Annotated in this window: 202 protein-coding genes, 1 tRNA gene and 1 riboswitch (2 of these 204 running past the window's edge); of the genes, 137 read left to right on the top strand and 66 right to left on the bottom strand. The window is 70.2% G+C overall.

The features are described 5' to 3' along the window. The 10 genes from MRBLMI12_RS21225 to MRBLMI12_RS21180 form a co-directional block, all read left to right on the top strand. Positions 1-363, top strand: the final stretch of a protein-coding gene (locus MRBLMI12_RS21225; protein ID WP_363358250.1) for an ABC transporter permease. It extends 570 nt beyond the left edge of the window; the window shows 363 of its 933 coding nt (coding positions 571-933); its start codon lies beyond the left edge, outside the window; the stop codon is at positions 361-363. Next, positions 360-1,277 carry an ABC transporter ATP-binding protein gene (locus tag MRBLMI12_RS21220; protein WP_363358150.1) on the top strand — a complete coding sequence of 306 codons (918 nt, stop codon included), beginning with the start codon at positions 360-362 and terminating at the stop codon, positions 1,275-1,277. The genes MRBLMI12_RS21225 and MRBLMI12_RS21220 overlap by 4 nt, the downstream gene beginning before the upstream one ends. Next, positions 1,274-2,308 (top strand): ABC transporter ATP-binding protein, encoded by a 1,035-nt coding sequence (locus tag MRBLMI12_RS21215; RefSeq protein ID WP_363358149.1) that lies wholly within the window; start codon positions 1,274-1,276, stop codon positions 2,306-2,308. The genes MRBLMI12_RS21220 and MRBLMI12_RS21215 overlap by 4 nt, the downstream gene beginning before the upstream one ends. Next, positions 2,305-3,774: a glycoside hydrolase family 32 protein gene (locus tag MRBLMI12_RS21210; protein ID WP_363358148.1), complete on the top strand. Its 1,470-nt coding sequence runs from the start codon at positions 2,305-2,307 to the stop codon at positions 3,772-3,774. Before MRBLMI12_RS21215 ends, MRBLMI12_RS21210 begins: the two co-directional genes overlap by 4 nt. A gap of 70 nt (positions 3,775-3,844) precedes the next feature. Beyond that, a complete protein-coding gene (locus MRBLMI12_RS21205; RefSeq protein ID WP_363358147.1) occupies positions 3,845-5,419 on the top strand; it encodes a glycoside hydrolase family 32 protein in 1,575 nt (524 codons plus the stop codon). Between the two features lie 114 nt (positions 5,420-5,533). Next, positions 5,534-7,009 (top strand): GH32 C-terminal domain-containing protein, encoded by a 1,476-nt coding sequence (locus MRBLMI12_RS21200; RefSeq protein WP_363358249.1) that lies wholly within the window; start codon positions 5,534-5,536, stop codon positions 7,007-7,009. A gap of 49 nt (positions 7,010-7,058) precedes the next feature. Next, the gene (locus MRBLMI12_RS21195; protein ID WP_363358146.1) at positions 7,059-8,393 is read left to right on the top strand and encodes an ABC transporter substrate-binding protein; all 1,335 of its coding nucleotides are present in this window, start codon (positions 7,059-7,061) and stop codon (positions 8,391-8,393) included. Between the two features lie 70 nt (positions 8,394-8,463). After that, positions 8,464-9,345: a carbohydrate ABC transporter permease gene (locus MRBLMI12_RS21190; protein WP_363358248.1), complete on the top strand. Its 882-nt coding sequence runs from the start codon at positions 8,464-8,466 to the stop codon at positions 9,343-9,345. Beyond that, positions 9,342-10,262: a carbohydrate ABC transporter permease gene (locus tag MRBLMI12_RS21185; protein WP_363358145.1), complete on the top strand. Its 921-nt coding sequence runs from the start codon at positions 9,342-9,344 to the stop codon at positions 10,260-10,262. The genes MRBLMI12_RS21190 and MRBLMI12_RS21185 overlap by 4 nt, the downstream gene beginning before the upstream one ends. A 2-nt stretch (positions 10,263-10,264) precedes the next feature. Continuing rightward, complete coding sequence (locus tag MRBLMI12_RS21180; protein WP_363358144.1) at positions 10,265-11,278, top strand: LacI family DNA-binding transcriptional regulator; 1,014 nt, start codon at positions 10,265-10,267, stop codon at positions 11,276-11,278. A gap of 85 nt (positions 11,279-11,363) precedes the next feature. Here MRBLMI12_RS21180 and MRBLMI12_RS21175 read toward each other — a convergent pair whose 3' ends face one another. Continuing rightward, complete coding sequence (locus tag MRBLMI12_RS21175) at positions 11,364-12,173, bottom strand: class II glutamine amidotransferase (RefSeq protein ID WP_363358143.1); 810 nt, start codon at positions 12,171-12,173, stop codon at positions 11,364-11,366. A gap of 82 nt (positions 12,174-12,255) precedes the next feature. Between MRBLMI12_RS21175 and MRBLMI12_RS21170 the strand changes: the two genes are divergently transcribed. The 5 genes from MRBLMI12_RS21170 to MRBLMI12_RS21150 all read left to right on the top strand — a co-directional run bounded on the left by MRBLMI12_RS21170 (position 12,256) and on the right by MRBLMI12_RS21150 (position 18,766). Further along, a complete protein-coding gene (locus MRBLMI12_RS21170; protein WP_363358142.1) occupies positions 12,256-13,512 on the top strand; it encodes an aminotransferase class V-fold PLP-dependent enzyme in 1,257 nt (418 codons plus the stop codon). Further along, on the top strand, positions 13,509-14,603 hold the full coding sequence (gene solA / locus MRBLMI12_RS21165) for an N-methyl-L-tryptophan oxidase (protein WP_363358141.1): 1,095 nt from the start codon (positions 13,509-13,511) through the stop codon (positions 14,601-14,603). The genes MRBLMI12_RS21170 and solA overlap by 4 nt, the downstream gene beginning before the upstream one ends. Before the next feature lies 1 nt (position 14,604). After that, entirely contained in the window at positions 14,605-16,137 is a 1,533-nt protein-coding gene (locus MRBLMI12_RS21160; RefSeq protein ID WP_363358140.1) for a gamma-glutamyltransferase, read from the top strand. Positions 16,138-16,199: 62 nt separating this feature from the next. After that, on the top strand, positions 16,200-18,227 hold the full coding sequence (locus MRBLMI12_RS21155) for a primary-amine oxidase (RefSeq protein WP_363358139.1): 2,028 nt from the start codon (positions 16,200-16,202) through the stop codon (positions 18,225-18,227). Beyond that, positions 18,227-18,766: a hypothetical protein gene (locus MRBLMI12_RS21150; RefSeq protein WP_363358138.1), complete on the top strand. Its 540-nt coding sequence runs from the start codon at positions 18,227-18,229 to the stop codon at positions 18,764-18,766. The genes MRBLMI12_RS21155 and MRBLMI12_RS21150 overlap by 1 nt, the downstream gene beginning before the upstream one ends. A 32-nt stretch (positions 18,767-18,798) precedes the next feature. On the opposite strand, the gene MRBLMI12_RS21145 is transcribed toward MRBLMI12_RS21150, so the two are convergent. Continuing rightward, positions 18,799-19,518: a GntR family transcriptional regulator gene (locus MRBLMI12_RS21145; protein ID WP_363358137.1), complete on the bottom strand. Its 720-nt coding sequence runs from the start codon at positions 19,516-19,518 to the stop codon at positions 18,799-18,801. Between the two features lie 139 nt (positions 19,519-19,657). On the opposite strand from MRBLMI12_RS21145, the gene MRBLMI12_RS21140 reads away from it, so the two are divergent. The 9 genes from MRBLMI12_RS21140 to MRBLMI12_RS21100 are packed head-to-tail and all read left to right on the top strand — an operon-like array spanning position 19,658 to position 31,000. Next, on the top strand, positions 19,658-20,605 hold the full coding sequence (locus MRBLMI12_RS21140) for a PDR/VanB family oxidoreductase (protein WP_363358136.1): 948 nt from the start codon (positions 19,658-19,660) through the stop codon (positions 20,603-20,605). Positions 20,606-20,653: 48 nt separating this feature from the next. Continuing rightward, a complete protein-coding gene (locus MRBLMI12_RS21135; RefSeq protein WP_363358135.1) occupies positions 20,654-21,991 on the top strand; it encodes an aromatic ring-hydroxylating dioxygenase subunit alpha in 1,338 nt (445 codons plus the stop codon). After that, positions 21,984-23,510, top strand: coding sequence for a glutamine synthetase family protein (locus MRBLMI12_RS21130; RefSeq protein ID WP_363358134.1), 1,527 nt, complete (start codon positions 21,984-21,986; stop codon positions 23,508-23,510). Before MRBLMI12_RS21135 ends, MRBLMI12_RS21130 begins: the two co-directional genes overlap by 8 nt. A 26-nt stretch (positions 23,511-23,536) precedes the next feature. After that, positions 23,537-25,003: an aldehyde dehydrogenase family protein gene (locus MRBLMI12_RS21125; protein ID WP_363358133.1), complete on the top strand. Its 1,467-nt coding sequence runs from the start codon at positions 23,537-23,539 to the stop codon at positions 25,001-25,003. A gap of 28 nt (positions 25,004-25,031) precedes the next feature. Continuing rightward, on the top strand, positions 25,032-25,691 hold the full coding sequence (locus tag MRBLMI12_RS21120; RefSeq protein WP_363358132.1) for a cysteine hydrolase family protein: 660 nt from the start codon (positions 25,032-25,034) through the stop codon (positions 25,689-25,691). Beyond that, positions 25,688-27,217 carry a GMC family oxidoreductase gene (locus tag MRBLMI12_RS21115; RefSeq protein ID WP_363358131.1) on the top strand — a complete coding sequence of 510 codons (1,530 nt, stop codon included), beginning with the start codon at positions 25,688-25,690 and terminating at the stop codon, positions 27,215-27,217. The genes MRBLMI12_RS21120 and MRBLMI12_RS21115 overlap by 4 nt, the downstream gene beginning before the upstream one ends. Then, entirely contained in the window at positions 27,214-28,566 is a 1,353-nt protein-coding gene (locus MRBLMI12_RS21110) for an amidohydrolase (protein ID WP_363358130.1), read from the top strand. Before MRBLMI12_RS21115 ends, MRBLMI12_RS21110 begins: the two co-directional genes overlap by 4 nt. Then, on the top strand, positions 28,563-29,582 hold the full coding sequence (locus tag MRBLMI12_RS21105) for a hypothetical protein (RefSeq protein ID WP_363358129.1): 1,020 nt from the start codon (positions 28,563-28,565) through the stop codon (positions 29,580-29,582). Before MRBLMI12_RS21110 ends, MRBLMI12_RS21105 begins: the two co-directional genes overlap by 4 nt. Beyond that, positions 29,579-31,000: an amidase gene (locus MRBLMI12_RS21100; RefSeq protein WP_363358128.1), complete on the top strand. Its 1,422-nt coding sequence runs from the start codon at positions 29,579-29,581 to the stop codon at positions 30,998-31,000. Before MRBLMI12_RS21105 ends, MRBLMI12_RS21100 begins: the two co-directional genes overlap by 4 nt. A 69-nt stretch (positions 31,001-31,069) precedes the next feature. Here the strand turns inward: MRBLMI12_RS21100 and MRBLMI12_RS21095 are convergent, their stop codons facing one another. Further along, complete coding sequence (locus tag MRBLMI12_RS21095) at positions 31,070-31,567, bottom strand: RidA family protein (protein ID WP_363358127.1); 498 nt, start codon at positions 31,565-31,567, stop codon at positions 31,070-31,072. 139 nt (positions 31,568-31,706) lie between these two features. Between MRBLMI12_RS21095 and MRBLMI12_RS21090 the strand changes: the two genes are divergently transcribed. The 6 genes from MRBLMI12_RS21090 (at position 31,707) to MRBLMI12_RS21065 (ending at position 39,237) form a co-directional block, all read left to right on the top strand. Beyond that, positions 31,707-32,333, top strand: a complete 627-nt coding sequence (locus MRBLMI12_RS21090; RefSeq protein ID WP_363358126.1) for a hypothetical protein — start codon at positions 31,707-31,709, stop codon at positions 32,331-32,333. 437 nt (positions 32,334-32,770) lie between these two features. Further along, on the top strand, positions 32,771-34,339 hold the full coding sequence (locus tag MRBLMI12_RS21085; RefSeq protein WP_363358125.1) for an ABC transporter substrate-binding protein: 1,569 nt from the start codon (positions 32,771-32,773) through the stop codon (positions 34,337-34,339). A gap of 43 nt (positions 34,340-34,382) precedes the next feature. Next, a complete protein-coding gene (locus tag MRBLMI12_RS21080; protein WP_363358124.1) occupies positions 34,383-35,450 on the top strand; it encodes an ABC transporter permease in 1,068 nt (355 codons plus the stop codon). A 2-nt stretch (positions 35,451-35,452) separates the two neighbouring features. After that, positions 35,453-37,183, top strand: coding sequence for a dipeptide/oligopeptide/nickel ABC transporter permease/ATP-binding protein (locus tag MRBLMI12_RS21075; protein WP_363358123.1), 1,731 nt, complete (start codon positions 35,453-35,455; stop codon positions 37,181-37,183). Further along, positions 37,180-37,953, top strand: a complete 774-nt coding sequence (locus tag MRBLMI12_RS21070; RefSeq protein WP_363358122.1) for an ABC transporter ATP-binding protein — start codon at positions 37,180-37,182, stop codon at positions 37,951-37,953. Before MRBLMI12_RS21075 ends, MRBLMI12_RS21070 begins: the two co-directional genes overlap by 4 nt. A gap of 6 nt (positions 37,954-37,959) precedes the next feature. Then, positions 37,960-39,237 (top strand): metal-dependent hydrolase family protein, encoded by a 1,278-nt coding sequence (locus MRBLMI12_RS21065; RefSeq protein WP_363358121.1) that lies wholly within the window; start codon positions 37,960-37,962, stop codon positions 39,235-39,237. A gap of 48 nt (positions 39,238-39,285) precedes the next feature. Here MRBLMI12_RS21065 and MRBLMI12_RS21060 read toward each other — a convergent pair whose 3' ends face one another. Beyond that, complete coding sequence (locus MRBLMI12_RS21060) at positions 39,286-39,972, bottom strand: alpha/beta hydrolase (RefSeq protein ID WP_363358120.1); 687 nt, start codon at positions 39,970-39,972, stop codon at positions 39,286-39,288. Positions 39,973-40,037: 65 nt separating this feature from the next. Continuing rightward, positions 40,038-40,673, bottom strand: coding sequence for a cyclase family protein (locus MRBLMI12_RS21055; RefSeq protein ID WP_363358119.1), 636 nt, complete (start codon positions 40,671-40,673; stop codon positions 40,038-40,040). 255 nt (positions 40,674-40,928) lie between these two features. On the opposite strand from MRBLMI12_RS21055, the gene MRBLMI12_RS21050 reads away from it, so the two are divergent. Continuing rightward, entirely contained in the window at positions 40,929-41,693 is a 765-nt protein-coding gene (locus MRBLMI12_RS21050) for an amidohydrolase family protein (protein ID WP_363358118.1), read from the top strand. 1 nt (position 41,694) lies between these two features. Next, positions 41,695-42,147, top strand: a complete 453-nt coding sequence (locus tag MRBLMI12_RS21045; RefSeq protein ID WP_363358117.1) for a hypothetical protein — start codon at positions 41,695-41,697, stop codon at positions 42,145-42,147. A gap of 37 nt (positions 42,148-42,184) precedes the next feature. Here MRBLMI12_RS21045 and MRBLMI12_RS21040 read toward each other — a convergent pair whose 3' ends face one another. Beyond that, a complete protein-coding gene (locus MRBLMI12_RS21040) occupies positions 42,185-42,544 on the bottom strand; it encodes a cupin domain-containing protein (protein WP_363358116.1) in 360 nt (119 codons plus the stop codon). A 16-nt stretch (positions 42,545-42,560) separates the two neighbouring features. On the opposite strand from MRBLMI12_RS21040, the gene MRBLMI12_RS21035 reads away from it, so the two are divergent. Both MRBLMI12_RS21035 and MRBLMI12_RS21030 read left to right on the top strand, forming a co-directional pair. Further along, positions 42,561-44,351, top strand: a complete 1,791-nt coding sequence (locus MRBLMI12_RS21035; protein WP_363358115.1) for an allophanate hydrolase — start codon at positions 42,561-42,563, stop codon at positions 44,349-44,351. Continuing rightward, positions 44,348-45,175: an N-acyl homoserine lactonase family protein gene (locus MRBLMI12_RS21030; RefSeq protein ID WP_363358114.1), complete on the top strand. Its 828-nt coding sequence runs from the start codon at positions 44,348-44,350 to the stop codon at positions 45,173-45,175. The genes MRBLMI12_RS21035 and MRBLMI12_RS21030 overlap by 4 nt, the downstream gene beginning before the upstream one ends. A 12-nt stretch (positions 45,176-45,187) precedes the next feature. On the opposite strand, the gene MRBLMI12_RS21025 is transcribed toward MRBLMI12_RS21030, so the two are convergent. Continuing rightward, entirely contained in the window at positions 45,188-46,612 is a 1,425-nt protein-coding gene (locus MRBLMI12_RS21025; protein WP_363358113.1) for a GMC oxidoreductase, read from the bottom strand. 95 nt (positions 46,613-46,707) lie between these two features. On the opposite strand from MRBLMI12_RS21025, the gene MRBLMI12_RS21020 reads away from it, so the two are divergent. The 8 genes from MRBLMI12_RS21020 (at position 46,708) to MRBLMI12_RS20985 (ending at position 57,559) form a co-directional block, all read left to right on the top strand. Then, the gene (locus MRBLMI12_RS21020) at positions 46,708-47,487 is read left to right on the top strand and encodes a sulfite exporter TauE/SafE family protein (protein ID WP_363358112.1); all 780 of its coding nucleotides are present in this window, start codon (positions 46,708-46,710) and stop codon (positions 47,485-47,487) included. 155 nt (positions 47,488-47,642) lie between these two features. Then, positions 47,643-48,242 (top strand): biotin transporter BioY, encoded by a 600-nt coding sequence (locus MRBLMI12_RS21015; RefSeq protein ID WP_363358111.1) that lies wholly within the window; start codon positions 47,643-47,645, stop codon positions 48,240-48,242. Next, a complete protein-coding gene (locus MRBLMI12_RS21010; protein ID WP_363358110.1) occupies positions 48,239-49,081 on the top strand; it encodes an urea amidolyase associated protein UAAP1 in 843 nt (280 codons plus the stop codon). The genes MRBLMI12_RS21015 and MRBLMI12_RS21010 overlap by 4 nt, the downstream gene beginning before the upstream one ends. After that, positions 49,078-49,803, top strand: coding sequence for an urea amidolyase associated protein UAAP2 (locus tag MRBLMI12_RS21005; protein WP_363358109.1), 726 nt, complete (start codon positions 49,078-49,080; stop codon positions 49,801-49,803). The genes MRBLMI12_RS21010 and MRBLMI12_RS21005 overlap by 4 nt, the downstream gene beginning before the upstream one ends. Continuing rightward, entirely contained in the window at positions 49,800-53,426 is a 3,627-nt protein-coding gene (gene uca / locus MRBLMI12_RS21000; RefSeq protein ID WP_363358108.1) for an urea carboxylase, read from the top strand. Before MRBLMI12_RS21005 ends, uca begins: the two co-directional genes overlap by 4 nt. Next, entirely contained in the window at positions 53,423-55,105 is a 1,683-nt protein-coding gene (atzF, locus tag MRBLMI12_RS20995; RefSeq protein ID WP_363358107.1) for an allophanate hydrolase, read from the top strand. The genes uca and atzF overlap by 4 nt, the downstream gene beginning before the upstream one ends. 47 nt (positions 55,106-55,152) lie before the next feature. Next, positions 55,153-55,791, top strand: a complete 639-nt coding sequence (locus tag MRBLMI12_RS20990) for a TetR/AcrR family transcriptional regulator (RefSeq protein WP_363358106.1) — start codon at positions 55,153-55,155, stop codon at positions 55,789-55,791. Between the two features lie 175 nt (positions 55,792-55,966). Next, positions 55,967-57,559, top strand: a complete 1,593-nt coding sequence (locus MRBLMI12_RS20985) for an APC family permease (RefSeq protein WP_363358105.1) — start codon at positions 55,967-55,969, stop codon at positions 57,557-57,559. Between the two features lie 245 nt (positions 57,560-57,804). Here the strand turns inward: MRBLMI12_RS20985 and MRBLMI12_RS20980 are convergent, their stop codons facing one another. Then, the gene (locus MRBLMI12_RS20980; RefSeq protein WP_363358104.1) at positions 57,805-60,048 is read right to left on the bottom strand and encodes a helix-turn-helix transcriptional regulator; all 2,244 of its coding nucleotides are present in this window, start codon (positions 60,046-60,048) and stop codon (positions 57,805-57,807) included. A 179-nt stretch (positions 60,049-60,227) separates the two neighbouring features. Here MRBLMI12_RS20980 and MRBLMI12_RS20975 point away from each other — a divergent pair, with 179 nt between their 5' ends. From MRBLMI12_RS20975 to MRBLMI12_RS20955, 5 genes are all read left to right on the top strand, one after another. After that, positions 60,228-60,944: an alpha/beta fold hydrolase gene (locus MRBLMI12_RS20975; protein ID WP_363358103.1), complete on the top strand. Its 717-nt coding sequence runs from the start codon at positions 60,228-60,230 to the stop codon at positions 60,942-60,944. A 46-nt stretch (positions 60,945-60,990) separates the two neighbouring features. Next, entirely contained in the window at positions 60,991-61,812 is an 822-nt protein-coding gene (locus tag MRBLMI12_RS20970) for an alpha/beta fold hydrolase (RefSeq protein ID WP_363358102.1), read from the top strand. A 271-nt stretch (positions 61,813-62,083) separates the two neighbouring features. Further along, on the top strand, positions 62,084-62,905 hold the full coding sequence (locus tag MRBLMI12_RS20965) for an alpha/beta fold hydrolase (RefSeq protein ID WP_363358101.1): 822 nt from the start codon (positions 62,084-62,086) through the stop codon (positions 62,903-62,905). After that, on the top strand, positions 62,892-64,277 hold the full coding sequence (locus tag MRBLMI12_RS20960; RefSeq protein WP_363358100.1) for a sensor domain-containing protein: 1,386 nt from the start codon (positions 62,892-62,894) through the stop codon (positions 64,275-64,277). The genes MRBLMI12_RS20965 and MRBLMI12_RS20960 overlap by 14 nt, the downstream gene beginning before the upstream one ends. Positions 64,278-64,365: 88 nt before the next feature. Then, positions 64,366-65,214, top strand: coding sequence for an alpha/beta hydrolase (locus tag MRBLMI12_RS20955; RefSeq protein ID WP_363358099.1), 849 nt, complete (start codon positions 64,366-64,368; stop codon positions 65,212-65,214). 5 nt (positions 65,215-65,219) lie between these two features. On the opposite strand, the gene MRBLMI12_RS20950 is transcribed toward MRBLMI12_RS20955, so the two are convergent. Further along, positions 65,220-65,831 (bottom strand): TetR/AcrR family transcriptional regulator, encoded by a 612-nt coding sequence (locus tag MRBLMI12_RS20950; protein ID WP_363358098.1) that lies wholly within the window; start codon positions 65,829-65,831, stop codon positions 65,220-65,222. A 234-nt stretch (positions 65,832-66,065) separates the two neighbouring features. Here MRBLMI12_RS20950 and MRBLMI12_RS20945 point away from each other — a divergent pair, with 234 nt between their 5' ends. The 4 genes from MRBLMI12_RS20945 (at position 66,066) to MRBLMI12_RS20930 (ending at position 69,930) form a co-directional block, all read left to right on the top strand. Further along, a complete protein-coding gene (locus tag MRBLMI12_RS20945) occupies positions 66,066-67,274 on the top strand; it encodes an ABC transporter substrate-binding protein (RefSeq protein ID WP_363358097.1) in 1,209 nt (402 codons plus the stop codon). Positions 67,275-67,292: 18 nt separating this feature from the next. Then, positions 67,293-68,198 carry a carbohydrate ABC transporter permease gene (locus tag MRBLMI12_RS20940; protein WP_363358096.1) on the top strand — a complete coding sequence of 302 codons (906 nt, stop codon included), beginning with the start codon at positions 67,293-67,295 and terminating at the stop codon, positions 68,196-68,198. A 47-nt stretch (positions 68,199-68,245) separates the two neighbouring features. Next, complete coding sequence (locus MRBLMI12_RS20935) at positions 68,246-69,016, top strand: carbohydrate ABC transporter permease (protein ID WP_363358095.1); 771 nt, start codon at positions 68,246-68,248, stop codon at positions 69,014-69,016. Positions 69,017-69,534: 518 nt separating this feature from the next. After that, on the top strand, positions 69,535-69,930 hold the full coding sequence (locus tag MRBLMI12_RS20930; RefSeq protein ID WP_363358094.1) for a tautomerase family protein: 396 nt from the start codon (positions 69,535-69,537) through the stop codon (positions 69,928-69,930). Between the two features lie 118 nt (positions 69,931-70,048). On the opposite strand, the gene MRBLMI12_RS20925 is transcribed toward MRBLMI12_RS20930, so the two are convergent. Continuing rightward, positions 70,049-70,124, bottom strand: a tRNA-Met gene (locus MRBLMI12_RS20925). Between the two features lie 188 nt (positions 70,125-70,312). Here MRBLMI12_RS20925 and MRBLMI12_RS20920 point away from each other — a divergent pair. The 5 genes from MRBLMI12_RS20920 (at position 70,313) to MRBLMI12_RS20900 (ending at position 73,954) form a co-directional block, all read left to right on the top strand. After that, positions 70,313-71,137, top strand: a complete 825-nt coding sequence (locus MRBLMI12_RS20920; protein ID WP_363358093.1) for a DUF4397 domain-containing protein — start codon at positions 70,313-70,315, stop codon at positions 71,135-71,137. Positions 71,138-71,148: 11 nt separating this feature from the next. Then, positions 71,149-71,784, top strand: coding sequence for a class F sortase (locus tag MRBLMI12_RS20915; RefSeq protein WP_363358092.1), 636 nt, complete (start codon positions 71,149-71,151; stop codon positions 71,782-71,784). Between the two features lie 37 nt (positions 71,785-71,821). Continuing rightward, complete coding sequence (locus MRBLMI12_RS20910) at positions 71,822-72,373, top strand: RNA polymerase sigma factor (protein WP_349426578.1); 552 nt, start codon at positions 71,822-71,824, stop codon at positions 72,371-72,373. Beyond that, positions 72,360-73,148: an anti-sigma factor gene (locus MRBLMI12_RS20905; RefSeq protein ID WP_363358091.1), complete on the top strand. Its 789-nt coding sequence runs from the start codon at positions 72,360-72,362 to the stop codon at positions 73,146-73,148. Before MRBLMI12_RS20910 ends, MRBLMI12_RS20905 begins: the two co-directional genes overlap by 14 nt. 215 nt (positions 73,149-73,363) lie before the next feature. Next, a complete protein-coding gene (locus tag MRBLMI12_RS20900) occupies positions 73,364-73,954 on the top strand; it encodes a fasciclin domain-containing protein (RefSeq protein WP_363358090.1) in 591 nt (196 codons plus the stop codon). Here the strand turns inward: MRBLMI12_RS20900 and MRBLMI12_RS20895 are convergent. Genes MRBLMI12_RS20895 through MRBLMI12_RS20880 form a run of 4 tightly spaced genes read right to left on the bottom strand, consistent with a single transcriptional unit; the run spans position 73,951 to position 77,607 of the window. Next, complete coding sequence (locus MRBLMI12_RS20895) at positions 73,951-74,910, bottom strand: dihydrodipicolinate synthase family protein (RefSeq protein ID WP_363358089.1); 960 nt, start codon at positions 74,908-74,910, stop codon at positions 73,951-73,953. The two genes, MRBLMI12_RS20900 and MRBLMI12_RS20895, sit on opposite strands and share 4 nt — an antisense overlap. Continuing rightward, positions 74,907-75,719, bottom strand: coding sequence for an SDR family NAD(P)-dependent oxidoreductase (locus MRBLMI12_RS20890; RefSeq protein ID WP_363358088.1), 813 nt, complete (start codon positions 75,717-75,719; stop codon positions 74,907-74,909). Before MRBLMI12_RS20890 ends, MRBLMI12_RS20895 begins: the two co-directional genes overlap by 4 nt. After that, positions 75,716-76,879 carry a mandelate racemase/muconate lactonizing enzyme family protein gene (locus MRBLMI12_RS20885; RefSeq protein ID WP_363358087.1) on the bottom strand — a complete coding sequence of 388 codons (1,164 nt, stop codon included), beginning with the start codon at positions 76,877-76,879 and terminating at the stop codon, positions 75,716-75,718. The genes MRBLMI12_RS20890 and MRBLMI12_RS20885 overlap by 4 nt, the downstream gene beginning before the upstream one ends. Further along, on the bottom strand, positions 76,879-77,607 hold the full coding sequence (locus tag MRBLMI12_RS20880; RefSeq protein WP_363358086.1) for a GntR family transcriptional regulator: 729 nt from the start codon (positions 77,605-77,607) through the stop codon (positions 76,879-76,881). Before MRBLMI12_RS20880 ends, MRBLMI12_RS20885 begins: the two co-directional genes overlap by 1 nt. Before the next feature lie 415 nt (positions 77,608-78,022). Here MRBLMI12_RS20880 and MRBLMI12_RS20875 point away from each other — a divergent pair, with 415 nt between their 5' ends. The 5 genes from MRBLMI12_RS20875 to MRBLMI12_RS20855 all read left to right on the top strand — a co-directional run bounded on the left by MRBLMI12_RS20875 (position 78,023) and on the right by MRBLMI12_RS20855 (position 85,118). Then, positions 78,023-79,306: an ABC transporter substrate-binding protein gene (locus MRBLMI12_RS20875; RefSeq protein WP_363358085.1), complete on the top strand. Its 1,284-nt coding sequence runs from the start codon at positions 78,023-78,025 to the stop codon at positions 79,304-79,306. 89 nt (positions 79,307-79,395) lie between these two features. Then, positions 79,396-82,125 carry a hypothetical protein gene (locus MRBLMI12_RS20870; RefSeq protein WP_363358084.1) on the top strand — a complete coding sequence of 910 codons (2,730 nt, stop codon included), beginning with the start codon at positions 79,396-79,398 and terminating at the stop codon, positions 82,123-82,125. After that, positions 82,122-83,066 (top strand): carbohydrate ABC transporter permease, encoded by a 945-nt coding sequence (locus MRBLMI12_RS20865; RefSeq protein ID WP_363358083.1) that lies wholly within the window; start codon positions 82,122-82,124, stop codon positions 83,064-83,066. Before MRBLMI12_RS20870 ends, MRBLMI12_RS20865 begins: the two co-directional genes overlap by 4 nt. Positions 83,067-83,154: 88 nt before the next feature. Further along, positions 83,155-83,979 (top strand): carbohydrate ABC transporter permease, encoded by an 825-nt coding sequence (locus MRBLMI12_RS20860; RefSeq protein WP_363358247.1) that lies wholly within the window; start codon positions 83,155-83,157, stop codon positions 83,977-83,979. Then, a complete protein-coding gene (locus tag MRBLMI12_RS20855) occupies positions 83,976-85,118 on the top strand; it encodes an L-talarate/galactarate dehydratase (RefSeq protein ID WP_363358082.1) in 1,143 nt (380 codons plus the stop codon). The genes MRBLMI12_RS20860 and MRBLMI12_RS20855 overlap by 4 nt, the downstream gene beginning before the upstream one ends. A 64-nt stretch (positions 85,119-85,182) precedes the next feature. Here the strand turns inward: MRBLMI12_RS20855 and MRBLMI12_RS20850 are convergent, their stop codons facing one another. Beyond that, the gene (locus tag MRBLMI12_RS20850; protein WP_363358081.1) at positions 85,183-85,716 is read right to left on the bottom strand and encodes a hypothetical protein; all 534 of its coding nucleotides are present in this window, start codon (positions 85,714-85,716) and stop codon (positions 85,183-85,185) included. After that, positions 85,713-86,120 (bottom strand): DUF4383 domain-containing protein, encoded by a 408-nt coding sequence (locus tag MRBLMI12_RS20845; protein ID WP_363358080.1) that lies wholly within the window; start codon positions 86,118-86,120, stop codon positions 85,713-85,715. Before MRBLMI12_RS20845 ends, MRBLMI12_RS20850 begins: the two co-directional genes overlap by 4 nt. 177 nt (positions 86,121-86,297) lie before the next feature. On the opposite strand from MRBLMI12_RS20845, the gene MRBLMI12_RS20840 reads away from it, so the two are divergent. From MRBLMI12_RS20840 to MRBLMI12_RS20830, 3 genes are all read left to right on the top strand, one after another. Next, on the top strand, positions 86,298-87,041 hold the full coding sequence (locus MRBLMI12_RS20840) for an EAL domain-containing protein (protein WP_363358079.1): 744 nt from the start codon (positions 86,298-86,300) through the stop codon (positions 87,039-87,041). 199 nt (positions 87,042-87,240) lie between these two features. Continuing rightward, positions 87,241-88,230, top strand: a complete 990-nt coding sequence (locus MRBLMI12_RS20835) for an NADP-dependent oxidoreductase (protein WP_363358078.1) — start codon at positions 87,241-87,243, stop codon at positions 88,228-88,230. Positions 88,231-88,322: 92 nt separating this feature from the next. Next, positions 88,323-89,216, top strand: coding sequence for an aldo/keto reductase (locus tag MRBLMI12_RS20830; RefSeq protein WP_363358077.1), 894 nt, complete (start codon positions 88,323-88,325; stop codon positions 89,214-89,216). A gap of 47 nt (positions 89,217-89,263) precedes the next feature. Here MRBLMI12_RS20830 and MRBLMI12_RS20825 read toward each other — a convergent pair whose 3' ends face one another. Continuing rightward, positions 89,264-90,889: a hypothetical protein gene (locus tag MRBLMI12_RS20825; RefSeq protein ID WP_363358076.1), complete on the bottom strand. Its 1,626-nt coding sequence runs from the start codon at positions 90,887-90,889 to the stop codon at positions 89,264-89,266. 121 nt (positions 90,890-91,010) lie between these two features. After that, the gene (locus MRBLMI12_RS20820) at positions 91,011-91,502 is read right to left on the bottom strand and encodes a heme-degrading domain-containing protein (protein ID WP_363358075.1); all 492 of its coding nucleotides are present in this window, start codon (positions 91,500-91,502) and stop codon (positions 91,011-91,013) included. Positions 91,503-91,841: 339 nt separating this feature from the next. Between MRBLMI12_RS20820 and MRBLMI12_RS20815 the strand changes: the two genes are divergently transcribed. Continuing rightward, a complete protein-coding gene (locus MRBLMI12_RS20815) occupies positions 91,842-93,257 on the top strand; it encodes an HNH endonuclease signature motif containing protein (RefSeq protein ID WP_363358074.1) in 1,416 nt (471 codons plus the stop codon). A 447-nt stretch (positions 93,258-93,704) separates the two neighbouring features. Here MRBLMI12_RS20815 and MRBLMI12_RS20810 read toward each other — a convergent pair whose 3' ends face one another. Beyond that, positions 93,705-94,727 carry a helix-turn-helix transcriptional regulator gene (locus tag MRBLMI12_RS20810; protein ID WP_363358073.1) on the bottom strand — a complete coding sequence of 341 codons (1,023 nt, stop codon included), beginning with the start codon at positions 94,725-94,727 and terminating at the stop codon, positions 93,705-93,707. Between the two features lie 61 nt (positions 94,728-94,788). Between MRBLMI12_RS20810 and MRBLMI12_RS20805 the strand changes: the two genes are divergently transcribed. From MRBLMI12_RS20805 to MRBLMI12_RS20780, 6 genes are all read left to right on the top strand, one after another. Next, positions 94,789-95,907, top strand: coding sequence for an ATP-binding cassette domain-containing protein (locus tag MRBLMI12_RS20805; RefSeq protein WP_363358072.1), 1,119 nt, complete (start codon positions 94,789-94,791; stop codon positions 95,905-95,907). Further along, positions 95,904-96,698: an ABC transporter permease gene (locus MRBLMI12_RS20800; protein WP_363358071.1), complete on the top strand. Its 795-nt coding sequence runs from the start codon at positions 95,904-95,906 to the stop codon at positions 96,696-96,698. Before MRBLMI12_RS20805 ends, MRBLMI12_RS20800 begins: the two co-directional genes overlap by 4 nt. Before the next feature lie 537 nt (positions 96,699-97,235). Further along, positions 97,236-100,304, top strand: a complete 3,069-nt coding sequence (locus MRBLMI12_RS20795; RefSeq protein WP_363358070.1) for a hypothetical protein — start codon at positions 97,236-97,238, stop codon at positions 100,302-100,304. A gap of 92 nt (positions 100,305-100,396) precedes the next feature. Continuing rightward, the gene (locus MRBLMI12_RS20790) at positions 100,397-100,915 is read left to right on the top strand and encodes a hypothetical protein (protein WP_363358069.1); all 519 of its coding nucleotides are present in this window, start codon (positions 100,397-100,399) and stop codon (positions 100,913-100,915) included. 162 nt (positions 100,916-101,077) lie between these two features. Continuing rightward, positions 101,078-101,539: a MarR family winged helix-turn-helix transcriptional regulator gene (locus MRBLMI12_RS20785; protein WP_363358068.1), complete on the top strand. Its 462-nt coding sequence runs from the start codon at positions 101,078-101,080 to the stop codon at positions 101,537-101,539. Between the two features lie 19 nt (positions 101,540-101,558). After that, on the top strand, positions 101,559-102,047 hold the full coding sequence (locus tag MRBLMI12_RS20780; protein WP_349426596.1) for a glutathione peroxidase: 489 nt from the start codon (positions 101,559-101,561) through the stop codon (positions 102,045-102,047). 92 nt (positions 102,048-102,139) lie between these two features. Here the strand turns inward: MRBLMI12_RS20780 and MRBLMI12_RS20775 are convergent, their stop codons facing one another. Beyond that, positions 102,140-102,613 carry a hypothetical protein gene (locus MRBLMI12_RS20775; protein WP_363358067.1) on the bottom strand — a complete coding sequence of 158 codons (474 nt, stop codon included), beginning with the start codon at positions 102,611-102,613 and terminating at the stop codon, positions 102,140-102,142. A gap of 8 nt (positions 102,614-102,621) precedes the next feature. After that, a complete protein-coding gene (locus tag MRBLMI12_RS20770; protein ID WP_363358066.1) occupies positions 102,622-104,166 on the bottom strand; it encodes a PspC domain-containing protein in 1,545 nt (514 codons plus the stop codon). 115 nt (positions 104,167-104,281) lie between these two features. Here MRBLMI12_RS20770 and MRBLMI12_RS20765 point away from each other — a divergent pair, with 115 nt between their 5' ends. The 4 genes from MRBLMI12_RS20765 (at position 104,282) to MRBLMI12_RS20750 (ending at position 109,849) form a co-directional block, all read left to right on the top strand. Continuing rightward, positions 104,282-105,646, top strand: a complete 1,365-nt coding sequence (locus MRBLMI12_RS20765; RefSeq protein WP_363358065.1) for a PspC domain-containing protein — start codon at positions 104,282-104,284, stop codon at positions 105,644-105,646. Beyond that, positions 105,639-106,322 (top strand): response regulator transcription factor, encoded by a 684-nt coding sequence (locus tag MRBLMI12_RS20760; protein WP_363358064.1) that lies wholly within the window; start codon positions 105,639-105,641, stop codon positions 106,320-106,322. The genes MRBLMI12_RS20765 and MRBLMI12_RS20760 overlap by 8 nt, the downstream gene beginning before the upstream one ends. Positions 106,323-106,406: 84 nt before the next feature. Further along, positions 106,407-107,288 carry a CHAD domain-containing protein gene (locus MRBLMI12_RS20755; protein ID WP_363358063.1) on the top strand — a complete coding sequence of 294 codons (882 nt, stop codon included), beginning with the start codon at positions 106,407-106,409 and terminating at the stop codon, positions 107,286-107,288. A gap of 83 nt (positions 107,289-107,371) precedes the next feature. Continuing rightward, positions 107,372-109,849, top strand: a complete 2,478-nt coding sequence (locus MRBLMI12_RS20750; protein WP_363358062.1) for an ATP-dependent helicase — start codon at positions 107,372-107,374, stop codon at positions 109,847-109,849. A gap of 131 nt (positions 109,850-109,980) precedes the next feature. Here MRBLMI12_RS20750 and MRBLMI12_RS20745 read toward each other — a convergent pair whose 3' ends face one another. Beyond that, a complete protein-coding gene (locus tag MRBLMI12_RS20745) occupies positions 109,981-110,601 on the bottom strand; it encodes a MerR family transcriptional regulator (protein ID WP_363358060.1) in 621 nt (206 codons plus the stop codon). Positions 110,602-110,678: 77 nt separating this feature from the next. On the opposite strand from MRBLMI12_RS20745, the gene MRBLMI12_RS20740 reads away from it, so the two are divergent. The 7 genes from MRBLMI12_RS20740 to MRBLMI12_RS20710 all read left to right on the top strand — a co-directional run bounded on the left by MRBLMI12_RS20740 (position 110,679) and on the right by MRBLMI12_RS20710 (position 115,973). Then, positions 110,679-111,095 (top strand): hypothetical protein, encoded by a 417-nt coding sequence (locus MRBLMI12_RS20740; protein ID WP_363358059.1) that lies wholly within the window; start codon positions 110,679-110,681, stop codon positions 111,093-111,095. A gap of 53 nt (positions 111,096-111,148) precedes the next feature. Further along, a complete protein-coding gene (locus MRBLMI12_RS20735) occupies positions 111,149-112,234 on the top strand; it encodes an SseB family protein (RefSeq protein ID WP_363358058.1) in 1,086 nt (361 codons plus the stop codon). A 106-nt stretch (positions 112,235-112,340) separates the two neighbouring features. After that, complete coding sequence (locus MRBLMI12_RS20730; RefSeq protein ID WP_363358057.1) at positions 112,341-112,727, top strand: ArsR/SmtB family transcription factor; 387 nt, start codon at positions 112,341-112,343, stop codon at positions 112,725-112,727. Continuing rightward, positions 112,724-113,200, top strand: a complete 477-nt coding sequence (locus MRBLMI12_RS20725; RefSeq protein WP_349426607.1) for an SRPBCC family protein — start codon at positions 112,724-112,726, stop codon at positions 113,198-113,200. The genes MRBLMI12_RS20730 and MRBLMI12_RS20725 overlap by 4 nt, the downstream gene beginning before the upstream one ends. A gap of 3 nt (positions 113,201-113,203) precedes the next feature. Then, positions 113,204-113,815, top strand: coding sequence for a dihydrofolate reductase family protein (locus tag MRBLMI12_RS20720; protein ID WP_363358056.1), 612 nt, complete (start codon positions 113,204-113,206; stop codon positions 113,813-113,815). 33 nt (positions 113,816-113,848) lie between these two features. Then, entirely contained in the window at positions 113,849-114,889 is a 1,041-nt protein-coding gene (ligD, locus tag MRBLMI12_RS20715) for a non-homologous end-joining DNA ligase (protein ID WP_363358055.1), read from the top strand. Positions 114,890-114,908: 19 nt separating this feature from the next. Further along, the gene (locus MRBLMI12_RS20710; RefSeq protein ID WP_363358054.1) at positions 114,909-115,973 is read left to right on the top strand and encodes a GNAT family N-acetyltransferase; all 1,065 of its coding nucleotides are present in this window, start codon (positions 114,909-114,911) and stop codon (positions 115,971-115,973) included. A 27-nt stretch (positions 115,974-116,000) separates the two neighbouring features. On the opposite strand, the gene MRBLMI12_RS20705 is transcribed toward MRBLMI12_RS20710, so the two are convergent. The 5 genes from MRBLMI12_RS20705 to MRBLMI12_RS20685 all read right to left on the bottom strand — a co-directional run bounded on the left by MRBLMI12_RS20705 (position 116,001) and on the right by MRBLMI12_RS20685 (position 123,006). Next, the gene (locus tag MRBLMI12_RS20705) at positions 116,001-117,047 is read right to left on the bottom strand and encodes an ATP-dependent DNA ligase (RefSeq protein WP_363358053.1); all 1,047 of its coding nucleotides are present in this window, start codon (positions 117,045-117,047) and stop codon (positions 116,001-116,003) included. Between the two features lie 153 nt (positions 117,048-117,200). Then, on the bottom strand, positions 117,201-120,122 hold the full coding sequence (locus MRBLMI12_RS20700) for an ATP-binding protein (RefSeq protein WP_363358051.1): 2,922 nt from the start codon (positions 120,120-120,122) through the stop codon (positions 117,201-117,203). Between the two features lie 42 nt (positions 120,123-120,164). Next, positions 120,165-120,353: a hypothetical protein gene (locus MRBLMI12_RS20695; RefSeq protein WP_349426613.1), complete on the bottom strand. Its 189-nt coding sequence runs from the start codon at positions 120,351-120,353 to the stop codon at positions 120,165-120,167. Between the two features lie 203 nt (positions 120,354-120,556). Further along, positions 120,557-121,711: an AI-2E family transporter gene (locus MRBLMI12_RS20690; RefSeq protein WP_363358050.1), complete on the bottom strand. Its 1,155-nt coding sequence runs from the start codon at positions 121,709-121,711 to the stop codon at positions 120,557-120,559. A 62-nt stretch (positions 121,712-121,773) separates the two neighbouring features. Beyond that, positions 121,774-123,006 carry an acyl-CoA dehydrogenase family protein gene (locus tag MRBLMI12_RS20685; RefSeq protein WP_363358049.1) on the bottom strand — a complete coding sequence of 411 codons (1,233 nt, stop codon included), beginning with the start codon at positions 123,004-123,006 and terminating at the stop codon, positions 121,774-121,776. A gap of 204 nt (positions 123,007-123,210) precedes the next feature. On the opposite strand from MRBLMI12_RS20685, the gene MRBLMI12_RS20680 reads away from it, so the two are divergent. From MRBLMI12_RS20680 to MRBLMI12_RS20640, 9 genes are all read left to right on the top strand, one after another. Then, positions 123,211-123,966: an SDR family oxidoreductase gene (locus tag MRBLMI12_RS20680; RefSeq protein ID WP_363358048.1), complete on the top strand. Its 756-nt coding sequence runs from the start codon at positions 123,211-123,213 to the stop codon at positions 123,964-123,966. A 36-nt stretch (positions 123,967-124,002) separates the two neighbouring features. Next, on the top strand, positions 124,003-124,593 hold the full coding sequence (locus MRBLMI12_RS20675; RefSeq protein ID WP_363358047.1) for a TetR/AcrR family transcriptional regulator: 591 nt from the start codon (positions 124,003-124,005) through the stop codon (positions 124,591-124,593). Beyond that, the gene (locus tag MRBLMI12_RS20670; protein WP_363358046.1) at positions 124,580-125,620 is read left to right on the top strand and encodes an NADPH:quinone oxidoreductase family protein; all 1,041 of its coding nucleotides are present in this window, start codon (positions 124,580-124,582) and stop codon (positions 125,618-125,620) included. Before MRBLMI12_RS20675 ends, MRBLMI12_RS20670 begins: the two co-directional genes overlap by 14 nt. Next, entirely contained in the window at positions 125,617-126,363 is a 747-nt protein-coding gene (locus tag MRBLMI12_RS20665) for a glucose 1-dehydrogenase (RefSeq protein WP_363358045.1), read from the top strand. The genes MRBLMI12_RS20670 and MRBLMI12_RS20665 overlap by 4 nt, the downstream gene beginning before the upstream one ends. Before the next feature lie 473 nt (positions 126,364-126,836). After that, entirely contained in the window at positions 126,837-127,574 is a 738-nt protein-coding gene (locus MRBLMI12_RS20660) for an ABC transporter ATP-binding protein (RefSeq protein ID WP_363358044.1), read from the top strand. After that, complete coding sequence (locus tag MRBLMI12_RS20655) at positions 127,571-128,323, top strand: ABC transporter ATP-binding protein (RefSeq protein ID WP_363358043.1); 753 nt, start codon at positions 127,571-127,573, stop codon at positions 128,321-128,323. The genes MRBLMI12_RS20660 and MRBLMI12_RS20655 overlap by 4 nt, the downstream gene beginning before the upstream one ends. Beyond that, the gene (locus MRBLMI12_RS20650; protein WP_363358042.1) at positions 128,323-129,201 is read left to right on the top strand and encodes a branched-chain amino acid ABC transporter permease; all 879 of its coding nucleotides are present in this window, start codon (positions 128,323-128,325) and stop codon (positions 129,199-129,201) included. Before MRBLMI12_RS20655 ends, MRBLMI12_RS20650 begins: the two co-directional genes overlap by 1 nt. Then, entirely contained in the window at positions 129,198-130,343 is a 1,146-nt protein-coding gene (locus MRBLMI12_RS20645; protein ID WP_363358041.1) for a branched-chain amino acid ABC transporter permease, read from the top strand. Before MRBLMI12_RS20650 ends, MRBLMI12_RS20645 begins: the two co-directional genes overlap by 4 nt. Positions 130,344-130,390: 47 nt before the next feature. Next, on the top strand, positions 130,391-131,677 hold the full coding sequence (locus MRBLMI12_RS20640) for an ABC transporter substrate-binding protein (RefSeq protein ID WP_363358040.1): 1,287 nt from the start codon (positions 130,391-130,393) through the stop codon (positions 131,675-131,677). Positions 131,678-131,861: 184 nt separating this feature from the next. Here MRBLMI12_RS20640 and MRBLMI12_RS20635 read toward each other — a convergent pair whose 3' ends face one another. The 5 genes from MRBLMI12_RS20635 to MRBLMI12_RS20615 all read right to left on the bottom strand — a co-directional run bounded on the left by MRBLMI12_RS20635 (position 131,862) and on the right by MRBLMI12_RS20615 (position 136,992). Further along, positions 131,862-133,445 carry an AMP-binding protein gene (locus MRBLMI12_RS20635; protein WP_363358039.1) on the bottom strand — a complete coding sequence of 528 codons (1,584 nt, stop codon included), beginning with the start codon at positions 133,443-133,445 and terminating at the stop codon, positions 131,862-131,864. 62 nt (positions 133,446-133,507) lie between these two features. After that, on the bottom strand, positions 133,508-134,713 hold the full coding sequence (locus tag MRBLMI12_RS20630; protein ID WP_363358038.1) for an acyl-CoA dehydrogenase family protein: 1,206 nt from the start codon (positions 134,711-134,713) through the stop codon (positions 133,508-133,510). Then, positions 134,713-135,771 (bottom strand): phosphotransferase family protein, encoded by a 1,059-nt coding sequence (locus tag MRBLMI12_RS20625; protein ID WP_363358037.1) that lies wholly within the window; start codon positions 135,769-135,771, stop codon positions 134,713-134,715. Before MRBLMI12_RS20625 ends, MRBLMI12_RS20630 begins: the two co-directional genes overlap by 1 nt. Before the next feature lie 136 nt (positions 135,772-135,907). Continuing rightward, complete coding sequence (locus MRBLMI12_RS20620) at positions 135,908-136,330, bottom strand: acyl-CoA thioesterase (RefSeq protein WP_363358036.1); 423 nt, start codon at positions 136,328-136,330, stop codon at positions 135,908-135,910. Further along, complete coding sequence (locus MRBLMI12_RS20615; protein WP_363358035.1) at positions 136,327-136,992, bottom strand: QsdR family transcriptional regulator; 666 nt, start codon at positions 136,990-136,992, stop codon at positions 136,327-136,329. Before MRBLMI12_RS20615 ends, MRBLMI12_RS20620 begins: the two co-directional genes overlap by 4 nt. Before the next feature lie 109 nt (positions 136,993-137,101). Here MRBLMI12_RS20615 and MRBLMI12_RS20610 point away from each other — a divergent pair, with 109 nt between their 5' ends. Both MRBLMI12_RS20610 and MRBLMI12_RS20605 read left to right on the top strand, forming a co-directional pair. Next, positions 137,102-138,358, top strand: a complete 1,257-nt coding sequence (locus tag MRBLMI12_RS20610; protein ID WP_363358034.1) for an acyl-CoA dehydrogenase family protein — start codon at positions 137,102-137,104, stop codon at positions 138,356-138,358. A gap of 91 nt (positions 138,359-138,449) precedes the next feature. Beyond that, on the top strand, positions 138,450-139,664 hold the full coding sequence (locus MRBLMI12_RS20605) for an acetyl-CoA C-acetyltransferase (protein ID WP_363358033.1): 1,215 nt from the start codon (positions 138,450-138,452) through the stop codon (positions 139,662-139,664). Between the two features lie 83 nt (positions 139,665-139,747). Here the strand turns inward: MRBLMI12_RS20605 and MRBLMI12_RS20600 are convergent, their stop codons facing one another. Continuing rightward, complete coding sequence (locus MRBLMI12_RS20600; RefSeq protein WP_363358032.1) at positions 139,748-139,969, bottom strand: hypothetical protein; 222 nt, start codon at positions 139,967-139,969, stop codon at positions 139,748-139,750. Positions 139,970-140,396: 427 nt separating this feature from the next. Beyond that, the gene (locus MRBLMI12_RS20595; protein ID WP_363358031.1) at positions 140,397-140,609 is read right to left on the bottom strand and encodes a hypothetical protein; all 213 of its coding nucleotides are present in this window, start codon (positions 140,607-140,609) and stop codon (positions 140,397-140,399) included. Between the two features lie 125 nt (positions 140,610-140,734). On the opposite strand from MRBLMI12_RS20595, the gene MRBLMI12_RS20590 reads away from it, so the two are divergent. Further along, the gene (locus MRBLMI12_RS20590; RefSeq protein ID WP_363358030.1) at positions 140,735-141,127 is read left to right on the top strand and encodes an MmcQ/YjbR family DNA-binding protein; all 393 of its coding nucleotides are present in this window, start codon (positions 140,735-140,737) and stop codon (positions 141,125-141,127) included. A 64-nt stretch (positions 141,128-141,191) separates the two neighbouring features. Here the strand turns inward: MRBLMI12_RS20590 and MRBLMI12_RS20585 are convergent, their stop codons facing one another. Further along, a complete protein-coding gene (locus tag MRBLMI12_RS20585; protein WP_363358029.1) occupies positions 141,192-141,437 on the bottom strand; it encodes a hypothetical protein in 246 nt (81 codons plus the stop codon). A 95-nt stretch (positions 141,438-141,532) separates the two neighbouring features. Here MRBLMI12_RS20585 and MRBLMI12_RS20580 point away from each other — a divergent pair, with 95 nt between their 5' ends. The 3 genes from MRBLMI12_RS20580 to MRBLMI12_RS20570 all read left to right on the top strand — a co-directional run bounded on the left by MRBLMI12_RS20580 (position 141,533) and on the right by MRBLMI12_RS20570 (position 144,107). After that, positions 141,533-142,111 (top strand): ATP-binding protein, encoded by a 579-nt coding sequence (locus MRBLMI12_RS20580; RefSeq protein ID WP_363358028.1) that lies wholly within the window; start codon positions 141,533-141,535, stop codon positions 142,109-142,111. A 175-nt stretch (positions 142,112-142,286) separates the two neighbouring features. Beyond that, positions 142,287-143,327, top strand: a complete 1,041-nt coding sequence (locus MRBLMI12_RS20575) for a serine hydrolase domain-containing protein (protein WP_363358027.1) — start codon at positions 142,287-142,289, stop codon at positions 143,325-143,327. Positions 143,328-143,486: 159 nt separating this feature from the next. Further along, the gene (locus MRBLMI12_RS20570; protein WP_363358026.1) at positions 143,487-144,107 is read left to right on the top strand and encodes a VanZ family protein; all 621 of its coding nucleotides are present in this window, start codon (positions 143,487-143,489) and stop codon (positions 144,105-144,107) included. Between the two features lie 40 nt (positions 144,108-144,147). Here MRBLMI12_RS20570 and MRBLMI12_RS20565 read toward each other — a convergent pair whose 3' ends face one another. The 5 genes from MRBLMI12_RS20565 to MRBLMI12_RS20545 all read right to left on the bottom strand — a co-directional run bounded on the left by MRBLMI12_RS20565 (position 144,148) and on the right by MRBLMI12_RS20545 (position 150,189). Beyond that, a complete protein-coding gene (locus tag MRBLMI12_RS20565) occupies positions 144,148-144,606 on the bottom strand; it encodes a MaoC family dehydratase (RefSeq protein WP_363358025.1) in 459 nt (152 codons plus the stop codon). Further along, positions 144,603-145,352, bottom strand: a complete 750-nt coding sequence (locus MRBLMI12_RS20560) for an SDR family oxidoreductase (protein ID WP_308868127.1) — start codon at positions 145,350-145,352, stop codon at positions 144,603-144,605. Before MRBLMI12_RS20560 ends, MRBLMI12_RS20565 begins: the two co-directional genes overlap by 4 nt. Further along, positions 145,349-146,479, bottom strand: coding sequence for an alcohol dehydrogenase catalytic domain-containing protein (locus MRBLMI12_RS20555; RefSeq protein WP_363358024.1), 1,131 nt, complete (start codon positions 146,477-146,479; stop codon positions 145,349-145,351). Before MRBLMI12_RS20555 ends, MRBLMI12_RS20560 begins: the two co-directional genes overlap by 4 nt. A gap of 218 nt (positions 146,480-146,697) precedes the next feature. Next, on the bottom strand, positions 146,698-149,418 hold the full coding sequence (locus tag MRBLMI12_RS20550) for a cation-translocating P-type ATPase (protein WP_363358023.1): 2,721 nt from the start codon (positions 149,416-149,418) through the stop codon (positions 146,698-146,700). Positions 149,419-149,481: 63 nt separating this feature from the next. After that, positions 149,482-150,189 (bottom strand): TetR family transcriptional regulator, encoded by a 708-nt coding sequence (locus tag MRBLMI12_RS20545; protein WP_331912511.1) that lies wholly within the window; start codon positions 150,187-150,189, stop codon positions 149,482-149,484. 46 nt (positions 150,190-150,235) lie between these two features. Here MRBLMI12_RS20545 and MRBLMI12_RS20540 point away from each other — a divergent pair, with 46 nt between their 5' ends. From MRBLMI12_RS20540 to sucD, 3 genes are all read left to right on the top strand, one after another. Beyond that, a complete protein-coding gene (locus MRBLMI12_RS20540) occupies positions 150,236-151,900 on the top strand; it encodes an FAD-dependent oxidoreductase (RefSeq protein WP_363358022.1) in 1,665 nt (554 codons plus the stop codon). A gap of 171 nt (positions 151,901-152,071) precedes the next feature. Further along, complete coding sequence (gene sucC / locus MRBLMI12_RS20535; RefSeq protein ID WP_363358021.1) at positions 152,072-153,235, top strand: ADP-forming succinate--CoA ligase subunit beta; 1,164 nt, start codon at positions 152,072-152,074, stop codon at positions 153,233-153,235. A 23-nt stretch (positions 153,236-153,258) separates the two neighbouring features. Beyond that, on the top strand, positions 153,259-154,161 hold the full coding sequence (gene sucD / locus MRBLMI12_RS20530; protein ID WP_363358020.1) for a succinate--CoA ligase subunit alpha: 903 nt from the start codon (positions 153,259-153,261) through the stop codon (positions 154,159-154,161). A 62-nt stretch (positions 154,162-154,223) separates the two neighbouring features. On the opposite strand, the gene MRBLMI12_RS20525 is transcribed toward sucD, so the two are convergent. Beyond that, a complete protein-coding gene (locus MRBLMI12_RS20525) occupies positions 154,224-154,460 on the bottom strand; it encodes a tautomerase family protein (RefSeq protein ID WP_363358019.1) in 237 nt (78 codons plus the stop codon). Positions 154,461-154,519: 59 nt separating this feature from the next. Here MRBLMI12_RS20525 and MRBLMI12_RS20520 point away from each other — a divergent pair, with 59 nt between their 5' ends. Next, entirely contained in the window at positions 154,520-154,960 is a 441-nt protein-coding gene (locus MRBLMI12_RS20520) for a nitroreductase family deazaflavin-dependent oxidoreductase (protein ID WP_363358018.1), read from the top strand. Next, the gene (locus MRBLMI12_RS20515) at positions 154,957-155,700 is read left to right on the top strand and encodes a formylglycine-generating enzyme family protein (protein WP_363358017.1); all 744 of its coding nucleotides are present in this window, start codon (positions 154,957-154,959) and stop codon (positions 155,698-155,700) included. The genes MRBLMI12_RS20520 and MRBLMI12_RS20515 overlap by 4 nt, the downstream gene beginning before the upstream one ends. 407 nt (positions 155,701-156,107) lie before the next feature. Here the strand turns inward: MRBLMI12_RS20515 and MRBLMI12_RS20510 are convergent, their stop codons facing one another. Then, positions 156,108-157,592, bottom strand: coding sequence for an NCS2 family permease (locus MRBLMI12_RS20510; protein WP_363358016.1), 1,485 nt, complete (start codon positions 157,590-157,592; stop codon positions 156,108-156,110). Positions 157,593-157,717: 125 nt separating this feature from the next. On the opposite strand from MRBLMI12_RS20510, the gene MRBLMI12_RS20505 reads away from it, so the two are divergent. The 20 genes from MRBLMI12_RS20505 (at position 157,718) to MRBLMI12_RS20410 (ending at position 181,043) form a co-directional block, all read left to right on the top strand. Further along, positions 157,718-159,028 carry a DUF6350 family protein gene (locus tag MRBLMI12_RS20505; protein WP_363358015.1) on the top strand — a complete coding sequence of 437 codons (1,311 nt, stop codon included), beginning with the start codon at positions 157,718-157,720 and terminating at the stop codon, positions 159,026-159,028. 9 nt (positions 159,029-159,037) lie between these two features. After that, positions 159,038-159,640 (top strand): phosphoribosylglycinamide formyltransferase, encoded by a 603-nt coding sequence (gene purN / locus MRBLMI12_RS20500; protein WP_363358014.1) that lies wholly within the window; start codon positions 159,038-159,040, stop codon positions 159,638-159,640. A gap of 27 nt (positions 159,641-159,667) precedes the next feature. Next, on the top strand, positions 159,668-161,272 hold the full coding sequence (gene purH / locus MRBLMI12_RS20495) for a bifunctional phosphoribosylaminoimidazolecarboxamide formyltransferase/IMP cyclohydrolase (protein ID WP_363358013.1): 1,605 nt from the start codon (positions 159,668-159,670) through the stop codon (positions 161,270-161,272). A gap of 135 nt (positions 161,273-161,407) precedes the next feature. Beyond that, positions 161,408-162,805 carry an RDD family protein gene (locus MRBLMI12_RS20490; RefSeq protein ID WP_363358012.1) on the top strand — a complete coding sequence of 466 codons (1,398 nt, stop codon included), beginning with the start codon at positions 161,408-161,410 and terminating at the stop codon, positions 162,803-162,805. Positions 162,806-162,826: 21 nt separating this feature from the next. Continuing rightward, positions 162,827-167,356: an FtsK/SpoIIIE domain-containing protein gene (locus MRBLMI12_RS20485; protein WP_363358011.1), complete on the top strand. Its 4,530-nt coding sequence runs from the start codon at positions 162,827-162,829 to the stop codon at positions 167,354-167,356. Positions 167,357-167,465: 109 nt separating this feature from the next. Then, positions 167,466-167,753, top strand: a complete 288-nt coding sequence (locus MRBLMI12_RS20480; RefSeq protein WP_308868145.1) for a WXG100 family type VII secretion target — start codon at positions 167,466-167,468, stop codon at positions 167,751-167,753. A gap of 94 nt (positions 167,754-167,847) precedes the next feature. Continuing rightward, positions 167,848-168,141, top strand: a complete 294-nt coding sequence (locus MRBLMI12_RS20475; protein WP_349426640.1) for a hypothetical protein — start codon at positions 167,848-167,850, stop codon at positions 168,139-168,141. Positions 168,142-168,145: 4 nt separating this feature from the next. Then, positions 168,146-169,354: a hypothetical protein gene (locus tag MRBLMI12_RS20470; protein ID WP_349426641.1), complete on the top strand. Its 1,209-nt coding sequence runs from the start codon at positions 168,146-168,148 to the stop codon at positions 169,352-169,354. A 60-nt stretch (positions 169,355-169,414) separates the two neighbouring features. Then, positions 169,415-170,032 carry a hypothetical protein gene (locus MRBLMI12_RS20465; protein WP_363358010.1) on the top strand — a complete coding sequence of 206 codons (618 nt, stop codon included), beginning with the start codon at positions 169,415-169,417 and terminating at the stop codon, positions 170,030-170,032. 1 nt (position 170,033) lies between these two features. Beyond that, positions 170,034-170,651, top strand: a complete 618-nt coding sequence (locus MRBLMI12_RS20460) for a hypothetical protein (RefSeq protein ID WP_363358009.1) — start codon at positions 170,034-170,036, stop codon at positions 170,649-170,651. Next, positions 170,648-171,424, top strand: coding sequence for a hypothetical protein (locus MRBLMI12_RS20455; protein ID WP_363358008.1), 777 nt, complete (start codon positions 170,648-170,650; stop codon positions 171,422-171,424). The genes MRBLMI12_RS20460 and MRBLMI12_RS20455 overlap by 4 nt, the downstream gene beginning before the upstream one ends. Before the next feature lie 103 nt (positions 171,425-171,527). Beyond that, positions 171,528-171,815: a WXG100 family type VII secretion target gene (locus MRBLMI12_RS20450; RefSeq protein WP_308868145.1), complete on the top strand. Its 288-nt coding sequence runs from the start codon at positions 171,528-171,530 to the stop codon at positions 171,813-171,815. Between the two features lie 85 nt (positions 171,816-171,900). After that, positions 171,901-172,203: a hypothetical protein gene (locus tag MRBLMI12_RS20445; protein WP_347978301.1), complete on the top strand. Its 303-nt coding sequence runs from the start codon at positions 171,901-171,903 to the stop codon at positions 172,201-172,203. Further along, positions 172,200-173,327, top strand: coding sequence for a hypothetical protein (locus MRBLMI12_RS20440; protein ID WP_363358007.1), 1,128 nt, complete (start codon positions 172,200-172,202; stop codon positions 173,325-173,327). The genes MRBLMI12_RS20445 and MRBLMI12_RS20440 overlap by 4 nt, the downstream gene beginning before the upstream one ends. A 4-nt stretch (positions 173,328-173,331) precedes the next feature. Then, positions 173,332-173,958, top strand: a complete 627-nt coding sequence (locus tag MRBLMI12_RS20435; RefSeq protein ID WP_363358006.1) for a hypothetical protein — start codon at positions 173,332-173,334, stop codon at positions 173,956-173,958. Between the two features lie 10 nt (positions 173,959-173,968). Then, a complete protein-coding gene (locus MRBLMI12_RS20430) occupies positions 173,969-174,637 on the top strand; it encodes a hypothetical protein (RefSeq protein ID WP_363358005.1) in 669 nt (222 codons plus the stop codon). Positions 174,638-174,724: 87 nt separating this feature from the next. Next, positions 174,725-176,419 carry a DNA-3-methyladenine glycosylase 2 family protein gene (locus MRBLMI12_RS20425; protein WP_363358004.1) on the top strand — a complete coding sequence of 565 codons (1,695 nt, stop codon included), beginning with the start codon at positions 174,725-174,727 and terminating at the stop codon, positions 176,417-176,419. Beyond that, positions 176,416-176,928 (top strand): methylated-DNA--[protein]-cysteine S-methyltransferase, encoded by a 513-nt coding sequence (locus MRBLMI12_RS20420; RefSeq protein WP_363358003.1) that lies wholly within the window; start codon positions 176,416-176,418, stop codon positions 176,926-176,928. The genes MRBLMI12_RS20425 and MRBLMI12_RS20420 overlap by 4 nt, the downstream gene beginning before the upstream one ends. A 465-nt stretch (positions 176,929-177,393) precedes the next feature. After that, entirely contained in the window at positions 177,394-179,232 is a 1,839-nt protein-coding gene (locus tag MRBLMI12_RS20415; RefSeq protein ID WP_349426652.1) for an ABC transporter ATP-binding protein, read from the top strand. Continuing rightward, complete coding sequence (locus MRBLMI12_RS20410; RefSeq protein ID WP_349426653.1) at positions 179,229-181,043, top strand: ABC transporter ATP-binding protein; 1,815 nt, start codon at positions 179,229-179,231, stop codon at positions 181,041-181,043. Before MRBLMI12_RS20415 ends, MRBLMI12_RS20410 begins: the two co-directional genes overlap by 4 nt. Before the next feature lie 205 nt (positions 181,044-181,248). Here the strand turns inward: MRBLMI12_RS20410 and MRBLMI12_RS20405 are convergent, their stop codons facing one another. The 6 genes from MRBLMI12_RS20405 to MRBLMI12_RS20380 are packed head-to-tail and all read right to left on the bottom strand — an operon-like array spanning position 181,249 to position 188,884. Then, positions 181,249-182,178: an N-acetylglucosamine kinase gene (locus MRBLMI12_RS20405; RefSeq protein WP_363358001.1), complete on the bottom strand. Its 930-nt coding sequence runs from the start codon at positions 182,176-182,178 to the stop codon at positions 181,249-181,251. Then, entirely contained in the window at positions 182,175-183,158 is a 984-nt protein-coding gene (locus MRBLMI12_RS20400; RefSeq protein ID WP_404910271.1) for a glycoside hydrolase family 113, read from the bottom strand. Before MRBLMI12_RS20400 ends, MRBLMI12_RS20405 begins: the two co-directional genes overlap by 4 nt. Then, complete coding sequence (locus tag MRBLMI12_RS20395) at positions 183,155-185,695, bottom strand: glycoside hydrolase family 2 protein (protein ID WP_363358000.1); 2,541 nt, start codon at positions 185,693-185,695, stop codon at positions 183,155-183,157. Before MRBLMI12_RS20395 ends, MRBLMI12_RS20400 begins: the two co-directional genes overlap by 4 nt. Next, on the bottom strand, positions 185,656-186,558 hold the full coding sequence (locus tag MRBLMI12_RS20390) for a carbohydrate ABC transporter permease (protein WP_363357999.1): 903 nt from the start codon (positions 186,556-186,558) through the stop codon (positions 185,656-185,658). Before MRBLMI12_RS20390 ends, MRBLMI12_RS20395 begins: the two co-directional genes overlap by 40 nt. After that, the gene (locus tag MRBLMI12_RS20385) at positions 186,555-187,547 is read right to left on the bottom strand and encodes a carbohydrate ABC transporter permease (RefSeq protein ID WP_363357998.1); all 993 of its coding nucleotides are present in this window, start codon (positions 187,545-187,547) and stop codon (positions 186,555-186,557) included. Before MRBLMI12_RS20385 ends, MRBLMI12_RS20390 begins: the two co-directional genes overlap by 4 nt. A 20-nt stretch (positions 187,548-187,567) precedes the next feature. Next, entirely contained in the window at positions 187,568-188,884 is a 1,317-nt protein-coding gene (locus MRBLMI12_RS20380; RefSeq protein WP_363357997.1) for an ABC transporter substrate-binding protein, read from the bottom strand. A 291-nt stretch (positions 188,885-189,175) separates the two neighbouring features. Between MRBLMI12_RS20380 and MRBLMI12_RS20375 the strand changes: the two genes are divergently transcribed. Both MRBLMI12_RS20375 and MRBLMI12_RS20370 read left to right on the top strand, forming a co-directional pair. Beyond that, a complete protein-coding gene (locus MRBLMI12_RS20375) occupies positions 189,176-190,198 on the top strand; it encodes a LacI family DNA-binding transcriptional regulator (RefSeq protein WP_363357996.1) in 1,023 nt (340 codons plus the stop codon). Beyond that, positions 190,195-192,330 (top strand): alpha-galactosidase, encoded by a 2,136-nt coding sequence (locus tag MRBLMI12_RS20370; RefSeq protein WP_363357995.1) that lies wholly within the window; start codon positions 190,195-190,197, stop codon positions 192,328-192,330. Before MRBLMI12_RS20375 ends, MRBLMI12_RS20370 begins: the two co-directional genes overlap by 4 nt. 208 nt (positions 192,331-192,538) lie before the next feature. Here the strand turns inward: MRBLMI12_RS20370 and MRBLMI12_RS20365 are convergent, their stop codons facing one another. The 3 genes from MRBLMI12_RS20365 to MRBLMI12_RS20355 all read right to left on the bottom strand — a co-directional run bounded on the left by MRBLMI12_RS20365 (position 192,539) and on the right by MRBLMI12_RS20355 (position 195,393). Then, entirely contained in the window at positions 192,539-193,528 is a 990-nt protein-coding gene (locus MRBLMI12_RS20365) for a hypothetical protein (RefSeq protein ID WP_363357994.1), read from the bottom strand. Positions 193,529-193,809: 281 nt separating this feature from the next. Next, positions 193,810-194,778 (bottom strand): acetylxylan esterase, encoded by a 969-nt coding sequence (locus tag MRBLMI12_RS20360; protein ID WP_363357993.1) that lies wholly within the window; start codon positions 194,776-194,778, stop codon positions 193,810-193,812. A 162-nt stretch (positions 194,779-194,940) separates the two neighbouring features. Then, the gene (locus MRBLMI12_RS20355; protein ID WP_349426657.1) at positions 194,941-195,393 is read right to left on the bottom strand and encodes a GNAT family N-acetyltransferase; all 453 of its coding nucleotides are present in this window, start codon (positions 195,391-195,393) and stop codon (positions 194,941-194,943) included. Positions 195,394-195,605: 212 nt separating this feature from the next. Here MRBLMI12_RS20355 and MRBLMI12_RS20350 point away from each other — a divergent pair, with 212 nt between their 5' ends. The 3 genes from MRBLMI12_RS20350 (at position 195,606) to MRBLMI12_RS20340 (ending at position 202,829) form a co-directional block, all read left to right on the top strand. Continuing rightward, positions 195,606-197,819, top strand: a complete 2,214-nt coding sequence (locus tag MRBLMI12_RS20350; RefSeq protein WP_363357992.1) for an NADP-dependent isocitrate dehydrogenase — start codon at positions 195,606-195,608, stop codon at positions 197,817-197,819. Between the two features lie 157 nt (positions 197,820-197,976). After that, positions 197,977-200,970, top strand: coding sequence for an MMPL family transporter (locus MRBLMI12_RS20345; protein WP_363357991.1), 2,994 nt, complete (start codon positions 197,977-197,979; stop codon positions 200,968-200,970). Next, positions 200,970-202,829: a YhgE/Pip family protein gene (locus MRBLMI12_RS20340; protein ID WP_363357990.1), complete on the top strand. Its 1,860-nt coding sequence runs from the start codon at positions 200,970-200,972 to the stop codon at positions 202,827-202,829. Before MRBLMI12_RS20345 ends, MRBLMI12_RS20340 begins: the two co-directional genes overlap by 1 nt. 20 nt (positions 202,830-202,849) lie before the next feature. Here the strand turns inward: MRBLMI12_RS20340 and MRBLMI12_RS20335 are convergent, their stop codons facing one another. Beyond that, positions 202,850-205,015: a L,D-transpeptidase family protein gene (locus tag MRBLMI12_RS20335; protein ID WP_363357989.1), complete on the bottom strand. Its 2,166-nt coding sequence runs from the start codon at positions 205,013-205,015 to the stop codon at positions 202,850-202,852. A 220-nt stretch (positions 205,016-205,235) separates the two neighbouring features. Here MRBLMI12_RS20335 and MRBLMI12_RS20330 point away from each other — a divergent pair, with 220 nt between their 5' ends. From MRBLMI12_RS20330 to MRBLMI12_RS20300, 7 genes are all read left to right on the top strand, one after another. After that, complete coding sequence (locus MRBLMI12_RS20330) at positions 205,236-206,432, top strand: ROK family transcriptional regulator (protein ID WP_349426660.1); 1,197 nt, start codon at positions 205,236-205,238, stop codon at positions 206,430-206,432. A 137-nt stretch (positions 206,433-206,569) separates the two neighbouring features. Beyond that, complete coding sequence (locus tag MRBLMI12_RS20325) at positions 206,570-207,904, top strand: extracellular solute-binding protein (RefSeq protein ID WP_363357988.1); 1,335 nt, start codon at positions 206,570-206,572, stop codon at positions 207,902-207,904. A 76-nt stretch (positions 207,905-207,980) separates the two neighbouring features. Further along, complete coding sequence (locus MRBLMI12_RS20320) at positions 207,981-208,961, top strand: carbohydrate ABC transporter permease (RefSeq protein ID WP_363357987.1); 981 nt, start codon at positions 207,981-207,983, stop codon at positions 208,959-208,961. Beyond that, positions 208,961-209,878, top strand: coding sequence for a carbohydrate ABC transporter permease (locus MRBLMI12_RS20315; RefSeq protein WP_363357986.1), 918 nt, complete (start codon positions 208,961-208,963; stop codon positions 209,876-209,878). Before MRBLMI12_RS20320 ends, MRBLMI12_RS20315 begins: the two co-directional genes overlap by 1 nt. Positions 209,879-209,921: 43 nt before the next feature. Beyond that, entirely contained in the window at positions 209,922-210,896 is a 975-nt protein-coding gene (locus tag MRBLMI12_RS20310; protein ID WP_363357985.1) for an ROK family protein, read from the top strand. Next, complete coding sequence (locus MRBLMI12_RS20305; protein WP_363357984.1) at positions 210,889-211,668, top strand: glucosamine-6-phosphate deaminase; 780 nt, start codon at positions 210,889-210,891, stop codon at positions 211,666-211,668. Before MRBLMI12_RS20310 ends, MRBLMI12_RS20305 begins: the two co-directional genes overlap by 8 nt. Before the next feature lie 16 nt (positions 211,669-211,684). Next, entirely contained in the window at positions 211,685-212,437 is a 753-nt protein-coding gene (locus MRBLMI12_RS20300; RefSeq protein ID WP_363357982.1) for a hypothetical protein, read from the top strand. Between the two features lie 132 nt (positions 212,438-212,569). Here the strand turns inward: MRBLMI12_RS20300 and MRBLMI12_RS20295 are convergent, their stop codons facing one another. The 5 genes from MRBLMI12_RS20295 to MRBLMI12_RS20275 all read right to left on the bottom strand — a co-directional run bounded on the left by MRBLMI12_RS20295 (position 212,570) and on the right by MRBLMI12_RS20275 (position 219,546). Beyond that, positions 212,570-213,961 (bottom strand): FAD-binding oxidoreductase, encoded by a 1,392-nt coding sequence (locus MRBLMI12_RS20295; RefSeq protein WP_363357981.1) that lies wholly within the window; start codon positions 213,959-213,961, stop codon positions 212,570-212,572. Then, positions 213,958-214,350 carry a YrdB family protein gene (locus MRBLMI12_RS20290; protein WP_308868181.1) on the bottom strand — a complete coding sequence of 131 codons (393 nt, stop codon included), beginning with the start codon at positions 214,348-214,350 and terminating at the stop codon, positions 213,958-213,960. Before MRBLMI12_RS20290 ends, MRBLMI12_RS20295 begins: the two co-directional genes overlap by 4 nt. An 86-nt stretch (positions 214,351-214,436) precedes the next feature. Continuing rightward, entirely contained in the window at positions 214,437-216,410 is a 1,974-nt protein-coding gene (locus tag MRBLMI12_RS20285) for a sigma-70 family RNA polymerase sigma factor (RefSeq protein WP_363357980.1), read from the bottom strand. 437 nt (positions 216,411-216,847) lie between these two features. After that, positions 216,848-217,984, bottom strand: coding sequence for an N-acetylglucosamine-6-phosphate deacetylase (nagA, locus tag MRBLMI12_RS20280; protein WP_363357979.1), 1,137 nt, complete (start codon positions 217,982-217,984; stop codon positions 216,848-216,850). Between the two features lie 41 nt (positions 217,985-218,025). Continuing rightward, positions 218,026-219,546, bottom strand: a complete 1,521-nt coding sequence (locus MRBLMI12_RS20275) for a beta-N-acetylhexosaminidase (RefSeq protein WP_414686243.1) — start codon at positions 219,544-219,546, stop codon at positions 218,026-218,028. Between the two features lie 171 nt (positions 219,547-219,717). Then, positions 219,718-219,802, top strand: a riboswitch (ZMP/ZTP riboswitch). 45 nt (positions 219,803-219,847) lie between these two features. Here MRBLMI12_RS20275 and glyA point away from each other — a divergent pair. From glyA to MRBLMI12_RS20260, 3 genes are read left to right on the top strand one after another with little or no spacing between them, the layout of a single operon-like run. Beyond that, the gene (gene glyA / locus MRBLMI12_RS20270) at positions 219,848-221,122 is read left to right on the top strand and encodes a serine hydroxymethyltransferase (RefSeq protein ID WP_363357977.1); all 1,275 of its coding nucleotides are present in this window, start codon (positions 219,848-219,850) and stop codon (positions 221,120-221,122) included. Continuing rightward, complete coding sequence (locus MRBLMI12_RS20265; RefSeq protein ID WP_363357976.1) at positions 221,119-221,994, top strand: bifunctional methylenetetrahydrofolate dehydrogenase/methenyltetrahydrofolate cyclohydrolase; 876 nt, start codon at positions 221,119-221,121, stop codon at positions 221,992-221,994. Before glyA ends, MRBLMI12_RS20265 begins: the two co-directional genes overlap by 4 nt. A gap of 38 nt (positions 221,995-222,032) precedes the next feature. After that, the gene (locus tag MRBLMI12_RS20260) at positions 222,033-222,983 is read left to right on the top strand and encodes an NAD(P)-dependent alcohol dehydrogenase (protein WP_363358245.1); all 951 of its coding nucleotides are present in this window, start codon (positions 222,033-222,035) and stop codon (positions 222,981-222,983) included. 28 nt (positions 222,984-223,011) lie between these two features. Here MRBLMI12_RS20260 and MRBLMI12_RS20255 read toward each other — a convergent pair whose 3' ends face one another. The 9 genes from MRBLMI12_RS20255 to hpaE all read right to left on the bottom strand — a co-directional run. Continuing rightward, the gene (locus MRBLMI12_RS20255; protein ID WP_363357975.1) at positions 223,012-223,659 is read right to left on the bottom strand and encodes an NAD(P)H-dependent oxidoreductase; all 648 of its coding nucleotides are present in this window, start codon (positions 223,657-223,659) and stop codon (positions 223,012-223,014) included. Further along, on the bottom strand, positions 223,656-224,135 hold the full coding sequence (locus tag MRBLMI12_RS20250) for a MarR family winged helix-turn-helix transcriptional regulator (protein ID WP_363357974.1): 480 nt from the start codon (positions 224,133-224,135) through the stop codon (positions 223,656-223,658). Before MRBLMI12_RS20250 ends, MRBLMI12_RS20255 begins: the two co-directional genes overlap by 4 nt. A gap of 66 nt (positions 224,136-224,201) precedes the next feature. After that, positions 224,202-225,269 carry an RNA polymerase sigma factor gene (locus tag MRBLMI12_RS20245; RefSeq protein ID WP_363357973.1) on the bottom strand — a complete coding sequence of 356 codons (1,068 nt, stop codon included), beginning with the start codon at positions 225,267-225,269 and terminating at the stop codon, positions 224,202-224,204. Between the two features lie 62 nt (positions 225,270-225,331). Continuing rightward, positions 225,332-225,712 carry a YciI family protein gene (locus MRBLMI12_RS20240; RefSeq protein WP_363357972.1) on the bottom strand — a complete coding sequence of 127 codons (381 nt, stop codon included), beginning with the start codon at positions 225,710-225,712 and terminating at the stop codon, positions 225,332-225,334. Positions 225,713-225,786: 74 nt separating this feature from the next. Next, positions 225,787-226,386, bottom strand: a complete 600-nt coding sequence (locus MRBLMI12_RS20235; RefSeq protein WP_363357971.1) for a hypothetical protein — start codon at positions 226,384-226,386, stop codon at positions 225,787-225,789. 61 nt (positions 226,387-226,447) lie between these two features. Further along, complete coding sequence (locus MRBLMI12_RS20230) at positions 226,448-227,251, bottom strand: HpcH/HpaI aldolase family protein (RefSeq protein WP_363357970.1); 804 nt, start codon at positions 227,249-227,251, stop codon at positions 226,448-226,450. Then, complete coding sequence (locus tag MRBLMI12_RS20225; RefSeq protein WP_363357969.1) at positions 227,236-228,021, bottom strand: 2-keto-4-pentenoate hydratase; 786 nt, start codon at positions 228,019-228,021, stop codon at positions 227,236-227,238. Before MRBLMI12_RS20225 ends, MRBLMI12_RS20230 begins: the two co-directional genes overlap by 16 nt. Before the next feature lie 128 nt (positions 228,022-228,149). After that, complete coding sequence (hpaD, locus tag MRBLMI12_RS20220; protein ID WP_363357968.1) at positions 228,150-229,316, bottom strand: 3,4-dihydroxyphenylacetate 2,3-dioxygenase; 1,167 nt, start codon at positions 229,314-229,316, stop codon at positions 228,150-228,152. 44 nt (positions 229,317-229,360) lie between these two features. Next, on the bottom strand, positions 229,361-229,389 hold the end of the coding sequence (hpaE, locus tag MRBLMI12_RS20215; RefSeq protein ID WP_363357967.1) for a 5-carboxymethyl-2-hydroxymuconate semialdehyde dehydrogenase. It continues 1,519 nt past the right edge of the window; only the last 29 of its 1,548 coding nucleotides appear in the window; its start codon lies beyond the right edge, outside the window; it ends in the stop codon at positions 229,361-229,363.

The following is a 229,389-nucleotide window of genomic DNA, read 5'->3' as shown; positions in this document are numbered from 1 at the left end:
ATCATGTTCCGCGAGATGCTGCCGAACATGGCGTCGATCGTCATGAGCACGTTCCTCGCCTGCGTGATCTTCGGCATCGGCGCGCAGGCGGGTCTCGAGTTCCTGGGGCTGGGCGACATCAGCACCATCAGCTGGGGTACGAACCTGTACTGGGCGAGCAACGACGGCGCCCTGCTGACGGGAGCCTGGTGGGTGTTCGTTCCTCCGGGGGTGTGCATCGCGCTCGTCGCGTTCGCGCTCGCGCTCGTCAACTACGGCGTCGACGAGACGACCAACCCCCGCCTGCGGCGGCCTCGCCGCCGCACCACCCCTGACGCGCCCACTCGTGTCGCCCCCCGCACGCGGAAGGAGACGGTGCGATGACCGCCCCGCTGCTCGAGATCCAGGACCTTTCCGTCGAGTACGTCACCGAGGCCCGCACCGTGCGCGCCGTCGATCGGGTGTCCTTCTCGATCGCCGAGCGCGAGGTTTTCGGCCTCGCCGGGGAGTCGGGCTGCGGCAAGTCGACGATCGCCAACGCGATCCTGCGGCTGCTGCGAGACCCCGCCGTGATCTCTGGTGGGTCGGTCCGCTTCGCCGGCACAGATGTACTCGCACTGGATGCCGAGGAGCTCCGCCAGTTCCGCTGGCGCAAGGTGGCCATGGTCTTCCAGAGCGCCATGAACGCGCTGAACCCCGTGATGACGGTCGGCGATCAGATCGTCGACATCTTCACCACCCACGACGGCGTATCGAAGAAGACCGCGCTCGCGCGCGCCGGCGACCTGCTCGATCTCGTGGGCATCCCGCGGGATCGACTGCGCTCGTACCCGCACCAGCTGTCGGGCGGGATGCGGCAGCGGGTCGTCATCGCGATGGCGACGGCGCTGCGACCACCACTGCTCATCATGGATGAGCCCACCACGGCGCTCGACGTCGTCGTGCAGCAGGAGATCATGGCGCAGATAAAGGACCTGCAGCGTGAGCTCGGGTTCGCGATCCTCTTCATCACCCACGACATGTCGCTCATGGTCGAACTCTCCGACCGGATGGCGGTGATGTACGCGGGGCGCTTCGTCGAGACGGCTCGATCCGACGAGATCTTCGACACGCCCGAGCACCCGTACACCCGTGCCCTGATGAACGCCTTCCCGCCCATGTCGGGTCCACGCACGCGTCTGCAGGGTCTCGGCGAAGGAGTGAGGTTCCGTGACATCCCGGATCTCGAACCGCTCACGCCTACCCACTGGGTTGCACCCAGCGACGACGACTCCCTGATCACGGAGACCATCTCATGACCGCACAACAGACGCCCGTGCTCTCCGCGCGGGGACTGGAGAAGACGTTCACCATCGGCGGGGCGTTCTCCCGCAAGCGCGTCCGCGCGCTCGGCGGCGTCGACCTCGACATCGCCCACGGAGAGGTCGTCGCGCTCGTCGGCGAGTCCGGCAGCGGAAAGTCCACACTCGCGCGCTGCATCGCCCGCCTCGAGCAGCCGTCGGCCGGCACGTTCCTCTTCGAGGGCGAAGACATCATCGCCACATCGAAGCGGCGTGCGACGCGCGAGTACCGCTCGGCCGTGCAGATGATCTTCCAGGACCCGTTCGGGTCACTGAATCCCGTGCACCGTATCGGTCACTTCCTCGAACGTCCGCTGCGCATCCACGGTGCCGCATCCGGCCGCGCGGAAATGGAGCGCGCGAAGCAGCGGCTGATGGCGAAGGTCGGGCTTCCCGACGAGATGCTGGACCGCTACCCCCACGAACTCTCCGGCGGCCAGCGGCAGCGCATCGCGATCGCGCGTGCGCTCGCGGTCAACCCGCGGCTGATCCTGGCCGACGAGCCGACGTCGATGCTCGATGTCTCGGTGCGGATCGGGGTGCTCAACCTGATGCGCACGCTGTGCGAGGAGCAGGGCATCTCGATGCTCTACATCACGCACGACCTCGCGTCCGCGCGCTACCTCGCCGACCGCATCGTCGTGATGTTCGCCGGCGAGTTCGTCGAGGGCGGCGATGCGATGCAGCTGCTGGCCAACCCGGCGCACCCCTACACCCGCCTGCTCATCTCGGCGGTGCCCGACCCCAAACGCATCGAACCGTTCGACCCCGTCGAACGTGCGCGACTTCGTCGCGAGGTGCTGCACCCGACCGGCTGTCAATGGACCGGGAAGACGACCGAGCCCTGCTCGGCCGAGAAGGCCGTGTTCCATCGGCTGAGCGAGGAGCCCGAGCACTGGGTGCGCTGCGGACGGTACGCACCGCCGTCCGATGCCCCGGGAACCGCATTGGAACAGCCCGCACACGATCAGGAGAACGACGCCGCATGACCACGCATCCGATGACCAGCCCGAACCGGACCTCATCCGATCTCGTGGAGCTCGCTGCCGCGGACCCGCACCGGCCCGCGTTCCACTTCGTCTCGCCCGCCGGATGGCTCAACGACCCCAACGGGCTCACGGAGAAGGACGGCTGGTACCACCTCTTCTACCAGTACAACCCCTACGCGCCCGTACACGACCGCATCCACTGGGGCCATGCACGCAGCACCGACCTCGTGCACTGGGAGCATCTGCCGATCGCGCTCGAGCCGACCGCCGGTCCCGACGTCGACGGCTGCTGGTCCGGCGTCTTCGTCGACGACGGGGGAGTGCCCACGCTGGTCTACTCGGGGCGCCACGGCGAGGTCGAGCTGCCCTGTGTAGCGACGGGGTCCGACGACCTCGTCGAGTGGACGAAGGAGCCGGGGAACCCGGTCATCGCGGCACCGCCCGAGGATCTCGATATCGTCGCCTTCCGGGACCACTGCGTGTGGCGTGAGCAGGCCGCGGATGGAACCGGCCGATGGCGGCAGATCGTCGGTTCCGGCATCCGCGGCGTCGGCGGCACCGCACTGCTCTACGAATCGGACGACCTGCGTTCGTGGCGGTATGTCGGCCCGCTCCTCATCGGCGACGCGGCCGACCGGCCGCGCACGGCGTCAGACTGGACCGGGACCATGTGGGAATGCGTCGACCTGTTCGCCGTCGACGGCACGGACGTGCTGGTGTTCTCCGCATGGGACGACGGGGTGACCCACCACCCGCTCTACTGGTCGGGCCGATATCGCGGCGACCGCTTCGAACCCCGGGCGCTGCACAGGCTGGACCTGGGCGGCCGGTTCTTCTACGCGCCGCAGTCCATGCGCGACGAGACCGGCAGACGGCTCATGTTCGGGTGGATGCAGGAAGGACGGACGGATGCCGCGGCCGTTGCCGCCGGCTGGTCCGGGGTGATGTCGCTGCCGCGCATCGTCACCGGCCGCCCAGATGGGTCTCTGCATCAGGCGCCGGCGCCCGAGGTCGATGCGCTGCGGACCGAGCTCCTTTACGAAGGCCCCGCAGGCGAGGTCGGCGCGGCGGGTATCGGCGGCGACCAGTTGGATCTCGAACTCGACGCGACTCTTCCGTCGGGCACCTCGATCGAACTCGCGGTGCGCGCGACCGCGGACCGCGCGGAGCGCACCGTGTACCGCCTGCGTCGTGTCGGCGGCGAGGTCGAGTTCTCCCTCGACCGGAGCCGGTCCAGCCTCGACGACAGCGTCGACGCGAAGCCGCTCGCGGGCGTCGTCGGACTCGAGGGCGACACCGTGCGTCTGCGCGTCGTCGTGGACCACTCCGCCCTGGAGGCGTTCGCGAACGGCATCCCACTCGCCGCGCGCGCGTACCCGACGCGGGATGACGCGCTGCGCGTCTGCGTCGACGTCGGTGGCGCCGCCGCGACGCTCCGCGTGTGGCGCATGGCGTCCGTGAACTGACGCCACGCACCACCATCACCACCACCAACACAGCGGCAGCACCGACGCTGCCGCGGATGAAAGGCCATCCATGGAGCAATCGACTGCAGTCTCACGCCGCGCGCTCTTCGCCGGCGCCGGCACCACCGCTCTCGTGGGCACGCTGGCCCTGGCAGGAGGGGGAGCGCCCGCCGCCGCGGCGGACGCGGCATCCGTCCTCGGCACGACCTCGAAAGGACGCACTCGCATGCGGCCCGCGTACCACCTCAGTGTTCCCGACAACTGGAAGAACGACCCGCAGCGACCCGTCTACATCGACGGCGAGTACCACTACTACTACCTCTACAACGCGGACTACAACGAAGGCGGTGCGGGAACCGCATGGCGGCGGGCCACGACGTGCGACCACGTGTCGTTCCGCGACCGCGGCATCGCCATCCCGAAGTTCAGCAACGGGAACGGTGACTGCTGGTCGGGATGCCTCGTCGTCGACGAGCGCAACACCGCGGGCTACGGGGCAGGCGCCGTCATCGCGCTCGTGACGCAAGCGCCCCAGGGCCGGCAGGCGCAGTACCTCTGGTACTCCACGGATCGTGGCCGGACGTTCCGACCCGGCGGCGACGCGCCCGTGCTGCCGAACCCCGGCGTGCCGGACTTCCGCGATCCCAAGGTCATCTGGGACGCCGACCGCGGGCGCTGGTTCATGGCGAACGCGGAAGGACAGCGTGTCGGGTTCTACGTCTCCGCCGACCTGCGCTCGTGGCGGCGCGTCGGCGAGTTCGTGCGGACCGACCTCGGGCTGATCGAGTGCCCCGACATCTTCCGCATGACCGCGAACGACGGCACCTCGCACTGGATCCTCGGCATCAGCGCCAACGGCAAGGGACGGGGGCTGCCGGCGACGTACGCGTACTGGACCGGGGCGTTCGACGGCGCGTCGTTCGTGCCCGACCACGGCGATCCGCGCTGGCTCGACTACGGGTTCGACTTCTACGGCGCCGTGACCTACCCGAATCACGAGGCATCGGGCGCGGAAGACCCGACGCTGCGCCGCGCCATCGGGTGGGCGAACTTCTGGGACTACCCCCACAACACGCCCACGCTTGCGACCGACGGCTACAACGGCGACGACATGATCGTGCGCGACCTGCGGCTCACCGCAGGAGACGGAGGCTACTACCTCGCCTCCACACCGACGGCGGCGCTCGAACGGTATGCCAAGAAGACCCACCGTCTCGGCGACGTCGCGGTCACTGGGGTACGCGACCTGGAGCTGCGCTCGCTCGCCTACGACCTCACGTGCGAGCTGGTGTGGGATCCGGCGGCAGCGCCCTCCAACATCGGGTTCGAGGTCTGTCGCGCGCCGGGCGGGGGCCGTCACGTCGCCGCCGGTGCGTTCCTGAACGGGCCGTTCACCTACGTCAACCGCCGTCCGACGATCAATCCCACCGGCGGCGAGTCGCAGACGCCGATCGATCCGTCGACGGGGCGCCTGGCCGTACGGATCCTCGTCGACCGCACGAGCGTGGAGTTCTTCGTAGGCGACGGCCGCGTGGTGCACTCGCACCGGGTCTTCCCGCTCGAAGGCGACAACCGCATCCGGCTCTACGCCAACGACGGCTCGGCGATCTTCCGCGGTCTCACCATCCGCGACCTGGCGGTCTGACCCGGCGCTGCGCCGCGAGTCGTGCTCTCTCCGATAGTTGGTTGATTAACCGCTTGACCACTCGTTGATATCCGGTCTATCGTGTGAATAACCGATTAACCAAAGAGGGTGACGATGGGCCAGCGAGGGTTCTACCAGCCGGAAGGCGCGTGGGTGGGGGATGTCATCCCCTGGCAGGAGGATGGCGAGTTCCATCTGTTCTACCTGTACGAATCGCGCCAGGTGCCGCGCGAAGGGATGCCGTGGCACCGCGTGGTGACGGACAACCTCGTCGACTTCGACGACCGCGGCGAGGCGCTCGCATCAGGCGGCGCTGCCGCGGCCGACTTCAACGTGTACACCGGCAGTATCGTGCTCGCCGAGGACGGCACGCACCACGTGTTCTACACCGGGCAGAACCCCGATGTGGTGGGCGACGACGGACGGGCGCTGCAGGTCGTGCAGCACGCGACGAGCGTGGACGGAATGCGTTCCTGGCAGCGCCACCCCGACGACACGTTCGGGGCGACGGGCGGCTATGAGACCGGCGACTGGCGGGACCCGTTCGTGTTCTGGGACGAATCAGCGCGCATATGGCGGATGCTGATCACGGCGCGCCACGCCGACGGGCTGTCGCGGCGCCGTGGCGTGATCGCCCAGTGCACATCGCGGGACCTCTCGACATGGGAGCCGGCCGCGCCGTTCTGGGATCCGCGGCGGTATCTCGCGCATGAGTGCCCCGAGGTGTTCCAGTGGGGCGACTGGTGGTACCTCGTGTTCTCCGAGTTCAGTGACGCTTTCACGACGCGCTACCGCATGGCGCGCAGCCTCGACGGCCCCTGGCAGGTCCCCGAGCACGACACGATCGACGGGCGTGCCTACTACGCGGCGAAGTCCGCTGCCCGTGGCGATCGGCGCTTCTTCTTCGGCTGGATCGCGTCGCGCGAGGGCGCGAACGACGATGGCGCGTGGCAGTGGGCGGGCACGATGTCAGTGCTCGAGGCCGAGCAACGCGCCGATGGGACTCTCGCCTTCCACCCGCCTGCAGAGTTGCGCGACACGTTCTCGCAGCCTGAGGAGGGGATTTCCGCCGGAAGCGTCCTGCTGGCACCCGACGGGTACCGGGACCTGCTCACGACGGAGGAGGCCCCCACGGCGTTCCGTCTGCGCGCGCGCTTCGAGATCGCCGACGGCACGACGGAATGCGGTGTGCTGCTGCGGGCCGGCGCGGATGAAGACGAGGGGTACGTACTCCGCCTCGAGCCCGGGCGAGGGCGGCTCGTCTTCGACCGGTGGCCGCGACGGGCGACCGGCACGGAGCAATGGCAGATCTCTGGCGACGTGCCGTTCGCGATCGAACTGGAGCGACCGTGCCACATCGGCGCCGGCGAACACGTGCTCGATGTGATCGTCGACGGCGACATCTGCGTCGCGACTCTCGATGACGCCACCGTCCTCAGCACGCGTCTGTATGACCGACGGAACGGCCGGCTCGGTGCCTTCGTCGGTGAAGGCGCCGTCACGATCACCGAGTTTTCGGTGTTCTCGCCACTCCCTGCCGACCCCGATCAGCGACCGCATTCCGACTCGCTGCTCGCCAGCAACGTGTAGCACCCGACGCCGCACCCACCTGCAACACCCGATCAAAGGAGATTCCGACATGGCAGCTCTCACCCGCACGACGGCGATGGTCGCCGTCGCCGCCGTAACCGCACTCGTCCTCACCGGCTGCGCCGGCTCGTCAGGCGCAGCCGACCCGACCGACATCGACCCCGACGGAGAGGTCGTCCCCCGCCAGATCTCGTGGCTGCTCTCGCGTCCCGCAGACGGCGGCGTCATCACCGCGATGGAGCAGATCGCCGACGAGTACGCCGCCGACCATCCCGGCTTCGCGCTGAACCTCATCACGACTCCGGATCGACCGTCCTACATCCAGAAGTACGAGACGCTTGCCGCCGCCAACAAGCTGCCGGAACTCTTCGACACGGATGCGACGCCCTTCGCGCAGAAGCTCGCTGCACAGGGGCGGATGATCGACATCGAAGCCCTCCTCGACGACCTCGGACTGGACGACTACCGCGAAGCCGCACTGAACTACCAGCGCTTCGACGACGGCTCGCTGTACATGGTGCCGTTCGAGTTCCAGCTCGAGTACTTCTGGTACAACTCGGCTCTGCTGCGGGAGGCGGGTGTCGGCGTGCCGGCGACCCTCGACGACTTCCCCGCGATGTGCGAAGCGCTCCGCGCGAAGGGCATCACCCCGATCGCACTCGACGGACAGGACCAGTGGCCTCTGGAGCGATACATGGCGTACTACCCGTTCCGTCTTGCCGGACCCGAGTACGTGCAGCAGCTCAAGAACGGCGAGGCGTCGTTCGACGATCCGGCGGGTCGCGCCGCCGCCGAGTGGCTCTCCTCGCTCGGCCAGGCCGGCTGCTTCCAGGAGGGGTTCTCGTCGACCGGGTACGCCGACGCCCAGGCGCTCTTCACCTCGGGGAAGGCCGCGGTCTACAACATCGGCACCTGGGAGCTGAGCAACCTGGCCACCGACGCGCTCGACCCCGCCGTCCGCGATGACGTGGACTATTTCACCCTCCCGACGATCGACGGGGCCGTCACCGACGACACCGAATACGTCACCCCATCGGGAATCGGCATGGCCGTGAACACGAAGACCTACGACCCGCTCGTGCGGGACTTCCTCGGATTCGCGCTGGAGCGCTACCCCGAGGTGTATGCCGCGACCGGCGCACTGTCTCCGACCAGCACGGCAGCGACGACGATCCCTGACAACGCCACTCCGCTGTACGCCCGTGCGATCGAGCAGGCCGACAACGTCGGGCCTCGCATCGCGATGCCGTGGGACACGCAGCTCGACCCTGCGACCAACACCCGCCTTCAGCAGGAGCTGACGCTGCTGGTGCAGGGGGACATCACTCCCGACGAGTTCATCACGACGATGGACGCCGCTCTCGCGGAGAACGCCGATGGCTGAGTCCCTCACTGTCGGGGCGGGCGCGGCCGTGTCGCGCCCGCCCCGGCGGGCGCGTACCCCGCTCAGCTCGATGCTGCCGAGGCGCTCCACGCTGTCGGTGGTCGTCTTCCTCGTCCCACCGTTGCTGCTGTACGGCGTGGCGGTGCTGCTGCCGATCCTCCAGTCGCTGTTCCTGAGCGTCTTCCGCTGGGACGGCATCACCGACATGGTGTTCGTCGGCGTCGACAACTACGTCAAGATGTTCACCCGTGACGACGTCTTCTGGACGGCGTTCGGCAACGCGCTGGGCTACCTCGCCATCTGTCTGGTATTTCAGCTCGGGGGCGCGCTGATCGTCGCGAGCCTTCTCACGGCGCTGCCGAGGGCGCGAGAAGTCGTGAAGACGATGTACTTGCTGCCGGCCATCATCTCCACCGTCGCTATCGCCTTCCTGTTCCAGCGGATCTACTCGCTCGAACCGGTCGGCCTGCTCAACCAGGTGCTCGCATGGGTGGGCCTCGAGAACCTGCAGACCGCGTGGCTGTCGAACGTGCAGACCGTGCTGGCGGCGGTCTCCATCCCCGAAGGATGGCGCTTCACCGGTTTGTACATGCTCATCATCTATGCGGCGCTCATCGCCGTGCCCCGTGAGCTCGAAGAGGCGGCCAGGCTGGACGGCGCGTCGTGGTGGCAGGTGTTCTGGCGGATCCGCTTCCCCTACATCCGCCCGGTGTGGATCACCACCACGATCATGGCGACAACTTTCGCGCTGCGCGGTTTCGACATCCCTTACCTCCTGACGAACGGCGGCCCGGGCCAGGCATCGGAACTTCTCACCACCTACATGTACAAGACCGCGTTCGTGCACACCGACTACGGGTACGCCAGCGCGATCTCGGTGTTCATCGTCGTCGAGTGCCTGGTCGCCGTCGGCATCATCCTGCTCGTGCTTCGTCGAAGGGACGACTCATGACCGCTCCCACCCTCACCGCCCCAGCGCCGCTCGACAGGCGCGCGCCGGCCGCGCCACCGGCGCAGCGGCGAGTGCCGTCGCGATCACCACGGCTGCGCGTCCAGCGGACGCTGCTGAGTGCGACCATCGTGCTCATCGTGATCGTGCAGGTGTATCCGCTGCTCTGGCTGCTTGTAACCAGCTTCCGCACCGCCGCCGACTTCGCCGCCGGGAACCCCTTCGCGCTGCCGGGGTCGTTCACGCTCGACAACTACGCGCGCGCGTTCGGCACCGGCAATCTCTGGCTCAACATCCTCAACAGTCTGATCGTCACGCTCGGCGCCAGCGCGCTCATCGTCATCGCCGGCATGATGGCGGCCTTCGCGCTGGAGGTGCTCGGCTTCCGGTTCAGCAACGGGGTGAGGGCCCTGCTGCTGCTCGGCATCATCGTGCCCGTGCAGATCGCCCTGGTGCCGTTGTTCATCGACTACTCGCAGGTAGGGCTGCTCGACACCCACCTGTCGATGATCATCCCGCTCGCGGCGTTCTCACTGCCGATGGCGGTCTACCTGTTCTCGTCGTTCTACAAGTACATTCCGCGGGAGACGTACGAGGCGGCGTCCCTGGACGGTGCCGGGCCGTACCGCATCTTCGTTCGCATCACGCTGCCGCTGTCGGTCAACACCATCGTCACCGTGGTGCTGGTCAACAGCATCTTCATCTGGAACGACTTCATCTTCGCGAACACCTTCGTGCTCTCGGACGGATTGAAGACGATCCCGCTGGGTCTGCAAAACTACATCGGAGCGATGGGCAACACCGACTGGACCGCGACGTTCGCTGCCGTCTGCGTCACCGTGACGCCGTTGCTGCTCGTGTTCCTCATCCTCAACAAGGCGATGATCTACGGACTCGAGAGCGGAGCGACGAAGGGGTGAGGATGCCCGAGCACGGCAGAAGCGGTTCCGCGGTCACGATGCGCGACGTCGCCAAGGCCGCCGGCGTATCGGTGGCGACCGTGTCGCATGTGGTCAACGACAAGCAGGGCGTGCGCATCGGGGAGGACGCCCGGCGGCGTGTCCACGAAGCGGTCGCCGAGCTCGGGTACCGGCCGAACGCCCTTGCGAAGACGCTGTCGCGGGGAACGTCCCGATTCATCGGCCTCGTGTCCGACGCCATCGCGACCACCCCGTTCGCAGGCCAGATCATCCACGGCGCTCAGGACGAGGCGTGGAAGCACGGATACGTGCTTCTCGTCGCCGACACCGACGGCAACCGTGCCGCCGAAGACGAGGCCATCGCGATGATGCTCGAGCATCAGGTGCAGGGCGTGCTGTACTCGAGCTGGTATCACCATGAGGTGACAGTTCCCCCGGCCTTGGAGAACACCGACACGGTGCTCGTCGACTGTTACGCGTCCAGAAGCGAGCTGCCCACGGTGGTGCCCGACGAGGAACAAGGGGGACGCGTAGCCACCGAGGAGCTCCTCTCCGCCGGCCACCGCCGCATCGCGTTCCTCAACACGACGACGCCCTCGCCCGCGCAGACCGGACGCCTCGCCGGATACCGCGCGGCGCTCGAAGCGGCGGGCGTCGACTTCGACCCCGAGCTGGTCTTTCCCACCGCTCCCGATCAGCAAGGCGGATACGCCGCGGCGCCGCTGCTCCTCGCGGCTGACGCGACGGCGGTCTTCTGCCACAACGACCGGGTGGCCATGGGCCTCTACGACGGGCTCCGCGAGCACGGCATCCGTATTCCCGACGACATCGCCGTCATGGGGTTCGACAATCAAGACGTGATCTCCGCCCACCTTCGGCCGCCGCTTTCAACGGTCGCGTTGCCTCACTACGACCTCGGCGCTGTCGCGGTGAGAGTCCTGCTCGGCCTCGAGCCGGCGAAGGACACCCATCAGTATCTGGTCAGGTGTCCGCCGGTCGTCCGGCAATCCACCTGAGATTGTTGCTCGCAGCCGGCGGGGCTTGGCGAGCGCCGCCCTCGGCTTTGACGTTCGTGCTTCATGGGGCGGCATCTGATGTCAGCTACCGGTCGGCTTGCGCACCTATCTGCGTGCGCGCGAAGCCGCCGGGCGAGACGGTGAAGACGAATTCATCGTGGAGCTTCGTCCACGTTGCTTGGTCGATCCCGGTGGTAGCGATGATCCGAGCGCCGGTGCCGCTGACCGTGGTGCTGAGCGCGTTGTAGCTGTCGTCGTGCCCGGGCGGGAGTGCATCAGCTTCGAAGCCGCGGCGGGCGAAGGCGGCCAACGGCGCACCTGTCCCGCCGGCCGCGTGAATGATCATCAGGGTCGCGTCGGTGAGGATCATGGCATTGAGGCATGCGCCTGCGAACCTGGTGCGCACTCGCGCGACCGCGTGTGCGAGTGCCGTGGCATCGTCGAGGCCCGGTGCCCGGCCCACCGCATGGCGGATGGCGGTGAAGTAGGCCTCACTGTCGGTCGTCCCGTGCAGCTCGCCCCTGCCGTCGGCGGTGAGGAGTCCGACGAGGTCCTCGCGCGGGGCGATCAGCCCATTGTGCTGAAACGCTGTCCCGTCACGGAGGAATGGCTGGACATTCTCGGGAGCGGGCGGAGCGCCACGACTGGCGAATCGGAGATACAGCATGCGCGACGTCGACGCCGGTGCCAGCGCGTGAGCCCACTCCTCCCCGCCGACCGCAGCGGTCGCTGAGCCGGCGGTGCGGACCTCCCCGGTCGCGACGTCGCGCCATGCGGTGCCCCAGCCATCGGCGTGCAGCCGTGCGAGATCGGTGAACTCGGCCAGTACTGATTCACCCACAGCGCGTGCAAGCGGGAGCGGCTCGGCCGCGACGTAGCTGAGCATGCGGGACATGCGTTCCTCCTAGCGCTGGTCCTTCGACAACGTGGATCCACTTATGATACTTTTGGATCCTGACTGAGAGACCTGGAGTTTCATGACATCGGCGCCCGCGGCGAAGGCCGCACGAAAAGACGCGGCCCTGCCGCTGGTCGGCTCCACGATCGATGTCGCGCGCGAGCGCGAGCTCACCCTCGGCGCGAAGGTGTCCCATCACTTCAACGCGGCGGGGTCCGCTCTCCCGACCGCCGCGGTCGTGTCGGCGGTCGTATCTCATCTGCGTCTGGAGGAGCGGGTCGGCGGGTACGAGGCCGCCGCTCAGGTCAAGGATCGCGTCGAGGCCGTCTACGGCTCGGCTGCTGCGCTCCTGGGATGCGATGCCGATGAGATCGCCCTGTTCGACAGCGCGTCGACCGGGCTGCGCGTGCTGCTGGACGCATTCCGACCGGCCCCGGGGTCGCGCATCATCGCATCGCGCAGCACGTACGTCAGCCACGCTCTGCACCTCATGACCATCCAGAAGGAGCATGGGATCGACCTGGTGCTGGCGCCGACCGACGCCCAGCGGCGTGTCGACCTCGCCGCGCTGGAAGCCCTTCTCGCGGATGGGCGGCCGACGATCCTCACGATCGCCCACGTGCCCACCTCCTCCGGACTGGTCGAGCCCGTGCAGGAGATCGGTCTCCTCGCGCGGCGCTATGACGCGGGCTACCTCCTGGACGCAACGCAGTCGGTCGGTCACCTCGAGATCGACGTGTCCCGGATCGGGTGTCACGTGCTCGTGACCACCGGGCGGAAATTCCTGCGCGCTCCTCGGGGGACCGCCTTCGCCTTCATCGAACGCGACTGCGCCGCGATGCTGCCGCCCACCGCTCCTGACGTCCGGGGTTCGCAGTGGATCCGCGCCTTCTCCTGGGATGTCACCGGCACCGCTCGTCGATTCGAGACGTGGGAGGCCGGTATCGCCGGTCGACTCGGGCTGGGAGTCGCGCTGGACGAGGCCAGCCGGCGCGGGATCCCGGAGACCGCCGAATGGCTGACGTCGGCGGGTGACGTGGTGCGTGAGTCGCTGCGTGCCATTCCGGGGGTCACCATCGCCGATCCTGCGGGGGCGGCGTCGGCCATCGTGACATTCCTCGTCGACGGCGTGGAGTCTGCGCAGGTCTCGGCGGCGCTGGCCGACAGGCAGGTGCGCGTGGTGTCCGTTCCTGCTACGCACGGGCAATGGGACCTGGGCGACCGTGCGATCACGTCCGTCGTGCGCGCCTCCCCGCATGTCTACAACGACGAAGACGACATCTCCGAGCTTCTCGGCGGTGTCGCGCATATCGCGCGACAGGGAGGGCGCCCGTGACCGCACTCGACGCCGATGTGATCGTCGTCGGTCTCGGCGTGCACGGAAGCGCCACCGCCGCCGCGCTCGCTCGTCGCGGTGTCGCCGTCATCGCTGTGGATCGTTTCGCGCCGGCTCACACGCGGGGCTCCTCCCACGGCCGGACGCGCATGATCCGCCGGGCGTACCCGAATCCGGTGTGGAACGACTTCGTCTCGCGTGCGTTCGCCGGCTGGAGCGAGCTGGAGCGCGAGAGCGGGCTGACACTCCTGCACCGCACGGGCGGTCTCTATGCCCACCGCGGCGAATCGCAGCTCCAGGGACCCGGATGCATGGTCGTCGACGACCCCTCGCACATGTCCGACCTCATGCCGGGCTTCGGCGTTCCCGCGGGCTACCGCGCCGTCTACGACCCTGAAGCAGGCGTGCTCGAAGCGTCGCAGGCCGTCGCCGCTCTGCAGCGCTCTGCCGAGGCGGATGGGGCGGAACTGCGCTGGGAAACGCGCGTCGAAGGGTGGGAGCGTGTTCCCAGCGGGATCGTGCTGCGTACGGACGCCGGCGACCTCAGGGCCCGCCGGCTGGTGATCGCCGGGGGCAGCTGGATGGGCGCGCTGGTTCCGGAACTCGCTCCGCTGCTCGAGGTCTGGCGCATCCTCACCGTGACTGTCGCTCCCGGTCAGGCGATCGGGATGCCGCCGTCGCTGGGCGCCTTCTCGGTCGATCGCGCCGAGGGGCTGGTGTTCGGGATCCCGGACGCCGCCGCCAACGGCGTGAAGCTGGGCGTGGATGCCGGAGAGATCTGGGATCCCGAGACACAGGTCGCGCCCCCCACCGCCGCGGAGGCGGGTGTTCTGCGGTCGCTGCTCGACACCTACGTGCCGGGGCTCGACAGCACTCCCGTCGAGCTCGCGGCCTGCCTGTATACGATGACGGCGGACAAGCGATTCGTGATCGGTCCCCTGCGCCGCGCACCCGAGGTCGTCGTCGCATCAGCGTGCTCGGGGCATGGTTTCAAGTTCGGACCTGCGGTGGGTGAGGCGCTGGCCGACCTCGCGACCGGCGTCGATCGCGAAGACCTCGACTTCATCTCGACGTCCAGACGGGAGCTCTGACATGACCATCGCGCTCGCCGCCCCTCACCCCGAGGCGATCGCCGCCGGCGAACGCGCCGCTGCAGCGGGAGGGAACGCCCTGGACGCTGCGCTCGCCGCCGCTGTGATGCTCACCGTCGTCTACCCGCACCAGTGCGCACTCGGCGGCGATCTCATCGCCCTCGTACGCACGCCGGATGGCCGGACCACCTCGGTGATCGCCGCCGGGACCGCGCCGGCCGCGATCGCCGACGCGGCGTCGTCGTGGACCGAAGTTCCCCGTCAGGGCGCACATGCCGTCACTGTGCCGGGAATGGTCGCCGGTTGGCGTGCGATCGCCTCACTCGGTGGCCGGAGCGATCTGTCGGCGGCGTTCACGGATGCTGCGACCATCGCCGATGCCGGGATCCGGGTCAGCGCGGGTCTGTCCCGCGCGCTCCGATCACGCGCGGACGCAGTGATGTCCGACCCCGGGATGCGTGGAGTGTTCGCACCCCGCGGGGCCGTGCTCGCGGAGGGCGATCCGCTGGTGCAGCCGGCGCTGGCCGCCACACTGCGGACGCTAGCCGACGATCCCGATGACTTCTATCGCGGTGGCATCGCACGCTCTCTTGTGGACACCCTGCGCGCGGGCGGCGGCACTCACACCGTCGAGGACTTCGAGCACTACGCCCCCGAGGTCGGACCGTCGCTCACCCGCGACATCGGAGGGCAGACGTGGCACGTCGCACCGCCGCCCTCGGTCGGGGCCGTGCTGATCGGCGTCGTCGCTGCGGCTTCCGACGGCGGACCCGAGGCGCCGTCCGGTCCGCGCCTGGTGGATGCCGCGATCCACGGCGTGCATGCGCGCGCGGCGGCGCTCGGCGACCCTCTCACCAGCGAGATCGACCTCGATGTCCTGCTCGATCTCGGCGTCGACGTGCCCGCACCCGCATTCGCCGAGCCACGCCCCCTCGGCGACACCGCCGCGGTCACCGCGCTCGACGATGAGGGCTGGGGGGTCACGATCGTCCAGAGCGTTTATCAGACGTTCGGCGCCGGCCTGCTCGATCCGGGCACTGGCGTCGTGCTCCACAATCGCGGCAGCGCCTTCAGCGTCGACCCCGCTTCTCCGGCCGCCGTACGTCCTGGCGCACGGCCACCGCACACGCTGTGCCCGGCGATCGTCGACGCACCTCAGACCACCGTCGTCGCCGGGTGCCAGGGCGGGCGCGCGCAGGCGTGGATACTCTCGCAGATCCTCCCCGACGCCGTAGACCCCGCGCAGGACCTGCCCATCATCCTGGCCCGCCCGCGATGGGTCGTCGGTGACCGCGATCTCGATCAACCGGTGCTCTCGCTGGTCGCGGAACCCGGTGTCGCGGTCGACGTGCTCGCCCGTGCCGACGAACGGGGGCTTCCTGTCGTGCAGTTCGCCGGTCCGGCCGACGAGGCGGGACATGTCCAGCTGGTGCGCCGCTCCGGTGAAGAGATCACCAGTGCCAGCGATCCCCGCGCCGACGGTGTCGGCACCGTGATCGATCCCGACCCCGCATCCGAAGGGAGCATCGCATGACGATCACATCCACCGATTCGGCACGACGCCAACCGACCCGCACGGCTACGGAGGAGGCCCGCATGCACGCCGCCAGACACTGGACAGACCCGCTCACCCCGGACGAGATCGCCGAGGTGGCCGCGCTGGTCCGGACCGACGCGCGCATCGGGGAGAACCCGCGGTTCTGGGGCATCGCGGTCGAGGAGTCGCTTGCGCGCAGCCTCGCCGACGGCCAGGGCCGCCCTGTGCGCCTCGTGGTCATGAACCCCGACGCTCACGCCGCGTGGGAGGTGACCGGGTGGACGAGTGGCACTGACCGCGCGGCATCCGTCGGCTCGTGGTCTCCCGTCGACGCGAAGCGGCCCGGAGTCTCGTCCGACGAGGCGCGCATGGTCGCCCAGGCCGCGCGCAACCACCCGCTGCTGAAAGCGGCGCTGGCCAAGCGCGGCATCACCGACACGTCGCTGGTGTGGGTCGACCCCGAGTCGATGACGGGGTTCGAGCCCGAGGGCTACGAGGATCGCCGTCTGTCCTGGGGATCCGTGTGGCACCGCGAGAGCGTCGACGACAACGGCTACGCGCGACCGGTCGCCGGTCTCGTCCCGATCCTCGATCTCGAGACGCTGGACATCATCGAGCTCGAGGACCATGGCGTCATCCCGATGGCGACCGAGGGCGGCAACTTCCGCTCCGGCACATGGGGGCCCGATCGCGAGGTCGCCCCGCTGGAGATCACGCAGCCGGACGGACCGGGCTTCGACGTCGACGGCCACCTCGTCACCTGGCAGAACTGGTCCTTCCGCATCGGGTTCACCCACCGCGAGGGCCTGATCCTGCACGACGTCGCGTATCGCGACGGCGACACCGAGCGCTCGGTGCTGCGGCGCGCGTCGATCAACGAGATGTACGTGCCGTACCTCGACTCAGACCCGACCGCGTACCGCAAGAACTTCTTCGACTGGGGCGAGTACGGGGCGGGACCCCTCACCGCGTCGCTCGAGCTCGGCTGCGACTGCCTCGGCGAGATCCGCTACTTCGACGCGCACTTCCTCAACGGGCACGGCGAGGCGAAGACCATCGCCAACGGCGTGTGCCTGCACGAGGAGGACCACTCGATCCTGTGGAAGCACGTCAACACGCGCATCGGCGAGGCGGACGTTCGCCGCTCGCGCCGGCTGGTCGTGTCGTTCTTCGCAACGGTGGCCAACTACGACTACGGCTTCTACTGGTCGTTCCACCAGGACGGCAACATCGAGCTCGAGGTCAAGCTCACCGGCATCCTGTCGGTGTCGGGCATCGACGACGGGCAGACGCCGCGCTACGGGCGCATGGTGAGCCCGAACGTGCAGGCGCCGACGCACCAGCACTACTTCGCCGTGCGCCTCGACACGGCTGTCGACGGGCCGCAGAATCGTCTCGTCGAGGTACACGCCGAGATCGAGGACGACGACGAGCTGAACCCCTACGGCAACGCCGTGAAGATGGTCTCCGAGACGATCTCCTCCGAGAAGGACGCCGCGCGCATGGCGGACGCCTCCCGCGCCGTCCACTGGCGGATCGAGAACGCCGAGAAGACGAACCGCTTCGGCGAGGCCACGTCGTACCGGCTCACCCTGCCGAACACGACCCGCCTGTTCGCCAAGCCCGGAAGCGTCGTCGAGCGCAAGGCGCCTTTCGTTGCCAAGCACCTGTGGGCGTCGGCGTACGACCCGGCCGAGCGCTACATCGCGGGGGAGTACCCGAACCAGGCTCCGTTGTCGGCCGAGGGCATCACCGCGTGGCAGGAGGCGGATCGTCCCCTGGACGGTGCAGAGCTCGTGGTCTGGCCCATCGTCGGTGTCCACCATTACCCGAAGCCGGAGGAGTGGCCGATCATGCCGACTCACCGGATCGGTCTGCGACTGGAGCCGGACGGCTTCTTCACCCGCAACCCGTCGCTCGATGTTCCCCCGTCCACGTCCGGGGCGAGCTGCCACGCCGCCTCGCCCGATGGGCCGGCGCACGCCGGGCCGGGGCATGGACACGACCACCACGGTCACGACCACGACGGTCACGATCACCATGGTCACGACCACGGCTCCGGGGCGCACGGCCACTCGCACCGCTGATGGCAGAGCTCCTGCACGCGGGCGCCCTGGCGACGACGGTGCTGAGCACCTGCTGCGCCGCGGCCGCCGGGCCTCGCGCACGCGCGCGGGAGCTCGCCCTCGCCCTCATCATGCTGGTGGCGATGGCCGATGTCGTCGTCGGGTGGGGGATGCTCGCACCGGTCTGGTGGGCTGCGCTCCTGGTCATCGTCGCCATGGCGTCCGCCATCTCACGCGCGCGCCGCGCGGCGTCGTCGGTGGCGCGGTCGGCGAGGGCGATGGATGCCCTCGGCGGCATCCTCATGGCCGCTCTGCTCCTGGTGATGTCGAGCGGCACGGTGTCGACGGGCGCGCATGCCGGGCACGGCGTCTCGTCGTCCGCCCTGGTGTGGACGGTGGTCGCGGCGAGCGTGCTGTTCGCCGCGGCATCCCTCCACATGGGCGTCACGATGCGGATGCCTCATCCCGTCGCACCTGTGCGCGCGCGGGTTGTGCGCCGCATCGCGCCGCTGGCGATGGGCGCGTCGGTGCTCCTGATGGCCGCGGTCGTCGTCGTCTGAGAGCGGACGACCGTGGGGTTCGCTGCGGTGAGTCAGCCCTTGAATACCGTGGAGGATCGGCGCTCGTACCAGCGGGCGAGCTGCTCGCCCGCCTTGATCACGTGCTCGCGCATCTCGTTGCGCGCCGCCTCGGCATCGCCACGCTCGAGCGCATCGAGGATCCGGCTGTGCTCGTGGAAGTTCTCTTCGCGGTGGCGGCTGTCGCCGACGAGGAGCTGGGCGGAGACGTTGCGGGGGAAGGTCTCGTTGATCTCGTCGATCGATCGGGCCAAGCGCGAGTTTCCCGACAGCTCGGCGATCGTGCTGTGGAAGATGTCGTTCTCGCGACGGCTGTCGAGCGCGGCGTTCCGTGTCTCGTCGCGCTCCGCGATCGAGCGGTCGTACATCGCCTGATTGGCTGCCCGGAGGCGTTCGATGTCTTCATGAGACGCGCGGCTCACCGACAGGGCGGCGGCGAGCGCTTCGAGTTCGGCTCGCACCGCGTACGCCTCGCGTACCTCCCAGGGCGCAGGGACGCGCACCACCGCTCCGCGATTCGGCACGACGTCGATGAGCCCGCCCGTCTGCAGCTGGCGCAGCGCCTCGCGCACCGGAGTGCGGCTGACTCCGAAGTCGTTGGCGAGTTCGGCCTGACGCAGCTGGGCGCCGATGGGGATCTCACCCGACATGATCCGTGCTCGGATTCTCGCAGCGATGTCGTCCACGAGTGCGTGACCGGACATCTCCGTCACGAGACGATCTTCGTCTGCCATGCGATTTCCCCTCTCACCGACTGTCGGCGGCGATGCGATTGGAACCGTAGCAGAGGCGCCGCCTTGTGGGGCGGGACTCGCTAAGAATGTCCACAATACCTGAATATTGGATCCAGAACGGCTGTGTTAGGATCCAAACATGGTCACGGCAGACGAATCGGGAGAGTGCGCCGCCCGAGTGCGCGCGATGACGCTGGAAGCGGACGACGTCCTCGCTGTGGAACTCGAGCCGATGAACGGCGGATCGGTGGACTGGGCTCCCGGAGCGCACATCGATCTCGTCCTGCCGGACGCACCGGTGCGTCAGTACTCACTCACGGGCGTCCCCGGTTCATCGCGCTACCGGATCGCGGTCCTGCGCGAGGAGCGCAGCCGTGGCGGGTCGAAGGCGGTCCACGAGCGGCTGCGTCCGGGGGACATCGTGACGCTCCGTGGTCCCCGCAACCACTTCGTGCTCGAGCCGGCGCAGGAGTACCTCTTCGTCGCCGGCGGCATCGGGATCACGCCCATCGTGCCGATGCTGCATGCCGCCCACCGCGCCGGCGCTCGTTGGCACCTGCTGTACCTGGGTGAGACGAGGCGTCGCATGGCCTTCCTCGACGAGGTGATGTCGATCGACTCGGGCTCCGTCACGGTCGTCGCCCGCGACGAGGGTGCTCGCGCCGACCTCGGAGACGCGCTCGCTGCGTGGCCCGATGCCGCTGTCTACGCCTGCGGTCCCGAGCGCATGCTCAGCGCCCTGCAAGAGCTGCTCCCCGAGGAGACAGGACGCCTGCGGTTCGAGTACTTCGCTGCGCCCGTGGTCGAGTACGAGCCCGGCGGCGCGTTCTCGATCCGTCTCGCCCGGACGGGTGCGGAGCTGTCGGTGGAGCCGGGACAGTCCGTCCTCGAGGTGATGCGCTCCGCGGGGGCGGAAGTGCTCACCGACTGCGAGGAAGGCATCTGCGGCAGCTGCGAGACGCACGTGCTGGAGGGGGAGGTGGAGCACCGCGACTTCGTGCTGACGTCTCAGGAGCGCGAACGAATGGACTGCATGATGGTGTGCGTTTCGCGAGCGGCGTGCCCACTGCTGGTCCTCGATGCCTGAGCTGTGGATACAATCACAACAAGATCGGATACCGGAGGGTAAATCGCGATGCTGAAGCAGGAAGACAACGAGAAGATCACGCGCTCAGGTCCTGGGACACCGTTGGGCAATCTGCTGCGGTCGTACTGGCAGCCCGTGGCGCTGGTCTCCGAGATGCCCGGCGAACGTCCGGTCAAGGCCGTGCGGATCATGAGCGAGGACCTGGTGCTCTTCAAGAAGCGCGAGGGCTGGGGCCTCATCAGCCGCTACTGCGCGCACCGCGGGGTCGACCTCTCCTACGGGCGGCTCGAGGAGGACGGCATCCGCTGCCTGTACCACGGCTGGCTGTACGACGGTCAGGGCCGATGCGTCGAGCAGCCGGCGGAGCCGGACCACAGCCAGTTCCTGGGCAAGATCCGAATCTCGAACTACCCGTGCGTCGAGAAGAACGGACTCATCTTCGCCTACATGGGCGCCGGTGACCCGCCGCCGTTCCCGCACTACGACTGCTTCGTCGCCCCCGACGAGTACACCTTCGCCTTCAAGGGGCTGTGGGAGTGCAACTGGCTGCAGGGCCTCGAGGGCGGCATCGACCCGAGCCACGTGTCGTTCCTCCACCGCTTCATCCAGGAGGACCCGCGCGACATGTACGGTCAGCAGTTCGCCGAGGAGGTCGAGGGCACCGGCAAGAAGCTCTCCACGCTCGTCGGCGAGAGCTACCGTCCCGACATCGAGGTCGAGAGCGCCGATCATGGGCTCCGCGTCTATGCCCTCCGCCAGCTGACCGAGGACATCAAGCATGTCCGGGTGACGAATCTGCTGTTCCCGAACGCGTTCGTCGTCCCGTTCGGCAACACGAAGGTGTTCACGCAGTGGCATGTGCCGATCGACGACGACAACCACTACTGGTTCATGATCTGGTACGACTTCGCCGAACCCACCGACAAGGACACGCTGCTGCAGCAGCGCCTCGAAGGCGTCTCGCTGCCGGAGTACCGCCCGGTGCGCAACCGCAGCAACAACTGGGGTTTCGACCCCCAGGAGCAGAAGGAGCTCACCTACACCGGCATGGGCCTGGACATCAACGTCCACGACCAGTGGGCCGTCGAGAGCATGGGCCCGATCCAGGATCGCACCGTCGAGCGTCTCGGTATCTCGGACCGCGCGGTCACGGCCAATCGGCGTATGCTGCTCCGCGCGATCGACTCGTTCGCCGCGGGCGCTCAGACGCCTTCGCACCCGGTGAGCGAGGAGGAAGCCGCGCGGCTCACCGGCCCGATCGCGATGGACACGATCGCCGCGAACGATGCATGGCAGTCCCGATGGGTGGAGCGTGAGCAGGAGCGCCGCAACGCGTCGCCGTGGGCAGGTCCTCGGGAGAACGTCGAGGAGACCGTCGATGCGTGAGCGCAACGTCGACGAGCGCCCGGTCGCCGAGAGCGGCGGAGGAGTCTCCGCGCGGCCGATGCTCGCGAAGGATCGCGAGGGGTATATCGGCCGTCACGGTCTGTGGAGCGAGGCGCAGTATGCAGCCGCCGGGCAGATGCGCCGCGTCCTCGACGAGCTCGGGATCGAGATGGTGCGCTTCTCGTTCGTCGACCAGCACGGCGTGCTTCGCGGGAAGACGATCGCGCGCGGCGGCATCGCGGCAGCGATGCGGTCGGGCGTGACCGCGCCGAGCTCGCTTCTGCTCAAGGACACGTCGGGCAAGTCGGTGTTCTCGGTGTTCTCGGCCGAGACCGGCGTCGGTCTCGCCGGCTTCAGCGGGGCAGGCGACATCGTGATGGTTCCGGACCCGGCGACCTTCCGGGTGCTGCCGTGGGCTCCGAAGACCGGCTGGATCCTGTGCGACGTGCACTTCCCGGACGGCTCGCCGGTGCCGCTGTGCACCCGCTCGATCCTCCGCAACGAGCTCACCGCTCTCGCGTCCCGTGGCTACGGACTGACGGTGGGTGCGGAGCTCGAGTTCCACGTCTACCGCGCGGATGCCGCAGATCTGACCGATGCGAATATCGGCTCGCCGGGGAACCCGGGTGCGGCGCGCGCGACGGGGCCGACCACGCGAGGCTCGCAGCTGCTGTACGAAGAGGGCCTCGACCGGATGCAGCCGCTCGTGGATGCGCTGTACCGTGGCCTCACCCTGCTCGACCTCCCGCTGCGCTCGATCGAGCTCGAGTTCGGTCCCAGCCAGTTCGAGCTGACGATGGAGGCGGGGCCGGCGCGCGAGGTCGCGGATGCGATCGTGCTGTGTCGCAGCGCCGTGCGGCGGATCGCGGCGGGGCTCGGCTACCACGCGACCTTCATGTCGCGTCCGCAGGGCACCGAAGGCGCATCCACCGGCTGGCACCTGCACCAGTCCCTGACCGACGCGTCGGGCGACAACGTCTTCATGCCCGATACTCCGGGCGCCTCGATGTCGCTGCTCGGAGCCTCGTACCTCGCCGGCATTCTCGAGCACGCGCCGGCCGCCGCGGCGTTCACCACTCCGACCGTGAACGGATACAAGAGGTATCAGCCGAACTCGCTCGCACCCGACCGCATCGCATGGGGCATCGACAACAAGGGAGCGATGGTGCGCGCGGTGGGCGGCTACCGCGACCCGGCGACCCGCCTCGAGAACCGTTCGGGCGAGCCGGCGGCGAACCCCTACCTGTACATCGCCTCTCAGCTGATCAGCGGCATGGACGGAGTCGACCGCGGGCTCATCCCGCCCGCACCGACGAACGACCCCTACAACACCGCCGCGCCCGCGCTTCCGAGCTCGCTCGGGTCGGCTGTGGAGGCGCTCGCGGAAGACTCGGCCTTCCGATCGGCACTCGGTGAGGTCGTGGTGGACTGGTTCTGCACGATCAAGCGCGCCGAGTTCTCACGCTACCTGCGCCATGTCTCCGACTGGGAGCAGCGCGAGTACTTCGACATCTTCTGACCCACCCATCCCGAGGACGAGGAATCATGAGCATCAGAGCCGCCGTCGAGGCGCTGCCGACCTACGAGCCCTTCTTCTGCGCGGGGGAGTGGGTGCCCGTCGGCGACCGGGAGGTGCACACGGTCACCGACCCGGCGACAGGCGAGGTCCTGACAACGGTGGCGCAGCCCACGGCATCCGACATCGATGCCGCCGTCGATGCCGCGGTAGCTGCCCACAACGACAAGCGCTGGCGTGGACTCGCACCGTTGGAGCGGTCGCGCATCCTGAACCGCGTGGCAGACCTCATCGAGGAGGAGCTCGAAGACCTCGCGATCCTCGAGACCCGGGACAACGGCAAGCCGATCGAGCGTTCGCGCGCCGACGTCGCGAACGCGGCGCGGACGTTCCGTCACTTCGCGGGTGCTCCGTCTCGCATCGGCGGCACGGTGGTGCCGATCGATGGCGGAGAGCATCACGTCTACACGACGATGGAGCCGGTCGGGCCGGTGGCCATCATCCTGCCGTGGAACTTCCCGTTCATGACGGCGTCGTTCAAGATCGCTCCGGCACTGGCCGCCGGGTGCCCCGTCGTCGCGAAGCCGGCGTCGTACACGCCGCTGTCGATCCTGCGGATGGCGCGCATCCTGCAGCGAGCGGGCGTGCCCGACGGCGTGGTGAGCGTGCTCACCGGTGATCGCCGCGTCGGCGCTGCGCTGACCGAGCACCGCGGGATCGCGAAAGTGACCTTCACCGGGTCGACCGAGGTCGGTCGCATCGTCGCGCACGCGGCGGCCGAGGACTTCAAGCGGGTCACTCTGGAGCTCGGGGGCAAGAACCCCAACATCGTGTTCGAGGATGCCGATCTCGACGCCGCCGTCCTCACCGCGATGCGCGCGTCGTTCGGCCACTCCGGTCAGATGTGCACGGCCGGCAGCCGGCTCCTGGTGCAGCGCTCGATCCTCGCCGAGATGAACGAGCGCATGGCAGCTGCAGTCGCCAAGGTGCCGATGGGCGACGGTCTCGACGGGGGCATCACCGTCGGCCCGGTCGTCTCCGCGCAGCAGCGCGACAGCATCCTGGGCTACATCCGCGCCGGTGTCGACGAGGGCGCGACGCTTGTCGCGGGGGGCGGGACCCGCGAGCCCGGCTTCTACGTCGAGCCGACCCTCTTCACCGACGTCACGAACGACATGACGATCGCCCGGGAGGAGATCTTCGGCCCGGTCGTCGGCATCATCCCGTTCGACGATGAAGCCGACGCCGTGCGGATCGCGAACGACACCCCGTACGGTCTCGCCGCCGGGGTCTGGACGAAGGATGTGGGCCGCGCCCACCGCATGGCGCGAGCGCTGGACGTCGGCACCGTCTGGGTGAACACCTACAACATCTTCGACCCGGCGCTCTCCTTCGGCGGCGTCGGGGTATCCGGGCTCGGACGCGATCTCGGCGACGAGGGACTGCGCGGGTTCCTCGAGCCGAAGAGCGTCGTGATCGCCGTCCCCGACGCCTGACGTCGGCGAACCGCCCCCAGGAGCAGACATGACAGACACCCCCACCCATGCCCCCACCGACCCCGCGCGCATCGGGGACAGCCCCGTGCTCATCGTCGTCGACATCCAGGGCGGCGCCGGACAGACCCCGCCCGACCAGGGCGGCATCCCGATCCTCATGACGGGCAGGGAGCAGCGGCGTCCCCGCGTGCGCCGGCTCGTCGACCGGTGCCGGGATGCCGGCATCCCGGTGGTGTGGATCCAGGAGGTGCACAAGCGCTCGCTCGTCGACATCGGCCGAGAGCTCGACGGCGCCGAAGGGCCGCACTGCATCGAAGGCGACCCCGACACCGAGATCGCCGCATGGCTCGACCCGCAGCCCGAGGAGTTCGTGATCCGCAAGCGCCGGTACTCGGCGTTCTTCGGCACCGAGCTCGAGATCGTGCTGAAGGCCTACAAGGCGGACACCGTCCTGCTCGTGGGTGGTCTCACCGACGTCTGCATCCACTACACCGCGGTGGACGCCCACCAGCACGACTACCGGGTGCGGGTGATCACGGACTGCGTCGCCGGATCGACGCAGCAGGCGCACGACAACGCGCTCGACGCGGTGAGGTATCTGCAGCGCGACGCCCTCGTGACCGCCGATGACGTGCACGGGTCCATCGACGCGCGCCTCGCCACCGACGCCGTGCGGGTCGGCCCGTGACGGCCGGGCTTCCGGGCCAGGCCGCGTACGTCGTCGTCGGCGGCGGCACCGCGGGCAACGTCGTGGCCGCGCGCCTGGCGGAGGCGGGGCACGAGGTTCTCGTGCTCGAGGCCGGCCCCGACTTCGGGCCGCAGGGCAGTGCGGCATGGCCCGCCGACCTCGTCGACGCGGCGCGCCTCGGCCGCTCGCACGACTGGGGGTACGACTCAGGCGCGACCTACCCGTGGACCGTGGGCTTCGAGCGAGGCCGTGCCATCGGCGGGTCGTCCGACATGAACGGCTGCACCCAGACCTGGGGGCATCGCCGCGACTACGACGCGTGGGCCGAGGCGGGCCTCGACGGCTGGAGCACCGACGAACTCGTTCCGCTGTTCGAGCAGGGGATGCGCCGCATGCGGGTCCGGCTGTACCGGGTCGACGAGCTGACTCCATGGCAGCACGCCTGGTACGACGCCGCACCCGCCGTCGGGATGCCGCGCCTGAGCGACCTCAACAACCTCGATGAATCGGCCGGTTTCGCGCCAGAAGCGGTCAACATCGAAGACGGCGTGCGGGTCAACTCCGCGTTCGCGTACCTCGACCCGGTGCGCGGGCTCTCGAACCTCACCATCGCCGGCGACGCCCTGGTGGACCGGGTCGTCGTCGAGAACGGCCGCGCGACAGGTGTCGTGGTCCGCCGCCGTGGCGAGACGGTCACCGTGCGCGCGGGCACCGTCGTGCTCGCCGGCGGTGCCTACAACTCGCCCACGATCCTGCTCCGCTCGGGTATCGGACCTGCCGCGCAGCTCGCTCCCCTCGGCATCCCCATCGTGCAGCATCTGCCCGGTGTGGGCGAGAACCTCCACGACCAGCCCTTCCTCCTGATGAGCTGGGAGGGGTCGGACGAGATGGCCCACGAGATGCAGCGCGCGCGGGATGCCGGCTGGGCGCCCGACGAGCAGGCCATGGGCAAGGCGGCGTCGAGCTTCGAGACCGAGGCGTTCGATCTCCACTTCCTGCCCTACAGCCCGACGCACCTCACCGGTCGCAAGCGCTGGAGCGTCGGGCTCTCGGCGCTGCAGCCGCGCTCGCGCGGCTCCGTGCGCCTGCAGGACGCCGACCCCGAGAGCAAGCCGCTCATCGACCACCGCTTCCTCACCGATCCCGAAGGAGTCGACGTCGCAATCCTCGCCGAAGGCGCCGGGATGCTCCGCGAGCTCGCGGCATCGCCCGCACTCGCTCGTCGGGTCGGGCGCGAGATCCACCCCGGACCCGGCACCCTCGAGCCGGCCGCGCTGCGCGCCCACCTCTACGCGAACCCCGACAACTACTGGCACCCCGTCGGGACGTGCCGCATGGGGCGGGAGGACGACGCGCTCGCGGTCGTCGACGCCCGCGCCCGCGTGCACGGCATCGAGGGGCTGCACATCGCCGACTGCGCGATCATGCCGACGGTGCCGCGTGCGACGACGGCCATGCCGGCGATCGTGATGGGGGAGAAGGTGGCGCGGATGCTGCTGCAGGACGCCGAGGAGACGACCCGATGACCGTCACCCCGTCGTCCGCGCGGGACGCGCCGACCGTGTACGTCGCGCCGATCGTGACGATGGATGCCGCCGCACCCGACGCCGAGGCGTTCGCCGTGCGCGGCGGGCGCATCATCGCGGTGGGCACCGTGGATGCCGTGCGCGCCGCGGCTCCGGATGCCGACCTCGAGGAGCTCGAGGGCGTCGTGCTGCCCGGGCTCATCGACGCGCACATGCACATGGAGCGCGCCGGGCTCAAGGCGCTCGACTACGTGTCGGACGAGGATGACGTCGACACCTACCTGCAGCGCATGCGGGACAGTTTCGACGACGATGGCCCCGAGGACCCGCCGTTCGAGGACCGGATCCGCGCGCTCGTGCGAGTGCAGCCGCTGCTGCACTCGCTCGGCATCACCGGCGTCGTCGACCCCGCCGTGACGATCGACGAGATGCGCGGGTACCAGGAGGCGCATCGGCGCGGGCTGCTGACGATGCGCACCGTCGCGATGCCGTTCCTCGACATCGGGACGCCGCGCTTCCCCGACATCGACGCCGCGATCGAGCATCTGGACGGCACCGGCGTCTCGACCGGCTTCGGCGACGACATGCTGCGGATCGGTCCCATCAAGGTGTACGCCGACGGCGAGGCGCTCAAGGGCCAGGCGCTGCTGGAGCAGCCGTGGGACGACAGCGGGTACACGGGGCTGCAGCGCATCTCGGACGACGACTTCACGCGCCTCGTCGAGTGGTGCGGCGCGCACGGCTGGGGCGTCGGCACGCACGCCGTCGGCGGCGGCGCGGTCGCGCTGCTGGCACGCGCCTACGCCAGAGCGGGCGACGCGGTCGCCACGCGGCGGTTCCAGGCGATCCACGCCTATCTCGAGCCCGGCGATGACGCGATCCGGACGCTCGCCGAGATCGGGACCATCGCCTCGCTGCAGCCGTCGATCATCTGGCACAACGGGGCGGGCCTGCGCGCCAAGCTGGGGGAGCGCGCCGAGCGCGCGAACCCGGTGCGATCTTGGCTCGACGCCGGCGCAGTGCTCGCGCTCGGCTCCGACGGCCCGTTCTTCGCCTTCGACCCGCGCCACCTCATATGGCAGACCATCACGCGACGCATCGCCGGAGAGGACGAGCCATTGAGCATGGCCGAAGCCATCACGATCGAGGAGGCGCTGGCCGGCTACACCACCGGCGCCGCGTATGCGAGCCTCGCCGAGCGCGATCGCGGTGCGATCCGCGTCGGCATGCAGGCCGACTGGGCGCTGTGGTCGGCCGACCCTCGGACCGTCGCTACCGACGCACTGCGGACGCTCGCGGTGCGACGCACCGAGGTCGGCGGCCGCACGGTGCACGGAGGGGACTCGTGATCGAGACGGTGCTCGGCCCGGTCGCGCCCGGCGAACTGGGCGTGGTGTCCACCAACGAGCACGTGCTCACGGACTCGCGGCATCTGCTGCGCCCCACGCGCGAGGGCGGCGCGCTCGAGGGGCCGATCCGGCCCGGGATCCTCGGCGACCTGCGGTGGAGCTGGATGTCGCTGGCCGACAACCTGACCCTCGACAGCGAGCCCGACGCGGTCGCCGAACTCGCGGCGGCCGCGCAGGCGGGAATGGGCACGATCGTCGAGGCGACGTCGTGGGGCATGGGTCCGTCGCATGCGCGGCTCGCCGACATCTCGCGCGCCAGCGGCGTGCGGATCGTCGCCGCGTACGGCACCTACATCGACAAGACCCTCCCCGCCCCCTGGCGGGATCTCACGGAGGCCGACGTCGAACGAGCGTTCACGCGCGCGCTCACCGAGGAGGTTCCTGGCGCCGGCTTCCGAGCGGGCCTTCTCGGTCTCATGGGGACCAGCGCCGAGATCACCCCTGCGGAACTGCGCGCACTGCGTGCCGCAGGGCGCGCCGCCGCGGCGGCGGGCACCGCGGTGTCCATTCGACTCGACGGCGCGGCGCGGCGCGGACCGGAGGTCGCCGAGATCCTGACCGGGCAGGGACTGCCGGCGTCGCGCATCCTGTTCTGCAACATGGACAAGGTGCTCGACGACGACTACGTCCGCGACGTGAGCGACACCGGCGCCGTCGTGGAGTTCGCGTTCGGCAGCGAGAACCACTTCGCCGACCGCGCCCGCGATGCAACCGACACCGAACGGCTCGACTTCCTGACCCGCTTCCTCGACGACCGCCCGGCCGCCGCGGTGACGCTGTCGTGCTCGGTGTGGACGAAGGGGCAGCTCTCGCGGCACGGCGGCATGGGCTACGGGCACGTGGTGAAGCGCGTCGCACCGGCGCTGCATCGTCTCGGCGTCTCCGACGAGCGCCTCCACGCCATGCTCGTGCGCACCCCTGCCGAGCTCCTCGACCGAACGGAGTACACCTCGTGACCGACACACCGCTGCACTGGTGGAGCGCACGCGCGCTCGCCGACGGCATCCGCTCCCGCGAGATCTCCGCCGAGGAGGTCATGAGCGCCCATCTGGCCCGGATCGAGGAAGCCAACCCGCGGTTGCGCGCGATCGTGTCGATGATCCCGGAATCGACCGCGATGGCCGCCGCGCGCGAGGCCGATGCGGCGGTCGCCCGCGGGGACGAGGTGGGCGTGCTGCACGGGCTGCCGACCGCGGTGAAGGACCTGCTCGACGTCGAAGGGCTGCCGACCACCCACGGCTCGGCGGTGTACGCCGACGCCGCTCCCGCGACCGCCGACGCGATGATGGTCGGGCGCATGCGGCGCAACGGCGCGATCATCATCGGCAAGACCAACACCCCCGAGGGCGGTCTGGGCACGCTGACGTTCAGCGCGGTGCACGACGTGTGCCGCAACCCATGGGACCTCTCGAGGCATGCCGGCGGATCGAGCGGCGGAGCGGGGGCGGCGCTCGCCGCCGGCATGCTCCCGATCGCAGACGGTTCGGACAGCGGAGGGAGCCTGCGCTACCCGGCCTCGTTCTGCAACGTCGTCGGAATGCGGCCGACGCCCGGCCGTGTCGCGAGCGGTCGCCTCGGCAACGGGTGGACCGCGCACGGCGTACTGGGGCCGATGGCCCGCTCCAGTGACGACGTCGCGCTGCTGCTGGCGGGTATGGCCGGCGCCGACCCGATGGCACCCATGTCGATCGCCGAGGACGCGGCGCACTTCGCCGACGTGGTCGCCGACGGGCCGAACGGAGTACGGGTCGGGTGGAATCCGGACGCCGCAGGCGTGCCGATCAGCACCGAGGTCGCGGCCGTTCTGCGCGACGCCCGTGCCGCTCTCGTCGACGCCGGCTACGACGTGGTCGATCTCGACCTCGACGAGGCGCTTTCCGGTGCCGAGCGGGCGTGGGAGACCATCGAGATGTTCAACTTCTACGCTTCGTATCGCGGCGAAGCGCAAGCCCACCCCGAGCGTCTGCGCCCGGATCTGCTGCGCAACATCCGCCAGGGCGAGCGGGTGACGGCATCCGATCTCGCCGACGCGCTCGCCGTCCGCACCGATGTCTACCGCCGTACCGAGCGTCTGTTCGACGACGTCGACGTCATCGTCACGCCGGCCACGCCCGTGGTCGCCCCACCGGCCGAGGATGAGTGGGTGCGCCGGGTCGGGGACGTCGAGTACGACCGCTACTTTCGCTGGCAGATGCTCGCCAACCGCATCACGGTGACGGCGCACCCGGTCGTGGTCACTCCCGCCGGTTTCAGCGGCGGGCTTCCGGTCGGCATGCAGGTGGTCGGCCGAAATCGTGGCGAGTTCGATCTGCTCTCGCATACTGCCGGATTCGAACGGGTACTCGGGCTCACCGCGCGCCACCCGCAGTCCTAGTCCACGTGCCGCCGCCCGCCGCCGATCACGCAGATCGGCGCCGGGCGGCGTGCGTATGCGATCGCGAACTCAGCTGCCGGCGGGAACGGCCTCGAAGCTCAGCCACAGTTCGAAGCAGTTGTGCCGCGAGAGGCTGGTGACTCCGACCGATGCGCGGCCCACCGATCCGACCTCGGGTCCGAAGACGTCGAGGAACAGCTCGGTGGCCCCGGCGGCGACCTCGTGCAGCCGGTCGAACTCCGGAGTCGTCCGCATGAAGCAGAGCGCGCGCGAGAGCCCGGCGACGTTGTCGAGCGATCCGACTGCGAGGCGGATCAGCCCGAGAGCCTGGGTCGCGGTCAGGACGGCAGCCTCGCGCGCCTGCGCCACGCTGATGTCGGCGCCGACGACTCCGGGATGCCGTCGATTTCCTGCGCGGTCCTCGGGCGTGATCCCGCTCAGCTCGACGAGGTCGCCGGTGCGGTGGAAGGCCTTGAGTCCGCTTCCGTAGCGGCCGCCGTACGGCGGGTCGGTGTAGTCGGGGATCTCGAGTCCGAGTTCGCGGGCGCGCTGTTCCGGTGTCGACATGACGTCCTGTCCTCTGTCGGAGTGGTTGAGGATCAGCCTACCTTGACGGATCCGTTGTAAATAGAATTGGATGCATTCACGACGATGTGGATCCAACCAAGGATTCGGCGATCGTTTGGCAGAGGTCAAGGGGAGCGGGATGGAGAAGACGGCGATGGAGGAGATGTCGCAGCCGCGGATCGTGTCGGCGCCCGCCCTGTCCGCCTATGCGCGGATCGATCGCGTGCCGGCGCTGGGGGCGGCAGGGCTGACGGTCTCCCTCCTGCTCGCCGCGGCGCGTCCGGGGGATGCCGGGCGAGGCGCCCAGGTCGCGCTGGCGTGCGCGGAGCACGCGGCCGGCTGGTCGGTCGGACTCGACCCGTCGGGCCGGGTGTCGCTCGTCGTCGGCACGCGGCACGGCCCCGTCGCCGTCACCTCGGCGAGCGGACTCGACGCCGACCGGCGCTACCGGGTCGTCGCGCGCATTCCGGGTGGGCCGGGACGGCTCGAGGTGAGCGTGCAGCCTGAGTATGCGGCGGCCGGAAGCGAGGTGGACACGGCGGGCGTCCGGGTCGGCGTGCCCGGTGTGGCATCACGCGGTCCGCTGCTGTGGGGCTGTCGTTCGCTGTTCGATGGCGTCCGGCCCGAGCTGCCGTTCGACGGAGTGGTCGGCGACGTGCGGCTGGCCGCCGGCGGCGAGTCGCCGGACGCCATGGGACCAGCTGCCGCGGCCGGCGTGGCCGTGATGTCGTGGGTTCAGGAAGTGGTCGTCGGATTCCCGGTGTGATGAAACGCTGCGGAAACACTCTCGACATTCAAACGGATCCATAAGAGAATAGATTGGATCCATGATGGATCCTCGACGCGAAGGAGCGTTCCGAATGCGCGTATGCACCCGTGCTCGTCGGCTCTCGGCGGTCGGGACGCTCGCGAATCCTGCCTCACGCGGCCGACTCGCCCATCGTTCGCGACTCGCCGCGCCCTCTGGCGGTCCCACATGGTAGCGCTGCGCGGGCACGCGGGCGGCAGGCCCTCCTTCGGCGCGCTCGCGTGGATCTCACTGTGGAATGTAACCCGACAGAAACAAGATTGGATGCGTAAATCGCTAGATTGGATCCACACCGTACGATTCTTCCTGAGCAGCGTCACCCGCTCCCTGCTCCCGAGAGGCGCCGACCCGACGCCGACGCACCCGAAGTCATTGAAGTCCTGAGAGGAATGAGCATGCGCAACAAGAAATCGCTCGCCGGAGCCGCGCTCGTCGCGGTCGTCGGCATGGCGCTCGCGGGCTGTGCCGCGAGCAACGCCGACGGCGCCCCGGTCGCTGAGACCGACACCATCAACCTCGAGCTCTGGTACGCGCCGGCGACGTTCAATCCGGCGCTGGCCTCCGCGACCTCCGACCTGCAGAACGCGCGGCTCGGCTTCGACACCCTGCTGCGCGCGGGGGAGGACGGGCTCATCGGCGGCCTTGCGACGGAGTGGGAGTCCGCTTCCTCCTCCGACTACACGTTCACGCTGCGCGACGACGCCACGTGCGCCGACGGTACGGCGATCACGCCGAGCGTCGTCGCGGGCTCGTTCGAGTACCTCGTCGGACTCGAGGACGCCGCAGCCGTGACGTGGAAGAACCAGGCCTTCGGTTCCGGATCGCCCACCTTCACCGCCGACGACGAAGCGGGGACACTGCAGATCACCCTCAGCGAGCCGTACTCGCAGCTGCTCGGCGGAGTCTCGCAGCCGGGGCTCGGCGTGATCTGCCCTGCCGGGATCGAGGACCCGGAGGGTCTGGCGGCCGGAAGCGTCGAGGGCGCGTTCTCGGGGCCCTACCTTCTCACCGAGCAGCAGCCCGGCGTCAGTGTGAGCTTCACCCTGCGCGACGACTACGACGCGTGGCCGGCATGGACGAGCGTCGAGGGGACCCCTGCGAAGACCCTCAACTACACCGTGCAGCCCGACGGCAACACGAGCGCGAACCTGCTCGATTCCGGCGGCATCGACGGCGCGCGCTTCTACGACTCGAATGCCCTGCGATTCGCCGACGAGGAGGGCTTCAGCACGGTGACGTTCGCCAGCTCGGCGTACAACCTCGTGTTCAACCAGACGCCCGGTTCGGGCTCGATCTTCGAGGGGAACCAGGAGCTTCGCACCGCCGTCGCACAGGCGATCGACCCGCAGGGGTTCAACGACGCCGGCCTCGACGGCCTCGGTGAGACGCAGTACACGGTCAACTCGGCCGGGTACTCGTGCGCGCTCGAGGATCCCTCACTGCTGCAGAGCTACGACCCGGAGGTCGCGTCCGCAGAGCTGGCGGGCCAGACCATCCGGCTCCTCATCATGAGCAACTGGGATCCTGCGGCCGACTACCTTGCAGAATCTCTCCGCGCCGCCGGCGCCACGGTCGAGGTGTCCGCTCCGGATCCCGCCGAGTGGTCGTCGCAGATGCGCACCGAGCCGCAGAACTGGGATGTCGCGGTCGCGGCGGAGAATGCCGGCCCCGGCCTGATCCACCTGTCGATCGCCCGCTACCTCGGCCCGACCTACCCGCAGGGCGGCACCAACGTGGTCGGCGCCGAGAACGCGGAGGGCGCCGCCTTCTTCGCCGAGGCGATGGAGTCGGCCGACGCCGACGAGCAGTGCGCCGCGTTCGAGTCGGCCCAGGAGACGATCCTCGAGCGGGTGGACATGATGCCGCTCATCACGGACACTCACCGGTATGTGACCCGTCCCGGCTTCGCCGCCTACGTGTTCAACGGATACTGGGACCCGTCGGCGGTGCGCATCACGGGTTGACCGTGACGAGCTGCCCGGGCCGGAACAAACAGGAGACTCGAACATGAGCATCATCCCCATCGTGACCTCCATGCCGACCGGCCCGGGCGGCCCACCCATCCACGCCGACGGCCCCGACAGCCCAGACCCGGGCGGCGGAACCCGCGCGGCCTCGCTGGCCGGAGCCTGGCGCCGGTTCCTGCTGCGCCGGGCGGCGGGGCTCATCGTCAATGTCACCCTGCTCGTGGTGATCACCTTCCTGATCGTGCAGCTGATCCCCGGCGATCCGGCCACCGCGATCGCGGGCGAGAACGCCACCCTCGCCCAGGTCGAGATGGTGCGCACGCAGCTCAGCCTCGACCAGCCGATCCCGGTCCAGTTCGCGAACTACATGATCGGCGTCGTCCAGGGCGACTTCGGCGACTCCTACCGGTTCCGCGTCCCCGCGCTCGAGGTGGTGATGGCGGCCGTGCCCTACACCCTCGCCATCACCATCCCCGCGGTTCTGCTGCTCCTCGTTGTCGGCATCGCCGCGGGCATGGCGGTCGGTGTGGCGACGCGCGGAGACCGTCGCCGCGTCCTCGGCACATCCTTCAACGTCGTGACCGGGTTCATCTCCTCGGTGCCGGTCTACGTGCAGGCGACGGCCCTCGTCGTCGTCTTCGCGGTCTGGCTCCGCGCACTCCCGCCGGCGTACTCGCAGGCTTATGACCTCAGCCAGGCGGCGATCCTGCCGGTGCTCTCGCTCACGCTCGGCGGCGCCTGCGCGGTAGCCCGCGTGGTGCGGCGCGAGGCGGCGGTGATCCTCGAGCAGGACTACATGCGCACCGCCCGCGGCTGGCGGCTTCCCGCGCTCGCCCTCTACGCGAAGCACATGCTTCCGAATCTGCTCACGACGGCACTGACACTGTCGGGCATCATCCTCACGGCGCTGCTGGGATCGGCGCTGATCACCGAGGCGGTGTTCGCCTGGCCGGGCCTCGGAGGCGTCATCGTGCAGGCCATATCGATCGACAAGGACTATCCCGTGATCCGTGCGGCGGTCTTCGTCATCGGCGTGATCTCGCTCGTCATCACGCTCCTCATCGACGTGATCCTCGGGATCATCGACCCGCGAACCCTGGGGGACTGAACGTGTCCGCGACCACCTCAGCCGTGCAGACGGCAGAATCCGCGCGACCCCGCGCCTTCGCGTGGAACGGAGGGCTCATCGCCGGTCTGGCGATGCTGGCCATCATCGCCCTCGTGGCGATCTTCGCCCCCATCTTCCTCGCCGACCAGGCGACCGGGCTCGGCAGCGGCCCACCCAACTCCGGCTCCACGCCCGAGCACCCGCTCGGCACCGACACGCTCGGACGCGACATGCTCGCGCGCACACTGGTCGCCACCCGACCGACGGTGCTGATGGCGGTCATCGCCACCGGGCTGGCGGCGTTCGCCGGAATCGCGGTCGGCGTGGCGATCTGGCTGGCGCCCCGGCGGGTGCGCGAGTTCGGGCTGCGGTGCATCGAGTTCGCGGTGAGCTATCCGACCATGCTGGTCGCTATCATCATCGCCGCGATCCTCGGGCAGGGCATCGTGCAGGTCGTCATCGCCATCGCGGTCGCCAACACCGCTGGGTTCGCCCGGCTCACGGCGAACCTGGCTGCGCGCATCTCGACGAGCGAGTACGTCACCACGGCACGCCTGATGGGCGTCCCCACGCTGCGCGTCGCGACGAGGCACGTGCTGCCGAACATGGCCGAGCCCACGCTCATCCTCATCGCCGGCGCCTTCGCCGGCACCCTGGTCGAGATCTCAGGCCTCTCGTTCCTCGGGCTCGGCGCCCAGTCGCCGGCGTTCGACTGGGGCACGCTCCTCAACGAGGGGCTCAGCAAGATCATGGTGAACCCGATTGTGATCGTCGGCCCCGCCGTCGCCCTGACCTTCACGTCGCTGGCCGCGCTGCTCGTCGGCGACGGTCTTGCGGCGGCGGCCAACCCGCGCTCGAACAGCACCCAGGCGCGACTCGTGCGCTCCGCCGAGCCGCCGTCCTCGGCGCCCGTGCCGTCGGACGCCGTCCTGGTCGCGGAGGGCATCACCGTCACCCACGAGTCCAGCGGCCGCGAGCTCGTCTCGGACGTGTCGTTCACGATCCGCCGCGGTGAGGTGCTCGGCATCGTCGGCGAGTCGGGTTCAGGCAAGTCGCTCACCGCCTCGGTGGTCGCAAGGCTGCTGGGCGAAGGGCTCTCCGCCTCCGCGCGACGGCTCGAGCTTGCCGGCACCGATCTGCTCGGCAAGGTCTCCGACCGCAAGCTCGCCTCGAGCATCGGGCTCGTCTATCAGGACCCCGGCACGTCGCTGAACCCGGCACTGCTGCTGGGCAATCAGCTCACCGACGTCCTGCGCCTGCGCCTGGGGCACACACGTCGAGAAGCGACCGCGAAGCTGCTGTCGGGCTTCCGCTCTGTACGGCTCACCGATCCCGAGGGACGGCTCCGCCAGTACCCCCACCAGCTGTCGGGCGGCATGAAGCAGCGGGCGATGATCGCGTCCGCCATGAGCCCCGACCCAGATCTCTTGATCGCGGACGAGCCGACCACCGCGCTGGACGTGACGGTGCAGCGCGAGGTGCTGACGGTGCTCAAGCGCATGAACACCGAGTCAGGCACCGCGATCCTGTTCATCTCGCACGATCTCGGCGTGGTGCGGGCGCTGTGCGATCGTGTGCTCGTCCTCAAGGACGGCGAGATCGTCGAGCAGATCGACGACACGACGCATCTCACGGACGCGATGGTGAAGCATCCCTACACGAAGCGTCTTCTCGCGGCGACCCCAGTCGTGTCGCTGCCGGACCGGCGTGTTCAGAAGGAGGTCGGCGTATGACCGGGCCCATGGTCGATGTCCGCGGACTCGACGTCTCATTCGGATCCGTGCAGGTGCTGCACGGAGTGGATCTCGCGGTCGAGCGCGGCAGCACGGTCGGGATCGTCGGCGAGTCGGGATCGGGCAAGTCGACGCTCGCCAAGGTCCTCGTCGGCGAGGTGCGTCCCTCGGCCGGACACGTCGTCGTCGACGGCGACGACCTGACGGCGCGCCACAGGGCCACGCTCCGGCGGCATCGCCGGCGCACGCAGATGATCCCGCAGGACCCCTACTCGTCGCTGTCCCCGCGACGCACCATCGCGCAGACTCTCGCCGAGGCCATCGACCCGGCACGCGCACGGGTCGCCCGGCACGAGGAGAAGATCGCCTCGTGGCTGAAGCTGGTGGGTCTGCAGCCCGAGATGATGCATCGCTACCCCCACGAGTTCTCGGGCGGACAGCGCCAGCGCATCGCGATCGCGCGCGGCCTGGTGATCGAGCCGGACGTCGTGATCGCCGACGAGATCACGTCGGCGCTCGACGTCTCGGTGCAGGCGCAGATCCTCGACCTGCTCGCTGAGATCAAGGAGACGCTGGGCATCACCGTGCTGTTCATCTCGCACAACCTCGCAGTCGTGCAGCGGGTGAGCGACGAGGTCGTGGTGCTCTATCAGGGGCGTGTCGTCGAATCCGGTCCGGTCGAGCAGATCTACGCCGATCCGCAGCACTGGTACACGCGCCGACTGCTCGACGCCGACCCGGGCTCGCCCGGCTTCGCCCTCGTGAGCTGAGCGGTGGTGCGCGCACACGCACGGCTGCCCCTCACCCCGGTCGCGCAGGGGAGGACCACGTTCCGTGGTGCGACGCTGATCGACGGCGAGGCGGCGACCCCGGTGCCCGATTCCGAGGTCGTCGTCCACGACGGCGTCGTGGAGTACGCAGGCCCGATGCGTGCGCCCGCCGCGGACGGCGCGGGTCGCATCGTCGATCTCTCCGGCATGTGGCTCCTGCCCGGCTTCGTGGACGTGCACGTGCATCTCGCGATGGTCCCGGCGCCGGCCGAGCAGCAGCGTGCCTGGTTCCCCGAGGAGGCCGTGCTCGAGATCGCGGCCCAGCTGCGCGCCACGCTCGAGGCGGGCGTCACGACGGCGCGCGACCTCGACGGACTCACGCCCGGCTATCGGCTCGCGGTCCAGAACGGGACCGCGATGGGGCCGCGGCTGCACCTGGCGATCGCGATGCTGTCGCCGACAGGGGGCCACGCCGACCCGTTCCTCCCGAACGGGAGCCTGCCCGCGTGGGCGGTGCGCGCAGGGATGCCCGAGCCCGGCCTCGTCGACACCGACGAGGACGTCATCCGCACGGTGCGGCGGCTGATCCGCATGGGAGCCGATGCGATCAAGGTGTCGACATCGGGCGGATCGGGATCGCCGACCGACGAGCCGGAGGACGTGGGCATCACTGAGGAGCAGGTGCGCCTGATCTGCCGCCTCGCCGAAGAACGCGGGCGGCGCCCGGTGACCGCACACGCACTCACCGACGCCGCGGCGCGCGCCGCCGTGCTCGGCGGCGCGGGAAGCATCGAGCACGGCTACGACCTGTCGGCAGACACGATCGAGCTCATGGCCGATCGCGGCACCGTGCTGGTGCCGACGCTGAGCACCCTCATGCGCGAGATCGGTCCGCAGGTCGCGCCCGAGCGACGGCGCGAGCGCGAGCGGATGCGTGAACGGGGCATGGACTCGGTGCGACGCGCGATCGCCGCAGGGGTGCCCGTCGCGCTCGGCACCGACGCGGGGGTCGTTCCGCACGGCGCGAACCTCCGGGAGCTGGCGTGGCTCGTTGGGGCCGGACTGGAGCCGATCGGGGCGATCCGTGCCGGCACGGCGGTGGGTGCGGACCTGCTCGGAGTCGGTGATCGCGTCGGATCCGTGGTGGCCGGCAAGATAGCGGATCTCGTCGTGACGGATGCCGATCCGCTGGTTGCGATCGAGCGGCTCGCCGAACCCGGTGCAGTGCGCATGGTGATGCAGTCCGGGAGGGTGGTCGTCGACCACGACCGGCGGTCCGGCTGAGGCGGCGCTCCCTCGGCGCCGTGCATCAGACGACGCGAACGGCGCCGCTCACACCGGCGCGAGTGCGACCGCCGCGCGCGAGACGAACGAACTGACGGCCCCGGGCGCCGCGAGCGGCACAGAGTGGCTGGTCGCGACCTCTTCGATCGTGGCGTCCGCTCGCGCAGCCATGTCGCGCTGCGCCTCGGGGCGGAGGTGCTTGTCGAGCGTCGCGATCATGTACCAGGCGGGCTTGCTCGCCCACGCGGGCACCCCCGTGGGCTGGGTGAAGATCGCGTCCGCGCTCGCGCGGCGTCGCGTGCTGCGCGCCTGCATCACATCCTCGGGCACATCCCAGGAAAGCGCCTGGCGGGCTTCGTCGCTCTCGATGCCGATCCACTCTCCGTCCGGCCCTCGCGTCATGAACCGCGCGACCTCGGCGGGCTCGTAGCGGGTCACGATCCCGTTGACCGTCTCGCCCTCGTCCGGAGCGAACGCGGCGATGTAGACGACGCCGCGGACGCGGTCGTGGCGGCCGGCGTTGGTGATGACGGCGCCGCCGTACGAGTGCCCCACGAGGAGGACGTCGTCGTCGGCGGCGTCGATCAGAGCGCGCACCGCGGCGATGTCGTCGTCGAGGGACTGCGAGGGATTGTCGGCGACCGAGACGCCGAAGCCTGCGGACTCGAGCAGCGGAGCGACGGCGCTCCAGTCGAAATCGGAACCGCCCATACCGTGGACCAGGACGATGTGCATGGCACGCCTCTCTTGTGGATACGATGCAGACAATATCGGATCCAATTTGAATCCGCCACTCCGCATCAACGGAGAGGAAGCAGCACCGTCGGTGCCGGCGCCGCCTCACGTCCTTCGAACGGCACCGGCTGGCAGACCATCAGGTAATCGCCGGGCTCGACCTCGGCGAGGTCGGCGTTCTCCAGGATCACGACACCTGCGGTGCAGAGGATCACATGCGTCGGCCACTCCTCGGTGTTGGCCGGTGCCTCGATCGTCATGTAGTCGTTGCCGGCGAAGCAGACCCCGTGGTCGACGAGCCATTGGGCTCCGGTCGGGCCGAGGCCGACCCATGTCTCGGACTTCTCGGGTCTGGTCAGCGCGTCGGTGGAGTTGCGGGTGCGGAACAGCACCCGCTCGGCGCCCGCTGCGCCGGCCGCCGCGAGGTCTTCGGCGGTGATCTCCTCGACGACGTGGCGGAGATCGAGCACGCGCGCGGGTCCGACGACGCTCTCGAGGGAGATCTGGTCGACGGTCGCCGCGCCCGGGACGAAGTGCGAGGGCGCGTCGACGTGCGTACCCGTGTGGGCGCCGATCAGCCAGCGGGAGACATCGGACGGGTACCCGTCGGCGATCTGCTCGACCATCTCGTACGTGGGGCGGCGGCCCCAGTGCAGCATGTCGCCGTGGATGGGGATGTTGATGTCGATGGCGTCGGTCATGTCTTCCTCCGGCCGGGCTGAATTGGATGCATTGTTGAGGAAAGTGTATCCCGTTACCCTGGAGCGCTTCGCTCTCGCTGGGATCGAGTCACAGCGGAGTTGGAGATGGCGCCCAGGGCGGCGACACTGAACACGACCCAGAACGGAAGGGTCCTCGTGATGTCCCGCGCGAGCGTCATGTTCCCCTTCCCGCCTCCGGAATGTATCCTATAAACCGTAAAGTGGATCCATTCCCAGTGACCTGAAGGGCGACGCATGATCATCGACGCGTACAACACGACACAGGACGTGCGGGGGCGGTCCGATTATCTGACCGGCGCCCGCCCCGGTGAAGAGCCTCCCGCCTACACGCCGTTCGACCCGGATCGGATCCTCACCCGGATGGACGCGGCGGGCATCGACATGGCGATGGTGTGCTCGCTCGCGCAGCGCATCGAGAATGACTTCATCATCGGCCTCCAGGACGCCTACCCCGAGAGGTTCATCGGCTTCGGGCAGGTCATGCCGCAGGCCGACGATGCACTGGACGAGATCCGGCGCATGAACGCCGCCGGAATCCGCGGACTCAAGCTGCACCCGAGCATGCACGGGTATCACGTCGCAGACCACGGCCTGCTCGATCCGGTCTTCCGGCTGTGTGCGGAGCTCGGGATGACGATCATCATCAACGCTCTGGACGATGCGTTCTGCGCGCCCTTCGCGATCGAGGAGATCGCCAAGGATCACCCCGATGTGCCCACGATCATCGCCCACATGGGTGCGGTCTGGAACGTTCCCGAGGCGATCATCGTCGCCGAGCGCCGCGAGAACGTGTACCTCGAGACGTCTGCCACGCTGATGGCCGACGTGAAACGCGCGTACGCCCGCCTGGGTGGCGAGAAGATCCTGATGGGCACCGAATGGCCCGGATCCGACTTCGACATCGAGCGGCTCAAGATCTCGAAGGCGATTCCGGATGCCGCCGACCGCGCGCTGGTCGAAGGCGGCAACTACGCCCGCATCCTGCGCATCGGGGGCTGAGGTGTCCGACGCCGCCGCGCGACCGCCCGCCCGCCGCCCCGACGCGATGGGCGACGCCGATGCGGAGCTCCTCGAGGCCGCGATCGCGCTGCTCGACGGCGTCTACGTCCCTGGGCGACACGAGGTGGTCGCCGCGATGCGCACCGCCGACGGCGCTGTGCACCTCGGGGTGCACGTGGACGGCTCGGCCCGGCGCAGCAGCGTGTGTGCGGAGGGCGTCGCGGCGGGGCTCGTCTTCGCCCGCGGCGTGTCCGCGAGCACCGAAGTGATCTCGATCGTGAGTGTCCTGCGGCGCGTCGAGGGAACGACCCACGTGATCGAGCCGTGCGGGGTGTGTGCCGAGCTGCTGACCGACTATTGGCCGGGCTCCGGAGTGTGGGTCACGCGCGGAGACGACATCGTGCGGATGAAGGTCTCTGACCTTCTGCCGGCGAAGCGGCTGCGCCGCTGGTGAGGGGAGGGGCGCCACGCCGGCGCGACGCCCCTCGCGGTCACTTGTAGACGACGTAGAACTTGCGCACCGGCTCGGTCACCGTCCAGACGCCGGTCCAGCCGAGGGGGAAGTACGCGACGCTGCCCGGTGTGAGCTGGACGGCGTCCTCGCCGTCACGCTGGACGGTCATTGCGCCTTCGAGAAGATGGATGATCTCGGCGCGGGTGAGGAACTCCCACCGCGACGTGCCGGGATCGCTCTCCCATGTGCCCGAGATGATGGTCCGCTCGTCGTTGGCGAACTCGACCTTCGAGCGGGTGATGATCTCGCCCGACAAGGGCTCGGCGGACGGGGGTGCCAGGGGCTTCGCTTCGAGGTCGGCGACGTCGATCTCGGCGGGATTGTATGAATGCGTCATGATTGGATCCTAAACAATGCATAATGGATCCTCAACGGATGTCGTTACCAGAGAACGGACCCCGCATGCAGATGAACATTCCGTGCCACGACTTCTCTTGCACTCCGCTGCGCATGATCGTCACGCGGGGTGGGGCATGAGCGCCGTCGCCCGCGTGCGCGCGGCGTACGCGCGTCTGGCGGAGGTGGAGCGGCCGGAGATCTGGATCTCGCTCCGCGGCGAGGCGGATGCCGCGGCCGACGCGGCCGAGATCGACGCGCGCGTCGCATCGGGGGAGCAGCTGCCGCTGGCGGGCGTCGTGGTCGCCGTGAAGGACAACATCGATGTCGCCGGGCTCGAGACGACGGCGGGCAGCCGCACCTTCGCGTACAGCCCGACGGAGGACTCGCCGGCGGTCGCGCGCCTGCGGCGGGCCGGTGCCGTCGTGCTGGGCAAGACGAACCTCGATCAGTTCGCGACCGGTCTCGTCGGCACGCGGAGCCCGTTCGGCGCCGTGCGCAACGCGTGGGACCCGGAGCGCATCTCGGGCGGATCGAGCTCCGGCTCGGCCGTCGCCGTCGCGTTGGGCATCGCCGACCTCGCGCTCGGCACCGACACGGCTGGATCGGGGCGCGTGCCCGCAGCTCTCAACGGCATCGTCGGGGTGAAGCCCACGATCGGGCTCGTGCCGACGACGGGTGTCGTGCCCGCGTGCCGCACCCTCGACTGCGTCACCGTGTTCGCGCGCGACCTCGCCACGGCACGCCGTGCCGCCGAGCTGATGTCGGGTCCTGATGGCGTGGACCCGCTGGCCCGCATCGACCGTCCGGCACCCCCGCTGGATGCCGCGCCGATCGTCGCGGTGCCGACCGCGGAGCACCTCGAGGGTCTCGCCGAGGGCTGGGCGGACGCGTTCGCCGCCGTCGTGCGCCGCGTCGCGGCATCCGGAGCCACGATCGTCGAGGTCGACATCGCGCCGCTCCTCGAGGCCGCGGCACTGCTGTACGGCGGCGCGTTCGTGGCCGAGCGGACGGCGGCGGTGGGCGACTTCATCGACGCGCACCGCGACCTGATCGGCACGGACCTCGATCCCACGGTGGCCGGCATCATCCTGTCCGGAGCGGAGGCGCGCGCCGCCGACTACTTCCGCGACCGTGAAAGGCTCGAGCGTCTCGGCCTCGAAGGGCGCCGGCGTCTGGGCGATGCGGTGGCCCTGCTCACTCCCACCACGACAGGTCACCCCACCCTCGCCGAGGTCGCGGCCGACCCGGTCGCAGTGAACAGCCGCATGGGCCGCTACACGAACTTCGCCAATCTGCTCGACATGAGCTCCCTGGCGGTTCCGGCCGGCTTCGTCGGCGGGTTGCCGTTCGGTGTCATCCTGACGGGGGCGCCGTTCGCCGATCGAACGCTCGCGCAGCTGGCGGAGCGCATCGCCGCTCCCGATCTCGAGCTGCTCGTCGTCGGGGCGCACTTGCGCGGTCAGCCGCTCAACCCGCAGCTCGTCGACGCGGGCGGTTCGTTCGTCGCCGACGTGCGCACCGCTGCCGAGTATCGTCTGTTCGCGCTCCCCACGGTGCCCGCCAAGCCCGGACTCGCTCGATCGTCGACGAGCGGGGCACGGATCGCCGGGGAGGTGTGGCAGCTGCCGGCCGCGGGCTTCGCCCGATTCGTCGCCGCCCTTCCGCAGCCGATGGGCGTGGGGCCGGTCCGTCTCGAGGACGGCCGCACGATCACAGGATTCCTGTGCGAGGCCGTCGCCCTGGAGGGAGCCGCGGACATCACCGAGCACGGCGGCTGGCGTGCCTATCGGAGCGCCCTGTCGTGACGGCCGTGGTCGAGTGGACGGACTCCGCCCCGCTCGCCCTCAAGGGGCGACCGCAGCGCATCGTGCCGCTCGTGCTCGGCTTCGAGCCGATCTGCGAGGCGATCTCCGTGCGCGGCGGGAGCCGGTTCCGTCACTTGATGGAACCGGTGACGGCCGCGGCTGTGGTCTTCGACCGAGGCTGGGTGCTGCTGGACGGCGGGTTCGATCCGTCGCGGGTGCGCGATCCCGTCCGCCGAGCGGCGAGCTTCGACTACGAGAACTATCTGCCGATCGTGCCGCCGGGCGATCCGCTCGTCGACCAGGTCGCCGAGGCCGGCCTCGACTGGCGCGACCTCGCCGCCGCGGCGATCTCCCACGCGCACTTGGACCACACCGGCGCCGCGCGCCTGCTGCGGCGAGAGCAGCCGCTGCTCATGCAGCGACGCGAATGGGAGCACGTGTGCTCAGCCGACTCCGAGCGCGCCGCCTTCCTCTTCCGCGAGGACTTCGACCATCCCCAGCTGACGATCGCGCTCCTCGACGGCGACGTCGAGATGGCGCCCGGGCTGACGGCGATCGACACCGCGGGCCACACGCCCGGCCACCAGTCGTTCGTCGTCGACCTGCCCGGGCGCACCGTCGTCCTCGCGGGTGACGCGGCGGACCTGCGTGCGAACATCGACCGGCGCCTCCCCACGGGGTCTACAGCAGCCAGGGAGGACGAGGTCCGCGCCGAGGCGGCGATCCGGCGCCTCGCCGATCTCGATGCACGTGCGGAGATCGAGGTCTGGCCGGGGCACGACCCCGAGTGGCAGCCGTGGCGCGACGTCATCGAGGCCCGCTGAGGGAGGGGCGCCTCAGCGGAGGTCGTCGGCGAGCCGGGACGCAGCCCGCCACGAGAGCGCCTCGATCGTCTCGACCGGACCGCGTCCGCCCGTCGACGGGAAGGTCGACGACCCCACGACGACGAGGCCGGGCACGCCGTGGAACCGTCCGAACGAATCGACCGCCGATTCCACAGGATCCTGTCCCATGCGCACGCCGCCGTACAGATGGGTGCCCAGCGGCTGTGCCTGCAGAGGTGGACGCCATGTCGTTCGGGCCCCGGCGTTGCGAAGCCACTCGGCCGCACGCGTGGCGAGGAACTCCCAGCGTCGCCGGTCGTCGCCGGCCAGCGAGAACGTGATCCGCGCGACCGGGCGGCCCGAAGGATCGCGGTGCACCGGGTCGAGGTCGACCACGTTGTCGGCCCGGGGGAGCTGATCGGGCTGGGCCCAGACCGTGCCGATCGATCGATGGTGCGCGCGGACCCAGGTCGCGGCATCCGCGCCACCGGTCGTCCGTCGCGAGAGTCCCTCGGCGGCCGCGTCGAGGCGCTGCGCAGACCACGGGCCGGTCATCGCGGCCTGCAGCAGCGATCCGCCCAGGAACCCGAGGCCGGAGTGGTCGAACCGGTCGCCCTCGAACTCCGAGACCGCGACGGCGCTCGCCGGGCCAGCATCGCGGCGGCGGAGGTCGATGCCCGCGAAGTCTCCATGCACGACGAACGCGTTGTGGGACAGGAACCAGCGACCGACGCGCCCATCGGCGCTGAGGCCGGACAGAAGCAGGAGGCGGATGCTCGGGACGACGGATGCTGCGACCACGACCGCGCCGCAGGCGCGAGTGCGCAGGTCACCGGCCCCGTCGACGTACTCGACGCCGGTGACCTCACCCGTCGATCCCCGCAGGATCGCGGTCACGGTTGCGCGCACGACCTCGACATCGCTGCCGACGAGAAGCGGGGCCGCGTCGGGGGATGCTGCAGCGGGAGCCGCGAACGGCTCCCAGCCGAGGCCTGCGGCAGCGAGGCTCATCCGATCGGTCCACGCGGTGGCGGGTCTCGGGGCCGCATCGACGGCGTCCTCGACGATGTCGTACCACGGCGCGAGTTCCGCGGCGCTGATGGGCCAGTCCACCACATCGGAGTCGGGGGGAAGCGGGCCGTAGCGGCGCTCGGTCGCGGACCGCATCTCGAACGACCAGTCGTCCAGCCTGTACGCCTGCGCAGCGGCGAGCAGTTTCGATCCGCCGACGGTGTCGAGTCCTGCCGGTGGCGCGGCCTGCGGCAACGCCTCGTCGTCTGAAGTGCTGCGTAGCGTGGGCGCTGGCGCAGCCAGCGGCGCGCGTCCGGGCGGAGCAGCCTCGGCCTGAATGGCCACCACTGAAAGGCCGGCTCGTCCCAGCACGCGTGCCGCGATGATCCCGGCGGGGCCGAGTCCGACGACGATGACGTCAGCCACAGTAGTGGCTCCTCTCTGCGGGCGGGAGCAGTCGTATCCTATATTGGAGAGATTGGATCCACACGATTGGAGAGGTCATGACCTCGGCTCGCATCATGCGACGCACTCCCCGCGGGATCGCGATCTGCATCGGGATCGGTCTTCTGGCGGGCCTCCTGTCAGGCCTCTTCGGTGTCGGGGGCGGGACCGTCGTCGTGCCGCTGCTCGTGCTGCTCCTCGGTTTCGACCAGCGCCTCGCAGCGGGGACGTCGCTCGCCGCGATCGTGCCGACCGCGACGGTGGGTGTGATCTCCTACGGCCTGAACGACGCAGTGGCCTGGATCCCTGCCCTGCTGATCGCGGCCGGTGCTGTCGGCGGCGCGCAGATCGGCACGTGGCTCCTCCCGAAGGTGTCGCAGACCGCGCTGCGCTGGATCTTCGTGGGATTCCTCGCCGCCGTCATCGTGTCCCTCTTCCTGGTGATCCCCTCCCGCGACGCCCAGCTCGTGCTCACGTGGGGGAGCGGTGTCGCCCTCGTGCTGCTCGGCGTGGTGACCGGCACGGTCTCGGGTCTCATCGGGGTCGGCGGCGGCATCATCGTCGTACCCGTGCTGATGATGGTCTTCGGCACCAGCGACCTCGTCGCGAAGGGCACGTCACTGCTCATGATGATCCCCGCGGCGATCTCCGGGACGATCGGCAACGTCCGCCGTGGCAACGTCGACCTGGTGTCGGCGGCGTGCGTCGGACTCGCAGCCTGCACGACGACGGCGCTCGGCGCGTGGCTCGCGACGATCGTCGACCCGTTCGTCGGCAACGTGCTCTTCGCCGTCTTCCTCGTGTTCATCGCGGCGCAGATGGCGGTCAAGGCGACCCGGGGGCGTCGCTCTCGCTGAACGACTATCGCGGGGCGTGCTGGGCACCCCACCCTCCGCGTTGCAGGCCCGGGCGAGCTGTTACACGGCGGAAACGTCTCGACAATCGCGGCGACACCGGGCCGTTCCATACTCAGATACCTGTCGGTTGACAGATATGGGTAGGGAGTTCCGGAATGGCCATTGTCAGTGTCCCGCGCTCGCGGGCATCCCTCATCGATCGCATCGTTCCGAGGTCGGCGGTCGGAGACCTCTTGTTCGTGGGCGCCGGTGCGGCGCTCACGGCGGTCGCCGCACAGGTCGTCGTGCCGCTGCACCCCGTGCCGTTCACACTTCAGACTTTCAGCGTCCTGCTGGTCGCCGCCACGCTGGGGTCGATGCGCGGCGCCGCGTCGATGCTCGTCTACCTCGTGGCCGGCGCGCTGGGCGTCCCCCTGTTCGCGTCCGCCGAGTCGGGGATCGACGTCGTACTCGGCGCGACCGGCGGGTATCTCGTCGGCTTCGTCATCGCCGCATGGCTGGTCGGTCGCATCGTGGAACACTCGTCGGGCCGAGTGCTGCCCACGGTCGCGGCGCTCGTCGCCGGATCCGCTGCCGTGTACGCAGTGGGGGTGCCGTGGCTGGCGATCTCGCTCGGCATGACGCTCGGCGACGCGGCGAACGCAGGTCTCTTCCCGTTCCTGGCCGGCGACGCCATCAAGCTCGCCGCCGCCGCGGTGCTCGTGCCGGGCGCCACGGTGCTCGTCGCACGCGCCACGAGCAAGGACGAGCGATGAGCGCGGAGGAGCGCGCCACCGACACGGTAGGCAACGCGCGTGCGGATGCCCGCGCCCAGGGCGGACTGACCAGCGAGTGGATGCCGTACCTCCCGGCCTCCGCATCCCCGTTCGCGCCGTGCGGCATCGACCCGGCGTCGCTGACATGGGGTGAGACGGTGGCCCCGGGCGGATACACGCACCGCGTCATCGCGCGGGGCACGCATATGCGGTTCGACGACCCCACCGGCGACGCGAATGCGCACGTGCTCCTGTTCAACGCGCACGAGCCGTGGGAACGGCTGAACGCCGCCGACACCGTCAAGATCCCGTGGCAGGCGTACCTGGGGGCGGGGCATCCACTGCTCTCCGGTGACGGGCGCGTTCTCGCCACGATCGTCGACGACACCTCAGGACGTCACGACGCCCTGTTCGGCACGTCGACGGATGCCGCGAACCGCGCTCGATTCGGCGACGCGCGTCCGGAGGGACCGGCGCCCTCGGGACGCGCTCTGTTCCTGAAGGCCGCCGCGAAGCACGGGCTCGGCGCGCGCGACCTGCCGCCGAGCATCTCGTTCTTCCAGGGGGTGCGCGTCGCTGCGGACGGCGCGGTCGAGTGGCTCGGGTCCGCGGGAGCGGGCACGTCCGTCACGCTCGTGGCCGAGATGCCCCTGATCGTGCTGATCGCGAACGTGATGCACCCCGTAGACCCCGCCTCCGGCTACCGGAGCGGCCCGCTGCGGGTGCACGCGTGGCGGGGATCGCCCACTCTGCCCGACGATCCGCGGTTCGCCGAGTCCCCGGAATCGCGCCGGGCGTATCTCAACACCCTCGACTATGCGGAGGCATGCGGACTATGACCACCCAAATCACTGCACCTCTCGACAGCGCGGTGCCGGTCGGCGCTGTCGCCGCACCCGACTCGCCGCTGGACTGGAGCGACGCCGCGGTCGCGGGCCGCGTCGTCGCCGACGACCGCGTCGCGTCCAACGCGTCGTGGTCGGCTGTCGTGGCCGCCGGAAACGTGCTCACGATCGTCGACGTCGGCGGCAACCAGTCCGCCGACTTCCTCGTGTTCGACGCGCACGACACCGCTCACCGCTACAGCGCCCCCGACACGCTGGTCGCACAGGGCAACGCCTACCTGCGCGAAGGCTCGGTGCTCCTCTCGAACGAATCGCTGCCGCTGATGACCGTCGTCGCGAACGAGATCGATCGTCACGACACGATCGGCGGTGCGTGCTCCAAGGAATCCAACACGCTCAGGTACGGCCATCACGTGTCGTTCCAGCACGCGTGCCGAGAGAACTTCCTCACCGAGGGCGCCATCCACGGCCTCGGCGCGCGCGACCTCGTCTCGAACATCAACTGGTTCATGAACGTGCCGGTCGAGGCCGACGGGCGCCTCGGGATCGTGGACGGCATGAGCGCCCCCGGCAAGCGGGTGGCGCTGCGCGCCGAGCGCGATGTGCTCGTCGTCGTCTCGAACTGCCCGCAGATGAACAATCCGTGCAACGACTTCAACCCCACTCCGCTGCGGATGATCACAGTGGACCCGCGTGACACCGAGGAGACCCGATGACTTCCCTCTCCCGCGACACCGTCCTCATCGCCAACCGCGGCGAGATCGCGCGGCGCATCATCCGCTCGGCCCGCGAGCTCGGCATGGGCACGGTCGCCGTCTACTCCGACGCGGACCGCGCGGCGCCCCACGTACGCGAGGCCGATCAGGCGGTGCGCCTCGGTCCCGCCGCCCCGAAGGAGTCGTATCTGCGGACGGATGTCGTGCTCGAGGCCGCGGTCGCGACCGGGGCCGGGCTGATCCATCCCGGGTACGGCTTCCTGTCGGAGAGCCTCACGTTCGCCGCGGCCGTCGAGGAGGCCGGCATCGGATTCGTCGGTCCGTCCGCCGAGCACATCGCCGCGTTCGGGGAGAAGCACACCGCACGAGAGCTGGCACGGCGCGCGGGCGTCCCGCTCGTGCAGGGCACCGGCCTCCTGCGCGACGCCGACGAGGCGGTCGCCGCGGCCGACGGGATCGGCTACCCGGTCATGGTCAAGGCCACGGGCGGCGGCGGCGGCATCGGCATGCAGGCGTGCTTCAGCGCGACCGAGGTCCGCGACGCGTTCGCGCGCGTCGCGGCGCTCGCCTCGGCGAGCTTCGGGTCGACGGGGATCTTCCTCGAGCGCTTCGTGCGCCCCGCCCGTCATGTCGAGGTGCAGGTGTTCGGCGACGGCGAGGGCGGGGTCGCGGTCTTCGGCGACCGCGACTGCTCGCTGCAGCGGCGCAATCAGAAGGTCATCGAAGAGGCGCCGGCACCGGCGTTGCCCGATCGCGTGCGCGAGCTGCTGCACCGGTCGGCGCGCGAGCTCGCGGCTTCGGTCTCGTACCGGAGTGCCGGCACCGTGGAGTTCGTCTACGATCCGGCGCGCGAGGAGGCGTCCTTCCTGGAGGTGAACACGCGCCTGCAGGTCGAGCATCCGGTCACAGAGGAGGTGTTCGGCGTCGATCTGGTCGCGATGATGCTGACGCTCGCGCGGGACGGCGCCGCAGGGCTTCCCGGCGACCTGTTCTCTCGCGAATGGATGCCGCGCGGTGTTGCGGTCGAGGCGCGCGTGTACGCGGAGGACCCCGGCCGGAACTCGCTGCCCTCGACGGGCCTGGTCACCCGCGCCGCCTTCCCGGGGCAGGGCAGTGAACCGAGGGCGGGCGTCCGGGTGGACGGCTGGGTCGAGGACGGCACCGAGGTCACCGCCTCGTACGACCCGATGCTCGCGAAGGTGATCGCGCACGCCGACGATCGCCGCGCGGCTCTCGAACTGCTCGGCACCGCACTCGGCGCCAGTCATGTGGATGGCATCGTCACCAACCTCGGCCTGCTGCGTTCACTGGCGGATGCCCCCGCCTTCGTCGCTGCGACGCACAGCACGTCGACGCTCGACGTGACAGAGGACCCCGATCCGCGCATCGACGTGATCGCGCCGGGCGCGATGACGACAGTGCAGGATCTTCCCGGCCGGGTCGGCTACTGGCAGATCGGCGTTCCGCCGAGCGGCCCGTTCGATCGGGTCTCGCTCGCCGAGGCGAACCTGGCAGTGGGCAACCCTGAAGGCGCGCCCGGGCTGGAGATCACGCTCACGGGGCCCACGCTGCGGTTCTCGCACGCCGCGGTGATCGCCGTGACCGGGGCGGCGGCGATGAACACGATCGACGGTGAGCGCATCCCGCTGTGGGAACCGGTCCGCGTGCCCGCGGGTTCGATGCTGGCGATCGGCTCCGCCACCGGCCCGGGCCTGCGCACCTACCTCGCCCTGCGCGGGGGATTCGACGTGCCGGCGTACCTGGGAAGCGCATCGACCTTCACGCTCGGCGGATTCGGCGGACACGGCGGGCGCGCGCTGCTCGCCGGCGACGTGCTGCGCCCCGGAACGATCGGCCCCGCCGCCGTGTCGGCACCACTCGGCGACGCGACGCCGGCCGAGCGCCGGCCGGCGCTCACCGACGCGTGGACGATCGGCGTCACCGAGGGGCCGCACGGCGCGCCGGAGTTCTTCACGCGCGATGACCTCGACGCCTTCTACGCCACCGATTACGAGGTGCACCTGAACTCGGCCCGCACCGGTGTGCGGCTCATCGGGCCCAAGCCCCGCTGGGCGCGCCCTGATGGCGGCGAGGCGGGCCTTCACCCCTCGAACATCCACGACACCCCGTACGCGGTCGGCGCGATCGACTTCACCGGCGACACCCCGATCATCCTCGGTCCGGACGGTCCCTCCCTCGGCGGATTCGTGTGCCCCGCGGTCGTCGCGAGCGGCGAACTGTGGAAGGTGGGCCAGCTTCGCCCCGGCGACCGGGTGCGGTTCTCGCCGGTCGCCGAGGCGGAGGCGCCCGCGCTGGTGAACCGACGTGCGTCGCCGACCCTGATCACACATGGCGGCGACGGAGACGACGGCGTGTACGCGCGGAAGGAGGCATCCGGCGACGACCCGGCGGTGACCTACCGCCGCGACGGCGACTCGAACGTGCTGGTCGAGTACGGTCCGATGCAGCTCGACCTCGCGCTGCGGATGCGCGTGCACGCCCTGCAGGAGACGCTGGCGGAGCACGCCCCTGCCGGCGTGCTCGACGTGACTCCCGGCATCCGCTCGCTCCAGGTGCACACCGACCCGTCGATCCTGCCGGCGTCGAAGATGGCGGCCCTGCTGCAGGAGCTCGAGGCCGAGGTGCCGCCGACGAGCGAGCTCGTCGTGCCCTCTCGCACGGTGCGCCTGCCGCTCAGCTGGGACGATCCGGCCACGCGCCTGGCGATCGAGCGGTACATGAACGGTGTCCGAGGCGATGCGCCGTGGACGCCGTGGAACATCGAGTTCATCCGCCGCATCAACGGACTCGACTCCGTCGACGATGTGTTCCGTACGGTGTTCGACGCGAGCTACCTCGTGCTGGGCCTCGGCGACGTGTATCTCGGAGCGCCGGTCGCCACACCCCTCGACCCGCGCCATCGCCTGGTCACGACCAAGTACAACCCGGCGCGCACGTGGACCGCCGAGAACTCCGTCGGCATCGGCGGCGCGTACATGTGCATCTACGGCATGGAGGGCCCGGGTGGCTACCAGTTCGTCGGCCGCACGGTGCAGATCTGGAACCGCTTCCGCCGGGGCGGCCTGTTCCAGGAGAATCCGTGGGCGCTGCGGTTCTTCGATCGCATCGAGTGGTACCCGGTCTCGGCCGAGGAGCTGCTCGAGCTGCGCGCCGAGACGGATGCCGGGCGCGGGCGGTACGAGACCGTCGACGGCACGTTCTCGATCGCGGAGCACCAGCGGTTCCTCGAGGCGAACGCGGAGTCGATCGCCGGATTCCGCGAGCGCCAGAGCGCAGCCTTCTCCGAGGAGCGCGAGCGCTGGCGTCTTGCGGGCGAGTTCGAGCGCTCGGACGAGCCGCCGGCCCCGCTCGCATCCGCCGAGATCGTGCTTCCCGAGGGTGCCGAGCCCGTCTACGCCCCGTTCGCCTCGACCGTGTGGCAGCTGTCCGTCGACGTCGGCGCGTCCGTCGCCGAGGGGGATCCGATCCTGTCGGTCGAAGCCATGAAGATGGAGTCGAAAGTGGTCGCACCGCGCGGGGGCCGCGTGCTCGAACTGTATGCCTCACCCGGAGAGCAGGTCGCTCCCGGACAGATCCTCGCTGCGATCGGAGCACACGCATGACCGGCCGGCACACCACCGCTCGCACCGCAGTCGACCGCGCCCTCGCGCGGATCGCGGACGTCGAACGTCCCGAGATCTGGATCTCGTTGCGGGACGCGCAGGATCTCGTCGCCGAGGCGGCGGCAGTCGATGCACGGGTCGAGGCGGGCGAGGACCTGCCTCTGGCCGGACTCACCGTCGCGGTCAAGGACAACATCGACGTGGCGGGACTGCCGACGACGGCAGGATCGGCATCCTTCTCCTACGAGCCGGCCGCCGATGCGACCGCGGTGGCGCGTCTGCGTGCCGCCGGGGCGATCGTCGTCGGAAAGACGAACCTCGACCAGTTCGCGACGGGGCTGGTGGGCACGCGATCGCCGTTCGGTGCCGTGCGCAACGCGTGGGATCCCGCCCGCATCTCTGGCGGCTCGTCGTCGGGCTCGGGTGTGGCGGTCGCGCTCGGGATCGTGGATCTCGCGCTCGGCACCGACACCGCGGGCTCCGGTCGCGTGCCGGCTGCCCTCAACGGCATCGTCGGCGTCAAGCCGACGAAGGGTCTGGTGCCGACCACGGGCGTCGTGCCCGCGTGTCGCACGCAGGACGTCGTGACGGTCTTCGCCCGCGATCTCCAGCTCGCCCGGACCGCCGTCGAGACGATGACGGGACTCGACGGACGCGATCCGCTGGCGAGGACGGATGCCGCGCACGCGGCGCTGCCGCCTCGCGCGCGCCTCGCGGTGCCCCTGCCGGCGCAGCTCGACGGTCTCGCCGCCGGATGGCGCGAGGCCTTCGAGGCCGCGGTCTCCACCGCTCGTTCGGCCGGGTTCGAGGTCGTCGAACGTGACATCTCCGCCCTCCTCGACGCCGCGCGGCTGCTGTACGAGGGGGCCTTCGTCGCCGAGCGATACAGCGCGGTGGGCGCGCACATCGACGAGCACCGTGAGCAGATCGGCGGTGATCTCGACCCGACGGTCGCGGGCATCATCCGCGCCGGGGCTGCCCCCGCCGCGCATGAGCTGTTCGCCGACATGGAGCGCCTCGACGAGCTGCGACTGCGCGGTGCCGAAGCGCTGGAAGGCTGTGCGGCGCTGCTCACCCCTACGACGACCTGGCATCCGACGCTCGCCGAAGTCGCGGCCGAGCCGATCGCGGCGAACTCCCGCATGGGACGGTTCACAAACTTCGCCAACCTGCTCGACATGGCTGCCCTCGCGGTGCCGAGCGGCCTGGTCGACGGGCTGCCGTTCGGCATCATGGTCACCGGGCCGGCGTTCACCGACCGGGTGCTCGCGCAGATCGCCCAGCGCTTCCAGGCGGCTCCTCGTCGTCTCTTCGTCGTCGGGGCGCATCTGACGGGGGAGCCGCTCAACCGCCAGCTGGTCAGCGCGGGTGGTCGCCTCGTCGGCGCGGCGAGCACCGTCGGGGAGTACACGTTCCACGCGCTCGCGACAACGCCGCCGAAGCCGGGGCTGGTGCATACCGGATCGGGGGGCGCGACGATCGCGGGGGAGGTGTGGGAGTTCTCGGCCGAGGGCTTCGCCGCCGTCGTCGATGCGGTCCCGCCGCCGCTGGCCATCGGGTCCGTGTCCCTGGCTGACGGTACGCGCGTCGCCGGATTCCTCGCGACGCCCGCCGCGCTCGAGGGCGCGGTCGATATCTCGGCCCGGGGCGGCTGGCGCGCCCACCTGGCCGCCGTCTGACCCGCCCAGCGACCGGCATCCTCGCACGATCGTGCGAGGATGCCGGTATGAGCACGACGCCCCGAGCCCGCGCAGGCAGGCCCCGGGCCACCGCCGGATCCACCCATCTGGCCCCGCGCGACGAGATCCTCGACGCCGCCGCCGCACTGTTCGTGGAGCATGGGTTCGCGGCCACGACGACCCGCGCGATCGCCGACCGCATCGGCATCCGTCAAGCGTCGCTGTACTACCACTTCGCGGGCAAGGACGACATCCTCGTCGAACTGCTCGAGCGCACGGTGCGCCCAAGCGTCGAGTTCGCAGCGAGCCTGCGCGCCGACCGCGGCCTCGCGCCCGCCGTGGCGCTGCACCGGCTCGCCGTCCGGGACGTCGAGACGCTCGTCTCCGCCCCTCACAACATCGGCATCCTCTACCTCCTGCCGGAGGCGAATCGTGATCGGTTCGACGGCTTCCGCGCCTCCCGGCGCGAGCTGCGCGATGCCTACGGAACATTCGCGTGGGATGCCGCCACCGATGCGATACGCGCTTCGTGGACCGCCGCTGAGCTCGGTGCCGCGATCATCCATCTCGTCGAGATCGTGATTCCGCTGCGCCGCGACGGCGAGTCGATCGACGCTCTTCACATCGCGGACGCGTGCCTGCGGGTCTGCGGCCTGGACGAGTCCGCGATCGCCGCCGCTCGCTGAGCCCTCTCCACGGTCGCTCGACCGTGGAAACACTGTTACACGCCTGAAACGGGGCGGCAATCGGTGTGGAACCACGGGCCTCCACACTCGAAACACGATAACTATCGCCTGACAGGTATCGGGCTCCATCGCCTGTCCGGGCACGTCCCCCACGCCGCATCCGAAAGGGCCCGACATGGCATTGACCGCACGGCAATCCTCCCTCCACCACTCCGGTGCCGACACCGATCACGGCTACACCCAGGAGCTGCATCGCGGCGTGGGGTCGTTCTCGTCCTTCGCGGCCGGCTTCTCGTTCGTCTCGATCCTCACCACCGTCTTCCAGCTGTTCGCCCTCGGTTTCGGCCTCGGGGGAGCGGCGTTCTTCTGGACATGGCCAGCCGTCTTCGTCGGCCAGCTCCTGGTGGCGCTCAACTTCGCACAGCTGTCGGCCCGCTGGCCGATCTCGGGGGCGATCTTCCACTGGTCCAGCCGCCTCGCCGGAACGGTCTTCGGCTGGATGACGGGATGGACGATGATCATCGGCCAGGTCATCACGGTCGCCGTCGCCGCGATCGCCGTACAAGCCGTTCTGCCCGCGATCTGGGACGGCTTCCAGATCGTCGGCGGCCCGGGCGCCGACCCGTCGATCGCGTCCCCGACGGGCGCTGCGAACGCGATCGTGCTCGGACTGATCATGCTGACCGCGACGACCACGGTGAACATCCTCAGCGTCCGATTGATGGCCCGCATCACCTCGTTCGGGGTCGTGATCGAGATCGTCGGCGCGATCGTGCTGATCGCGATCCTCTTCCTTCTGCCGCAGCGCGACCCGTCGATCCTCCTCACGACCGAGGGTCGCGTGGGCACCGAGCCCTACCTGTTCGCATGGCTCGCGTCGTCGCTCATGGCTGCCTACGTCCTCGTCGGCTTCGACTCGGCGAGCGAGCTCGCCGAAGAGACGCACAACCCGCGTCGCACGACGCCGCGCACGATCCTGCGGGCGCTGGCGTTCTCGGGACTCGGTGGCGCCCTGCTCATCATCGGCGCGCTGCTGGCCGCACCCAGCCTCGACGACGGGCAGCTCGCCACCTATGGACTGTCGTACGTCATCACCGCCGTCCTCGGCGATGTCGGCGGGCGTCTCATGCTGTGCACGGTCGCCGTCGCTGTCTTCGCGTGCACGCTCGCCGTGCAGACCGCGGGCGCTCGCATGATGTACTCGATGTCGCGGGAACGCGCCTTTCCCTTCCACCGCTCGATCGGCCGCGTCTCGCGCCGCACCGGCACTCCGATCACGGCATCGGTCGTCGTGGGGGTGGGCGCGGCGATCGCCCTCGTCGTGAACTTCGGTCAGCCCGCTCTGTTCACCGCGCTGTCGAGCATCGGCATCGCGATGATCTACATCGCCTACCTCGGCGTCACCGCGCCGTTGCTGATTGCACGATTCCGTCACCGTCGCACCGGCGGCCTGCCGACCGGCGTCGACGAGGGCGGCAAGCCGCTGTTCACCCTGGGGCGCTGGGGCCTGCTGCTCAACGGACTCGCGGTCGCGTTCCAGCTCGCCATGATCGTGAACCTGGTGTGGCCCCGTCCCGAGATCTACGACCTGGAGGGGAACTCGCCGCTGCTGCAGTGGAGCGCGCTCATCACGATCGGGCTGAGCCTCGCGATCGGCGGTGGCTACCTGCTGCTGCACCGCCGCGCGCGCGGCCCCATCGTTCTCGCGCATATCCCGATCACCGCCTCGACGCCCGTGAGCGTCGCCGCCGGCGAGGGGGAGGCGTAGGGGCCGAGGACCTCGGCAAGGATGCATGCGCGCCGGAGGCGCCCCGTGACAACCGGGTGCCGCCGGCGTGCGTTCTCCTGAGCCTGAGGTGATGGCGCTCAAGAGGACTCTCGTTGGTCGGGCACTCTCGTTGGTCGGGCACTCTCGTTGGTCGGGCACGGGGAGAAGTCGGCAACATCGCCGCGACGAGATCCGAGATCAGGGAGAGGACTCGTTCCTGGCCGGGCGGCCGCGCCGTTTCGGCGTCATCCCGGAATCGCGTCCAGCGCCGCTCTCACCTCGTCGAGCCACGTCCCGGAGCGCGCTCCGGCGCCCAGGGTGAGCGCGGCCGTCAGATCGGAGCGCGCCGCGTCGACGTGGCCGAGCGCGAGCTGCGCCAGGCCACGGTGCCGGTGGGCCGAGGCATGCCCGCTCTGGAACTCTGCCGACGAGCCGATCGCAAGGGCAGCGGATGCCGCGGCGACAGCATCCTCATGCTGACCGAGCTGGAGCAGGCCGTAGGCGATGACTGCGTGGGCGTTGGTCTCCGTCAGGCCGCGGATGCTGGCCGGCAGCTCGTCGCCGACGCGTGCCACGAACTCGAGAAGCTCACGGTGCTCATCGATGGCCGCTTCGGGCTCGTAGCGGCTGCGGATGCTCGCCCCGATCGCACGCGCCTGCAGCTCGCCCTCCACATCGCCGGCCGTGGCGAAGTCCTGCACCGCGGCATCCGCATATCTGTGAGCCACATCGAAATCGCGCACGTTCAGCATGCTCCAGGCGAGGTAGAAGTTCGCCCAGCCGCTCTGCTGCACGTCACTGACACGCTGCGCCGCCCGGAGGGCGGCCTCGGCGGTCGTGCGCGCCTGCGCGGGATCGAAGGTCTCGACGAGCTGCGCCCACGCCAGGTATCCCAGATGCCGCGCCTGCTGCGCGGGCTCGTCGAGCGCCACGGCCGCCGCCACGGACGCGGCGAAGACCTCCTGCCAGCGTCCCCACGCACGCCAGAGGTCCGAGAACCAGTGCAGCGAGTCGGCGACCGCCACCACCGTGAGGTGGTCCCCGCGCGATGCGGCGGCCTGGTACGCCGAGAACCAGTGCTCCGCCTCGGTGATAAGCCAGGCTCGTGCTTCGTCATTCGACGAGAACGTGAGCCGCCCGTCCACCGCCGGCGCATCGGGCGGCCTCGGCTCGAAGCGCGCGCCTGCGGTGATCGCAGTGGCGAGCAGCCAGTCACGAAGACGGCGGCGCTCCGCCGAGATGGCGTCTGACGTCTCCTCCGCCCGGAGTCGGGATGCCGCGTAGAGGCGCAGAAGGTCGTGCAGCCGGTAGCGGTCGCCGCGGAGCGTCTCGACCAGACCGAGCGCGGCGAGCCCATCGAGCAGGTCCTCCGCGTCATCCACACCGAGATCGCCGACCGCGCCCGCGAGCCGCGCGTCGAACGACGGCCCATCGACCAGCGACAGCCGGCGGAACAGCGTCTGCGAGGGCGCGGCGAGATGCTCGTACGAGAGGCCGAACGTCGATTCCATGGCGAGGTCGCCGGCCACCAGGACGCTCAGGCGGCGCTCTTCTCTGCGCAGCCGTCGCAGGAAGTCCTCGACGGTCCACGTCGGCTGGGTCGCCAGGCGGTTGCCGGCGATGCGGAGGGCGAGCGGGATGTCGTCGCAGAATCCGGCCAGCTCGTCGAGGTCGCCGGTCAGCGCCTGGTCTTCGGGGATGATCCGCTGGAGGAACGCGATGGCCTCCTGCCGCGGCAGCGGACCGATCGTGAGCCGCCGGGCCGACTCGAGTCCGGCGAGTGCGCGGCGTGACGTGACCACGACGGCGCCCTGGCCATCGGAGGTCAGCACCGGTCGGATCTGCGCTTCGTTGGCGGCATCGTCGAGCAGGATGGCGACAGTCGATGCCGCAGCCGCTGTCCGCCATGCCGCCGCGGCCTCGCCCAGCGTCTTGGGCACGTCCGGATCGCCCGTCAGCTGCCGAAGCAGCGCCTGCAGCACCTGCAACGGCGTGAGCGGCACGGCGTCGAGCCCGCCGAGATCGACGAACAGGCGGGTGGGCGTGAGCGAAGCGCACCGGTGTAGCGCCTCGATGGCGATGGAGGTCTTTCCCACTCCCGGGGCTCCGTGGAGCACCACCGGCGCCGCCAGGTCGCCTGCCGCACCGGTGGGGTCGAGCTGCGCGACGACGCTGAGGATCTCGGACTCCCGGCCCATGAAATCGGCGAGTCTGTGCGGCTCGATGTCGACCGATCGGGCGTCCGGCGCAGCCGGCATCCTCCCGGCACGAGCGGACGCGAGGAAGCGCTCGCGTTCGTCATCGCGCAGCTCGAGCGCATCGGCGAGGGCGAGCATGGTGCCTCGGCGGGGTCCGAGGCTGATGCCGCGCTCGATGTCGCTGATCGTGCGGTCGCTCACGCCCGAGCGTTCGGCGAGTCCTTCGAGCGTGAGGTCTGCGTCACGGCGGTGCTGGCGGAGCAGTTCTTGCAGAGGTACCGCTGAGTTCATCGGCGGGAGAGCAGAGGATTCGAAGCTGCGTGAAAACTTCGTGGTGCCCAGCAGGGCGATGGACTCGAATTGGACGTACTGACCACAGTCCGAGGGTCTCAGCGTTGCGCCTCTCTGCAAAATCCCCGCCGGACGGTTCTCCTATCTCGCCGCCCGGCACCACAGAGAAAGAGAGAACCATGTCGGATTCCCCCACCATCGTGCTCGTCCACGGTGCCTTCGCCGACGCCGCGAGCTGGGCCCCCGTCACGCGTCGCCTGCTCGACGACGGCTACACCGTCCTCGTGCCGCCGGTGTTCAACCGCAGCCTCTCGGGCGACTCGGCGTACCTCAAGTCGTTCGTGGAGCAGATCGACGGCCCGGTGCTGCTGGCCGGCCACTCCTATGGCGGTGCGGTGATCACAGTCGCCGGCGTCGCCGAGAACGTCGTCGGTCTGGTCTACGTATCGGGCTACGCACTGGACGAGGGCGAGAGCCTGGGGCAGCTGCAGGGCGGCTTCCCCGACTCCGAGCTTGCAGCGAACCTCGTGTACTCGCTTTATCCCGTCGACGGCGGAGAACCCGGCACCGACGTCTCGGTCAAGATCGACGCCTTCCCGCAGGTATTCGCCGCCGGTGTCGACCCCGAGTCGGCTCGCGTCCTCGCCGTCTCGCAGCGCCCGCTGTCGGCGGTCGCCTTCGGCGAGCCGGCTCCGGTCGCCGCATGGAAGACGAAGCCTTCGTGGGGCATCGTCTCGAGCGCCGACCACACCATCAACCCCGATGTCGAGCGCTTCGGCTACCAGCGCGCCGGTGTGCGCAAGGTCATCGAGATCGACGCGCCGCACCTGGTGATGCAGACGCACCCCGCCGAGGTCGTGGCCGTCATCACCGAGGCCATCGCCGAGTTGGCGTGACCCTCCACCCCACCCATCCACTCATCGCCACCGAAGGAGCACACTGATGCCGTACATCACCACCGCAGACGGAACTCAGATCTACTACACCGACCAGGGCTCGGGTCAGCCGGTCATCCTGAGCCACGGCTGGCCCCTGAGTTCTGACGCCTGGCAGGTCGAGCTGAAGCTGCTCGCCGACCACGGCTACCGTGCGATCGCACACGACCGCCGTGGTCACGGCCGGTCGTCGCAGCCCTGGCAGGGCAACGACATGGACACCTACGCGCGTGACCTCGCCGAGCTCGTCGAGCAGCTCGACCTGCACGACATCGTGCTCATCGGCCACTCCACCGGTGGCGGCGAGGTCGTGCGGTACGCCGCGCAGCACGGCGTCGGCCGGGTGGCCAAGATCGTGACGGCCGGTGCTGTGCCGCCCGTCATGGTCAAGTCCGAATCGAACCCCGACGGCACCCCGATCGAGGCCTTCGACGCCATCCGCGAGGGTGTCCTGAAGGACCGGTCGCAGTTCTACCAGGACCTCTCCGTGCCGTTCTTCGGCGCGAATCGTGAGGGCTCGAAGGTGTCGCAGGGCGCGCGGGACGACTTCTGGCGCCAGGGCATGCTCGTCGGACTCAAGGCCGCCTACGACTGCGTCGCCGCGTTCTCGGAGACCGACTTCACCGAAGACCTGAAGTCGCTCGACGTGCCGATCTTCCTCGCACACGGCGACGACGACCAGATCGTTCCGATCGCGGATGCCGCGGTCAAGAGCGCCGAGCTCGTCAAGCACGGCGAGCTGAAGGTCTACGCCGGCGCCCCGCATGGGATCGCGGGGGAGTACCAGGAACAGCTGGACGCCGACATCCTGGCGTTCCTCGCGAAGTAACGCACCCGGGTCGCGCCCGCGAGGGTGACGACGCGCGTCGCGATGCGATAGCGATGACGGATGCCGCAGCCGAGGGCTGCGGCATCCGTCATCGTCCTTCGCCCGTGATGCGAACCTGCTGGGTGATCGATCTTCGGGTGCGTGCGGTCGATTCGACCGCACGCACCTCACCGTCTCTTCGCCGCCGGTGCGGGATGCCGGCGCATTCTCGTTTACGATTTCTGCTGGGCGCGCCTATCCGGCGCGACGGGGAGACGCACCTGGAGCAGATATGTCGGTCCTGGGTACGCGCGCTGCTCTGCAGCGCAACAACGTCACCGTCTCGGGCGCCGCAGGCGGCCGCGTCATGATGTTCGCGCACGGCTTCGGGTGCAGCAAGGCGACGTGGGGTCTCGTCGCTCCGCAGTTCGAGGCCGACCACAGGGTGGTCCTGTTCGACCACGTCGGCGCTGGGGGATCGGACCTGTCGGCGTACGACGCGGGCAAGTACGACTCGCTGCATGGCTATGCGGACGACGTGCTCGAGATCCTGGACGCGTTGGATGCGACGGATGTCGTGTTCGTCGGTCACTCGGTCAGTGCGATGATCGGCGTTCTGGCGGCGAACCGCGACCCTTCCCGGTTCGGCGCACTGGTGCTCGTGGGCCCGTCACCGCGGTACGTCAACGACGGCTCCTATCGGGGCGGCTTCGAGCCCGAGGACATCGCGTCGCTGCTCGACTCCCTCGACAGCAACTATCTGGGCTGGTCGCGGACGATGGCGCCGGTCATCATGGGCAACGCGCAGCGGCCGGAACTCGGCGAGCAGCTCACGACGAGTTTCTGCAGCATCGATCCGGACATCGCAAGGCATTTCGCCCACGTCACGTTCCTCTCCGACAACCGCGCCGACCTCCCTCTGGTGACCGTTCCGACGCTGGTGATGCAGTGCACCGACGACGCCATCGCTCCCGCGGAGGTCGGCCAGTACGTGCACGCCGCGATCGAGGGCAGCACGATTTCGGTCCTCGAGGCGACCGGGCATGTGCCGATCCTGTCGTCGCCAGATGAGGTCGTCGCTCGGATTCGCGGGTATCTCGGTGACCGGAGCTAGCGAGCGCTCGTGGTTTCAGGGGGCGCCCTGCGGCCTGATCGGCACCTCGCTCGAGGGTCTGATCCTCGAGGCGAACGACACCCTGATCGGCTGGATGGGCTTCACCCGGTCGCAGATCGAAGGCCGGCCGTTCACCGCGCTGCTGGATCCGGGAAGCCAGCTGTTCTACGAGACCCGGCATGCGCAGGCGCTGCCGTTGCAAGGTCAGCTCGATGAAGTCGCACTCACCATGGTGTGCGCTGACGGCACCCGGCTGCCGGTGCTGATCAACTCCCTTCGCGACGACGCGGCCGGCATGAACCGCATTGCGGTGTTCAACGCGTCCGGCCGCATCCAGTACGAGCGGGAGCTCCTGCACGCACAGCGGGCTGCGGAGTCGTCCGAGGCGCAGGTGCGGGTCTTGCAGGAGGTGTCGCGTGCCTTCGGGGTCAGCGCCAGCGACGAAGACGTGGCGCAGTCCTTCGCGGAGGTCGCCAGAACCGCGTTCGCCGCACGAGAGGCGGGAGTGCTGCTGCTGGACGACCACGGCGAACTCACCCTGGTCGGCGGCACGAATCCGCTCGCCGGCACGGTCCCGCCGATCGTCAGCCTGCGCAACAGTCCAGAAGTCGTCGTCGTCGACCACGAAACCGCGGTCGCTCAGTACCCTCAACTCGCTGCCGCACTGCGCGAAACCCGGCTGGCCGCACTCAGCGTGATGCCCTTGATGGACGACGACCGACGATTGGGGATCCTGGTCTGCTTCTTCGGGCGTGCCCGGCAGTTCGACGACCAGTTCTTCGATCTGCAGAAGGCGCTGGGACGCCAGGCGTCGCAGACCCTGGTGCGCGTCAGACTGCAGCGCCAGCTGGCATTCCTGGCGCTGCACGACCAGCTCACGGGCGTGGCCAACCGTCAGCTCCTCGAGCAGAGTCTGGAGGCCGCACTCGAAGCCGCAGCCGCGCGCGACGAACCACTTGCCGTGCTGTTTCTCGATGTGGACGAGTTCAAGTCGATCAACGACCGATTCGGTCACGCGGTCGGAGACATGGTGCTCGTGGAGTTGGCTGTCAGGCTGAGCGCCGGAGTGCGCTCCGAGGACGTCGTGGGCCGCATCGGCGGCGACGAGTTCGTCGCCATCTGCGCGAACGCCGATGAGGCCGCCGCGACGGCCATCGCAGAGCGGATCCTCCACCTCACCCAGGAGCCCATCACGATGGAGGCGGGGCTGGTCTCGGCATCCGTCAGTGTGGGCATCTCGATGTTCCTCCCCGGGGCGCATCCCCGCCCCGCACCCGAGCAGCTGCTCGTCCGTGCAGACCGGGCGATGTACGAATCCAAACGCGCCGGCAAGAACCGCGCCACCTTCGAGACGCCGCCCCTCACGACGTGATCGAACACGGATGCCGGCGATGGGGTTCCGGTCGTGGTTCAAAGACCGCGCTGGTGGAAGCCGGCTGGAGCGCATGACAATCCACGACATGCGCCACACCGCCGCTTCGCTCGCGATCAGTTCGGGCGCGGTGTACAGGAGCTCGGAGATTCGCCTAGGATCGATACTGACTACATACTCAGTATTGGAGATCCAGGTGGCCGTCCTACATTGCGCGTTCCGGTCCGAAGTCCTCGAACTCAGTACTTCGCTCACAGCCATCGTCCCGGAGCGGGTGGCGGCTCGCGGAACTCTCTATCTGCTTCACGGGCTGAGTGACGATGACTCGATGTGGGTCCGCCAGACAAGCATCGAGCGGTACGCCACAGCGCGCGGGCTCGCTGTTGTGATGCCGCAGGTGCACCGCTCGTATTACAGCGACGAGGTGCACGGTGGTGCGTACTGGAGCTTTCTCTCGGACGAGCTTCCTCGCGTCGTGGAGTCAGTCTTCAAAGTCCCGTCCAGCCGCGACCGGTCCTTCGTGGCCGGACTGTCCATGGGTGGCTATGGCGCGATGAAATGGGCGCTGAGGCATCCCGAGCGCTTTGCCGCAGCAGCAAGCCTGTCTGGCGCGCTTGGGCTTGCCGCACGCACTCGCCCGGGGCCAGGAAGCCTCGATGCAGGTCTCTGGGATCGCATCTTCGATAACCGGTCGATCGTTGGCGGTGCCGATGATGTCTTGGCACTGCTGCAGCCCGTCGCCGACATGCGGGACGCCCCGGCTTTGTATGTTTGCTGCGGGGTCGATGATCCGCTGTTCCACGAGAACGAGACGTTTGTGCGCGTGTCGCACGAGATGCAGATCCCGGTTCGGGTCGAGTTCGGACCAGGGGCACACACCTGGGATTACTGGGATCGCGAGATCGAGAAGGTCATTGCTTGGCTCCCCGTGCCGTGACGGAATCAGTCTCTTTGACCTAGCGCCAGCTTCTGGTTAGCGGCCCACTGGGTCGCTGCCTGGGCCACGGGAGCCGTGGGGTTGAGCAACCAGGCTGTCTCCAGTCCATTGATGAAGGCGAGGATCTCGATCGCTTTGAGCCGCGGGTCGATCTCGCGGCGAATCGCACCGGCGTCCTGCGCCGAGCCCACGATTTGCGTCAGCTCGTCTACGGTTCGTTCATAGTGCGAGTGCAGTCGCGGCCGGAGAGCGCCGTCGTTGCCGATATTTTCGGCGATCAGCACCGAATGCATCCCGACCGCATCCGGCCGCGAGCTCCACTGATGGACTGCTGCCGCGATGGCGTCGAAGATCCCGAGCCCAATCCCGGCGTCGCGATACGCGGGACGCTCGAGTTCGTCCCGACGGTCGAGAGCCGCGTTGAGGAGCTCTTCCTTGGATGTGAAGTGGTACATCACCGCTGCTTGGGAGACGCCCGCCTCGGCAGCGATCTGCGCCAGGGTCGTTCCTCTCGATCCGTTCCGAGCAACCAACCGCATGGTCGCGTCCACCAGCCGCTCCCGGCTGGCGCGGCCCTTGGCATACGTGCCGCCGGCCTTCGTGCGCGTAGTAGACATCAATCCTCCAAGAGTGGTGCGAACAGTTTACTGTTCAGTCAGTTTTGTGCGATACTGACTGGCGAGTCAGCTTTTGTGCGACTCCGGTTCAAGGGAGAGGCGATCATCAACAGCATCCATGCAGGCGGAAGGCATCGAGGACTTCGCGTCACCGCCGCAGCATCCCTTCTCGCAGTGCTCCTCGCAGGATGCGCTGCGCCGGGCGGAACCACTCCGGCCCAAACAGCGGTTCCGGTGAGCACCGAGCTCGGTTCCTCGCCTGTGACGATCACCGCGAGAGTGAATGAAGATCAATCGGTGCTTTGGGAAGCTCTCGCCGAGGGATTTGAATCGGAGAACCCCTCGGTGACGGTGGAGCTTGAGACGGAGGCGTTCGCTACGCTGCAGCAGAACGCCCCCCGGTACCTGGCGGCGCAGAACACACCGGATCTGCTTCGGCTCGCCGCTCCGGGTGACGCCGTCAAGAACAGTCTGCTGCTGAACCTGGACGAGTATTCGGAGGCTTACGGATGGGACGAGTTCCCCCAGTCCCAGCTCGAGCAGTGGACCATCGATGGTGATGGGCGAGTCCGGGGCGAGGGTTCGCTCTACGCGATGGGCGTCGGGTATGGGCTGGTCGGGGTCTACTACAACAAGGACAAGTTCGAGGCCCTCGGCATTGACGAACCTCCCGCCACCCTGGAGGAATTCGAATCGATGCTTGCACAAGCGTCCGCGGCGGGGATCACCCCGCTCATCGGCAACGTGAGCTACCTGTTCCAAGGGGTCGCACAGTCATTGGGCGCCGCGGAGACGATTTCGTCTTGGGTCTTCAATCAGCCTGGGGCGAGCATCGACACCGCGGACACGATCGACGCCGCGGCAAAGGTTCAGAGCTGGGTGGAGGCGGGGTACTTTCCACGTGACTTCGGCTCCGCGGACCCGAATCTCGACTTCGGTCGTTTCACCAGCGGCGAGAGCCTGTTCTTCCATAACGGGAGCTGGTTCGCCGCGGGACTGGACGCCACCGCGCCCGGGGCATTCGGCTTCTTCCTCTTCCCGCCGGCGGCGCTTCAGGACGGCTACCAAACGATGGCCGCCCCGAACGCGGTGGTGATTCCCGCGAACGCGAAACACCCCAACGAGGCAGCGGCCTTCCTCAACTGGGTGAACGGCGAGAGCGCCCGAGAGATACTTGCCAGCGTCGGCGGGCTCGTGGGTGGAGGGAGTGCCGACATGCCCGCGCCACCGACCGAGCCCGGAACGGTGTTCGCCGAAACCGTGGCGGCATTCGATGCTGTCACGGCGGATGACGGAATCATTGATTTCCTCGCGAATGCGACCGCCGGGATGGCGAGCGCCACACTCGATCCTCAGGGAGACCTCCTCATCGCAGGCCAAGTCACACCACAGGAATACGTCGCGAGACTTCAGGCTGACTACCTGGTCGCGGTCGAGCAGTAAGTAGAGGAGCACGCTGTAGTGGCCGACCGAACGGCTGGGAAGACGTCAAGGCGTCTTCCCAGCATCCTCCTTGCCTACCTGTGGATCGCGCCTGCCGCGATCATGTACTGCATCTTCGCCGTCTACCCCCTGACGCAGACCATCCGCTACTCGTTCTACGACTGGGATGGCATCGGCCTCGCTTCGTGGGTCGGATTGGACAATTACCACAGCGTTCTCACCGATCAGCAGCTCTACGGATCGCTGGTGAACACGCTTACGCTCATCCTGTTCATCTGCGTCGTTCCTGTAGCCCTTGGGCTCATCGCCGCCTCGGCAGCACGCCTAGTCAGATCCGCGGGTTTCGCCGCGGCTGCCCGCGCTGTCTTGTTCCTCCCGCAGATCGTGCCTCTCGCGGCCGCGGCCGTTGCCTGGACCTGGATGTACGCCGACGCCGGCCCCATCAATCAGCTGCTCAGATCCGTGGGGCTCGGTGGCCTTACTCGACCGTGGCTGGGCGACTTCTCGACGGCGCTACCAGCCGTCGGAATCATCGGATCGTGGGTGATGATCGGATTCTGCACCGTGGTGCTGACAGCAGGCATAGGGCGCATCGACGCATCGCTCTATGAAGCGGCACGCCTCGACGGGGCGAATGCTCTCCAGGAGTTCTTTGCAGTGACGCTCCCGGGCTTGCGCCACGAGATCGTTGTGTGCGTCACTGTCACGCTGATCGCCGCCATCGCGAGCTTCGACCTGATCTACATGACCACACAGGGTGGGCCGGGGTATTCAACCATGGTGCCAGGGGTCCAGGTCGTTCGTTTGGCCTTCACCGAGAACAGAGTCGGACTCGCCTCTGCCCTGGCCGTCGTCTTGCTCGTGATCATCCTCGCCATCGTTCTGCCCGTGCAACGGCTCAACCGCGAGGGAAGTGTGCGATGAGAGATCGGGGGCAGCAACTGGGCGGGTCCATCACCCTCGTCCTGCTCATGGCGGTGACGCTGTTGCCGTTCGTCGCGATGCTGATCACCGCACTTCACGAACCAGGGAGCCCTCCGACCGGCCTGTCCCTCCCGACCACAGCTCACTGGGAGAATTTCGCCGCAGCGTTCGAGGCCACCAACTTCCTCCAACTCGCAGCATCGAGCTCGTTCATCGTTCTAGGAGTTGTGCCGGCCGCCCTCCTGTTCTCCTCACTGGCAGGGTTTGCGCTGGGTTACCTTCGCCCAAAGGGGCGACGTGCCGTCTACGTGGCATTCCTGTTCGGCTTGACGATCCCTTTCGAGTCCGCGGTGATCCCGCTCTACTACCAGGCTGCAGAGTTGGGGACGCTGAACACGCAATGGGCCCTGATCCTGCCGTTGGTAGGCCTAGCGATGCCGTTCGGTGTGTTCTGGATGACCGGACACTTCCGGTCGGTCCCGCTCGAGTTATCAGAAGCCGCGCGGATGGATGGCGCCTCGACGTTGCAGTTGTTTCGGCACATACACCTTCCACTCGCCGTGCCTGCGCTCGTGACGTTGGGCATCCTGCTGTTCCTGAACACGTGGAACCACTTCATCCTCGCCATCGTCCTCATCGATGACCCAGCGAAGCGAACCATGGCGGGCGCCTTGGGAGCGTTCCAGGGCCAGTACCAAACCGACATCGTGCTGCTCTGTGCCGCCGCCATCCTGCTCATGGCTCCAACTCTCATCATCTTTCTGCTGCTTCAGCGTCACTTCGTGAAGGCGGTTCTCGCGGGCGCGATCAAAGGTTGACCGCAGGAACAGCCCCGAGGCACGAAGGGTCCACCGTTGAACGGCGCCGAGGCGCGAAGGGTCCACCGTTGGATGGGCGCCCGATCGAACTCGAGAGAGCAGAGGTATGCGGTGTACCAAATCGAGGCCCACTCTTACTTCCAGCAGAAGCAGCTGTAGACGCTCGACCGAGAATGCGGCATTCTCGCGAGGCGTGATCCGGCGATCGTCGGAACACATCCATCCACGAACCCAGCCGACGCATCTCCGATGAGCCCGGTACTGGGCACCATCGGTCACGACCTCACCGGTGACGAGCTCGCACAAGTCGACACTCTCGAGACCAACAAGCGTGGCGGTCCCCAGACCCGAAGCGATCACCCCTCGAGACCGTCGGCCCCGTCATACCCGAGGGGTCGGGCGCCGGCACCAGCACGCGCAGCCGTTGCTGTTGCGGATCCTTCACCGGGCGATCCGTCTATCTCTCGTCCCAACACATCCTCATGTATGGACGATGTGCCGACCGAGATAATGGCGCAATGCCTGCCGCTGTTATCGAAGTGCGTCGCCAGTACACCGTCGATGAGGAGATCGCGATCATCGACGCAGTCCACCGCGCTCTCGTCGATGCCTTCCGCATTCCACCGGAGGACCGCAACATTCGACTGATCGTCCACGAACCGCACCGCTTCGGATGCTCCCCGGAGCTTGCCCATCCGGAGTATCGGACGATCGTCACCATCGACTGCTTCGTCGGCCGTTCGTTGGATGCGAAGCGGCGGCTCTATGCAGACATCGTCGAAAGGTTGGCGGTGTTTGGCATACCCGGTGACCACGTGTCGACCATCCTGCACGAGATCGATCGAGACAACTGGGGGCTCGGTGGTGGCCGGGCCGCCAGTGACGTCGAGCTCGGTTTCACCGTGGAAGTTTGAGACCGCCTCGATCCCTCTGCGGGTGCCAAGCTCGAAAAAGTGTGGGCAGAACGCGCATCTCGCCGCGAGGTTACTATCGCGAAAGACGCCTTGAACAGGCATTTATCCGCAGTATTCGTGGACGCGACGGCGGGAGTCGAACCCGCAACGCACCCGGGTATGAACCGGTGCCCGGGACCGCCCGGATCGCCGCGATGATCCCACGCTAGACGGTGTGCGCGTGGATCGCCTATGGGTTTCTGAGCGTTTCCGGCGATGACGAGATGTGACGACGGACGCCGCATCTCGAGAAATCTTCGCGCCACCTGCATCCGAAACCCTCCTCCTGCAGGAACAACTCTTCAACACGCGGCGACCGGCCGCTCGAAGAAGGAGGAACACTGTGCGAAAGAAGGTTCTCGCGGGAATCGCCGCCGGCATTGTCGCCGCACTCAGTGTGGGCATCCCCGCAAACGCGGCCACGAACAGCAACGCCGTGCTCTCGGTACTGCACGGCATACCCGACACGCCTGTCGACGTCTACGTCAACGGCGCACTCACGCTCGACGACTTCCAGCCGGGTGACCTGGCTGGGCCGCTGGATCTGCCCGCGGGCGCCTACGAGGTCGCGCTGACGGCGACCGACGCCACCGATGCCAGTTCGCCCGTGCTCGGACCGGTGACGCTCACGCTCGAGGCCGGCAAGAACTACACGGCGGTCGCGCACCTCAACGAATCCGGCTCGCCGACGGTGACTCCGTACGCCAACGACACGTCGCCCACGGCGGCGGGGGAGGGACGCCTCACGGTTCGGCACGTTGCGGCTGCACCTGCGGTGGACGTGCTCGCGGGCGGAACGGCCGTGATCGAAGGGCTCGCCAACCCCGATGAGGCATCACTGAATCTGCCCGCCGGCACGATCGAGGCCTCCGTGGCCGCGGCCGGAACGACCGATCCCGTTATCGGACCGGCGCCCGTCGACGTGCAAGAGGGCGTGCTCACCATCGCCTACGCGTGGGGCAGCCTCGAGGACGAGAACCTCGCGCTCGCCGTGCAGACCGTCACGGGCCTGCACTCGGCGCCGGACGGCGTGAACTCCGGAACGGGTGGCCAGCTCGCGCAGCGCGACATGTTCCAGCAGTCGATGTGGGCGATCGGTGGTCTCGTCGTCGCGGCGGCGGTCGCGGCATCCGCTCTCGTCCTCGTACGCAGCCGGGCACAGCGCTGAAGTCCCGAGACATGAGCAGGGCGGTCGCAGGAGTCGGAGCATCTCTTGCGATCGCCCTTGCGCTGACGGCGTGCGGCTCACCCCCAGGGGCCGCCCCGTCAGCGCCGGCACCATCTGCGACGGCGACGGCGACGGCACGTCCGACGCCCGCCGTCGAGGTGCCGATCGCGGCGGCCACCCCCGCTCCGGCACGGCTGCCAGTGCCGCCGGTCAGGGTGGTCGCCGCCTCTATCGACGTCGACGTACCGGTGGTTCCGGTCGGCGTGGAGGCCGGGGGCTTCATGGAACTGCCGGCCGATCCGGCGATCGGCGGGTGGTACCGCTTCGGATCCGACCCGGCGGCATCCGACGGCAATGTCGTGATCTCGGCCCACGTCGACTCGCCGCAGTACCCGATCGGCCCGTTCAGCCGGCTGCGGGACCTCCCTGCGGGGGAGGTCGTGGAGGTGACGGATGCCGCAGGCGATGTGCGCAGGTACCAGGTGCAGAGCGTCACGTACTACCCGAAGGCGGACCTGCCGGTCGACCAGCTGTTCGCCCGATCGGGCAGCCGAACCCTCGTGCTGATCACGTGCGGCGGGCAGTTCGACTCCCGCACCGGGCGGTACGCCGATAACGTGGTCGCAATCGCGACCCCGATCACGTGAGCCGGCGATGGCGCCGGACGACCAGAGGGGAACCATCGTGGACGACGAGGAAGAGCGCGAGCTGTGCGGCCGTTTCGCCGCCGGTGACGAGCGCGCCCTCGAGCAGATCTACCGACGATGGTCGCCGATCGTGTTCACCCTCGCGCTGCGGGTGCTCGGCGACAGAGGGGATGCGGAGGACGTGACACAGAAGACGTTCGTCTCGGCGTGGACCTCGCGGGCGTCGTACGACCCCGCCAAGGGTCGGCTGTCGACGTGGCTGATCACGATCACCCGCCGCCGCATCGCCGACACCCTGGAGGCGCGCCGGCGCGTGCGCGAGCTGCAGGAGAAGCTGCAGCGGTTCGCCGTGACAGACGAGTCGATCTCGTCCGACATCGACCTCGGAGACCGGCTGCTGCTCGCCGACGAGATCGACCACCTCGAGCCCGACGCGCAGCGCGTAGTGCGACTCGCGTTCTACGACGACCTCACCCACCAGCAGATCGCGACGCGCCTGGACATGCCGCTGGGTACCGTGAAGAGTCACATCCGCCGAAGTCTCACCCGCTTGCGTGACCGATTGGAGGTGTCCCATGCCGCACCTTGACCCCGAGCGTTTCGCGCTGGTCGCCGTCGGAGAAGCGGTGACGGATGCCGAGCAGGAACACCTCGCGACGTGCGACGCCTGCGCCATCGAGCTCGCAGGTCTCGAGCACACCGTGGCAGTCGGCCGGTCCACCGTGAGTCTGGGTGAGCTCGAGACGCCGCCCGAGCGCGTCTGGGATCGCATCCTCGATGAGGTCAGGTCGCAGTCCGCGGCGGCATCCGACGCGAGCACCGCGGCTAGCGCCGCCGCGCCCGCTCCCGCGGCCGCGCCCGCTCCCGCCGCCGCTCCCGCGGTGGCTCCGGTGCCGGTCGAGAACGAGCAGCCGGAGAGGCCCCGGACGCGACGAGGCGGACGGATGCTTTTCACCCTGGCGGCGAGCATCGCCGCCGTCCTGGCGATCGTCGGCGTATGGAACCTCGTCAGAGCGCCGCAGTCGGTCGAGATCGCGTCGGCGACGCTCGCCGCGTTCCCCGATCACCCCGGTGCCACCGGTACGGCGCAGGTGACGGAGCTCTCCGACGGAGAGCGCACGCTGACCGTGAGCCTCGACGACTCCGACGACGGCGACGGGTTCCGGGAGGTCTGGCTCATCACGGAGGACGCCTCAGCACTGGTGAGTCTCGGCGAGCTCGACGGGAGGAAGGGCACCTTCGTCGTCCCTGCTGACGTCGACCTGCGCGACTACGTGCTCGTCGACGTCTCGCAGGAGCCGCTCGACGGCGATCCCACCCACTCCGGCGACTCGATCGTGCGCGGGCAGCTCGACTTCAGCTGACCGGCGGCGCTCTGTGCCCGGGCGCTCTGTCCCGGGCGCTCTGTGCCCGGGCGCTCTGTCCCGGGCGCTCTGTCCCCGGCGCTCTGTGCCCGGGCGCGGTCATGTCTGAAACCAAGTCGTCGCCCCTGCATCCGTTTCGGCTGCTTCGAGCGAATACCTCTACGGCACCTTCCGTTCGGACGGTGCCGGGAATCGCATCGAAGGAGATCGGAACCATGAAGAAGTCTCGCCTGGCCGTCGCGGCAGTCGCCGCGCTGGCTCTCGTATTCACGTCCACGCCCGCCCAGGCTTACGGCGGCGCCGCCCCCGCGGGCACGATCGTGGATGTCGCCGTCGCCGCATCGGGCGGCGGGACACCCGACGGCAACCCGTGGGACTACGACATCCTCGTGCAGGCGGTGGTGGCCACCGGGCTCAACGGAGCGCTGGCTGATGCGGGCCAGACCTACACCGTGTTCGCGCCGAACGACCGCGCGTTCCTGCGGCTCGTGACCGACCTCACGGGAACGGCGCCGGCGAGCGAAGCCGAGGCGTTGTCGACCATCACCTCGACCTTCACCACCGAGCAGATCTCGAACATCCTGCTCTACCACGTGGTCGCGGGAGAGAAGCTCGGCCCGGTGAAGGTCATCACGGCCGGCTCCCTCACGATGGCCAACGGCGGCGTCGTCGAGCCGCGCGGCATCAAGCTGCGCGACGAGACTCCGGCGTTGAGCGACCCGCGGCTCGTGCCGTGGGCGATCAACATCCCGGCGACGAACGGCGTGATCCACACGATCGACCGCGTCCTCGTTCCCGCGTCCTAGCGACCGACGACTGCCGCGACCGCCGCTGTCGCGGAGCCGTCGGCCGGAGAGACGGGCGGCCACTCCGCGATGGCGGCGCGCAGTTCGCGCGCCGCCTCCGCGGACAGCGGGGAGTGCGGCGGACGCACCTCGCCGACGTCGGTCCCCTGGGCGCGGAAGAGCTCCTTCAGCACGGCGACGTTGAACTTGCCGTTGCCGGTGGCCCGGATCCGCTCTACCGGGACCACATCGCGCAGCGCCGCGTCCAGCCCCGCACGGTCACGATCCACCAGCGCCCGATGGACCGCGAGGGCGAGATCCGGCCGCACGTTCGCGATGCCCGACGTGAACCCGGTGAGGCCGAGATCGAAGAAGTCGGCGGCGCGCATCTCTGCGCCGCCGTTCACCCACGTGCACGACTCGGCGGCTTCGGTGCGCAGGACGCGCCCGAGCGTGTCGAGGTCGGCACGGGCGTACTTCACTCCCAGGACCGCGGGCTCGGCGGCGACGAGCCGCAGGGAGTCGAACTCCAGGCGAGGCGAGCGCAGGTACAGCACGAGGGGCAGCGCTGACCGCGCGGCGATCGACAGATAGTAGGTGAGCACGCCCTCGCTGTCGCCGAACGGATCAGCGGGCTCGTGAACCATGGCGGCCTCGTAGCCGAGGCTCGCGGCGTAGTCGATCTCATCGAGCACCGACCGTGCGGCACCGGCGAAGCCCGCGATGCGGAGAGCCGGCGCATCCGCCCGTGCCACCGCGCGCAGATAGGCGCGCTGCTCGTCACGGGTGAGCTGGAAGACCTCCGCGGTGTTGCCGAGCGCCGCGATGGCGTGCACACCAGAGGAGCCGACATCGCGGGCGAGCGTCTCTGTCAACCGCTCGTCGACGCGTGCGTCGCGGTAGGGCGTGACCAGGACGGCGGTCACGCCGGCCAGGCGATCCCGCACGCCTGCGCCGGCGGTTTCGATGGCGGTCATCGGACGCCTCCATCAGCGTCGATGATGATCTCGGATGACGCCTGCCGCGCCTGCGCGGTGAGCCCGCCGTCGATCGTGAGCACGTGCCCGGTGATGTACGACGCCTGGTCGGACGCGAGGAACGACACCGCCGAGGCGATCTCGTCGCCGGTCCCGGCCCGGCCGAGCGGAATCGAGGTCACCTCGGCGCGCTGAACGTTCTGAGGAAGGTTCTCGTAGCGGTCGTTCGAGATGGCTCCGGGGGCGATCGCGTTCACCCGGACGCGATCCGGGGCGAGCTCCAGCGCCAGCGCGCGCGTGAACGACTCGATCGCACCCTTCGTCGCGTCGTAAGGCACTGCGGATCGATGCGCCTTGGATGCCCCGATCGACGAGATGTTGACGATGGAGCCGGCGCGTTCGCGCAGGAGTGGGGCGGCTGCCGCCGAGCAGAGGAACGTGCCACGGGCGTTCACGGCGAAGATGCGATCCCAGTCGTCGAGGCTCAGCCGCTCGAACGGCACGCGGCCCTGCATCGTGACCGCCGCGTTGTTCACGAGCACGTCCAGGCCTCCGAAACGGTCGGCGATGCCGGAGAACATCGCCTCGACCTGGGCCGGGTCCGACACATCGGCGTCCCAGGCGACAGCGTCGAGTCCGGCATCCGCCATCTCAGCGGCCGCCTGCGCGGCCTCGCCCGGCACCACGCCGTTGACGACGACGTGGGCGCCGTCTGCGGCGAAGCGCTGCGCGATCGCCCGGCCGATGTTCCGGCTGCCCCCGGTCACGGCGACGACCCGCCCCGCCCAGTACCTGTTGCGGTCGATCATTTCGTGAGGCTTCCTGTTCTGTCCACCACGGAGGTCGTGTCGGCGGCGCCCCAACGCAGCGGCTCGGCGGCATCCATCAGACGTTCGCGGGACACGGACATGCCGAGCCCCGGACCCGCGGGCGGGATGAGGGAGGAGTCGCGGAACTCGACCGGTGTCGCCACCACGTCGCGCTGGTAGAGCAGAGGCCCGACCGGGTCGCTCGCGAGCACCTCCGCGGGTGTCGACACGCCAACCAGGGCGCCCGCGGCAGTGCCGATGGACAGCTCCTGCGTCGTGCCGATGACCACGGGCACACCGGCGGCCTGCGCGATCGAGAGCACGCGGAGCGCCGGCGTGATCCCTCCGAGAACGAACAGCCCGACATTGAGGATGTCGACCGCGCCGCTCGAGACGAGTCGCAGCGCGGCGCGCGGGCTGGTGGCGTGCTCACTCACGGGGACCAGCGTGCGCTCGCGGACGAAGCGCAGGCCGTCGTCGTCGCCCGCGCGTGCCGGCGCCTCGACGAACTCGTAGGGGATCTCGCGTGTGGACTCGATGAAGCGCGCCGCCTCGCGCGCATCGAGGAGGTTGGAGAAGTCCAGCGACTTGATGGCGATGGTGTCGCCGAACTCGTCCCGGGCACGACGCAGGAACTCCCGGTCGAGTTCCGCGTTGCGGCCGACGTAGACACGGAAGCGGTGGAAGCCGCGCGCGCGCATGCTGCGGACCACGTCGAGATTCGCCGCGACATCGGCGGCAGACTGCTGACGGAAGATCGGGTAGGCGATGGGAAGGGAGTCGCGCACGCGGCCACCCATCAACTCGGTCAGGTTCACGCCGAGCAGCTTGGCCCGCAGGTCCCACAGTGCGACATCCACACCGCACCGGATCACGCCGGCCTTGTCGTACAGCGAATCGGAAGAGGGGAACGCCTCCTCGAGCCGGCGGGCCAGGTCGTTGGCGTCGCGGGCGTCGCGTCCGAGGAGGAGCTCGCGCAGCGTCCGTTCGAGCTCGGGGACGTCGACGTGGTACATCGGCAGATGCTGGAAGTCCGACATCTCGCCGACGGCCTCGATGCCGTCGTCGGAGGTGAGCTCGACGATCACGTGCCCGCAGACGATGCCCGCCCGTGGGGCCGACACCGGCGTGAGCCGGACGTCGGCGATCCTGCCCGCCATTACGACCCGAGGCCCTGGGGTGCCGGTGCCGATGCCGTGTCGTCCTGCTCGAGTGCGGAGAGCAGAGCGCGTGACGCGCCGCGGATGTGCGACTGCAGCAGCGTGGTCGCGCGCTCCGCGTCGCCCGCTTCGACGGCATCCAGGATCTTGGAGTGCTCGATCGCCTCGCCGGCGAACTTCGGGTCGACCTTCCAGCCCGCGGTCGCGATGAACGTCGCGAGGACCTGCAGCTTGTCGAGGAAGCTGATCAGCCACTCGTTGCCGCACAGCACGTACAGCTCGCGGTGGAAGCGGCGGTTCGCGAGACTCAGCTGCGTGGGATGCCCCCCGTCCAGAAGTGCCTGCGCCGCCTCGAGAGCGCGTCGCGCCGCGGGCTGCTCACCGGCGCCGCGCAGCTCGATGCCGAGCTGCACCGCCTGCGGCTCGACGGCGTAGCGAGCCTCGTCGACAGCGCGCACCGTGGCCTCGTCGAGACGGCGGACGCTGACCCGCTGGTACGAGCTGGCCACGACGAGGCCGCTCGACTGCAGCTGCTTCAGCGCCTCGCGCACGGGTGTCTTCGACACGCCGAGCATCTCGGCCAGGTCCCGCTCGACGAGCGGAGCGCCTTGGGGGAGGATGCCGTCGAGGATCGCCTGCTGCAAGGAGTCGCGCACCCGATCGCCGCGCGATGCCGGTTCTTGCAGAATGAGCGTCCGGATTGCGCCGGCGGATGCTTCGGTGGACATGATGCCATAGTAGTATGGTGGTATACCAACCGCAAGCGACGATTTCGCTCGAAGCCTCGTCGTGCGCCTGGGCGGTCCGCCGTTCGGTCAGCGGGAACGGGCCGCTCGCCGCCCATCAGGGCTCCGACGAGATCGCGTTGTTCCGGATCGATCCGCTGAGCGGCGGCCTGCGCCCGGCTCGCCAACGGCATCGCCGTCCTATCTCTCGATGATGTGAAACTTCGAAGATACTGGTGCATTGGTATACCAATATGCTAGCGTTCTGGAAATCCGGAATCCGAGTGGCGACGACGCGCTGATGAAACGTGTCAATGTCGCCCACGTCCGGAAGCGGCACCCGACGACGGGCGCCCGGGAACACAGCGGATCTGAAGGGAAACGTTCAATGACGACTTCTTCTCGCCGGACGAGAGCCGTGATCGGCGCCACAGGCGCCGTCGCGCTGGCGCTCGGAGTGACGGCATGCAGCACGGGCTCCGGCGATGCCGGCAGCGAGGATGTGACGCTCCGCGTGGCGTGGTGGGGCTCGCAGGAGCGACACGACAACTTCCTCTCGCTCATCGACGAGTACGAGGCGGAGAATCCGAATGTCACGATCGAGGCGGAGTACTCGGACTCGGGCGGGCACTGGGACCGGCTCGCGACGACCACTGCCGGTGGCGACGCTCCGGACGTGATCGCCTTCGACAAGGAGCATCTGTTCCAGTACGGCGGCCGGGGCGCACTGCTGGATCTGAGCACTCTTGACGCGATCGACACCTCCGCCTTCCCCGAGGCCTCCATCGAGCAGGGCAGCCTCGACGGCGAGCTGTACGGGCTCCCGTTCTCGCAGAACGCGTACACGGTGGTGGCGAACGAGGATCTCTTCGCGCAGGCCGGCGTCGAGCTGCCTGACGACTCGACCTGGACGTGGGACGACTTCTACGAGATCTCGAACGACGTCGCCGCGAACCTCGGCGGCGATGTTCGCGGCAGCGACTACGGCGAGGCGGGCAACGCGACCCTCGAGATGTGGCTCGGACAGCACGGCGAGTCGCTCTTCGCCGCGGACGGGTCCGCCGAGATCGGGTACGACGTCGACACGGCCGCGGCGTGGTTCGAGCACCTCGAGCACATCCGCGACGCGGCGAGCGGTCCGAGCCCGGACGAGTTCATCGAGGAGATGTCGGGGGTCTTCGAGGAAGGTCGCTTCCTGACGAACCGCTCCGCGCTCGCGTTCTACTACGCCAGCCAGCTGCCGGCCCTCGAGACCGCCTCGGGGAGCACGATGGCGCTGCTGCGACCTCCGTCGCCGAGCGGATCCGTCGACGACAACGGCCTGGCCCACATCCCGTCCTGGTTCTGGGGCATCTCAAGCCGCACCGAGCACGCGGATGCCGCCGCCGATCTCGTCGACTTCCTCAGCAACGACCCGCGCGTCGCCGAGACGATGCTCGTGAGCCTCGGCGTGCCGGCCAGCACCGCGAACCAGGAGGTCATCCTTCCCGAGCTGGACGCGACCGGCCAGGAGGTCGTCGAGTTCGTCAGCGAGACCGGGCCTGAGGCCACGTTCGTACCGCCGCCCTCGCCGCCCGGATCGGGTTCCGTGGGTGACAGTGTGATCCGGTACATGGAGGAAGTGCTCTTCGACCGTCTCGAGCCGGCCGACGCCGCCGCTCAGATGACCGCCGAGATCGAAGACCAGCTCGCCCGCGGCTGAGGCCGCACGGCGGCCGAGCGCTTCGCGCGCTCGGCCGCCGGCAGCGACGCCGTTCAGCTCGCCATCCACTCCTCGAAGGACGCGAATCCATGCCCGACGCTCTCGTCATCCACCCTGCCGAAGCCTCCGCCCGCGTGCGGTTCGGGCTCGACACGCTCGATCATGCCCTGGTCGATGCCGGCTACACGGTCACGCGGTCGACGGATCCGCTGGCCGCGCGGCCCGCCGGCATCCGCATCCTCCTGGGCGTCCGAGGGGACTCCGCGGATCTGACCGCTCTCGAGCAGAGCGACATCCTGCTGTACAACACGAGTGCGCCCGAGGGTGAGGGATTCGTCCTCTCGTCGCTGCCCGGCACGCTCACGGTCGTCGCGGGCGGCAGCGACTCCGGACTGCTCTACGGCTGCCAGGAACTCGCGCGCCAGATCGACGACTACGGCGACGTTCCGCGTGATCTGGACATCGCCGAGGCCCCGGACCTCGTCCTGCGCGGCCCGGCGATCGGGCTGCAGAAGACGACGGTCGAGGCGCCGCGCCAGGTGTACGAGTACCCGATCAACCACGACCGGTTCCCCTGGTTCTACGACAAGGAGACCTGGATCGATCTGCTCGATCTGCTGGTCTCCGAGCGTGCGAACGTCGTGTACCTCTGGAGCGGGCATCCCTTCGCCTCGTTCGTGCGGCTGGACGACTACCCCGAGGCGCAGGAGGTGACCGACGGCGAGCTGCGCCAGAACCGCGAGCTGCTCACCTGGCTCGCGGCCGAGGCCGACCGGCGGGGGATCTGGATCGTCGTCAAGTTCTACAACATCCACATTCCGCTGCCTTTCGCCGAGTACCACGGCATCCCGCTTCACCAGCCGGCACCGACGCCGCTGACGAGCGACTACACGCGGAAGTCGATCGGCGCGTTCGTGCGCGACTTCCCCAACGTCGGGCTCTACGTCTGCCTGGGGGAGGTGCTGCAGGGCGACATCTACGGCACCGAGTGGTTCGTCGACACGATCCTCGCCGGCGTGCAGGACGGGATCGCCGCATCCGGGCGCGACGAGATCCCGCCCGTCATCGTGCGCGCCCACGCGATCGACCTGCAGCCGGTGCTCGCCAAGGCGCTGGAGGTGTACCCGCGGCTGTTCACCGAGGCGAAGTTCAACGGCGAATCGCTCACGACGTGGAACCCGCGCGGCAAATGGCAGGGCATCCATCGCGACCTCGCAGCGCAGGGGAGCCTGCACATCGTCAACATCCACATCCTCGCGAATCTCGAGCCCTTCCGCTTCGGCGCGGTCTCGTTCATCCAGAAGAGCGTGCTGGCGATCATCCACCGGCTGGAGTCGCACGGCCTCCACCTCTACCCGCTCTTCTATTGGGAGTGGCCGCTCTCGCCCGACAACACGACGCCGCGCCTGCGGCAGATCGATCGCGACTGGATCTGGTACGCCGCCTGGTTGCGCTACGCGTGGCGCGCCGACCGCGATCCCGCGACCGAACGCGAGTACTGGATCGGCGTGCTCGCCGCGCGCTTCGGTGACCGAGATGGCGCCGCCGCCGCCCTCGATGCCTACGAGGCGATGGGGCAGATCGCGCCGCGGCTGGTGCGGCGCATCGGCATCACCGAGGGCAACCGCCAGACGCTGAGCCTCGGCATGACGATGAGCCAGCTCACCAATGCGGCGCGCCACCGGCCATGGGCGGACTTGTGGGACTCGCATGCGCCGGCGGGAGAGCGCCTGGAGGAATTCGTCCAGCGGGAGCTGCTCCGGGAGCCGCACCGGGGTGAGACTCCGATGTCGGTCGTCGACGACACGCGGTTCTTCGCCGATCGCGCCGTGTCGGCGATCGAACGCGGCCGACCGGCGGTGAAAGCCGGTCACGCCGAGTACGACCGGCTGGGGCAGGATGCCGCGGCGATCGCGCTCCTCGAAGAGTTCTACCGGCTCCGCGTCGCGGCCGCGGTCGACATCGTCGCCTACCGCGAGGATCGCGGCGCCGATGCGGGCGTGCCGACCGCCCGCCTCGAACGTGCCGCAGATCTGATCGACAGGAGCGTCGCCGCGTACGAGAGGCTCACCGAGCTCGCCGACCGCACGTATCTCTCTGCGAACAGCATGCAGACCCCTCAGCGCAAGGTGCCGTTCCCCGACGGCGCGACCTTCGCGCACTGGCGCGACTGTCTTCCCCTTTACGCGGAGGAGGCGCGCAACTTCCGCGCCAACCTGGCGCGGCTCGAATCAGGTGCGTCCTCACCGACCGCGGCGTTGTCCGCCCCGGCGCCGTTCCGGGCGGTGCCGTACACGCTGCTGTCCGATGACGGCGAGCTGTTCGCGGTGCGGCCGGGGGCATCGGTGTTCGCGGATGCCGACAGCAACCTCCGCGAGCTGGCGCCCGAGCTCGACGGGCTCACAGGTGTGCGCGTCGGCCGTGATGCGGCCTTCCAGGGGCAGGTGGCGCTGACGCTCCGCCTCGATGAGCCCGGCCACGTCCTGATCGGATACTTCCAGAGCGCCGACCCGGTGTGGCTGCAGGTGCCCGACCTCGAAGTCGACACCCACGCGGATGCGCGGGGCGGACTAGAGCCGGTGCTGCGGGCTGCGGCGGCCGTCGACTTCCTTCCGTCGGTGAACGTCCACGCGTTCGCCTTCGAGGCCGGCGAGCACGTCCTCGCACCGGGCGCCGGGGCGTACGTCGTCCTCGGCGTGGTCCGTGCGGGAGAGCAGTTCACCGGGCGGACCGTGCTCGGCGAATCCGACGATGCCCTCAGCCTCGACTGGCTCTACGAGAGCCCGTCCGTGCCGGCGCGAGAGGCGGTGCGGGCATGAGCGCCATGACCGAGCTCGTCAACATCCGCAAGACGAGGGTGCGGCGCACGAGCAAGCCGAGCAAGGCCGAGCGCCGCGAGGGCCGCGCCGCGTATCTGTTCCTGCTGCCGTGGATGATCGGCATGCTGACGCTCACCATCGGGCCGATGCTCGTGTCGCTGTACCTGTCGTTCACCGACTACAACCTGCTGCAGACGCCGGAGTGGATCGGGCTCGACAACTTCACCCGGATGCTGGACGACGCGCGCCTGCACAACTCGTTCGGCGTCACGTTCCGCTTCGTGTTCGTCTCGGTGCCGCTGCAGCTGATCGCGGCACTGCTGCTCGCGGTGGTCCTGGATCGGGGCCTGCGAGGACTGGCCTTCTATCGCTCGATCTTCTACCTTCCCTCGCTCCTGGGCGGATCGGTCGCGATCGCCGTGCTGTGGCGCCAGATCTTCGGTATCGAAGGTCTGGTCAATCAGGTGCTCGCCCTGCTGGGGATCGAGGGTCAAGGCTGGGTGTCGTCCCCCGACACCGCTCTCGACACCCTCGTCATCCTGAGCGTCTGGACGTTCGGCGCCCCGATGATCATCTTCCTCGCCGGACTGCGTCAGATCCCGACCATGTACTACGAGGCTGCGTCCGTCGACGGCGCCGGTCGCGTGCGGCAGTTCTTCAGGATCACGTTGCCGCTGCTCACGCCCATCATCTTCTTCAACTTCGTGCTCCAGATCATCGGGGCCTTCCAGTCCTTCACGCAGGCGTACGTCGTCTCGAACGGCTCGGGCGGGCCCGCCGACTCGACCATGTTCTACACGCTGTACCTCTACCAGATGGGCTTCACCAACTTCGACATGGGCTACGCATCGGCGATGGCGTGGGTCCTGCTCGTGATCATCGCGATGTTCACGGTCGTCAATTTCATCGCCTCGAAGTTCTGGGTGTTCTATGACGACTGAACTCGCGCCACCGAAGCAATCCGCCCCGGCGATGGCATCGACAGCTCCTGAGCCGGATATCACCGCCCGCCGCCGCCTGCTGCGGTCGATGGCGACCCGCCGGTTCGTCAAGCACGCGATCCTGATCGCGTGCGGCCTGGTCATGATGTACCCGCTGCTGTGGATGATCGTGAGCTCGCTGCGTCCCAACGAGGAGATCTTCCGCACCCCGGGCCTGGGGCTCGACAGCTTCGAGATCGAGAACTACATCGACGGCTGGAACGCGCTCTCGCACCCGTTCGGGCACTACCTGATCAACTCTTCGATCATCGTGCTGGGATCGATCGTCGGGAATCTGCTGTCGTGCTCGATGGCCGCCTACGCGTTCGCGCGGCTGCGATTCCGCGGCCGCGCGGTGATGTTCGCCGCGATGCTGGCCACGATCATGCTCCCCGTGCACGTGGTCATCGTGCCGCAGTACATCATCTTCTCCCAGCTCGGGTGGGTGAACACGTTCCTGCCTCTCATCGTTCCGAAGTTCCTCGCGACCGAGGCGTTCTTCATCTTCCTGATGGTGCAGTTCATCCGCGGCATCCCGCGAGAGCTCGATGAGGCTGCCCGGATCGACGGGTGCGGCCACTTCCGGATCTACTTCCGGATCATCCTGCCGCTCATGGTGCCCGCCCTCGCGACGACCGCGATCTTCACCTTCATCTGGACGTGGAACGACTTCTTCGGCCAGCTCATCTACCTCACCCGGCCCGACATGTACACCGTTCCCGTGGCGCTGCGCGCATTCGTCGACGCGAGCTCGGACTCGTCGTGGGGCTCGCTGTTCGCGATGTCGATCGTCTCGCTCATCCCCGTGTTCGTGATCTTCCTGTTCGGCCAGCGCTACCTCCTCAAGGGCATCGCGACGACGGGCGGCAAATGACGACCGGGCTCGGCGGGCCGGGGGCGGATGCCGTGGAGTCGATCGAGCTCGCGATCCTCTCGGTTCCGCTCGCCCGGCCCATGAGCGACGCCAAGGTGCTCACCGGGCGCCAGTCGCCGATGGCGGAGATCAGTGTGCTCCTCGCCGAGGTCCGCACCGCAGACGGCCTGTACGGACTCGGGTTCAGCTACTCCACAAGAGCGGGCGGCCCGGCGCAGTATGCGCACGCGGCCGAGGTCGCGCATGCGGCGCTCGGGCAGGATCCGAGCGATATCGGACGCATCGGCGCGCGGCTGCTCTGGGGTGGTGCGGCGGCAGGGCGCGGCGGGCTCGCGATGCAGGCGATCGCCGCCGTTGATATCGCTCTGTTCGATGTCAAGGCCAGGCGTGCAGGCCTTCCGCTTGCGAAGCTGCTCGGCGTGCACCGCGACTCCGTGCGGGTGTACGACACGTCGGGCGGGTACCTCAACGCGCCGGTGGGTGAAGTGCTCGACAATGTCGACCGCTCCATCGAGGCGGGGCTCGGCGGGATCAAGATCAAGGTGGGGCATCCCGACATGGCGACCGACCTGCACCGCGTGCGCGCCGTGCACGAACGCATCGCCGGTCGCGTGCCGCTCATGGTGGACGCGAACCAGCAGTGGGATCGCACCACCGCGCTGCAGCGCGGCCGTCAGCTCGAAGAGTTCGGCCTGGCCTGGATCGAGGAGCCCGTCGACGCGCACGACTTCGAGGGGCTGGCGAATCTCGCCGCACGACTGGACACGCCGATCGCCTCGGGCGAGATGCTGTCGAGCGTCGCCGATGCCTCGCGGCTCATCGAGCAGCGCGGAGCCGACATCGTGCAGGCGGATGCGCCGCGACTGGGCGGCATCTCGCCGTATCTGCGTGTCGCCGAACTCGCCGATCACGCTCATCTCGACATGGCGCCACACTTCGTGATGGAACTGCATCTGCACCTCGCGGCCGCGTATCCGCGTGAGACGTGGGTCGAGCACTTCGACTGGCTGACGCCGCTGTTCGACGAGCGCCGAGAGATCCGCAACGGCCGGATGCTGCTCCCCACTGCCCCGGGGCTCGGGCTCACCGTGAGCCGGGCGGCGCGACGATGGGTCACCGAGCGGGTCGTCGTGCGCTGATCAGGTGCAGAACCTCACCCGATGATGACGGATGCCGCAGCCGGCGCGGCGGCTGCGGCATCCGTCAGTGTCCTTCGTGTGTGACCACAGGAAGGACGGTGCCGTCGGCGTCGAGGAGTGCAGCCCCCTGGCACACCCCGAGTGCGGGCACCACGACGAGCGTCACGACGGCGGCTGCGGCCCCCAGGGTCCACAGGCTCGTCCGCCGCGACGCACGCCGCGTTCCCCGCACGACACCGCAGGCGACGGCCACCCCCAGGAAGATGACCGTCATGATCGCGAGGACCCCGGCTCGCCCGGGCGCCGTGGCGAGGAGTGCCACGGCGACGGCGACCGAGGCCGCCGCGCCGGCCGCTGCCGCACGCGGCACCGGTGTTCGGCCGAGGGCGAGGCTCGCCGCACCCCATGCCAGGGCCGCGACGCCCTGGACCACGGCGAACACGCCGAGAGCTCGCGACAGCCCGTCGGCCTGGACCCCCACCACGCCCGCGGCGCCGAGGGCGATGCCGACGAGGCCGAGGCCCCACGCGACGACCGGCACCCACGACGGGGCGCGGCTGACGCGCTCCGTCGTGGATGCCGTCGCCATCGTGGTCACGCCGTCGCGACCCGCGACGTCCGCTCGGCCGCCAGCCCGACGCCCAGCAGCACGATGGCGCTGGCGAGGTGCAGGAAGTGGTCGGGCGCGTTGAGCGCGAGGATGTTGGCCGGCGTGCCGACGAGGAAGAACCCGACGACGCCGAGCAGCAGGTACGCGGCGCCCACCGTGATGTTCACGATCTTGGCCGGTCGTGCTCCCGCGATTCCGGCGATCAACAGCGCGGCTCCGATCAGCAGGTGCGCGATGTTGTGCAGCGGGTTGACCTCGAAGATGCCCAGGAGCAGTCCGCCCTCGGTGGCGATGAAGCTGACGCCTCCCGTGAAGGCGAAGCCGAGAAGGCCGACGAGGAGGTAGACGGCGCCGAAGACCGTGGCGACGATGCGGTTCGGTGACGATCCCATGAGAGACCTCTCTTTCCCAGACCGGCGACCTGCCGGCTGTGAGAGTTCTTCGGTGTGGGTGGGAAATCGGATGGGATGCCGCTGTCCCGGCGATCGCTGCAGAGCGGACTCTAGCCGATAGGCGACCGCCGCATCGCCGGTTTGCAACGGCGTGGTCGGGCGGGGTGAACTTGACCAGTGCCCACGACCGACGACCTCGCCGACGAGCTGGCGATCGCCGTGGGCGGAGCCGACATCTTCGCCGTCTATCAGCCGCAGGTGTCGTTGGAGAGCGGGTCGATCGTGGCCGCGGAGGCACTATGCCGCTGGCGGCATCCACGGCTCGGCGACATCGATCCGTCGACGATGATCGGTGTCGCCGAGCGCAGCGGCGTGATCCATGCGCTCGGCCGGAGGATGCTCGACGAGTGCCTCGACGCGCTCGCCGGGTGGCGCGAGACGGGCCGCGAGTGGGCGGTCGCCGTCAACGTCTCGCCGCTGCAGTTCGAGGACGAGTCCTTCGCCCTTCATGTCGCCGCCGAGTTCGAGCAACGCGCGTTCCCGGCTGGCTCGCTCGTTCTCGAGCTGACGCAGGACGTGGAGCCGGTCGATGAGCGCGTGCTGCCGCAACTGCATATGCTCCGCGAGATCGGTGTGGAGATCTCCCTGGCGGGATACGGCGACGACTCGTCCTCGCTGGAGGGACTTCGGAGTGTGCCGCTCACCGAAGTGAAGCTCCCGGGTGACCTGGTGCGGGCGGCGGCGGGACCCGCGCTGGCCCCGCTGCGCGACAGGGTCGAGATCGCACACGCGCACGGGCTGCGAGTCGTCGCCGAAGGGATCGAGACTCTCACCCATCTCGACATCGCGGTGCAGCTGGGCTGCGATCGTGCGCAGGGCTTTCTCATCCGGCATCCGGATCCGGAGATCGTGTTCCCGTAGACCGTCGCGAGCTCGAGCCCGACGAGTGCAGCAACCGGAATCGGATGGGATGCCGCGGGCCGGCGCTGCTCTCGGCTCGGGCGCTTCGTCTCGCTGCGGCTCGCTCAAAGACCGGGATGCTGCATCCATGAACGCTTCTCCACCGGAATACATCTTCGAGGCCAGCGCCGGCCTCGAGGGGTCTGGAGGAGGAATGGCCATGCGCGCATCGACAGAGGCATTCGCCTACCGCTACGCCGATTACGGCGACGCCGACGTTCTCCATCGCCATCGATACCCATTGCCTGCCCCCGGGCCGGGCGAGGTGCTGGTCGAGGTGATCTCGACGGCGATCAACCACATGGACGCCTTCCTGCGCAACGGCAAAGAGGACACTTGGCGCGACGACCCGTGGCCGCGGTCGTCCGGCAGCGACTTCGCGGGGATCGTCCGCCGCTGCGGCCCGGGAGTTACCACGCTGCGGATCGGCGCGAACGTCGTCGGGCACACCAGGACGGGAGCCCACGCGAGTCACATCGTCCTGCCGGCCGACCAGCTCGTGGTCAAGCACCGGGCCATCGAGTGGGAGGTCGCCGGCGGTCTCTTCCTCGCCGGAGGCACCGCGTTGGAGACCCTCGACGACCTTCGGATCGGCGCCTCCGACACGGTGGTCATCTCCGCCGCGGCGGGCGGCGTCGGCAGCATCGAGGCGCAGGTCGCGAAATACCGCGGTGCCCGCGTGATCGGCACGTGCGGCGAGCGAAACTTCGACTACCTGCGGCAGCTGCGTATCACGCCCGTGAACTACGGCGAGGGGATGGCGGAGCGGATCCAGCGGGTCGCGGGTGGACCGATCACCGCGTACATCGACAACTACGGCAAGGACGGACGCGAGGTCGCGGAAGCCCTCGAGGTTGCTCCCGAGCGCTATCGCTCCAGCGCAGACCGGCGGGAGGTCGAACTGCGGCTGCTCCGAGACGACGCCGAGTCCGTCTCGCATGCGACGCACGTGCTGCAACGCGTGGTGGACCTGGCCGGCGCAGGAGCGTTCCGCCTTCTCGTCTCGGGTCTGTACCCCATCGAGGACATCGTGGATGCCTTCGAAGACCTGGCCAAGCTTCACGCGCGCGGGAAGATCGTCCTGGCCACCCATCCGGTCACGCGTACGCGCACGCTGCGCGCACGGGAGGTGTTCGAACGGATGCCGTGACGCAGGCGTTACGGCCTCGGCACGAGGTTGTCCAGTCCCTCCTTCATGTCCTACAGCCCTGGCAGGCTGGGCGCATGCGAGAAGGAGATGCGATGAAGCAGCGCACGCTGGCGGGACGACAGGTTTCGGCGATCGGCCTCGGTGCGATGCCGTTGTCGATGAACAACGACAAGGTGTATCCGTCGTTCGAGGATGCGGTGGCCACGGTCCACGCCGCGCTCGATGCCGGCGTCACGCTCGTCGACACCGCCGACATCTACGCCCCGGACGGTGAGGAGATGGGGCACAACGAGCGCATCGTCGCCGAGGCGCTGCGCACCTGGGACGGCGACGCCTCGAGCATCTTCGTCGCGACGAAGGGCGGGATCACGCTCGGCGAAGACGGCGCCAAGGGGCGTGACGGGTCGGAGGCGTATCTGCGCTCTGCGGTCGAGAGATCGCTCGAGATCCTCGGCGTCGACCAGATCGAGCTCTACCAGTACCATCGTCCCGACCGCTCGCGCGTGTACGGCGACATCATCGCAAGTCTGAAGGCGTTGCAGGATGACGGCCTCGTCCGCGCCGTCGGAATCTCGAACGCGAGCGTCGAAGAGATCCAGATCGCGATGGACGTGCTCGGGGAGGGCAACCTCGCCAGCGTGCAGAACGAGTTCTCGCCGAAGCACCCGGGAAGCATCGGCGAGCTGCGCTTCTGCGGAGAGAACGGCATCGCGTTCCTGCCGTGGAGTCCGCTCGGCGGCACCGGTGGGGGAGCGCGACGGGTCGGCGATCGGTTCTCGGCGTTCCGCGAGGTGGGCGAGGCGCACGGCGTCAGCCCGCAGCAGGCGGTGCTCGCGTGGGAACTGGCGCTGGGCTCGCACGTCATTCCGATTCCGGGTGCGCGGCGCGCGGCATCCATCATCGACTCGGCTCAGGCGGCGAACGTCGAGCTCAGCGCGGACGAGGTCACCCGGCTGTCGGAGTCGGTGGGGATCTTCGACGACTGAGTCGGCGACGGCTCGTCACCGGGAGTCGAAGCGGGCGATCGGCCTGTTCACGCTTGCGTCGAAGGAGGGCGGCGGCGCAGTGGGCGCGAGGGGCGGGGTGGAGGAGGCGTCTGCTCGGAGCGTTCCGACTCGCTCCCTCCTGGCTCGCTCACCGACCGCGGATCGGCAGTCTGTCGTCTCGCTCGCTCCTCGCTCCGCGACCGCGGCGGTCGAGGTGGTCGAGGCGTTTCCTCCCGCTCGCGGGTGCCCGTCTCGGAACCGACTGCGGATGCCGGGTCAGCGGCTGGGGGAGAAGCCAGCTGCGACGGAACGGTCGCGGCCGGCTGCTTCTTGATCAGCTCCGCCACGGCGATCGGGACGCTTCCGACCGCTGCGGTCACCAGCGCGGTGATCGCGACCGTCTGCGCTGATTCGACACCCAGCGCGTAGGCGAGGACGGACGGGACGATGGCAGTGAGAACCGCGGCCATGGCCAGGGCGAGGAACCTGTTGAACTGGGTGAACAGCCAGAAGCCGAACAGTACGGCCAGCGACATTCCGAGGGGGATCAGCGCCGTACCGAGCAGCATCCAGCCGCTCCACAGGGCGAGGCGTTCCGGTGGCCACTCCGAGAACGCGAGACCACCCAACCACTGCAGGATCAGGAGCGGGACGCAGACCAGAGCACCGCCCAGCGCGAGAAAGAAGACCAGCTGCACGACCAGGGTCCGGACGCTCGAGATGTAGAGCGGGCGTATCTCGACCGTTGGCAGGAAGACCGCTCCCGCGTGGCGCTTCAGCGCAGCGTACGCATCCGTCCCACGCATCTCTTCAGTCGCCTCGTCCATCCGTGCGCGGGCCTCATCGGAGATCAACAGCTCTTCGCTCTGTGTGATGAACTGCTCGTCAGGGTCGAGCACCGTGACGTGACGGAGCATCACGGTCATCTGCGCGAAGGACAGCCCCGACACCATCAAGCCGCCGACCAGCGTCGCCTGCAGGAGGATCAACGGGTCGCCGCGGACGAGTGCATCGGACAGGAGCAGGAACGACAACGAGAAGTACAGCAGCACCGGCACCACCAGCATGTCGCTGAGGGTGCGCCTCTTGAGGCTGATGATGCCGACCAATCCGGACTTCATGGCTGTGGCGAATGTCGTCTCGCCTACCGACGCGCTGCGAATCTGCTCCCACGCGCCGGCCCACCCCTCGTCGCCGTACTTGGCGACATACTGTCGCTTCAGGGCATCGTGAAACATGATCTCGTCGGTGGTGCCGATGGAGCGCATCAGCGCTTCCCCCTCGGCGTCGAACGTGAACTTCAGTCCTCCGATGCACCGCAACAGGAACTTGAACTGCGAAAGCGGCATGAGCTCGAGATCCCTGAAAGCCGGCCGACCGCTCAGCCTCTGCAGAACGCTCGGCCGCCGTAGCACGGGCAGCGAGACCGCGCGCAGGACCTCGATCAGCACGACGGTCGCGACCACGATGATCGCTTCGAGCCAGAAGGGCTTGCCGACACGCCAGGCCGTCGTCACAGCGATGCTCAAGCCGAACTCGCTGGCGAAGATCCAGAAGACGCGGGGCCACGGGGCGAGGAACAGCAGATAGACGATGCCCGCGGCATACGTTGTGACGTTGAGAGCCGTCCAAGGATCGTTCAGCCGGATATCCGGGGGAGTCGCTGACGTCACAGCATCCCCCTCCGTGCCGCGCGTTCCGGCGGTCCACGACTCGGGCAGACACCGCCGAATAGGCGAATGATATGGCGCAATCCGACGGGTTACCAGGGGTGCGTGGGAACGCGGCGTGCCGCTACGAGTCGGAACGCGAGATGTCGGCGAGCCACGCGCGCAGGTGCTCGACGACGAACGCGTGGTCGTCGGCCTGCGGAAGGCCTGAGACGCCGACCGACCCGACGACCCCGACGTCCTCGACCGTGATCGGGAACACGCCGCCGTGCGCCGCGTACAGGGTCGTGTCGAGGCGCGCATCGGTGTCGAAGCTCTTGCCCGCGGCCGCGAAAGCCAGACCGACGCCGAACGACGACCGGCCGTATCGCCGGGCGACACGCGTCTTGCGCTCCAGCCACCCGTCGTTGTCGGCGCTCGAGCCGGGCAGCGCGGTATGGAACACCCGCGCCTCGCCGAGCGTGATGCCGATCACGATCGGCAGCCCCGCCGCAGCGGCCGCGTCGCGCATGCGCGAACCGAGGGTCCAGGCATCCGTCAGATCGAAGCGAGGGAGCACCACCTCGGCCTCCTCTGCTTCCACACGGGCGAGCTGGGCGGCGATGTCGTCGGTCATGGGACGAAGGTAGCGCGAGCACTCGCGGCACGGGCGCGGGCCGGCGTTCGCGCTCAGGTCCGACGAGCTGGGCGCCATCGCGCAGGGACGGGTGCTGCAGGTTCCTGCGCGCGCTGCGTCGCGCGACGCAGCGTTCGCAGGGCGGTGCAGCGCTCGAACGGAACACCCAGCATGCGGTGGTCGAGCGGAGGGTCTCGGGCGATCGCGCATGGCGGCTCGCGCCGCGATTCCTCCCCAGGTCGGGGTTTCGTCGGCAGATTCGAAGTTATCCACAGAAATGCCGCTGATCGGGTGTTTTAGTGTGGTTCCGATGTCGGAACCCCTCGTCAGAATGGGGATATGAACTTCCCGCTCGCCGACCTCAGAGGCGTCGTCGATCTGCTCGGCGACACCCTCGGTCCGGCCGTCGGTGGCGACGCGCAACGAGCCATGTCGCACCGTGAGCTGGTCGATGCGTTGGCTGTCGTCGAACGCCTGGGGCGGATCACGGATGCTGCGCGCCTCGCGCTCGCCGGAGAAGTGGGGCGTCGCGCCGACTCGGAGTTCGGAGACGATGCCATCACGGCGCAGTTCGGGTGCTGGTCGGCCCAGGAACTCGTGGAGCGGACGACGCTGGTCTCGAGCTCGACGGCGCGGGCACGGCTGCGGGATGCGAAGGCGATCACCGGCCGGGTGACGCTGACCGGGCAGACGCGGCCGGCACCCCTCGAGCATGCGCGTGCGGCGCTCGCGGCGGGGCGGCTCAGCGCCGATGCGCTGACCACGATCGTCGACGCACTGCGGCCGCTGCAGGGGCGGTGCTCGGTCGACGAGCTCGAGGCTGCCGAGTTCGAGCTCGTGGGGGCGGCCGTGGGTGATGCCGAGGCGCCGGCGTGCGGCATCCACGAATTGAAGGTCATGGCGACCACGTGGGCATTGTTCCTCGACCCGGATGGCGCGCTCCCCGATGAGGAGTATTCGGAGCGGATGCGGGGGATTCGCGTCAGCCGACGGTCGCGTCGCGGACTGCGCCGGATCTACGGCGACGTCACGGAAGACGTCGCGGCGCAGTTCGACCGGCTCGTGGACGCGCACCTCAACCCGCGCGTGCAGGACCGTGGGCCGCGGTTCGTGGATGCTGAGGCTGAAGGCGCGCCGGACGACTGTGTGCCGGATCCGCGCACCATCGACCAGAAGCGCCACGATGCGTTCGCGTCCATCCTGTCCGCAGCAGCCGGAGCGGCCGAGACTCCCACGCTGGGCGGTGCCGCACCGACTCTGATCATCACGACGACCGAGGAAGACCTGGCCACGCCGAACGGTGTCGCGTTCGTCGAGAGCGCAGCCGGTCCGGTGCCGGTTCCGGCGTCGTTCGCCCGGCACGTCGGCTGCCACGGAACGATCCACCGCGTGACTCTTGCGGCGAACGGCGCGATCAAGGCGCTCCGTGTCGAAGACCGCGTGTTCAACCACTGGCAGCGCAAGGCGATCGGCGCCCGTGACGGCGGCTGTGTCATCCCGGGCTGCACCGTATCCGCGGCGTGGTGCGAAGTGCATCATGTCGTCGACTGGGCGAAGGGCGGTCCGACCTCGGTCGACAACGGCGTGCTGCTGTGCTGGCACCACCACCGCGGCATCGAGACCAGCGGGTGGGAGATCCGCATGATCGACGGCATGCCGCAAGTGCGACCACCGGGCTGGGTCGACCCGCAACGACGATGGCGAGAGCCCAACCGGCTCCTGCTCAACGAATTGAGACGCGCGAGGTCCGCGTAGACCGTCAGCCGAGGGCGTCTGGCCGGCCGCCGGTCGTTGAGCGGAGGGCGCTCTGGCGCCCGAAGACGAAACGCCTTGACTTCTACCGAACGCAGAGGCGTTTCGTCTCGCTCGCTGGCGCTCGCTCGCTCAACGACCGAGGTCGTCGGCCCGCCGCCGGTCGTTGAGCGGAGGGCGCTCGCTCGCTCAACGACCGAGGTCGTCTGGCCCGCCGCCGGTCGTTGAGCGGAGGGCGCTCGCTGGCTCAACGACCGAGGTCGTCTGGCCCGCCGCCGGTCGTTGAGCGGAGGGCGCTCGCTGGCTCAACGACCGAGGGGGTCTGGCCGGCCGCCGGTCGTTGAGCGGAGGGCGCTCTGGCGCCCGAAGACGAAACGCCTTGACTTCTGCGCAACGCCACCTGTGTTGCGACTCGGTCGCTGGCGCTCCCTTGCTCAACCACCTGCGAACTCAGGCGGGCAGCTGCCGCTCGCGCTCCTTCACGCGCTGCGGCGGGACCGGGGGTGCCGGCGCGTCCAGGGCGCGCAGCATCCGCTCGAGAGTCTCGCGCAGCTCATCCCGCGCCGGCGAGGCGAGGTCGGTCGTGTACTCGACGCCGGCCGGGATCCACGAGAGCCCGTACATGGTCTCGCGGAAGTCGCCGCCCCCGACCGGCCACCGCGTGCGCTCGTCATCCTCGGCCGTCGCGCCCTGGCCCCACTGCCCGAAGTAGTCGCGCATCGCCTCCAGCGGCAGCTGCATCACCGCGTCGGCTTCCACCGCTTGGCGCACCCACGACCGCGCCACGAAGATGAACTCCTCGATCTGCTCGGGCGTGAGCGGCTTCGGCTCGAACAGCACGCGCGTGTGCTCGACGCCGGCCAATCGGTCGACGCGGAAGGTGCGCCAATCCGCCTTCTCGAGGTCCCAGCAGAGCAGGTACCAGTGCCGGTCGGCCGGTGCGAGGGCGTGCGGCTCGACGCGACGGTGGGTGACCTCGCCGGATGCCGCCGTATAGGTGAAGCGCACACGCTCGTGGTCCCGGGTGGCGAGGGCGAGCTCGCCGAGGACCTCGCCCGAGACCGCGGCGCCGGCATTGAGGCCCGCCGGCTGCACGGCCTCGGCCAGCGCGGTGACCCGGCGGCGCAGGGGAGCGGGCAGCACCTGCTCGAGCTTCGCGAGTGCGGTGATGGTCGTCTCGGGGCCGCTGACGAGCCGCTGGGATGCCGCGACCCGCAGTCCGATCGCCATGGCCACGGCCTCTTCGTCAGTGAGCAGCAGCGGCGGCACCGCGCTGCCGGCTTCGAGGCGGTAGCCCCCGGCGGCGCCCGGCGACGACTCGATGCGATAGCCGAGGTCGCGCAGCCGTTCGACGTCGCGCCGCACGGTGCGCTCCGTCACGCCCAGGCGATCCGCCAGCTCTGATCCCGGCCAGTGCCGGTGCGTCTGCAGCAGGTTCAGCAGCGAGAGGGCTCGCGTCGTCGTATCGGACATGACTCAAGATTGCCCTACATCGCGGACCGGAACTGTCCGCATTGGTTCCTAGCCTGTGGTCATGGCGAACGAATCGATCATCCACGCGCAGGGGCTCACCAAGCGCTTCACTGTGAAAGGCAAGACCGTCGAGGCCGTCACCGATCTCACGTTCGAGGTGGCGCGCGGCGAGCTCGTCGCGTTCCTCGGACCCAACGGCGCCGGCAAGTCGACGAGCCTGCGCATGCTCACGACCCTCATTCCCCCGACCGCGGGCACGGCGAAGGTCGTCGGCTTCGACATCCTGAAGCAGCCCGCCGACGTCCGCGCGCGCATCGGGTACGTCGGCCAGCTCACGAGCGGCAGCTTCTCGCAGCGCGCTCGCGACGAGCTGCTGAGCCAGGGCGCGTTCTACGGCATGTCGAAGGCCGCGGCGCGCACGCGGGCCGACGAACTCATCGAGTCGCTGGACCTCGCGGGCTTCGCGACGCGGTCGGTGCAGCAGCTGTCGGGCGGGCAGAAGCGCCGGCTCGACATCGCGCTCGGACTGATGCACGCGCCGCCGCTCCTCTTCCTCGACGAGCCGTCGACGGGACTCGACCCGCAGAGCCGCGCCAACCTGTGGCAGCACATCATCGATCTGCGCGCACAGCACGGCACGACGGTCTTCCTCACCACGCACTACCTCGAGGAGGCCGACCGCTACGCCGAACGCGTCATGGTCATGGACCGCGGCCGCGTGATCGCCGATGACACCGCGACGCGGCTCAAGGCCGAGCTCGCGGGCGATGTGCTCACGTTCGGCTTCGCGACGTCGGCGGATGCCGCAGCCGCCGTCGCCGTCGTGCAGGGACTGACCGACCGCGAGGTGCGCCGGACCGCGGGCGAGGCAGCCGCCGACGACGCCGCGCAGACGTTCGTGACCGTCACGGCGCCCGAGGGTGATGCGCTGCTGCCCGCGGCGGTGCGGGCGCTGGATGCTGCGGGTCTCGGGGTCCGCACCGCGACCGGCGTTCCGCCGACGCTCGACGACGTCTTCCTCGCGCTCACCGGCCGCACGCTGCGGGAGGCGGGCGAAGGCGAGGGCGAGGGTGAGGGCGAGCCCGACGCCGCCGCAGCCGCGGAGAAGAGCGCCGACGACGCGGACGCGGCATCCCGAACCACCGAACCGGCGACCGAGAAGACAGGAGCGAACCGATGACCGCCCAGACGCAGACCCGGCCCGACACCGCGGTGCGGGCGAACCCGGCGCGCGACACGTGGAACGTGCTCACGCGCGAACTGAAGCCCGTCGTGCGTGACCCGTTCACGCTGATCTTCAGCCTGGTGCAGCCGCTCGTGTTCCTCGGGCTCTTCGCGCCGCTCCTCGTCGGCTCGTCCGGCCAGCCCGTGGGGGAGACCCTGCAGTGGTTCGTGCCCGGCGTGCTCGTGATGATCGTGCTGTTCGGCACCGGGGCGACCGGCTCGAACCTGCAGTACGAGATGATGACGGGCTCGCACGAGCGCACCCTGGTCGCCCCTCTCGCGCGCTCGTCGCTGCTGGTCGGTCGCGCGCTGAAGGAGATCGCGCCGATCGTCGTGCAGGCGCTCATCATCGTGCTCATCGCATGGCCGTTCGGCTTCACGATCAACGTGCCGGGACTGGTGATCGGGCTCGCCCTGCTCGCGGTGTTCGGCATCGGGCTCGGGGCGCTGTCGTACACGCTGGCGCTGAAGACCAAGGACCGCGAGTGGCTGTTCTGGGGCGTGCAGCAGACCCTGATCTTCCCGCTGCTGATCCTGTCGGGCATGCTGCTGCCGCTCGACGAGGCTCCTGCGTGGATGCGCGCGGTCGCCACCGTGAATCCGATCAACTGGGTCGTGCAGGCCGAACGGGCGCTGTTCGCCGGCGACCTCGGCGACATCACCGTCCTGTGGGGCTGGGTCGCGGCGGTCGTGCTGGCGGTGGTCGGCCTGGCGGTCGGCATCCGGGCGATGCGCAAGAGCAGCTAGGACGGCGGGGACGGATGCCTCGGACCGATGTGGCTGTCGGTCCGGGGCGTTTCGTCTCTGCGTTTCGACTCGCAAGCTCGCTCAACGACCGGGTGAGGCCCGCGGTCGTTGAGCGAAGGGCGCTCTGGCGCCCGAGGACGAAACGCCTCGGATGGACGTGTGCTGTCGGTCCGGGGCGTTTCGACTCGCAAGCTCGCTCAACGACCGGGTGGGCGTGCGGTCGTTGAGCGAAGGGCGCTCTGGCGCCCGGAGACGAAACGCCTCGGATGGACGTGTGCTGTTGGTCCGAGGCGATTCGACTCGCAAGCTCGCTCAACGATCGGGTCTGGCGTGCGGTCGTTGAGCGAAGGGCGCTCTGGCGCCCGAGGACGAAACGCCTCGGATGGACGTGTGCTGTTGGTCCGGGGCGTTTCGACTCGCGAGCTCGCTCAACGACCGGGTGAGGCCTGCGGTCGTTGAGCGGGGGGCTCACAACAGGTGTACAACGTCCTCGGGCGACGGTCAGGGGCGCGGCGAGCGCACACCTAGGATCAGAGGATGACGACGGCGCGACGGCGAGGCATCCTCGCTGCCGTCACGGCCATCGTGCTCCTCGCGATCGGTGGGGGAGTCGCGTTCGTGGTCGGCGATGCGCTCGGCATCCGCACCGAGCCGGCCGCGCAGATGCAGCCCGCAGCGCCGGTGATCGCGGCTGCGACGGATGCTGTGGCCCCGCCCGAGTTCGCTACGTTCGACGTGCCCGATACCGAGCGCGTCACGGTGGCGATCGACGAGCTGCGGGACGCCGTCGCGGATGCCTCCGCGCGTGAGGGCGCGGCATCCCTCACCGTGGAGATGGCCAACGCGGACGCCGACGACGCGGCCGACGGCTACACGCTGGACGGTGACCCCGCGGCGCTGCGCATCAGCGCCGCCACCGAGGCCGGCGCGACACGGGCGATCTACGACCTGGCCGCCCAGGCGCGCGCCGCGCAGCCGCTCACCGACCTGCTGGGTGAGCACCCGGCATCCCGCCTTCCGCTGCGGATGAGCGACCTCGGAGCCGTCGGAGTGATCCCCGACCCGGCCGAGTGGGAGAGCGGCGACGACTACTCGCACGCGTCGAAGGCGTTCGCCGCCGTCGTGCAGCCCGAGTCGCCGTACATCGACCAGACGGCGCTCGCCGCGGCGTACGAGGACTTCGACGGCTTCCTGCGCCACTCGCTCGCCAACGGCATCAACGCCGTCGCCTTCCCCGGATTCGTCGAGTTCGTCACGTTCGACGACGTGCCGGGCGGCGCCGTCTACGCGGAGGGCGACGACCACCGCGACAAGGCCCTGGCGCTTCGAGAGGCGTTCGCACCGTTCTGGGAGCGCGCCGACGAGCTCGGCGTGAAGGTGTTCCTGCGCACCGACATGCTCGCCCTCACCGGACCGCTCGAGCGCTACCTCATCGACCGGTTCGGGTCGCTCGACACCGAGGACCCCGAGTTCTGGGAGGTCTACGCCGCCGGCCTGGACGAGCTGTACGAGGCCGTTCCGGCACTCGACGGCGTGCTGATCCGCATCGGCGAGGCGGGCCCCGTCTACGACGTCGGCGGCTGGGACTACTACTCCGCCCTCGAAGTGACCACGGTCGACGCCGTGCGGACGATGCTCGGGGCTTTCACGGCGCAGGCCGAGGCATCCGATCGCGAAGTCATCTTCCGCACGTGGAGCGTGGGGGTCGGCGCCGTCGGCGACATGCACACGAACGACGCGTCGTACGAGGCCGTGCTCGACGGCATCGACTCGCCCGCGCTCATCGTGTCGACGAAGTACACGCTCGGCGACTTCTACACCTGGCTGCCGCTGAACCACACGCTCGAGCAGGGTGATCAGCGGCGCATCGTGGAGTTCCAGAGCCGCCGCGAGTTCGAGAACTTCGGCGCCTTCCCCAACGACCTCGGCGCGCAGTATCAAGAGGCGCTGCAGCAGCTGCTCGCCGCGAACGACCGTATCGAGGGCGTCTGGGTGTGGACGCAGGACGGCGGTCCCTGGCGTGCCGGGCCCATGTCGCTCTACCTCAAATCGGGCTTCTGGCAGCTGTATGAGCTGAACACCCAGCTGGCCGCCGCGCTCGCGCAGGACTCCGAGACCGATGTCGCCGAGGTGACCGCCGACTGGGCGCGGCAGTGGTTCTCGGACGATCCCGCGACCGTGCAGGCCATCGCCGAGGCCATGACCCTCTCGCGCGACGCCATCGCCCAGGGGATGTACATCCAGCAGTTCGCCGACAAGCGCGTGTTCGCGATCGGGCTCGAGCCGCCGCCCATGATGTGGATCTTCGAGTGGGACATCCTCACCGGCGACTCCGCCGTACTGGACGTGCTCTACGCGATCGTGCGCGACAGCGGGCAGTCGGGCGCCGACGCCGCTTCCGGGGCCTCGAGCGCAGGCATCGATGCGGCGATCGCCGACGGCGCGCAGGCGGTCGCCGCCGTCGAGAAGATGCGCGATCTCGTGACGGGATCCGATGCCGCGACCTGGCACTCCGCCGAGATGCGCGACGCCTTCGTGGGCACCCTCGACTACGAGCTCGACACCCTGCGGCTCCTCGAGGCGTACCGGGCGATGATCCTGCACCAGGGTCAGTGGCACGACACGCTCTCGCCCGAGTCGTACGCCGAGTGGGATGCCGATCGCGCCGCCTACGAGACGCTGGCCGCCACGCATCTCGAGCGCTACGAGGGCGACCTCGACTACCCCGCGTTCAACCTCACGGCGGCGCTACTGGGCGTGGACCGGGCCGAGCGCGACCTCACGATGGCGTGGCTCGCACGCGGCCTGCTGCTGCTCGCGATCGCGTGGGTCGTGATCGGCATGCTCGCCGCGCGCACCCGACTGGTCGCCCGGCCCGGTGCCGCCGCGGCCCGCGCGACCTGGATCGCCTCCACCCGTCCGTGGCGGGCGCGGGAGTCGACGCTCGGCATGCTCGAGCTCGACCGCTGGCTGCTGCTGATCGTGCCTGCCGCGCTGCTCGTGGCCACGCGGGCGGTGCAGACGTCGTTCCTGTCATGGACGCATCTGGTGGTCACCATCGGCGCATGGGCGGTGTTCGCCATCGTCGTGCGGCTGTTCGTCTGGCAGCGGTCGCCGTGGCCGGTCATCGCCGCGGTCGGCGGCGTCGTGATGCTGCGCTGCATCCTCGCCCTGTTCGCCCTGTCGTTCACGGGGCCCGGCGGCTACTGGTTCGCGTTCTGGACCGACCCGGTGCTGCGCACCGTGTACATCACGGTGGCCTTCGCGCTCTTCGTCTGGGTGTTCGTCGCCGCCGGGTGGGCGCTCGCCGCGCAGGTGCGCGCACGCCGCGCCACCGGGTACGTGCTGGCCGCCGTCGGCGCCGGGCTGCTCGTGCCGTCCGCCGCCGTCGGCGTGATCGGTCTCGAGTCGGCGCTCACGCTGTGGAACGACGAGATGGGCCTGCTGCCCTGGGGCCTTGCGCGGATCCTCGGCATCACGACCTACCTCGAGATCCCGGATGCCGCTCCCTGGGCCGCGGCCGGGTTCGCGGCCCTGCTGCTCGTCGTGGGGGTTGTGCTGGCGCTGCCCTGGCGACGTGGGCGAGCGCTCTCCACCCCCTCCTGAAGGAGGGGGTGCGCCGCCGGCCGGTCTCGAGCACCCGTTTCGGAGGAGTATTTTTGAAGGATCCCCCGAAACGATTCGAAGAGGTATTCGTCATGCGCTCACGAAGCACAGCACTCCTGTCCATCGCCGCCGTTTCCGGCCTGCTCCTCGCCGGTTGCGCGTCGACCGCCGAGCCCGAGGCCACGCCCACGTCGGCCGCGTCGTCGGTCGTCGAGTCGTCGGTCACCGAGCCGGCGGCCGCCAACGAGCGCGTCGGCGCGGACGGCAACGAGCTCGAGGTCTGGAGCAGCATCGTCCCGGACGAGAACGCTGCCGCCGTCCTGGACGAGCCGGAAGCCGGCAACCAGTGGGTGACCGTCAACGTCGCCCAGTGGGTCACCGACGAGGGTCTCTCGGACGTCGACGTCGCGCCCGTTCTGCGCTCGACCGAGGACGAGTCCTTCTCGGCCGACGCCGTGTCGCAGCGTTCGGTCGACGTGCCGATGACGCCGGAGAAGTCCTACACGTTCGTGTGGAGCTTCCAGGTGCCCCAGGCGCTCGTCGACGCCGAGACCCTCGTGCTCTGCGTCGGCTCGGGTGACGAGGGCTGCAGCAGCCTGGTCGCCGAGTGATCCCACGGCGCTGACCGCCCGCGGCGGCGCCGGATCCACCGCGTTCGCGCCGTGTGCCTTCGGGTGCACGGCGCGAACGCGTTTCTGCGGGGCCCTGCATGCAGCGCGACTCGTCGAGACGAGTACCTTGTATGCCAATAGTTTGTATGCAAAGCTTTCGCCATGACGACGACTGCCACCCCGCTCGAATCGTCGGTGTGCTTCGCGCTGTACACGTCGATGCAGGCGACCCTGCAGCTCTACCGCGACCTGCTGGAGCCGTGGGGCCTGACGTACCAGCAGCTCATGGTGCTCGCGGTCGTATGGGAGCGCGACGAGGTGTCGCCGGGCGAGCTCGCCGAGGCGCTCTGCCTCGACGCGAGCAGCGTCTCGGGCATCGTCGGCCGGCTCGAGCGCATGGGCTACCTCCAGCGCGAGCACCGTTCCACCGACCGCCGCTCGGTGCGGATCACCGCGACCGCGCACGCGCTCGCCGTGCGGGGCGAGCTGGGCCACATCGAGCGCTGCGTCGCAGAGGCCATGCAGGTCACGCCCGCAGCTGCCGAATCCGTCATCGGCACGCTGCGGTCGCTGCGCACCTCGATGCGCGGCTACGACGCGCGCGCGGCATCCATCGCCTCATGAACGGCAAGGAAGGAAACGCATGACCCTCGAAGAGATCCCCGTCACCACGATCCACGGTGAGAGCACCACCTTCGGCGAGCTCACCGATGGGCGACTCGCCCTCGTCGTGAACGTCGCGTCGCGGTGCGGACTGTCGCCGCAGTACGAGCAGCTCGAGGCGCTGCAGAAGGAGTATGCCGACCGCGGGTTCACGGTGATCGGCTTTCCGAGCAATCAGTTCCTGCAGGAGCTCTCGACCGAAGAGGCCGTCGCGGAGTACTGCTCGACGACGTGGGGAGTCACCTTCCCGATGGCCGAGAAGGTGCGGGTCAACGGCCGCAACGCCCACCCGCTCTACCAGGAGCTGACCGCAACGCCCGACGTCGACGGCAAGAAGGGCCGCATCACGTGGAACTTCGAGAAGTTCCTGGTCAGCCCGTCCGGTGAGGTGAAGCGGTTCGCGCCGCAGACGAAGCCCGACGCTCCCGAGGTCGTCGACGCGATCGAGGCCTGGCTGCCGGGGGAGTAACCTCCCCGGCGCTCCGACAGGTCAACCGGCCTTCTACAGGAGGTTGGACCGATCCATTCTCCTGTGGAAGCGCGGTTGACCTGTCGAAGGGGTCAGAGCAGGCCGGCAGCCGATGCGGCGGTACGCCGCTGTTCGATGCCGCGCTGCGCCCGGCGCGCGATGCCCACGACACCCGTGATGAGGGCGAACACGCCCAGCACGAGCACGGCGACGGCGATCGCGGTCGCGGGGCTGAGTGACACCATCCACGACGCGAGAGCGGCCTGACGGGCAGGGTCGGTGAGGAACCACACCGCGCCGGCGGCGATCGCGGCGAGGACGAGGCCCCACACGATGCCCGCCCACCGGACGCGCGGACGGGAGAGGACGACGGATGCCGCGGCCTCAGGCGGGTCGGATGCCGCCGTCGCAGGCTCCCACGCGGGCGGCAGGCTGCTGCCCGTGAACGCGGGCGGGAGCACGGTCGGGGCCGCAGCCGGCGCCTCCGGCGCGGGCGGGACGAGGTCGGCGACCGGGGCGGAGGTGTCGGCGCCGGGTACGGCATCCGGAATCTCAGGAGTGCTCATGGCGGGGCTCATTTCTCGTAGACGGTGACCTCGACCGAGCCGCTGCGCTGGTCGAGCGTGATGTGCTGGGTCGTGACGGCGTCGGTGGTGGAGTCTTCGCTGCGGACACTCCAGCTGAGGCTCCCGTCGCGGCCGGGCTCGACCGTGCCGGACTCGATGTCGCCGCCGTCGCCTGCCGGCAGGCGGCTGTACTCCAGCGCGCCGGTGCCGAGGGTGGCGTCGAGCTCGAGCGCCGTGCCGGGGTACACCTCGATGTAGGTGTACCCGTAGCCCTTGGTCACGACCACGTCGCCGGCGCGGACGTCTGCGCTGCGCGACAGCGGAGAGACCGAGAGCGTCGTGCTGCCGAACGGCTGGACCACCGCCTGGTCGTAGGTCGCCGTGCCGAGATTCACGCTGCCGACCGCCAGACGGTCGGGACCGGATGCCGCCGCCACCGACGCGCCGATCACCAGCAGCACGATGGTCACGGCGGTCAGGAAGCCGCTGCGGCGGCGGACAAGACCTGCGACGACCATGGCGAGGGCCGTGACCAAGGCCGCGGTGAATACGCCGATGGCTCCGGCGAAAGGAGTGGCGGCGGCGGCGAGGACGGCGAGGGCACCGGCGACGAGCGCGGCCCCGAGGGCGGTGAGCACGAAGACGAAGCTCGTGCGCGGTCGCGTGGCCTGGCGGATGCGGCGACGCTCCTCCGCTTCGCGGGCGAACGCCGTTCCCGCGCTCTCCCGTTCGCGGCGCGCCTGCTCGCGGGCCGCGCGGGCCGCGTCCTGCTGGCTGCGCTGCCACGTGTGGTGCTCCGTGCGCCACGCCTCCTGCCGGGCGCGCCAATCGGCGACCTCGGCGTCGTCGGTGCCTGCGGATCCCGTCGTGGACTCGGCCGGCGCCCGACCGGCCGAGTCCACGACGCCCGCAGCGGCTGCCGCGAGGGGAGAGGTCGCGTCGTCACCCGAATGAGACGCGACGGTCGGGGCGGGCTGCGCGGAAGCCGTCTGCGCACCCGCCCACGGGGAGCGATCGGCGCGGGCCGACCGGACGATGAAGTAGGCGGCGAGCCCGATGAGCGCGAGCGCGATGATGACGCCGAAGCCGCCGAGGGGCGTTCCGACGTCCCAGATCGATGAGGGATACCCGCCCCCGAACGCCGCCCACACGGGCCACAGCAGCAGGTTCCGCAGCCACGGCACCACCGGGATGAAGCCGACGGCGGTGAGGATGAAGATGCCGGTCATGGCCGGGTCGTAGCGGCCGTGGAACAGCTCGCGGAGGTGGATGCGGCCCTCCGTGTCGGGCAGCAGCGCCCAGGCGATCGCGTAGACCAGCAGCGCCGGGAACCCGAGGAGCGCCACGACGACGAAGATGCCTCGCACGATGAGGGGGTCGATCCGCAGACGGGCCGCGAGGCCGCCGCACACACCGCCCAGCCATGCGTCTCCGCGCACGATTCCGAGGCCTCGCACCCACGCGAAGAACCGGTCGGAGCCCGTCTGCACGCCGGGAGGTGCGGTCGGCGGTGGTCCCGGATCGGCAGGGGGAGCGGAGGTGGTGTCGGTCATGCCTCCACCCTGGCGGCGACGTGACGGTGCCCGCTATGGGGTGATCCCCTGACCCTTCCCTGATCCTGGTGCCCCGGGTGTGGTCGGGGGCGGCGGGCGATGATTGGATGGCGGCATGCCCTCGAACGCGACTGTCGCCGCCCCCGCGGTGCACGCGGCGTTCGAGCGCCCCGCTCTCCGGCGTCCCCGGGATTGCGTGGTCTCGGGCGTCTCCGCCGGACTTGCCCGGCACCTCGGCTGGCCCGTCTGGGTGGTGCGCACCGCCTTCCTGGCGCTCGCGCTCGTATCGGGCGCCGGCGTGCTGCTCTATGCGTGGCTGTGGCTCTTCATGCCGTGGGACGACGTCGTGCCCAGGGCCGGCGGCAGCGCCGACGCGCGCTCGCGCGGTGCTGTCGAGGAGGATCGCCCCGGTGCACCCGCGCCGCGGGATCCCGCGCTCGAGGACCACGACCACGGCCCCCAGGTGCCGACGCGCCGTGCGCCGGTTGCGTGGATCCTGACGGCCGCGTCCATCGTCGCCACGCTGGCGACCGTCGCGGCCATCGCCGTGTTCGCCGGGAACGGCGTCGTCGAGGCGTCGCTCCCCGGGTGGATCGGCGGCGTCTTCGTCGCGACGGTGCTGGCGGTCGCGGCAGGCTCTTGGGCGACGCTGGTCGATCGGCGCGACCCGGCACGCGGTCCCCGGCACGAGAACGTCGTCCGCGCCGCGGTGACGGTGGTGCTGATCGTGCTGATGCTCGCGCAGCTCTCGACGCTCCAGCAGGTCGGCGTGGCAGGCTTCGTCTACGCACTGATGCCCCTCGTGGGGATCGTGCTCGTGTACTCCTCGATGCTCGTGGACAAATGGCGCGAGCTGTCAGGCGAGCGGGTGCGCCGCATCCGCGAGGAGCAGCGCGCCGAGATGGCCGCTCACCTGCACGACTCGGTGCTGCAGACACTCGCCCTCATCCAGAACCGCGCGGGCGCCTCGAGCGAGGTCGCCCGCCTCGCCCGCGCGCAGGAGCGCGAACTGCGCGCGTGGCTCTACGACGGCGACGCTCCCGCCGACAGCGACCTCGCCACCGATCTGCGCGACTACGCCGCCGCGCTCGAGCTCGACTATCCCGTGCGGATCGACGTCGTCTCGGCGGGACTGCCGGCCGAGCGTGCGAGCGGCGAAGTCGCGGCGGCATCCCGCGAGGCGATCCTCAACGCCGCCCGCCACGCCGGTGGAGACGTGTCGGTCTACATCGAGGGCAACGAGAACGCCGTGGACGTGTACGTCCGGGACCGCGGCCCCGGCTTCGACCTGGCCGACGTGCCGGACGACCGGCTCGGTGTCCGTCAATCCATCCTCGGCCGGATGCGGCGCGCCGGCGGATCCGCGACCGTGCGCCGCGGAGTGGGGGGAGGCACCGAGGTGCACCTGCGGTTCGTGACTGCTCCGCCGGCCTATGCGGCGGGCGGCGGCGCGGCGGGAACGGAGGGCGTACATGGCTGAGGCGCCGGTGCGAGTCGTGATCGTGGACGACCATTCCATCTTCCGGTCGGGCCTGCGCGCCGACCTCGACGGCTCGATCGAGGTCGTCGGGGAGGCGGGGGATGCCGCATCCGCCGTGACGGTGATCGAGGCGACGCGGCCCGACGTCGTGCTGCTGGACGTGCACCTGCCGTCGGGCCAGGGCACGACGGCATCCGGACCCGACGCGGCGGGCGGCGAAGCCGTGATCCGTGCGGCCGGCCCGGCGGTGCCGACGACGCGCTTCCTGGCGCTGAGCGTGTCGGATGCCGCGGAGGACGTGGTGCGGGTGATCCGCGCCGGCGCCCGCGGCTACATCACGAAGGGGTCGTCGGGGGCGGAGGTCAGCCGCGCCGTCCACGCGATCGCCGAAGGTGACGCGGTCTTCTCCCCGCGCCTCGCGGGCTTCGTGCTCGACGCCTTCGGCGCCGCCGTCGGCGAGACTGCCGCGACCAGTGACGAGCTCGATCGCCTGTCGGCGCGCGAGCAGGAGGTCATGCGGCTGATAGCCCGCGGGTACGCCTACAAAGAGGTCGCGGCCGAGCTGTTCATCTCGATGAAGACGGTCGAATCGCACGTGTCGGCGGTGCTGCGCAAGCTGCAGCTGTCGTCGCGGTACGAGCTGACGGCGTGGGCATCGGAGAGACGTCTGCTCTGAGCCCTTGCCGCCGAGTTCCGGGCGTCCGCGGCCGTCGTCGACGAAGGGATCGCGCGAGGTGTGCGGCATCCCTAGGCTCGGGACGTGCAGAGGTCGCGGAGGAGCCCGACGCTCGGCGAGGTGCTCGGCGAGATCGTGCGCCGCGCCGCGGACGAGGTCGAGGCGACCCTGCCGGCCGCGCTCGCCGACGAGCCCGACGGTGTGCATCAGCATCGGGTGCGGGTACGGCGCCTGCGCAGTGTGCTCGGAGGCTTCCGCGACGCGCTCGACGCCCGCGCTGCCGAGCGCGTGCGGGTGGCATACGCGGAGTGGGGGCGTGAGCTCGGCGTCGTGCGCGACATCGAGGTGCGCGCCGAAGTCGCGGGCGAGATGCTGGAGCGGGCGGGGATCGACGATCCGGACGTGCAACGGCGGCTCGTCGGCACCGAGCAGGAGGCATACTCGGTGGCTCAACAGCGGCTGGTGGAGCTGGCAGGCTCACCGCGCGCCGAGGAACGTCGGCGACTGCTGCGCGAGTTCGTCGATGCGGCGAATCTCGTCGACCCCGATCGCGATGCTGCCGAGGTGCTCGCTGCGGCGGTCGCAAGACAGGCACGTCGTGTGGAGAAGGCCGAGTCCCGCCTCGACGGCACGGATGCGAGCTACCACGCCCTTCGCAAGGCCGCGCGACGCCTGCGGTATGTGGCGGAATCCGCAAGGGACGCCGCTCCCGGCGTGCTCACGAAGGAGATGGACGCACTCGTCGAGGCCGGCGACACCATCCACGATGCGCTCGGCGCGCACCGGGACGCCACGCTGCTCGCGCAGCGGGTGGATCATGAGGCCGCCCTCGCCGGGCGCGCGGGGGAGCTGTCGCACGCGTACGACAGGATCGCCCAGGTGGCCCGGGACGAGGCGGGGGAACGCCTCGGCGAGGTCCCGCACGCGATGCGGCTGCTGAAGGCCGCGGCATCCCGTCTGTCGTGAGGAACGACGCGGCGGCGTCCGCGACCGCGAGGTCGGCAGTGGGCCCGACCGGTGTCGGCCGGGCGACCTAGAATTGGTGGGACATGACCGATGCCACTCCCACCGCGCCCGTTGCGGGGACCATTCGTCCGATCGTTCTCGACGGAGGCGCTGCGCCGCGCGTCGGCGCCCGCTCCGACGAAGACCTGCTCGACGGACTCAACCCGCAGCAGCGCGAAGCCGTCACCTACCGGGGGCAGGCGCTGCTCATCGTGGCCGGTGCCGGCTCGGGCAAGACCAGCGTGCTCACGCGGCGCATCGCCTCGCTGCTGCGCAACCGCGAGGCGTGGCCCAGCCAGATCCTCGCGATCACCTTCACGAACAAGGCCGCCGGCGAGATGCGCGAGCGTGTCGAGCACCTGGTCGGCGATTCGGCGCGCGGCATGTGGATCTCGACGTTCCACTCGGCATGCGTGCGCATCCTGCGCCGTGAGGCCGAGCAGTTCGGGTTCACGAAGTCGTTCACGATCTACGACTCGGGCGACTCCCGTGCGCTGATCAAGCGGCTCGTCAAAGAGCACGAGGCCGACGCGTTCGGGCTCACTCCCGCGGCCACGCAGTCGAAGATCTCGAAGCTGAAGAACGAGCTGGCGGATGCCGAGTCCTACGCCCGCACCGCGAACATGAGCGATCCTGCCGAGCGGGTCTTCGTCGAGCTGTTCGCCGCCTACCAGCGCGAGCTGCAGCGGGCGAATGCGTTCGACTTCGACGACCTCATCGCGCAGACGGTGTTCCTGTTCCGCGCCTTTCCGCAGGTGGCGGACGTGTATCGCCGGCGGTTCCGGCACGTGCTCGTCGACGAGTATCAAGACACCAACCACGCGCAGTACGCGCTGATCCACGAGCTGACCCGCCCGCCCGGATCGGATGCCGCACCGCTCGCCGGCTCCGGCGGGATGATGATCTTCGAGGCCGAGCCGGCTGCCGAGGATGGCGCGTCGCTCACCGTCGTCGGCGACTCCGACCAGTCGATCTACGCGTTCCGCGGCGCCGACATCCGCAACATCAGCGAGTTCGAGAAGGACTACCCGGGCGCCAAGGTCGTGCTGCTCGAGCAGAACTACCGCTCGACCCAGAACATCCTCTCGGCCGCGAACGCGGTGATCAGCCACAACTTCGACCGCAAGGACAAGCGCCTGTGGACCGACGTCGGCGAGGGCGAGAAGATCATCGGCTTCACCGGCTACTCGCAGCACGACGAGGCGCAGTTCGTCGCCGACGAGATCGAGGCGCTGCGGCGGGCAGGCGTGGACTACTCGCAGATGGCGGTGTTCTACCGCACCAACTCGCAGTCCCGTGCGCTGGAGGAGATCTTCATCCGCTCCGCCCTGCCGTACAAGATCATGGGCGGCACGAAGTTCTACGAGCGCGCCGAGATCAAGGACGCGCTCGCGTACCTCGTGGCGGTCGCGAATCCCGCCGACGAGATGGCGATGCGCCGCATCATCAACCGGCCGCGACGCGGCATCGGCGATGTGACCATCGAGACCATCTCGCGTTATGCCGTCGATCAGCAGATCACGTTCCGTGACGCGCTGGCGAACTCGTCCGCGCTCGGGGTCGGACCCAAGATCCAGGCGGCGATCGCGCACCTCGACGCGGTCCTGGCCGAGGCGACCGAGATCATGCTGCCCGCATCGGGCGAGCTCGCGCCGCCGACCGCCGTCGCCGACGGTCTGCAGCTGCTCCTGAACAAGAGCGGCTACTACGACGCGCTGCGTGCCAGTAAGGACGCGCAGGACGAGGCCCGCATCGAGAACCTCGACGAGATGGTCGCCGTGGCGCGCGAGTTCGCGCGCAACAACCCTGAGGGCACGCTCCTCGACTTCCTCACCGAGGTGGCGCTGGTGTCGGATGCCGACGACCTCGAAGACGCGTCGGGCTCGGTGTCGCTGATGACCCTGCACACCGCCAAGGGCCTCGAGTACGACGCGGTGTTCGTCACCGGCGTCGAGGAGGACCTCATCCCGCACCGCATCTCGGCGGGGGAGCCGGGTGGGCCGCAGGAGGAACGGCGCCTCTTCTACGTCGGCATCACCCGCGCCCGTCAGCGCCTCTACCTCTCGCTCGCGATGACCCGCGCGCAGTTCGGCGAGGTCACGGTCGCGATGCCCAGCCGCTTCCTGCAGGAGATCCCGCTCGAGCTGCTGCACTGGCGTCAGTCGCCGGGCGATGTCAACTCCCGCGGCGGCACGCAGTCGCGCGCGCTCAACGCGCGCCGCGGCGGCTTCGGCGGGTCCGGTTCCGGCTCCGGCAAGCGGTACGGCGACGACCTCGTGCCGCTCGCGCGCCGCGAGCCGACCGGCAACCTCGAGCGCTTCGCGAACAAGATCCAGTCCAAGGTGCGCGACAACGGCGATCTCGAGCTGGCGCCGGGCGACCGCATCCGTCACGACGACTTCGGCGAGGGCCGAGTGGATGCCGTCACCGGCGAGGGCGCGAAGCGCGTGGCGCATGTGCGCTTCGACTCGGCGGGGCCGAAGAAGCTGCTGATCAAGATCGCACCGATCTCGAAGCTCTGACCGTCTCGCTTCGCTCGCTCACCGACCGGTACTTCTCTCTCGGTCGTTGAGCGAGCGAGGAACGAGCGAGACGAAACGCGCGCACCCGGCGCACACGAGTGGCTCGACGCGTCGCGACGCGCTTCACTCGCTCACCGAACCGGGTCGTGCGCGGTTCGTTCCGCGAGCAGGTGGTGGTGGGCGAGGCGGCGCAGCGCGAGCATGACCGGCTCGTACATCGCGGTGCCCAGCACGGCGTAGCTCACGGCGTCGGCGGGTGACATGCCCGCCAGCGGCGCGACCTCTTCGGCGGCGACCTGGCGCATCGCGCCGCCGTAGCGGCCGAGGACGGCGGGAGAGGCATCCAGCCCCGCCGCATCCAGCGCGCGCAGCGCCTCGTCGAGCTGGGCCACCGCGGTGAAGTCCGGGTCGTAGGTGAGACCGAGGGCCGCGATCGCCTCCCGGGCGCGCGGGTAGTCGTCCCGGCCGCCGTCGACGTAGGGCGGGAGCGCGCCGACCGCGCGTCCGAGGGTCTCCATCGGGTCGTCGAGCGGGGAGTCGACCAGGTCGAGCACTTCGCGCACCCGCACCAGGGGCAGGCCGCGCACATCGGCGAGCGCCGCGATGAGTCGCAGGCGGGCGAGGTGCTCCTCGCCGTACTCGGCGCGCGTCGCCGACACGCTCTCCCCGCGAGGCAGCATGCCTTCGCGGATGTAGAACTTCACGGTCGCGACGGGGACCCCGCTTCGTTCCGACAGCTCAGAGATCTTCATCGCGGCCCTCCTGGGTCTTGTGCTGGATACTATAGCTATCCAATACTGGAGAGCATAACTATCCAACGGAGGTCACGATGGACCCGATTCTCACGATCGTCGCCGGCGCGACGATCCTCACCGTCATCGGCATCATGTCGGGCGGCACCTTCCTGCTCCGGATCGCCTCACGCGGTCTGCCGTTCAACGGTCTGCAGAAGACGTTCTTCCGCGCCGGTCACGCCCACGCCGGCGTGCTCGTGCTGCTCGGGCTGGTGAGCCTGCTGCTCACCTCGGCCGCAGGTGCGGCGCTCGCCTGGCAGTGGGCGTCGGTCGGGGTGCTGGCCAGCGCGATCCTGATCCCGGGCGGGTTCTTCCTGTCGGTCCTGGGGCAGGACCCGCAGCGACCGGGGCGTGCGATCGCACTCCTGTGGGCGGGAGTCGTCGTGCTCGCGGCATCCCTTCTCGCGGTCGGCATCGGCGTGATCGTCGCGGGGGTCTCCGCGCTGGGCTGAGCCTGCCCTGGGAACCGGGCACTGGTCTCGCGGCGGCGGGTTAGGCTCGCACAATGGCCTTGTTCTCGCGCCGTCCGAAGAAGCCCGCCGAGCAGTCGACGCCCTCGCCCGAGCCGTCGCCCGCTGATGCGGCGGCCGTCGACGGCGCCAATGTGAGCACGCCCGCAGCGGACGCGGACACGGATGCCGCGGCGAACGTGTCGATCTCGGTCTCAGCGTTCGGCGGTCTCGGCGCGAGCCCCGCTGCCCCGCAGCCCGCTGCACCCGAGGAGCTGGCCGAGAGCGACCAGCCGATGTCGTCCGGCCCGCGTCCGCGGCTCGGCACCCGCGAGTGGATGCGGACCGCGCCGGAGCAGACCGAGACCGTGCCCGGTCTTCGCGACAACGTCCTGCTGCGCGCCGCTCTGGGACGCGTCGGCGATGCGCCGGCCTCGCAGGCGCTGCTGGATGTCGCGCGGCAGCTGCTGCAGGGGCACGTCTTCCTCCGGGTCAAGGGAGACGCGCGCTCGCTTCTCGCCGAGGGCAAGGGGCTGCCGCTCGCGGTCGCGAACTCGGGCGAGCGCACCTTCGCGCTCGTGTTCTCGAGCGGCGCCGCGCTGCAGGCGAGCCTCAAGGCCGATGGCGACACCGACACGTCGGCCATGGGTCAGCCGGTGCTGACGGTGCTGCGGCACGTCTTCGCGAGCTCGTACGACGGGATCATCATCGACCCCGCCTCGTCGCCGTCGCGCGCCGTGCTGCCGAAGGAGCTGCTGCAGCGCGCCGTCGATCAGGCCGACCCGGAGCTCACCGTCAAGACGCTGCTCGCCGCCGAGCGCACGCCGGAGGTCGGCGGCAAGGTGGCGGAGGCTCTCACGCGCGTGCCGCTGTGGGTCGCCGTCGGTACGGCGGAAGGCGGAGTGCCGGGTCTCGCCGAGGGCCGCGACGCCGACGGCGCGCGGTACCTCGAGGTCTACTCGCACCCACTCGAGGTCGCCGTCATGGGCCGCGGCGACAACGCCGCGCCGATCACCTCCGCCCAGCTCTCGCGGGCGCTGCGCGGTGACGCAGCCATCACCGGCGTCGTCGTGGACCCCGCGGGTCCGTGGATCCGCCTCACCCGCGATGACCTCGCCCCGGTGCTCGCCCTGACCGACTGACGGCGGGGCGCTGTCGACCAGTCCCTAGTGCGATCCAGGGGTTGACATGCGCGCGTCCGCGCGTACCCTATTCAACATAGACGTTGATAAAGGGATGAGTTGATCAATGGACGATCAGGAGCTCGATCGGGCGTTCGTCGCACTGGGAGACCCCGTGCGCCGGGCGATGATCGCACGCCTGAGCCGGGGCCCCGCCACGGTGGGCGAGCTGGCCGAGCCGTTCCCGATCACCATGCAGGCCGTCTCGCGCCACATCAAGGTGCTCGAAGACGCGCGCCTCGTCACCAGGTCTCGGGATGCGCAGCGCCGCCCCGTGCATCTCGAGGCGGCCGCCCTGGAGCAGCTCACGGCATGGATCGACCGCTACCGGCTCGACGCCGAGCGCGCCTACCGGCGGCTCGACGCGGTGCTGGCCGCCGCGAGCACCGTCCCCGCGTCACCCCCCTTACGAACCCCTCGCACGACCGATACGAAGAAGGAGAAGGAATCATGAGCAACCCGCTCATCATCGAAGCCGTTCCCGGCACCTCGTACGCCGACATCACGCGCGAATTCGACGCGCCGGTCGAGGCCCTGTTCCGTGCCCACGCCGATCCGGAGCTGTTCCGGCAGTGGATCGGGCCGGGCGAGGAGCGCACCGAGATCTCGCACTGGGACTTCCGCACCGGCGGCGGCTACCGCTTCGTCCAGCGCGACGGCAACGGCGAGTACGCCTTCCGCGGGGTGTTCCACACCATCCGCGAGAACGAGCTGATCATCCAGACGTTCGAGTACGAGGGCTGGCCCGACGAGGTCAGCATCGACGCCATCCGCTTCGAGGCGCTCGAGGGCGGCCGCTCGCGGATCGTCGACCACAGCGTGTTCTCGAGCGTCGAGGCGCTCGAGGCCATGCAGTCCGAGGGCATGGAGCGCGGCATGCGTGAAGGCTACGAGAAGCTCGACGAGCTGCTGGCCGGGGAGAGCTGAGCCATGGGCAAGGTCGTCTGCTCCGCCTCCATGTCGCTCGACGGCTTCGTCGCGCACGAGGACAACGATCCCGGCCGCCTGTTCGACTGGTACGAGGCCGGAGACGTCGAGGTCGTCACCGCGAGCGAACCCGCGGCGTTCCACCTCACCCCGACGAGCGCCGACTACTGGCGGGAGTGGGTCGGCCAGATCGGCTGTCTCGTCGTCGGACGGCTGCTGTTCGACATCACCGACGGCTGGAAGGGGGAGCATCCGCTCGGCGTGCCGTTCGTCGTGCTGACGCACGCGGCACCGACGGACTGGGCGCACGCCCACACCGGCAACGCCCACTTCGTGACCGACGGCATCGAGGCCGCGATCGCCCGGGCGCAGGAGATCGCCGGGGACCGCACGGTCGCGCTCGCGGCCGGAACCATCGCCGGTCAGGCGCTGGGTGCCGGACTGGTCGACGAGGTCGCCGTCGACCTCGTGCCCGTCGTGCTGGGCAGCGGCCACCGCTACTTCGCCGACGTGGACCCGGCGGCCGTGCGGCTCGGCGACCCCACGACGATCATCCCGAGCACGCGCGTCACGCACCTGGTGTTCCCCGTCGAGAAGAGCCCCGCCGCAGGGTGACGGATGTCGCCGCCCGCGCCTAGGGTGAGACCCATGGCGTCGGAGCGCATCACCCTCACCGTGCCCGGTCCGGACGGCGATCGCGAGGTGGGGATCTCCAATCCCCGCCGCGTGATCTGGCCCGAGCTGGGAATCACCAAGCAGGAGCTGGCCGAGTACCTGATCGCCGTGAGCGGCCCCTTCCTCGCAGCGAACGGCGACCGGCCGGTGTCGCTCGAGCGCTTCCCCGAGGGGGTCGACGGCGAGCGGTTCTACTCCAAGAACCCGCCGAAGGGCGCGCCCGCCTTCGTCGAAGCCCAGACGGTCACGTACAACAGCGGGCGCCGGCATCCGCAGATCATCCTCACCGAGATCGCCGCGGCGGTGTGGGCCGTCCAGATGAACACCATCGTGTTCCACCCCTGGGCGTCGTTGACGGCGAACACCGACAACCCCGTCGAGCTGCGCATCGACCTCGATCCGCAGCCGGGCACGGATTTCGCGGATGCCGCCGCCGTCGCACCCGCACTGCGCGACGTGCTCGCCGAAGCGGGTCTCACGGCGTTCCTCAAGACGAGCGGCAACCGCGGCATCCACGTGTTCTGCCCGATCGAGCCCGAGTGGGAGTTCCTCGATGTGCGGCACGCCGTCATCGCCGCCGGGCGCGAGCTGGAGCGGCGTCTCCCCGACAAGGTGACGATGAACTGGTGGAAGGAAGAGCGCGGCGAGCGCATCTTCATCGACTTCAACCAGGCGAACCGCGACCGGACTATGGCGGGCGCCTACAGCCCGCGGGCGCTGCCCGCCGCCACCGTGTCGACGCCGCTCACGTGGGACGAGCTCGAGGCGGGCGTCGACCCGACCGCGTTCACGGTGCGGACCGTGCCGCAGCGCCTCGCCGAGGTCGGCGACCCGTGGGCGGACCTGCTGGCGAAGCCCGGACGCATCGACACGCTGCTCGAGTGGTGGCAGCGCGATCTCGACGACGGACTGGGCGAGCTGCCCTTTCCGCCGGACTTCCCGAAGATGCCGGGTGAGCCGCCGCGCGTTCAGCCGAGCCGCATCAACCCCGAGAACTGGCCGAAGGATGAGTGAGGGCCTCACCGATCCTCGCGTGCTTCCCACTGCTCGCCGGCGGGATCCGCAGGGTGCCGGCGCGGGCGGGCGCCGGGTCGCCGGCGCTGCGGGTCTGGTCGACCGCGTCACGGCGCGCCTGCTCGAGACGCGATGGCTGATGCGGATGCCGATCCCGCTGTACCGCGCGGGACTCGGGTGGATCTTGGGTGAGCGCCTGGTCATGATCGAGCACCTCGGACGCGTGTCGCACGAGCCGCGCTTCGTCGTAGTGGAGGTCGTCGAACGGGAGCGGAACGCCATCCGTGTGGCCTCGGGCTTCGGCGAGCACGCCCAGTGGTATCGCAACCTCCGGGCGAACGGCGTCGCCTATCTCAGCACCGGACGCGCCCGTCGGGTACGGGCGCAGGTGCGCCTGCTCGACCGTGCGGACTCCGAGACGGTGCTGCGCCGGTACGCGGCCGCGCACCCCGAGGCGTGGCAGCACCTGCACGGGGCGATGGACTACGCGGCGGGCGGTGACGCCCAGATCCCCGTGGTGGAGTTCGCGCCGCCGACCGGGCCGCCGCCGACCGGGCGGCCGCCGACCGGGCGGGTCGCTGAGGTGGTTCCCCGAGCTACGGCGAGACTCCGCTTCCGTCAGATGACGCCGGCGGACCTCGACGCGATGTCGGGTCTGTTGGGTGATCCCGACGTCATGCGGTTCTACCCCGCGCCGAAGACCCGCGAACAAGCGGCGGCGTGGATCGCATGGAACCAGCGGAACTATGCCGAACACGGCTACGGGCTCTGGATCATCGAGACGCACGCGGGCGACTTCGTCGGAGACTGCGGCCTGACGTGGCAGGAGGTCAACGGAGTCAGGAAGCTCGAGGTGGGTTACCACGTCACCGCGACGTGGCAAGGCACCGGGTTCGCGACCGAGGCGGCGACGGCGTGTCGCGACTTCGCACGCGAACACGTCGGCGCGCGGGGACTCGTCGCCATCATCCACCCGGACAATCGCGCCTCCGAGCGTGTGGCCGAGAAGATCGGGATGCACCGGGTCGAAGACCACCTCGCCGCAAGCGGTTCACGCCGGATCGTCCTGAGCATGACCCTTTGACAAGACGTCCTCCGGGCCATCGTCGGCTCAGACCAGGACGTCAGCCAGATCGTAGGCGGCGATGACCTCGAGCTGCTCGTAGGTGCAGGAGCGAGGGTCGCGGTCGGGGCGCCAGCGCTCGAACTGCACCGTGTGGCGGAAGCGCCACCCCTCGAGCTGGTCGTAGCGCACTTCGAGCACGCGCTCGGGGCGCAGCCGCACGAACGACGAGTCGGCGCGGCCGGCCTGGAAGCGCGACTTCTCACCCTCGCCGCGCAGTGCCTCGCCGTCGGCATCGCGCTCGACCAGCGGAGCCAGTTCGTCGATGAGCTCGAGGCGGCGCGCGTTGCTCCAGGCGGCGACGCCGCCGACGGGATAGAGCGTGCCGTCTTCGCCGTAGAGGCCGACCAGGAGTGAGCCGACGCCCTCTCCGGACTTGTGGATCCGGTAGCCGAGGGCGACGACGTCGGCCGTGCGCGCGTGCTTGATCTTGAACATCGTGCGCTTGCCCGGTGCGTACGGCTGGTCGAGGGGCTTGGCGACGACGCCGTCGAGCCCCGCCCCCTCGAACTCGGCGAGCCAGCGCCGCGCGAGGTCGGGGTCGTCGGTCGTGCGTGTGACGTGGACCGGATCGGGCACATCGCGCAGCAGCTCTACGAGGGTCTCGCGTCGGGTCGCGAACGGCTCGCTCTGCAGATCGCGGTCGCCGACGGCGAGCAGGTCGAACGCGATGAACATCGCCGGCGTCTGCTCGGCGAGCATGTTGACGCGGGATGCCGCCGGGTGGATGCGCTGCGACAGCGACTCCCAGTCGAGCCGGCGCCGACCGTCGCGGTCGACCGGCACGACGATCTCGCCGTCGAGCAGGCACGGTTCGGGAAGGACACGGGCGAACGCCTCGACGAGCTCGGGGAAGTACCGGGTCAGCGGCTTCGCCCCGCGCGAGCCGATCTCGACGTTCTCACCGTCCCACGACACCAGCGCGCGGAACCCGTCCCACTTGGGCTCGTAGCTGAGCCCGCCCGGCACCTTCGCCGCATCGGGGACGTCGGGCACGGACTTCGCGAGCATCGGCGCGGGGATCTCGTACGGCATGCGCACCATCCTGCCGTGGTCCGCCGACACCCGACACCCCGTGTCGGGCGGCTGTGAAGTCCGTGGTTCGCAGGTTCGCGGCACCCGGAAGGTGCGTTTCCTGGACCGCAGCGCTGGGAGCGAGGACGGATGCCGCGCCCGCGGCGCACCCGGTCAGGCCGACGCCGACGCCGACGCCGAAGCGGCGTACAGGGCGGCGGCCTCGGCGCGGTTCGCTGCGCCGATCTTCGCGAGGATCGCCGAGACGTGCACGGACGCCGTCTTGGGGCTGATGAACAGCCGCTGGCCGATCTGCGGATTGGTGAGGCCCTCGGCGATGAGCTCGAGCACTTGAAGCTCCCGCGGTGTGAGGGACGCGACGATCCCCTCGCCCGCGTCGGCGGCGGTCGTGCCGGGGATCAGCCGGGCCTGCGTCGCGAGCTCGGTCGCCCAGCGCGCCGCGCGCGCGACACCCAGCGGAGGCGCCTCGGCCGTGATCGCGGCCAGCAGGTCCGCGGCGTCGTCGCGCTCACCGGCGTCGATCAACGCCCAGGCCAGGCGGCAGCGCGCCGTCTGCAGGTGCCACGTCGGCATGCCGCCGGGGGTCAGCTCGTCCACGATGGCGCGCCACGCCGTCACGCGATCGTCGGCCGGGGCGCCGTCGCCGTCCGCGAGCACGGCGCGGACGAATCTCGACACGCGCCCCGCGAGCTCGTTGTCGGGCCAGCCGTCGAGGGCTCGTTCGATGCGCGCCCGAACTCCGGGGTCGCCTGGGCGGCCGGGGGAGTGCGTCAGCAGCGCCGCCGTCAGCACGGCATAGCGGCGCACAGTGCTGCGGCTGCCCTCCGGATCCTCGGCGGCGGCCAGCACGGCGGTGGCGGCATCCGTCCCCTGCCGGGCGTGAAGGGTCAGCGCCGCGTCTGCCCGCTCGACCGCCCACCAGACGGCCTTGTCGGGGTACAGGCGCTGTGACTCCTCGATGCGGCCGCGCTCGGCCGTAAGCAGGTCGTCGCGTTCGCGCGGGCGGTCGTCCCACACCAGGTGAGAGGAGAGCAATCGCAGCGTGGAGGCCGCATCGGCCCGGCTCATCAGCCGTCGCGCGCGTCGCGCGTAATGGAGCGCGGTCTCGGGTTCTCCGGTGGCGAAGAGGGCGAACGCGACCGATTGGGCGATCGCCGCTCCCGAGCCCCGTTCGATGCCGGCGCGGACGACGTCTTCGTAGTGCTGTGTTCCGACGACGACGGCCTCGTGGAGGCGCCCGGCTGTCACCAGCATGTGGGTGAGCGCGCTGCCCACGTAGGCGCGCATCGGCGGGTCCAGCCGCAGAGCGACGGCCCGCTCCAGCGGCGCCAGTGCCGCCGAATCCTGGTCCTCGTCGCCGGCGAGCCGCCACGCCTCCACGGTCAGCGCGACCGCCAGGGCGGGGTCGTCGCCCGTCTCCTCCGCGAGGGCGATGGCGCGCGCGGCGTGCTCTGCGGCATCCGCGCCGTGCTCGTCGATCGCCATGTTGGTGAGCACACGCGACAGCAGCACCCGGGCGCGGCGGTCGTCGACGCCCTCCAGCAGCCCGACGGCCTCGTCGAGGTCGGCGGGGCGGCCGGTGTGCTCGAGGTTGAAGGTCTGGACGTACCGCTGCCGCAGCAGCGCCGCGCGCATGAGCGGATCGTCGGGGCAGACCGCGAGGCCCTCGTTGGCGGACCGCAGGGAGCGCTCGGAATCGCCGAGGTCGTGCCAGGCCTGCGCGGCGTCGAGGTGCAGCGCGGGCAGGGTCGTGCCGGCGCGTGTCTCGGCATCCGGCACTTGACCCCAGAGTTCCGCGAGGCGCTCGGTCAGCTTCGCCGATGTGGCGGGCGAGAACCGCGACCGCGACTGGCGGAGCGCGGCCACCGTCGCGTCGAACGCGGCCGGAAGGTCGCGGGCCGCGAGCCAGTGCTCGGCGACGGCGGACGCGTCGTCGGGCGAGTCGACGCGATGGTCGCTCAGGTGCTCGGCGTAGCGGCGGTGCACGCGCACGCGCTCGCTCGGCAGCATCTCGGCCTCGACCGCCTCGCGCGTCAGGGCGTGACGGAACGCGTAGCCGGCGCCGTCGGCGGTGATGACGCGGGTGTCGATCGCCTCGCGCACTGCGGCATCGAGCGCGCGCTCGTCGAGCGCCGTCACCGCCGAGAGCACGTCGTCGTCGACGTGAACGCCGCCTGCGGCCATCGTGCGCACCACCTGCTGCGCGTCGTCGCCGAGGCGGGCGTATCGGGCGAGGACGAGTTCCCGGAGCGTGTCGGGGAGGGCGCGGTCGCCGAGGTCGACCAGCTCTTCGACGAGGAACGGGATGCCGCCGCTGCGCTCCGCGAGGGCTTCCACGACGCGCGGATCCAGGCCGCCTGCCAGCTGGGCGACCTGCTCGGCCACCTCGTCCGGCGTGAGCGGAGCGACCTCGACGCGCACGACGGAGCGGGTGCGGTCGAGCTCGGCGAGCACCGGGCGCAGCGGGTGGAAGCGGTCGATGTCGTCGGAGCGATACGTCGCGACGATGGTGAGGCGCCGGCCGCGGAGCGTGCTGGCCAGGGTCTTCAGCAGCGCCATGGTCGCGGCATCCGCCCATTGCAGGTCTTCCAGCACCACGACGACATGCCGGCGCCGCGAGAGCTGCTCGAGGAGCACCTCGATCGCCTCGGCGAACTCGCCCGCAGGCTCCTCGGATTCGGCGGGCTCATCGGCGATGCCGGGAACGAGCGCGGCGAGGCTCGCGATCGCCGCTGCGGACCCGGCAGCGTCGCGCAGGGCGTCCGTGCCGACGGCGGCGTGCAGGTCGCGCAGCACGCGACGGATGGGGCCGAACGGGGCGCCGATCGGCCCGAGGTCGACGCACTGGCCGAAGGCGACGACGGGGGCTTCACCCGGTGCCGTCCGCGCCCCCAGCGGATCCGCCGTGACGAGGGCGAGGAACTCCTGGACCAGCCGCGTCTTGCCGACCCCCGCCTCGCCGCGCACCACGACGGTGCGCGGAGTGCCGCCGACGCCCGCGTCGAACGCCTCGAGCAGCGCGGCCAGCTCGGTCTGCCGGCCGACCATGCGCGGGCTCGAGTGGAGTGCGGGCATGCTCATATGGTGGCACCTCCCATGCGTGGGCGGGGGGTGCGGCTACGCGACGGCCGCGGTGCGCGGGTCGCGGTGGGTCGCGGTGCGGAACCACGCCGCGAGCGTGCGCCCGTGGGGGCGCTCGACCGCGCGGCCCTGCTCGCGGTGGGCGACCATCAGCTCGTTCTCGCGAACGAGGTCTGCCGCGCGGTGCTGGTCGAGGATGTAGCCGGTGAAGGTGGTGTCGTTCATGAGTCTCTCCTGTCTGCGGCGGAACGTCGGAGGGTTCCGGTTGTGCTGACAGGTACGACTGTCCTCGCTAAGGCGGGTCCGCCCCATCGGGCGATCGCCTTGTCTTGACGGCTGGGGTGCCTTAGACGGACGGCCCCGCGGACTAAGACGGCGCGCACGAGACCGTTGCCGCCGACGAGGCCTCCGGCGCGCCAGGCGGGGCCTCAGCCCGCGACCGGCCGTTTCGGCCGCGCCCAGCGTGCGGGGAGGTCGGGGCCATCCCAGACCTGGATGACGCCCCAGGCCGCGGCGGTGATGGGCACCGCGAGCACGGCGCCGACGATGCCGCCGAGGACCGTGCCCACGGTCAGGGCGACCAGGATGACGAACGCGTGCAGCTTCATCGACCGGCCCATGAGCACGGGCTGCAGGAAGTTGCCCTCGAGCTGGTTGACGAGAACGACCACCCCGACGACCAGGAGGGCGTTGATCGGCCCGTTCGCAACGAGTGCGACGAGCGCGGCCACGATGCCGGCCACTGTCGCGCCCACGATCGGGATGAAGGCGAGCAGGAAGACGAGCACCGAGAGCGGGAGCGCCAGCGGAACCTGAAGGATGAGCAGACCGATCAGGATGCCGATGGCATCGACGGCGGCGACGGTGGCCGTGCCGCGCACGTACGAGCCCAGCACCGTCGTGGTCTTGTCGCCGATGCGGCGCGCGCGCAGGTAGTTCGCCCCGCGGAACGGCCGCAGCATGAACTCCCACATCTGCGGACCGTCCTTGAGGAAGAAGAACAGGATGGTCACCATGAGCACGAGCCCGGTCACGAAGTTCGCGACCGCCCCGACACCGGCGAGCGCGCCGGAGCCGAACTGCGCGCTCGTGACGAAGTCGGTGAGCGTCTTCACCCACTCATCGAGCTGATCAGGCTGCACGAAGTCGAACGGCAGTGTCTGCATCCAGGCGAGCAGACGCTGGAAGCCGTCTTCGGCCTGCGCGTACAGGTCGTCCCACTGGTCGCGCACCGCCCACACGATGAGCCAGCTCAGGAGGCCGAGGATCACCACGATGGCGAGCAGCGTGATCAGCGTCGCGAGGATCGATGGGATGCCGCGCCGCCGCATCCAGCTCATCACCGGGTTGAATGCGCACGCGAGGATCAGCGCGATCACGAGCGGGATCGTGACGAGGGTGAGCTGCTGGATCGCGAAGATGATGCCCGCAGCCACCGTGACGACGACGATGATCTGGATCGAGCGGATGCCGAGCTTGCCGAAGCCGTCGGCCCACAGGCTCCACGGTGCACGGGTGGCGCGCGGCTCCACATCGTGCGACTCGACGACGACGCGCTGCGGGTCGTTCCGGAACAGTCCCATGAGCCGAGGGTATTGGTCCCCGGCATCCGGGGCGTGCGGGTTGCGCGCGTGGCGCGCGCCGACTAGGCGAACGCGCTCATGCCGGTGATGTCGCGGCCGATGAGCAGTGCCTGCACGCTCTCGGTGCCCTCGTACGTGTGGATCGCCTCGATGTCGGCCATGTGCTGCATGACGCCGTTCTCGAGCAGGATGCCGTTGCCGCCGAGCATGTCGCGCGCCGTCGACGCGATCCGTCGTGCGGCGCGGGTGTTGTGGTACTTCGCCAGCGACGCCTGCGTAGGACGCAGTTCGCCGCGCTCCTCGAGGTCGGCCATCCAGCGGCAGTAGAGCTGCATCGCCGTGAGCTCCTCGAGCATGTTCGCGAGGCGCTCCTGCACCATCTGGAACTTGGCGAGGGGCTTGCCGAACTGGATGCGCTGCTGCGAGTAGGCGAGGGCGGCCTCGTAGCAGGCGGTGGCGTGACCGAGCGCCGACCACGCGACACCCGACCGCGTCGAGTAGAGGACGGTCGAGGCATCCTTGAAGCTCTTCGTTCCCGGAAGGACGGCATCGGACGGCACGCGTACACCGTCGAGCACGATGTGCGCCTGATGGATGCCGCGCAGCGACGCCTTGCCCTGGATCACCGTGCCGACATACCCCGGCGTCTCCTGCTCGACGAGGAAGCAGCGCACCGCGCCGTGGAACTCGTCGCCGGGGGCGTCGACGCGCGCCCACACGAACGTGATGCCGCCGGAGGCGCCGTTGCCGATCCACTTCTTGGCGCCGTCGAGCACCCAGTCGTCGCCGGCGCGCCGGGCTGCGGTCTCGAGCGACACCGAGTCCGATCCGTGGTCGGGCTCGGTGAGGGCGAAGGATGCCGGGACCTCGCCGCGGGCGACCGGCACCAGCCAGCGCTCCTGCTGCGCGTCGCTTCCGAACAGCGCGAGGGTGCGCAGGGCGAGGCCGCCCTGGACGGCGAGCACGGTGCCCAGCGACCCGTCGCCGCGGGAGATCTCCATGTTCACCAGGCCCGCCGCCAGGGGCGACAGGCGCGTGAGCGACGGGTGCACGATGCCGTCGTTGAAGAGGTCGAGCTCGCCGGCGCGCATAGCGATGTCGAGGGGATACTCGGCGGTGTCCCACGCGTCGAGCATGCGCGTGCCCACCTCGTCGATGTACGCCTCGGCGCGCTCCCAGGCCTCACGGTCGGCGGCGGGGATGTCGGCGAACACCGCGTAGTAGTCGGTGCCGCGGCGGGCGGTGACGTCGTAGCCTTCGACGCTCTGACCGGGGCGGGGCTGGAAATCGGTCACGATCGGGCTCCTGACGCGTGCGGACGGATGGTGAGGCATCCGGTTCGGGTGGAACTGAATCCCACCGACCATAGTACTCAGTGTCACCCGTTCCGTCTCGGTCGCCACCGAGCGGCCGGTCGTTGAGCGAGCTTGCGAGTCGAAACGCAGAGACGTCTGCTAACGTGGGAAAACCGACCAGCCGGTATGTCGCAAGGAGGCGCCATGACCCCTATCGACCACACCCGTCGCTTCGAAGGCACGGTGTCGCTCGTGACAGGCTCCAGCCGCGGCATCGGCTTCGCGATCGCCCGGCGCATCGTCGACGAGGGCGGGGCGGTCGTGCTCACGGGTCGCAAGCAGGACGCGCTCGACGCTGCGATCGCGGAGCTCGGCGACGCCGCCTCGGCGGTTGCCGGTCGCGCCGACGACGCCGATCATCGCGCCGCCGTGTTCGCGCACATCACGGAGCGCCACGGCGGTCTCGACCACCTCGTCAACAACACCGGCATCAACCCGGTGTACGGCCCGATCGTCGACATCGACGCCGAGGCCGCGCGCAAGATCCTCGAGGTCAACGTGGTCGCCACCCTCGACTGGACGCGCGCCGCGCTCGCCGCAGGGCTCTCCCGCTCCGTCGTCAACATCGCCTCGGTCGCCGGTCTCGGCGCCAGCCCCGGCATCGCGTTCTACGGCATCTCGAAGGCCGCGCTCATCAACCTCACCGCGCAGCTCGCGTACGAGTTGGCGCCCGGCATCCGCGTGAACGCCGTCGCTCCGGCCGTGATCAAGACGGCCTTCGCCCGGGCCCTGTACGAAGGGCACGAGGCCGAGGCAGCCGCCGCCTATCCTCTGGCGAGGCTCGGCGAGCCGGCCGACGTCGCCGGCCCGGTCGCGTTCCTCCTCTCGGACGACGCCGCGTGGATCACCGGCCAGACGGTCGCGATCGACGGCGGTGCCGGCATCCGTCCCCTCACGTGACGGGAAGCGCGACCGGTTCGGGTGAAGGATGAAGGCATGAAGGATTCCCACGTCGCCGACGACGTCACCCGCGCCGCCGTCGAGCTGTTCGCCCGCCAGGGGTACGCCAACACGAGCGTGCAGCAGATCGTCGAGGCCGCCGGCGTCACCAAGGGCGCGATGTACCACTACTTCGAGTCCAAGGACGATCTGCTCTTCGGCATCTACGAGCGGCTGCTGACGCTGCAGAAGGCGCACCTGGATCAGATCATCGCCCGCGGCGGCACCGTCGACGACGTGCTGCGCGCGGTCTGCGTCGACGTGCTCGAGACCTCGATCGACTCCATGGAGGAGGGGGCGGTGTTCTTCCGCAGCCTCAACATGCTGTCGGCGCCCCGCCAGCAGGAGGTCACCCGCCGCCGGCGCGCCTATCACGACGAGTTCGCCGAGCTCATCTCGCGCGGGCAGTCCGAGGGCCTGTACCGCACCGACATCCCGCTCGCGATGCTCGTCGCCCACTTCTTCAGCGACGTGCACTACCTCTCGCACTGGTATTCGCCCGAGGGTCCCGAAGACAAGACGCTCGTCGCCGAGCAGCTGACCGACCTGTTCCTGACCAGTCTGAGGAGAACGGATGCCGGAACCTGATCTGAGCGTCGATGCTGACGCCGCCGCGGCGGTCGTGCCCGCGTCGATGCGCGCGTGGCGCGTGACACGGCTCGGTGAGCCCGCCGAAGCGCTGTCGCTCGACACCGTGCCGGTCCCCGCGCCGGGAGCGGGGGAGGTGCTCGTGAGGGTCGCGGCCGTCGCGGCCAACTTCCCCGATGTGCTGCTGTGCCGGGGCGAGTACCAGGTGAAGCCCGAGCTTCCGTTCTCGCCGGGAATCGAGCTCGTCGGCACGGTCGCCGCCCTGGGTCCCGGGGTCTCGGGGGCCACCGTCGGGGAGCGGGTCGTCGGGTCGAAGATCGGTGTGCTGTCGGAATACGTGGTGCTGCCGGCATCCGACGTGTGGGCCGCCCCTGCTTCGCTGTCCGACGCCGAAGCCGCGGGGCTCACCGTCGCGTACCAGACGGCGTGGTTCGGCCTCCACCGGCGTGCGGCGCTGCAGTCGGGAGAGTGGCTGCTCGTGCACGCCGCCGCGGGTGGCGTGGGTCTTGCCGCAGTGCAGCTGGGCGTCGCCGCCGGCGCGCGGGTCATCGGCGTGGTCGGCTCCGACGCGAAGGCAGCGGTGGCCCGCGCGGCGGGCGCCGAGGTCGTGCTCGTGCGCGGCGTCGACGACCTCGTCGCCGGGGTCAAGTCCGCGACGGGCGGCCACGGCGCCGACGTCGTGTTCGACCCGGTCGGCGGCGCGGCGTTCGACGCATCGACCAAGTGCATCGCGTTCGAGGGGAGGATCGTGGTGGTCGGCTTCGCCGGCGGCACGATCCCGACCGTGCCCGCCGGGCACGTGCTGGTCAAGAACTACTCGGTGGTGGGGCTGCATTGGGGAATGTACCCCGGTGTACGTCCCGACCTCATCGAGATGGCCCGTGCGGAGCTGACCCGGCGCGCCGACGAGGGGTCGGTGCGGCCGGTGGTCGACCACGTCGTGCCGTTCGATCGCGCGCCCGAGGCGCTGACGGCGCTCGCGTCGGGCACCACGGTGGGCCGTGTCGTCATCGAGGTGGCCTCGTGAGCGCGAATCGGTTCGGGCTCGACGGCCGGGTCGCGCTCGTCACCGGCGGCGCCCGCGGCATCGGGGCGGCGTACGTGCGGGCGCTGCACGAGTCCGGTGCGCGCGTCGTGATCGCCGACATCCTCGACGACGACGGGGCGGCGCTCGCCGCAGAGCTCGGCGATCGCGCGCTGTTCGCGCACCTCGATGTGACCGACGAGCAGGAGTGGGATGCCGCGGTCCAGGCGTCCGCCGACGCGTTCGGCGCCGTCGACGTCCTGGTGAACAACGCCGGCATCGCCAACGCCGCGCCCATCGAACACCTCACCACCGAGAAGTGGAACGCCGTCATCGCCGTGAATCTCACCGGCGTCTTCTTCGGCTGCCGCGCGGTCGTGCCCATCATGAAGGCGCAGGGACACGGCTCCATCATCAACATCTCGTCGGTCGAGGGCATGCGGGGGAGTCCGGGGCTGCACGGCTACACCGCCGCCAAGTTCGGCGTGCGCGGACTGTCGCAGTCGCTCGCCGTCGAACTCGGGCCGTTCGGCATCCGGGTCAATTCGGTGCATCCGGGGTTCATCAACACGCACATGACGACGCGCATCGACCCCGCGCATCTCGACATCCCGCTCGGGCGGCCGGGCGAGCCGTCGGATCTCGCCGGCACCATCGTCTTCCTCGCCTCGGATGCCTCGTCGTTCACGAGCGGAGCCGAGTTCGTCGTCGACGGCGGCATGATCGCCGGCATCCCGCACAAGTAGGCGCGGTCCGGCCCCGAGACGCGTTTCGTCTCACTGCGCTCGCTCAACGACCGCGTGTCGTGCGTCGCCGAGGGTCCTCGAGCGGCGGAGCGCAGACGCGACCCGGTCGTTGAGCGGCGGAGCGCAGCGAGTGCCCGGTCGTTGAGCGAGGGAGCGCAGACGCGACCCGGTCGTTGAGCGCGGGAGCGCAGCGAGTACCCGGTCGTTGAGCGAGGGAGCGCAGCGAGTGCCCGGTCGTTGAGCGAGGGAGCGCAGCGAGTACCCGGTCGTTGAGCGAGGGAGCGCAGCGAGTGCCCGGTCGTTGAGCGGCGGAGTGCAGCGGGTGCCCGGTCGTTGAGCGAGGGAGCGCAGCGACCGAGACGAAACGCGCCGCACGGCCCGCGTCTCGCCTCACATCACGATCGTGCAACAAGAACATACCGCCCGGTCGGTTTCTGCGCTACAGTGAGCGCACCCGACACGAAGAGGTGCCGATGAACGTACGATCCGATGCCGACGACCGCGCTCCCGCGCGGCTCGACGTGAGCGACCTGAGCGTCGCATTCGGCGGCCTGACCGCGCTCGACGGCGTCTCGTTCGACGTCCGTCCCGGCGACGTGGTCGCGCTCATCGGGCCCAACGGCGCCGGCAAGACCACCGTCTTCAACGCGGTCTGCGGGCTCGTCCGGCGCCGCGGCGAGGTGCGCATCGACGGCGCCGCCGCACCGCGGCGCACCGCCGCACTGAGCGCGCGCGGCGTCTCGCGCACCCTGCAGGGGCTCGGCCTGTTCGCCGGACTCACCGCGCGCGAGAACGTCCTGCTGCCCGTGTCGGGCCGGCGCGACGCCGACGATCTGGTCGCGGCGCAGCTGCGCGCGCTCGACCTCGACGACCTGGCCCATCGCCCGGTGACCACGCTGTCGTATCCCGACCGCAAGCGGGTGGCGCTCGCCCGCGCCCTCGTCACGTCCCCACGCCTGCTGCTGCTCGACGAGCCGGCGGGCGGTCTGGGCGCCGACGACATCGCGGGCCTCGGCGATGTCATCGCGCGGGTTGCCGAGACCGGCTGCGCGGTGCTGCTCGTCGAGCATCACGTCGACTTCGTCATGGGTCTCGCCGACCGCATCGTGGTGCTGGACTTCGGCCGCGTCATCGCCCGCGGAACCCCCGACGAGGTGCGCACGGATCCGCGGGTCGAAGAGGCGTACCTCGGCGTGAAGGCCCGCGCATGAGACGGGCGGACGCACAGCCGCAGGCGGTGGCGCACCGCGGCGCGCTCGAGATCCGCGACCTCACCGTGGGGTACGGCGGGGCGCCTGTGCTCCACGGCGTCGGCTTCGCGCTCGCTCCGGGCGAGGCCGTGGCGCTCCTGGGTGCGAACGGCGCCGGCAAGACCACCCTCCTGCGCACGCTCGCCGGGCTGGTGCCGGCGGCATCCGGCGCCCTCGTCCTCGACGGCGACGACCTCGCGGACCTGCGCACCGAGGACCGTGCCCGCCGAGGCCTCGCCCTCGTGCCGGACGGGCAGAGCGTGGTCGCCGAGCTCACGGTCGACGAGAATCTGCGACTCGGTGCGCTCTGGCGGCATCGCGGGGCACCGCGCGAGCGCGCCATCGCGGAGATCTACGACCTGTTCGAGCCCCTCGCCCGTCGCCGCGCGAGCGCAGGGCACCAGCTGTCCGGCGGAGAGCGGCAGATGCTCGCCGTCGGGCGCGCGCTGATCGCCGAGCCCGTGCTCCTCGCGCTCGACGAGCCGTCGCTGGGGCTCGCGCCCCTCGTCGTGGCGCAGCTGATGGGGACACTGCGGGATGCCGCCGCCAGCCGTGGGCTGACCGTGCTGCTCGCCGAGCAGAACGTCACCAGCGCTCTGTCGATCGCCGATCGCGGCGTCGTGCTCGACCTCGGCCGCGTCGTGGCGGACGCGCCGGCCGCGGCCCTCGCCGCCGATGAGACCCTCCGACACGCCTACCTGGGATTCTGATGGACCGACTGCTCTTCCTCCTGGCCACCGGCCTCGCGCGCGGCGCGATCTTCGCGCTGTTCGCGCTGTCCCTGGTGCTGATCTGGCGCGCCGCGCGCATCGTGAACTTCGCGCAGGGCGCGATGGCACTCGTCGCGACGTACGCCGCGTTCGCGGTGACCGGCCTCACCGGCTCGTACTGGGCGGGCCTGGCGGCCGGGCTCATCGCCGGCGCCGCGCTCGGTCTCGGCGTGGAACGCGGACTGATGCGCTTCGCCCCGCACAGCAGCCCGCTGTCGGGAGTGATCGTGGCCATCGGGCTGGTGATGGTGCTGCAGTCGCTGCTCGGCATCCTGTTCGGGGCGCAGTACCGTCCGATGCGCGCGCCGTTCGACGACAGCCCGATCACGATCGGCGGCGTGCCGCTGCTGTCGCCGTACGACGTGTTCGTCCTCGTCGTGGCTCTTGCGGTCATGGCGGTGCTCGCGCTGCTGTTCACCCGCACATCGCTCGGGCTCCAGCTGCGCGCCTCGGCCTTCGCCCCCGAGGTGTCGCGTGTGCTGGGCGTGCGGGTGGGCCGCATGGTCACGATCGGCTGGATGCTGTCGGCCGCGGTCGCCGCGCTGGCCGCCATGCTGCTCGTGCCCACCGAGCTGGGGCTCAACCCGCACGCGACCGACATGCTGTTCGTCTACGCCTTCGCCGTGGCCGTTGTCGGCGGGCTGGACTCGCCGGTAGGCGCGCTGGTCGGCGGGCTGGTCGTCGGAGTCGCGATGACCCTCGTGACCGGGTACCTCGGCGCGACCGTCGCACCCATCGGCGTGCTGGTGCTGCTCGTCGGGGTGCTGCTCGTGCGACCAGGCGGCATCTTCTCGCTGCGGGAGGCGAGGAGCGCATGACCCGCCTGCTTCCCTCGCTGCGCGGCATCCCTCGCGTGCTCGTCTTCGGTGCCGTGCTCACGCTGATCGCCATCGGCGGCACCTTCCTGCTCGACCCGTATCGCAACTTCCAGCTCGCCACGGTGGCGGCCTACTTCTGCGCGACCGCGGGGCTCACCCTGCTCATCGGGCAGAGCGGGCAGCTCTCGCTCGGGCAGGCCGCTCTCATGGCCGCAGGCGGTTACGGCTACGCGCTGACGGCGAATGCGATGACGGATGCCGGGATCACCGGCATCCCGCGATTCCTGACGGGCATGCTGGTCGCGGTCGTCGTGTCGGCCGCACTCGGCTGGCTGCTGGGGCTCGCCGCGGCGCGCCTGCGCGGACCGTACCTCGCCGGCGTGACACTCACGCTCGTCATCGCGGTGCCCGCCGTCGCGGCCGTGTTCTCGGGCGTGCTGCGCGGCGACCAGGGTGTGCAGATCGCCTACGACGGCGTGCCGCCCGTGCTCGAGCGGCTCATCGCCGTCGAGCAGTGGCAGGCGTGGGTCGCGATCATCGTGGCGGGCGTCGTCGTCACCGCGCTCGCCGCGCTCGCCGGCGGACGCCTCGGACTGCGCATGCGGGCGGTGCGCGAGGACGAGACCGCCGCGCGGCTCAACGGCGTGCGCTCCGGCAGGGTGAAGGTCACCGCGTTCACGGTCAGCTCCATCGCGGCCGGGGCGGGCGGCGCGGTGCTCTGCTTCGTCACGCAGTCGGTGAGCCCGGGCGCGTACACCCTCGCGTTCTCGCTGCTGCTCGTCGTCGCGGTCGTGCTCGGCGGACTCGGCAGCATCGGCGGCGCGGCGATCGGGTCCGCGCTCATCGTGCTGCTGCCGTGGCTGCTCGGGACCGCCACGGCCGCGCTGCCGCTGTCGGCCGAGGTCGCGCAGCGGCTGTCGGGCAACCTCTCGATCCTCGTCTTCGGCCTGCTCCTCATCGTGGTCATGCTCGCGTGGCCCGGCGGGCTCGCCGGCCTCCGGCGCCGGCGACGTCGCACGGCGCGCCTTCCCGTCGCGCCCTCGCACGCGGCCGTCGTCGCCGATACGTCGACCGAGTCGGGCCCCGCGTCGTCGGCCCACGAACCGTCCGCAGCTGCGGCCGCCGGGTCGCGGCATCCGTGATCGTCCACTCGTCCCGCACCACCCACACCACACAGAAAGAGGTGACCATGTCACAGCACTCCCTCACACGCCGCGTCGCGGCGCTGGTCGGCGCATCTGCCGTCGCCGTCGCGCTCGCCGGCTGCAGCACGCCCGCCGCCCCGGGCGGGGCCGACGAGGCCGTTCCCGGCGTCAGCGACGACACCGTGACGATCGGCACGCACACGCCGCTGACCGGGCCGGCTGCCGCGGGCTACGCGTCGATCTCGGCGGCCGCGACGGCCTATTTCGCCTATCTGAACGAGAACGGCGGCGTCCACGGCCGCGACATCGAGTACATCGTCAAGGACGACGGCTACAACCCCGCGAACACGCAGACCGTGGTCCGCGAGCTCGTGCAGGAGGACGAGGTCTTCGCGATCGTGAACGGCCTCGGCACGCCGACGCACACCGCCGTGCTCGACTACCTCACCCAGAACGACGTGCCCGACCTGTTCGTGGCCTCGGGCTCGACCAGCTGGAACCAGCCGGAGAAGTACCCGAACACGTTCGGGTTCAACGCCGACTACGTCGTCGAGGGTGCCGCGCTCGCGCAGTACGCGGCCGACGAGTACCCCGACAAGGTCGTGTGCCTGCTCGGGCAGGACGACGACTTCGGCGACGAGATGATCGAGGGCGCGGAGCTGGCCCTCGGCGCCGACGGGCTCGCCCAGGTCGAGCGGTACTCGGTCTCGAACCAGGACGTCGCGGCGCAGATCGGCGCCCTCAAGGCGGCCGGGTGTGAGATCAACATCCTCGCGACCATCAACGGCTTCACGGCGCTCGCCGTCGGGACCGCCGCGCAGCTGGGGTGGTTCCCGATGTGGTTCTCGTCGTCGTCTGGCGCGAGCTACGAGACGCTCGTCGAGTACCTCGGCGCCGACGTGGGACCCAAGCTGCTGCAGGGCCTCGTGGGCACCAACTACCTGCCGGCCGCGGGCGGCGACTCGGAGTGGGTCTCTCTCTTCCGGCAGATCAACGACGAGTACAACGACGGCGCGCCGTTCGACGGAAACACCGTCTACGGTATGAGCGTCGCATACCTGTTCGCCGAGGCGCTCGAGGCCGCGGGCGAGAACCCGACGCGGGAGTCGCTGATCGACGCCGTCAGCGCCGGCGATCTCGCCGGCAACGGCATCCTTCCCCTCTCGTTCGGTGAGGACAGCCACGCCGCCTACCTCGGCGCCGGCATCACGACCGTCGACCAGGGCGTGCAGGACTACGTCGGGGCGACCTACGCGGTCGACGGAGGAACCGTGACCACGGTCGACCCGTCGCCCGTGGCGCTCTCGGGCGAGGGCGTTCCCGGGTCCTGATCCCGCTGCGAACGGCCCGGGCCCTGCGGTCCGGGCCGTTGGCGTCGCCGCCTGCGTCGGCGTCTCCGCTCGCCGTCTGCGCATCCATCGACGGCGAGACCTCAGTGGGTGGACGAGACCGTGGGGGTTTCCCAGGGTCTCGTCCGCCCACTGGGGTCTCGCGGATCCGGCGAGGGGCGGAGCGTCAGACGACGGGGGAGAACTGTGCGACGAGCTCGCGCTTGAGCACCTTCCCGCTCGAGCCCAGCGGCAGCGACGGCACGAGGTGCACGACGCGCGGGTACTTGTAGGCGGCGATGCGATTACGCACGAACGCCACGACGTCGTCGGGGTCGAGCTCGATGCCGTCGTGCGCCACGACCGCCGCGTGCACCTCCTGGCCGCGGACGTCGTCGTCGACGCCGAACACGGCAGCGACGGCGATGCCGGGATGCCGAGCGAGCACGGCCTCCACCTCGGTCGGGTAGACGTTGTACCCCGACCGCACGATCATGTCCTTCTTGCGGTCGACGATGGTCAGAACCCCGCCGGTGTAGGTGCCCAGGTCGCCGGTGCGGAACCAGCCGTCGACGACGGCGGCGGCCGAGGCATCCGCTCGTCCGAGGTAACCCTTGAACAGGTTGTGCCCGCGCACGACGATCTCGCCGAGGGCGTCGTGCGCGTCGACCAGCACGACGGTCTCGTCGACGTCGGGGTCGGCGATCGCGACGTCCACGCCCCAGAGGGCGCGGCCGACGGTGCCCGGCCGGATCGGCTCGCGCAGCGGGTTCGACGACACGGTGGGTGCGGTCTCGGTGAGGCCGTACCCCTCGTGGACGTCGGCGCCGAAGGCATCGCGAAAAGCCTCGAGGACGGCGACCGGCAGCGCGGCCCCGCCCGAGACCGCGTAGCGCAGCGGAGGGCGGGCGGACGAGCGGCGGGCGGCCTCCAGCATCCCCACGTACATCGTGGGCACGGCCGTGAACACCGTCGCGCCGAGGTCTGCCGTGAGCGCGAGCGCCTCGTCGGCGTCGAACCGCGGCAGCAGGATGACGGATGCCCCGACTCGCAGCGCGATGTTCATCACGGCGGTCTGCCCGAAGGTGTGGAAGAGCGGCAGCCCGCCGAACACGACATCGTCGGCGCGCAGGTCGAAAGCGTCGATGAGCGTCGTGTGCACCTGTTCGACGATCGACAGGTGCGAGCCGACGGCGCCCTTGGGCGTGCCGGTGGTGCCGCTCGTGTACAGGATGGTCGCCGCATCCAGCGGGCCGACGGGCTCGTGGCGGGGGATGGGCTCCGCGGCGGCGGCCTCGGCTTCCAGGCGGGGCAGGTCCGCGCCGGCATCGGCCGGGAGCAGCACCGTGACCAGCGGCACGCCGGCCGCCGCGGCGGCGGGCACCGCTTCGCCCAGCAGCGGGGCGGCGACCACGAGCAGGTCTGCGCTCGCGTCGCGGAGCACGTAGGCGATCTCGTCGGCCTTGAAGAGCAGGTGCACCGGCACCACGATCGCGCCGAGCGAGAGCGCGGCGTAGTAGACGCGGGCGAAGTCCGGCACGTTCGGCACCAGCATCGCGACCCGGTCGCCCCGGCCGATGCCGCGTGCGCGCAGCGCGCCGGCGTAGGCGCGCGTCTGGTCCCACAGCTCGCGGTACGTCGTGGTCGTTCCGGCGAAGTGGAAGGCGGTGCGTTCCGCGTGGCGGACGGCCGACTCCGCGAGGATGCTCGCGACCGACAGGGTCGCATAGCCCGCGCCGTCGATGGCCGGGTCGAGGGGATGGGTGGTCATGTCGGGCCTTCCGTCGTCGTTGAGCGGTGGAGGAGTGACCGGATGCCGCCGGTCGCGCGGGCTCAGGCGCGCAGCTGTGCGCGACCGAGGCTCGCCAGGTGGACCTCGTCGGGGCCGTCCGCGATGCGCAGCGAACGGACCCCGGCGTACAGCTCGGCCAACGGGGTGTCGGACGAGACCCCCGCGCCGCCGTGGAGCTGGATGGCACGGTCGATGATCTGCTGCACCGCTCGCGGCACGGCGATCTTGATCGCCTGGATCTCGGTCATCGCGTGCCGGTTGCCCACGGTGTCCATGAGCCAGGCCGTCTTCAGCACGAGCAGGCGCAGGGCTTCGAGCTGGATGCGGGCCTCGGCGATCCACTCGCGCACGACCCCCTGCTCGGACAGCGCGCGCCCGAATGCGTGCCGCGACGACGCGCGCTCGATCATCAGCGCGAGGGCGCGCTCGCCCATGCCGAGCGCGCGCATGCAGTGGTGGATGCGGCCGGGACCGAGCCGCGCCTGCGCGATGGCGAACCCGTCGCCCTCGCCGGAGATGAGGTTCTCGACCGGCACGCGCACCTCGTCGAAGGCCACCTCTGCGTGACCGCCGTGGTCGCGATCGTCGTAGCCGAATACGCTCAGCGGACGCACGATGTGCACCCCGGCGGCGTCGCGGGGGACCAGGATCATGGACTGCTGGCGGTGGCGCGCCGCATCCGGATCCGTCTTGCCCATGACGATGAAGACGGCGGCGTCGGGGTTCATGGCGCCGGTGGACCACCACTTGCGGCCGGTGATCACGTAGTGATCGCCGTCGCGGCGGATGCGGGTGCCGATGTTCGTCGCGTCGGACGACGCCACCTCGGGCTCGGTCATGCAGAACGCCGAACGGATGCGGGCATCCAGCAGCGGCTCGAGCCAGCGCTCCTTCTGCACGGGCGTGCCGAAGTCGTTGAGCACCTCCATATTGCCGGTGTCGGGCGCGGCGCAGTTGAACGCGGCCGGCGCGAGGCGCGGGCTCCAGCCCGTGATCTCGGCGACGGGCGCGTACTGCAGGTTCGTGAGCCCGGCTCCGCCGTGGTCACCGGGAAGGAAGAGGTTCCAGAGGCCCTGTGCGCGGGCCTTCTCCTGCAGCTCGCGCACCACCGGGCGGACCGTCCACTCGTCGGGTGTCGCGGCCAGCTGCTCGTCGAGGACGGGCTCGGCGGGGAGCACATGCTCCTCGAGGAAGGCTCGTGCCCGCTCGGTGTAGTCGAGGGTGGTCGCATCGGGGGCGAAGTCCATCAGTGCACCTCCTGTGTGCCGGCCCCGGCCGCGCCGAGGCCCGTGCGGGCGAGGGGTTCGACGAGCGCGCCCATGCGGTCGAAGCCTTCGCCCACGGTGTCGCCGGCCTGATACCGGAAGTGGATGCCCTCGAGGATCACGGCCAGCTTGTACGCGGCGAACGCGCGGTACCACCGCAGGTCGGGCACGGCGATGCCGGCGCGCTCCGCGTAGGCGTCGGCGAGCTCGTCGAAGGACGGGTAGCCGGCGGCGGTGTCGACGGCGCTGGGCACCACGCCGCCTCCGCCGGGCAGGTCGCCGATGTCCCAGTAGAGGCCGAAGATGCCGAGGTCGACGAGTGGGTCGCCGATGGTCGCCATCTCCCAGTCGAGGATCGCCGAGATCCGCGGGTCATCCGCCTCGCCGACGACCAGCGCGTTGTCGAGGCGATAGTCGCCGTGCACGATCCCGGACCGAGTGGAGGCCGGCACGCCGTCGGCAAGACTCGACTGCAGCGCGTCGAGCACCGGTGTCGCCCGAGAACGCGAAGCACCCAGCTGGCGACGCCACGTCGCGAGCTGACGCTCGAGGTAGCCGTCGGGGCGGCCGAAATCGCCGAGGCCGACGGCGGCGGGATCGACGGCGTGGAGGTCGGCGAGGTGCCGGGCGAGGTCGAGGCTCAGCCGCCGCACGCCATCGGCGGTGTACTCGGCGTTCTGCTCGCGCCGAGCCAGGACGCGGCCCGGAGCGCGCTCCATCACGAAGAAGACGGTGCCGGTGACCTTGGCGGGCCCGGTGTCGTCGACCACGTCGATGGCCTGCGGAACCGGCACCGCAGTACCGGCCAGGGCGGAGATGACGCGATGCTCGCGCCGCATGTCGTGCGCGCTGGACAGCACGTGCCCGAGCGGAGGGCGCCGCACGATGAGCGGGATGCGCGCTCCGTCGATCGCGTACGTGAGGTTGCTGCGCCCCCCGGCGATCACCTCCGCCGTGAGCTCGCCGGCGGCGAGGTCGGGGTGCGCCTCGCGCAGCCACGCGGTCAACCCCGCGACATCCAGTCCCGGAACTCCGGTCATCGTCGACCCTCTCCCCGTCCCCGTCGGCGGGGTGGTGACCTCAGCATACCGGATGGTCGGTTTGTCCGGGTGCGTGCCGAGACGATGAGCCCCGGTTGCTGAGCGAGGGAGCGCCGGCGACCGAGGCGAAGCGTGCTCAGCCGGTCGCGAGAAGCCGGGACTCGATCGCTGCGCGGATGGATGCCGGCACCGGCGTCGGGCGCCGGGCCTCGGCATCCACGAAGACGTGCACGAAGCGCCCGGTCGCGATCGGCTCGTCTTGGCCGGTACGGAGGATGCCGAGCGCCCAGGTGACGCTCGTCGTGCCGAGGCGCTCGACGCCGATCCCGACCTCGAGGGTGTCCGGGAAGCCGGCTGACGCGAGGAATTCGCACGACGACGCCGCGCAGAGCGCGATCGCATCGCCGCCGAGGGGCTCCAGGCCGCCTTCGCGGATCATGAACGTGTTGACCGCGGTGTCCATCGCCGCGTAGTACACCGTGTTGTTGAGGTGCCCGTACTGGTCGTTGTCGTTCCACCGGGTCGGGAACGGCTCGCGCACCGGGTATGCGGCGCTCATTCGCCGACCCGCAGTATGAGGCGGAAGGCGACGCGGGCGCGATCGGCGCTCGGGGTGTCGCCCGAGATGAGGTCGGCGTACGTGAACGACTCCGACAGCCGCACGAGGATGTACGCGAGTTCGGCGGGGGTGATCGCTCCGCCGAGCGGCGCCTCGCCGAGGTCGCGGCGCACGAGCCAGTCCGCGGTGGCGACGTATCGGCGCTGGATCGGGCTCTCCTTCGTGGTGAGCAGTCGCAGCGCGCGCGCCGGCTCGCGCCGCAGGAAGGATCGGAAGTACTCGGCCGTGATGAGGTCGTCGACGAAGTGCGTCAGGATGCCGGCGACCCGCTCGCCGCCCGCGAGGGTGCGGCACGCATGCTCTGCCTGCACCAGGGTCGGGATCGCCAGTGACCACAGCACCTCGCTCAGCAGCGCGTCGCGATTGCCGACCCAGCGGAACAGCGACGTGCGGTCGACCCCCAGGTCGCCGGCGAGCGCGCTCATGTCGATGCGGCGTCCGCTGATCAGTGTGGCGCGTGCCGCGTCGAACGCGCGCTGGGCGTCGGGGTGGCTTCCGCTCGCGAGGCGCTCCGACAGCCACGAGGGTGCGGCATCCGTCCCCACGCGCGAGATGGTCGCGGGTGCGGTCGTCGTCGGGGCCGCGGCTGCCGGTGAGCTCATGCGGGAACTCTACCCGTCGGGTCCAAGATTGCTGCAACGTTTCTGAAAGTGTTGTGCAACGTTCTGGAAAGTGATGCATACTCGTCGGACGACCACCGAAGGAGAGACGATGACGTTCACCTTGACCGAGCCGCAGGCGGACGAGACGGCGCCCGGCGCCCGTGCGGACGTGCTCGACGCAGACTTCTACGAGTTCCAGAACCTTCTCACGGATGCCGAGCAGCAGGCTCTGCGCGAGATCCGCGAGTTCCTCGAGACCGAGGTGCGGCCGTTCGCCGACGACCACTGGGACCGCGCCGAGAGCCCCCGACACCTCGTCCCGCAGATCGCCGCGCTCGGGCTGTACGGCAACGCGTTCGCCGAGACGCGCACCTTCGAGAACAGCAACGTGTTTCGCGGCTGGGTCGCGATGGAGATCTCGCGCGCCGATCCGTCGACGGCCACGTTCATCGGCGTGCACAGCGGCCTCGCGATGACCTCGATCGCGGTGGGCGGGTCGGACGAGCAGCGGGCCGAATGGCTGCCCGTGCTCGCCCGCGGCGAGCAGATCGCCTGCTTCGGACTCACCGAGCCCGGCCACGGCTCCGACACGGCGAAGGGCCTCGAGACGACGGCGGAGCGTCGCGGCGACGAGTGGGTGCTCAACGGTGCGAAGCGCTGGATCGGCAACGGCGCGTTCGCCGACGTCGTCGTGATCTGGGCGCGCGACGTCGCGGACGACCAGGTCAAGGGCTTCCTCGTGCGCACACCCTCGGTGGGCTTCGAGGCGACCAAGATCGAGCGCAAGCAGTCCCTGCGGACCGTTGAGAACGCCGACATCGTGCTGACCGACGTCGTGGTCCCCGAGAGCGACCGGCTGCAGCGCATCGACGGGTTCCGCGATCTCGCTGTCGTGCTGCGTCTCACTCGCGCGCAGGTCGCGTGGCAGGCTCTCGGCGTCGCGGTCGGCGCGTACGAGTGCGCGGTCGCCTACGCGAAGGCCCGCGTGCAGTTCGGCAAGCCCATCGCGTCGTTCCAGCTCGTTCAGCAGAAGCTCGCCGACGCGCTCGCCAACATCACCGCCTGCATCGGCATGTGCGTGCGTGTCTCGCAGCTGCAGGACGACGGCGTGCAGAAGGACCACCACTCCGCCATGGCGAAGGCCTTCGTCAGCGCGCGGGTCCGCGAGACGGTGGCGCTCTGCCGCGAGATCTGCGGCGGCAACGGGGTGCAGCTCGGCGGGCAGGAGCAGCTGGGCATCCCCGCCGGCTACGGCATCGCGCGCTACTTCGCCGACGCCGAGGCGGTGTACACGTTCGAGGGCACCTACGACATGAACTCCCTCATCGTGGGCCGTGCCATCACGGGCATCGCCGCGTTCGTCTGACCTGCTTGTCCGCGGAACGGCGGCAGTGCAGCTGCGCGTTCCGAGTGCGCCGCTGCGCCGTGCCGCGGCATCCGTCCTCCGAAGGAGAACCATGACCGAGGCCTACATCGTGGCCACCGCGCGCTCGCCGATCGGGCGCGCGCGCAAGGGATCGCTCATCGACGTGCGACCCGACGACCTGGCGGCGCGCATGGTCAGTGCCGCACTCGAGAAGCTGCCTGCGCTGGATCCGGCGCGCATCGACGACCTGCTGCTCGGCTGCGGTCAGCCGGCCGGTGAGCAGGGCTTCAACCTCGCGCGCATCGTGGCGGTGCTCCTGGGATGGGATGCCGTGCCCGGCGCGACCGTCAACCGCTACTGCTCGTCCTCGCTGCAGACGACGCGCATGGCGTTCCACGCGATCAAGGCCGGCGAGGGTGACGTCTTCGTCTCGGCCGGCGTCGAGTCGGTGTCGCGGTACGGCGCGGGGGCGTCAGATCTTCCGGATGCCGTGAACCCGGCGTTCACGGCGTCGATCGCGCGCACCGCCGCGAGGTCGGCGGCCGGCGCGGCGCCGTGGACGGATCCGCGTGCCGACGGCGCGCTGCCCGATCCCTACATCGCGATGGGGCAGACGGCCGAGAACGTCGCGCAGCTGCGAGGCGTGACGCGCGAGGAGCAGGACGAGTTCGCCGCGCGCTCGCAGCAGCGGGCCGAGGCGGCGATCGCCTCCGGATTCTGGGCGCGCGACATCACGCCCGTCACGCTCACCGACGGCACGGTCGTCGCGGCGGACGACGGCCCGCGGGCCGGGGTGACCGTTGAAGGCCTGGCGGGCCTGGAGCCGGTCTTCCGGCCCGACGGCACGGTGACCGCCGGCAACTGCTGCCCGCTCAACGACGGTGCGGCGGCGGTCGTCGTCGTCTCGGACCGGGTGGTCGACGAGCTGAGCCTCGAGCCGCTCGCGCGCATCGTGTCGACGGGCGTCTCGGGACTCTCGCCGGAGGTGATGGGGCTCGGACCGGTGGAGGCGTCGCGGCGCGCCCTGGCGCTGGCGGGTCTCTCGATCGACGACATGGATCTCGTCGAGATCAACGAGGCGTTCGCGGCGCAGGTGATCCCGTCGGCGCGCGAGCTCGGTGTCGACCCGGAGCGCCTCAACGTGCACGGCGGTGCGATCGCCGTGGGGCACCCGTTCGGCATGACCGGTGCCCGCATCACCTCCACCCTCATCAACGGCCTTGCCGTCACCGGCGGAAGGTACGGCCTCGAGACGATGTGCGTGGGCGGTGGTCAGGGGATGGCGATGGTGCTCGAGCGGGTCTGACAAGAGCAGTGCGGGGTAGGGTGGCTCGCCCTGTCAGCCACGGCGTTCCTGCCGAACGGCGGGCGCGGACTCGTCGGCCGCTTCTACCCGTCGTCGCCCGGTCGAGCGGATCTGCGGCGTTCGAGTCTCCAGTGGATCTCATGAGTGGTGGGGTGTCGCCACTCATGAATCCGGTACTCGAATCCCGGCAGCAGCACGATCGGGATCGGATCCGGAGAGGCCGGCGCGACCGCGCCCACAACGATCTTCGCGTCGGCCGGGATGAACGGTGATTGTGCGGGAACCGGCGCGGTGATGATCTCCACCGGATCCTGATAAGGACGTGCCATACGCGCACCTTAGCATGCGCAGTGAGAGCGCTGAGAACCTGCTTAGTGCGCCTTTACCATGCCCATAGGAGCCGAATAGAGTCAGCATAGAGGCCCGAGACGGTCTTCGCGAAGCGCCTGTGACCCGAGGGTCGCGCATGGCTGCAGAGCGGAGCCCGGTCGAGCTTTCGGTGCGCACCACCAGGCTCCGCCGACGCGCGCGGAGCGTTGTCATGCTCCGTCGCTGTCCATGGCGCTCACGTGCGCACGACTGCACTGGCTCTGACGGTGCGGGTTGCTTCCTGTCTCCGGGGAATCTGGGGGGAGACAGGAAGCAGCTCGGGCAGATCAGCGCCGGCGACGCTCGGCTACGACGACGCGATCTTCACCGGCTGACGAGCGGCGGCCGATCAGTCGCCGGCGCTCAGCGCGTCCCCCGACGACGGCGCACAGCGATGGTGACCGCGATCCCGATCAGCATCAGACCGACCAGCAGTACGACCGGGCCGATCGTCGCCCACAAGGCCGAGCCGCTCATCACGGACCCGCCCAGCACACCGAAGCCTTGCAGAGTCCAGACCAACCCGACCGCGGCCAGCACCACGCCGGGCACGAGATACGGCCAGATGCGCTTCACGCGACCACCCTAGTTCCGCGGTGCCGCACCGATAGAGAGGAATGCGCGATCGGTGACGCAGGCGCAGGGTGCCGCTGACGCGATGGCGGGGTGGCCGTGTCGGAGGTGCTGCCTAGGGTGGGTCCGTGGCCACCCTCGACGATCTGCGCCGCACCGCGAACGGACTCCCCGGCAGTGAAGAGCGCGCGACGACCGGCGGCGCCGCATGGTTCGTACGCGGCAAGCTCTACGCGTGGGAGTGCCACCCGTGGCCGAGCACCCCGCCCGACGTGCGTGCGATCATCGCGGCCGAGCTCGTGGTGGGGGTGAAGATCGCCGACCCGATCGACGCGCTCGCGCTCCGCGAGATGGCACCCGACGTGTTCCTGGGCGCCACCACGCCGTGGGGCGAGCCGAAGGTGGCCTTCCGCATGGCGGCGATCGATGACGATCACCTCGCCGAACTGGTGATCGAGGCTTGGCGCGTGCAGGCGCCGCGGTACCTGCGCCGTGAATGGGATGCCGCCGGCACGCCGTAGCGCAGCCGTGCTGCCGCGTCGGCGGTTGGCGGGCGCGCGGAATCGGGGATCGCGCCTTCTCGAGCTACGGCCGGTGATTGACTGACCGTTCGTTTCCGCGCCTGTAGTCGCCGGTGACCCGCGCCATCACATGCTGAGGGTCGCCGCGGTCGACATCGGCGAGGAACTTGAGCGCCGCCGACTTGCGTAGCGTCGCTGCCAGGCGACCGTTGTGGCGTATCTCCACACGCTCGCCCCGTACTGTGAACTCGAAGCCCGTCGGCGCACCTGCCATGACTCCGAGCATGCCCCACGTGAACGCGAACAGCATGGCCCAGACTCGCGGATCGACCCGCTTTCGGCGACTCGGTCCACAGGAGGTGAGCGTCGGTGGTGGCACTCTGCGCGAGGTGGCAAGCTGGATCGGTGACTCCGCCGGAAACCACCCACGACTGGTCCCGCACGGTCGATGTCGACCATTTGGAGCTCATTCGTCGCACTCCGGAGGCGTTCGCTCCCGGGGGGATCACGCACCTGGTGCTCGAGGTGCTGGCGTATGCGGCGGAGGAAGCGGACTCCCGCGAAGGCGGGATGGCGGTCGTCACCCTGCACTCCGATGGTTCGATCTCCGTCGCAGACGATGGTCGAGGGACGGATACTCGCCTCGACGCCGACGGCCGACCGACGAGGAAGCCCGTCATCGCGACGAAGGACCTGCGATTCTTCGACGAGCCGTCGGCGGTATTGCCGGACGGTCATCTGCGGCGCGGCATGTCGGTCGTGGCGGCCTTGAGCGAGTGGGTGACGCACACGAACCGTCGGGGCAACGGCTCATGGACGCAGAGGTACGAGCATGCGATCCCGGTGACAGACCTGACCCCGATCGCCGACGATGGCACGACCGGCACCACCGTCCACTTCCTGCCGATCCCGCAGCTGCAACCGCTGAGCGATCTCCCCATGAAGATCGGCGAGCACCTGTCGGTCGCCGTTCGACGGCCGTGACGAGGCTGGCCGCGAGCGGCCGGCGCGGGCAGATCCGGTAACGCTGCAAGATCTCCAAACGCCCGCCGACCGACCCGTCGCCGCACAAGCTGACCGACCCCTCGCCGCACAATGTGATCTCCGACATGCTTGAGCGATCATCGATTGGCAACGAGCGGCAATTGGAGATCCCACAATGACCATTCCCATCACCCCCGAGGCGCTTGATGCCGCGATCGAGGCGGAGTCGTTCAGCGGGGTGCTCACGATCGATGTCGGTGACCGGCGCACGCTCGAGCGCTGCGAGGGTTTCGCGAACCGCGCCCTCCGGGTTCCGAATACGCCGAGCACTCGCATCTCGGCCGCCAGCGGCAACAAGGGCTTCACCGCTCTCGTGATCATGCGACTCGTCGAGGGCGGCCTGCTCGCTCTGCAGGACCTCGTGCGTCCCACTCTCGGCGACGACCTGCCCCTGATCGACGACGCGGTGACGATCGAGCACCTGCTCACCCACACCTCCGGCATCGGGGACTACCTCGACGAGGAAGGCGACGGAGACATCGACGACTACGTCTTCTCCCTGCCGTTGCATGTGCTCGCCGAGACCGAGGCGTTCCTGCCCGCGCTCGACGGGTTCCCGCAGAAGTTCCCGCCCGGCGAGCGATTCTCGTACTGCAATGGCGGGTACATGGTGCTCGCGCTGGTCGCCGAGCGCGTCAGCGGCCGCGGTCTCCATGCACTGGTCCAGACCGAAGTCTGCGAGCGGGCGGGACTCACCGGCTCGGCATTCCTCCGCTCCGATGACCTCCCCGGGGATGCCGCCCTCGGCTACCTGGATGAGGAGGGCAACCGCACCAACGTGCTGCACCTCCCGGTGCGGGGCAACGGCGACGGCGGGATGTACTTCACGGCCGACGACCTGCACCGGTTCTGGAACGCATTGCTGGATGGCCGGATCGTGTCGCCGGACACGCTCGCCGAGATGATCCGTCCCCGCTTCGACGTGCCGGCCGAGCACATGCGGTACGGGATGGGGTTGTGGTTGGGCCGGCGCAATTCGTCTCTGATCCTGGAGGGCTATGACGCCGGCGCATCGTTCCGGTCCACGCACATTCCGGAGACACGCACCACGGTGACCGTGCTCGGGAACAGCTCTGAGGGCGCCTGGCCGGTGATCTACGCTCTCGCGGATGCCATGGACGGAACCGTCCGGGGGAAGTTCCCGGACGAAAGCTAGGAGGAAGCCGCGCGACCCTGTCGTGGAGTGGCCGCAGGGGGACCCGCTGGACGATACGCGGACGCAACATCCGGTGCCGTTCACTGGATTCACCCTCCTCGTCGAGAAGGGACGCACGACGGGCATCCAGCCCCGATCAGATCCGGAGACCGGGACGCCATGACGAACACCGCACTGCAGCCCGATCGGGAGGCCGCTCCCGCCCCCGCGACCCCGTTCCGCCTGATCGCGGCGTTGGCGATCTACGTCCTCCTGCTCGTGTGGATCGTGCTCTGGAAGCTCGAGCTTCCCTGGGTCGGCGGCGTGGATCGTGTGATCAAACTCGTCCCGTTCGTCGCGACCGCTGAACAGGGGGCCAGCAGGCCCTCCGAGGTCGTCGTCAACCTGCTGCTCTTCGTGCCCTTAGGTCTGTTTCTCGGACTTCTCGCGCCGCGGTGGAGCTGGCGCCGCCTCGCGGGCGTCGCCGCCACCGTCAGCCTTGCGCTCGAGGCGACCCAGTTCGTGCTGGCCATCGGCAGCACCGACGCCACCGACGTCCTGGTCAACACCGCCGGCGCTCTGATCGGCTTCGGTCTCGTCGCGTTCACCCGGCTCCGGTCGCGGGAGCGTGCGCGCGGCATCCTCGTCCGGGTCTGCGTCGTGGGGACCCTGCTGGCCGTGCTCGCGGTCGCGCTCTTCATCGCCTCCCCGATCCACTTCCGCCCGCCGCCGGCCGCGGGCCTCGGCCCCGCAGCGAGTCACGCGATCGACGGGGGCGGCGTCGGCGACGAGCTTCCCTGACGCCGCGGCGTCGACCCCGATCCCGTCAGTTCGCGGGCGCTCAGGCCTCCGGGACGAACAGTGCCACGGTCTCGGCCACCAGCGCGGGGCGGTCGGAGCCCTCCAGCTCGACCGTCGTCCGCAGGCCCACCCGGTAGCCCTGCGGCGACGGCTCGGCCGAGGCGATCTCGGTCACGCCCCGCACACGGGAGTCGACGACCACGGGCTGCAGGAAGCGCACCTTGTCGAGCCCGTAGTTGACCACCATCGCGGCGCCGTCGACCGCGAGCAGTCCCTGGGTGAGCCGCGGGAGGAGCGACAGCGTCAGGTAGCCGTGGGCGATGGTGGTGCCGAACGGACCGGATGCCGCGCGATCGGCGTCGAGGTGGATCCACTGCCAGTCCTCGGTGGCGTCGGCGAACGCCTGAATCCGATGCTGGTCGATGAGGAACCAATCGCCGACGGCGGTGCTGCCGACGGCTTCGGCGAGGGCTGCGGGGGAGTCGACGACGATGCTCATGCGCGCGGCCCTCCCGCGACGTACAGCACCTGGCCCGAGACGAAGCCGGCCTCCTCGGAGCAGAAGAACGAGACGGCCGCGGCGATGTCGTCGGGTTCACCCGCCCGGCCGACCGGGATCTCGGCGGCGTTGTGCGCGATGAAGTCCTCGAACGAGACGCCGATGCGCTCGGCGGTCGCCCGCGTCATGTCGGTGACGATGAAGCCGGGGGCGACCGCGTTGGCCGTGACACCGAACCGGCCGAGCTCGATCGCGAGCGTCTTGGTGAATCCCTGCATGCCCGCTTTCGCGGCGGCGTAGTTCGCCTGGCCGCGGTTGCCCAGCGCCGACGTCGACGACAGATTCACGACGCGGCCCCAGCCGGCCTTCACCTGGTGGTCCTGCACCGCGCGCGACATCAGGAATGCGCCGCGCAGGTGCACCGCGAGGACGGCATCCCAGTCGTCCTCGGTCATCTTGAACAGCAGGTTGTCGCGGATGATCCCGGCGTTGTTGACGAGGATGGTCGGCGCGCCGAGCTCTTCGGCGATGTGCGCGACCGCGCGCTCGACCGACGCCGCGTCGGCCACGTTCGCGCCGACGGCGAGGGCGCGGCCCCCGGCATCCGTGATCGCTCCCACGGTCTCGGCGCACTGCGCCTCGTCGAGGTCGAGAACGGCGACGGCGTTGCCGTCGGCGGCGAGGCGCTTGGCGGTGGCGGCTCCGATGCCGCGCGCGGCACCCGTGACGATGGCGGTCCTGGTCATGCGTGGTTCCCTTCGAAGGTGATCAGCTGGCGCAGCTCGCCGCCTGCGGCGAGCCGGTCCATGGCGGCGTCGAGGTCGTCGAGGCCGATGCGGGACGAGACGAGGCGCTCGAGCGGCAGGCGTCCCGCGCGCCACAGCTCGACGTAACGGGGGATGTCGCGGCTGGGCACCGCGGATCCGAGGTAGCTGCCGACGATCGTGCGTGCCTCGGCGGTGAGCACGAGCGGTGAGACGCTCGCCCGGGCGTCGGGTGCGGGGAGCCCCACCGTGACGGTGGTGCCGCCCGGCGCCGTGAGCGCCACGGCCGTCTCGAACGCGCGCACCGCTCCGGCGGCCTCGACGACGACGGGGGCACGGATGCCGCGGTCCACGGCCTCCGCCGGTGTCAGGGCCTCTGCGGCGCCGCACGAGAGCGCGTACGCGAGCTTGCCGGGCACGGTGTCGATCCCGATCACCTCGTGCCCGAGGGCCACGGCGACCAGAAGCGCCGCCATACCCACCCCGCCGAGTCCCACCACAGCGACGCGATCGCCCGCCGCGGGCTGCCCGGCATTCACGACCGCGCCGCCGCCCGTGAGCACGGCGCAGCCCAGCAGGGCGGCGATCTCGGCCGGCACGTCGGGATCCACCGGCACGACGGACGCCCGGCTCACCACCGCGTGGGTCGCGAACGCCGAGACGCCCAGGTGATGGTGCACCTCCTGCGCAGCCGAGCGCTCCGCACCGCGATGCAGCCGGATGCCGCCGCCGAGCAGCGTGCCCGCGTTGTTCGCGGCCGTGCCCGGGGCGCAGGGGAGGCGGCCCTCGGTGCGGCATCCGTCGCACGCGCCGCAGCGGGGGAGGAACGTCATGACGACGCGATCGCCGACCGCGATGTCGTCGACACCGCCACCGACCTGCTCCACGATGCCGGCGGCCTCATGGCCGAGCAGCATCGGAACAGGCCGCACGCGGTTGCCGTCGACGACGCTCAGGTCGGAGTGGCAGACGCCGGCCGCCTCGATGCGCACGAGCAGCTCGCCGGCGCGCGGCTCGTCGAGCTCGAGCTCGCCCACCGTGAAGGGGCGGCTCCGCGCGAACGGCGGCTGCGCGCCCGAGATCTCGAGCACCGCTCCGGTGATCTTCATCCGACCTCCTCGTCGTGACGCCACCCGCACATCGGCGGCGCTGCACCAGCCTCTCGCGATTCGGTCGAGGGGCGATGGAGGACTAGCATACCGACCGCGCGGTATGCGTGCCTCCACCGGGCGAACAGCCGGGATCGGGAGGTCTACCGCAGTAGGCTCCGCGAAGACAGGAACGCGCGCCACCCGTGGCCGGGCAGCGCGCGTTCGGTTCCTTCGAGTCAGGCGACGACAGTGCGACGCGCGATGCGCGCGCGACGGATCCACTTCTCGATCTCGATCAGCACGGGCACCAGCAGTGCCAGGCCGAGCGCGGTCAGCCACTCGTCGCCCGAGAGGCTCGTCGTGCCGATGAGGCGCTGCATGAAGCCGACCTCGACGGCGACGACCGTGAGCGCCAGCGGGATCGACAGCCACTTCACGGCGGCGAGGATGGGCGCGGAGAGCCCCGACTCGGGGTCGCGCCGCATGACGAGCCCGCCGAAGATCGAGCCGAGCGCGCAGACCACGAACGCCATCGTGACGGGCACGTTCGGCTCGGTCGAGCTGAGCTCCTCGGGGTAGATCAGCAGCGGGACGAGCGTTGTCAGGAAGATGAGGCTGCCGTACACGAACCAGAGCGTCACCGCGCCGCGGTTGGCGATCGTCTTCTTCGGGTCGCGCGGCGGCTTCAGCATGATGCCGTCGGGCACCGGGTCGAGGAGGATCACGACCACCGGGAAGATGGCGATGAAGAAGTTCAGGAACAGCACCATGATCGGCGTGAGCGGTACGCCGTCGTTGATGCCGAAGATGCTCGCGACGAGGAACAGCAGCACCAGCGAGAACAGCTGCGACATCTGGAAGCGGACGTAGCTGACGATCTTCTCGTAGATCCCGCGCCCGAGCCGGACGGCGGTGACGAGCGTGCCGAAGTTGTCGTCGACGAGGATCATCTTCCCCGCCTGCTTCGTGACGTCGCTGCCCGAGCCCATCGCCACGCCGATGTCGGCCTGCTTGAGCGCGGCCGCGTCGTTCACCGCGTCGCCGGTCATCGCGACGACGGCGCCGTCCTCCTGCATGAGCCGGGCCAGGCGCAGCTTGTCCTCGGGGGTGACGCGGCCGAACATGTGCAGGCGCGGAAGCGCCGCCTTGAGCTCGTCGTCGCTCATCGCCTGGATCTCGGCGCCGCTCGCGGATCCCTCGCCGAGGCCGAGCTTGGCGCCGATCGCGGCGGCGGTGATGGCGTGGTCGCCGGTGATCATGCGGACCTCGATGCCCGCTTCGCGCGCGATGCGCACCGCCTCTTTCGAGGAGGGGCGGAGCGGGTCGATGATGCCGACGAGGCCGACGAAGGTCAGATCCGCGATCGCCGCCATCGGGTCGTCCGCCACCGGCGCGTCGGGCGCGAAGCGGCGGAACGCGAAGGCGAGCACCCGCAGGCCCTGCTCCGACAGCCTGCGGTTCGCCTCCAGGATCTCGTCGCGGCGATCGGCGATCGGCATGACGCCCTCCATCGTGGCGACGGAGCTGCAGCGATCCAGCACGACGTCCGGGCCGCCCTTGACATAGCCGACCAGCAGCTCGTTGCCATCGACCGGGATCCGGTGGAAGGTCCCCATGAACTTGTACGCCGAGTCGAAGGGCACCTCCGCGACCCGCGGGAACGTGCTGCGGGTCAGTTCGGCGTCCGCGCCGAGCTTCGCCGCGAGCACGACGAGCGCAGCCTCGGTCGGGTCGCCGATGACGGCGCCGTCGTCCGACACCGTGGCGTCGCTGCAGAGCGTCAGCCCGAGTGCCAGCTGGGTGAACTGCGGCACCGGCAGTCCGGCGGTGTGGCGCACCTCGCCGACCTTCTCGTAGCCGCTGCCGGCGACGGTGAACCACTCGCCGCGGTAGTACAGCGTCTCCACCGTCATCTCGTTCATGGTGAGAGTGCCGGTCTTGTCGGAGTTGATGGCGCTGGTGGCACCCAGCGTCTCGACATCCGTCAGGTTCTTGACGACCGCCTGGTGCTCGGCGAGCTGCCGCGAGCCGTACGAGAGCATCGCCTGGACGAACGACGGCATGCCCGTCGGGATCGCCGAGATCGCCATCGAGATGCCCAGCAGGATGACCGACGTGATCTCCTGTCCGCGCAGCAGGCCCGTGATGATGATGATGGCGACGGCGCCCCATGCGATCCAGCCGAGCACGCCGGTGAGCGAGTCGAGCTCGCGCTGCAGCGGCGACTTCCCCGGCTTGACCGACGACAGCATCGAGGCGATCTGGCCCATCTGCGTCTGCATGCCGGTGCCCGTGATGACCACCGTGGCCGTCCCGCGCGTCACCTGCGTGTTCTGGAACACCATGTCGGTGCGGTCGCCGAGCGCCGTGTCGGGATCGGCGAGGGTTCCGGCATCCTTCGGGATCGGCGCGCTCTCGCCGGTGAGCGCGGCCTCCTGCGTCTCGAGCGTCGCCGAGCGGATGATGCGCGCGTCGGCGGGCACGAGGTCACCCGCCTCGAGCGTGACGATGTCGCCCGGCACGAGGGTGGTCGCGCCGACCTGCAGCAGGGTGCCGTCGCGGATGACCTTCGCCTGCGGGATCTGCAGCTTGGAGAGGGCGTCGACGGATGCCTTCGCCTTGAGCTCCTGCCGGGTGCCCAGGACGATGTTCAGCACCACGAGCGCCCCGACGAGGATGCCGACGCTGACCTGGTTGATGAACAGGCTGATGATCGCGACGGCGACCAGCATGACGTTCATGGGGTCCGCGAGCTGCTGCAGGGCGACCTGCCACGTCGACGGCGGCTTCTCGGCGGCGATCGAGTTGGGGCCGTGCTCGGCGAGCCGCTGCGCGGCGTCGGCGGCGGTCAGCCCCCGGTCGCGGTCACTGCGGAACGCGGCGACGACGGCATCTGGGTCCTGGCTGTACCACGCGGTCTCAGCGGGCGTTCCGGCGGTGGTCTCCACGGCGCTCATGGCTTGAACATACAGCCGGGCCGCCGCCGTCCGACAGCGGAATCGACCGGCGCGCCGCAGCGGTCAGTCGTCGAGCTGTGCGCGCAGTCGCCGCGCCAGTTCCGCCGTCGGCATCGCGCGCGGGAAGACCGCGACGACGACCTGGTCGGCGGCAGGATCCGCCTCGCCGTCCGGCAGGACGCCGAAGCGCCGGCGTGCCTCGTCCAGAGCGGTGCGCAGCACCGAGACCGGCACCTTCTTGGGCCCCCGGATGAGACGCCGCAGCACGTGATTGTGGATCGCGGTGACCAGCGCAGAGAAGCCCACCGCGTCGAGCGGATCGAGGCCCGGCAGCGACGCGCGAAGGTACTCGTCGAACAGCCGCTCGTAGCGGAACACCGTCACGATCTCGCGGTCGCGCAGGGCGGGCACACCGCGAACGACCGCATAGCGCCGCCGGGCGAGCTCGGGGTCGGCCGCGAAGTGCGCGTAGACGAAGAGAGATGCCTCGCACACGGCCGCCCACGGATCGCGGTGCGGCTGCGCCAGGAACTCGCGGAGGCGATCGAGCAGCACCTCGTGGTCGGTGAAGACCACGTCGTCCTTGCCGCCGAACTGCCGGAAGAACGTCGAGCGCGAGACGCCCGCGGCCTGCGCGATCTGCTCCACAGAGGTCTGGTCGAACCCCTGCTCGGCGAACAGCTCGAGCGCGGCGGCGACGACGGCCGCGCGAGAGGCGCCCTGAGCGGCTGCGGAACTCGGGGCGGCGGAAGCGGCGGCGGTGTCGGACATCTCGGGGAGAGCCTAATGCGCAGGCCCCGCGTCAGGTGCGGCATCCGTGACGCATTCGGCGCTGTCACTGCGCCGCGCGCCTGTCAACCCGGTGGAGGATCCCGCGGCGCGCGGCTTCACTGTGAACATGACGCCGATCTGGAAGCTCGACCCGGTCCGCGTGACCGGCACGCCCTTCGAGCCGGGCCGGCACCGCGAAGTCGTCGTCGTCGGTGCCGGCCTCACCGGCCTCGCCACCGCACTCATGCTCGCCCGGCAGGGCCGCGACGTCGCCGTCATCGAGGCGGGCGAAGTCGGCGAGCTCGCCTCCGGCGCCAACACCGGCAAGCTGTCCCTCCTGCAGGGCTCCGTGCTCTCGACGCTGCGCCGCCACCACCCGGCGCGGCTCGTGAAGGCATACGTCGAGGCGAATGCCGACGGCGCGCAGTGGCTGACCTCCCTGGCCGACGAGCTCGGTGTGCCGTACTCCCGGCGCACGGCCTACTCCTATGCACAGACCCCGGACGGCGCCGAGACGGTCGCGGCCGAGCTGGAGGCCGCGTGGGAGGCCGGGCTGCCGGTGCGCCGGGTGGAACCGGATCTGCTCGCGCAGTCGCCGTTCCCGATGGTCGACGCGGTCGCGCTCGACCGCCAGGTCGCCATCGACCCGCAGCAGCTCCTCGCCGCGATGGCGCGGGCCTACCTCGAAGCCGGCGGCGTGCTCCACACCGGCGTGCGGGTGACCCACGCGCACATCGTGCCGCATGCCGGTGTCGAGACGTCGGCCGGGTTCGCGGCCGCTGATCAGGTGGTGCTCGCCACCGCGACGCCGATCATCGACCGTGGGCTGTACTTCGCCAAGACGCGGGGGCTGCGCTCGACCTGCGTGGCGTTCGCCACGGATGCCCCGCTGCCCGAGGGCCTGTACCTCTCGGTCGACGGCGCGACCAAGTCCATCCGATCCATCACCCCCGCGGACGGGCCAGCGGGCGCTGCCCAGCTCATCGTCGGCGGCAACGGATTCCCGGTCGGCCGTGCGCCGTCTCCCCGGACGTGCCGTGACGATCTCATCGCCTGGACGCAGGAGCACTTCCCGGGCGCCGAGCCCGTGGCGGCGTGGTCGGCACAGGACTACCAGTCGCACGATCTGATCCCGTTCGTCGGCGCGATGCCGCGCGGCCTCGGGCGGGTGCGGTTCGCCACCGGCTACGCGAAGTGGGGGCTGTCCAACGCCCCTGCCGCGGCGCTGCGCATCGTGGCCGAGATCGGCAAGGTGCCCCGGCGCGAGCGACCGGACTGGATGAACGTGATCGCCACGCGCTTCACGGTCCCCGCCGACCTCGCCCGCGGCGGCGTCGAGAACGTGCGCGTCGGCTGGGAAGCGGCATCCGGCTGGCTGGGAGCGCAAGCGGTGCCGGCGCCTGTCCGCCGCCCCGGCGAGGGCGACGGCGTGGTCGCGAACCGCGGCGGGCACCCCGTCGGCATCTCGACCGTCGACGGTGTGACGCGCGCCGTGAGCGCGGTGTGCCCGCACCTGGGCGGGGTGCTGCGCTGGAACGACGCCGAACGGTCATGGGACTGCCCGCTGCACGCTTCGCGCTTCACGGCGAGCGGGCAGCGCATCGAGGGGCCGGCGCTGTGCGATCTCACCCGGCTGCCCCGTGTGCCCGGCGAGGAGATCGACGACCTCGACCCCACGGCATCCGCTCATCAGGCGACGTCGGCGCGCTGAGTATCGATGGAGCGGCGTGCGCTCGCTCAGCCTGTGCGGAACGGAGGGCGCGTCGCTCCGGTCGGAACCGGACGATGACCGGTAGTAGGCTGGGGCACTGGTCGATATCTCGACGTCGAGACGCTTTTCGCGTCGTCCCACCCCCATTCGCCACCTGCGAAGGAATGCACTGTGGATCTGTACGAGTACCAGGCACGTGACCTTTTCGAGAAGTACGAGGTGCCGGTGCTCGCCGGCATCGTCGCGGACACGCCGGAGGAGGTGCGGGCCGCGGCCGAGAAGATCGGCGGAGTCGTCGTCGTCAAGGCCCAGGTCAAGACCGGCGGGCGCGGCAAGGCAGGCGGCGTGAAGGTCGCCAAGACCCCCGATGAGGCCTACGAGGCGGCGAAGGCCATCCTCGGCCTCGACATCAAGGGCCACATCGTCAAGCGCGTGATGGTCGCCCAGGGCGCCCGCATCGACAAGGAGTACTACTTCTCGGTGCTGCTGGACCGCGCCAACCGCTCGTACCTGTCGCTCTGCAGCGTCGAGGGCGGCATGGAGATCGAGGAGCTCGCCGTCGAGCGTCCCGAGGCGCTCGCGCGCATCGCGGTCGACCCGCTGCAGGGCATCGACAAGCAGAAGGCGGTCGAGATCGCCGAAGCCGCGGGCTTCGCCCCCGAGCTCGTCGACAAGGTGAGCGACGTCTTCGTCAAGCTCTTCAAGGTCTACAAGGGCGAGGACGCGACCCTCGTCGAGGTCAACCCGCTCGTGCTCACCGAAGAGGGCGACGTCATCGCCCTCGACGGCAAGGTCTCGCTCGACGAGAACGCCGACTTCCGTCACGCCGGGCACGCGCTGCTCGAGGACAAGGCGGCGGCCGACCCGCTCGAGGCGAAGGCGAAGGCCAACGACCTCAACTACGTCAAGCTCGACGGCGAGGTGGGCGTGATCGGCAACGGTGCGGGCCTCGTGATGTCGACGCTCGACGTCGTCGCCTACGCCGGTGAGAACCACGGCGGCGTCAAGCCCGCCAACTTCCTCGACATCGGCGGCGGCGCCTCGGCCGAGGTCATGGCCGCGGGTCTGGACGTCATCCTCGGGGACCCGCAGGTCAAGAGCGTGTTCGTCAACGTCTTCGGCGGCATCACCGCGTGCGACGCGGTCGCCAAGGGCATCGTCGGCGCGCTGGCCGAGCTCGGATCCAGCGCCTCGAAGCCGCTGGTCGTGCGCCTGGACGGCAACAAGGTGGAAGAGGGCCGCGCGATCCTGCGCGACGCGAACCACCCGCTCGTGACCCTGGCCGAGACGATGGACGAGGGCGCCGACAAGGCCGCCGAGCTCGCCAACGCCTGAGACTGAGATAAGGAACCAGAAACATGTCGATCTTCCTTGACAAGGACTCCAAGGTCATCGTCCAGGGCATCACCGGCGGCGAGGGCACCAAGCACACCGCACTCATGCTCAAGGCCGGCACCCAGGTCGTCGGCGGCGTGAACGCCCGCAAGGCCGGCACCACGGTCCTGCACACCGACGCCGACGGCAACCCCGTCGAACTGCCCGTGTTCGCTTCGGTCGGGGAGGCCATCGCCGCCACCGGCGCCGACGTCTCCATCGCGTTCGTGCCGCCGGCCTTCACCAAGAGCGCCATGGTCGAGGCCATCGACGCCGAGATCCCCCTCCTCGTCGTGATCACCGAGGGCGTGCCCGTCGGCGACACCGCCGAGGCGTGGGCCTACGCGCAGTCGAAGGGCGACAAGACCCGCATCATCGGCCCGAACTGCCCGGGCATCATCACGCCGGGCGAGTCGCTGGTCGGCATCACGCCCGCCAATATCACCGGCAAGGGGCCGATCGGCCTCGTGTCGAAGTCGGGCACCCTGACCTACCAGATGATGTACGAGCTGCGCGAGATCGGCTTCTCGACGGCCATCGGCATCGGCGGCGACCCGATCATCGGCACCACGCACATCGACGCGCTCGCCGCGTTCGAGGCCGACCCCGAGACCAAGGCGATCGTCATGATCGGCGAGATCGGCGGCGACGCCGAAGAGCGGGCGGCCGACTTCATCAAGGCCAACGTGACCAAGCCGGTCGTCGGCTACGTCGCCGGCTTCACCGCGCCCGAGGGCAAGACCATGGGCCACGCCGGCGCCATCGTGTCGGGCTCGGCGGGCACGGCCCAGGCGAAGAAGGAGGCCCTCGAGGCCGCCGGCGTCAAGGTCGGCAAGACGCCGTCCGAGACGGCCGCGCTGATGCGCGAGATCATTCAGGGTCTCTGACCTTCACACACCAGAACGGATGCCGCGACCTCGGTCGCGGCATCCGTTTCTCGTGGTCTCCGTCAGTCGGCGGCGGAGGCGCCGCCGAAACGCGACACCTGGCCGGCGCGGTCGGCGTCCTCGCTGGCGAGCACGCCGCCGTTCGCGACGAAGTCGGCGGCGACCTCCTCGAACATGATGCGCACGTCCTGCCGGCGGGCGCCGAGCGCCTCGACAGCGGCGTCGGTCACCAGTTCGGCGAAGCGGCGGCGCTGCTCGACGGTGCGCCCGGGAAGGAGTTCGACTCTCATGTTCGGCATACCTCGACGATAGGGCCGTACGACCCGAAGCTCATCGCCGCGGCTTTACGCTGGTGCGTATGCCGCTGACCGGAGAGTACAAGCCGTCCACGTCCGACTGGGCCCGCAAGCAGGCCGAGGCCTACGAGGCGTCGAACGGCGAGAAGGCGAACACGCTGCGGGGTGTGCCCATCATCGTGCTGACCACGGTCGGTGCGAAGAGCGGGGCCCTGCGCAAGACCGCGCTGATGCGCGTCGAGCACGACGGCCGCTACGCGGTGGTCGCGTCGAAGGGCGGCGCGCCCGATGAGCCCAGGTGGGCCGAGAACATGCGGCGCCGGCCCCACGTCGAGCTGCAGGACGGCGACGTCCGCCGCGACTACACGGCGCGCGAGCTGTCGGGTGACGAGCGGGCCGAATGGTGGGCGCGGGCGACGGCCGTCTGGCCCGACTACGACAACTACCAGACGCGCACCGACCGCCAGATCGCGATCTTCGTCCTCGAGCCCCACGACGGGTGACCGACATCGAGCTCGCCCGCATCGCGGGCGGCACGGTGACCCTCCACGACGCCCGCCGGAAGGCGCGCTGGAGCGTCGACCTGGAGCCGTTCGAGATCGGCGTCTACGCGGTCACGCAGGAGCAGCTCACCGAGCTGCTGGGCGAGCCGGGCGGGCATCCGCGACGCCCCGCGACCGACGTGAGCTGGCTGCGCGCGATCCGGTTCTGCAACGCGGCGTCGGAGTGGGAAGGGCTGGACCCGGCCTACACGTTCGACGGCGAGGACGTCACCTGGCATGTGGACGCCGACGGGTTCCGCCTGCCGACCGAGGCCGAGTGGGAGCACGCGTGCCGCGCCGGTTCGACCGGCCCGCAGTACGGGCCGCTGGCGGAGATCGCGTGGACGAGCGCCGACGGCGTGACAGCCCCGCAGAACGTCGGCGGCAAGCTGCCGAATCTCAACGGCCTGTTCGACACGCTCGGCAACGTCTGGGAGTGGTGCTGGGATCTGCTCGATCCCGCCCGGTATGCCGACTACCGCGTGTTCCGCGGTGGCGGGTTCGCCGACGACGCGTGGAGCGTGCGCGCCTCGACCCGGCGCGGCGGCGCGCCGCGCACGCATCACGACGACGTCGGGTTGCGCGTGGCCCGTGGAGGCTTCGATGCCACGGATGCCGCGCAAGGCTGGTCGGCGGCCGTTTACGCGGAGCGCGCGGCCCTGGATGGCCCGCTCCCGCCCGGCTGGACCCCGCTGCGCTGAGCGAGGGGTGCACCGTGCCGTGTCGGCTACAGGTGTCGGCCTGTGGGCGCCGCCTCCCGCGCACATGGTCTCGAAAACCCCATTGAACTTCCGGTTCACACGTCTCCTGACGAGGGCGTGTTCACCGGAAGCTCAATGGCTCCTGACGAGGGCGTGTGAACTGGAAGTTCAATGGCTCCTGACGAGGGCGTGTGAACTGGAAGTTCAGTGGGCCGGTGGTGCGGGGGTGTGTGAACGGGAAGTTCATCGAGGCTCTGTGAACCGGAAGTTCATCGGCCTTTTCGGCACGCCTCGGCTGGCGAGAGCACCCGCCGCGACCTCGGCGTCGCATCAAACGGCAGGCGGAGCGGATGCCTCGTGCCGAGGCATCCAATCCCGCCCGTGCCGTACGGCTGCAGCCGCGGAACTCAGCCCAGCACGGCCTCGAGCGGTCCGCGGGCGAAGTAGAGGACGAAGCCGGCAGCGACGATCCACAGCAGCGGGCTGATCTCGCGCGCCTTGCCCGACAGCGAGCGCACCACCACCCAGGCGATGAAGCCCGCGCCGATGCCGTTGGCGATCGAGTAGGTCAGCGGCATCACGGTGATCGCGAGGAACACCGGCAGCAGGATCGAGAAGTCCGAGAAGTCGATGAAGCGGATCTGCGACATCATCAGCGCGCCGACGATCACCAGCGCGGAGGCGGCGACCTCGGTCGGGACGATCGAGACGAGCGGCGTGAAGAACATCGCGATGAGGAACAGGGCGCCCGTCACGACGTTCGCGAACCCTGTGCGGGCGCCTTCGCCGATGCCCGCGCCGGACTCGATGAACACCGTGTTCGACGAGCTCGACGTGAATCCACCCGCGACCGCGCCGACGCCCTCGACGATGAGCGCCGACTTGATGCGGGGGAAGTCGCCCTTCTCGTTCGCGAGGCCGGCCTCTTTCGACAGGCCCGTCATGGTGCCCATCGCGTCGAAGAAGTTCGTGAACACGAGCGTGAAGACGAGCATCAGCGCGGCGAGCACGCCGATGCGCTCGAACGAGCCGAACGAGACCTGGCCGACCAGCGACAGGTCGGGCACGCTGACCAGCGACGACGGCAGCTCGGGCACCGAGAGGCCCCAGCCGCCGGGGTTGACCTCGTCGCCGTCGAACTTCGGGCCGATGTTCCAGATCGCCTCGACGATCAGCGCGACCACGGTGCCGGTGACCAGGCCGATGAGGATGCCGCCCTTGACCTTGCGGGCGACCAGGATGCCGGTGAGCAGCAGGGTGAAGACGAAGATCAGCGTCGGGACGGTCGCGACGGAGCCGTTCACGCCGAGGCCGACCGGGGGAGAGGAGGCCCCGGTCGAGGTGACGAAGCCGGCGTCGACGAAGCCGATGAACGCGATGAAGAGGCCGATGCCGACCGTGATGGCGAGCTTCAGCTGGATCGGGACGGCGTCGAAGATCATGCGCCTGAGGCCCGTGGCGGCCAGCAGCACGATGATCAGGCCGTTGATGACGACGAGGCCCATCGCCTCCGGCCAGGTGACCTGCCCCACGACGGACACGGCGAGGAACGAGTTGATGCCCAGGCCCGCCGCGAACGCGAACGGCAGGCGGGTCACCAGGCCGAACAGCACGGTCATCACACCCGCGGTGAGGGCGGTGGCGGCAGCGACCTGGGTGAATCCGAGGGTGTCGCCCGAGACATCCGTGCCACTGGACAGGATGATCGGGTTCAGGATGACGATGTACGCCATCGTCACGAAGGTCACCACGCCGCCGCGCACCTCGGTGCCGATCGTCGAGCCGCGACGGGTGATCTCGAAGAACCTGTCGAAGCCGTTCTTCGGCTCGGCAGTCTCGACGTCGTCGGGTGCTGCGGGGGTGTTCGATGCCGCGGATGGGGCTGTGCTCATGGTGGACCTCCGACCTGAAAGGGTAGTCGTTCGCCCGTGAACCTGAGGATTCGCTGGACGGATGCCGCACCACGGCGCGGACGCGCCCGGGACGCCCGCGCCCCTCGAAGTAGGGTCGATGGCGCATGCATCGCCTCATCGTCGCCCTCCTTGCCACCGTCGACGCCGCCATCGCGGTCTCCGTCGGCCTTGCCGCGACCCTCGCTCCGCTCACCCTCCTCTGGGTCTTCGGGTTCGGCGGCGGCGCGGACTGGGGAGTGCTGTGGCCGTCCGCCGTCTCGGTATGGCAGTTCGGCAACCTCGTGCCCCTGCACATCGCCCTGCCGCCCGAGTACCTGGCGGCCACGGGCATCGACACGGACGCGGCATCCTTCGTCCTGTCCCTCGCGCCGCTGGCGTTCGCCTCGTTCACGGCGATCTTCGCCGCCCGCTCGGGGGCGCGCGCCTCGCATGCGGACGCGTGGCTCTCCGGTGTCCTGACCTCGACGGTCGTGTTCGCCGCGCTGGCGACGGGCGCCGCGCTCACCGGCGCGAACGACGTCGCGCAGGTCGAGACGTGGCAGGCGATCCTCATCCCGACGCTCGTGTTCGCGCTCCCTGCGCTCGTCGCGGCGATCGTCACCGAGTGGTCGGAGGCGGGTTCCGGCGCGGTCGCGCGGCTGCGCGATCGCGCGCAAGAGCTGCCCCACGGATGGGGCGACGTGCCGGCGTTGGTCGCGCGGGGCTCCGCCGTGGTCGTGGTGGGTCTCGTCGGCGTGGGCGCCGCGGTCGCCGCTGTGGCGCTGTTCGCGCGTGCCGGGCAGATCGTGGCGCTCTTCCAGGCCGGCGACGTCGACGCGCTCGGCGCGGCGGTGCTCACCATCGCGCAGCTCGCCTACGTCCCGACGCTCGCCGTGTGGGGTCTCAGCTTCGTCGCCGGACCCGGGTTCACGGTGGGCGAGGGCACCGCCGTGTCTCCTGCGGGCACGCAGGTCGGCGTCGTCCCGGGACTGCCCGTGCTCGGCGCCGTGCCGGAATCCACCACGTCATGGCTGCTGCTGCTCGCGCTCCTGCCGATCGCGGTCGGCGCGCTCGCCGGGTGGATCGCCCGCTCGAGGCTCCTCCACGTGGGCGAGGAACCGGTGGCTGTCGCGGCCGAGGATCCGATCGGCGCCCGCCTGGTGGTCACCGCAGGCATCGCGATCGTCTCCGGAGGCGCGGCCGCGCTCCTCGCCTTCGTCGCCTCGGGTTCGCTCGGACCCGGACGGCTCGCGCAGCTCGGCCCCGAACCCGGTCCCGTCGCCCTCGCAGTCGGGCTCGAGGTGCTGCTGGGTGCGGCGATCCTGCTCCTCTCGCCCCGCCGCGAGTCGGGCGCCGTCTCCACGCCGGAGGCGACGACCGAGCCCATCGACCTGCCCCGGTCGACGCCGCCCGGCGACAGGAACGGTTCCGAGTAAGCTGATCGGGTGCTCACGGTCGCCGTCCTCATCTCGGGCACAGGGTCGAACCTGCGCGCTCTGCTCGACGCGGCGGCCGAGCCCGAGTTCCCCGCTCGCGTGGTCGTGGTCGGCGCCGATCGCGAAGCCGAAGGGTTCGCGCACGCCGAGGAGTACGGCATCCCGACCTTCATGGTCCCCTTCGCGCAGTTCGCCAGCCGTGAGGAGTGGGGCGCCGAGCTCGGTGCCCAGCTCGCTGTCTGGCGGCCCGACCTCGTCGTGCTGAGCGGTCTCATGCGGCTCCTCCCCGCCGATCTCGTCGACGCGTGGTCGCCGCGCATCATCAACACCCACCCGGCGTACCTGCCGGAGTTCCCCGGTGCGCACGGCGTGCGCGATGCGCTCGCCGCGGACGTCGCGCAGACGGGGGCGAGCGTGATCATCGTCGACAACGGGGTCGACTCGGGGCCGATCCTCGCGCAGGAGCGGGTTCCCGTGCTCCCCGGCGACGACGAGCACGCCCTGCACGAGCGCATCAAGCCCGTCGAACGCCGCCTGCTGATCGACGTGGTGCGCCGCGTCGCCACCGGCGACCTCGACCTCGCGGCGGTGTCCGCGAGCGCCCAGCTCTGACCCCTATCCCCACCGAGGAGATCCGCCATGGCCGGACCGAGCCACGACCCCGCCCTGTATCGCACCCGCGACGTCGTCCCGGTCCGCCGGGCGCTCGTGTCGGTGAGCGACAAGACCGATCTGCTCGCCCTGGGCGAGGCGCTCGCCGCGGCGGGCGTCGAGATCGTTTCGACGGGCGGCTCCGCCACCCTGCTGCGTGAGGCCGGTCACACCGTGACCGACGTGTCGAGCGTCACCGGGTTCCCCGAGTCGCTCGACGGCCGCGTCAAGACGCTGCACCCGAGCGTGCACGCCGGCCTCCTCGCCGACCTGCGCCTCGAGGACCACGAGCGCCAGCTCGACGAGCTCGACATCGCGCCGTTCGAGCTGGTCGTGGTGAACCTCTACCCGTTCGTCGAGACCGTGCGCTCGGGCGCCCAGGGCGACGACGTCGTCGAGCAGATCGACATCGGCGGCCCCGCCATGGTGCGTGCGTCGGCGAAGAACTACGCCAACGTCGCGATCGTCGTCTCGCCATCGTCTTACCCGGCCGTCATCGAGGCGGTCCGTGCCGGGGGCACGAGCCTCGCGCAGCGTCGAGAGCTCGCCGCCCGCGCGTTCGCCCACACCGCCGAGTACGACCGCGCGGTCGCCACCTGGTTCTCGGAGGGGACGCTCACCGAGGAGGACCTGCCCGCGCACCTCACGATCAAGGCCGAGCGCCTCGCGACGCTCCGCTACGGCGAGAACTCGCACCAGCGCGCGGCGATCTACACGCGCAACGGCGGCCACGGCATCGCCCAGGCGACCCAGCTGCAGGGCAAGGAGATGTCGTACAACAACTACGTCGACGCGGATGCGGCGCTCCGGGCCGCGTTCGACATGGTCAAACCGGCGGTCGCGATCATCAAGCACGCGAACCCCTGCGGCATCGCCGTCGCGGCGCCCAACGCACTCGACCCGATCGCAAGCGCGCACCTGCGCGCCCACGAGTGCGACCCCGTCTCGGCCTACGGCGGCGTGATCGCCGCCAACGGCACGGTGACGCTCAAGATGGCCGAGAACCTCAAGGACATCTTCACCGAGGTCATCGTGGCGCCCTCGTTCGAGCCCGAGGCGCTCGAGGTCTTCAAGGCGAAGAAGAACCTGCGACTGCTGCAGCTGCCGCAGGACTGGCAGCAGGAGCGCATGGACGTGCGCCTCGTCTCGGGCGGGCTGCTGCTGCAGGACGCCGACCGGTTCCCCGACGACATCGAGTCGGTCGCGAAGGACTGGCAGCTCGTGTCGGGAGAGCGCCCGGCCGACGAGGACATGACGAACCTCATCTTCGCGTGGAAGGCCTGCCGGGCCGTGAAGTCCAACGCGATCGTGCTCGCCAAGGGCTCCGCGACGGTGGGCATCGGCATGGGCCAGGTCAACCGCGTCGACTCCTGCCGACTCGCCGTCGAGCGCGCCGGCGACCGCGCCGCGGGCTCGGTCGCGGCATCCGACGCGTTCTTCCCGTTCGCCGACGGACCGCAGATCCTGCTCGACGCCGGCATCTCGGCGATCATCCAGCCCGGCGGCTCGGTGCGCGACGACGAGGTGATCGCCGCCGCCCAGGCGGCGAACGTCACCATGTTCTTCACGGGAGAGCGCCACTTCTTCCACTGAGACGACCGTCGCTCGGGCCGGGTCGTCGCCGCCGCCCGTGTGGGCATGGGTCCATTTCCCCATGTCCCCGCTCCGGGCGGGAGCAGCGCCGTCCGCCGGATAGGGTCGATGCGGAGCGTTCGCCAGGAGGATCCGGTGATTTGGGAGATCGACGACTCGACACACGCCGTCGAGGGCCTCGATGGACGCGGTCGGCCGAGGCCGGAGTACGCCGCGTCCCTCGGGCTGCGCATGGCGCCCTTCGGGCGGCGCGTGCTGGCGACATCGATCGAGCTGGGCATCCTCGTGGTGCTCCAGCTGCCGCTGCTGCTCGTCTCGCTTCCGGTGCTCCTCAACGCCGCCGCGTCCGCCGACCCGGCCGCAGCGCTCACGGACGCCGGCAACCTCGGCCTCGTGATCGCGTGCGCGGCCGCGTCATCGGCCTTGACGACCGCGTTCGTCGTCCTGCAGCTGATCCTCCACGGCCGCAAGGGCACCACGGTGGGCAAGGCCGCGACCGGCATCCGCTCGGTCAACGTGCGCACGCTGGAGCGGCCCGGATTCTGGCGTGGCGCGGTCGTGCGGTACCTGGTGCTCGGAGCCAGCTTCCTCGTCCCCCTCGTCGGACCCGTCCTCGTGATCGCCTGCTCCCCGCTCTTCGACCCGGAGCGTCGAGGGCGCGGATGGGCCGACATGGCGGGCGCCACCTGGTTCGTGGACGCGCGGAACGGCCTCAACCCCTACGACGCGAAGCGCATGCGGATCGCCCGCAAGACGGCGGCGACGGATCTCGCCGACGAGCGCAGCGAGCTGCCGTCGCTCGCGACCTCGGCGGTGGCCCCCAGCTCCGGCGCCTACATCCCCGTCACCCGCAGCAGCGGGGGAGTCGTCGGCGCGCCCCGCGGGGAGGCGTACACCGCGGGCGCCGCGCCGGGCGGAACGGATGCCGCGCCCGTCGCACCGAGTGCAGCGGCCGTGGATCCTGGTGCCCCTGCGGCGGGAGCCCCGGCGCCAGGGACCCGCGAGCCGGTCCATCCCGCCGTCGCCTCGTCGACGGCGGCAGCGGCAGCCGGCCCCGGCATCCCCTGGACACCGCCGCGGCTGCTGCCGGACGCGGCGCCGCCCGCCGGACCGCCGCGGCCCGCTGCCGCGCGTCCTGCCGCGCCGGCACGCCCCGGCACGCCCGCCGTCGCCGCGCCGCCGGTGACAGATGCGTCGTCGTCCCCGGCCGTCGTGCTCGAGTTCGACACCGGCGCGCGCATCGCCCTCCCCGGCGCCGGCATCCTGATCGGACGCGATCCCTCGCCCGCGCCGGGCGACAACGGGCTCACCCTCGTCCCGATCGAGGATCCGACGAAGTCGATCTCCAAGACCCATCTCGCGCTGCTGCGCACGGGCGGCGCCATCATCGCCGTCGACCGTGCATCGACGAACGGCAGCGCGCTCATCCGCGAGGGCGCGGAGCACTCCCTCCCGCCCGGTCAGGGGGTCACGGTCCGCAGCGGCGACACCCTCCTGCTGGGCGACCGGCGAGCCCTCATCCGCATCGGCTGACGCAGACCCCGAGGACAACGCATGAGACTCAGACTCACACTCCAGCGGCGAGACGCGCAGCAGATCGACATCGTCGTCACCTCCGACACGACGGCGACCGTGCAGGACGTGGCCCGGCACATCGTCGACACCGACCCCGCTCGCGAGACGTCCGCCTCTCCGCGCGATGTGCTGACGCTCAAGGTGGCACCGCCCACCTCGTCGACCTTCACCATGCTCGCGCCCGACATGCTGATCAGCGACGCCGCCGTCGGCTCGGGCTTCATCGCATCGATCGTGAACCTCGGAGAGGACTACGTCGCGTCGCGGGCGGTCGGCGGTCCACCGGCCGCGATCCTCTCGGTCGTCGGCGGCCCGCTCGTCGGACGCGAGTTCCCGCTGCCGCGCGGCCACTTCACCATCGGGCGCGCCGCCGGCAACGACATCGTGCTCGACGATCCGCTGATCTCCAAGGTGCATGCGCGCATCGAGGTCGGCGGTTCGGTGGAGCTCGTCGACCTGAACTCGGCCAACGGCATCGTGGTCGACGGCGGTCTGGTCCAGCGCCTCCGCGTCATCCCGGGGCAGCGGTTCTCGCTCGGTGACACCGACGTGGTCGTCCGCATGGTCCAGGACTTCGCGCCCGTCGAGCAGGACCCGGTGCTCGAGCGCGGCGGATCGCTGCTGTTCAACCGCAGCCCGCGCGTCGAGCCTCGCTACATCGGCGAAGAGCTCCCGGAGCCGCGGATGCCGAAGGATCCGGTCACGCGGCTGTTCCCGTGGCCGATGCTCGTCGCACCGCTCATCCTCGGCATGGCGCTGTTCGCGATGAACGGCAACCCCCGGTCGCTCCTCGTCGTCATCATGTCGCCGCTGATGCTGCTCGGCAACTTCATCTCCCAGCGCACCCAGGTGGGCCAGCGCGCCCGCAAAGAGACCGAGATCTTCGAGCGCACCTTCGAGGAGCTGGAAGAGACGCTCTACCGCGAGCGCCCGCGCGAGCGCGAGATCCGCAATGCGGAGGCGCCGCCGGTGGCGGTGGTGTTCGAAGAGGCGATGCGGCTCGGCCCGATGCTGTGGACGCGGCGTCCAGAGCACTGGAACTTCCTCTCGGTGCGGCTGGGCATCACCGAGGCCCCGTCGCGCACGACGGTGAAGCGGTCCGAGACGCCGGAGGCACTGCAGGAGTTCGTCGATCGCGTCGACCGGCTGCGGGACCGCTACCGCACCATCGACGGCGTGCCGGTGCTGGAGTCGCTGCAGAGCGTGGGTGTGATCGGCGTCGCCGGCGGCGACCGCGAGGCCGCCGATGCGCTGCGCGGTCTGTGCGTGCAGCTGTTCGGCCTGCACTCTCCCAACGAGCTGGTCGCCATCGCACTGACCGAGCCCCGCTGGGCGACGCAGCTCGAGTGGCTGAAGTGGCTGCCCCACACCTCCAGCGAGCGCAGCCCGTTCCGCGACATGCCCCTGTCGGACTCGGCGTCGACCGGCGCGGCGCTGCTGTCGGGCCTGGAGGAACTGGTGATGCAGCGGTCGAAGGCCGCATCGTCGCCACGACTGCCCCTCGCCGACGACTGGGATCCGATGCGCTACGGCACCGACGTGCGCCGCGCTGCCGAAGAGGCCACGTTCCCCGGCCAGACGGCGGTCGTCGTCATCGTCACCGCCGACGCGCCCGTCGACCGGGCCCGGCTGACCCAGGTGCTCGAGCGCGGCGCCGACGTCGGCGTGTACGGACTGTTCGTCGCCCCCATGGTCGACGCGCTGCCCGCGGTGTGCCGAAGCTTCCTCGACGTCACGAACGGGCTCGAGCGTGCGCGCGCGGGGACGGTCCGCAGCGGTGTCGACTATCCCGAGACGGCGGTGGAGGGCGTCTCGAACGAGCTGATGACGGTCCTCGCGAAGCGGCTCGCGCCGGTGGTGGACTCCAGCACGGTGATCGAGGACTCGTCCGACATCCCGAACTCCGTGATGTTCCTCTCCCTGGTGGGATCGGAGATGGCCTCGGAGCCTTCCTTCGCGATCGAGCGCTGGCGCGAGAACAACACCATCCTGGATCGCTCGGGCGCGGTCCTCCCGCGACTGAAGAAGGCGGGCACGCTGCGCGCGATCGTCGGCCAGGGCGCCACGGACGCGATGGCGCTCGACCTGCGGACCCAGGGCCCGCACGCCCTGGTGGGCGGCACCACCGGAGCCGGCAAGTCCGAGTTCCTGCAGGCATGGGTGCTCGGTATGGCGGCGGCCCACAGCCCCGACCGCGTCACGTTCCTGTTCGTCGACTACAAGGGCGGCTCGGCATTCGCCGACTGCGTCGATCTGCCGCACTGCGTCGGCCTCGTGACCGACCTGAGCCCGCACCTCGTCCGCCGCGCGCTGACGAGCCTGCGCGCCGAGCTGCACCACCGCGAGCACCTGTTCAACCGCAAGAAGGCCAAGGACCTCCTCGAGCTGGAGAAGCGGCGCGATCCCGACACGCCACCCGCGCTGGTGCTCGTCATCGACGAGTTCGCCGCGCTCGCGGGGGAGGTGCCGGAGTTCGTCGACGGCGTCGTCGACATCGCCCAGCGAGGCCGATCGCTCGGCATCCACCTGATCATGGCCACCCAGCGCCCCGCCGGGGTGATCAAGGACAACCTGCGCGCCAACACCAACCTGCGCGTCGCGCTGCGCATGGCCGACGAGTCCGACTCGAAGGACGTCGTCGGCGATCCCGTGGCGGCCCGCTTCGATCCCGGCATCCCCGGTCGCGGGATCGCCAAGACGGGGCCCGGTCGTCTCGTGTCGTTCCAGTCCGCCTATGCCGGCGGATGGAGCAGCGACCAGGCGCCCGCGGCGGACGTCGCCGTCGCGCAGCTGCGGTTCGGCTCGGTGCAGCGGTGGGAGCTCCCCGACTCGGGCGAGTCCGACTCGCACGACGTCGACCCCGGCCCCAACGACCAGAAGCGCCTCGTGGCGACGCTCGTGGCGGCCGCCGAGGTGGCGCGCATCCCCGCGCCCCGCCGTCCGTGGCTCGACGACCTCGAGACCACGGTCGACATCCGCCAGCTGCGGGCCGGGCGCGCCGGGTTCATCCTGCTCGGCAAGCGCGACGTCCCCGAGCGCCAGCTGCAGGAGCCGGTGTACTTCGAACCCGACCGCGACGGGTCGCTGCTCGTGTACGGCACCAGCGGATCGGGCAAGTCGACGGTGCTGCGCACCGTCGCGATCGCAGCGGCGACGGGCCGCCGCCCGGAGAACGTGGCCGTGTACGGGCTCGATTTCGGCGCCGGCGCGCTCAAGAGCCTCGAGGTGCTGCCGCACGTCGGCTCGATCATCCCCGGGGACGACGCGGAGCGCGTGCAGCGCATCATGCGGTCGCTGGGCGCCATCCTCGACGACCGGGGCAAGCGGTTCAGCGCCGCCAACGCGTCGAGCATCGCCGAATACCGCGAGCTGACCGGTCGCGACGAGGCGCGCATCATCATGCTCCTGGACGGTCTGCCGCAGTTCCGCGCGGAGTGGGAGTCCACGACCGCGCGGATGCCGTTCTACCAGGCGTTCATGCGCATCCTGGGAGAAGGCCGCCCCCTCGGCGTGCACGTCGTCGCCACCGCCGACCGGTCGGGATCGGTCCCGACCGCCATCAGCTCGAACGTGTCCCGCCGCGTCGTGCTGCGGCTCTCGGACGAGAACGCGTACGCCCTGCTCAACGCGCCGAAGGACGTCCTCGACGAGCGATCGGCGCCCGGACGGGCCATCGTGGACGGCTTCGAGACCCAGATCGCGGTGCTCGGCGGAACGCCGAACGTGGCGGAGCAGACCAAGCTGCTCACCCAGTGGGCGCAGGATCTCCGTGCCGCGGGCGCGCGCGAGGTCGAAGAGATCGGGTCGCTGCCCACACGGCTGCAGTCCACGGCCATGCCGGATCGCATCGGCGACTTCCCCGCGCTCGGCGTCGCCGAGGACACCCTCGCGGCGCGCGACTTCGATCCCATCGGCACCTTCGTGGTGACGGGACCGCCGCTGTCGGGCAAGACGAACGCGATGAAGGCGCTCATCACCTCGATGACGCGCTTCGATCCCGGCGTGCGGCTGTTCCACTTCGGCGGCCGCCGATCGCAGCTCAAGGAGTTCGCGCCGTGGATGCGCAGCGCGACGACCCCCGACGAGGCGAAGGACCTCGCGACCGAGCTCGCCGACCTGGTCGGCGACGAGTCGCTCGAGGCGCGACTCCTGATCGTCATCGAGGATGTCCCGCAGTTCGCCGACACGCCGGCCGAGCGCCCGCTCAAGGCGCTGTTCCAGGCGGTCAACCGCAGCGAGCATCTGCTGATCGGCGATGCCGACGTCAGCCAGATCGCCAGCGGGTTCGGGCTCATCGGCGACTTCAAGGGCGGCCGCAAGGGCATCGTGCTGCGTCCGGACGCCTTCGACGGCGACGCCATCTTCAAGGTGCCGTTCCCGAAGGTCAAGCGCTCCGACTTCCCGGAGGGCCGCGGCATCTTCGTCCAGTCGGGGCGCGCCGTCACGGTGCAGATGCCGCTCGTCGAGGGATCCACGCTGGAGGTGCCGCAGACCGCGGTCCAGCGATGACCTGGGGACCCGCATGGGGAATGGTCCCCATCGTGGTCGCAGGCGGGGTTTCGCTAGCTTGGAGTCATCGGCCCGGGGTGGGTCGTGAATCTGAGTGAGGGAGTTGACGATGGCCGATTTCGGTGCTTCGTATGCGGAGATGGAGCAGGTGGCGTCGTCGCTGTCGCAGGCTCGTGATGACATCCAGGGCCAGTTGGACTCGTTGAAGAGCCAGGTGGACACGCTGCTGGGTGAGGACTTCAAGACGCAGCACGCTTCGGGCAAGTTCGGTGAGGGTTACACGGAGCTGACGACGGGTCTGAAGGGTGCGGTGGACGGCATCAACGACATGTCGGAGTCGCTGCTCGGCATGATGCGCGCGATCCAGGACCTCGACCAGCAGCTCGCCGGCGGCTGAACCACCTCCATCGCCGGTGCGGCGGGCTTCGCGCCTGCCCGCCGCACGGCGACGGTGACGGTGACGGCGGCGCACGACAATTTGAGGAGTGACGGTGGGGGTCAAGGTCAGCTATGACGATCTCGGCGACCTGAGCACGCAGCTCAAGCACATCATCGACGAGTTCGAGAGCGCGGGCAGCAGGCGACGGGATCTCGAGGACGCTGTCGAGACGCCGTACGACAAGGACGACCTGAAGGACGCGGCCCACGACTTCGAGGGCCGGTGGGACGACCGTCGCAAGCGGCTCATGGACAACTGCAAGGGCGTCGCCGAGCACCTCGACGGCGTGATCGCCGCCTTCAAGGACTTCGACGAAGACGCGGCACGCAAGTCAGAGAACGGATGACGGAATGACCACGCCTTACATGCCGTCGCACACGCCGGCAGGCACCCTGATCGAGAAGCTGCGCGGCGACGCCGGCGACGTCCAGACGCGGGGTCAGCAGATCGTCGACCTCGCGAGCGACATGTCGAGCGCATGGAACCTCATCTCGCGGCTCGTCGATGACGGCGCCGACATGGAGGGGCAGTCCATCGAGAAGCTCCGCGAGCTGTGCGGCAAGGTCAGCAGCGATCTGTCGGAGGCCGCCGAGCTCTACGACGCCGTCGGCCCCCACATCCTGACGTACGGCAAGGAGCTCGAGACGTCGAAGGGCGTCATCGACCCGCTCGTGTCGGATCTGCTGGATCTGTGGGAGGAGTACTACACCCTCAGCCGCACCGCCGACACCGCCGAAGGTGCGGTGCCGAACGAGCCCGACGACGACGCGGACGCGGACGAGCAGTCGGCGTACGACACCGCCTCGGCGAACGCCGACGAGAAGCGCGGCCTCGCCAGCGCCAAGCACGCGGACTGGGTGGAGAAGGCGGGGGAGTACGACACCGCCTGGGACAGCTGGTTCGACGCGTTCGACACCGCCGCGAAGAACATCCGCGAGGGCGTCAGCGGCAAGATCGAGGACGACTGGAAAGACGACCTCCGCGGCGCGCTCGACTTCCTGGCGAACGTCCTGGCGGTTGCGGGAATCGTCCTCGCCGTCCTCGCCATCGTGGTGGGCGGCCCCATCATCCTTGCCCTCGCGGCCATCGTGGCGGTCGCGACCCTCGCTGTCGCCCTCACCCGCAAACTCGCCTTCGACGACGGCAGCTGGTGGGATGTCGCCTTCGGCGTTCTCGGCGTCATCCCGTTCATCGGCCCCGCCGCCCGCACCGTCCGCGGCCTGGGCTCGGCATCGGGATGGCGCGCGCTGGGGACGGCGTTCGGCGACGACGCCCTGCGGCTGACCGGCATGAACGCCGCCTCCTTCGACGACTGGGCGTCGGGTCTCAACGCCTTGCGCGGCACGACCTTCGCCGACAAGGCGGCGGACTTCTCGGCCGCGCTGTTCTCGGGCAAGAACATCGACGACTGGGCACGCATGGGCTCGACCGGGCGCGACGCGCTCGCCACGGTCGGCACCGTCTGGGTGGCGCAGTTCCAGATCGTCGGCCAGATCAAGGACGCGAGCGGCGGCGCCTTCTCCGGCTCGTTCGACCCTGACCAGAACCCGTTCTCGTGACATGCACCGTGCGGCATCGCACGGCGCGGAACGGGGGCCCGGGGATGGGAGACTTGTCGGGTGAGTGACCTGCGTGCTGAATTGAGGGGCACGGTGGCCCCTGCCGTCCCGCAGTATCGGATGCTGCTGCCGCTGGGCTGGCAGTCATACGACGTGACCGCCGATACCGAGCGGGAACTGCTGGGCGCGGCGCGGACGCGTCTTTCGCAGGCCGGTCGACCGGATCTCGCGTCGGGCCTCGCCGTCCAGGTGGGGGATGCCTTGCGCAGCCTCCGTGCGCAGGACGCGTTCGCGTTCGCGCTGGCCGGCGAGACCGCGCCGTCCTGGGCCCTCGGCGCGGCGAGTCTCGTGGGGCTCCGGCGCAAGTCCACCCCCGAGATCCCGCTGGACGCCGTGGTCGAGGACGCCGTCCGCAACCGGGGCGGCATCGCGATCGGCGAGGGGCATCGCATGGTGCGCTGGACCGAACGTCGTCCGGTCACGCTCGAGGGCGTCGCAGCGGTCTCGTTCCTCATCAACTACCTCATCCCTATCCCTGGAACCCGGCGGACGCAGGCCGTGCAATGGACGGCGACCGTCGCCCATGCGGCCGACATGGCCGAGGACGACCCGGTGCTGCTGGCGTGGGTCGCGCTCTTCGACCACCACGTCGCCACCTTCACGTGGAGCACGCGCTGACATGCAGATCAACCTTCGACACGATCCCGAGCGCAGCCTCCCCGTTCCTCACGTCCAGCGGTCCGCCGACGAGCGCGCGCTCTGGGCGCGGGAGACCGCCTACGCCTTCGCCGCACGCGCGGGATTCGACGACGCCACGGCGGAGCGCATCACCGCGGCGCTGAACGACATCGCCGGCGCGACCGGCGACGACCGCCGGAACCTGCTCCTGATCGGGGCGGATGGCCGCGTACTGGCGCCGTTCACCGTGTTCGCGGCATCCGAACCGCTGGCCGAGCCCGAGCAGGCCGCCTTCCTGTGGTCGGCCTCGGCACTGCTGCCGCCGACCACCGAGGTGGTGGAGTCGGCGCAGCTGGGCGCCGGGATCTCGGTGACGCTGCTCGAGCGTCATGACGATCACGACTACGGATTCCGGCGCTGGCTCTTCGTCGGGCAGAACGCCACGCTCGGCGCCGTGCTCGGTCCTGTCGCACCGTACGGCCTGGCGTTCGTGGAGGACTCTGCGGGCGGCATCCTGCACGAGTCGGTCCTCGAGGGCTTCCTGCCGTCGGCCGACCGCACGCGCGTCGAAGCGCTCGATGCCGCAGTGGTGCGAGCGGGAGAGGACTGGCCGCTGTGAGCGATCGCACCCTGACAAGCCTCGTCGACGAGGTCGACGAGTGGGGTCCCGTGGACTGGTGGCGGCTCGAGCTGCGCTCGTTCGTCACGGCGCCCTACGCGCAGCACGCGCTCGTCGTGCTGGCCCCGAAGGAAGCGGTGCGCGCGGAGCATCGCGGCGTCCGTGCAGGAAGCTGCCTGCAGTCGCTCGCGTACATGTTCCTGCTGGTGGCCCCGCTCGTCGGGGCGGCGGCCATGCTCCGCTGGGTCGTCGGCGGAAGCGCGTTCGACTTCCCTCTCGCCTTCGCCGGCGTGCTCACGCTCATCTCGTTCCTCGCCACGGCATGGAGCGAGTACCAGCGCTACCGTCATCCCCGCGCCGTCGCGCAGTCGGGAATCCGCACGACCACGCTGATGCACATCGTGCCCGGCCTGTTCACGGCGCTCATCGCCATCACCGCGGGGCGCGAGCTGCTGGGCGACGGCACCTGGGTCTGGCTCGTCGTCATCCTGGCCGACGTGGTGGTCTACGCGGCGATCCTCGTGCGAGGCGTGACCATCAAGGGCGGTCCGCAGAACCCGCACGACAATGTCGACCAGAGCATGAAGGAGATCCCGCCGTCGACGCTGACCGGGATCATGGCCGAGCGGGATGCCGCGATCGACCTGCTCGTCGCGCGCGGCAAGATCACCGCCGACGTCGGAGCAGAGGCCCGTGCCACGGCACCGGGGTGGCTCGCGCTCACGCTCGCACCGGAGGCGGGCTCCGCCTATTACCGCCCTGATCAGGCCTGAATCGCTGCATGGGGAATGGTCCCCATGGGCTGATCGCGTCATGCCGGTTACCGTGGAGTCATCGGCCCGGGGTGGGTCGTGAATCTGAGTGAGGGAGTTGACGATGGCCGATTTCGGTGCTTCGTATGCGGAGATGGAGCAGGTGGCGTCGTCGCTGTCGCAGGCTCGTGATGACATCCAGGGCCAGTTGGACTCGTTGAAGAGCCAGGTGGACACGCTGCTGGGTGAGGACTTCAAGACGCAGCACGCTTCGGGCAAGTTCGGTGAGGGTTACACGGAGCTGACGACGGGTCTGAAGGGTGCGGTGGACGGCATCAACGACATGTCGGAGTCGCTGCTCGGCATGATGCGCGCGATCCAGGACCTCGACCAGCAGCTCGCCGGCGGCTGAACCGCGCTCACGCCACAAAGCTCGAGAGCCTGACCGGAGCGCCGCGCGCAGCGGCCTCCGGTCGGGCCGTTTCGGAGGGAATGCGATGACGGACGTGAGGATCGACTTCGACGCGATGAGCGCGAGCCGGCATGCGTACGCCAACATGCGGACGATGCTGGAAGACGCCACCGGCGCGCTTGCGAACGTGTCGGGTTCGGCGGTGCCGCAGGACGAGCTGCGACGGCGACTCGAAGACCTTCACGGGTCGTGGGGTGGCGGCATGAAGAAGCTCGCACGCTACGCGGAGGACGCCGGTGCCGGCCTCGAGGGCATCCTCGAGGCGTTCCAGGGACTGGACTCCGAGCTCGGCGCGAGCATGGTGCCACAGGAAGGAAGCTCGGCGTGACCGATTTCACCGCGCTCGGCTTCGACCCCGCACCCGGCGACATCGCGACGCTCGACGGCTATCTCGACGCACTGTCGGCGGGCTGCGACGGCGTCGACGACGCTCTGTCGATGCTCGACGGCGGCGACGACGCCGACTGGGTCGGCCTCTCCGCCACGGCGTTCCGCGCCTCCGTGAGCGAGGACTTCCGGCCGCAGCTGTCGGACACCGGCGAGGCCCTGCGGACCTCGCGGAACGCGCTCCGCACCTGGACCACCCAGCTCACCTCCTTCCAGCAGCGCGCACGCGTGCTCGCCGAAGAGGCGGATGCCGCCGCCGCCCGGATCGCTTCGTGCGAGAACGCGCATGCCACCGCACTGGAGCACAAGGACGACGACGACGCCGATCCCGACGCGGTGTCGGATGCGGCGCTCGCGCTCGGCAGCGCCGACGCCGAGCTCGAGGAGATCCGCGCCGCGGCACGTGCACTCCAGACCGAGGTCGACGACGAGGCCGCTGCGGCCGCGCGTTCGCTGAACGACGCCGGCGGGATCCTGGACGACTACGCCGGCAACGCGTTCTCGAACTTCTTCGGCGACGCCGGGGAGTGGCTCGCCGACACCGGCGCCTGGCTCATGGACAACGTGGTGCCGATCCTGGAGGACATCCTCCGGGCGGCGCTTCCCGTCATCGCGATCCTGTCGCTCTTCTTCCCGGCGCTGGGCGCCGTCGCGCTGATCATGTCGGGCATCCTGGTGGCGATCGACGGACTTCAGGCGCTCACCGGGCGTGGGGACTGGACGGACTTCGCGGTCGGCGCGCTCGGGATGCTCGCGGGCGGCGCCCTCGGCATGGCGGCGAAGTCGCTGATCGGTCCGGGCGGGCAGGTGCTGATCCCCTCGATCCAGCGCATGACGCCGGCGCTGGCCGGCGGCGGGACCGCGGCCGGATCGCTCGCTGTCGCGCTCAACGTGAACATGCAGAACATGGTCTCGAACACCTACTGGATGACGTCGCAGGCCAAGGACGCGCACGACAACGGCCAGAGCTTCGTCGAGAGCCTGAGCGGTCCGTGGCAGAACCTGGGGGAGCGCGTGGACAACACGATCCGCGGCAACGGACCCCGCACCGACGAGGAGCTCTGACCCCATGACGCCGACGACCGGTGACCGCGTCTGGCAGCGCCTGCCGCAGGGCTGGATCGAGTTCCGGGCGTTCGGCGATCGCACCCCGGACGAGTGGCTGGATTGGTACCTCGCGAGCGGTGAGGGCTGGCTCCCCGACGAGGCGCGGACGGCGATCGTCGAGGGCTTCCGCGCCGGCGTCGCCGCTTTCGCGGGAACCGACTTCGACTTCGCGGGCGTCTCCCTCACCGCGGGCGAGCGACCCGCCGCGTCGTTCCTGTGCACCAACGTGGTGCGCGCGGCGCCCGGCGTCGACGTGCCGAGCACGCCTTTCCACCGGCTGTTCCCCCTCGTGCGCTTCGGCGAGAAGGCGGGCGCCGAGACCTTCACCGCGCCGGACGGTCGCGTCGGCACCGTCGCCAGTGGCCGGCTGCTCACGGGCGGCATCCCGAACGTGGCGACCGTCGGCGAGCTGCTTCTGCCGGAAGAGGGCGGAACCGTCCTCGTGATGGGCATGTGCTCGGACCCGTCGCAGCGGGCGGAGCTGGCACTGCTGACCGCCTTCGTGCTGTCGACGACGCAGGTCCTGCCGGAAGGTGCCGAGCCGGCGCTGCCGGTGGCCGATTCCGGCGCCGCGCAGCGCACCGCGTAATCTGACGTGCATGGCTTTCACCCTCATCCGGCCGGAATCGCGCCCCTGGATCGGCGGCGCGACGGCGGATGACGTCACCGTCGCGGAGGCCGACCGCGTCGCGCTGCTGCTCCGCGGCGACTACGAGCGGTGGTCGCGATGGGCCTTCGGGCTCGCCGCCTTCGTGGTGACCGCGGTCGGTGTGTTCGTCGCCCTGGGCATGGTGGATGCGATCGTGCAGCTGGGACGCCCCGCCGCGCTCGTGGATCTCGTGGTGACGGTCGTCGCGGTGATCCTCGCCGGCGTCGCGGCGTTCGGGCTCGTGCGGCTGTGGCTCACCGGACGTGCGCTCACGACGAGCGCCGCCGCATGGCTGCGCGCACCGTTCCGTGCGGGTTCTCGTCAGCGCCGCGCCGGCGGGTGGGTGCAGGCGCGAACCGTCTATCTCGAGCCGCGCAACCTCGTGAGGCTGCTGACGTCCTCGCTGGCGTTCCTCACCGCGATCTTCGGCATCGCGGCCGCGGTTCGCGACCTCGCGGGTGGTGACGTCAACGGTCTGTCGGCCGCCGCGGGCCTGATCGGCCTGATCGCGCTCGCGTGCGGGCTCGGCCAGGCGGGCGGTGTGCTCCGCATCGGCTCCGGGGTCGCCGAGGGCGATCCGCTCTGGCACCGCATCCGCTCCGCCTTCGTCCCGCGCTGAGCTGAGCTCCCGCCCGGCTCGGAGAGGCCGCACAGCCATGTCCGATTTCCGCGAGCGGCTGTCGGGGGAGCGTGTCAGGCTAGGGGCATGAGCCTCACCATGACACCCGGCGCGCGCCTCGGCGCCATGTCATTCGACGAGCGCTATCGAGCGATCGACTCGCGCGATGCGCGCTTCGACGGGCAGTTCGTGACGGCGGTCCGCTCCACGGGCATCTACTGCCGGCCGAGCTGCCCCGCCCGCACCCCCAAGCCGTCGAACGTCACGTTCTATCCGACGAGCGCGGCCGCCCACGAGGCGGGCTACCGCGCGTGCAAGCGGTGCCTTCCTGAAGCGGCACCGGGCTCACCGCAGTGGAACCTCCGGGGCGACACCGCGGGCCGCGCCATGCGCCTCATCGCCGACGGCGTGGTCGAGCGCGAGGGCGTTCCCGGGCTCGCGCGGCGGCTCGGCTACTCCCCGCGGCACCTGACGCGGCTCCTCACGACCGAGCTCGGTGCCGGACCCCTGGCCCTCAGCCGCGCGCACCGGGCGCAGACGGCCCGCATGCTGCTCGTGGGCACCGATCTGCCGGCCGCCGACGTCGCCTTCTCGTCGGGCTTCGCGAGTGTGCGGCAGTTCAACGACACCATCCGCGAGGTGTTCGGGATGCCGCCGCTCGAGCTCCGCGCGCGGCGACGGCTGTCGCGACCCGGCGAACGGCAGGCCGCTGCGCCCGCGCAGGGCGCGCCCGGCGTCACGATCGACCTGGCGCTCCCGCACCGGGGTGCGCTCGATGCCGCGGGTCTCTTCGCATGGATGGCCGCCCGTGCCGTGCCGGGCGCCGAGGCGGCCACCGCCTCGACGTTCGCCCGCACGCTGCGTCTTCCCCACGGGCCGTCATGGTTCGAGCTCCGCCTGGACGACGTGGGCCGTGTCCGCCTGCGCGCGGCGATGACGAACCTCGCGGATCTGTCGACCCTCGTCACGCGTGCGCGGCGTCTGTTCGACCTCGATGCCGACCCGGTCGCCGTCGACGAGTCGCTGGCGCAGCATCCGCAGCTCGCTCCGCAGGTCGCGGGTCTTCCGGGCATCCGCGTGCCGGGCGCCGCCGACCCGCACGAGATGCTCATCCGGGCCATGGTCGGCCAGCAGATCACGGTCGTGGCCGCACGCACGGCGCTCACGGCGCTGACCGCGGCGCTCGGCGAGGAGGTGCCCGCCTTCGCGGGCATGCTCTCCGGGACCCCTGCGGCCGCTCCCGAAGCGGCGGCCGCCGACCCAGCTGGCGTCGGCGCAGCGGACGCGCCTGTCCCTGTCCGGCTGTTCCCGACGATGTCCGCGATCGCCGAGCGCGGGGGAGAGGTGCTGCGCGGGCCCGCCGCCCGCATCCGTGCGATCACCGGAGCGGCCGCCGCCCTCGTCGACGGCACGCTCACCCTCACCCCGGGCGACGACGCGGTCGAGCAGCGGGCAGCCCTCCTGGCGATGCCCGGCATCGGCCCGTGGACCGCCGACTACGTGCGCATGCGGGTGCTCGCCGACCCCGACGTCTTCCTGCCGGGCGACGTCGCCGTCCGCACGGGCGCCGCCGCTCTCGGGCTCCCCGCCGAGCCGCGCGCGCTCGACGACTGGGCTGCCCGCACCGCGCCGTGGCGCAGCTACCTCACCGCTCACCTCTGGAACGCGGTCCCGCCGAGGGCGCCCGCCAGAGCACGCGCCGCACGACCGCTCCGCGAGGCGCGAGCGGACGCATCCGTCCCATCCACTCCGTCCCCATCGACCACCGGAGGCTTGTCATGACCACCGCGACCATCCAGACCCTCGAGACGCCCGACGGCGCCTTCACGCTCCTCGCCGACGACGCGGGGCGCGTGCTCGCCTCGGGCTGGACCGCCGACCCTGCGGCGATCCTGGCCCGGCTGTCGGAGCGCGTGCGCCCCTCGATCGTCGAGACAGGAGAGACGGATGCCGCCGCCGCTGTGGCGGCCTACTACGAGGGCGACCTCGCCGCGATCGACGACGTCGAGGTCGCGCAGCACGGCACCCCGATGCAGCTCGCCGGCTGGGCGGCGCTGCGGCGCATCGCCCCCGGTCGTCCGCTGACCTACAGCGAGTTCGCCGCCGAGCTCGGCTCTCCGAGCGCCGTGCGCGCCGCGGCATCCATCTGCGCCCGCAACGCCCCAGCCCTGTTCGTGCCCTGCCATCGCGTGCTGCGCACCGACGGAAGCCTCGGCGGGTTCGCCTGGGGCCTGCCCGTCAAGCGGCGGCTGCTCGACCGCGAGGCCGCGGTGCCGGCGCTGATCCCATAAGCCTCCGGCACCCCGGATCGTCCCAGGACCCTCCGGGGCGTGCGGCGTCCACGGGGGGCACCCGCGAAGAACTTCCGGGGAGGCGGAAAGCGCTTGTTGCGCCCAGGGAATTCTCAGGTATAGGCTGGAGGGCTGGCGTGTCGTTTCGGCGGCACCCGGCTCATGTCCCGCGAACAAGGAGGAAGCCATGTCTCAGGCCGTCGTCACCACGAAGCCGATTGTCTTCCTGCCTGCTCCCGGGACGCCGCGCGTCGCCCTCGAGGGATAATCCCCGGGCCGACCTCCGCCGATCCGCCGCACCCGCGGCGCCGCCGCTCGTAACGCCGCGCGGCATAGGATCACCAGCTCCCGCGTTCTGGCCTACAGGACGCCTCTCCGGCGACCCCGCACGCTGTCTGTGCGGTGCGCCGTCCCCGCCGTTCCCGCGGCATCGAAACGCCCCCGCCACACCACTCGTCAAGGATCATGACTACGTCTTCCGCTGAGAGACTCTCCACGCCACGCGCGCTCGCGCGCCTTCTTCCCTTCGCCAGACCCGTGCTGCCGCGACTGACGATGGGCGCCGTCAGTGCGCTCTTCGCCAGCCTGCTCGCGCTGGCCATCCCGCTCGTGCTCGAGCAGATCGTCCAAGGCCCCATCGCCTCGGGCGACATCACCGCGATCTGGTGGGGGGCCGGAGCGATCCTGCTCCTCGGCCTTGCCGAAGCGGGCATGGTCTGGCTGCGCCGCTGGTTCGTGCTGGCGCCCGCGACCCTGGTCGAGTACGACCTGCGCCAGACCTTCTACTCGCGCCTGCAGCGCCTGCCGGTCGCGTTCCACGACCGCTGGCAGTCGGGTCAGCTGCTCAGCCGCATGATGCAGGACATCAGCATGCTGCGCCGCTGGCTCGCCTTCGGGCTCGTGCTGCTCGTCGTGAACGTCCTCACGATCGCCGTCGGCACGGCGCTGCTGTTCCGCTGGCACTGGCTGCTCGGAACGATCTTCCTCGTCACGTCCGCTCCGCTGTGGTACGCCGGGTACCGGTTCGAGAAGACCTACGGAACCCTCGCGCGACAGTCCCAGGACCAGGCCGGCGATCTCGCGACCTCCGTCGAGGAGAGCGTTCACGGCATCCGTGTCCTCAAGGCCTTCGGCCGCGGCAAGCACGCGCTCCAGCGCTTCACGCGGCAGGCCGAGACGCTGCGCGAGACCGAGCTGCGCAAGGCGCGCGCGGTCGGCTGGATCTGGTTCTGGCTGGTGCTGCTCCCCGACATCGCCTTCGCGCTGTGCCTGGGTGCGGGCATCTACTTGACCGCCATGGGTCAGCTGCAGGGTGCAGAGCTCATCGCGTTCTTCGCGATGGCCACGGTGCTGCGCTGGCCGATGGAGTCCATCGGCTTCCTGTTCTCGTTCCTGCTGGACGCGCGCACCGCGACCGACCGCCTCTTCGAGGTGTTCGACGAGGAGAACACGATCATCGACCCCGTCGAGCCCGTCTCGATCGAGCGCCCGCGCGGCGCGCTCGTCTTCGAGGGAGCGCACTTCCGCTACCAGGATGCGGCGACCCACGAGCGCGATCTGCTCGACGGGATCGACCTGGCCGTCCGCCCGGGCGAGACCATGGCCCTCGTCGGACTCACCGGCTCGGGCAAGACGACGCTCACCACGCTGCCCACCCGCCTGTACGACGTGACCGGCGGCCGGGTGACGCTGGACGGCGTGGACGTGCGCGACCTGACCCTCAAAGAGCTGCGCCGGCACATCAGCATGGCGTTCGAGGACGCGACCCTCTTCTCCCAGACCGTGAGGGACAACGTGCTGCTCGGCCGCGAGGACCTCGTCCCCGGCAGCGACGAAGCCGAGCGCGTGCTTCGCGAGGCGCTCGACGTCGCCCAGGCGGGATTCGTCGATGAGCTGCCCGACGGCGTCGACACGATCATCGGCGAAGAGGGGCTGTCCCTCTCCGGTGGCCAGCGACAGCGGCTCGCGCTCGCGCGCGCCGTCGCCGCCCGCCCGGCTGTGCTCGTGCTCGACGACCCGCTGTCGGCGCTCGACGTCGACACCGAGGCCCTCGTCGAAGATGCTCTTCGGCAGGTCCTGCACGAGACGACCGCGCTCGTCGTGGCGCACCGCCCCTCGACCGTCATGCTCGCCGATCGCGTGGCGCTGCTCGAGGCCGGCCGCGTGACGGCGGTAGGCACGCACTCCGAGCTGCTGCGCACCAGCAGCCACTACCGACACGTGATCTCGAGTCTCGAGGTCGAGGAAGCTCGCATGCAAGCCGCTCGACAAGCTCAGGAACCGATGGGGGAGGTGACCCTGTGAGCACCACAGTGACAGGAACCAGCGGCGAAGACCGCTCCGACTACACGCGCGCCGAGAGCAAGGAGATCCGCAGGCGCTCGCTGCGCCTGCTCGGCTCGCTCATCACACCGGTGCGCGGGCAGCTGATCCTCGCCGGCGTCGTGCTGGTGATCTCGACCGCGCTGCGCGTCGCAGGCCCCTGGCTCATCGGTATCGGCATCAACAACGCGCTGCCCGCTGCGGTGGAGCGGATGGACTGGATGCCGACGATCCTCGTCGTGCTGGTCTACCTGGTGACGGCAATCGGCGGTGCCGCCCTCATCGGCTGGTACGTCGTGGTGGCCGCGCGCCTCACGCAGGCGATCATGCTCGACCTGCGCAAGCGCATCTTCCTGCACACGCAGCGACTCAGCCTGGAGTTCCACGAGTCGTACACGTCGGGCCGCATCATCTCGCGTCAGACGAGCGACCTCGACACCATCCGCGAGCTGCTCGACGGTGGCCTCAACGAGCTCGTCTCCGGCATCCTGTACGGCGCTTTCACGCTGGCTGCGCTGTACATCGTGGACTGGCAGTCCGGTGTGATCCTGACGGTGATGGGCATTCCGCTGTACCTGCTCATGCGCTGGTTCTACTCGCGCTCGCAGCTGGTGTACCGGGAGTCCCGCGTCATCAGCGCCAAGGTGATCGTCAAGTTCGTCGAGACGATGACCGGCATCCGCGCCGTGAAGGCCTTCCGCAAGGAGGACCGCAACGACGAGGAGTTCGGCGCCGTGGCGATGGACTACCGCGACGTGAACATGCGCTCGATCCGCCTGTTCGGCACGTTCGAGCCGGGGCTCATGGCCGTGGCGTCGGTGACGCTCGCGGTCGTGATCGCGTGGGGCGGCATCCGTGTCGTGGACGGCGCGATGGAGATCGGCTTCCTGCTGTCGGCGGTGCTGTACGTCCGCAACTTCTTCTCTCCGCTGCAGGAGGTCGCGTTCTTCCTGAACTCGTACCAATCGGCGACGGCGGCGCTCGAGAAGGTGTCGGGCGTGCTGGAGGAGGAGCCCACGGTTCCCGACCCGAAGCACCCGGTCGACCTCTGGACGGCGAAGGGCCACCTCGAGTTCCGCAACGTGGAGTTCGGATACGGCACGGGGCGCACCATCCTGCCGGACTTCTCGCTCGACATCCCCGCCGGGCAGACGATCGCGCTCGTCGGCACGACGGGCGCGGGCAAATCGACGCTCGCCAAGCTCGTGTCGCGATTCTACGACCCGACGAAGGGCGCGGTCACGCTCGACGACGTCGACCTGCGGTCCCTGCACCCGAAGGACCTGCGCCGAGCGATCGTCATGGTCACGCAGGAGGCCTACCTCTTCAGCGGCACGGTCGCCGACAACATCGCGCTCGGCAAGCCCGACGCGACGCTCGACGAGATCAAGGCCGCCGCGAAGGCGGTGGGGGCGGATGCCTTCATCGAGGCCCTGCCGGACGGCTACGACACCGACGTGAACAAGCGCGGCGGCCGTGTTTCGGCGGGACAGCGTCAGCTGGTCTCGTTCGCACGCGCCTTCCTCGCGAACCCGGCGGTGCTCATCCTCGATGAGGCGACGGCGTCGCTCGACATGCCGTCCGAGCGGCAGATCCAGGATGCCCTGCAGACCCTGCTCGCCGACCGCACCGCGATCATCATCGCGCACCGTCTGTCGACGGTCGCGATCGCGGACCGCGTGCTGGTCATGGAGCACGGCCGCATCATCGAGGACGACGCCCCCGATGCGCTGATCGGCGGCGACGGCAAGTTCGCCCAGCTCCACAGTGCGTGGAGGGAGTCGCTGGTCTGACCAGCCCTCAGCGCGAGACCCGGATGCCCCGGCCCACCTGTCCACACAGGGCCGGGGCATCCGCCGTTCCTCCCGCGTGCCGGCGCCTCCCGACTCCCGCGAACCGACGCCTCAACAGGTCAACCGGGCTTCCGCAGGATGGACGGTGCGCGGTTCTCCTGTGGAAGGCCGGTTGACCTGTCGAACGCGGATGTCAGCGCGGACGTCAGGCTCGGGCGACCGACACCGCGTGGGCGAGTGGATGCTGGGGGGCGAGGCCCGCGAGGGCGGCGGCGCCGTCGATCCCGTGACCGCGTGGCTCGACGAGCGTGACGTTCAGCTCGCTCGCGGCGATGTGCGAGGCGAAGGCCTCGTGCAGCTGCGGCGAGCGGAACACGCCGCCGATGGCGCAGGCCGCGAAGCGCTCGTCGGGGTCGTCGGAGCGCACCCGGCGCAGCGCGGTCTCGACGCTGTGGGCGAGCTCGCCGCCGGCCCGCACGGTGATGTTCTGCGACACCGCGTCGCCGTCGGAGGCCAGCCGCGCGACGTGCGCGGCGAACGAGGCGACGACGCTCACGCGGTCGTCGTCGGACTGCAGGTGGATGTAAGCCTGGGTGAGGTCGGGCCACCGCTCCTCGGCCACCGCGCGGAGCGCGGTCGCCGGACCGCGCCCGTCGAACTCCCGCATCACGGCGTCGAGCGCCTCGCGGCCGATCCAGTATCCGCTGCCGGCGTCGCCCATCAGGTAGCCCCACCCGTCGACGCGGGCGACGCGCTCCGCGCCGACCGCGAGCGTGACCACGCCGGTGCCCGCGGCGACGACCGCGCCTCGACTGTCGCCGAGTGCCCCCAGGAACGACGTCGTCGAGTCGTGCGCGAGGATCACCTCGTGCACCGCCGGGTCGGCGATGCGGGCGAGGAGTGCCGCGGCATCCGCCTCCTTCGTCGTCAGCCCCGAGACACCCGCGCTCACGACCGACACCTCGGCGCCCGTGCGCTCGATCGCGGCGTGCGCGACGGCGGCGAGCTGCGGCAGCAGCTGCTCGTGCGTGCGGATGCCGGGGAACAGCAGGTCGTGCTCCCGCACCCGCACCTTGATGCCGGTCTGCCCGGCGTCGATCGCCAGTACCGTGCCTGTCTCCGTGCGCTCGGTCATGGCTGCTGCCCCATCCCTGCGCCACTCGCGCGCAGACGGTACGCGTCGCGGAGGAACTCGCCGGCGGGCTTGCCGTACGGGCAGTAGTCGTCGTTCGCAGCCGCCTCGTCGGCCGCGTAGAGCCGGGGCGGCCAATCCCACAGCATGAACCCGCGCACCCACGGGCGCGCGTCGCAGGCGGCGAACATCGCCTCGTAGTAGCGCAGTTGCGCCGCACCTGACGGGGCGCCGGGCAGCGACCAGTCGTTGGGACGGTCCGGCGAGCCCTCGCGCGAGGGGCAGCCGGCCTCCATGAAGAAGAACGGCTTGCCCGTCTCGGCAACGGCCCGCTCGATGCGGTCGAGTTCGGCATCCCATCGGTCGAGGGGGTAGTAGCCACTGGACGTGACGACGTCGACCGCGTCCCACCACGAGAGGCGGTCCTCCTGGTACTTGTCGCAGTTGTAGGTGACGATGCCCGAGAACTCGGCGCGCACGTCGGCGATGAGCGCGCGCCACTCGGCCTCGCGGGCGTCGGCGCGCACCATCTCGCAGCCGACGCAGAGCATCTCACAGCCCTCGGCCTCGGCGATCCGCGCCGCGTGCACGATGAACTCGCGGTACGACGCGAACCACTCTCCCCACGTCGGCTCTCCGGGCACATCCTGGTCGAAGAACCCGATGTACGCGCGCCACGTGCCGTCGGCGACGTTGACGACGGGCTTGAGGCACACCTTCAGCCCGAGCGCCTTCGCCTCGCGGATGGCCCAGACGACCTCCTCGTCGGTCACGGTCGGCGCCTCCCGGAAGGGCACCTCGGTCGACTGCGCCGTGTCCTGCAGGGCGGAGTACGCGATCGCCGTCCAGTTCACGCCGTGGTCGGCCATAGCCCGCAGGGAGTGGGATGCCGCGGGCGTCGCCCACGTGCCGCGCACGCCGGTCCAGCCCCAGGTCATTCCGGCCACGTACGAACCGAGCGCCTGGGCGGTCTCGGCGGTCACGACGCGACCAGCTCGTTGGCCGTGCGCAGCACCCGAGGATCGGAGAGCGCGGATGCCGCGAGCGCGTCGCCGTCGTGTCGCACGAGCAGCGTCGTGCTCTCGCCGGGCAGCAGCGTCACGAGCGCGTCGGATGCGACGGCGCCCGGATCGACCTTGTCGACCAGCAGGGTGAGGTCGCGCACCAGGGAGCCCGCGGTGAGCGAGACCAGCGTGCCGCCCGCGGTGGGCTCGGTGCGGAGCTCGACACGCGCGGCGCTGAGCTCCGACTCGCGCGGCTCGGCGAAGAACCAGTGGCCGCGCACGTCGTCGACGCCGGCGACGACGAGCTCGCTCGCCGCGTCGCCGGGCGTGACGACGTCGGTGGGGAGAGGAACGGTGACCGTCTCGCGCGGTGCGAGCGAGACCGGCGTGGTGAACCGGGCGAGCTCGTCGCCCGCGAACCCGACGCGGCGCGCGAGGAGCTCGCCCTCCCAGGCCTCGGCGGTGTCGTTCACGAGCACGGCCGCGAGCCCGCCGTCACGCGGCTGCACGGTCGCCAGACGCGGGGCGAACGCGTTCTTCAGCGCGTAGTACAGGGGCTTCGGGCGCTCGTCTCCGTCGATGGCCGCCCACGACGTCACCGGCCAGCAGTCGTTCAGCTGCCAGACGATCGCGCCCTGGGTGTGCGGCGCCCATGAGCGGAAGTGCTCGAGCGCCGTGCGCACGGCCAGCGCCTGGTTGAGCTGCATCGCCCAATGCCAGTCCTCCATGGCCTCCGGCATCCGGAAGTGGGGGATCAGGCCGTTCGTGAGCTTGGTGTTGCCCTCCATCGCCTTCTGATGCACGATCATGCCGGGCGATTCAGGGGTGAGCGGGTCGTCGCTGATGGAGCGGACGAGGGTGCTCCACGCAGGGGGGCCCTGCCAGCCGAACTCGGCGACGAACCGGGGCCTGTGGTCGCGGTACGTCGTCCAGTCGAGCCGGTTCCACTGCTCCCACAGGTGCATGGAGCCGTGCTGCTCGTCGTTGGGGTGCGGCCCGGTCTGCGCCGTGCCATCCCAGCCCATGCCGGGGCTGAACGGGCTTCCGGGCGCGTACGGGACGTGCGCGGCGAGCTCGGCGACCAGCGCGGGGAACAGCTCGTAGTAGTAGTGGGCGCCCCAGGTCTTGCCGTCCAGGCGCTGCTTCCAGCCCCAGTCCTCGTAGCCCCACAGGTTCTCGTTGTTGCCGGTGAGCAGCACGAGCGAGGCATGGTGGCCGAGCCGCACGATGTTCTCGCGCGCCTCCGCCTCGACCTCGGAGCGCAGCGGCTCCTCCTCGGCGTAGGCGGCGCACGCGAACAGGAAGTCCTGCCAGACCAGCAGTCCCAGCTCGTCGGCGAGCTCGTAGAAGTCGTCGGACTCGTAGAGTCCGCCGCCCCACACGCGGATGAGGTTGAGGTTGGCGTCGAGCGCCTGCTCGAAGCGGCGCCGCAGCCGGTCGCGGGTGACCCGCACCGTGAGGGCGTCGTCGGGGATCCAGTTCACGCCCTTCACGAACACGGGCTGGTCGTTGACGACCAGTGTGAACGGCGTCCCCGACTCGTCGGGGGTCATGTCCCAGCGCACGTCGCGGAAGCCGACGACGCGGTGCACGGCATCCAGCGGATCCGGGCCGTCGCCGCCCTGCAGCCGGACGTCCACGACGTACAGCGGCTGCTCGCCGTAGCCCGCGGGCCACCAGCGCTCGACGGCCGGCAGGTCCAGTCGCACGTGCGCACGATCGCCCTCGAACTCGACGACGGTGGACGGAAGCGAGCCGTCGCCCAGTCCGGGTCCGTTCACGGCGACGCTCACTGAGAGGGGGACGGATGCCTCGGCCGCGCGCTCGATCTCCACATCGACCTCGATCGTGCCGCCGTCGCCCGACGGCGTCGCGACCACGCGCGTCTGCGCCAGGCGCGCGAGCGACCAGGACTCCAGGCCGACCGGCTTGACGATGCCGCTGGTGTACGTCGCGATGCCCCAGTCCCAGCCGAAGCTGCACGCCGACTTGCGGATGGCGTCGTAGGGGAGCGGGTACGGGCGCTGCCGTACCCCGAGAGCGGCGCTCTGCTCGTTGGCGTACTTGACGGGCGAGCGGAAGCGCACGACGAGGTCGTTGTCGCCCTCGACGAGTGCGCCGCGCACATCGAACCGGTAGGAGCGGTGCTGGTTGGCCGTCGCCCCGATCTCACTGCCGTTGAGCAGGATGGTCGCCACCGTGTCGAGCCCTTCGAACACGAGATCCGTGCGGTCTGCGGCATCCGCGGTCCATGTGAACGTGGTCGCGTACGTCCAGTCGACCAGGCCGATCCACGCGAGCGCGGACTCGTTGTCGTCGAGGAACGGATCGGGGATGAGTCCCGCGGCCAAGAGGTCGGTGTGCACGCAGCCGGGGACCGTCGCGGCGACGTCGCCGGCGAGTCCGTCCGGTGCCGGTCCGGCGGCGGCGCGGAGGGTCCAGCCCGAGTCGAGCGGGCGGAACGAGAGGGCGGTGGTCACTTGACGGCTCCTGCGGTGAGGCCCTTGTAGATCCATCGCTGCAGCAGCAGGAAGGCGACGAGGGTCGGGATGATGACGAGGACGGTGCCGGCGGAGATGACCTCCCACTGGGCGCCGAACGGTCCCTTGAACCGGAACAGCGACGTGGAGATCAGTCCTTCGGACGGCAGGTAGAGGAATGGTGCGTAGAACTCGTTGTACACCGCGATGCCCTTGATGATGACGACCGTCGCGATCGCGGGTCGCAGCAGGGGCAGCACGATGCGCCAGTAGATCGTCCACCGGTTCGCGCCGTCGATCATCGCCGCCTCGTCGAGGGAGATCGGGATCGACTGCATGAACTGGATGAACAGGTAGATGGCGATGATGTCCGTGCCCATGAACAGCAGGATCAGCGCGGCCTTGGTGTCGTAGAGGCCGAGTCCGTTGATGAGCTGGAAGGTCGCCACCTGACTGGTCACGCTGGGGATCAGCGTGGCGACCAGGAACAGGCCGAACACGAGCTTCTTGCCGCGGAACGCGAACCGGTCGAGCGCGTAGGCGGCCATGGTGCCGATGAAGATCGTGCCTGCCAGCGACACCACGAGCACGATCGTCGTGTTGACGAAGCCCTCGAGCATCTCGCCGCTCGTGAACGCCGTCACGAAGTTGTCGAAGTTGAGCCAGTTCTCGGGCGGGTCGAACGGACCGGTCTGGGCGTATTCGGGCGCGGTCTTGAGGCTCGCGAACAGCAGCACCGACAGGGGCAGCAGCGTCAGCACCGACGCGATGATCAGGCTGAGGTACTTCGCCGTGGTCGCGCTGACGCCGCGGAGGCGCTCGCCGAGGGAACGGCCCTTGATCGTGCGCGGGGGAGTGGTGCGCAACGGCATCGTGCGCTGTGGTTCTGTGGTGGTCATGTCAGGTCGACCTTCTCGTCGGGGAACACCTTGCGCTGGATCCACGTGATCACCAGCACGATCGCCAGCAGCACGACGGCCATCGCTGATGCGAGACCGACCTGCCGGAAGCTGAAGGCGGTCTGCAGCGTCTGGATGACGAACGTCGCCGATCCGTTGGCGCCGCCGGTCATGATGAAGGGGATCTCGAAGACACTGAGACTGCCGGCGATCGCGAGGATGAACGAGAGGCCGATCACCCGCCGGATGCCGGGGAAGATGATGGCCCAGAACTGCTGCCAGCGGGTCGCGCCGTCCAGATCCGCCGCTTCGTACAGCTCGTGCGGAATCGACTGGATCGCACCGAGGAAGAGCACGAAGTTCATTCCCGTGTAGCGCCACACCGAGGTGCCGGCCAGTGACCAGTTGACCACGTCGGGGTTGCCCAGCCACTGCGGCGGGTCGGCAACGCCGAACCAGCTCAGCACCGTGTCGAGCGTGCCGCCCGGCTGGAACAGGTAGAGGAAGACGAACCCGATCGCGACGCCGTTGATGAGGTACGGGAAGAACAGGATGCCGCGGAAGAGGTTCGAGAAGCGCGTCGAGAAGCTGAGGAGCGTGGCGAAGTACAGCGCGATCGCCATCTGCGCGAACGACGCGAAGAAGTAGTACAGGCTGACGCCGAACACCGAGAAGATGCGCGGGTCGGTGAACACCTGCACGTAGTTGTCGAGGCCGACGAAGTTCTTCTGGAGGTCGATGCCGTCCCAGTCGGTGACGCTGAAGTAGAAGAGGTTCAGGGCCGGCCAGTAGGTGAACAGCAGCAGCAGTCCCACCGCCGCGGCCAGGAAGAACCACGGGGTGAGGTGCTGCAGGAGGCTCCGCCCGGCGGAGCCGCCCCGCCGGCGGCCGGTTCGGCGGGATCCCCCGCCGAACCGGCGCGCCCGCAGGGGCGCGGAGAGGACGGCAGGGGCATCCGCCGGAGCCGCACCGGGTGTCGCAATGGCCATGTCGCTGCCGTCCCGTCCGCTCAGCCGGCGAGCTTCTCGACCGATGCGCCCCAGCGCTCGTTCAGCTCGGCGAAGTAGCTGTCCTTGTCGCCGTCGGCGGCGCCGCGGGCGACGTCGACGAGCTTCTGGCGGTAGATCGGGCCGTACAGGTCGATCTGCGAGTCGCTGGAGACCTCGTTGAGCAGGCCCTCCTTGCCGGCGGGCGCCGGGTTGATCTCCATGAGCTCGACGCCGGCGGCCTCGAAGTCGGTCAGCGAGTCGGGCAGCGCGGCATCCTTGAGCGGGGAGACCATGCCCTGCGCCTCGGTGTAGCCCGAGTCGGCGACGACCCACTGGATCCACGCCCACGCGGCCGCCTTGGCCTTGGAGTGCTTGCTCACGGCCAGGTTGTAGTCGCCGCCGATCACGGCGAGCTGCGTGCCGTCGACGTTCGCGGGGAACGCCATGAAGCCGATGTCGTCGGCCGAGCCGCCGTTGTCCTCGGCGGCGGCCTGCATCTGCGAGATGGCCCAGGACCCCAGCGGCATGGTGGCGATCTTGCCGGTGCCCAGGTCGACCTTCGACTGCTCCCAGTTGGTGGTCAGCGGGTCGTCCTCGGTGAGCCCGGCCGCGACGGTGTCGTACAGCAGCCCGTCGATCGCGTAGATGTCGGTGCCCTCGGTCCAGGGCGCCGGGTCTTCGGCGAGCGTGATCGGTGCATCTGCGTCGTCGGTGATCGCGCCGAGGTTGCCGAAGCTCTGGGTCAGCGGCCAGCCGTCCTTGTAGTTGGTGTACATCGGGATCGCGTCGGTGTTGTCGGCGACCTTCTGCAGTGCGTCGAGCCACTCGTCTTCCGTGGTGGGCAGGTCGCTGACGCCGGCCTCTTCGAAGACCTTCTTGTTGTAGACGACGCCGTTCGCGTTGCCGCCGAAGGCGATGCCGTACTGGGTGCCGTCGAAGCTGGCGGCCGGCAGGAACCGGTAGGTGTCCTCGAAGTCGGCGGTGTCGCCCAGAGGCTCGAGGAACTGCTCGTACTGGTCGGGCTGGATCGCCGGGATGCCGATGACGTCGCCATAATTGGTGGTGCTCATGCGGGTGAGCATCTCGCCGGCGTAATCGGTGATGCCCTCGAATGTGACGTTGACGTCGGGGTACTGCTTGTTGAACTCCTCGGCGTACTTGTCGAACGTGCCGTCCTCGACCAGGTCGGTGCGCCACGTGACGACCTTGATGTCGCCCTTCACGTCGCCGTCGATCGTGTTGTCCGCGTCGCTCGATCCGCCGCCGCCCGCGCAGCCGCTGATCGCGACCGCGGCGGTGGCAAGCAGCGCGATGCCCGCGAGTGCCTTCTTCGCCATGTGATGTCTCCTTGTCAGGTTCGCCCTTGAACTGCCGGTGCTCGTCATCGCACCGTTGCGTGGTTCGTCGCGCCGTCAGATTAGACGCACTCGAAACGGTTCCGCAACTGTTCGATGTCAGCGCTGTCTTGTCGTGTCCGTTCCGAATTGTCTGCCGAGAATACCTGTCTGATCTGGGAGAAAAATTCCAGAGCTCACTGGTGACACCGGTGAATGTCTCTTCAATGTCCCACGTAGACATCACCGACGGCGGAGTGCTAGCGTGAAGCGCCCGGCAAGGAGGCCCCACCGATGACGGTTCAGCAGCGCGCGACCCTCGAAGACGTCGCCCGCCTCGCGGGCGTGAGCTCTAAGACGGTGTCGCGGGTCTTCACGCACCGTGACCTCGTCGCGCCCGACACGGTCGAACGCGTTCTCGCCGCCGCCAAGCGGCTGCGCTTCCGCCCCAACCCGCTCGCACGCAACCTGCGCCGCGGAGGGCCGACGAACACGATCGGCTTCATCATGGGCGAGCTGAGCAACCCGTTCTATTACAAGCTCGCCGCCGGCATCGAGCGGGAGCTCGCCGCCAACGGATACTCGCTCGTCGTGGCGACGACCGACGACACCGCGGAGGGCGAGGAGCGCGTCGCCGACGCTCTTCTCAGTCAGCGGCTCGGGGCGCTCCTGCTCATTCCCGTGGCGGAGGACCAGTCCTACCTCGAGGGCGAACGACACCTCGGCACGCCGGTCATCGCGATCGACCGCCCGGCGCGCAACCTCGTCGCGGACTCGATCGTCCTGGAGAACCACCGCGGCGTGTTCGAGGCCACGACCCGGCTGCTCGAGCGCGGCCATCGCCGCATCGGCTACATCTGCAATCCGGCATCCGTGTACACGCAGGCCGAGCGCCTACGGGGCTACCGCGACGCGCTCGCCGCCTACGGCATCGTCGACTCCTCGCGGTGGGAGCGCCTCGCCGATGATCTCTCGACCCCGGCCGACGGGTTCATCGCGGATCTGCTCGCGCAGGGCGACGCGCCGACGGCCATCATCACGGGCAACAACCGCGTGACGGTCGCCGCGCTCCGCGTGCTGCGCGACCGCGACGACCGGAGCACCGCCCTCGTCGGCTTCGACGACTTCGACACCGCAGACGTGCTGGGGGTGACGGTCGTCAGCTACGACCCGCTCGCGCTCGGTCGCGCTGCTGCGACGCTCGCCATCGAGCGCATGCAGGACCCGGCCGGCTTCACACGTCAGCTCGAGATGCCGACGTGGATCGTCGAGCGGGGCACCGGCGAGCGACCCCCTGTGGAAAGGACCCCTGCATGACTTCCGGCTTCATCCGTCTCGAGAACGAGGGCGTCGGCGTGATCGTCGACGCCCGCGGTGCGGGTCTTCCGCGCGTGCTGCACTGGGGTGCGGCGGTGGGACGGATCACGGATGCCGATGCCGAGGCCCTCGCCCGGGCGCTGAGCAGGCAGACCCCTCCCGGCACGCTGGACGCCGCGTGGCAGCTGTCGCTGTCGCCGCAGGAGGCGGACGGCTGGAGCGGCCGGCCCGGCATGCAGCTGCGCCGCGACGGGGTGGTGCACCACCCGCGCTGGAGCGTCACCGGCGTCGAGCCCGACGACACCTCGCTGACCGTCACGGCGCAGGACGCGGCATCCGCTCTGCGTCTGTCGATCACGATCGGCATCGAGCGCGGCGGGGTGCTGTGGGTGCAGCACGTGCTCACGCACGAGGGAGAGTCGGATGCCGCGGCCGTCGACGTCGACTGGCTCGAGGCGACCCTTCCCGTGCCGTCGACGACCGACACGCTGCTGACCTTCGACGGCCGGTGGACGCGCGAGAAGCGCCCGGTCGTGACGCCGATGCCCGCCGGGGCCATCGTGCGGCAGTCACGGAGAGGACGCCCTGGGCACGACAGTCCCGTCGCTGCGATCGCGGCCGTCGGCGCTCCGCGCTGGGACGACGGCGCGCTGTGGGGCGTCCATCTCGCATGGTCCAGCGACCTCACGACCCGCGTCGACCGCGTGACCGAAGCTGTGACCCTCATCGGCGCCGGCGAGCTGCTGCGCCCGGGCGAGATCCGGCTCGGCCCGGGCGACGAGTACCGCGCGCCCCGGGCGGCGTTCGTGCACACGACCGAAGGGCTCGACGGCTTCGCGCACCGCGTGCACACGTGGCTGCGGGGCCGGTCCCAGCATCCGTCCTCCCCGCGCCCGCTCGTCCTCAACACCTGGGAGGCGGTGTACTTCGACCACGATCCGGCGCGGCTCGCCGCGCTCGCCGAGCGCGCCGCCGAGGTGGGGATCGAGAGGTTCGTGCTCGATGACGGCTGGTTCCAGGGGCGCCGCGACGACTCGACGAGCCTCGGCGACTGGATCGTCGACCGGACCGTGTGGCCCGACGGCCTCGGCCCGCTCGCCGATCGCGTGCACGAGCTCGGCCTGCAGTTCGGGCTGTGGTTCGAGCCCGAGATGATCAGCCTCGACTCCGACGTCGCACGCGCCCACCCCGACTGGCTGCTGCACGATCCGCGGCACGTCGACCACGACGCGGCGCTGTCGTGGCGGGGGCAGTATGTCATCGACCTCGCGGATCCGGATGCCTACGCCCACGTCTTCGGCCAGATCGACGCGCTCGTGACCGAGCTCGGCATCGACTTCATCAAGTGGGACCACAACCGCGACCTCGTCGAGAGCGTGCACGCCGGGCGCCCCGGCGGGCACGCGCAGATGACGGCGGTGTACGCCCTGCTCGCGGAGCTGAAGACGGCGCACCCGTCGCTCGAGATCGAGTCGTGCTCGAGCGGGGGTGCGCGCACCGACCTCGGCATCCTCGACGTCACCGACCGCGTGTGGGCGAGCGACTCCAACGACCCGGTGGAGCGGCAGGACATCCAGCGCTGGACCGGTCTGCTGCTGCCGCCCGAGCTCGTCGGCGCGCACGTCGGTCCGACGACCTCGCATTCCTCGGGCCGCACCACGGCGCTGTCGTACCGGATGGCGACGAGCCTCATGGGCTCCGCGGGCTTCGAATGGGACATCCTGTCGTGCGACGCGGACGAGACCGCCGCGATCACCCGCTTCGCGGCGCTGTACAAAGAGCTGCGGCCCATCGTCCACAGCGGGCGGGTGCTCCACCCTGAACTGCGGGATCCGGCCTGGCGCGTGACCGCGTACGTCGGAGCGGATGCGGCCGTCGTCGTCGCCGCGACGGTGGCCAGTCTCGAGGACGCGCGCGCCGAACGGCTGCGGCTGCCCGGGCTCGACCCCGACCGCCGCTATCGCGTGCGCGTGCGTCGCGAGATCGGCGCCGCCGAGTACGGATGGATCGCGCCGGAGTGGTTCACCGCGGGCGAGATCGAACTCCCGGGCTCGCTGCTCGCCGAGGTCGGTCTTCAGCTGCCGACGCTGTGGCCGCTGCAGGCGTTCGTCCTGCACCTCGAGGCGCGCTGACGCGCTTCGTCTCGCAAGCTCGCTCGTTCGGGGGTCGCAATTGGTGGCTTCGTCCGCGGCGTCACCGCGTGTTGTGACCCCCGAGCGGACGGAGATGGATGCCGGGTCGGAGCGGCTTATGGAGTGTCATGGACGGGCCGAGGACACGGGGAGACGGATGCCGCGGCTCTCTCGGGGCAGACGCGCGAAGCGCTGCGGGCACAGGCGGCTACCCGGGCACCCAGCCGTGGCGGAGGAGCGCGGCGCGCACGATTGCCACCGCCCGCGGGCGCTCGCCTCGGATGTGGGCGGAGGTGAGGCGGACGACCTCCCACCCCTCGGCGGCGTAGGAGGCGTACTTGTCGATATCGCGATTCCACTGGTTGCGGTCCGTGCGGTGGTGGTCGCCCTCGACCTCGACCGCAACCTTCAGATTCCGGTAGACGACCTCTGAGATCCCGAGGAGTCGCCCTCGGCCGTCGCGGATCTCGACGTCGAGGTCGGGCTCGGGGAGCCCGTCTGCCGCGGCGTCGAGTCGCAGCTCGGTCTCGAGCGGCGAGGCGCTGCCGACCCGGATCAGCTCGAGGGCTTGTCTGAGTTTCGCGACACCCACACGCCGCCCGGCCAACGCGGCCCGCTCGAGCTGTGGGATTGTCGCGATGCGCTGGCGCGGCTGAAGCCCGCCGCGGCTGTCGCGGGGAATCCGCACGAAGGAGTCGCCCAGCGTTGCGAGCTCACGCACCGTGAGCTCGGCGCCGAGCATCGCCCAGGTCGTCGCGGGCGTTGTCATGCGCAGGCCGTCGTGCATGCGTACGTTGGCAAGCTTGGGCGCGACCCTGATCCCGCGCACACCCGCGTGTCGAGGTGCGCGGGCGGGGCTGAACACCCCGACGACGAGGTCCGGTCCCGGATCGATGGAGGCTCCCTGCAGAATGGCTGCCGTCCGCCCGGCGAAGAACATGCGCGAGGTCATCGCGGTGCCGAATATCGCCGCTCGTCTGGCCTCATTCTGCCGGGCGAGTTCCCATGGCGATGGTGGCGAGCCGTCCTCGGCGTTCGTGCCGGCGCCTTCGGGTGCGGTCTTCGCCCGCGTGCCGTGAAAGGGAGACTCCAGGTCTTTCGTGCGAAGGCGGTTCGGTGACACCCCTGCCGCGCGGGCCGCGGCGACGGAGAATGCGTCGCCGAGCGACTCGGGCAGCGGGCGCGGGCGTCGAGGCACGCCCCCACGATGCATCGAGCGCGCTGGTCGCCGATCACGTTCTCGCCGTTCTGCGCATATCTCCGCCTGCGCCGCCCCTGGGGAGGAGCCGCCGGCTCCGGCATCCCATCACTCGGGTGTCACGACACGCGGCCTCGCCGACATCGTCACCGCGTGTCGTGACCCCCGAGCCGCCGGACGGCGCGTTGGTGTGCCACAAAAGGTGGGCACGGGCGCGAGGTAGCGACGTTTCGTGACCTCCGAACCGCCGGGGCGAGCCGCCGGCGGGCGCGGGGGAGCGGTCAGGCGAGAGTCGAGAAGAAGGCGGCCTGCTTCGGGAACTGGAACGCCTGACCGCCCTCGTGGCCGTTGTGGGTGTAGACCTCGATGCGCTTGTCGGCCGTCTCGTGCCGGTTGAACGCGGCGTAGACGGTCGACGGCGGGCAGATCGTGTCCATGAGGGCGACCGAGTACAGGGCCGCGGCATCCGCCCGCTTCGCCATGTTCACGCCGTCGAAGTACGACAGGGTCTCGAACACCCGCTCGTCGGCGCCGCGGTGCACGGCCAGGTAGCGCACGACCTCCTGGTAGGGGTCGTCGCCGGTGAGGCCGACCGCGCGCTCGAAGTGGCAGAGGAACGGCACGTCGGGCATGACGGCCACGAGGCCGTCGGAGAGGCCCGCCGCCGCGATCGCGATGCCGCCGCCCTGGCTCGCGCCGCACACCGCCACGCGGTCGGCGTCCACCTGCGGGAGCGTTCGCACCGCGTCCACCGCGCGCACGGCGTCCGTGAAGACCCGGCGGTAGTAGTAGGTCGCGGGGTCTTCGATGCCGCGAGTCATGAAGCCGGACGAAGACGGGCCGGTGCCGTGCGGATCGAGCGTGTCGCCACCCGAGCCCCACATCGATCCCTGGCCGCGCGTGTCCATGAAGAGGTGAGCGTAGCCGGCGGCGGCCCATCCGAGGCGCTCGCCGGGGAGGCCTCGGCCTCCGCCGTAGCCCTGGTACTCGACGACGGCCGGAAGAGGTCCGGTGGTGCCTGCCGGGAGCGTGAGCCACGCCTTGACAGGGTCGCCGCCGAAGCCGGGGAACGTCACGTCGAAGATGTCGACCAGCGTGTACGGCGTGTCGAGCAGCGCGACCTCGGGCGCGGCATCCCACTGTCGCGACGCTGCGATCGTGGCGTTCCAGAAGTCGTCGAAATCGGCGGGTTCGCGAACCTCGGGGGCGTAGCCCGCGAGCTCGGCGGGGGACAGATCGAATCTCGGCACGGACTCACCCTAGTGCGTCGCGCGCAAGCGTTTCGACGATCTTCGAGAGGGCGACGAGGCCTCGATGGGGGAGGGGTATTCGAGGCCCCGCCGCCGGTCTCTGGCGCGCCCGGCGGGCGCTGTGTGGGGAGAGTCTTCCGGGGGATTCGGGCGGCTGTTACGTCAGAGACGGATCTCTGCGATGACCTCACCGTACTCGGTCTCACCGACCGGTGTGAAGCCCACACGCTCGAAGAACTGCTGCGGACCCCCTTCGCCCGCTTCGTAGATGACGCAGACGTGGTCCATGCCGCGGTTGCGAGCCTCGTCGATGAGGCCCTTCACGGCGAAGCGACCGACGCCGCGGCCCTGGTCGTCGGCGTCCACGTTGATGCGCCACAGCACCGAGCGGAAGTGCTCCACCGGATCGTCCGGATCGAAGTTGGCGCTCACGAAGGCGACCACCTCCTCGCCGTCGAGCACGACGCGCTGCCACGCCGTCTGCGGGTTCACCACGGTCGCCGCGATGCCGTAGCTGACGGGGGAGAGGTACTCCTCCTGGCCGGGCTTCAGCGACAGATTGTTGACCGCCACGATGGTCGCGGCGGACAGTTCGACGAGTCGCAGATCACCCATGGGCCCCAGGCTAGCCCGGATGACGACATCCGGCACTCTGAGGGGTCCGGATTAACGCGGTGTTCACACGCGGCGGCGCGGAGCGCCCAGGCTCCGACGTGAGGCCGAAACCGCGGAAACTCGGTGTCACGGCGGGTGGAGATCTCTTGACGTCGAGATATCTCGGGTGCTTGCGATAGGCTGATGGCCGACCCGTGAGAAGGACGTGACTGGTGACCGATTCGACCATCATCTACACCTATACCGACGAGGCACCGGCCCTCGCGACCGCATCGTTCCTGCCGATCGTGCAGGCCGTCACCCGCCAGGCGGGGGTGGACGTCGAGACGCGTGACATCTCGCTCGCCGGCCGCATCCTCGCGGCGTTCCCGCAGAACCTGACGCCCGAGCAGCAGGTCGGCGACGCGCTCGCCGAGCTCGGGGGCCTGGCGACGCTGCCCGAGGCGAACATCATCAAGCTGCCGAACATCTCGGCGTCGATCCCCCAGCTCAAGGCGGCGATCGCCGAGCTCCAGTCGCAGGGCTATGACGTCCCCGACTACCCCGACGAGGCGCAGTCGCTCGAAGACAAGGACGTCCGCGCGCGGTACGACCGCATCAAGGGCTCGGCGGTCAACCCCGTGCTGCGCGAGGGCAACAGCGACCGCCGTGCGCCGCTGTCGGTCAAGAACTACGCGCGCAAGCACCCGCACCGCAACAAGCCGTTCGCCGAGGGCTCCAAGACCCGCGTCGCCACGCTCGGCCACGACGACTTCAAGTCGAACGAGAAGACCACGGTGATCCCGGCCGACGACGTGCTGTCGATCCAGCACGTTGCGGCCGACGGCACCGTCACCTCGCTGAAGACCGGCATCAAGGTGCTGCCCGGCGAGATCATCGACAGCACCTTCCTCTCGGCGGCGGCGCTCGACGCATTCCTCGCCGAGACCCTCGAGACGGCCAAGGCCGATGACGTGCTCTACTCGGTGCATCTCAAGGCCACCATGATGAAGGTCAGCGACCCGATCATCTTCGGCCACGTCGTGAAGGCGTACTACGCCGACGTCTTCGACCGCTATGGCGACAAGATCGCCGAGGCCGGCCTCACGCCCAACGACGGACTCGGCGCGATCCTCGCCGGCCTCGGCGACATCGAAGGCGGCGACGAGATCGCCGCCGCGATCGCCGCGGCGACCGACTCCCCGCGACTGTCGTACGTGAACTCCGACAAGGGCATCACGAACCTCCACGTGCCGTCCGACGTCATCGTCGACGCGTCGATGCCGGCGCTCGTCCGCAACGGCGGAAAGCTGTGGGGCGCCGACGGCGGCGAGGGCGACACCCTGGCCGTCATCCCCGACTCCTCCTACGCGAGCGTCTACCAGACGGTGATCGACGACGTCATCACGCACGGCCCGCTCGACCCCGCCAAGATCGGCACCGTGCCGAACGTCGGCCTCATGGCGCAGGCTGCCGAGGAGTACGGCAGCCATGACAAGACGTTCGAGCTGCAGGCCGCCGGCACCGTCCAGGTCGTCAACCAGGCGGGCGACGTGCTGCTCGAGCACTCCGTGCAGCCGGGCGACATCTGGCGTGCGACGCAGACCAAGGACATCGCCATCCGCGACTGGGTGAAGCTCGCCGTCACGCGTGCTCGCGCCACCGGCGCTCCGGCCGTGTTCTGGCTGGATGAGAACCGCTCGCACGACGCGGCCCTCATCGCGAAGGTGAAGGAGTACCTGCAGGCTCACGACACCGAGGGGCTCACCATCGAGATCCTCGCGCCGGCCGACGCCACGCAGTACTCGCTCGACCGGCTGCGCAAGGGTGAGGACACCATCTCGGTGACCGGCAACGTGCTGCGCGACTACCTCACCGACCTCTTCCCGATCCTCGAGGTCGGCACGAGCGCCAAGATGCTCTCGATCGTCCCGCTCCTCGCGGGCGGCGGACTCTTCGAGACCGGTGCCGGCGGCTCCGCTCCCAAGCACGTGCAGCAGCTCCTGGAGGAGGACTACCTCCGCTGGGACTCGCTCGGAGAGTTCTTCGCGCTCGCCGCGTCCCTCGAGCACCTCGCCGACTTCACGGGCAACGTGAAGGCGCAGGTGCTGGCCGACACGCTGGATGCCGCGACCGGCACGTTCCTCGAGAACGACAAGTCGCCCGGACGCGCGCTCGGCACGATCGACAACCGCGGCAGCCACTTCTACCTGACCCTGTACTGGACGCAGGAGCTGGCGAAGCAGCAGGCCGCCCCCGAGCTCGCGGCGGCCTTCGCCCCCGTGGCCGAGGCACTGGCGGCGGGCGAGGAGCAGATCGTCGGCGAGCTGATCGCCGTGCAGGGCTCGCCCGTCGACGTCGGCGGGTACTACCGTCCCGATGCCGAGCTCGTCGCCGGCGTGATGCGCCCGTCGCAGACCTTCAACGGGATCATCGACTCGCTCTGATCAGAGCCTACGGAGGGGACGGATGCCACTCGGCATCCGTCCCCTCCGTCGTGCGCGGCACGTCGGGGTGCAGCCCGGGGGGTGTTGCTCTGAACGCGTGGGCCCTACCCTGAGGCAACTGCCACTGGGGGAGCAGGACCCTGCGCAAGGGGGGACGATGTCGTCTGCGCTCTACACGCTCGGACGCTGGGCCTTCCGCGCGCGCGGGCTCGTGCTGGGCGTGTGGATCGCCGTGCTCATGGCCCTGTTCGCGGGCGCGGGCATCCTCGGGACGGGCACCGACAACACCTACACGATCCCCGGCACCGAGTCGCAGGAGGCGCTGGACGCACTCGGCCGCACCTTTCCGCAGGTGAGCGGCGGGTCGGCGCAGCTGATCGCCGTCGCGCCCACGGGCGGATCGGCGACCGACGCGGACTTCCAGTCGGCCGTCGAGGCGTCCGTCGATACGATCTCGCAGATCCCCCAGGTGTCGTCGGCGACCTCGCCATACGGCCAGGCGTCGTCGTCGAACATCAGCGCGGACGGCAGCGCGGTGCTGGTGCCGATCCAGCTGACGGTGAGCGGCACGGCAGTGCATGCGTCGACGGGTCAGGCGCTGCAGGATGCCGGCGCCGCCCTGCAGGGCGCGCTCCCGCCGGGTTCGGAGGTGTCCGTCGGCGGCCAGCTGTTCTCGCAGAGCTCGACCGGCATCAGCATCACGGAGCTGATCGGCATCGCGGTCGCGTTCGTCGTGCTGCTGTTCACGTTCGCGTCGCTCCTCGCGGCCGGACTGCCGCTCGTGACGGCGCTCGTCGGGGTCGGCGCATCGCTGTCGCTCGTGCTGATCGCGACGCGCTTCACCTCCATCACGTCGACCACGCCCCTGCTCGCGCTCATGCTCGGCCTCGCGGTCGGCATCGACTACGCGCTGTTCGTGCTCGCGCGGCATCAGGACCAGTTGAAGGAGGGCGTGGAGCCCGAAGAGGCCGCGGCCCGCGCGATCGCGACGTCGGGCTCGGCCGTGGTGTTCGCCGCGCTCACCGTGATCATCGCGCTGCTGGGGCTCGTCGTCGCCGGCATCCCGTTCTTGACGACGATGGGCTTCGCCGCCGCCGTCGCGGTCGCGCTCGCGGTGCTGGTCTCCCTCACGCTGACGCCGGCGCTGCTGGGGTACGCGAAGTGGCGCGTGGTGCCGCGCCGGTACCGGCCGGGACGGATCCCGGATGCCGCCTCCACAGGCTCCGCCGGCGCCGGGCGCCGCGCGGCGCCGGCGCCCGACGGGACAGAGCGCCTCGGCGACGCAGAGCGACTCGGCGACACAGAGCGACTCGGCGACGATGGGGTGCTCGACGACGCCGAGGTCGAGCTCATCGACCCCGCGGAGTCGGCCGCCGATGCGGCCGAGGCGGCGGAGGTGGGGATCGACGGCGATCCGGACGGCGAGGCGTCGGACACTGCACCCGCGGACCCGACGGCGTCGCCGCGCGGCCCCGGCGCATTCTTCCGGGGGTGGGTGCGCACCGTCACCCGGTGGCCGCTCCTGACGGTCCTGCTCGTCGTCGGCCTGCTGGCGTTGGCGACGATCCCCGCGGCGCACTTGCGACTCGCACTCCCGGATGCGGGTTCGATGGAGGAGGGGGAGCCGGGCCGCGTGACCTACGACCTCATCGCGGAGCACTTCGGTCCGGGCTACAACGGCCCTCTGCTCGTCACGGGATCGGTGATCGAGAGCACGGATCCCGTCGGCCTCATGGACGATCTGGGGACCGACATCGCGACCGTCGACGGTGTCGCCTCGGTGCCGCTGTCGACCCCCAACGAGACCGGTGACACCGGCATCGTGCAGGTCGTGCCCGAGGGCGGCCCGGACTCGGGCACGACTGCTGAGCTGGTCGCCACCCTCCGTGGGATGCACGACCGGCTCGAAGCCGAGTACGGGGTCGACCTCTCCGTGACCGGGTACACCGCGGCAGGCATCGACATCTCCGAGCGGCTGGCCGGTGCGCTGCTGCCCTTCGGCATCCTGGTGGTGGGGCTCTCGCTCGTGCTTCTCGCAATGGTGTTCCGCTCGGTCGTCGTGCCGATCACGGCGGCGCTCGGCTACGTGCTGTCGATCGGCGCGGCGTTCGGGCTCACCACCCTCGTGTTCGTCGACGGGATCTTCGCCGACCCGCTCAACATCGCGTCGGTGGGCACGGTGATCAGCTTCATGCCGATCATCGTGATGGGCGTCCTGTTCGGCCTGGCGATGGACTACGAGGTCTTCCTCGTCAGTCGCATGCGGGAGGACTACGTGCACCACGGTGAGCCGGTGCGCGCCGTCCACGACGGGTTCGCGGCATCCGCTCGCGTGGTGACCGCCGCCGCCACGATCATGTTCGCGGTGTTCGTCGCCTTCGTGCCGGAGGGTGATGCCAACATCCAGCCGATCGCGTTCGGCCTCGCGGTGGGCGTGGTGATCGACGCGTTCCTGGTGCGGATGACGCTCATCCCCGCCGTACTGGTGCTCTTCCGTCATCACGCGTGGTGGATGCCGGGATGGCTCGACCGTCTGCTGCCGTCGTTCGACGTCGAGGGGGAGGGGCTCGCCCAGGAGCTCGCGCTGGCGGACTGGCCCGAGGCCGACCTGGTGCTCGCGGCGGAGGGTGCCCGCGTGCGCGACCACCCGAGCACGCTGGACGCCGAGCTGGCCGCGGGCGGCATCCTCGTGATCGAGGGCGGGGACGAGATCGAGCGCCGTGCGATGCTCGCCGCGCTCGGCGGTCGCGCCGCGCTCGCGGAGGGTCGCGTCAAGGTCGCCGGGCTCGCGCTGCCGGCGCGCGCGAGCAGCGTGCGGGCGCGGACATCGCTCTGGGTCGTCGCGCCGGACGGCAGCAGGCTCGCGGTCGCCCTCGAGTCGCGGCCCGCAGTGGTGCTGGTCGAGGGGCTCGACGACGTCGGCTCGCCGTCCGCGCGCCGGCGCGTGCGGACGGAGCTCGCCGCCGCGCTGGCGGCCGATCGCCGGCTCGCACTGATCGTCGCCGCCCGCGCGGCGGGCGACGTCGAGGACGCCCTGCCCGAGGCGGCCGACGTCGGCATCGCCCGTCTCGCCGACGCTGCGCAGCGGCATCCGCTGCTGGTCGCCTCGGGCGCCGCCCCATCGGGCGCGCACGGTGCGGAGGCAGGGTGATGGCCGCCGCGTTCAGCGCCACCTCGGGGTCGGCGCGGCTCGGCCGCCTCGCCGTCATCGGGCTCATCGTGGTTCCGCTGCTGATCGGCGGGATCCTCGTATGGGCGCTCGCCGCACCCACCGCCCACCCCGAGCGACTCACCGCGGCGATCGTGAACGACGACGAGCCCGTCACCGTGAACGGCCAGACCGTGCCGCTGGGCCGTCAGTTCGCGGCGGGGCTGATGGCGGCGCAGGAGCCGGCGCAGCCCGGGACCGACGAGACCGCCGAGCCGCCGCCCAGCCTCGACTGGGTGCTCACGAACGACGGCGACGCCGCCGAGGGGCTTGCGGCGGGCAGGTATGTCGCCGTCGTCCGCATTCCGCCGTCGTTCTCGGCAGACGCCACCTCGATCTCCGGCCCGGGTGCGCAGGCGCGCCAGGCGGTGGTCGAGGTGCGCACGACGCCCGCATCGGCATGGATCGATCCGGCGCTCACCTCCGCGGTCACCGAGGCGGCGACCGCGGCCCTCCGCCGCGATCTCACCAGCCGCTATCTCGCAGAGGTGTATGCGGGCTTCAACACGATCGCCGAGCAGATCGGCGAGGCCGCCGTGGGCGCGGACCAGCTCGCCGTCGGCGCCGCGTCGACGGCGACCGGAGCGGCCGAGCTCGCGAGCGGTGCGAGCACCCTCTCGACGGGGCTCGCCTCGCTGGGGTCGGGTGCAGCGAGCCTGGCGGCTGGACTCGCCGAGCTCGACTCCGCCGCACAGCCGCTGCCTCCGCTGGCTGCCGACGTGGCCGCAGGGGCCGACGGCGTCGCCGCGGCCGTCGACGAGGCCCAGCGGCAGGCGGATGCCGCCACCGTCGCGTTCGCCGCCGTCGTCGTCGAGCTGTGTGCGAGTCCCGGACCGGGCGGCCTGTGCGAGCGAGCCACTCAGGCGCTGCGGCAGCTGGAAGCAGCCGACGCGCGCCTGCGCGATCTCGCGAGCGGCGCACGCCGCGTCGCGGTCGGCAGCGATGCTCTCGCCGCGGTCCTGCCGCGACTCGTGACCGGAATCGACGACTCCGCGGCGGGAGCGGGCGAGGTGGCGGCAGGGGCGACCTCGTCGAACGCCGGCGGCGCAGAGCTGGCCACAGGCGCCGCGGAGGTCGCGACCGGCGCCGCGCAGGTCGACGACGGCGCCGCCGAGCTGTCATCCGGCCTGGACGAGGCGTCCGGTCAGCTGCCCACCTACAGTGACGACGACATCGCGACGCTGTCGGCCGTCGTCGCCGAACCCGTGGTGGTGGACCAGGCGACGCCGGCCACCGGCATCCAATCCGTACCGCTCTTCACGATGATCGCGCTGTGGCTGGGAGCGCTCGTGACCGCCCTCGCCGTGCAGGCGGTGCCGACGAAACGACTCTTGAGCGGAACCGGCTCCGTCGTGATCGGGCTCCGCGCCGTCGTGCCGACGGTCGCGATCTGCGCGGCGCAGGGACTCGTGGTCGGCGCCGCCGTGCTGACCTCCGTGGGCGTGACCCCGCTCGAATGGATCGCCTTCGTCGGCGCGGCGATACTGTGCGGCGCGGTCTTCGGTCTCGCGAACCACGGGCTCGCTGCCGCGTTCGGGGGCCCCGGGCGCGTCGCCGCAGTTCTCATCGCGATCATCGCGCTCGCCGCCGGACTCGCCTCGACCGTGCCGCCGGTGATCTCGCAGCTCGCCGCAGCCCTGCCGACGGCGGCAGCCACGGCATTGCTCCGCGGAGCGCTCACCGCCGACGCGGCCGGCGCGATCCCCGCGATCGTCGGGCTCGCGATCACCGCGATCGCGGGGCTCGGCCTGGTGATAGCCGGCGTCGCGGCGCGGCGCCGCGTTCCCGCGGACGCCGCCTGACCTCGCTCAGCCGCGACGGGTCACGCCTGGACGCGCACCTCGGTGCCGTTCGGCGCCCACGAGTAGAGGAACTCCGCCATGCCGAGGGACAGGTTCACGCAGCCGTGGCTCATCCGATTGCCGAAGTTGTTGTGCCAGTACGTGCCGTGGAAGCCCTGGTCGCCGTTGAAGTACATCACCCACGGCACGTCCTCGGTGCAGTAGCTGTTGACGGCGTTCGGGTTGTAGCAGAGAGCGCCCATGTCCTGCACCCGGACGTGCGAGTTGATGCGGAAGTTCCCGGTGTGTGTCGGGGTGGCTGCCGTGCCCGACGAGACGAGGAAGCTGTTGACCACCTGCCCGTTCTCGTAGATGTAGGTGCGCTGCTCGCTGAGGTCGACGACGATGTTGCGAGCCAGCGTGGTCGTGCTCACCGGCACCTCGTCGACGGGGAGCTTGAAGACCGCGTCGCCCGAGCCGAGCTGGCCGGCGTAGGCCGCCGCGACGCCCGTAGCGTCGCCGAGCTGACGCCCGGACTGACCCGCCGCCATCGTCTGGAGCACCTTGCCGCCGGTGTCGGTGATGACGACGGCGTTCTCGGGGGCGCGGTCCACCGCGGCCGCGAGCGTGTCGACGACGGGCTGGATGGCCGCGGGGTCGGCGGTGATGGCGAACTCGTCCCCCTTCGGGGCGATGGAGAGCCAGGATGCCGCGACCGCACGGTCGATCGGCACCGTGCGCTCGTCGCCCACGTAGAAGCCGGCCGTGTCGAGCATGCCGTTCAGCTGGGCCACGGTCGCGTCGGCGGTCTCCGTCGAGATGTCGGCCGGAACGGCGGCGGACACGGGGTCCACCTGGACCCGTGTCTGCCCGGCTTCGAACGCCGCCTGGATCGCGGCCTGGACGGTCGCGACGTCGATGCCCACACCCTCGACCGCGGGCGTGGCGACGTACGAGGCCGTGGCGGGGTCGAATGCCAAGGTCGCATCGACCGGGTCGGTGTACAGCTGCGGGGCCGCATCGCGCAGCGCGTCGGTCGCGGCCGCGGCCTCGAGCTCGATCTCCGCATCCGTCGTCGCGAACCACGCGGTCGGGTTCCACATCGGGTGGGCTGCGAAGGCGGCGTCCGCAAGGGCCTGCGCGTCCACGGTCGCGCCCAGCTCTGCGCCGGTGAGCTCGGCGTCCTCGCCCGAGCCGGTCAGTACGACCGTGGTCTCGGCGAGGCGCTGCTCGATGGCTTCGGCGGCGGCGCCCGGGGTGAGCCAGCCGACGGGCACTCCGGCGACGGCGGTGCCCGGTGCGATGAGCACGAGCGAAGAGACGACCAGTCCGACCACTGCGACGCCGGCGGCCGCACTGATCCAGAGGGCGGTGTGCTTCTTCTTCGCCTTCGGCTCCGCGGGCGCCCACGCGTACACCGAGCCATCGGCTGCCGTCTCGGTGGGCGTCGCGGCGGGGGAGGGCGCGGGTCCGGCGGGTGCGAGCACAGCGGTCGCCACTGCGACGGTCGCGAGGTCGGCACCGGAGTCTGCTTCGGCTTCGGCGTCGGCTTCCGCTTCGGCGTCGGCTTCGGCGACTGCCGCGTCCTCGGCGGCGAGGTCGGCTTCGAGCTCCGGCTCTGCGTCCTCCTCGGTGGCAGCGCGCTGCTCGGCTTCCGCTTCTTCATTGGCGTCAGCGTCGGTGTCGATGTCGTCGGCCTCGGCCACCTCGGCCTCGGGCTCGTCCACCTCGGCCTCGGCCTCGGCCACCTCGGCCTCGGGCTCGTCCACCCCGGCCTCGGGCTCGTCCACCTCGGCCTCGGCCTCGAGATCCTCCGCCTCGGCGGCGGCACCCGTCTCCTCGGCCTCAGCGACGGCATCCGTCTCCTGCGCCTCGGCGGCGGCACCCGTCTCCTCGGCCTCAGCGACGGCATCCGTCTCCTGCGCCTCGGCGGCGGCATCCGTCTCCTGCGCCTCGGCGACGGCATCCGTCTCCTGCGCCTCGGTGCTGTCCGCCTCGACTGCGGCGGGGTCCTCGGACCCGGCTGCGGGCGCGACAACGTCCTCGGTCACGACATCCGACTGAGTCACGGCATCCTTCTCGTCCATGGCAGGCGACGGCGCGGAATCGGCCGTTGCCGTCGCCTCGCTGTCGACGTCCTGCTCGCCCTCGAGGGCGTCGTCCGCAGACGCCTCTTCGGCATGCGGCTGGGTCGCCAGATCTCTCACGCCACACCCCCGACTGTGATCAACGCTTCCCCTTATGGTAAGGGACGCGAACCCCCCGAACGGTCACGGCCTCATCACGGATGAATCGCCGGTCACAGCCGGAAATGGACCAGGCCTGCGGTGGCCGCTCATGTCCGGTAGGTCACGGTTTTGTAAAGCATCCGCGCAAATAGGCGTCACGGACTTGCGCAAAGCGGGTTCGTAAGGTCTACTAACAAACATGCCCAACACGGAAGCGCAGCGCGGCCCTTCCCTTGCCGACGCGCCGCACAGCACCGCGAACGCTCGCGCCTTCGTCCCCGGCCGCACGCTGCGGCAGGGGACCAAAGTACTCCCCGAGCACGCCCGCGGCCACAACCGCGCGCTCGTGCTCCAGACCCTGTTCCATCAGGGGGCGATGAGCCGGGCCGACCTCTCCCGGGAGACGGGCCTCACCCGCGTCACCATCTCCGACCTGGTCGGCGAGCTCATCGCCGACGGCTTCGTCGCCGAGATGGGCGTGCGCGAGGCGTCCGGTCCGGGGAAGCCCGCGATCCTGGTCGACCTCGATCACGCCGGGCATCGCATCGTCGGGCTCGACCTCTCCGGCAGCGACACCTTCATCGGCGCCGTGCTGACGCTCGACGGCAGCATCGTCGCGCGTCGCGAAGTCGCGCTCCCCGCCGACGAGGACGTCGTCGCCACGGTCGTCGAGCTGGCGCGTGCGCTCGTCGCCGACTCGCACGCCCCCGTGCTCGGCATCGGCGTCGGGACGCCCGGTGTGGTCGACGACCAGGGTGTGATCCTCACGGCGCCGAACTTCGGCTGGGCCGGCTTCGATCTCGAGGGTGCGCTGCGCAGCGCGCTCGGGGTTCCTGTCCTGGTCGCCAACGACGCCAACGCCGCCGTACTCGCCGAGTACACGTTCGGCGGCGCCCCCGACGACGTGCTGCTGGTCAAGGTCGGGCGAGGCGTCGGCTCGGGGCTGCTGCTGGCCGGTCAGCCCATGCGCGGCAGCCGCTTCGCCGCGGGTGAGATCGGCCACGTCACCGTCGGCACCGACGGCGGCCCGCAGTGCGCGTGCGGCAAGGTCGGATGCCTCGAGGCGTGGCTGTCGGTGCCGTCGCTGACGTCGCGGCTGAGCGCGGCATCCGATCCCGAAGCGTACGAGGGCATCCTGCGCGACGCGGGGGAGCGGCTGGGCATCGCGCTCGCTCCCGTCGTCGGTGCGCTGGACGTCTCTGAGATCGTGCTCTCCGGTCCCCCTGAACTTCTCGGCGGCTCCCTCGCGGAGCAAGCCGTCGAGACCCTCCGTGCGCGCACGCTCGCGCCGTCCGTGGACGAAGGCGTGCGAGTGCGGATGACGGAGCAAGGCCAGGACATCGTCCTGCGCGGCGCAGCCGTCATGGTCCTGTCAGGACAACTCGGGGTGTCCTGACACAGCGCTGTCCCCCCGGAGGCTCCGCACGGAGCCCCGGTCCCACCCTCCGGGTCACACACCCGGAAGCCCCGGTTCCCCCCGGATGGGTCACCCGGCCCACCCGAACACCAAGAGAACACACGAAGGAAGACACCATGAAGAAGACGCTTGGAGCCGTGGCGCTCATCGGCGCCTCGGCACTGGTGCTCGCCGGCTGCGCCGGCGGGACCACCCCCGGTGGATCGGACGACGCCTCGGGGTTCGACCCCGACGGCGCCAAGGACCAGGACATCACGTTCTGGGTCATGGGCGGAGACACCCCCGATGAGCTGCGCGAGTACCTGAAGGACGCGTACAGCGAGGCGACCGGCGGCACCCTCACGATCGAGGAGCAGTCCTGGGGCGACGCGCTGACCAAGCTGGCCAACCAGCTGCCCGACGCGAAGAACACCCCCGACGTGACCGAGATCGGCAACACCTGGTCGCCGACGTTCACCACCTCGGGCGCGTTCAGCGACCTGAGCGAGATCTACGACGACCTCGGCGGGTCCGACCTGCTCCAGTCGTTCGTCGACGTCGGCACGGTCGACGGTGCGCAGTACGCGCTGCCGTACTACTTCGGCTCGCGCTACATCACCTACCGCAAGGACATCTGGGAGGCCGCGGGCCTCGAGGTGCCCACGACCCTCGAAGAGTTCAACGAGGACGTCAAGACGCTGCGCACGGCCGACCAGTCGGGCTTCTACATCGGCGGCGAGGACTGGCGCAACGGCGTCTCGTGGATCTTCGCGAACGGCGGCGAGCTCGCCACGAAGGACGGCGACACCTGGGTCTCGACGCTGAGCGACGAGAAGACCATCACCGGCCTCGAGCAGTTCCAGGACCTGTTCACGAACGCCTCCAACGCTCCGGCGACCGAGGATGACAGCACGCCGTGGGTCAACATCAACAACGACAAGAACGGCAACCCGCCGACGGCCGCCACGATCATCGCACCCGGCTGGGCGCACTGGTCGATCGGTGACTTCGTCGAGGAGAAGACCGCTGACGACGGCACCGTGTCCGAGGTCCGCGAGTGGAACGACGACACCTTCGGCGTCTTCCCGCTCCCGGGAACGACCGCGGGCGAGGCGGCTCCCGTCTTCGCCGGCGGCTCGAACATCGGCATCTCGGCCAAGAGCGAGAAGCAGGCGGGCGCCAAGGAGCTGATGCGCATCATCTTCTCCGACGAGTACCAGCAGATGCTCGGCGAGAACGGCCTCGGCCCCGCGAACACGAAGTTCGTCGACTCGCTGGGCGACGACATCTTCGCCACGGCGCTCATCGACTCGGCGCTGAACTCGAAGCTCACCCCGGCCGCGCCGGGCTGGGCGGCGGTCGAGGGCCAGAAGATCCTCGAGGAGTTCTTCGGCAAGGTCGCAGCGGGCGGCGACATCCCGGAGCTGGCCGCGGAGTACGACGAGAAGATCGACGCCATCATCAACGGCTGAGACCTGCACCACTGCCGGGGTCGCGGACACGCGTCCGCGACCCCGGTCCCCTGCGATACCCCTGAAGGAGGCGGGCATGGCGGTTCCTGCCCCCACCACACTGAAAGCGTCCGGCAAGCGCGGCGCCGGCCGCGACGCCGACACCGAAGCATCCGTCGGCGGCCGACGCCGCTCACCCGTTCCCTACGCCCTGCTCATCCCCGCGATCGCGATCCTGCTGTTCGGCATGGGCTATCCCGTCGTGTGGCAGGTCATCACGTCCTTCCAGAAGTACGGCGCGCTGCAGCAGCTCGGCGGCAAGGCCCCCGACTTCGTCGGACTCGAGAACTACATCGCGGTCGCCACGAGCCCCACCTTCTGGGAGGTCGCGGTGCGCTCGGTGATCTTCTGCCTGGTCACGGCGCTGATCACGGTCGTCATCGGCATGGGGCTCGCCCTCCTGATGACCCGCGTCCCGTCGGGCGTGCGCATCACCCTGCAGATCGCGCTGCTGCTGGCCTGGGCCATGCCGGTCGTCGCGGCGATGACGGTGTGGATCTGGCTCTTCGACCGCCGTCGCGGCGTCGTCAACTACCTCCTCGACCTCATTCCGGGCGTCGACATGAACCAGTTCAACTGGATCGGCGGCGAGCCGTTCGTCTTCTTCATCGTCGCGTCGATCATCGTGACGTGGATGTCAGTGCCCTTCGTCGCCTTCTCGGCCTACGCCGGACTCACTCAGGTATCGACGGAGATGGTCGAGGCCAGCCAGCTCGACGGCGCGACCGGCTGGCAGCGTCTGCAGTACATCGTGCTGCCGATCATCCGCCCGGTGCTCATGATCGTGCTGCTGCTCAACCTCATCTGGGATCTGCGCGTCTTCACGCAGATCACGATGCTGCAGGACGCCGGCTCGAACTCGAGCGACTACGACCTGCTGGGCACGTACATCTACAAGATGGGCGTCGCCGGCCTCAACTTCGGTCAGGGTGCGGCGATGGCGATCTTCGTCCTCGCGCTCACGATCGTCCTCAGCTGGTTCTACATCCGCAGTCTCTTGAAGGAGGACCAGGTCTGATGTCCGCGTCCGCACAACTCGCGCCTACGCAGGCGCCGCCCCGGTCCGGATCCGCCCGCCCCTCGGCGCCCGCCCCGAAGCGCCGCCGGCGCGGTTCCGCCGCGACCTGGGGCTGGAGCATCCTGGCGATCCTCGTCGCGCTGATCTGGGTGTTCCCGGTCTACTGGATGTTCAACTCGTCGATGCTCTCGTCGGCGACGCTGGAGTCCTTCACGCCGACCTTCGTCCCGTTCGGCGGCTCGTTCGCGAACTACCGCGGCGTGATCGACGGCTCGTTCTTCAGCGCGCTGGGCATCAGCCTCTCGGTCACGATCATCGCGGTGTTCTGCTGCCTGCTGTTCGCCTTCCTCGCCTCGGTGGCGATCAGCCGGTTCCGCTTCCGCGGCCGTCTCTCGTTCATCCTCGCGATCCTCGTCATCCAGATGCTGCCGGCCGAGGGCCTGTTCATCGCGCAGTACAAGATGATGAGCGAGCTGGGGCTGCTCTCGAACATCTTCGGCCTCAGCCTGCTGTACATCGCGGCCGTCGTGCCGTTCACCGTGTGGATGCTGCGCGGCTTCGTGGTCGGCGTCCCCGCCGAGCTCGAAGAGGCGGCGATGGTCGACGGCCTCAGCCGCACCCAGGCGTTCATGCGCATCACCCTGCCGCTGCTCGCGCCCGGGCTCGTCGCCTCCGGCGTCTTCGCCTTCCTGCAGTGCTGGAACGAGTTCACCGTCGCCCTCGTGATCATGAACGCCGAGAACCAGACACTGCCGCTGTGGCTGCGCGGCTTCGTGCAGCAGAGCTCGAGCCGGGCGATCGACTGGGGCGAGGTGATGGCGGCTTCCACCATCGTCGCGATCCCGGTGATCGTGTTCTTCGTGATCGTCCAGGGCCGCATGACCAGCGGACTCGTCGCGGGGGCGGTCAAGGGCTGATGCGCGCGCACGACGACGCGGCCTTCCGTGGGGAGGCCGGCCGATGAAGGTCGGGCTGGACGTGGGCGGCACCAAGACGGACGCCGTCGCGGTCGACTCCGCAGGAGCGATCGCCGGCCGCATCCGCATGGCCACCGGCTGGGGTCCGGATGCCGTGGCCCAGACGGTCGTGGACGCCGTGCGCGCCCTCGGGGCCGAAGCCGGTGTGGACCTCTCGGCCGTGCGGTCGGTCGGGGTCGGCATCCCGGGGCAGATCGAGCCGGGCACGGGTCGCGTGGTGCACGCGGTGAACCTCGGCGTCGACGAGCTCGACCTCGCGACCATGGTGGCGCCGCAGCTGCGGCTCGTCACCCCGCGACTGGGCGGGCCGGTGCAGGTCGAGAACGATGTGAAGGCCGCCGCACTCGGCGCTCATGCGCTGCACACGGGCAACGGCTCGCCCGCGCCGGGTTCGATGGCCTACCTCAATCTGGGCACCGGCATCGCCGCGGGTATCGTGTCGGACGGCGTGCTGTGGCGCGGCGCGCGAGGCACCGCCGGCGAGGTCGGCCACATCTCCGTGGACCCGAGCGGCCCGCTCTGCCGGTGCGGTCAGCGCGGCTGCATCGAGGCCTTCGCAGGCGGCGGCGCGATCGCCGAGCGGTGGGCGAAGCGCTCGGCCCTGCCGGTGCGTGACGTCTTCGACGCCGCGGACGAGGGCGATCCGTCGGCGCTCCAGCTGCGTGCCGGATTGGCCCGCGGCGTCGCGGCGGCGGTGCGGGTACTGGTGCTGACGGCCGACGTCGATATCGTGGTGCTCGGAGGGGGTGTGACGGCCTTGGGCGATCGACTGATGACGGATGTCGCAGCCGAGCTGTCGGCCAGCGCCGAGGCATCCCCGTTCATGCGCTCGCTGCATCTGACCGAACGGGTCGAGCTGCTGCCGCCGGGGTCTCCGGCCGCGGCGCTCGGCGCGGCTCTGGTGGGTGCGGACGGCGACGCCGCACACGACGCCGAGGAGGCACTGGTTCATGGCTGAGATCGTCATCGTCCGAGACAAGGCGGCGGCCGGGGCGCTCGTCGCCGACCACATCGCCGGTCTGCTGCGCGCGAACCCCGAGACCGTCCTCGGGCTCGCGACCGGATCGACGCCACTGCCCGTCTACGAGGCGCTGCGCACGCGGCTGGAGGGCGTCGACGTGTCGCGCGTGCGCGGGTTCGCGCTCGACGAGTACGTCGGCATCGACCCGGCGCACCCCGAGAGCTATCGCTCGGTCATCACCCGCGAGGTCGTCGAGCCGCTCGGGCTCGACCCGTCGCGCATCCGCACGCCGGACGGCACCCCCGAGGGCATCGAGCATCACGGCGAGGAGTACGAGGCCGCCATCCGCGAGGCGGGCGGCATCGACCTCCAGATCCTCGGCATCGGCACCGACGGTCACATCGGCTTCAACGAGCCCGGCTCGTCGTTCGCCTCGCACACGCGCGTGAAGACGCTGACCGAGCAGACCCGCCGTGACAACGCGCGCTTCTTCGCGTCGGTCGACGACGTGCCCATGCACTGCATCACGCAGGGCCTCGGCACCATCCTCCGTGCGCGGCACCTCGTGCTGCTGGCGTTCGGCGAGGGCAAGGCGGCGGCGGTCGCGGGCGCCGTCGAGGGCCCACTGTCGGCGTCGCTGCCGGGCTCCGCGATCCAGCTGCATCCGCGTGCGACAGTGGTCGTCGACGAGGCGGCCGCAGCGCAGCTCTCCCGCGCGGACTACTACCGCTACGCCTACGACAACAAGCCCGACTGGCAGGGCATCTGAGTCCTAGGCTGACAGCATGACGGATGCCGCCGACGGCGTGACGGCCCCTCCACCCGTTCCACGAGGCACCGGTGGCGCGTCGCACGTCGCCCCATACCGCGCAGACGCGCCTCCCGCGCGAGCTGACGGATTGCCGCGCACCCTCATGCTCGGCGGCGTGCTCCTCATCGTGAGCGCCGTCGCCGCGTTCGCGGCGCCGAACGCATTCGCGGCGAGTCTGCCGTTCCACACCGTCCTCTACTGGGGTTCGATCGCCGCGTTCTCGACGAGCGTGCTCGTCTTCGCGTTCGGCGTTGGCCGCGGCGGGAGCATCGTCGCGCGACGTCCGCTGGGCGTGACGGCGGCGCTCGTCCTCGCGCTGTGGCCCTTCGCGGAGCGCGTGCTGACGTGGGCGATGCCTTTCGATGAGGGCACGACGGAGTTCTATCAGGTCTGGGGCTACATCTCGCTGACCGCGAAGGTTTCGGCGGCGGTCGTGCTCGTGGTGCAGATCGCGCGCGCCGGGGTCGTGACCGGACGGTTGCGCTGGGCACCCGCGTGGGCGCTCGCAGCCGTCGTCGTGCCGCAGATCCTCGCCCAGGTGCTGGCGATCGCGATGGGGATCGACCAGAGCAGGACCGAGGCCGATGGGCTGATTCTGCTCTTCGGGCTAGGACAGCTCGCGTCGTTCGCGGCGCCGGTGACCCTCGGCATCCTCGCCATCGTCCTCGCGCAGCGTCGCCCGGCACCCTCCGGCGACCCCGTCCAGGTGTTCCCTCCCGCCGCCTGACCGTTCCCTCCGGCCCGCGTGCCCGTGCCGAAATCAGGTGATTTCGCCGGGGTAGGACGTTTCCGCGCGAATTCTCCTACCTCCGCCAAATCACCTGATCTGGCGACGTGGGTCAGGGGGGTCAGGCGGGGGTCAGGCGGCGAACACCTTGCCGGGGTTGAGGATGCCCTGCGGGTCGAAGACGCGCGCGATCTGCCGCTGCAGCTCCCACTGATCGTCGCCCAGCTCGTCGGCGAGCCAACGGCGCTTCAGCACACCGACCCCGTGCTCTCCGGTGAGCGTGCCGCCGAGGCGCAGCGCGGCGCGGAAGAGGTCGTCGGCGGCCGCCCAGACATGCTCGGGCGCCTCGATCACTCCGGACTCGTCCGGCTCGCCGGCGAAGATGAAGTTCGGGTGCAGGTTGCCGTCGCCGGCATGGGCGACGGTCGGGATGACCATCCCGTGCTCGCGCTCGACGCGCGCGATCTCGTCGAACATGGCGGGGAGGGCGCTGCGGGGCACCGAGACGTCTTCGATGAGCGCCGTGCCGAGCGACTCCATGGCCGGATGCATCGACCGTCGGATCGTGAGCAGCCGCTCGCCCTCTTCACGGTCGTGAGAGAGGGCGACGTTGCCGCCGGCTATGCGCAGGACCGCCGCGATCGCGTCGGCCTCCGCTGCCGCAGCGGGCCCGTCGGTCTGGATCGTGAGCTGGGCGGCCCCCGCCGTGGGCGGGTCGAGCGAGAGGAGCGCGTGCACGGCCGCGAGGGACGCGGCATCCATCAGCTCCATGATCGCCGGCTGCGCACCCGATGCGGTGACGGCGGCGGATGCCTCGGCCGCCGTCCGTACGTCGGGGAAGGTGGCCGCGATCGTGCAGACCTCGCCGGGCACGAGGCGACGGAGCTTGAGCGTGGCGCCGACCACGACGCCGAGAGTCCCCTCGGAGCCGATGACGAGCGAGGTCAGGTCGAGGCCGGTCACGCCCTTGACGGTGCGGTGGCCGAGCCGCAGCAGGCGCCCGTCCGCGAGCACGAGGTCGACACCGAGTACGGCGTCGCGCACGACGCCGTACTTGGCGCAGAGCAGGCCGCCGGCACCCGTGGCGATGTTGCCTCCGACGGTGGAGATCGCGCGGCTCGCGGGGTCGGGTGCCCACCACAGCCCGAGCGGTTCGAGAGCGGCGTTGAGGTCGGCGTTCAGGATGCCGGGCTCGACGACGGCGAGCAGATCATCGGGGCGCACCTCGAGGATGCGGTCCATCCCGCGCACCGAGAGGGCGATCTCGCCCTGTCCCGCGTTGGCGCCGCCCGCGAGGCCGGTGCCGGCGCCGCGCGTGACGACGGGGGTGCCGGTGCGGGTTGCGATGCGGAGGGTCTGCTGGACGTCTTCGACACTGCGCGCGTGGACGACGGCGATGGGCTGACCGGATGCCGCGTGCCCCGACTTGTCGGCGCGCGCGGCGGCGAGCGACTCCGGCGCGGTGTCGACTCGGTCTCCGAGTTCGGCGCTCAGGAGGGCGAGCGCGTCCGCGCCCGGGTTCACGACAGACGCCGGCGACCGGCGATGACCCCCGCGGTGACCGCGACGACGCCGAAGGCGAGCCCGATCCAGGCGTTGCCCATCGACCACCACGCGATCGTCGCCGACGCGTACACGAGCAGCTCGACGATCGCACGCACGAACGGGTGCACCGCGAACACGGCCCGCGGCGACACGAACAGAGCCCACAGCAGGATGGCGACGGCAGGCGCCGCGATACCCGCCACGATGTTCCACGGGAACGGCCACATCGTGAAGCCCCACAGTGCGAGCGTGCCGAAGGCGAAGATCTCGCACACGAACGCGACCAGGTCGATCGCCGAGAGCGGCGCGCGGGTTCCCGGCGCCGGTTCGGCGGGCGGTGCGGGCGTGACGTTCGGCGTGTCGGACATGGCCTCCAGTCTACGGCGGAGGCTCGGGCGCAGCCGCCTCGGGGGTTGCCCCGCGACGCGGGGATCGCGCCGTGCAGACGGTGGGGCTACGGCGCGACCGAGGTCCCAGCGCCCGCGGGCGTCGAGGCGGCTGCAGGTCCGGCATCCGTGTCGGATTCCACAGCGGCAGCCGGCGCGTGGGCCAGTGCTGCCGACGCGATCGGCGCGGCGGGCGTCGAACCCGCGGGACGGCCACCGCGAGCGGGCCTGACCTCGAGGTCCAGTACGGCGGCCGAGCCGTACGGATGCGCCGAGCTGTTCACCGTTCCAGAGGAGTTCGGCTTGCCGTTCTCCGCGCCGTTCCCCTCACCGGTGTTGCCGCCGTTGCCGTTGCCGGTGCCGGTGCCGGTGTTGCTGCCGTTACCGTTGCCAGTGTTGCCGCCGTTGCCGTTGCCGGTGCCGTTCGGGGGGGTGCCGTTTCCGGTGGTTCCGCCGTTCCCGGTGGTGCCGCCGTTGCCGCTGCCCGTGCCGTTCGTGGGGGTGCCGTTCTCGCCCGGGTTCCCATTGCCGGCGCCGTTGCCGGCGCCGCCGTTGCCGGCGCCGCCGCTGCCGGTGTTGCCGTTGCCGGCGCCGCTGCCCTCTTCCGGGGGCGTTCCGGTGCCGGCGTCGTCGCCGCTGCCGGCGGCGCCGCCGTTGCGAGGCGTGGCCGCGTTGCCGGCCTGTCCTTCCTCCACTGTTCCGAGCTCCGCGATCAGCGGGAGGTCCGACGGACCCGGACCGGGCGCCGGCAGCTGCAGGATGCCGTCTTCGACGCCCTCGGCGTCGTCGGCGTCTTCGTTCTCGGTCACCTCGGTGGGGGTGAGGACGGTGGAGTCGACCACGCTCGCCGGTATGGGCGCGGGAGCTGCCGGAGGAAGCCCGACGGCTGCCGCCACGACACCGCCGACGACGACGAGGCTCGCCGCGGCGAGCCCGGATGCGGCCCCGATGCCGACGGCGACGGATCCGCCGGCAGCGCTCGCCGCCACGGCGGTGGTCGTTCCGACGGCGGTGGCCGCGCCGGCGGCTCCGGCACTCGTGCTGACGGCCGCGGCGCCGGCGCCGAGTCCGCTGCCGGCGGTCGCCGAGCCGCCGGCGGCGCTCGCCGCGGCGCCGGTGGTGCTCGCCGCCGCACTCGTGGATCCTGCGGCCGCACCGGTCACGCCGACGGGGCTCGCGGCCACGCCGCCCTGGACGACGCTCGACGGCATCGCGGCCAGTGCGACCAGCGATGCGCCGCCGCCCTGCATCGTCGCGAGGTAGCCGGTGGTGCCGACCGCGCCGAGGGCGAGGGGGAGCAGCACCAGCGCCAGCCGGCTCGAGACCTCCTTGGCCTCGCTGGCGACGATCGAGCACCGCACGCAGCCCGCGAGGTGCCGCTCGACCTTCATGTGGTCGCGGCGGCCGACATTGTGGCGCGCGTAGGCTCCGAGGCGCTCGATGGTCCACTGGCAGTCCGACCCGTCGGCGATCGAGCGCAGATGTGCCTGGATCCACGCCTCGCGGAGCCCTTCGCGGGCACGGAACGTCAGCTGCGCGACGGCGGTCGCCTTCATTCCGAGGAGCGGTGCGATCTCGGCGGGCTTCATCCGCTCGATCTCGGAGTACCAGAGCACCTCCTGCCACCGGGTGGGCAGACTCCGGAACGCCTGGTGGGTGAGGCTGCGGTCGAGCGCGGCCTCGCTCTCGTGCTCGGCGCCGGAGGGGTCCTCGACGCCGTCGAGCTCTTCGTACGGCGTCTCGCGCCGTGCGCGACCCCAGGCCGCAGCGGTGTTGCGGATGCTCGTGAAGAGGTAGGCACGGAAGGATCCCGTGGGCCCGCCGCCGTTGACGATGGAGTGGTAGATGCGCGTGTAGGCCTCTTGCACGAGATCGTCGGCATCGAGGCTGGACGTCATGTTGCGGGCGACCGTGACCCCCGCGCGATAGTGACGCCGCCACAGCTCGGCGAACGCCGAGGTGTCGCCCGAGCGCGTCTGCAGCACCAGGTCGGTGTCTGCGACGACGTCGGGATCGTGCTCGCGCACTTCGTCGTGATCCATGAGGCCCCCAGTCCCGCGGGCGCACGGCGAACGTCGTGCATCCCGGGTTCGCGTCGCGATCAGCGGCGCGGCTCGTTCCATTGTCGTCGCCGTGATGCGATTTGACCAGTGGCGGATGATCGTCGCCCGCCGCGGTTCCCGACTCCGAGAAATTCTGAGGAAGTGACGTAATAGATCGCCCCGCGCGCGGTCTCTTTGGTCAGAGTGGTTGGCCGCCCTTGTGTGGGGCATGACGGCGGCCGCCCCCCGCGGCGAAGTCGCGGACATGGCGGGGCTCGAAGGTATCTCGGGGGAGGGACCTTCGGCCCCGCCTGCATTCGTTCTGCACGGCGGTTACCACGCCGGTGCGGCGGTGACGACCCGCGATCACTCCGAGCCCGTTGAGCCGAGCCCGTTGAGCCGATCCAGCTGAGCCGATCCCGCTGAGGCGCCGGGTGTCAGACGGCGCTGCCGGCGACCCACACCCGGCGGACCGCGAGGCCCGCGTCGAGCAGCACGGCGTCGGCCAGTGCGCCGATGTCGAGGGTCCCGAGATCGTCGCGGCCGATCGCGCGCGCGGGCTGGGCGCCGAGCGCGCGCACGACGACATCGAGGGGGACGCCCGCACCCGCGACGTGGCGCAGGGCGGCGTCCTGCGTGAGGGTCGAGCCGGCGATCGCGCCTCCCTGTTCCAGCCGCGCCACGCCGTCGGTGACGCGCACGCCCAGACCGCCGAGCTCGTACCGGCCGTCCTGCGAGCCGGCGGCCGCCATCGCGTCGGTGATGAGGGCGATCCTGTCGCCGGCGACCGTGAAGAGCGTCGCGATCAGCTCGAGGTCGACGTGGACGCCGTCGGCGATGACCTCGAGCGTGACGCGGTCGTCGCGGAGCGCTGCGACCACGGGGCCGGGCGCGCGGTGGTGGATGCCGGGCATCGCGTTGAACGCGTGCGTCAGCAGCGTCGCGCCGGCGTCGAACGCGCGGCGGGTCGTGGCGGCATCCGCGTCGGTGTGGCCGACGGCGACGGCCACGCCGGCGTCGACGAAGCGCCGGATCGCATCGAACGCACCCGGCCGTTCGGGGGCCAGCGTGACCTGGCGGATGGTGCCGCGGCCCGCTTCGATCAGGCGATCGACGGATGCCGCGTCCGGCGCACGCAGCAGGGACTCGGTGTGCGCGCCCTTGTGGCCGGGGTCGAGGAAGGGGCCCTCGAGGTGCGAGCCGAGGATCGTGGGATCGGCGTCGCAGAGATCGGCCACCATGGCCACGCGTGCGGCGAGCTCATCGATCGGGGCGGTGATGAGCGACAGCACGGCGCGCGTCGTCCCGTGTGCACGGTGGATCGCGCGGCCGGTGGCGATGGCGTCCGGGCCGTCGTCGAAGCCGGCACCGCCACCGCCGTGCCCGTGGATGTCGACGAAGCCCGGGACGAGGCATCCGCCCCCGCCGTCCACCGTCTCGTCGGCACGGGGGAGTTCGTCGCCGGCGCCCGCCGCCACGACCCGCTCGCCGTCGAACAGCGCCCACGCGTCGTCGCGACCGCTGTCGACAGCGGCGGAGCCCAGCAGGCGTACGGAGTGGACGAGGGTGCTCATGCGGTCTCCCGGTCAGTGGGCGGCGTTCGTGCGGAGACGGGTCATTCGGTGGCCCAGGGGATCTCCTCGGACGGGTGGAAGCCGATGCCCATGCTCGTCCACAGTGGTCCGAGTGCGCCGACGCGCTCGCGGAAGGAGGCCCACGTGCGCAGCTCGCTCGTCCCTGTCTTCGGCGACCAGGCTGCTTCGGCGGCCGCGGCCGCCCGCGGGAATGCCATGGTGTCGATGTCGGCCGCCGTGCTGATCGTCTCCGTCCACAGGGGCGCCTCGACGCCGAGGATGCCGGAGTCGTCGATCCCCGGGATCACGTCCGACGGCTCCCACGAGTAGGCGCGCTCGACGCTCGTCGGCCCGTTCGCCCACGTGAGGCCGAGCTCGGGACCGGTGGGGTACTTCATGTCGAGGTAGATGGCGTCGGCGGGGGAGAGGATCAGCTGCGCGCCGTTGTCGACGAAGGCACGTGCCTTCTCGGCCATGCCCTCCTGGGGTGTGCGGTAGCCCCAGTACTGACCGAGGGTGGTGTCTGCGATGTCGGCCGCGGCGCCGGCCTCGTGCCACGCGACCGGTGTCTTGCCGAGGTCGGCGATGATGGCGCTCGCGCGGGTGACGAACGCCGCGAAGTCCTCGTCATTGGTCGAGAGCGACTCGTCGCCTCCGAAGTGGAGGTAGGGCCCCGGCGTCATCGCGGCGAGTTCGCCGAACACGTCGGCGACGAAGTCGTAGGTCGCCTCCTCATGCACCTTCACCGAGGAGAACCCGACGGCCATGCCCTCGTACGGCACGCCGGCGCGGGGCTCCTCGCCGCCGTAGTCTCGGATGATCTCCCGCATGTGATCGCTGATCGTCGGGTCCTCGGCGAGGTCCGGGTAGGCCAGGCCGACGGCGTGCGTGTGGCCGGGCATGTCGACCTCGGGCACCACGATCATGTGCCGGGATGCCGCATACTCCACGATCTCGCGGTAGTCGTCCTTCGAGTAGAACCCGCCGGCATCTCCGCCGACAGCGGTGGCCGAGGCGCGCGCGGTCAGCTCAGGACGCGAGTCGAGGTGGATGCGCCAGCCCTGGTCGTCGGTGAGGTGGAGGTGCAGCGCGTTCAGCTTCAGCGAGGCCGCGCGGTCGATGTACCCCTTGACGGTTTCGACCGGGTGGAAGTGGCGGGCGACGTCGAGCATGACGCCGCGGTACGCGAAGCGCGGGGTGTCTGCGATCGTGACCGCCGGCACGGTCCACTCGCCGCCGTCGCGGGCGATCAGCTGGCCGAGCGTCTGCACGCCGTAGAACAGACCGGCCGCGTCGACGCCGGTGACGACCACGGATGCCTCGTCTACCGCGATGCGGTACGACTCGGCGCCCGAGCCCGCCGAGCGGTCGATCCGCAGGTCGATGGCGGCTCCGTCGTCGACGGATGCCAGGGCCAGTCCGGCGCGGGCCTGGACGACCGATGCGAGGGCGGCGGCGGCATCCTTCTCTCCGGTCACCGTCGTGGCGGACGACAGCCGGAACGGCGCACCGGACCCCGCCTCGATCGAGACGGGCGCGGGGACGACGGCGGGAAGCGACACGGTGTCTCCATTCTGTGCGACCGGCGCGCAGCCGGCCAGCAGCGCGACGACGAGGACCGCTGCGGCGGCAGTCCGTCCTCGTCGACGATTCATGTAAAGAGTCCTAACAAAAAGGATGCGGTTCAGCCTACCGGAACCGCCGATGCAGGCGTCACCCGGCGTCCGTTATGCTCGGGGTGTCGCGACTGGCGTTGAGGTGGGACACCACCGGGGAGCGACCGACTACGGCATTCGACCGCACGCCTGGGCCGATGTGACCCCGCCCCGGGGATTATCCAGCAAGCCGTCGTCAGGAGATCGCATGACCGATCAGTTCTTCAACGCCCCTCTCTCCGAGGTCGATCCCGAGATCGCCCAGGTGCTCGACCGCGAGCTCGAGCGCCAGCGCGGCTACCTCGAGATGATCGCCTCCGAGAACTTCGTGCCCGTCTCGGTGCTGCAGTCGCAGGGTTCGGTGCTCACCAACAAGTACGCCGAGGGCTACCCCGGCCGCCGCTACTACGGCGGCTGCGAAGAGGTCGACGTCGCGGAGGAGCTCGCCATCCAGCGTGCGAAGGCGCTGTTCGGCGCCGAGTTCGCGAACGTCCAGCCGCACTCCGGCGCCACGGCCAACGCCGCCGTGCTGCACGCCATCGCGCGCCCCGGCGACACGCTGCTCGGCCTCTCGCTCGACCAGGGCGGCCACCTCACCCACGGCATGAAGATCAACTTCTCGGGTCGCCTCTACAACATCGTCGCCTACGGCGTCGACCCCGAGACCTCGACCATCGACATGGACGAGGTGCGTCGCCTTGCGATCGAGCACCAGCCCAAGGTGATCATCGCCGGCTGGTCCGCCTACCCGCGCCAGCTCGACTTCGCCGCCTTCCGCGCCATCGCCGACGAGGTCGGCGCGCTGCTGTGGGTCGACATGGCGCACTTCGCCGGCCTCGTGGCCGCCGGCCTGCACCCGAGCCCGGTGCCGCACGCCCACGTCGTCTCGTCGACCGTGCACAAGACCATCGGCGGCCCTCGCTCGGGCTTCATCCTCACGAACGACGCCGACCTCGCCAAGAAGCTCAACACCGCGGTGTTCCCGGGCCAGCAGGGTGGCCCGCTCATGCACGTGATCGCCGCCAAGGCGACCGCGTTCAAGCTCGCCGCGACCCCCGAGTTCAAGGAGCGCCAGGAGCGCGTCCTGCGCGGCGCGCACGTCATCGCCGAGCGCCTGTCGCAGCAGGATGTGAAGGATGCCGGCATCGCGGTCCGCTCGGGCGGCACCGACGTGCACCTCGTGCTCGTCGACCTCCGCAACGCCGAGATCGACGGCAAGCAGGCCGAGGACCTGCTCCACGAGATCCACATCACCGTCAACCGCAACGCGGTGCCGAACGACCCGCGGCCGCCCATGGTCACCTCGGGCCTGCGCATCGGCACGCCGGCGCTCGCGACGCGCGGTTTCGGCGATGCGGAGTTCACCGAGGTCGCGGATGTCATCGCCCTCGCGCTCCTGCCGAACGCCGACGTCGAGGCGCTGCGGGCGCGGGTCGCCGCGCTGACCGCAGCCTTCCCGCTCTACCCGGGGCTCGAGCAGTGACCGCGCAGAAGCTCGACGGGCGCGCGGCGGCGGCCCGGATCAAGGAGGAGCTCCGCGAGCGCGTCGCGGCGCTGAAGGCGAAGGGCATCACGCCCGGCATCGCGACGGTGCTCGTCGGCGCCGACCCGGCGTCGCAGCTGTACGTCGGCATGAAGCACCGCGAGTCCGAGGCCATCGGCATGAACTCGATCCAGCGCGAGCTGCCGGCCGACGCCACGCAGGCCGACGTCGAGGCGCTGATCGACGAGCTCAACGCCGACCCGGAGTGCCACGGCTACATCGTGCAGCTGCCGCTGCCGAAGCACATCGACACCGACGCGATCCTCGAGCGCATCGACCCCGCGAAGGACGCCGACGGCCTGCATCCGACCAACCTCGGCCGGCTGGTGCTCAACGTGAACGGGCCGATCACCACGCCGCTGCCGTGCACGCCGCGCGGCGTGATCGAGCTGCTGCTGCGCAACGACTACGACCTCAGGGGCAAGGATGTCGTCGTGGTGGGCCGCGGGGTCACGATCGGGCGCTCGATAGGCCTGCTGCTCACCCGCCGCGAGATCAACGCGACCGTGACGCTGACGCACACCGGCACGACCGACCTGCCGCGCCACCTGCGCCAGGCCGACGTGATCGTGGCGGCCGCGGGCGTCAAGCACATCGTGCGCGCCGAGGACGTCAAGCCCGGCGCCGCCGTGCTCGACGTCGGCGTCACGCGCGAGGAAGACCCCGAGACCGGCAAGTCCAAGGTGTATGGCGACGTGCACCCGGACGTCGCCGAGGTCGCCGGGTACCTGTCGCCCAACCCCGGCGGCGTCGGCCCCATGACGGTCGCCCTGCTCATGACGAACGTGGTCGAGGCCGCCGAGCGCGCATGACGCCTCGTGCGCGCCTGTATGGTGAGCGCGTGCGCGCGATGGTCTACGAACGATACGGCGGGCCCGAGGTTCTCACGCTGCGAGAAGTCCCCACACCGATTCCGTCGCGCGGTGAGGTGCTCGTCGAAGTCGTGGCGACTTCGGTCAATCTCTCGGATTGGGAGGGACTGCGCGGAAGTCCCGGCTATTCGCGCTTCGGCGGACTCATCCGGCCCGCGCGCCATACTCTGGGCTCCGACATCGCCGGTCGAATCGTCGCCGTCGGCGAGGGCGTGAGCCGTTTCGTCGTCGGCGACGAGGTGTTCGGCGACAACCTCGCACGCAAAGGGGGATTCGCCGAGTACGCGGTGGCGCCGGAGTCTGCGCTGACGCACAAGCCGAAGGAGCTCTCGTTCGCCGAGGCATCGACGATCCCTCAGGCGGGGGCGATCGCGTCGCAGGCCGTTGCCCTTGCGGCTCCCGGGTCGCGGATGCTGATCAACGGCGCCGGCGGCGGGTCGGGCTCGTTCTTGGTGCAGCTGGCGAGCGCGAAGGGAGTGCACGTCACGGCGGTCGACAATGCCGGCAAGCAGGACTTCCTGAGGGTGCTCGGCGCCGACGCGACCCTCGACTACCGACGCGATGACTTCACACGCACGGGTCCGTACGACCTGATCGTCGACCTCGTCGCCAGTCGATCGATCTTCGCCTATCGGCGCGCGCTCGCGAAGGGCGGGCGCTGCGTCGTGATCGGCGGCACCAGCCGGGCCGTTCTCCGGATGGTCACGGTCGGGCGGCTGCTCGGCGTGCTGACCCGCGCGCACCTCGGCCTGCTCATCGTTCGGCAGGGTCCCGCAGGCTTCGCTTCGGTGGCGAGATCATGCGCGAGCGGTGACCTCGACATCCACATCGATCGGGTCTTCAGCCTGAGCGAGGTGCCTGCTGCGCTGGCCTGGCACGGAGAAGGGCGAGCACGCGGCAAGGTCGTCGTGGCCGTGCGAGAAGGCTGAGGCCCCCGGGAGGCGCGTCCGGCGCACGTCACGCCGGGACGAGCTCCTCGCTCTCGCGCGCGACGACGGATCCGGCATCCGTCGCCCCGAGGGATGCCATGCCGCCGACCCAGCGCTCGCGGTCGGCGTCGCTGCGGTGGCGCACCTCTGCGAGCCGCGTGACGGCGCGGACGCGGATGCCGCAGAACTCCAGCGTCGCGTTGCGCAGCGACCGGATGGCGGCGTTGCGATAGGCCCAGGCGTTCCAGATCTTCGGGGAGTCCATCGTCATCACGATGCGCGCCGTGCGGCCGGTGAGCAGCTTGTCCCACAGGCGGCCGGTGGCGCGGTAGCGGTAGGCGAAGCCCGACAGGAAGACGCGGTCGATCCAGGTCTTGAGTGCCGCCGGGTACGAGCCCCACCACTGGGGGAAGAAGAAGGCCAGGTGATCCGCCCAATCGACGTCGGCGACGTAGGCGGCGACCTCAGGGTCGAGCGGCACGTCGGCATCGCTGCGGGGGAGGCGCATCTCGTTGCGGTCCGACGGATGCCGCGGCACCGCGTCGCGCGCGAGGTCGACGAGGCGCACCTCGGCGCCGGCGGCGCGCGCCGCGTCGGCGTAGGAGTGGGCGAGCGCGTGATTGAGGCTGCCGGCGAGCGGCGTGCCGATCACGACGAGGATGCGGGGAGCGTTCATGCGCGGATCTCCTCTGGTATGGCCGTGCGTCCGCGGGGCGAGGGCTGCTGCTTGACGAAGGCGGTGAGGGCGATGAGCTGTGCGTTCAGACGAGGCGCGTCGATCGGGTCGTCCCCGAGCGCCGGGTCGGTGAGCATCGCGGCGAACTCCCGCTCGAGCGCGGCGCCCGCGTCACGCACCAGCTCGGTGCTCTTGGGTGTGAGGGAGAGCAGGATGCTGCGGCCGGCCCCGGGCGGGGACTGCGCGGTGATCCACCCCTCCTCGACGAGCGCAGGGACGCGCTTGCTGACCGCGGCCTTGGTGACTCCGAGGCAGTGCGCGAGCGTCGTCATGTCGGCGGGCTCGGCGTCGTACAGCACCGCAAGGAACTGGAAGTGGTTGAACGTCACGCCGTAGCCGGACCGCAATGCGGCGTCCGCGAAGGCGTCGAGCTCCGCGAGAAGCTCGTGGAGGGTGAAGGTCAGCCGGTCGGACACACAATGAGTAAACCAGTTGACTCGCAGTGAGTCAACAGGTTTACTCAGGGGGCGGTTGCGGGACGATCATCGGGCGCCCAGCCGGTCCTCCGCGGCGGCCAGCGCGGCCCGCGCGCCGTCGGTCGGTGCGATGGCGACGAGGCCCCGGTAGAGCTTCACCAGCGACTCGATGTCGAGCTCGCCGGTCCGGGCACGGTCGCAGTGCACGGCCTGGATGGCAGCCTCGAGCTGGAAGCGGCCGAGCGGTCGGCCGAGAGCGGAGGCGCGGCGCAGCAGCGCGGCGCCTTCGGCGATGAGCGCGCGGTCCCAGAGCGTCGGATCCTGCTCGTCGAGCGGTGGCCAGGGCTCCTCGGCTCGTGCTGGCGCTCGGGACTGCGCGTAGGTGAGAAGCGCGGCGAGTCCCCATGCCTCCGGCTCGTCGCCGAGGAGCGTCGCCGTGAGCACCGCGAGCCAGCGCGCCTCATCGGCGAGCGACTCCCGCGGCTCGTCGCCCTGATCGAGCCAGCCGATCGCGTAGGCGCCGTAGATAGCCTCGAGCACCGCGGGCAGGCGAGCGGGCATGTCGGTGCGCGTCGGAATGCGGAACGGGATGCCGGCGTCGCGGATGCGCCGCTTCGCGCGCACGAGCCGCTGCGCCATCGTCGCCTGCTCGACCCCGAACGCGCCGGCGATGGCGGCGGCGTCGAAGCCGAGCACGGTCTGCAGCATGAGCGGGGTCCGGACCGCGGGGTCGATCGCCGGGTGCGCGCAGGCGAACAGCAGCTCCAGTCGCTTGTCGGGGATCGCCTCGCTCTGCTCGAGCGCCGTGAGCGCGTCGACGGCATGCTCGTCGGCGCGCGCTGCGGCGATCCCCTCGTCGAGGGGAACGCCGCGGCGGTGCGACGCGGAGCCCAGAGCGTCGCGCAGGCGGTTGCGAGCCACGGTGACCAGCCACCCTTCGGGATTGGCGGGGATGCCGGCATCCGGCCACGTGCGCAGCGCGCGCTCGAATGCGTCGGCGAGGGCGTCCTCGGCGAGGGCCAGGTCGTTCGTGGAGGCGGCGAGGATCGACAGGATGCGGCCGTACGACGCCCGCGCGGCGCGCTCGGCGACCGCGAGGGCGGCGTGCTGGCGTGCGGCGTCATCGGGATCCACGCTCCCGGGTGCTCCGTGCAGCGCGCCGCCGCTGTGCGGAGGGGGCGCGGGATCCGTCGGCATCAGCGCGCGAAGGTCGTCCAGGCGCCGTCGTGGAAATGGGTCGCGCTCGGCCGCACCTCGACGGCACCCCAGCCCGCCGACGGAGCTCGCCCCGCCCACGCGATCGCCGCGTCGAGGTCGTCGACGTCGATGACGAAGGTGCCCCCGAGCTGCTCCTTCGTGTCGGCGAAGGGGCCGTCCTGCACGCGGAGCGAGCCGTCGGCCGCGGTCACGGTCGTCGTCACCGCGGAGGGCTGGAGCACCTCGGCGGAGATCAGCACGCCGGCCTCGTCGAGCGCCTTGGCATACTCGTCGAATTCGCGCATGCCCTCGGCCAGCGCTTCGGGACCGAGGTCCTCGGGTGTCATCTCGGGGTAGTGCAGGAGCAGTGCGTACCGCATGGTGTCGTCCTTTCTGGTGGATTGCGACACCCCTATGACGATCTCCGCCGTCCCCGATCGACAGGTCGGGCGAATCAGCCTTTTCCGAGCTCGTCGAGCATGCGGCGCTGCTCGTCGGTGAGACCGTCGTTCAGCTCGCGACGACCCGCTTCGGTCGCGGGCGCCGGTGCACCGGGATAGGTGTCACGAGGGCTCGGGACCCCGGGCGCCGAGGTCGCGGCATCCGTCCCCGCGGTCTGGGTCCCGGTCGCCTTGTCGTAGAGCGTCCCCGCATGGCCTTCGACCTTGTCGTCTATCGCGCCGTAGATCGCCCAGCCGATGAGGAGGAAGACGGGAGGCAGGACCCAGCCCCAGAACGCGCCGAAGATGCCGCCGCCGATCGAGACGCCGGTGAACAGCACGGTGGCGATCCACACGAGGAAGGCGACCGCGAAGGCCAGGAAGAACTCGACCAGCTTCTCGCCGGCCCTCGTGCGCTGCCCGGCGGACTTGGCCGCCATCGAACGGAACCACTTCTCGACGAGCGGCTTGATCCAGATGACGAGTGCCGTCAGGACGATGCCCGCCCACAGCGCCGCCCAGCCCACGCGCGCCGGCGTGAGCCAGCCGACCACGAGCAGAACGAGGATGTTGAACACGAGCAGCGACGCGAACCGCACGACCCACTTCTTCATGCGTTCACTGTGCCACGTTCCGCCGACGGGAGGGAATCGGGCGGATGCCGCTGCCGGCGCGTCAGTACGACGTGCGCTCGCCGGCGGCGTCGGTGGGGACGAAGCGGGCGGCGAGAGCCTCGGACCCTCGCGCGAGGAGTGCGACGTCGGCGCCGACGAGCACGAACCCCGCTCCCGCCCCGACGTAGGCGTCCGCCGCGGCCGGGTCGAACGCGTTGACCCCGACCGGCTTGCCCGCCGCGCGCACGGCGTCGAATGCGCGCAGGGCGGCGGCGACGACATCCGGATGTGTCTGCTGGCCGAGCACCCCCATCGACGCGGCGAGGTCGGAGGGTCCGACGAAGACGCCGTCGACGCCGTCGACCTCGGCGATCTCGGCGGCGGCCTCGACACCCGCCGTCGTCTCGATCTGCACGAAGAGCGACACGTGGGCGTCGGCGTCCTGCAGGTACCCGTCGACACGATTCCATCGCGCCGAGCGTGCGAGCGCCGAGCCCACACCGCGGGTGCCGCGCGGGGGATAGCGCACGGCCGCCACGGCGGCCTCGGCATCCGCTCGGGACGACACCATCGGCACCAGGAGGTTCTGAGCTCCGAGATCCAGCACCTGCTTGATCGTCACGACGTCGCCGATGGGCACGCGCACCACCGGCGTCACCGGATAGGCGGCGACGGCCTGCAGCTGCGCGAGGACGGACTCGAGGCCGTTGGGGGAGTGCTCCATGTCGATGAGCACCCAGTCCAGGCCGGCCCCGGCGCAGATCTCTGCCACGAGCGGAGATCCGGTGCACACCCACATGCCCGCCAGCGGACGATCGGCGCCGGCGAGCGCGTCGCGGAAGGTCGGGGTCAGACGAAGCGGCATTCGATGACTCCCATCGGTCCGTAGTCGCACAGCACGCTATCGCCTCGCGACACCCACATGGGGCGCGTGAACGATCCGGCGAGGATGATCTCGCCGGCCTCCAGGCGCGCGCCGTGCTGGTGGAACTTGTTGGCGAGCCATGCGACGCCCGTCGCGGGGTGGCCCAGCACACCCGCGGCGACGCCGGTCTCTTCGATCTCGCCGTTGCGGCTCAGGACGCCGGGGACCCAGCGCAGGTCGATCTCGTCGGGGCGCTTGCGCACGGTGCCCAGCACCATCGCGCCGTAGGCCGCGTTGTCGGCGATCGTGTCGACGATCGTGCGACCCTCGAGCTCGACGTGCGAGTTGAGCACCTCGAGGGCGGGGACGGCGTAGTCGATCGCCGCGAGTGCGTCGTCGAGCGTGCAGTCGGGGCCTTCGAGCGGCGTCTTGAGCACGAACGCGAGCTCGACCTCGATCCGGACGTTGGAGAAGACGTCGACCGGGATCTCCGCGCCGGAGCGGTACACGGTGTCGTCGAACATGACGCCGTAGTCGGGCTCGGTGATTCCCGTCGCCTGCTGCATCGCCTTCGACGTGAGCCCGATCTTGCGCCCGACGAGCGTCCGGCCGGCAGCGACGTTGGCGTCGCGCCAGACCCCTTGGATCGCGTAGGAGTCCTCGACGGTCGCGTCGGGGTACCGCGCCGTGATGCGTGGGATCACGCCGTGCGTGCGGTCGGCCTCGGCCAGCTCGTCGGCGATCGCCGCGATGTCATCGGGTGACAGCATCCGTTTCTCCTGTCGTGTCTGGTGAGTCCAGGGCGTTTCGTCTCGCTTCGCTCGCTCAACGACCGGATCCTTTCACCCGGTCGTTGCGCGAGCGAGGAACGAGCGAGACGAAACGCGACGAGTCCGCCCTAGAGCTGGTGGCCGAGCTTGTACTCGCCCTGCTTCCAGCTGGGCAGCTCCTCGTCCTTCTCGTCGGGGCGGGTGTACGAGAACCCGTCGGCGCCGATCGTGACGGCCATCTCGGACTCGTCCGTGCGGGCGACGACGAGCTGCGGGTTGCCGTCGAGGTCGAGCACGAGGGAGGCCTCGGTGTACCAGGACGGCACCACCGGGTTGCCCCACCAGTCGCGGCGCTGGTTGTCGTGCACGTCCCAGGTGATGACGGGGTTGTCGGGGTCGCCGGTGTAGTAGTCCTGCGTGTAGATCTCGACGCGGTGGCCGTCGGGGTCGCGCAGGTAGAGGTAGAACGCGTTCGAGACGCCGTGGCGGCCGGGTCCGCGCTCGATCGCGTCCGAGCGGCGGAGCGCGCCGAGCTTGTCGCAGATCGCGAGGATGTTGTGCTTCTCGTGGGTGGCGAACGCGACATGGTGCATGCGGGGGCCGTCGCCGCCGGTCATGGCGGTGTCGTGCACCGTCGGCTTGCGGCGCATCCAGGCGGCGTAGACGGTGCCGCCCTCGTCCTGGATGTCTTCGGTGACGCGGAAGCCCAGCGACTGCATGAAGTTCACCGCGCGGGGCACGTCGGGGGTGACCTGGTTGAAGTGGTCCAGCCGCACCAGCTCGCCGGGGGTGTGCAGGTCGTAGCGCCACGAGAGACGCTCGACGTGCTCGGTCTGGAAGAAGAACTCGTAGGGGAATCCGAGCGGGTCGGTGACCCGCACCGAGTCGCCGATGCCCTTGACGAAGCCGTTCGGGCGGCGCTCGACGCGGCAGCCGAGCTCCTGGTAGAACGCGACCGCCCGGTCGAGGTCCTCCGGGGTGCGCACTCGGTACGAGAACGCGGCGACGGCGGCGACGGGGCCCTGACGCAGCACGAGGTTGTGATGGATGAACTCCTCGGTCGAGCGCAGGTAGATCGCCTCGTCGTCCTCTGCGGTGACGTAGAGCCCGAGCACGTCGACGTAGAACGTGCGCGACGCGGCGAGGTCGGTCACGACGAGCTCCATGTAGGCGCAGCGCAGGATGTCGGGGGCCGGGCTCTCCGGCGTCGGTACCGGGTTGTCGGTGTGGATCGGCGCCTCCTGGCTCACGTAGAAGCCCGAGGAGGTGAGGGTCATGTCGTCACGGTGGGTCATGTCGCGTCCTTGCGTGTGCGGATGGTCGGGGCGTCTGCCTCGGCTCAGGCCTTGCCGAAGGTCGGGTTGTGGG

This window comes from Microbacterium sp. LMI12-1-1.1 (assembly GCF_040676455.1).
In the GTDB taxonomy this organism is placed as follows: Bacteria; Actinomycetota; Actinomycetes; order Actinomycetales; family Microbacteriaceae; genus Microbacterium.
This window is presented reverse-complemented; position numbering and strand designations above follow the sequence as displayed.

Bases quoted from the DNA above. Each gene is read 5' to 3' on its own strand.
- MRBLMI12_RS21220 (WP_363358150.1), top strand. From the start codon at position 360: ATGACCGCCCCGCTGCTCGAGATCCAGGACCTTTCCGTCGAGTACGTC.
- MRBLMI12_RS21215 (WP_363358149.1), top strand. From the start codon at position 1,274: ATGACCGCACAACAGACGCCCGTGCTCTCCGCGCGGGGACTGGAGAAG.
- MRBLMI12_RS21210 (WP_363358148.1), top strand. From the start codon at position 2,305: ATGACCACGCATCCGATGACCAGCCCGAACCGGACCTCATCCGATCTC.
- MRBLMI12_RS21205 (WP_363358147.1), top strand. From the start codon at position 3,845: ATGGAGCAATCGACTGCAGTCTCACGCCGCGCGCTCTTCGCCGGCGCC.
- MRBLMI12_RS21200 (WP_363358249.1), top strand. From the start codon at position 5,534: ATGGGCCAGCGAGGGTTCTACCAGCCGGAAGGCGCGTGGGTGGGGGAT.
- MRBLMI12_RS21195 (WP_363358146.1), top strand. From the start codon at position 7,059: ATGGCAGCTCTCACCCGCACGACGGCGATGGTCGCCGTCGCCGCCGTA.
- MRBLMI12_RS21190 (WP_363358248.1), top strand. From the start codon at position 8,464: ATGCTGCCGAGGCGCTCCACGCTGTCGGTGGTCGTCTTCCTCGTCCCA.
- MRBLMI12_RS21185 (WP_363358145.1), top strand. From the start codon at position 9,342: ATGACCGCTCCCACCCTCACCGCCCCAGCGCCGCTCGACAGGCGCGCG.
- MRBLMI12_RS21180 (WP_363358144.1), top strand. From the start codon at position 10,265: ATGCCCGAGCACGGCAGAAGCGGTTCCGCGGTCACGATGCGCGACGTC.
- MRBLMI12_RS21175 (WP_363358143.1), bottom strand. From the start codon at position 12,173: ATGTCCCGCATGCTCAGCTACGTCGCGGCCGAGCCGCTCCCGCTTGCA.
- MRBLMI12_RS21170 (WP_363358142.1), top strand. From the start codon at position 12,256: ATGACATCGGCGCCCGCGGCGAAGGCCGCACGAAAAGACGCGGCCCTG.
- MRBLMI12_RS21160 (WP_363358140.1), top strand. From the start codon at position 14,605: ATGACCATCGCGCTCGCCGCCCCTCACCCCGAGGCGATCGCCGCCGGC.
- MRBLMI12_RS21155 (WP_363358139.1), top strand. From the start codon at position 16,200: ATGCACGCCGCCAGACACTGGACAGACCCGCTCACCCCGGACGAGATC.
- MRBLMI12_RS21150 (WP_363358138.1), top strand. From the start codon at position 18,227: ATGGCAGAGCTCCTGCACGCGGGCGCCCTGGCGACGACGGTGCTGAGC.
- MRBLMI12_RS21145 (WP_363358137.1), bottom strand. From the start codon at position 19,518: ATGGCAGACGAAGATCGTCTCGTGACGGAGATGTCCGGTCACGCACTC.
- MRBLMI12_RS21140 (WP_363358136.1), top strand. From the start codon at position 19,658: ATGGTCACGGCAGACGAATCGGGAGAGTGCGCCGCCCGAGTGCGCGCG.
- MRBLMI12_RS21135 (WP_363358135.1), top strand. From the start codon at position 20,654: ATGCTGAAGCAGGAAGACAACGAGAAGATCACGCGCTCAGGTCCTGGG.
- MRBLMI12_RS21130 (WP_363358134.1), top strand. From the start codon at position 21,984: ATGCGTGAGCGCAACGTCGACGAGCGCCCGGTCGCCGAGAGCGGCGGA.
- MRBLMI12_RS21125 (WP_363358133.1), top strand. From the start codon at position 23,537: ATGAGCATCAGAGCCGCCGTCGAGGCGCTGCCGACCTACGAGCCCTTC.
- MRBLMI12_RS21120 (WP_363358132.1), top strand. From the start codon at position 25,032: ATGACAGACACCCCCACCCATGCCCCCACCGACCCCGCGCGCATCGGG.
- MRBLMI12_RS21110 (WP_363358130.1), top strand. From the start codon at position 27,214: ATGACCGTCACCCCGTCGTCCGCGCGGGACGCGCCGACCGTGTACGTC.
- MRBLMI12_RS21095 (WP_363358127.1), bottom strand. From the start codon at position 31,567: ATGTCGACACCGGAACAGCGCGCCCGCGAACTCGGACTCGAGATCCCC.
- MRBLMI12_RS21090 (WP_363358126.1), top strand. From the start codon at position 31,707: ATGGAGAAGACGGCGATGGAGGAGATGTCGCAGCCGCGGATCGTGTCG.
- MRBLMI12_RS21085 (WP_363358125.1), top strand. From the start codon at position 32,771: ATGCGCAACAAGAAATCGCTCGCCGGAGCCGCGCTCGTCGCGGTCGTC.
- MRBLMI12_RS21080 (WP_363358124.1), top strand. From the start codon at position 34,383: ATGAGCATCATCCCCATCGTGACCTCCATGCCGACCGGCCCGGGCGGC.
- MRBLMI12_RS21070 (WP_363358122.1), top strand. From the start codon at position 37,180: ATGACCGGGCCCATGGTCGATGTCCGCGGACTCGACGTCTCATTCGGA.
- MRBLMI12_RS21060 (WP_363358120.1), bottom strand. From the start codon at position 39,972: ATGCACATCGTCCTGGTCCACGGTATGGGCGGTTCCGATTTCGACTGG.
- MRBLMI12_RS21055 (WP_363358119.1), bottom strand. From the start codon at position 40,673: ATGACCGACGCCATCGACATCAACATCCCCATCCACGGCGACATGCTG.
- MRBLMI12_RS21050 (WP_363358118.1), top strand. From the start codon at position 40,929: ATGATCATCGACGCGTACAACACGACACAGGACGTGCGGGGGCGGTCC.
- MRBLMI12_RS21040 (WP_363358116.1), bottom strand. From the start codon at position 42,544: ATGACGCATTCATACAATCCCGCCGAGATCGACGTCGCCGACCTCGAA.
- MRBLMI12_RS21035 (WP_363358115.1), top strand. From the start codon at position 42,561: ATGCATAATGGATCCTCAACGGATGTCGTTACCAGAGAACGGACCCCG.
- MRBLMI12_RS21020 (WP_363358112.1), top strand. From the start codon at position 46,708: ATGCGACGCACTCCCCGCGGGATCGCGATCTGCATCGGGATCGGTCTT.
- MRBLMI12_RS21015 (WP_363358111.1), top strand. From the start codon at position 47,643: ATGGCCATTGTCAGTGTCCCGCGCTCGCGGGCATCCCTCATCGATCGC.
- MRBLMI12_RS21010 (WP_363358110.1), top strand. From the start codon at position 48,239: ATGAGCGCGGAGGAGCGCGCCACCGACACGGTAGGCAACGCGCGTGCG.
- MRBLMI12_RS21005 (WP_363358109.1), top strand. From the start codon at position 49,078: ATGACCACCCAAATCACTGCACCTCTCGACAGCGCGGTGCCGGTCGGC.
- uca (WP_363358108.1), top strand. From the start codon at position 49,800: ATGACTTCCCTCTCCCGCGACACCGTCCTCATCGCCAACCGCGGCGAG.
- atzF (WP_363358107.1), top strand. From the start codon at position 53,423: ATGACCGGCCGGCACACCACCGCTCGCACCGCAGTCGACCGCGCCCTC.
- MRBLMI12_RS20990 (WP_363358106.1), top strand. From the start codon at position 55,153: ATGAGCACGACGCCCCGAGCCCGCGCAGGCAGGCCCCGGGCCACCGCC.
- MRBLMI12_RS20985 (WP_363358105.1), top strand. From the start codon at position 55,967: ATGGCATTGACCGCACGGCAATCCTCCCTCCACCACTCCGGTGCCGAC.
- MRBLMI12_RS20980 (WP_363358104.1), bottom strand. From the start codon at position 60,048: ATGAACTCAGCGGTACCTCTGCAAGAACTGCTCCGCCAGCACCGCCGT.
- MRBLMI12_RS20975 (WP_363358103.1), top strand. From the start codon at position 60,228: ATGTCGGATTCCCCCACCATCGTGCTCGTCCACGGTGCCTTCGCCGAC.
- MRBLMI12_RS20970 (WP_363358102.1), top strand. From the start codon at position 60,991: ATGCCGTACATCACCACCGCAGACGGAACTCAGATCTACTACACCGAC.
- MRBLMI12_RS20965 (WP_363358101.1), top strand. From the start codon at position 62,084: ATGTCGGTCCTGGGTACGCGCGCTGCTCTGCAGCGCAACAACGTCACC.
- MRBLMI12_RS20955 (WP_363358099.1), top strand. From the start codon at position 64,366: ATGCGCCACACCGCCGCTTCGCTCGCGATCAGTTCGGGCGCGGTGTAC.
- MRBLMI12_RS20950 (WP_363358098.1), bottom strand. From the start codon at position 65,831: ATGTCTACTACGCGCACGAAGGCCGGCGGCACGTATGCCAAGGGCCGC.
- MRBLMI12_RS20935 (WP_363358095.1), top strand. From the start codon at position 68,246: ATGGCGGTGACGCTGTTGCCGTTCGTCGCGATGCTGATCACCGCACTT.
- MRBLMI12_RS20930 (WP_363358094.1), top strand. From the start codon at position 69,535: ATGCCTGCCGCTGTTATCGAAGTGCGTCGCCAGTACACCGTCGATGAG.
- MRBLMI12_RS20915 (WP_363358092.1), top strand. From the start codon at position 71,149: ATGAGCAGGGCGGTCGCAGGAGTCGGAGCATCTCTTGCGATCGCCCTT.
- MRBLMI12_RS20905 (WP_363358091.1), top strand. From the start codon at position 72,360: ATGCCGCACCTTGACCCCGAGCGTTTCGCGCTGGTCGCCGTCGGAGAA.
- MRBLMI12_RS20900 (WP_363358090.1), top strand. From the start codon at position 73,364: ATGAAGAAGTCTCGCCTGGCCGTCGCGGCAGTCGCCGCGCTGGCTCTC.
- MRBLMI12_RS20895 (WP_363358089.1), bottom strand. From the start codon at position 74,910: ATGACCGCCATCGAAACCGCCGGCGCAGGCGTGCGGGATCGCCTGGCC.
- MRBLMI12_RS20890 (WP_363358088.1), bottom strand. From the start codon at position 75,719: ATGATCGACCGCAACAGGTACTGGGCGGGGCGGGTCGTCGCCGTGACC.
- MRBLMI12_RS20885 (WP_363358087.1), bottom strand. From the start codon at position 76,879: ATGGCGGGCAGGATCGCCGACGTCCGGCTCACGCCGGTGTCGGCCCCA.
- MRBLMI12_RS20880 (WP_363358086.1), bottom strand. From the start codon at position 77,607: ATGTCCACCGAAGCATCCGCCGGCGCAATCCGGACGCTCATTCTGCAA.
- MRBLMI12_RS20870 (WP_363358084.1), top strand. From the start codon at position 79,396: ATGCCCGACGCTCTCGTCATCCACCCTGCCGAAGCCTCCGCCCGCGTG.
- MRBLMI12_RS20865 (WP_363358083.1), top strand. From the start codon at position 82,122: ATGAGCGCCATGACCGAGCTCGTCAACATCCGCAAGACGAGGGTGCGG.
- MRBLMI12_RS20860 (WP_363358247.1), top strand. From the start codon at position 83,155: ATGGCGACCCGCCGGTTCGTCAAGCACGCGATCCTGATCGCGTGCGGC.
- MRBLMI12_RS20855 (WP_363358082.1), top strand. From the start codon at position 83,976: ATGACGACCGGGCTCGGCGGGCCGGGGGCGGATGCCGTGGAGTCGATC.
- MRBLMI12_RS20845 (WP_363358080.1), bottom strand. From the start codon at position 86,120: ATGGGATCGTCACCGAACCGCATCGTCGCCACGGTCTTCGGCGCCGTC.
- MRBLMI12_RS20835 (WP_363358078.1), top strand. From the start codon at position 87,241: ATGCGCGCATCGACAGAGGCATTCGCCTACCGCTACGCCGATTACGGC.
- MRBLMI12_RS20830 (WP_363358077.1), top strand. From the start codon at position 88,323: ATGAAGCAGCGCACGCTGGCGGGACGACAGGTTTCGGCGATCGGCCTC.
- MRBLMI12_RS20820 (WP_363358075.1), bottom strand. From the start codon at position 91,502: ATGACCGACGACATCGCCGCCCAGCTCGCCCGTGTGGAAGCAGAGGAG.
- MRBLMI12_RS20815 (WP_363358074.1), top strand. From the start codon at position 91,842: ATGAACTTCCCGCTCGCCGACCTCAGAGGCGTCGTCGATCTGCTCGGC.
- MRBLMI12_RS20810 (WP_363358073.1), bottom strand. From the start codon at position 94,727: ATGTCCGATACGACGACGCGAGCCCTCTCGCTGCTGAACCTGCTGCAG.
- MRBLMI12_RS20805 (WP_363358072.1), top strand. From the start codon at position 94,789: ATGGCGAACGAATCGATCATCCACGCGCAGGGGCTCACCAAGCGCTTC.
- MRBLMI12_RS20800 (WP_363358071.1), top strand. From the start codon at position 95,904: ATGACCGCCCAGACGCAGACCCGGCCCGACACCGCGGTGCGGGCGAAC.
- MRBLMI12_RS20795 (WP_363358070.1), top strand. From the start codon at position 97,236: ATGACGACGGCGCGACGGCGAGGCATCCTCGCTGCCGTCACGGCCATC.
- MRBLMI12_RS20790 (WP_363358069.1), top strand. From the start codon at position 100,397: ATGCGCTCACGAAGCACAGCACTCCTGTCCATCGCCGCCGTTTCCGGC.
- MRBLMI12_RS20785 (WP_363358068.1), top strand. From the start codon at position 101,078: ATGACGACGACTGCCACCCCGCTCGAATCGTCGGTGTGCTTCGCGCTG.
- MRBLMI12_RS20780 (WP_349426596.1), top strand. From the start codon at position 101,559: ATGACCCTCGAAGAGATCCCCGTCACCACGATCCACGGTGAGAGCACC.
- MRBLMI12_RS20775 (WP_363358067.1), bottom strand. From the start codon at position 102,613: ATGAGCACTCCTGAGATTCCGGATGCCGTACCCGGCGCCGACACCTCC.
- MRBLMI12_RS20770 (WP_363358066.1), bottom strand. From the start codon at position 104,166: ATGACCGACACCACCTCCGCTCCCCCTGCCGATCCGGGACCACCGCCG.
- MRBLMI12_RS20765 (WP_363358065.1), top strand. From the start codon at position 104,282: ATGCCCTCGAACGCGACTGTCGCCGCCCCCGCGGTGCACGCGGCGTTC.
- MRBLMI12_RS20760 (WP_363358064.1), top strand. From the start codon at position 105,639: ATGGCTGAGGCGCCGGTGCGAGTCGTGATCGTGGACGACCATTCCATC.
- MRBLMI12_RS20750 (WP_363358062.1), top strand. From the start codon at position 107,372: ATGACCGATGCCACTCCCACCGCGCCCGTTGCGGGGACCATTCGTCCG.
- MRBLMI12_RS20745 (WP_363358060.1), bottom strand. From the start codon at position 110,601: ATGAAGATCTCTGAGCTGTCGGAACGAAGCGGGGTCCCCGTCGCGACC.
- MRBLMI12_RS20740 (WP_363358059.1), top strand. From the start codon at position 110,679: ATGGACCCGATTCTCACGATCGTCGCCGGCGCGACGATCCTCACCGTC.
- MRBLMI12_RS20735 (WP_363358058.1), top strand. From the start codon at position 111,149: ATGGCCTTGTTCTCGCGCCGTCCGAAGAAGCCCGCCGAGCAGTCGACG.
- MRBLMI12_RS20730 (WP_363358057.1), top strand. From the start codon at position 112,341: ATGGACGATCAGGAGCTCGATCGGGCGTTCGTCGCACTGGGAGACCCC.
- MRBLMI12_RS20725 (WP_349426607.1), top strand. From the start codon at position 112,724: ATGAGCAACCCGCTCATCATCGAAGCCGTTCCCGGCACCTCGTACGCC.
- MRBLMI12_RS20720 (WP_363358056.1), top strand. From the start codon at position 113,204: ATGGGCAAGGTCGTCTGCTCCGCCTCCATGTCGCTCGACGGCTTCGTC.
- ligD (WP_363358055.1), top strand. From the start codon at position 113,849: ATGGCGTCGGAGCGCATCACCCTCACCGTGCCCGGTCCGGACGGCGAT.
- MRBLMI12_RS20705 (WP_363358053.1), bottom strand. From the start codon at position 117,047: ATGCCGTACGAGATCCCCGCGCCGATGCTCGCGAAGTCCGTGCCCGAC.
- MRBLMI12_RS20700 (WP_363358051.1), bottom strand. From the start codon at position 120,122: ATGCCCGCACTCCACTCGAGCCCGCGCATGGTCGGCCGGCAGACCGAG.
- MRBLMI12_RS20695 (WP_349426613.1), bottom strand. From the start codon at position 120,353: ATGAACGACACCACCTTCACCGGCTACATCCTCGACCAGCACCGCGCG.
- MRBLMI12_RS20690 (WP_363358050.1), bottom strand. From the start codon at position 121,711: ATGGGACTGTTCCGGAACGACCCGCAGCGCGTCGTCGTCGAGTCGCAC.
- MRBLMI12_RS20680 (WP_363358048.1), top strand. From the start codon at position 123,211: ATGACCCCTATCGACCACACCCGTCGCTTCGAAGGCACGGTGTCGCTC.
- MRBLMI12_RS20675 (WP_363358047.1), top strand. From the start codon at position 124,003: ATGAAGGATTCCCACGTCGCCGACGACGTCACCCGCGCCGCCGTCGAG.
- MRBLMI12_RS20670 (WP_363358046.1), top strand. From the start codon at position 124,580: ATGCCGGAACCTGATCTGAGCGTCGATGCTGACGCCGCCGCGGCGGTC.
- MRBLMI12_RS20660 (WP_363358044.1), top strand. From the start codon at position 126,837: ATGAACGTACGATCCGATGCCGACGACCGCGCTCCCGCGCGGCTCGAC.
- MRBLMI12_RS20655 (WP_363358043.1), top strand. From the start codon at position 127,571: ATGAGACGGGCGGACGCACAGCCGCAGGCGGTGGCGCACCGCGGCGCG.
- MRBLMI12_RS20650 (WP_363358042.1), top strand. From the start codon at position 128,323: ATGGACCGACTGCTCTTCCTCCTGGCCACCGGCCTCGCGCGCGGCGCG.
- MRBLMI12_RS20645 (WP_363358041.1), top strand. From the start codon at position 129,198: ATGACCCGCCTGCTTCCCTCGCTGCGCGGCATCCCTCGCGTGCTCGTC.
- MRBLMI12_RS20640 (WP_363358040.1), top strand. From the start codon at position 130,391: ATGTCACAGCACTCCCTCACACGCCGCGTCGCGGCGCTGGTCGGCGCA.
- MRBLMI12_RS20635 (WP_363358039.1), bottom strand. From the start codon at position 133,445: ATGACCACCCATCCCCTCGACCCGGCCATCGACGGCGCGGGCTATGCG.
- MRBLMI12_RS20630 (WP_363358038.1), bottom strand. From the start codon at position 134,713: ATGGACTTCGCCCCCGATGCGACCACCCTCGACTACACCGAGCGGGCA.
- MRBLMI12_RS20625 (WP_363358037.1), bottom strand. From the start codon at position 135,771: ATGACCGGAGTTCCGGGACTGGATGTCGCGGGGTTGACCGCGTGGCTG.
- MRBLMI12_RS20620 (WP_363358036.1), bottom strand. From the start codon at position 136,330: ATGAGCGCCGCATACCCGGTGCGCGAGCCGTTCCCGACCCGGTGGAAC.
- MRBLMI12_RS20615 (WP_363358035.1), bottom strand. From the start codon at position 136,992: ATGAGCTCACCGGCAGCCGCGGCCCCGACGACGACCGCACCCGCGACC.
- MRBLMI12_RS20610 (WP_363358034.1), top strand. From the start codon at position 137,102: ATGACGTTCACCTTGACCGAGCCGCAGGCGGACGAGACGGCGCCCGGC.
- MRBLMI12_RS20605 (WP_363358033.1), top strand. From the start codon at position 138,450: ATGACCGAGGCCTACATCGTGGCCACCGCGCGCTCGCCGATCGGGCGC.
- MRBLMI12_RS20585 (WP_363358029.1), bottom strand. From the start codon at position 141,437: ATGCTGTTCGCGTTCACGTGGGGCATGCTCGGAGTCATGGCAGGTGCG.
- MRBLMI12_RS20575 (WP_363358027.1), top strand. From the start codon at position 142,287: ATGACCATTCCCATCACCCCCGAGGCGCTTGATGCCGCGATCGAGGCG.
- MRBLMI12_RS20570 (WP_363358026.1), top strand. From the start codon at position 143,487: ATGACGAACACCGCACTGCAGCCCGATCGGGAGGCCGCTCCCGCCCCC.
- MRBLMI12_RS20565 (WP_363358025.1), bottom strand. From the start codon at position 144,606: ATGAGCATCGTCGTCGACTCCCCCGCAGCCCTCGCCGAAGCCGTCGGC.
- MRBLMI12_RS20560 (WP_308868127.1), bottom strand. From the start codon at position 145,352: ATGACCAGGACCGCCATCGTCACGGGTGCCGCGCGCGGCATCGGAGCC.
- MRBLMI12_RS20555 (WP_363358024.1), bottom strand. From the start codon at position 146,479: ATGAAGATCACCGGAGCGGTGCTCGAGATCTCGGGCGCGCAGCCGCCG.
- MRBLMI12_RS20550 (WP_363358023.1), bottom strand. From the start codon at position 149,418: ATGAGCGCCGTGGAGACCACCGCCGGAACGCCCGCTGAGACCGCGTGG.
- MRBLMI12_RS20545 (WP_331912511.1), bottom strand. From the start codon at position 150,189: ATGTCCGACACCGCCGCCGCTTCCGCCGCCCCGAGTTCCGCAGCCGCT.
- sucD (WP_363358020.1), top strand. From the start codon at position 153,259: ATGTCGATCTTCCTTGACAAGGACTCCAAGGTCATCGTCCAGGGCATC.
- MRBLMI12_RS20525 (WP_363358019.1), bottom strand. From the start codon at position 154,460: ATGCCGAACATGAGAGTCGAACTCCTTCCCGGGCGCACCGTCGAGCAG.
- MRBLMI12_RS20520 (WP_363358018.1), top strand. From the start codon at position 154,520: ATGCCGCTGACCGGAGAGTACAAGCCGTCCACGTCCGACTGGGCCCGC.
- MRBLMI12_RS20510 (WP_363358016.1), bottom strand. From the start codon at position 157,592: ATGAGCACAGCCCCATCCGCGGCATCGAACACCCCCGCAGCACCCGAC.
- MRBLMI12_RS20505 (WP_363358015.1), top strand. From the start codon at position 157,718: ATGCATCGCCTCATCGTCGCCCTCCTTGCCACCGTCGACGCCGCCATC.
- purH (WP_363358013.1), top strand. From the start codon at position 159,668: ATGGCCGGACCGAGCCACGACCCCGCCCTGTATCGCACCCGCGACGTC.
- MRBLMI12_RS20485 (WP_363358011.1), top strand. From the start codon at position 162,827: ATGAGACTCAGACTCACACTCCAGCGGCGAGACGCGCAGCAGATCGAC.
- MRBLMI12_RS20480 (WP_308868145.1), top strand. From the start codon at position 167,466: ATGGCCGATTTCGGTGCTTCGTATGCGGAGATGGAGCAGGTGGCGTCG.
- MRBLMI12_RS20470 (WP_349426641.1), top strand. From the start codon at position 168,146: ATGACCACGCCTTACATGCCGTCGCACACGCCGGCAGGCACCCTGATC.
- MRBLMI12_RS20460 (WP_363358009.1), top strand. From the start codon at position 170,034: ATGCAGATCAACCTTCGACACGATCCCGAGCGCAGCCTCCCCGTTCCT.
- MRBLMI12_RS20450 (WP_308868145.1), top strand. From the start codon at position 171,528: ATGGCCGATTTCGGTGCTTCGTATGCGGAGATGGAGCAGGTGGCGTCG.
- MRBLMI12_RS20445 (WP_347978301.1), top strand. From the start codon at position 171,901: ATGACGGACGTGAGGATCGACTTCGACGCGATGAGCGCGAGCCGGCAT.
- MRBLMI12_RS20435 (WP_363358006.1), top strand. From the start codon at position 173,332: ATGACGCCGACGACCGGTGACCGCGTCTGGCAGCGCCTGCCGCAGGGC.
- MRBLMI12_RS20430 (WP_363358005.1), top strand. From the start codon at position 173,969: ATGGCTTTCACCCTCATCCGGCCGGAATCGCGCCCCTGGATCGGCGGC.
- MRBLMI12_RS20425 (WP_363358004.1), top strand. From the start codon at position 174,725: ATGAGCCTCACCATGACACCCGGCGCGCGCCTCGGCGCCATGTCATTC.
- MRBLMI12_RS20420 (WP_363358003.1), top strand. From the start codon at position 176,416: ATGACCACCGCGACCATCCAGACCCTCGAGACGCCCGACGGCGCCTTC.
- MRBLMI12_RS20415 (WP_349426652.1), top strand. From the start codon at position 177,394: ATGACTACGTCTTCCGCTGAGAGACTCTCCACGCCACGCGCGCTCGCG.
- MRBLMI12_RS20405 (WP_363358001.1), bottom strand. From the start codon at position 182,178: ATGACCGAGCGCACGGAGACAGGCACGGTACTGGCGATCGACGCCGGG.
- MRBLMI12_RS20395 (WP_363358000.1), bottom strand. From the start codon at position 185,695: ATGGATCTACAAGGGCCTCACCGCAGGAGCCGTCAAGTGACCACCGCC.
- MRBLMI12_RS20390 (WP_363357999.1), bottom strand. From the start codon at position 186,558: ATGACCACCACAGAACCACAGCGCACGATGCCGTTGCGCACCACTCCC.
- MRBLMI12_RS20385 (WP_363357998.1), bottom strand. From the start codon at position 187,547: ATGGCCATTGCGACACCCGGTGCGGCTCCGGCGGATGCCCCTGCCGTC.
- MRBLMI12_RS20380 (WP_363357997.1), bottom strand. From the start codon at position 188,884: ATGGCGAAGAAGGCACTCGCGGGCATCGCGCTGCTTGCCACCGCCGCG.
- MRBLMI12_RS20375 (WP_363357996.1), top strand. From the start codon at position 189,176: ATGACGGTTCAGCAGCGCGCGACCCTCGAAGACGTCGCCCGCCTCGCG.
- MRBLMI12_RS20370 (WP_363357995.1), top strand. From the start codon at position 190,195: ATGACTTCCGGCTTCATCCGTCTCGAGAACGAGGGCGTCGGCGTGATC.
- MRBLMI12_RS20355 (WP_349426657.1), bottom strand. From the start codon at position 195,393: ATGGGTGATCTGCGACTCGTCGAACTGTCCGCCGCGACCATCGTGGCG.
- MRBLMI12_RS20345 (WP_363357991.1), top strand. From the start codon at position 197,977: ATGTCGTCTGCGCTCTACACGCTCGGACGCTGGGCCTTCCGCGCGCGC.
- MRBLMI12_RS20340 (WP_363357990.1), top strand. From the start codon at position 200,970: ATGGCCGCCGCGTTCAGCGCCACCTCGGGGTCGGCGCGGCTCGGCCGC.
- MRBLMI12_RS20330 (WP_349426660.1), top strand. From the start codon at position 205,236: ATGCCCAACACGGAAGCGCAGCGCGGCCCTTCCCTTGCCGACGCGCCG.
- MRBLMI12_RS20325 (WP_363357988.1), top strand. From the start codon at position 206,570: ATGAAGAAGACGCTTGGAGCCGTGGCGCTCATCGGCGCCTCGGCACTG.
- MRBLMI12_RS20320 (WP_363357987.1), top strand. From the start codon at position 207,981: ATGGCGGTTCCTGCCCCCACCACACTGAAAGCGTCCGGCAAGCGCGGC.
- MRBLMI12_RS20315 (WP_363357986.1), top strand. From the start codon at position 208,961: ATGTCCGCGTCCGCACAACTCGCGCCTACGCAGGCGCCGCCCCGGTCC.
- MRBLMI12_RS20310 (WP_363357985.1), top strand. From the start codon at position 209,922: ATGAAGGTCGGGCTGGACGTGGGCGGCACCAAGACGGACGCCGTCGCG.
- MRBLMI12_RS20305 (WP_363357984.1), top strand. From the start codon at position 210,889: ATGGCTGAGATCGTCATCGTCCGAGACAAGGCGGCGGCCGGGGCGCTC.
- MRBLMI12_RS20300 (WP_363357982.1), top strand. From the start codon at position 211,685: ATGACGGATGCCGCCGACGGCGTGACGGCCCCTCCACCCGTTCCACGA.
- MRBLMI12_RS20290 (WP_308868181.1), bottom strand. From the start codon at position 214,350: ATGTCCGACACGCCGAACGTCACGCCCGCACCGCCCGCCGAACCGGCG.
- MRBLMI12_RS20285 (WP_363357980.1), bottom strand. From the start codon at position 216,410: ATGGATCACGACGAAGTGCGCGAGCACGATCCCGACGTCGTCGCAGAC.
- nagA (WP_363357979.1), bottom strand. From the start codon at position 217,984: ATGAGCACCCTCGTCCACTCCGTACGCCTGCTGGGCTCCGCCGCTGTC.
- glyA (WP_363357977.1), top strand. From the start codon at position 219,848: ATGACCGATCAGTTCTTCAACGCCCCTCTCTCCGAGGTCGATCCCGAG.
- MRBLMI12_RS20260 (WP_363358245.1), top strand. From the start codon at position 222,033: ATGGTCTACGAACGATACGGCGGGCCCGAGGTTCTCACGCTGCGAGAA.
- MRBLMI12_RS20255 (WP_363357975.1), bottom strand. From the start codon at position 223,659: ATGAACGCTCCCCGCATCCTCGTCGTGATCGGCACGCCGCTCGCCGGC.
- MRBLMI12_RS20240 (WP_363357972.1), bottom strand. From the start codon at position 225,712: ATGCGGTACGCACTGCTCCTGCACTACCCCGAGATGACACCCGAGGAC.
- MRBLMI12_RS20235 (WP_363357971.1), bottom strand. From the start codon at position 226,386: ATGAAGAAGTGGGTCGTGCGGTTCGCGTCGCTGCTCGTGTTCAACATC.
- MRBLMI12_RS20230 (WP_363357970.1), bottom strand. From the start codon at position 227,251: ATGCCGCTTCGTCTGACCCCGACCTTCCGCGACGCGCTCGCCGGCGCC.
- MRBLMI12_RS20225 (WP_363357969.1), bottom strand. From the start codon at position 228,021: ATGCTGTCACCCGATGACATCGCGGCGATCGCCGACGAGCTGGCCGAG.
- hpaD (WP_363357968.1), bottom strand. From the start codon at position 229,316: ATGACCCACCGTGACGACATGACCCTCACCTCCTCGGGCTTCTACGTG.